General features: G+C 70.6%; 180 protein-coding genes, 1 tRNA gene, 2 rRNA genes, 1 pseudogene and 1 riboswitch (2 of these 185 cut by a window edge). Of the genes and pseudogenes, 58 read left to right on the forward strand and 126 right to left on the reverse strand.

The features are described 5' to 3' along the window. Nucleotides 1–594: the 5' portion of a hydrogen peroxide-dependent heme synthase gene (gene hemQ, locus OG522_RS09575; protein WP_329462522.1), read on the reverse strand. Its footprint begins 123 nt before the window's first position; only the first 594 of its 717 coding nucleotides appear in the window; its start codon is at nt 592–594; its stop codon lies off the left edge, out of view. 4 nt (nt 595–598) lie between these two features. Continuing rightward, nucleotides 599–2,029, reverse strand: a complete 1,431-nt coding sequence (gene hemG, locus OG522_RS09580) for a protoporphyrinogen oxidase (protein ID WP_329462523.1) — start codon at nt 2,027–2,029, stop codon at nt 599–601. A 150-nt stretch (nt 2,030–2,179) separates the two neighbouring features. On the opposite strand from hemG, the gene OG522_RS09585 reads away from it, so the two are divergent. Further along, complete coding sequence (locus OG522_RS09585; protein WP_329462524.1) at nt 2,180–3,547, forward strand: FAD-dependent oxidoreductase; 1,368 nt, start codon at nt 2,180–2,182, stop codon at nt 3,545–3,547. Nucleotides 3,548–3,640: 93 nt separating this feature from the next. On the opposite strand, the gene hemE is transcribed toward OG522_RS09585, so the two are convergent. Next, complete coding sequence (gene hemE / locus OG522_RS09590) at nt 3,641–4,708, reverse strand: uroporphyrinogen decarboxylase (protein ID WP_329462525.1); 1,068 nt, start codon at nt 4,706–4,708, stop codon at nt 3,641–3,643. A gap of 91 nt (nt 4,709–4,799) precedes the next feature. On the opposite strand from hemE, the gene OG522_RS09595 reads away from it, so the two are divergent. From OG522_RS09595 to OG522_RS09620, 6 genes are all read left to right on the forward strand, one after another. Next, nucleotides 4,800–5,453 (forward strand): DUF3000 domain-containing protein, encoded by a 654-nt coding sequence (locus OG522_RS09595; RefSeq protein ID WP_329462526.1) that lies wholly within the window; start codon nt 4,800–4,802, stop codon nt 5,451–5,453. Between the two features lie 270 nt (nt 5,454–5,723). After that, on the forward strand, nt 5,724–6,386 hold the full coding sequence (locus tag OG522_RS09600; RefSeq protein WP_329462527.1) for a helix-turn-helix transcriptional regulator: 663 nt from the start codon (nt 5,724–5,726) through the stop codon (nt 6,384–6,386). Nucleotides 6,387–6,464: 78 nt separating this feature from the next. Then, a complete protein-coding gene (locus OG522_RS09605; protein WP_329462528.1) occupies nt 6,465–7,748 on the forward strand; it encodes a ribonuclease D in 1,284 nt (427 codons plus the stop codon). A 220-nt stretch (nt 7,749–7,968) separates the two neighbouring features. Further along, nucleotides 7,969–11,592, forward strand: a complete 3,624-nt coding sequence (locus OG522_RS09610; RefSeq protein WP_329462529.1) for a beta-galactosidase — start codon at nt 7,969–7,971, stop codon at nt 11,590–11,592. 499 nt (nt 11,593–12,091) lie between these two features. Continuing rightward, complete coding sequence (locus OG522_RS09615; RefSeq protein WP_329462530.1) at nt 12,092–13,318, forward strand: thiolase family protein; 1,227 nt, start codon at nt 12,092–12,094, stop codon at nt 13,316–13,318. Then, nucleotides 13,315–15,447 carry a 3-hydroxyacyl-CoA dehydrogenase NAD-binding domain-containing protein gene (locus tag OG522_RS09620; RefSeq protein WP_329462531.1) on the forward strand — a complete coding sequence of 711 codons (2,133 nt, stop codon included), beginning with the start codon at nt 13,315–13,317 and terminating at the stop codon, nt 15,445–15,447. Before OG522_RS09615 ends, OG522_RS09620 begins: the two co-directional genes overlap by 4 nt. Before the next feature lie 163 nt (nt 15,448–15,610). Here OG522_RS09620 and OG522_RS09625 read toward each other — a convergent pair whose 3' ends face one another. The 11 genes from OG522_RS09625 to ngcE all read right to left on the reverse strand — a co-directional run bounded on the left by OG522_RS09625 (nt 15,611) and on the right by ngcE (nt 30,594). Continuing rightward, complete coding sequence (locus OG522_RS09625) at nt 15,611–16,762, reverse strand: hypothetical protein (protein WP_329462532.1); 1,152 nt, start codon at nt 16,760–16,762, stop codon at nt 15,611–15,613. 198 nt (nt 16,763–16,960) lie between these two features. Next, nucleotides 16,961–18,454: an ArnT family glycosyltransferase gene (locus tag OG522_RS09630; protein ID WP_329462533.1), complete on the reverse strand. Its 1,494-nt coding sequence runs from the start codon at nt 18,452–18,454 to the stop codon at nt 16,961–16,963. A gap of 74 nt (nt 18,455–18,528) precedes the next feature. Further along, nucleotides 18,529–20,022 carry an amino acid permease gene (locus OG522_RS09635; RefSeq protein WP_329462534.1) on the reverse strand — a complete coding sequence of 498 codons (1,494 nt, stop codon included), beginning with the start codon at nt 20,020–20,022 and terminating at the stop codon, nt 18,529–18,531. 149 nt (nt 20,023–20,171) lie between these two features. Continuing rightward, nucleotides 20,172–22,097, reverse strand: coding sequence for a 1-deoxy-D-xylulose-5-phosphate synthase (dxs, locus tag OG522_RS09640; RefSeq protein WP_329462535.1), 1,926 nt, complete (start codon nt 22,095–22,097; stop codon nt 20,172–20,174). A gap of 177 nt (nt 22,098–22,274) precedes the next feature. Further along, a complete protein-coding gene (locus OG522_RS09645) occupies nt 22,275–23,579 on the reverse strand; it encodes a sugar ABC transporter permease (protein WP_329462536.1) in 1,305 nt (434 codons plus the stop codon). Beyond that, nucleotides 23,576–24,364 (reverse strand): ATP-binding cassette domain-containing protein, encoded by a 789-nt coding sequence (locus OG522_RS09650; protein WP_329462537.1) that lies wholly within the window; start codon nt 24,362–24,364, stop codon nt 23,576–23,578. Before OG522_RS09650 ends, OG522_RS09645 begins: the two co-directional genes overlap by 4 nt. 241 nt (nt 24,365–24,605) lie before the next feature. Then, complete coding sequence (locus OG522_RS09655; protein ID WP_329467526.1) at nt 24,606–25,715, reverse strand: ABC transporter substrate-binding protein; 1,110 nt, start codon at nt 25,713–25,715, stop codon at nt 24,606–24,608. A gap of 133 nt (nt 25,716–25,848) precedes the next feature. Further along, a complete protein-coding gene (locus tag OG522_RS09660) occupies nt 25,849–27,048 on the reverse strand; it encodes an ROK family transcriptional regulator (RefSeq protein ID WP_329462538.1) in 1,200 nt (399 codons plus the stop codon). A 227-nt stretch (nt 27,049–27,275) separates the two neighbouring features. Beyond that, nucleotides 27,276–28,172 (reverse strand): carbohydrate ABC transporter permease, encoded by an 897-nt coding sequence (locus OG522_RS09665; RefSeq protein ID WP_329467527.1) that lies wholly within the window; start codon nt 28,170–28,172, stop codon nt 27,276–27,278. 25 nt (nt 28,173–28,197) lie between these two features. Beyond that, nucleotides 28,198–29,124 (reverse strand): carbohydrate ABC transporter permease, encoded by a 927-nt coding sequence (locus OG522_RS09670; RefSeq protein ID WP_329462539.1) that lies wholly within the window; start codon nt 29,122–29,124, stop codon nt 28,198–28,200. Between the two features lie 45 nt (nt 29,125–29,169). Then, nucleotides 29,170–30,594 carry an N-acetylglucosamine/diacetylchitobiose ABC transporter substrate-binding protein gene (gene ngcE / locus OG522_RS09675; protein ID WP_329462540.1) on the reverse strand — a complete coding sequence of 475 codons (1,425 nt, stop codon included), beginning with the start codon at nt 30,592–30,594 and terminating at the stop codon, nt 29,170–29,172. Nucleotides 30,595–31,092: 498 nt separating this feature from the next. On the opposite strand from ngcE, the gene OG522_RS09680 reads away from it, so the two are divergent. Together OG522_RS09680 and OG522_RS09685 are read left to right on the forward strand one after the other, a co-directional pair. Next, nucleotides 31,093–34,929: a GH92 family glycosyl hydrolase gene (locus OG522_RS09680; RefSeq protein WP_329462541.1), complete on the forward strand. Its 3,837-nt coding sequence runs from the start codon at nt 31,093–31,095 to the stop codon at nt 34,927–34,929. Between the two features lie 93 nt (nt 34,930–35,022). After that, nucleotides 35,023–35,982, forward strand: a complete 960-nt coding sequence (locus OG522_RS09685) for an FG-GAP repeat domain-containing protein (protein ID WP_329462542.1) — start codon at nt 35,023–35,025, stop codon at nt 35,980–35,982. A 74-nt stretch (nt 35,983–36,056) separates the two neighbouring features. Here OG522_RS09685 and acnA read toward each other — a convergent pair whose 3' ends face one another. Then, the gene (gene acnA / locus OG522_RS09690) at nt 36,057–38,771 is read right to left on the reverse strand and encodes an aconitate hydratase AcnA (RefSeq protein WP_329462543.1); all 2,715 of its coding nucleotides are present in this window, start codon (nt 38,769–38,771) and stop codon (nt 36,057–36,059) included. Between the two features lie 395 nt (nt 38,772–39,166). Between acnA and OG522_RS09695 the strand changes: the two genes are divergently transcribed. Next, the gene (locus tag OG522_RS09695; protein ID WP_329462544.1) at nt 39,167–40,693 is read left to right on the forward strand and encodes a helix-turn-helix domain-containing protein; all 1,527 of its coding nucleotides are present in this window, start codon (nt 39,167–39,169) and stop codon (nt 40,691–40,693) included. Nucleotides 40,694–40,782: 89 nt separating this feature from the next. Here the strand turns inward: OG522_RS09695 and OG522_RS09700 are convergent, their stop codons facing one another. From OG522_RS09700 to OG522_RS09725, 6 genes are all read right to left on the reverse strand, one after another. Next, the gene (locus OG522_RS09700; protein WP_329462545.1) at nt 40,783–41,400 is read right to left on the reverse strand and encodes a TOPRIM nucleotidyl transferase/hydrolase domain-containing protein; all 618 of its coding nucleotides are present in this window, start codon (nt 41,398–41,400) and stop codon (nt 40,783–40,785) included. 127 nt (nt 41,401–41,527) lie between these two features. Next, a complete protein-coding gene (locus OG522_RS09705; protein ID WP_329462546.1) occupies nt 41,528–42,241 on the reverse strand; it encodes a GntR family transcriptional regulator in 714 nt (237 codons plus the stop codon). A gap of 28 nt (nt 42,242–42,269) precedes the next feature. After that, entirely contained in the window at nt 42,270–43,247 is a 978-nt protein-coding gene (locus tag OG522_RS09710) for an ornithine cyclodeaminase family protein (RefSeq protein WP_329462547.1), read from the reverse strand. Beyond that, entirely contained in the window at nt 43,244–44,275 is a 1,032-nt protein-coding gene (locus tag OG522_RS09715) for a proline racemase family protein (RefSeq protein ID WP_329462548.1), read from the reverse strand. The genes OG522_RS09710 and OG522_RS09715 overlap by 4 nt, the downstream gene beginning before the upstream one ends. Next, nucleotides 44,272–45,273, reverse strand: coding sequence for a proline racemase family protein (locus OG522_RS09720; RefSeq protein ID WP_329462549.1), 1,002 nt, complete (start codon nt 45,271–45,273; stop codon nt 44,272–44,274). The genes OG522_RS09715 and OG522_RS09720 overlap by 4 nt, the downstream gene beginning before the upstream one ends. A 20-nt stretch (nt 45,274–45,293) precedes the next feature. Beyond that, on the reverse strand, nt 45,294–46,202 hold the full coding sequence (locus tag OG522_RS09725; RefSeq protein WP_329462550.1) for a dihydrodipicolinate synthase family protein: 909 nt from the start codon (nt 46,200–46,202) through the stop codon (nt 45,294–45,296). 230 nt (nt 46,203–46,432) lie between these two features. Between OG522_RS09725 and OG522_RS09730 the strand changes: the two genes are divergently transcribed. Then, the gene (locus OG522_RS09730) at nt 46,433–47,803 is read left to right on the forward strand and encodes an aminopeptidase P family protein (RefSeq protein ID WP_329462551.1); all 1,371 of its coding nucleotides are present in this window, start codon (nt 46,433–46,435) and stop codon (nt 47,801–47,803) included. 108 nt (nt 47,804–47,911) lie between these two features. Here the strand turns inward: OG522_RS09730 and OG522_RS09735 are convergent, their stop codons facing one another. After that, the gene (locus OG522_RS09735) at nt 47,912–48,310 is read right to left on the reverse strand and encodes a RidA family protein (protein WP_329462552.1); all 399 of its coding nucleotides are present in this window, start codon (nt 48,308–48,310) and stop codon (nt 47,912–47,914) included. Continuing rightward, nucleotides 48,307–49,416 (reverse strand): acyl-CoA dehydrogenase family protein, encoded by a 1,110-nt coding sequence (locus OG522_RS09740; RefSeq protein ID WP_329462553.1) that lies wholly within the window; start codon nt 49,414–49,416, stop codon nt 48,307–48,309. Before OG522_RS09740 ends, OG522_RS09735 begins: the two co-directional genes overlap by 4 nt. Nucleotides 49,417–49,526: 110 nt before the next feature. Between OG522_RS09740 and OG522_RS09745 the strand changes: the two genes are divergently transcribed. Continuing rightward, nucleotides 49,527–51,143, forward strand: a complete 1,617-nt coding sequence (locus tag OG522_RS09745) for an AMP-binding protein (protein ID WP_329462554.1) — start codon at nt 49,527–49,529, stop codon at nt 51,141–51,143. Between the two features lie 4 nt (nt 51,144–51,147). Next, nucleotides 51,148–51,981, forward strand: coding sequence for a PaaX family transcriptional regulator (locus OG522_RS09750; protein ID WP_329462555.1), 834 nt, complete (start codon nt 51,148–51,150; stop codon nt 51,979–51,981). Between the two features lie 97 nt (nt 51,982–52,078). Here the strand turns inward: OG522_RS09750 and OG522_RS09755 are convergent, their stop codons facing one another. Next, nucleotides 52,079–54,394 (reverse strand): bifunctional salicylyl-CoA 5-hydroxylase/oxidoreductase, encoded by a 2,316-nt coding sequence (locus OG522_RS09755; protein ID WP_329462556.1) that lies wholly within the window; start codon nt 54,392–54,394, stop codon nt 52,079–52,081. 2 nt (nt 54,395–54,396) lie between these two features. Beyond that, entirely contained in the window at nt 54,397–55,224 is an 828-nt protein-coding gene (locus OG522_RS09760) for an enoyl-CoA hydratase family protein (RefSeq protein ID WP_329462557.1), read from the reverse strand. A gap of 327 nt (nt 55,225–55,551) precedes the next feature. Here OG522_RS09760 and OG522_RS09765 point away from each other — a divergent pair, with 327 nt between their 5' ends. Next, the gene (locus OG522_RS09765; RefSeq protein ID WP_329462558.1) at nt 55,552–55,995 is read left to right on the forward strand and encodes an ATP-binding protein; all 444 of its coding nucleotides are present in this window, start codon (nt 55,552–55,554) and stop codon (nt 55,993–55,995) included. A gap of 278 nt (nt 55,996–56,273) precedes the next feature. Here OG522_RS09765 and argF read toward each other — a convergent pair whose 3' ends face one another. From argF to OG522_RS09790, 5 genes and pseudogenes are all read right to left on the reverse strand, one after another. After that, nucleotides 56,274–57,284, reverse strand: coding sequence for an ornithine carbamoyltransferase (gene argF, locus OG522_RS09770; protein WP_329462559.1), 1,011 nt, complete (start codon nt 57,282–57,284; stop codon nt 56,274–56,276). Between the two features lie 72 nt (nt 57,285–57,356). Then, a complete protein-coding gene (locus OG522_RS09775; protein WP_329462560.1) occupies nt 57,357–58,589 on the reverse strand; it encodes an arginine deiminase in 1,233 nt (410 codons plus the stop codon). A gap of 99 nt (nt 58,590–58,688) precedes the next feature. Beyond that, nucleotides 58,689–58,862: pseudogene (locus OG522_RS09780) on the reverse strand (hypothetical protein); the annotation flags it as partial. A 121-nt stretch (nt 58,863–58,983) separates the two neighbouring features. After that, nucleotides 58,984–60,066: a homocysteine S-methyltransferase gene (gene mmuM, locus OG522_RS09785; protein ID WP_329462561.1), complete on the reverse strand. Its 1,083-nt coding sequence runs from the start codon at nt 60,064–60,066 to the stop codon at nt 58,984–58,986. A 2-nt stretch (nt 60,067–60,068) separates the two neighbouring features. Beyond that, entirely contained in the window at nt 60,069–60,998 is a 930-nt protein-coding gene (locus OG522_RS09790) for an LLM class F420-dependent oxidoreductase (protein ID WP_329462562.1), read from the reverse strand. 249 nt (nt 60,999–61,247) lie between these two features. On the opposite strand from OG522_RS09790, the gene OG522_RS09795 reads away from it, so the two are divergent. Continuing rightward, nucleotides 61,248–61,535: a hypothetical protein gene (locus OG522_RS09795; RefSeq protein WP_329467890.1), complete on the forward strand. Its 288-nt coding sequence runs from the start codon at nt 61,248–61,250 to the stop codon at nt 61,533–61,535. Between the two features lie 89 nt (nt 61,536–61,624). Here the strand turns inward: OG522_RS09795 and OG522_RS09800 are convergent, their stop codons facing one another. The 5 genes from OG522_RS09800 to OG522_RS09820 all read right to left on the reverse strand — a co-directional run bounded on the left by OG522_RS09800 (nt 61,625) and on the right by OG522_RS09820 (nt 65,173). Then, nucleotides 61,625–62,125 (reverse strand): DUF6099 family protein, encoded by a 501-nt coding sequence (locus OG522_RS09800; RefSeq protein WP_329462563.1) that lies wholly within the window; start codon nt 62,123–62,125, stop codon nt 61,625–61,627. 125 nt (nt 62,126–62,250) lie between these two features. Continuing rightward, nucleotides 62,251–62,631 (reverse strand): nucleotide pyrophosphohydrolase, encoded by a 381-nt coding sequence (locus OG522_RS09805; protein ID WP_329462564.1) that lies wholly within the window; start codon nt 62,629–62,631, stop codon nt 62,251–62,253. Further along, nucleotides 62,628–63,785 carry an AAA family ATPase gene (locus OG522_RS09810; protein ID WP_329462565.1) on the reverse strand — a complete coding sequence of 386 codons (1,158 nt, stop codon included), beginning with the start codon at nt 63,783–63,785 and terminating at the stop codon, nt 62,628–62,630. Before OG522_RS09810 ends, OG522_RS09805 begins: the two co-directional genes overlap by 4 nt. Nucleotides 63,786–63,930: 145 nt before the next feature. Then, nucleotides 63,931–64,320, reverse strand: a complete 390-nt coding sequence (locus OG522_RS09815; RefSeq protein ID WP_329462566.1) for a cell division protein SepF — start codon at nt 64,318–64,320, stop codon at nt 63,931–63,933. 262 nt (nt 64,321–64,582) lie between these two features. Next, on the reverse strand, nt 64,583–65,173 hold the full coding sequence (locus tag OG522_RS09820; RefSeq protein WP_329462567.1) for a cysteine hydrolase family protein: 591 nt from the start codon (nt 65,171–65,173) through the stop codon (nt 64,583–64,585). A 193-nt stretch (nt 65,174–65,366) separates the two neighbouring features. Here OG522_RS09820 and OG522_RS09825 point away from each other — a divergent pair, with 193 nt between their 5' ends. After that, complete coding sequence (locus OG522_RS09825) at nt 65,367–66,362, forward strand: GlxA family transcriptional regulator (RefSeq protein ID WP_329462568.1); 996 nt, start codon at nt 65,367–65,369, stop codon at nt 66,360–66,362. A 38-nt stretch (nt 66,363–66,400) separates the two neighbouring features. On the opposite strand, the gene OG522_RS09830 is transcribed toward OG522_RS09825, so the two are convergent. Beyond that, complete coding sequence (locus OG522_RS09830) at nt 66,401–66,811, reverse strand: Fur family transcriptional regulator (RefSeq protein WP_329462569.1); 411 nt, start codon at nt 66,809–66,811, stop codon at nt 66,401–66,403. A gap of 552 nt (nt 66,812–67,363) precedes the next feature. Here OG522_RS09830 and katG point away from each other — a divergent pair. Further along, the gene (gene katG / locus OG522_RS09835; RefSeq protein ID WP_329462570.1) at nt 67,364–69,592 is read left to right on the forward strand and encodes a catalase/peroxidase HPI; all 2,229 of its coding nucleotides are present in this window, start codon (nt 67,364–67,366) and stop codon (nt 69,590–69,592) included. Nucleotides 69,593–69,930: 338 nt separating this feature from the next. Here the strand turns inward: katG and OG522_RS09840 are convergent, their stop codons facing one another. Continuing rightward, nucleotides 69,931–70,620 (reverse strand): FadR/GntR family transcriptional regulator, encoded by a 690-nt coding sequence (locus OG522_RS09840; RefSeq protein WP_329462571.1) that lies wholly within the window; start codon nt 70,618–70,620, stop codon nt 69,931–69,933. Nucleotides 70,621–70,809: 189 nt separating this feature from the next. Here OG522_RS09840 and leuA point away from each other — a divergent pair, with 189 nt between their 5' ends. Both leuA and OG522_RS09850 read left to right on the forward strand, forming a co-directional pair. Then, on the forward strand, nt 70,810–72,606 hold the full coding sequence (gene leuA, locus OG522_RS09845) for a 2-isopropylmalate synthase (RefSeq protein ID WP_329462572.1): 1,797 nt from the start codon (nt 70,810–70,812) through the stop codon (nt 72,604–72,606). After that, nucleotides 72,603–73,421: an ABC transporter ATP-binding protein gene (locus OG522_RS09850; protein ID WP_329462573.1), complete on the forward strand. Its 819-nt coding sequence runs from the start codon at nt 72,603–72,605 to the stop codon at nt 73,419–73,421. Before leuA ends, OG522_RS09850 begins: the two co-directional genes overlap by 4 nt. Before the next feature lie 334 nt (nt 73,422–73,755). On the opposite strand, the gene OG522_RS09855 is transcribed toward OG522_RS09850, so the two are convergent. Then, the gene (locus tag OG522_RS09855) at nt 73,756–75,096 is read right to left on the reverse strand and encodes a class I SAM-dependent RNA methyltransferase (protein WP_329462574.1); all 1,341 of its coding nucleotides are present in this window, start codon (nt 75,094–75,096) and stop codon (nt 73,756–73,758) included. Between the two features lie 100 nt (nt 75,097–75,196). Beyond that, the gene (locus OG522_RS09860; RefSeq protein WP_329462575.1) at nt 75,197–77,242 is read right to left on the reverse strand and encodes an APC family permease; all 2,046 of its coding nucleotides are present in this window, start codon (nt 77,240–77,242) and stop codon (nt 75,197–75,199) included. A 228-nt stretch (nt 77,243–77,470) separates the two neighbouring features. On the opposite strand from OG522_RS09860, the gene OG522_RS09865 reads away from it, so the two are divergent. Both OG522_RS09865 and OG522_RS09870 read left to right on the forward strand, forming a co-directional pair. Beyond that, nucleotides 77,471–78,139, forward strand: a complete 669-nt coding sequence (locus OG522_RS09865; protein ID WP_329462576.1) for a potassium channel family protein — start codon at nt 77,471–77,473, stop codon at nt 78,137–78,139. Continuing rightward, nucleotides 78,139–78,807: a potassium channel family protein gene (locus tag OG522_RS09870; protein WP_329462577.1), complete on the forward strand. Its 669-nt coding sequence runs from the start codon at nt 78,139–78,141 to the stop codon at nt 78,805–78,807. The genes OG522_RS09865 and OG522_RS09870 overlap by 1 nt, the downstream gene beginning before the upstream one ends. Before the next feature lie 76 nt (nt 78,808–78,883). Here OG522_RS09870 and OG522_RS09875 read toward each other — a convergent pair whose 3' ends face one another. The 7 genes from OG522_RS09875 to OG522_RS09905 form a co-directional block, all read right to left on the reverse strand. After that, on the reverse strand, nt 78,884–79,627 hold the full coding sequence (locus OG522_RS09875; protein ID WP_329462578.1) for a DUF3159 domain-containing protein: 744 nt from the start codon (nt 79,625–79,627) through the stop codon (nt 78,884–78,886). Between the two features lie 3 nt (nt 79,628–79,630). Continuing rightward, entirely contained in the window at nt 79,631–80,029 is a 399-nt protein-coding gene (locus tag OG522_RS09880; RefSeq protein WP_329462579.1) for an OB-fold nucleic acid binding domain-containing protein, read from the reverse strand. A 64-nt stretch (nt 80,030–80,093) separates the two neighbouring features. After that, complete coding sequence (locus OG522_RS09885; RefSeq protein WP_329462580.1) at nt 80,094–80,786, reverse strand: response regulator; 693 nt, start codon at nt 80,784–80,786, stop codon at nt 80,094–80,096. 43 nt (nt 80,787–80,829) lie between these two features. Next, on the reverse strand, nt 80,830–83,373 hold the full coding sequence (locus OG522_RS09890; RefSeq protein ID WP_329462581.1) for a sensor histidine kinase KdpD: 2,544 nt from the start codon (nt 83,371–83,373) through the stop codon (nt 80,830–80,832). 270 nt (nt 83,374–83,643) lie between these two features. Further along, nucleotides 83,644–84,423, reverse strand: a complete 780-nt coding sequence (locus OG522_RS09895; protein WP_329462582.1) for a DUF3710 domain-containing protein — start codon at nt 84,421–84,423, stop codon at nt 83,644–83,646. A 1-nt stretch (nt 84,424) separates the two neighbouring features. Beyond that, complete coding sequence (dut, locus tag OG522_RS09900; RefSeq protein ID WP_329462583.1) at nt 84,425–84,958, reverse strand: dUTP diphosphatase; 534 nt, start codon at nt 84,956–84,958, stop codon at nt 84,425–84,427. After that, nucleotides 84,955–85,539, reverse strand: coding sequence for a PaaI family thioesterase (locus OG522_RS09905; protein WP_329462584.1), 585 nt, complete (start codon nt 85,537–85,539; stop codon nt 84,955–84,957). Before OG522_RS09905 ends, dut begins: the two co-directional genes overlap by 4 nt. 58 nt (nt 85,540–85,597) lie before the next feature. Here OG522_RS09905 and OG522_RS09910 point away from each other — a divergent pair, with 58 nt between their 5' ends. After that, the gene (locus OG522_RS09910) at nt 85,598–86,056 is read left to right on the forward strand and encodes a DUF3093 domain-containing protein (protein WP_329462585.1); all 459 of its coding nucleotides are present in this window, start codon (nt 85,598–85,600) and stop codon (nt 86,054–86,056) included. A gap of 21 nt (nt 86,057–86,077) precedes the next feature. On the opposite strand, the gene OG522_RS09915 is transcribed toward OG522_RS09910, so the two are convergent. From OG522_RS09915 to OG522_RS09930, 4 genes are all read right to left on the reverse strand, one after another. After that, nucleotides 86,078–87,091 carry a hypothetical protein gene (locus OG522_RS09915; protein WP_329462586.1) on the reverse strand — a complete coding sequence of 338 codons (1,014 nt, stop codon included), beginning with the start codon at nt 87,089–87,091 and terminating at the stop codon, nt 86,078–86,080. A 10-nt stretch (nt 87,092–87,101) separates the two neighbouring features. Then, entirely contained in the window at nt 87,102–87,398 is a 297-nt protein-coding gene (locus OG522_RS09920) for a DUF4193 domain-containing protein (RefSeq protein WP_053725482.1), read from the reverse strand. Nucleotides 87,399–87,791: 393 nt separating this feature from the next. Continuing rightward, nucleotides 87,792–89,030: a sensor histidine kinase gene (locus OG522_RS09925; RefSeq protein WP_329462587.1), complete on the reverse strand. Its 1,239-nt coding sequence runs from the start codon at nt 89,028–89,030 to the stop codon at nt 87,792–87,794. Between the two features lie 5 nt (nt 89,031–89,035). Next, on the reverse strand, nt 89,036–89,689 hold the full coding sequence (locus tag OG522_RS09930; RefSeq protein WP_053725484.1) for a response regulator transcription factor: 654 nt from the start codon (nt 89,687–89,689) through the stop codon (nt 89,036–89,038). Between the two features lie 344 nt (nt 89,690–90,033). On the opposite strand from OG522_RS09930, the gene OG522_RS09935 reads away from it, so the two are divergent. Next, nucleotides 90,034–90,204 carry a hypothetical protein gene (locus tag OG522_RS09935; protein WP_329462588.1) on the forward strand — a complete coding sequence of 57 codons (171 nt, stop codon included), beginning with the start codon at nt 90,034–90,036 and terminating at the stop codon, nt 90,202–90,204. A 71-nt stretch (nt 90,205–90,275) separates the two neighbouring features. On the opposite strand, the gene OG522_RS09940 is transcribed toward OG522_RS09935, so the two are convergent. Together OG522_RS09940 and OG522_RS09945 are read right to left on the reverse strand one after the other, a co-directional pair. Further along, a complete protein-coding gene (locus OG522_RS09940) occupies nt 90,276–91,076 on the reverse strand; it encodes an inositol monophosphatase family protein (RefSeq protein WP_329462589.1) in 801 nt (266 codons plus the stop codon). A gap of 34 nt (nt 91,077–91,110) precedes the next feature. After that, nucleotides 91,111–92,268 carry a ferrochelatase gene (locus OG522_RS09945; protein ID WP_329462590.1) on the reverse strand — a complete coding sequence of 386 codons (1,158 nt, stop codon included), beginning with the start codon at nt 92,266–92,268 and terminating at the stop codon, nt 91,111–91,113. 142 nt (nt 92,269–92,410) lie between these two features. Between OG522_RS09945 and OG522_RS09950 the strand changes: the two genes are divergently transcribed. Together OG522_RS09950 and OG522_RS09955 are read left to right on the forward strand one after the other, a co-directional pair. After that, complete coding sequence (locus OG522_RS09950; RefSeq protein WP_329462591.1) at nt 92,411–93,652, forward strand: MFS transporter; 1,242 nt, start codon at nt 92,411–92,413, stop codon at nt 93,650–93,652. Beyond that, entirely contained in the window at nt 93,618–94,931 is a 1,314-nt protein-coding gene (locus tag OG522_RS09955; RefSeq protein ID WP_329462592.1) for a D-arabinono-1,4-lactone oxidase, read from the forward strand. Before OG522_RS09950 ends, OG522_RS09955 begins: the two co-directional genes overlap by 35 nt. A 5-nt stretch (nt 94,932–94,936) precedes the next feature. On the opposite strand, the gene OG522_RS09960 is transcribed toward OG522_RS09955, so the two are convergent. Further along, nucleotides 94,937–95,857 carry a hypothetical protein gene (locus tag OG522_RS09960; protein ID WP_329462593.1) on the reverse strand — a complete coding sequence of 307 codons (921 nt, stop codon included), beginning with the start codon at nt 95,855–95,857 and terminating at the stop codon, nt 94,937–94,939. A 498-nt stretch (nt 95,858–96,355) separates the two neighbouring features. Here OG522_RS09960 and sepH point away from each other — a divergent pair, with 498 nt between their 5' ends. Beyond that, nucleotides 96,356–97,399: a septation protein SepH gene (gene sepH, locus OG522_RS09965; RefSeq protein ID WP_329462595.1), complete on the forward strand. Its 1,044-nt coding sequence runs from the start codon at nt 96,356–96,358 to the stop codon at nt 97,397–97,399. Between the two features lie 101 nt (nt 97,400–97,500). Here sepH and OG522_RS09970 read toward each other — a convergent pair whose 3' ends face one another. Beyond that, nucleotides 97,501–98,349 carry a sulfurtransferase gene (locus OG522_RS09970; RefSeq protein WP_329462596.1) on the reverse strand — a complete coding sequence of 283 codons (849 nt, stop codon included), beginning with the start codon at nt 98,347–98,349 and terminating at the stop codon, nt 97,501–97,503. 212 nt (nt 98,350–98,561) lie between these two features. Here OG522_RS09970 and OG522_RS09975 point away from each other — a divergent pair, with 212 nt between their 5' ends. Beyond that, nucleotides 98,562–99,335 carry a VOC family protein gene (locus tag OG522_RS09975; protein ID WP_329462597.1) on the forward strand — a complete coding sequence of 258 codons (774 nt, stop codon included), beginning with the start codon at nt 98,562–98,564 and terminating at the stop codon, nt 99,333–99,335. A gap of 84 nt (nt 99,336–99,419) precedes the next feature. On the opposite strand, the gene OG522_RS09980 is transcribed toward OG522_RS09975, so the two are convergent. The 4 genes from OG522_RS09980 to OG522_RS09995 are packed head-to-tail and all read right to left on the reverse strand — an operon-like array spanning nt 99,420 to nt 104,910. Continuing rightward, nucleotides 99,420–100,094, reverse strand: a complete 675-nt coding sequence (locus tag OG522_RS09980) for a thymidine kinase (RefSeq protein ID WP_329462598.1) — start codon at nt 100,092–100,094, stop codon at nt 99,420–99,422. Nucleotides 100,095–100,133: 39 nt separating this feature from the next. Beyond that, entirely contained in the window at nt 100,134–101,324 is a 1,191-nt protein-coding gene (locus OG522_RS09985; protein WP_329462599.1) for an alkaline phosphatase family protein, read from the reverse strand. After that, nucleotides 101,324–101,911, reverse strand: a complete 588-nt coding sequence (locus tag OG522_RS09990; RefSeq protein ID WP_329462600.1) for a DUF5998 family protein — start codon at nt 101,909–101,911, stop codon at nt 101,324–101,326. The genes OG522_RS09985 and OG522_RS09990 overlap by 1 nt, the downstream gene beginning before the upstream one ends. Nucleotides 101,912–101,949: 38 nt before the next feature. After that, nucleotides 101,950–104,910: a bifunctional acetate--CoA ligase family protein/GNAT family N-acetyltransferase gene (locus tag OG522_RS09995; protein WP_329462601.1), complete on the reverse strand. Its 2,961-nt coding sequence runs from the start codon at nt 104,908–104,910 to the stop codon at nt 101,950–101,952. Between the two features lie 152 nt (nt 104,911–105,062). On the opposite strand from OG522_RS09995, the gene OG522_RS10000 reads away from it, so the two are divergent. Further along, entirely contained in the window at nt 105,063–105,344 is a 282-nt protein-coding gene (locus OG522_RS10000) for an HPr family phosphocarrier protein (protein WP_329462602.1), read from the forward strand. A 173-nt stretch (nt 105,345–105,517) separates the two neighbouring features. Here OG522_RS10000 and OG522_RS10005 read toward each other — a convergent pair whose 3' ends face one another. The 4 genes from OG522_RS10005 to OG522_RS10020 form a co-directional block, all read right to left on the reverse strand. Continuing rightward, nucleotides 105,518–106,195: a GntR family transcriptional regulator gene (locus tag OG522_RS10005; protein WP_329462603.1), complete on the reverse strand. Its 678-nt coding sequence runs from the start codon at nt 106,193–106,195 to the stop codon at nt 105,518–105,520. A 202-nt stretch (nt 106,196–106,397) separates the two neighbouring features. Next, on the reverse strand, nt 106,398–107,159 hold the full coding sequence (locus tag OG522_RS10010) for a M23 family metallopeptidase (RefSeq protein ID WP_329462604.1): 762 nt from the start codon (nt 107,157–107,159) through the stop codon (nt 106,398–106,400). 13 nt (nt 107,160–107,172) lie between these two features. Next, nucleotides 107,173–107,333, reverse strand: a riboswitch (cyclic di-AMP (ydaO/yuaA leader). Between the two features lie 212 nt (nt 107,334–107,545). Continuing rightward, complete coding sequence (locus OG522_RS10015; protein ID WP_329467528.1) at nt 107,546–108,910, reverse strand: M16 family metallopeptidase; 1,365 nt, start codon at nt 108,908–108,910, stop codon at nt 107,546–107,548. Nucleotides 108,911–108,927: 17 nt separating this feature from the next. Beyond that, nucleotides 108,928–110,265, reverse strand: coding sequence for a M16 family metallopeptidase (locus OG522_RS10020; protein WP_329462605.1), 1,338 nt, complete (start codon nt 110,263–110,265; stop codon nt 108,928–108,930). Nucleotides 110,266–110,470: 205 nt separating this feature from the next. On the opposite strand from OG522_RS10020, the gene OG522_RS10025 reads away from it, so the two are divergent. After that, entirely contained in the window at nt 110,471–112,933 is a 2,463-nt protein-coding gene (locus OG522_RS10025) for a DNA gyrase/topoisomerase IV subunit A (RefSeq protein ID WP_329462606.1), read from the forward strand. A 19-nt stretch (nt 112,934–112,952) separates the two neighbouring features. On the opposite strand, the gene OG522_RS10030 is transcribed toward OG522_RS10025, so the two are convergent. Continuing rightward, nucleotides 112,953–114,383 carry a CobW family GTP-binding protein gene (locus tag OG522_RS10030; protein ID WP_329462607.1) on the reverse strand — a complete coding sequence of 477 codons (1,431 nt, stop codon included), beginning with the start codon at nt 114,381–114,383 and terminating at the stop codon, nt 112,953–112,955. Between the two features lie 1,104 nt (nt 114,384–115,487). On the opposite strand from OG522_RS10030, the gene OG522_RS10035 reads away from it, so the two are divergent. Further along, on the forward strand, nt 115,488–116,513 hold the full coding sequence (locus OG522_RS10035; protein ID WP_329462608.1) for a helix-turn-helix domain-containing protein: 1,026 nt from the start codon (nt 115,488–115,490) through the stop codon (nt 116,511–116,513). A gap of 113 nt (nt 116,514–116,626) precedes the next feature. Here OG522_RS10035 and OG522_RS10040 read toward each other — a convergent pair whose 3' ends face one another. Beyond that, a complete protein-coding gene (locus OG522_RS10040) occupies nt 116,627–118,021 on the reverse strand; it encodes a CoA transferase (RefSeq protein ID WP_329462609.1) in 1,395 nt (464 codons plus the stop codon). 479 nt (nt 118,022–118,500) lie between these two features. On the opposite strand from OG522_RS10040, the gene OG522_RS10045 reads away from it, so the two are divergent. Together OG522_RS10045 and OG522_RS10050 are read left to right on the forward strand one after the other, a co-directional pair. Continuing rightward, nucleotides 118,501–120,426: a sensor histidine kinase gene (locus OG522_RS10045; protein WP_329462610.1), complete on the forward strand. Its 1,926-nt coding sequence runs from the start codon at nt 118,501–118,503 to the stop codon at nt 120,424–120,426. Beyond that, on the forward strand, nt 120,423–121,100 hold the full coding sequence (locus OG522_RS10050; protein ID WP_329462611.1) for a DUF7342 family protein: 678 nt from the start codon (nt 120,423–120,425) through the stop codon (nt 121,098–121,100). The genes OG522_RS10045 and OG522_RS10050 overlap by 4 nt, the downstream gene beginning before the upstream one ends. A gap of 100 nt (nt 121,101–121,200) precedes the next feature. On the opposite strand, the gene OG522_RS10055 is transcribed toward OG522_RS10050, so the two are convergent. From OG522_RS10055 to OG522_RS10065, 3 genes are all read right to left on the reverse strand, one after another. Beyond that, nucleotides 121,201–122,187, reverse strand: coding sequence for an ABC transporter substrate-binding protein (locus OG522_RS10055; protein WP_329467529.1), 987 nt, complete (start codon nt 122,185–122,187; stop codon nt 121,201–121,203). 415 nt (nt 122,188–122,602) lie between these two features. Then, nucleotides 122,603–123,463 (reverse strand): ABC transporter permease, encoded by an 861-nt coding sequence (locus OG522_RS10060; RefSeq protein WP_329462612.1) that lies wholly within the window; start codon nt 123,461–123,463, stop codon nt 122,603–122,605. Further along, nucleotides 123,453–124,268: an ABC transporter ATP-binding protein gene (locus OG522_RS10065; RefSeq protein ID WP_329462613.1), complete on the reverse strand. Its 816-nt coding sequence runs from the start codon at nt 124,266–124,268 to the stop codon at nt 123,453–123,455. Before OG522_RS10065 ends, OG522_RS10060 begins: the two co-directional genes overlap by 11 nt. 148 nt (nt 124,269–124,416) lie before the next feature. On the opposite strand from OG522_RS10065, the gene OG522_RS10070 reads away from it, so the two are divergent. Then, nucleotides 124,417–125,100, forward strand: a complete 684-nt coding sequence (locus tag OG522_RS10070; protein ID WP_329462614.1) for a response regulator — start codon at nt 124,417–124,419, stop codon at nt 125,098–125,100. A gap of 84 nt (nt 125,101–125,184) precedes the next feature. Here the strand turns inward: OG522_RS10070 and OG522_RS10075 are convergent, their stop codons facing one another. The 6 genes from OG522_RS10075 to OG522_RS10100 form a co-directional block, all read right to left on the reverse strand. Then, entirely contained in the window at nt 125,185–126,780 is a 1,596-nt protein-coding gene (locus tag OG522_RS10075) for a solute symporter family protein (protein ID WP_329467530.1), read from the reverse strand. Continuing rightward, entirely contained in the window at nt 126,780–127,376 is a 597-nt protein-coding gene (locus OG522_RS10080; RefSeq protein ID WP_329462615.1) for a DUF485 domain-containing protein, read from the reverse strand. The genes OG522_RS10075 and OG522_RS10080 overlap by 1 nt, the downstream gene beginning before the upstream one ends. A gap of 98 nt (nt 127,377–127,474) precedes the next feature. Beyond that, complete coding sequence (locus tag OG522_RS10085; RefSeq protein WP_329462616.1) at nt 127,475–128,170, reverse strand: response regulator transcription factor; 696 nt, start codon at nt 128,168–128,170, stop codon at nt 127,475–127,477. Continuing rightward, the gene (locus OG522_RS10090; protein ID WP_329462617.1) at nt 128,167–129,357 is read right to left on the reverse strand and encodes a sensor histidine kinase; all 1,191 of its coding nucleotides are present in this window, start codon (nt 129,355–129,357) and stop codon (nt 128,167–128,169) included. The genes OG522_RS10085 and OG522_RS10090 overlap by 4 nt, the downstream gene beginning before the upstream one ends. Next, nucleotides 129,354–129,866, reverse strand: coding sequence for a DUF1453 domain-containing protein (locus tag OG522_RS10095; protein WP_329462618.1), 513 nt, complete (start codon nt 129,864–129,866; stop codon nt 129,354–129,356). The genes OG522_RS10090 and OG522_RS10095 overlap by 4 nt, the downstream gene beginning before the upstream one ends. Nucleotides 129,867–130,044: 178 nt before the next feature. After that, the gene (locus tag OG522_RS10100) at nt 130,045–132,165 is read right to left on the reverse strand and encodes a DNA gyrase/topoisomerase IV subunit B (RefSeq protein WP_329462619.1); all 2,121 of its coding nucleotides are present in this window, start codon (nt 132,163–132,165) and stop codon (nt 130,045–130,047) included. A gap of 434 nt (nt 132,166–132,599) precedes the next feature. On the opposite strand from OG522_RS10100, the gene OG522_RS10105 reads away from it, so the two are divergent. Continuing rightward, nucleotides 132,600–132,830, forward strand: a complete 231-nt coding sequence (locus tag OG522_RS10105; RefSeq protein WP_053725523.1) for a DUF7455 domain-containing protein — start codon at nt 132,600–132,602, stop codon at nt 132,828–132,830. 114 nt (nt 132,831–132,944) lie between these two features. On the opposite strand, the gene OG522_RS10110 is transcribed toward OG522_RS10105, so the two are convergent. From OG522_RS10110 to OG522_RS10145, 8 genes are all read right to left on the reverse strand, one after another. Then, complete coding sequence (locus tag OG522_RS10110) at nt 132,945–133,763, reverse strand: S1 family serine peptidase (RefSeq protein ID WP_329462620.1); 819 nt, start codon at nt 133,761–133,763, stop codon at nt 132,945–132,947. Nucleotides 133,764–133,897: 134 nt separating this feature from the next. Then, on the reverse strand, nt 133,898–135,451 hold the full coding sequence (locus tag OG522_RS10115; protein WP_329462621.1) for an RNA polymerase sigma factor: 1,554 nt from the start codon (nt 135,449–135,451) through the stop codon (nt 133,898–133,900). 323 nt (nt 135,452–135,774) lie between these two features. Further along, nucleotides 135,775–136,659: a FadR/GntR family transcriptional regulator gene (locus OG522_RS10120; protein ID WP_329462622.1), complete on the reverse strand. Its 885-nt coding sequence runs from the start codon at nt 136,657–136,659 to the stop codon at nt 135,775–135,777. 160 nt (nt 136,660–136,819) lie between these two features. Beyond that, on the reverse strand, nt 136,820–138,544 hold the full coding sequence (locus tag OG522_RS10125; RefSeq protein ID WP_329462623.1) for an ATP-binding cassette domain-containing protein: 1,725 nt from the start codon (nt 138,542–138,544) through the stop codon (nt 136,820–136,822). A gap of 176 nt (nt 138,545–138,720) precedes the next feature. Beyond that, the gene (locus OG522_RS10130) at nt 138,721–139,485 is read right to left on the reverse strand and encodes an NUDIX hydrolase (RefSeq protein WP_329462624.1); all 765 of its coding nucleotides are present in this window, start codon (nt 139,483–139,485) and stop codon (nt 138,721–138,723) included. Between the two features lie 95 nt (nt 139,486–139,580). Then, nucleotides 139,581–141,518, reverse strand: a complete 1,938-nt coding sequence (locus tag OG522_RS10135; protein ID WP_329462625.1) for a glycogen debranching N-terminal domain-containing protein — start codon at nt 141,516–141,518, stop codon at nt 139,581–139,583. A 770-nt stretch (nt 141,519–142,288) separates the two neighbouring features. Continuing rightward, nucleotides 142,289–143,986 carry a DUF4192 domain-containing protein gene (locus tag OG522_RS10140; RefSeq protein WP_329462626.1) on the reverse strand — a complete coding sequence of 566 codons (1,698 nt, stop codon included), beginning with the start codon at nt 143,984–143,986 and terminating at the stop codon, nt 142,289–142,291. Between the two features lie 726 nt (nt 143,987–144,712). After that, nucleotides 144,713–146,152, reverse strand: coding sequence for an MFS transporter (locus OG522_RS10145; RefSeq protein ID WP_329462627.1), 1,440 nt, complete (start codon nt 146,150–146,152; stop codon nt 144,713–144,715). A gap of 160 nt (nt 146,153–146,312) precedes the next feature. Here OG522_RS10145 and OG522_RS10150 point away from each other — a divergent pair, with 160 nt between their 5' ends. From OG522_RS10150 to OG522_RS10160, 3 genes are all read left to right on the forward strand, one after another. Beyond that, the gene (locus OG522_RS10150; protein WP_329462628.1) at nt 146,313–147,212 is read left to right on the forward strand and encodes a LysR family transcriptional regulator; all 900 of its coding nucleotides are present in this window, start codon (nt 146,313–146,315) and stop codon (nt 147,210–147,212) included. A gap of 160 nt (nt 147,213–147,372) precedes the next feature. Further along, nucleotides 147,373–149,544 carry a RecQ family ATP-dependent DNA helicase gene (locus OG522_RS10155; RefSeq protein WP_329462629.1) on the forward strand — a complete coding sequence of 724 codons (2,172 nt, stop codon included), beginning with the start codon at nt 147,373–147,375 and terminating at the stop codon, nt 149,542–149,544. A 217-nt stretch (nt 149,545–149,761) separates the two neighbouring features. Next, entirely contained in the window at nt 149,762–150,403 is a 642-nt protein-coding gene (locus OG522_RS10160; RefSeq protein ID WP_329462630.1) for a hypothetical protein, read from the forward strand. Nucleotides 150,404–150,580: 177 nt separating this feature from the next. On the opposite strand, the gene OG522_RS10165 is transcribed toward OG522_RS10160, so the two are convergent. From OG522_RS10165 to OG522_RS10175, 3 genes are all read right to left on the reverse strand, one after another. After that, nucleotides 150,581–151,198 carry a hypothetical protein gene (locus OG522_RS10165; RefSeq protein WP_329462631.1) on the reverse strand — a complete coding sequence of 206 codons (618 nt, stop codon included), beginning with the start codon at nt 151,196–151,198 and terminating at the stop codon, nt 150,581–150,583. Nucleotides 151,199–151,422: 224 nt separating this feature from the next. Continuing rightward, on the reverse strand, nt 151,423–152,133 hold the full coding sequence (locus tag OG522_RS10170) for a ribonuclease HII (RefSeq protein WP_329462632.1): 711 nt from the start codon (nt 152,131–152,133) through the stop codon (nt 151,423–151,425). A 207-nt stretch (nt 152,134–152,340) separates the two neighbouring features. Then, complete coding sequence (locus tag OG522_RS10175; RefSeq protein WP_329462633.1) at nt 152,341–152,976, reverse strand: TetR/AcrR family transcriptional regulator; 636 nt, start codon at nt 152,974–152,976, stop codon at nt 152,341–152,343. A gap of 393 nt (nt 152,977–153,369) precedes the next feature. Between OG522_RS10175 and OG522_RS10180 the strand changes: the two genes are divergently transcribed. Next, nucleotides 153,370–154,914 (forward strand): MFS transporter, encoded by a 1,545-nt coding sequence (locus tag OG522_RS10180; RefSeq protein WP_329467531.1) that lies wholly within the window; start codon nt 153,370–153,372, stop codon nt 154,912–154,914. Nucleotides 154,915–155,101: 187 nt separating this feature from the next. On the opposite strand, the gene OG522_RS10185 is transcribed toward OG522_RS10180, so the two are convergent. The 4 genes from OG522_RS10185 to OG522_RS10200 all read right to left on the reverse strand — a co-directional run bounded on the left by OG522_RS10185 (nt 155,102) and on the right by OG522_RS10200 (nt 158,671). Continuing rightward, nucleotides 155,102–156,022: an ADP-ribosylglycohydrolase family protein gene (locus OG522_RS10185; RefSeq protein ID WP_329462634.1), complete on the reverse strand. Its 921-nt coding sequence runs from the start codon at nt 156,020–156,022 to the stop codon at nt 155,102–155,104. A 12-nt stretch (nt 156,023–156,034) separates the two neighbouring features. Beyond that, nucleotides 156,035–156,694 carry a histidine phosphatase family protein gene (locus OG522_RS10190; protein WP_329462635.1) on the reverse strand — a complete coding sequence of 220 codons (660 nt, stop codon included), beginning with the start codon at nt 156,692–156,694 and terminating at the stop codon, nt 156,035–156,037. A 435-nt stretch (nt 156,695–157,129) separates the two neighbouring features. After that, entirely contained in the window at nt 157,130–157,735 is a 606-nt protein-coding gene (locus tag OG522_RS10195; protein WP_329462636.1) for a YdbC family protein, read from the reverse strand. A gap of 123 nt (nt 157,736–157,858) precedes the next feature. Then, complete coding sequence (locus tag OG522_RS10200) at nt 157,859–158,671, reverse strand: arylamine N-acetyltransferase family protein (RefSeq protein WP_329462637.1); 813 nt, start codon at nt 158,669–158,671, stop codon at nt 157,859–157,861. A gap of 179 nt (nt 158,672–158,850) precedes the next feature. Here OG522_RS10200 and OG522_RS10205 point away from each other — a divergent pair, with 179 nt between their 5' ends. Then, nucleotides 158,851–159,381, forward strand: a complete 531-nt coding sequence (locus tag OG522_RS10205; RefSeq protein ID WP_329462638.1) for a TerD family protein — start codon at nt 158,851–158,853, stop codon at nt 159,379–159,381. Between the two features lie 251 nt (nt 159,382–159,632). Here the strand turns inward: OG522_RS10205 and OG522_RS10210 are convergent, their stop codons facing one another. Both OG522_RS10210 and nrdR read right to left on the reverse strand, forming a co-directional pair. Then, nucleotides 159,633–162,533, reverse strand: a complete 2,901-nt coding sequence (locus OG522_RS10210) for a vitamin B12-dependent ribonucleotide reductase (protein ID WP_329462639.1) — start codon at nt 162,531–162,533, stop codon at nt 159,633–159,635. Nucleotides 162,534–162,687: 154 nt separating this feature from the next. Further along, the gene (gene nrdR, locus OG522_RS10215; protein WP_329462640.1) at nt 162,688–163,209 is read right to left on the reverse strand and encodes a transcriptional regulator NrdR; all 522 of its coding nucleotides are present in this window, start codon (nt 163,207–163,209) and stop codon (nt 162,688–162,690) included. Nucleotides 163,210–163,764: 555 nt separating this feature from the next. On the opposite strand from nrdR, the gene lexA reads away from it, so the two are divergent. Continuing rightward, nucleotides 163,765–164,556 (forward strand): transcriptional repressor LexA, encoded by a 792-nt coding sequence (lexA, locus tag OG522_RS10220; protein ID WP_329462641.1) that lies wholly within the window; start codon nt 163,765–163,767, stop codon nt 164,554–164,556. A 175-nt stretch (nt 164,557–164,731) separates the two neighbouring features. On the opposite strand, the gene OG522_RS10225 is transcribed toward lexA, so the two are convergent. Genes OG522_RS10225 through OG522_RS10245 form a run of 5 tightly spaced genes read right to left on the reverse strand, consistent with a single transcriptional unit; the run spans nt 164,732 to nt 172,964 of the window. After that, nucleotides 164,732–166,702 (reverse strand): ATP-dependent DNA helicase, encoded by a 1,971-nt coding sequence (locus OG522_RS10225; RefSeq protein ID WP_329462642.1) that lies wholly within the window; start codon nt 166,700–166,702, stop codon nt 164,732–164,734. Nucleotides 166,703–166,739: 37 nt separating this feature from the next. Continuing rightward, nucleotides 166,740–168,653, reverse strand: a complete 1,914-nt coding sequence (locus tag OG522_RS10230; protein ID WP_329462643.1) for an IucA/IucC family protein — start codon at nt 168,651–168,653, stop codon at nt 166,740–166,742. Nucleotides 168,654–168,713: 60 nt separating this feature from the next. After that, the gene (locus OG522_RS10235) at nt 168,714–169,613 is read right to left on the reverse strand and encodes a GNAT family N-acetyltransferase (protein WP_329462644.1); all 900 of its coding nucleotides are present in this window, start codon (nt 169,611–169,613) and stop codon (nt 168,714–168,716) included. A 32-nt stretch (nt 169,614–169,645) separates the two neighbouring features. Further along, the gene (locus OG522_RS10240; protein WP_329462645.1) at nt 169,646–171,529 is read right to left on the reverse strand and encodes an IucA/IucC family protein; all 1,884 of its coding nucleotides are present in this window, start codon (nt 171,527–171,529) and stop codon (nt 169,646–169,648) included. 37 nt (nt 171,530–171,566) lie between these two features. Then, a complete protein-coding gene (locus OG522_RS10245; RefSeq protein ID WP_329462646.1) occupies nt 171,567–172,964 on the reverse strand; it encodes a diaminobutyrate--2-oxoglutarate transaminase family protein in 1,398 nt (465 codons plus the stop codon). Nucleotides 172,965–173,296: 332 nt separating this feature from the next. Between OG522_RS10245 and OG522_RS10250 the strand changes: the two genes are divergently transcribed. Both OG522_RS10250 and OG522_RS10255 read left to right on the forward strand, forming a co-directional pair. After that, complete coding sequence (locus OG522_RS10250) at nt 173,297–174,520, forward strand: trypsin-like serine peptidase (RefSeq protein WP_329462647.1); 1,224 nt, start codon at nt 173,297–173,299, stop codon at nt 174,518–174,520. 171 nt (nt 174,521–174,691) lie between these two features. After that, nucleotides 174,692–175,861, forward strand: a complete 1,170-nt coding sequence (locus tag OG522_RS10255) for a trypsin-like serine peptidase (protein ID WP_329462648.1) — start codon at nt 174,692–174,694, stop codon at nt 175,859–175,861. Between the two features lie 151 nt (nt 175,862–176,012). Here the strand turns inward: OG522_RS10255 and hflX are convergent, their stop codons facing one another. The 6 genes from hflX to miaA all read right to left on the reverse strand — a co-directional run bounded on the left by hflX (nt 176,013) and on the right by miaA (nt 184,196). Then, on the reverse strand, nt 176,013–177,515 hold the full coding sequence (hflX, locus tag OG522_RS10260; protein WP_329462649.1) for a GTPase HflX: 1,503 nt from the start codon (nt 177,513–177,515) through the stop codon (nt 176,013–176,015). A 187-nt stretch (nt 177,516–177,702) separates the two neighbouring features. Further along, nucleotides 177,703–179,166, reverse strand: a complete 1,464-nt coding sequence (locus OG522_RS10265; protein ID WP_329462650.1) for a M1 family metallopeptidase — start codon at nt 179,164–179,166, stop codon at nt 177,703–177,705. A 148-nt stretch (nt 179,167–179,314) separates the two neighbouring features. Then, a complete protein-coding gene (locus OG522_RS10270; RefSeq protein ID WP_329462651.1) occupies nt 179,315–181,399 on the reverse strand; it encodes a RelA/SpoT family protein in 2,085 nt (694 codons plus the stop codon). A 222-nt stretch (nt 181,400–181,621) separates the two neighbouring features. Next, a complete protein-coding gene (gene dapF, locus OG522_RS10275; RefSeq protein WP_329462652.1) occupies nt 181,622–182,485 on the reverse strand; it encodes a diaminopimelate epimerase in 864 nt (287 codons plus the stop codon). 86 nt (nt 182,486–182,571) lie between these two features. Continuing rightward, nucleotides 182,572–183,150 (reverse strand): hypothetical protein, encoded by a 579-nt coding sequence (locus OG522_RS10280; RefSeq protein ID WP_443074825.1) that lies wholly within the window; start codon nt 183,148–183,150, stop codon nt 182,572–182,574. 107 nt (nt 183,151–183,257) lie between these two features. Further along, nucleotides 183,258–184,196, reverse strand: a complete 939-nt coding sequence (gene miaA, locus OG522_RS10285; protein ID WP_329462653.1) for a tRNA (adenosine(37)-N6)-dimethylallyltransferase MiaA — start codon at nt 184,194–184,196, stop codon at nt 183,258–183,260. A 182-nt stretch (nt 184,197–184,378) separates the two neighbouring features. Here miaA and OG522_RS10290 point away from each other — a divergent pair, with 182 nt between their 5' ends. After that, complete coding sequence (locus OG522_RS10290) at nt 184,379–184,663, forward strand: hypothetical protein (RefSeq protein WP_329462654.1); 285 nt, start codon at nt 184,379–184,381, stop codon at nt 184,661–184,663. Between the two features lie 22 nt (nt 184,664–184,685). Continuing rightward, nucleotides 184,686–184,928 carry an antitoxin gene (locus OG522_RS10295; protein WP_329462655.1) on the forward strand — a complete coding sequence of 81 codons (243 nt, stop codon included), beginning with the start codon at nt 184,686–184,688 and terminating at the stop codon, nt 184,926–184,928. A 72-nt stretch (nt 184,929–185,000) separates the two neighbouring features. Here OG522_RS10295 and OG522_RS10300 read toward each other — a convergent pair whose 3' ends face one another. Together OG522_RS10300 and miaB are read right to left on the reverse strand one after the other, a co-directional pair. Further along, nucleotides 185,001–185,720, reverse strand: coding sequence for a class III extradiol dioxygenase subunit B-like domain-containing protein (locus OG522_RS10300; protein WP_329462656.1), 720 nt, complete (start codon nt 185,718–185,720; stop codon nt 185,001–185,003). Nucleotides 185,721–185,790: 70 nt separating this feature from the next. Further along, nucleotides 185,791–187,278 (reverse strand): tRNA (N6-isopentenyl adenosine(37)-C2)-methylthiotransferase MiaB, encoded by a 1,488-nt coding sequence (gene miaB, locus OG522_RS10305; protein WP_329462657.1) that lies wholly within the window; start codon nt 187,276–187,278, stop codon nt 185,791–185,793. 69 nt (nt 187,279–187,347) lie between these two features. Here miaB and OG522_RS10310 point away from each other — a divergent pair, with 69 nt between their 5' ends. Beyond that, nucleotides 187,348–188,343, forward strand: coding sequence for a TAXI family TRAP transporter solute-binding subunit (locus OG522_RS10310; protein ID WP_329462658.1), 996 nt, complete (start codon nt 187,348–187,350; stop codon nt 188,341–188,343). 32 nt (nt 188,344–188,375) lie between these two features. On the opposite strand, the gene OG522_RS10315 is transcribed toward OG522_RS10310, so the two are convergent. After that, nucleotides 188,376–189,779: a sensor histidine kinase gene (locus OG522_RS10315; protein ID WP_329462659.1), complete on the reverse strand. Its 1,404-nt coding sequence runs from the start codon at nt 189,777–189,779 to the stop codon at nt 188,376–188,378. A 16-nt stretch (nt 189,780–189,795) separates the two neighbouring features. Beyond that, nucleotides 189,796–190,497 (reverse strand): response regulator transcription factor, encoded by a 702-nt coding sequence (locus OG522_RS10320; RefSeq protein ID WP_329462660.1) that lies wholly within the window; start codon nt 190,495–190,497, stop codon nt 189,796–189,798. Nucleotides 190,498–190,759: 262 nt separating this feature from the next. Between OG522_RS10320 and OG522_RS10325 the strand changes: the two genes are divergently transcribed. From OG522_RS10325 to OG522_RS10360, 8 genes are all read left to right on the forward strand, one after another. After that, nucleotides 190,760–191,545, forward strand: coding sequence for an amino acid ABC transporter ATP-binding protein (locus OG522_RS10325; protein WP_329462661.1), 786 nt, complete (start codon nt 190,760–190,762; stop codon nt 191,543–191,545). Between the two features lie 160 nt (nt 191,546–191,705). After that, the gene (locus OG522_RS10330; RefSeq protein ID WP_329462662.1) at nt 191,706–192,626 is read left to right on the forward strand and encodes a glutamate ABC transporter substrate-binding protein; all 921 of its coding nucleotides are present in this window, start codon (nt 191,706–191,708) and stop codon (nt 192,624–192,626) included. A gap of 102 nt (nt 192,627–192,728) precedes the next feature. Continuing rightward, nucleotides 192,729–193,376 carry an amino acid ABC transporter permease gene (locus OG522_RS10335; protein WP_329462663.1) on the forward strand — a complete coding sequence of 216 codons (648 nt, stop codon included), beginning with the start codon at nt 192,729–192,731 and terminating at the stop codon, nt 193,374–193,376. Beyond that, entirely contained in the window at nt 193,373–194,287 is a 915-nt protein-coding gene (locus OG522_RS10340) for an amino acid ABC transporter permease (protein ID WP_329462664.1), read from the forward strand. Before OG522_RS10335 ends, OG522_RS10340 begins: the two co-directional genes overlap by 4 nt. Nucleotides 194,288–194,430: 143 nt before the next feature. Continuing rightward, complete coding sequence (locus OG522_RS10345) at nt 194,431–196,074, forward strand: FAD-dependent monooxygenase (RefSeq protein ID WP_329462665.1); 1,644 nt, start codon at nt 194,431–194,433, stop codon at nt 196,072–196,074. A gap of 154 nt (nt 196,075–196,228) precedes the next feature. Continuing rightward, nucleotides 196,229–196,429 carry a putative leader peptide gene (locus OG522_RS10350; protein ID WP_329467533.1) on the forward strand — a complete coding sequence of 67 codons (201 nt, stop codon included), beginning with the start codon at nt 196,229–196,231 and terminating at the stop codon, nt 196,427–196,429. Between the two features lie 95 nt (nt 196,430–196,524). Further along, nucleotides 196,525–197,076 carry a cysteine dioxygenase gene (locus OG522_RS10355; RefSeq protein WP_329462666.1) on the forward strand — a complete coding sequence of 184 codons (552 nt, stop codon included), beginning with the start codon at nt 196,525–196,527 and terminating at the stop codon, nt 197,074–197,076. Further along, the gene (locus tag OG522_RS10360) at nt 197,073–197,480 is read left to right on the forward strand and encodes a rhodanese-like domain-containing protein (protein WP_329462667.1); all 408 of its coding nucleotides are present in this window, start codon (nt 197,073–197,075) and stop codon (nt 197,478–197,480) included. The genes OG522_RS10355 and OG522_RS10360 overlap by 4 nt, the downstream gene beginning before the upstream one ends. A gap of 469 nt (nt 197,481–197,949) precedes the next feature. Here OG522_RS10360 and recX read toward each other — a convergent pair whose 3' ends face one another. From recX to OG522_RS10380, 4 genes are all read right to left on the reverse strand, one after another. Continuing rightward, nucleotides 197,950–198,573 carry a recombination regulator RecX gene (recX, locus tag OG522_RS10365; RefSeq protein ID WP_329462668.1) on the reverse strand — a complete coding sequence of 208 codons (624 nt, stop codon included), beginning with the start codon at nt 198,571–198,573 and terminating at the stop codon, nt 197,950–197,952. Between the two features lie 2 nt (nt 198,574–198,575). Beyond that, the gene (gene recA / locus OG522_RS10370; protein WP_329462669.1) at nt 198,576–199,697 is read right to left on the reverse strand and encodes a recombinase RecA; all 1,122 of its coding nucleotides are present in this window, start codon (nt 199,695–199,697) and stop codon (nt 198,576–198,578) included. Between the two features lie 259 nt (nt 199,698–199,956). After that, nucleotides 199,957–201,102, reverse strand: coding sequence for an AI-2E family transporter (locus tag OG522_RS10375; protein ID WP_329467534.1), 1,146 nt, complete (start codon nt 201,100–201,102; stop codon nt 199,957–199,959). 267 nt (nt 201,103–201,369) lie between these two features. Further along, on the reverse strand, nt 201,370–201,564 hold the full coding sequence (locus OG522_RS10380) for a DUF3046 domain-containing protein (protein ID WP_053726402.1): 195 nt from the start codon (nt 201,562–201,564) through the stop codon (nt 201,370–201,372). Between the two features lie 80 nt (nt 201,565–201,644). Here OG522_RS10380 and OG522_RS10385 point away from each other — a divergent pair, with 80 nt between their 5' ends. Next, nucleotides 201,645–202,577 (forward strand): hypothetical protein, encoded by a 933-nt coding sequence (locus tag OG522_RS10385; RefSeq protein ID WP_329462670.1) that lies wholly within the window; start codon nt 201,645–201,647, stop codon nt 202,575–202,577. 225 nt (nt 202,578–202,802) lie between these two features. Here the strand turns inward: OG522_RS10385 and OG522_RS10390 are convergent, their stop codons facing one another. From OG522_RS10390 to OG522_RS10400, 3 genes are read right to left on the reverse strand one after another with little or no spacing between them, the layout of a single operon-like run. Beyond that, the gene (locus tag OG522_RS10390; RefSeq protein ID WP_329462671.1) at nt 202,803–203,111 is read right to left on the reverse strand and encodes an AzlD domain-containing protein; all 309 of its coding nucleotides are present in this window, start codon (nt 203,109–203,111) and stop codon (nt 202,803–202,805) included. After that, the gene (locus tag OG522_RS10395) at nt 203,108–203,887 is read right to left on the reverse strand and encodes an AzlC family ABC transporter permease (protein ID WP_329462672.1); all 780 of its coding nucleotides are present in this window, start codon (nt 203,885–203,887) and stop codon (nt 203,108–203,110) included. Before OG522_RS10395 ends, OG522_RS10390 begins: the two co-directional genes overlap by 4 nt. A 10-nt stretch (nt 203,888–203,897) precedes the next feature. Then, the gene (locus OG522_RS10400) at nt 203,898–204,752 is read right to left on the reverse strand and encodes an AraC family transcriptional regulator (protein ID WP_329462673.1); all 855 of its coding nucleotides are present in this window, start codon (nt 204,750–204,752) and stop codon (nt 203,898–203,900) included. Nucleotides 204,753–204,808: 56 nt separating this feature from the next. Between OG522_RS10400 and OG522_RS10405 the strand changes: the two genes are divergently transcribed. The 3 genes from OG522_RS10405 to OG522_RS10415 all read left to right on the forward strand — a co-directional run bounded on the left by OG522_RS10405 (nt 204,809) and on the right by OG522_RS10415 (nt 211,573). Further along, a complete protein-coding gene (locus OG522_RS10405) occupies nt 204,809–209,434 on the forward strand; it encodes an ATP-dependent helicase (RefSeq protein ID WP_329462674.1) in 4,626 nt (1,541 codons plus the stop codon). Nucleotides 209,435–209,989: 555 nt separating this feature from the next. Continuing rightward, a complete protein-coding gene (locus tag OG522_RS10410) occupies nt 209,990–210,757 on the forward strand; it encodes an Fpg/Nei family DNA glycosylase (protein WP_329462675.1) in 768 nt (255 codons plus the stop codon). Between the two features lie 51 nt (nt 210,758–210,808). After that, the gene (locus OG522_RS10415) at nt 210,809–211,573 is read left to right on the forward strand and encodes an SDR family NAD(P)-dependent oxidoreductase (protein WP_329462676.1); all 765 of its coding nucleotides are present in this window, start codon (nt 210,809–210,811) and stop codon (nt 211,571–211,573) included. Here the strand turns inward: OG522_RS10415 and OG522_RS10420 are convergent. The 10 genes from OG522_RS10420 to OG522_RS10465 form a co-directional block, all read right to left on the reverse strand. Next, entirely contained in the window at nt 211,521–211,751 is a 231-nt protein-coding gene (locus OG522_RS10420) for a hypothetical protein (protein ID WP_329462677.1), read from the reverse strand. The genes OG522_RS10415 and OG522_RS10420 overlap by 53 nt on opposite strands. A gap of 168 nt (nt 211,752–211,919) precedes the next feature. Further along, nucleotides 211,920–212,390: a Dps family protein gene (locus tag OG522_RS10425; RefSeq protein ID WP_329462678.1), complete on the reverse strand. Its 471-nt coding sequence runs from the start codon at nt 212,388–212,390 to the stop codon at nt 211,920–211,922. 184 nt (nt 212,391–212,574) lie between these two features. Next, entirely contained in the window at nt 212,575–212,964 is a 390-nt protein-coding gene (locus OG522_RS10430) for a helix-turn-helix domain-containing protein (protein ID WP_053726410.1), read from the reverse strand. 109 nt (nt 212,965–213,073) lie between these two features. Next, complete coding sequence (locus OG522_RS10435; RefSeq protein ID WP_329462679.1) at nt 213,074–213,583, reverse strand: CinA family protein; 510 nt, start codon at nt 213,581–213,583, stop codon at nt 213,074–213,076. Then, the gene (gene pgsA, locus OG522_RS10440) at nt 213,580–214,248 is read right to left on the reverse strand and encodes a CDP-diacylglycerol--glycerol-3-phosphate 3-phosphatidyltransferase (protein WP_329462680.1); all 669 of its coding nucleotides are present in this window, start codon (nt 214,246–214,248) and stop codon (nt 213,580–213,582) included. The genes OG522_RS10435 and pgsA overlap by 4 nt, the downstream gene beginning before the upstream one ends. Next, the gene (gene rimO / locus OG522_RS10445) at nt 214,245–215,714 is read right to left on the reverse strand and encodes a 30S ribosomal protein S12 methylthiotransferase RimO (protein ID WP_329462681.1); all 1,470 of its coding nucleotides are present in this window, start codon (nt 215,712–215,714) and stop codon (nt 214,245–214,247) included. The genes pgsA and rimO overlap by 4 nt, the downstream gene beginning before the upstream one ends. Before the next feature lie 61 nt (nt 215,715–215,775). After that, nucleotides 215,776–216,606, reverse strand: coding sequence for a helix-turn-helix domain-containing protein (locus tag OG522_RS10450; RefSeq protein ID WP_329462682.1), 831 nt, complete (start codon nt 216,604–216,606; stop codon nt 215,776–215,778). Between the two features lie 319 nt (nt 216,607–216,925). Next, nucleotides 216,926–219,685 carry a DNA translocase FtsK gene (locus tag OG522_RS10455; RefSeq protein WP_329462683.1) on the reverse strand — a complete coding sequence of 920 codons (2,760 nt, stop codon included), beginning with the start codon at nt 219,683–219,685 and terminating at the stop codon, nt 216,926–216,928. A gap of 123 nt (nt 219,686–219,808) precedes the next feature. Further along, a complete protein-coding gene (locus OG522_RS10460; RefSeq protein WP_329462684.1) occupies nt 219,809–220,489 on the reverse strand; it encodes a response regulator in 681 nt (226 codons plus the stop codon). 244 nt (nt 220,490–220,733) lie between these two features. After that, nucleotides 220,734–226,229 carry a HAMP domain-containing protein gene (locus OG522_RS10465; protein WP_329462685.1) on the reverse strand — a complete coding sequence of 1,832 codons (5,496 nt, stop codon included), beginning with the start codon at nt 226,227–226,229 and terminating at the stop codon, nt 220,734–220,736. 305 nt (nt 226,230–226,534) lie between these two features. Here OG522_RS10465 and OG522_RS10470 point away from each other — a divergent pair, with 305 nt between their 5' ends. Next, on the forward strand, nt 226,535–229,237 hold the full coding sequence (locus OG522_RS10470; protein WP_329462686.1) for a SpoIIE family protein phosphatase: 2,703 nt from the start codon (nt 226,535–226,537) through the stop codon (nt 229,235–229,237). Between the two features lie 56 nt (nt 229,238–229,293). Here OG522_RS10470 and OG522_RS10475 read toward each other — a convergent pair. From OG522_RS10475 to OG522_RS10490, 4 genes are all read right to left on the reverse strand, one after another. Next, nucleotides 229,294–229,366 (reverse strand) — tRNA-Thr (locus tag OG522_RS10475). 91 nt (nt 229,367–229,457) lie between these two features. Beyond that, entirely contained in the window at nt 229,458–230,138 is a 681-nt protein-coding gene (locus OG522_RS10480) for a DegT/DnrJ/EryC1/StrS family aminotransferase (protein WP_443074826.1), read from the reverse strand. Nucleotides 230,139–230,251: 113 nt separating this feature from the next. Further along, nucleotides 230,252–230,368 (reverse strand): 5S ribosomal RNA (rrf, locus tag OG522_RS10485). Nucleotides 230,369–230,456: 88 nt separating this feature from the next. Further along, nucleotides 230,457–230,686: ribosomal RNA gene (locus OG522_RS10490) — 23S ribosomal RNA — on the reverse strand; it runs 2,895 nt beyond the window's last position.

Genomic DNA, 230,686 nt, shown 5'->3' on the forward strand with positions numbered 1-230,686 from the left:
GTAAAGCTCGTCGGCCTCGAAGGCGAGCAGCCACTCGTAGTCGCCGAGCGAGAACGAGGCGACCGTGTTGGCGCGGACGTCCGGGTAGCCGCGGGCCATCTTCCCGTGGTCGGCGAGCATGCGGCGACGGTCCTCGTCCGGCAGCAGGTACCAGTCGTAGGAGCGCACGAACGGGTACACCGACACGTAGTCGCGCGGGTTCTCGTCGGCGAGGAACGCCGGGATGTGCGCCTTGTTGAACTCGGCGGGCCGGTGCAGTGCCATGTTCGACCACACCGGTTCGAGCGCGCGGCCCAGCTTGGTGCGGCGGAACAGGTTGTAGGCGCCCTGGAGCTCGTCGGAGGTCTCCGCGTGCCACCAGATCATGATGTCGGCGTCGGCGCGCAGACCCGACAGGTCGTAGGTGCCGCGGACGGTGACGTCCTTGGCGGCGAGCTGGTCGAACAGCTCCTGGACCTCGTCGGCGTAACCGGCGCGATCCTCAGGAAGTACGTCGCGCAGCTTGAAGACAGACCACAGGGTGTAGCGGATGACCTCGTTGAGGTCCTTCGCCTTCTTCCCCGCGTTGGGAATCTTTTCCGGAGCAGCACTCATGTGGCTATTGTCCCGCGTCGCTCTGGGTGTTCTGCGCCAGGGTCGACGTGGCGATGATCTCGTCCGCGGCCCGCTGGGCGCTCGCGACGCACGCGGGGATGCCCACACCGTCGTACGCGGCCCCGCAGACCCGCAGGCCGGGCAGCTTGGCGAGCTCCGCGCGGACGCGGGCGACCTTGGCGAGGTGGCCCACCGGGTACTGCGGAAGTCCGCCGATCCAGCGGGTCACTTGGGTGGCGACGGGCCGCGCGGCGAGGCCGACGGCGTCGCCGAGGTCGCCGAGCGACACGTCGACGAGGTCGGCGTCGTCCCAGTCCAGGTGGCGCTCCTCGCCGTAGCGCCCGATCGAGGTGCGCAGCACGAAGAGGTCCGGGGAGCGGTCGGTGACCCACTGCCATTTGTACGAGGAGAACGTGGCGGCCTTGATGGTGCGGCCGTCGACCGGCGGCACCAGGAAGCCCGAGCGCTCGTCGAGCCCGGCCAGATCGCCGCGCCGGAAGGCGAGCGTGACCAGCGCCATCGAGGCGTACTCGATCTCGGAGAGCTCGGCGGCGGCGACCGGCGACTCGGCGGCGAGCAGCGCGGAGGAGGCCCAGGCGGGGGTGGACAGGACCACGCCGTCGGCGGCGAGCAGTTCGGTGTCGGTACGGATCTGCCAGCCTTCGGCGGTCCTGGTCAGATCGAGCACCGGGGTGTCCATGCGGATCTCGCCGCCCGCGGCCCGTACGGCGTCGGCGACCGCGCCCGGCAGGGTGCCGATGCCGCCGTCGAGGCCCGCGAAGACCGGCCCGGTCTGCTGCTTGGCGGCGGCCTTCGCCTGGATGTCCTGGACGCCGTCGAGGAGCGAGCCGTGGCTGCGGGCCGCCTCGAAGAGCTGGGGGACGGCGGCCCGCATCGAGATCTTGTAGGCGTCTCCGGCGTACACGCCGCCGAGCAGCGGCTCCACCAGGCGGTCGACGACCTCGCGGCCGACCCGCCGGGCGACGAACTCGCCGACGCCGATGTCCTCGCCGACCTCGGTCGGGGCGAGTTCGCGATCCTGCGCGATACGAGCCAGTCCCTCGGCGGACACGATGTCGTGCAGCGCGGCGGGGTCCGCGGGGACACCCATCACATGGCCCTTGGGCATCGGCCGCAGGGTGCCCCGCGTCCACAGCGAGGCGTTGGCGGTCGCGGGCGCCTGGATCCGGTCGCCGAGGCCGACGGCGCGGGCCAGCTCGACGCCCTCGGGGCGGCGGGCCAGCATCGACTCGGCGCCGAAGTCGACGGGCGCGCCCGCGATCTCCCCGGCGAGCAGCTTGCCGCCGAGCGTCGTGGTGGCTTCGAGCAGGGTCACGCGGGCGCCGGCCCCGAGCAGCCGGTGGGCCGCGGCGAGTCCGGAGACACCGCCGCCGACGACGACGATGTGCGGGGCGCTGGTGACGGCGTTTTCCATGCCCCCACTGTCTCAGACCGCCTCATCGCGGTGATCCGCGCCCACCTCCGAGTCCGCGAACGGGAATTCCCCGCTGCCCCGGTGCGTATCTTCCCCAGAAGGCACAACCCGAGTAGGGCTCAGCGGACTTCAGGGATGGAGGCACCCCCCATGGCGGCGGAGCGACTGGTGGTCATCGGCGGCGATGCGGCGGGCATGTCCGCCGCATCGCAGGCGCGCAGGCTCAAGGGCCCCGAGGAGCTGGAGATCGTGGCCTTCGAGCGATCGGGCTTCACCTCGTACTCGGCCTGCGGGATTCCGTACTGGGTGGGCGGCGACGTACCGGGTCACGAGGACCTGATCGCCCGCACCCCCGAGGAGCACCGGGCGCGCGGGATCGACCTGCGGATGCGTACGGAGGTGACGGAGCTGGACGTCGCCGGCCGCCGGGTGCGGGCCCGGGACCTGGAATCCGGCGCCGAGGCGTGGACGTCGTACGACAAGCTCGTGATCGCGACCGGGGCGAGCCCGGTGCGGCCCGCGCTGCCGGGGATCGACGCGCCGGGGGTGCACGGGGTGCACACCATCGACGACGGCGGGGCGCTGCTGGACAGTCTGGCCGCCGCCGGTGGCCGCCGCGCGGTGGTGGTGGGCGGCGGCTACATCGGCATCGAGATGGCGGAGGCGCTGCTCAGCCTGAACTTCGAGGTGACACTCCTGACCCGGGGCGCCGAGCCCATGCACTCGCTCGACCCGGACATGGGGCGCCTGGTCACTCGGGCGATGGAGGAGTCCGGGATCCGGGTGGTCACCGGCGCCGAGGTCACCAAGGTGCTGACCGCAGGGTCGGGGCGGGTGAGGGCGGTGGCGACGGAGTCGGCCGAGTATCCGGCGGACGTGGTGGTCCTCGGTCTGGGCGTGGCACCCAACACGGCCCTGGCCCGCGGGGCCGGTCTGCCGCTCGGCGAGTCGGGCGGTCTGCTCACGGACACCTCGATGCGGGTGCGCGGCCACGAGAACATCTGGGCGGGCGGCGACTGCGTGGAGGTCCTGGACCTGGTGTCGGGCCGCCTGCGTCACATCGCGCTCGGTACGCACGCCAACAAGCACGGCCAGGTCATCGGCTCCAACGCGGGCGGCGGCTATGCCACGTTCCCGGGTGTCGTCGGCACGGCCGTCACCAAGGTCTGCCAGACGGAGATCGCCCGCACCGGCCTGCTGGAGAGGGAGGCCCGCGCGGAGGGCCTCCAGTACATCACCGCCACCATCGAGTCGACCAACACCGCCGGGTACTACCCGGGCGCGGCCTCGATGGCGGTGAAGATGCTGGCCGAGCGGCGCACGGGGCGGCTGCTCGGGGTGCAGATCGTGGGCCGCGAAGGCGCGGCGAAGCGGATCGACGTGGCGGCCGTCGCCCTGACCGCCAGGATGACGGTGGACGAGCTCACCGCCCTGGACCTCGGGTACGCCCCGCCGTTCTCACCGGTGTGGGACCCGATCCTGGTGGCGGCGCGCAAGGCGGTGTCCGCCGTGCGGTGACGCTCCGCCCCGAACGCGGGCATTCGGCCGTGGGCCGCCGGTGGCCCATCGCGCGGTGCCCCGCGCCCCTTGGAGCGCGGGGACGCCTACCGCTCAGCGGGCGGTCTGCTCGTGGACGTACGCGACGAGCCGCGTCAGCGCGTCCGGGTCCATCGACGGCAGCACCCCGTGGCCCAGGTTGAAGACGTGGCCTTCGAGACCGGCGGCCGCGTCGAGCACCTCGCGGGTCTTGGCCTCGACGGCCGCGGTCGGGGCGAACAGGACCGCCGGGTCGAGGTTGCCCTGAAGCGCCTTGCCGGGACCGACCCGGCGGGCCGCCTCGTCCAGCGGGACGCGCCAGTCGACGCCGACGACGTCAGCGCCGGCCTCGCCCATCAGACCGAGCAGTTCGCCCGTGCCGACACCGAAGTGGATGCGGGGCACGCCGTAGGAGGCGACTGCGTCGAAGACCTTCGCGGAGGCGGGCAGCACCGAGCGCCGGTAGTCGGCGGGGGCGAGCGCGCCCACCCAGGAGTCGAAGAGCTGGACGGCCGAGGCGCCCGCCTCGATCTGGACCTTGAGGAAGGCGGCGGTGATGTCGGCGAGGCGGTCGAGCAGGTCGGCCCACAGCTCCGGGTCGCCGTACATCATGGCCTTGGTGTTCTCGTGGTTGCGGGACGGGCCGCCCTCCACGAGGTAGCTGGCGAGCGTGAAGGGGGCGCCCGCGAAGCCGATGAGCGGCGTCGAGCCGAGCTCGCCGGTCAGCATGCCGATCGCCTCGGTGACGTAGTGGACGTCCTCGGGGGTGAGATCGCGCAGCTGCGCCAGGTCGGCCCGGGTGCGGATCGGGGCGGCGACGACCGGGCCGACGCCCGGCTTGATGTCCAGGTCGACGCCGATGGCCTTGAGCGGGACCACGATGTCGCTGAAGTAGATCGCCGCGTCGACCTTGTGCCGGCGCACCGGCTGGAGCGTGATCTCCGTGACGAGCTCCGGCCGCATGCACGACTCCAGCATGCCGACGCCCTCGCGCACCTTGAGGTACTCCGGCAGCGAGCGCCCCGCCTGGCGCATGAACCAGACCGGCGTGTGCGGCACGGCTTCGCGCCTGCACGCCTTGAGGAACGCGGAATCGTGCGTCTTGCTGTTCGGCTGGCCCACAGGGCGGTCGTTGGCGCTCACGCCCAGAATCTTCGCATGTACCGGGAAGCGGCCGACCCGGGCCGGGTGTCCCTACCAGCGCCGGGCGCCCGTTCCGCCTAGTCTTCCCCGCATGGCTGCCGCTCAGGGACGAACTTCGGATGGCGCTGACGGCGTGGAAGCCGCGGACGGGAACACCGTTCCGTTCGCCTTCCGTCAGGCCGTCGACGCACTGCGGACGGCGCGGCTGCGCCCCGAGATCGAGGTGGACGAGACGCGCCCGCCGCAGCGCCTGGCTCCCCACGCCTACGCCGTGGAGGCGGCGGTCGTCGACGGCGAGGACGACCTGGCCGACGGGCGGCTCGTCCTGCTGCACGACCCCGCGGGGCACGACGCCTGGCAGGGCACCTTCCGCCTGGTCACCCTCGTACGGGCCGAGCTGGAACCGGAGATGGCGGCCGACCCGCTGCTGCCCGAGGTCTGCTGGTCGTGGCTGACCGGCGCCCTTGAGGCGCGCGGCCTGTCGTACGGGGAGGCGAGCGGCACCGTCACCCGCGCCGGTTCGCACTACTTCGGCGGGCTCGCCGAGCGGCTGCCGGCCACCCAGATCGAGATCCGGGCGTCCTGGACGCCGCGCGAGGGGCGCGCCGGGGTACCGGACACCGCGGGCCACCTCGCCGCCTGGTGCGATCTGCTGTGCCAGGTGGCGGGCCTGCCACCGGTTTCGGGACCGACCGAGGGGGGCAGCGGCGTGGTCACGCTGCCGCAGCGCCGCGACCCCCGCTGACGGTCCGTCGGACCGCGCACGCCCCCCTGCGGCCCCGCCCGTGGCGGGGCGCGGCGCGGCCGTGCGGGCCCCCCGCCCGGACGGGCGCGCCCGCTGGGCACTCGACGTTCGCTCACCCGTCCGAATTGCCCTAAATGTTTCTCACCAAATCGTGATCATTCTCTAAAGGCCGAGGGGTTTGATGCCGAAGAGGTTTGTGACCCTAACTGCACGGTTCGCCCCGGCTTCATCCCCGAGCCGGCTACGTCCCGCACCTTTCCAGGAGGCCTGGTGTCCGTTCTTCTTGAGCAGCCCGCAAGCCTGGTCGCCTACCGCCCGAACAAGCCGACGGCCATGGTCGTCGTTGCCGACCCCCGAGTCCGCTCCACCGTGACCCGTCACCTGTGGGCGCTCGGAGTACGTGACGTCATCGAGGCGTCGTCCATCGCGGAGGCCCGTCCCCGCGTCGGCAATCCGCGCGACATCTGCGTTGCCGACGTCCACCTGCCCGACGGTTCCGGGCTGACCCTGCTGTCCGAGACCCGCGCGGCGGGCTGGCCCAACGGCCTGGCCCTGTCCGCGGCCGATGACATCGGCGCCGTGCGCAACGCCCTCGCGGGCGGCGTGAAGGGCTATGTCGTCACCGGCACCCGCACCAACGTCGGGCACCCCAGCCGCCCCGGCGCCGCCCCCATCGGCGCCGCGGCCGCCCGTATGCACCGCCGCCCCCCGGGTGCCCCGAGCCACCCGGGCGGCTACCGCGAGCTCTCCGGCCGAGAGGTCGAGGTGCTCCGACTGGTCGCGGAAGGCCAGTCCAACAAGGCCATCGGCGTGTCGATGGGCCTGTCCGCACTGACCGTCAAGTCCCATCTCGCCCGGATCGCACGCAAGCTCGGCACGGGTGACCGCGCCGGGATGGTGGCCGTCGCGCTGCGTACCGGAATCATCCACTGACTGGTTTACGACCCCCGCGCGCCCGTCGACGGAACGTTCCGTCGACGGGCGCCGCGCATACACAGATACCCTTGACCGGTGACCGACGCCCATAAGACCGCAGCAGAGACAGCACTGCGAACCACCGGGGGCGCTCCCCCGGACGACGTCGACAAGGCGCCGATTCCCTTGCTGGAGCCCCGAGAGGGCATTCCGCCCGTCGTTGCCACCGACGAAGCGCTGGCCGAAGTGGTCGCCGCCTTCGCGGCCGGCACCGGCCCCGTCGCCGTGGACGCCGAGCGCGCGTCCGGCTACCGCTACGGGCAGCGCGCCTATCTGGTGCAGCTGCGCCGCGAGGGCGCGGGCACCGCCCTCGTCGACCCGGTCGGCTGTCCCGATCTCTCCACGCTCGGAGAGGTACTTTCGGACACCGAGTGGATCCTGCACGCCGCGACCCAGGACCTTCCTTGTCTGCGCGAAATAGGCATGGTTCCCTCCCGGCTCTTCGACACCGAGCTCGCCGGGCGACTCGCGGGCTTCCCGCGCGTCGGCCTCGGCGCGATGGTCGAGAGCGTGCTCGGGTACGCGCTGGAGAAGGGCCACTCGGCGGTCGACTGGTCGACCCGGCCGCTCCCCGAACCGTGGCTGCGCTACGCGGCGCTGGACGTGGAGCTGCTCGTCGACCTGCGCGACGCCCTGGAGGAGGAGCTCGACCGGCAGGGCAAGCTGGAGTGGGCCCGTGAGGAGTTCGACGCGATCGCCTCGGCGCCGCCCGCGCCGCCCCGTAAGGATCCCTGGCGCCGCACCTCGGGCATGCACAAGGTGCGCAGGCGCCGCCAGATGGCCGCCGTGCGGGAGCTGTGGACGGCCCGGGACCGGATCGCACAGCGGCGTGACGTCTCACCGGGCAAGGTGCTGAGCGACTCCGCGATCATCGAGGCCTCGCTCGCGCTCCCGGTCAACGTGAACGCGCTGACCGCCCTGCCCGGCTTCGGCCACCGCATGGGCCGGCGCCAGCTGGAGCAGTGGCAGGCCGCCGTCGACCGGGCGAAGGAGCTCTCGGACGCCGAACTGCCGCAGCCCGGCCAGCCGTTGCAGGGTCCGCCGCCGCCGCGGTCCTGGGCGGACAAGGACCCGGCCGCCGCGGCCCGGCTCTCGGCGGCCCGCGCCGCGGTCTCGGAACTCGCCGAGCAGCTGGGCATGCCGCAGGAGAACCTGATCACCCCGGACACCGTGCGCCGGGTCTGCTGGGAGCCGCCGGGCGATCGCTCGCAGGCCGCGGTGGCCGAAACCCTCGCCTCGTACGGGGCCAGGCGCTGGCAGATCGAGCAGGTGACGCCGCTGCTCGCGGCCGCGCTCACGGACACCCAGGCCAAATCCTGACCGGCTGAACTCACGGGCACCCAGGCCAAGCCCTGACCGGCTGAACTCACGGACACCCAGGCCAAGCCCTGACCGGTGAGCGAATCGGGCCCGCGGCGCGTCGACATGCCGCCGCGGGCCAAAATTCCCCAAGACCGGACCATTTCCAACAGCCTCAAACAGCTTTAGGCTGTGCGCCGCATCAGATTCTTTCAGTACTCCGCACTACGGAAGGAATGACATGCGCACGCCAACAAGACGCGCGGTTCTCGCGGTCACCACCGCGCTGGCTCTGGGCGCGGCCGCGCTCACGACCGCCGCGCCCGCCGCACAGGCCCGCCCGCACCCTCCTGCCGCCGCGACCCCCACCACCTCCCACACGGTTGGCCACGACGACCACGCCTTCACCATCGACGGCAAACCGCTGTCCATCTGGTCGGGCGAGTTCCACTACTGGCGGCTGCCCAGCCCCGACGCCTGGCGGGACGTCCTGCAGAAGATGAAGGCGGGCGGCTTCAACGCGGCCTCCATCTACTTCGACTGGGACTTCCACTCCCCCAAGCCGGGCGTGTACGACTTCACCGGCGTGCGGGACGTCGACAAGCTGCTCGACATCGCCCGCGAGGTGGGGATCTACGTCATCGCCCGCCCCGGCCCCTACATCAACGCCGAGACCGACGGCGGCGGCTTTCCCGGCTGGCTGGTCACCCAGCGGGGCAAGGCCCGTACCACCGCGCCCGACTATCTGGCGGCCGCCGACGAGTGGCTCTCGAAGATCGACCCGATCCTCGCCCGCCACCAGCTCACCAACGGCACCGGCACTGTCATCGCCTACCAGGTCGAGAACGAGTACTACCAGGACACCGCCGACGGCCACGCCTACATCAAGCACCTGGTCGACAAGGCGCACGCCGACGGCATCACGGTCCCGCTCACCGGCAACCACAACGGCGTGTTCGCCAAGGAACTCGACATCGACGGGAGCGACTCCTACCCGCAGGGCTTCAACTGCTCAAGCCCCGACGCCTGGCACGGGCTGCCCGATCTGTCCGGTGCGAAGAAGCCCGGCCAACCGCTGTTTCTGGCCGAATTCCAGGGCGGCTCCTTCGACCCGTGGGGCGGCCCCGGTTTCGACAAGTGCCGCCAGCTCACGAACGGCGACTTCGAGAAGGCCGCGTACGAGAACAACATCGCCTCGGGCGCCACCATGCAGAACTTCTACATGGCCTACGGCGGCACCTCCTGGGGCTGGCTGCCCTCGCCGGGCGCGGTCTACAGCTCCTACGACTACGGAGCTCCGATCCGCGAGGACCGGCAGCTGAGCGAGAAGTACCTGGTCGACAAGCGGCTCGGCTACCTCGTGCAGTCGGTGGCGCCGCTGACGAAGACGGAGAGCGTCACCCAGGGCGCGCCCGACAACACCTCCGTACTGCGCCGCGACCGGCGCAATCCCGACAACGGCACCGAATTCACCGTCGTCCGCCACAAGGACGTCAACAACAAGGCGAAGGACACCACGCACCTCGCGCTGGGCGGCTATCCGTCGGTGCCGCAGAAGCCCGGCACGGCGCTCACCGTCGACGGCCGGGATTCGAAGCTGCTGGTCTCCGACTACGCCATGGACCATCAGCAGTTGAGGTATTCGACGTCCGAGATCATGACGCACGGCACGTTCGGAGCGCGGGACGTGGCGCTGCTGTACGGGCGGCACGGCCAGGACGGCGAGACCGTACTGCGGTACGGTGCCCGGCCCGGAGTGAAGGTGCTCAGCGGGCAGGCGGAACAGACCTGGGACCCGGCGAGCGGCGATCTGCGCCTCAACTACAACCACAACGGCTTGACGCAGGTTCTCGTGACCCCCGCCGATGGTTCAACCCCCCTTCTTCTGCTACTTGCTGACGACGCGTCAGCAGACTCCTACTGGCGGCTCGACACTCCGCAGGGGCCGGTCCTGGCGAGCGGTCCCGAACTGCTGAGGACCGCCTCGTACGACCAGGGCGTACTGAAGCTCACCGGGGACACCGACAAGTCGGCCTCACTGCACGTCCTGACCGGCGCGCCGGCGACCTCCGTCAGCTGGAACGGGCGGCCCGCGCCGGGCGCGCTCGACACGACGGGAAGCACGCTCGGCGGCCCGAAGGCGGTCTCCCTTCCGGCGCTGGGCAGTTGGAAGGTCCAGCGGGAGACGCCGGAGGCGGCGGCCGGGTTCGACGACGCCGCGTGGCGGGCGGTCGACAAGCCGGCGCTGTCGGCCGACGACTACGGCTTCCACGCCGGATCCATCTGGTACCGGGGCCACTTCACGGCCGCCGGGGCGGAGGCCGGGATCCAGGTCAACGCCAGTACGGGCAAGGGCGGTTCGTACCTGGTGTGGCTGAACGGCACCTATCTGGGCAGCTCTGCCGACGCGACGCATCTGTTCGCGGTGCCGGGCGGCGTGCTGAAGGCCGGCAAGGACAACGTCCTCGCGGTGCTCGCCGCCGACATGGCGCACGAGCAGGACTGGTCGGCGAACGACAGCCACAAGCAGCCGCGCGGTCTGACCGCGGTACGCCTGGTGGGCTCGGCACGGCAGATCGGCTGGCGCATCCAGGGCGCGCGCGGCGGGGAGGATCTCGCCGACCCGGTGCGCGGACCGCTGAACACCGGTGGCCTGTACGGGGAACGGCAGGGCATGCACCTGCCGGGCTACCCGGACGGCGGCTGGTCCAGCACGTCGCTGCCGGACACCCGGCCGAACTCCGCCGGGGTCTCCTGGTACCGCACCGGCTTCGATCTCGATCTGCCGCAGGGCCAGGACGTACCGCTCGGGCTGACGTTCTCGGACGACAAGACGAAGCACTACCGGGCGCTGGTGTACGTCAACGGCTGGATGACCGGGCTCTACGTGAACGCCCTCGGCCCGCAGACGTCGTTCCCCGTGCAGCCCGGCATGCTGCGCACCCACGGCCACAACACCGTCGCCATCGCCGTGATCGGCGAGGACGCGGCCGGGGACGGTCTCGGCAAGGTGACCCTCGACGCGCGCGGAAACCACACGACGCCGCTGCGGTACGCGGACATCGCCTCGCCGGGCTGGTCGGCGGCCGACCGCGACCCCAGGGCGACCGCCGATGTGCGGATCACGGCGCCGGATTCGATCGCGCGGGGCGCGGCGGGCGAGGTGACGGCGACCTTCGCACCGCGCCGGGCCACGGCCCGGGACGCCTCGCTCACGATGCGGCTGCCCGACGGATGGACGGCCGCCGCACCGCTCACCCAGCCGCTCGGGGACGTACCGGCCGGGCGCACGGTGACACGTACCTGGAAGGTGACCGCGGCGGGCGGTTCGGGACCCTGGTCGGCGGTGCTCTCGGCGACGGCCGGCTACCGGGGCGGGACGGCGTCCGCCGCGGCGGGGGTCGCCTCCCCTCCTCCGGCGCCGGGGGCCGGCTCGCACGCCCTCTCCGACCTCGACTTCACCGCGACGAACGGATGGGGTCCGGTGGAGCGCGACACGTCCAACGGGGAGGACGCGGCCGGTGACGGGCGCCCGATGTCCATCGCGGGCGTGCCCTACGCCAAGGGGCTCGGGGTCCACGCCGACGGCGACGTGACGGTGTTCCTGGGCGGGGCGTGCTCGCGGTTCACGGCGTCGGTGGGCGTGGACGACGAGACGGGCGGCGGCGGTTCGGTCGCCTTCTCGGTCCTGGCGGACGGCAAGGCGGTCGCGACCACGCCGGTGCTCCATGGCAAGCAGTCGGCGATCGCGCTCGACGCGGACGTACGGGGTGCGCAGGTGCTGGAACTGGTCGTGTCGGACGGCGGCGACGGAAACGGGCTGGACCACGCGGACTGGGCTGACGCCCGGCTGACCTGCGCCTAACCCGGCAGAGCACGCTGGGCTCCGGCCCAGACCCCTTTGGGCCCCTCCCGCCCCTTCCCTAGACCCTCCGGGGGTGGGGTGTAGCTGCGGACCGTGTTTCCCCGGGGGCTCCGCCCGCGGCCCCCCGTTCGCGCCTTAAGGGCGCTCGTCCTCAAACGCCGCACGGGCTGGGAATGCCTGCATGGCCACCCTGCTAAGGGTGACCCTGCCAGGGGCGCGGGGAACTGCGCGACCAGCCACGCACGGTCCGCAGCGACCCACCCACCCCCGGAGGCCACGCGGCGGAGCCGCAGAGTGTCACAGCGGGAAGGGGTGGGGTGAGGGCCCTCGCGGGGTCTGGGGCGGAGCCCCAGCAGGGCACCCCGAGTGTGACGTTCGCCGCTCCCGCGCTCGGGACTGGGCAGTTTGGTTACTCGTAAGTAGCATGGGCCGGGTGAGCGCGCGCTCAGTCGCGTGCGCAGCAGTGCAGTGCCACCCCGCACCCTGGAGGAGAGCCATCGTGCCTCGTACCGTCAGGGACGTCGTCTTCGTCGACGGCGTCCGCACCCCGTTCGGCAAGGCGGGCCCGAAGGGCATCTACCACGAGACCCGGGCCGACGATCTGGTCGTCAAGGCGATCCGGGAGCTGCTGCGCCGCAACCCGGCCCTCGACCCCGCGAAGATCGACGAGGTGGCCATCGCCGCCACCACGCAGATCGGTGACCAGGGCCTGACCCTGGGCCGCACCGCCGGCATCCTCGCGGGCCTCCCGCAGTCCGTCCCCGGTTACTCCATCGACCGCATGTGCGCGGGTGCGCTCACGGCCGTCACCACCGCCGCCGGCTCCGTCGCCTTCGGCGCGTACGACGCCGTGATCGCCGGTGGCGTCGAGCACATGGGCCGCCACCCCATGGGCGAGGGCGTCGACCCGAACCCGCGGTTCGTCAGCGAGAAGCTCGTCGACGAGTCGGCCCTGTTCATGGGCATGACCGCCGAGAACCTGCACGACCGCTACCCGCACATCACCAAGCAGCGCACCGACGAGTACGCGGTGCGCTCACAGGAGAAGGCCGCCAAGGCGTACGCCGACGGCAAGATCCAGCAGGACCTGGTGCCGATCTCGGTGCGCAACACCAACGCCGAGGTGGGCGAGACCGGTTGGGGTCTGGTCACCGCCGACGAGCCGATGCGTCCGGGCACCACCCTGGAGAGCCTCGCGGGCCTGAAGACGCCGTTCCGCGTGCACGGCAACGTGACCGCGGGCAACGCGGCGGGCCTCAACGACGGCGCCACCGCGTCGATCATCGCGTCCGAGGAGTTCGCGCGCGAGAACGGCCTCCCGGTCAAGATGCGCCTCGTCTCGTACGCCTTCGCCGGCGTCGAGCCGGAGGTCATGGGCTACGGCCCGATCCCCGCGACCGAGAAGGCCCTCGCCAAGGCGGGCCTGACGATCGAGGACATCAACCTCTTCGAGATCAACGAGGCGTTCGCCGTCCAGGTCCTCGCGTTCCTGGACCACTACGGCATCGCCGACGACGACGCGCGCGTCAACCAGTACGGCGGCGCCATCGCCTTCGGCCACCCACTCGCCTCCTCCGGCGTACGCCTGATGACGCAGCTGGCGCGGCAGTTCGAGGAGCAGCCGGAGGTCCGCTACGGCCTCACCACCATGTGCGTCGGCTTCGGCATGGGCGCCACGGTCATCTGGGAGAACCCGCACCACAAGGACGCCGGAGGCAGCAAGTGAGCACCACCACCGCTGAGCTTCTCAAGGGCGCGGCCGAGCTGTTCCCGGACGAGGTCGTGACGTCCGCGCACGTACGCCACCTCGAACTGCCCTACGGCGCCGGCCGCTTCGCGCTCATCACGCTCGACAACGGCTTCGACCACACCAAGCCGACCACCTTCGGTCCCGGCTCGCTGGCGAACCTCAACGCCGCCATCGACCAGGTCGAGAAGGAGGCCGCCGAGGGCTCCATCGTCGGCGCCGGTGTCACGGGCAAGCCGTTCATCTTCGCGGTCGGCGCCGACCTCAAGGGCGTCGAGATCCTCAAGCGCCACGAGGACGCGCTCGCCATCGGCAAGAGCGGCCACGAGGTCTTCAAGCGCCTTTCCGCGCTGGCCGTGCCGACCTTCGCGTACTACAACGGTGCCGCGATGGGCGGCGGTGTCGAGGTCGGTCTGCACTGCACCTACCGCACCGTCTCCAAGGCGCTGCCCGCGTTCTCGCTGCCCGAGGTCTTCCTCGGTCTGGTCCCGGGCTGGGGCGGCTGCACGCTGCTCCCCAACCTGATCGGCGCCGACAGGGCCGTCTCGGTGATCATCGAGAACTCGCTGAACCAGAACCGCCAGCTCAAGGGCGCGCAGGTCTTCGAACTCGGCATCGCCGACGCCCTCTTCGAGGGTGCCGACTTCCTGGAGCAGTCCCTCATCTGGACCGCGAACGTCCTGAAGGGCGACGTCACCGTCGAGCGCCCCGAGGTCGACCGCGGCGAGGCCTGGGACCAGGCCGTCGCCAAGGGCCGCTTCATCGCGGACTCCAAGGTGCACGGCGCCGCCCCGGCCGCCTACCGCGCCCTGGACATCATCGCGGCGTCGAAGGACGGCGACCTCCAGGCCGGTTTCGACGCCGAGGACACCGCACTCGCCGACCTGATCATGGGTGGCGAACTGCGGTCCGGCATCTACGCGTTCAACCTGGTCCAGAAGCGCGCCAAGCGCCCGGCCGGTGCGCCGGACAAGAACCTGGCGCGCCCGGTCACCAAGGTCGGCGTCGTGGGCGCGGGCCTGATGGCCTCGCAGCTCGCCCTGCTGTTCCTGCGCCGCCTGGAGGTGCCGGTCGTCCTGACCGACATCGACCAGGAGCGCGTCGACAAGGGTGTGGGCTACGTCCACGCCGAGATCGACAAGCTGCTCTCGAAGTCCCGGATCAACCAGGACAAGGCCAACCGCCTCAAGGGCCTGGTCTCCGGCGTCCTCGACAAGGCCGAGGGCTTCTCGGACGCCGACTTCATCATCGAGGCCGTCTTCGAGGAGATCGGCGTCAAGCAGCAGGTGTTCGCGGAGGTCGAGGCGGTCGCCCCGGCGCACGCGATCCTCGCCACCAACACCTCCTCGCTGTCGGTCACCGAGATGGCGTCGAAGCTCAAGCACCCCGAGCGGGTCGTCGGCTTCCACTTCTTCAACCCGGTCGCGATCCTGCCGCTCCTGGAGATCGTGCGCGGCGAGCAGACCGACGACGCCTCGCTGGCCACGGCCTTCGGCGTCGCGCGCAAGCTGAAGAAGACCGCGGTGCTGGTGAAGGACGCCCCGGCGTTCGTCGTCAACCGCATCCTGACCCGCTTCATGGGCGAGATCCAGAACGTCATCGACGAGGGCACTCCGGTCGCCGTCGCCGAGAAGGCCGTCGAGCCGCTCGGTCTGCCGATGTCGCCGCTGGTCCTGCTTGAGCTGGTCGGCCCGGCCATCGGTCTGCATGTGTCGGAGACCCTCAACCGCGCCTTCCCGGACCGCTTCACGGTCTCCGAGAACCTGGCCGCGGTGGTCAAGGCCGGCAAGCGCGGCTTCTACAAGTACGACTCCGGCAAGCCGGAGCTGGACCCCGAGGTCGCGGCCCTCCTCAAGCAGGGCGATGTCGCGCTGACCGAGGAGCAGACCCGCGACCGCGTCCTGGACGCGGTGGCGCAGGAGATCGGTCTGATGCTGGCGGAGGGCGTCGTCGCCGAGGCCCAGGACATCGACCTCTGCCTGATCACGGGCGCCGGCTGGCCCTTCCACCTGGGTGGCATCACGCCGTACCTGGACCGCGAAGGCGTCTCGGAGCGCGTCAACGGCAAGAAGTTCCTGGCGCAGGGCGTCGCGAGCGTCCCGGCGTAACACTGCCCCACCACAACGGCCCCGCACTTCGGTGCGGGGCCGTTGTCGTGCCGAAGTCCCGCCTGAGGCAAGGATGTTGACGGTACGTCATAGATGCGGGAAAGGCCCGGGACCAATGGTCCCGGGCCTCTGCGTACGCGGTGTGCGCGGTGCGCGCGGTGCGTCAGACCTGCTGCCAGGGCTCCAGGGCGAGGCCCGGCTCGCCGGTGCGCTGGCGGGTGATCCGCAGTCCGCCGTCGGGCGTGAACACGCCGAGCACGATGCGCCCGTCGGCGTCCAGGGTCAACGCCGGGGCACCCGCGCAGACCTCGCCGGTCGCGGTCCAGGTGATGCCGGCCGCCTCCTGCTCGGTCGGGTAGGCGGCTATCGCCGGACGGCCGTCGCGGTCGCGCTGGGCGAGCACCGTGCAGTCGACGCCGTCGATCTCCTTGCGCAGCAGCGCGACCGGGCCCGAACCCGCGCCACCGAGCGGCTCGGTGGGTCCGTCACCGCGCCAGGCGCGCAGCTCGCCGGACTTGGCGTCGCGCAGGAAGAACGTGATGCGGCCGCCCTCGCCGGTCGGGAGGCCGTCGATGGTGCCGGTCTCCGGGTCCGCCGCAAGCTTGCCGAGCTCCTGGAACTCGGCGTCGGCGGCGGCCCGCTCGAAGCGCATGACGCCGGTGTCGGACGGGGCGTGGATGACCATCCGGCCGCCCTCGGAGGCGACGACGGATATCGAGCGGTCGGCGCCGTTGCCGTTGAGGTCGGCCCAGCCCGCCCACTTGCCCGACGGCTCATGGCCGCGCGCGGAGACCCCGCCGAAGGCGTTGCGCACCACGATCTGCGCGTTGCCCGCCGAGTCCACGCCGATGGAAGGGTGGCCCATCTTCAGACCGCGCTGCCAGTCGCGCCGCGGGTACGGGGAGCCGACCACGGCCCAGGTCTTGACCGGTCGGCCCGTCTGGTACTGGATGGCGTGCACGAGCTCCGCCCAGGTGCCGCCGTCCTCCAGCGGGGTGTGCCGCAGCGCCACCATGTGCACATAGCCGTCGGCGCCCTGTGCGATCGCAAGGTGCGACTGGAGTCCGGTGCCCGGTGCGACCAGCTCGGGGCCCGTCCACGCGCCGCCCGGCCGGGTCTCCGTCCAGCGGGCGACGCCGCCGCGGGCAGGTGCGTACGCCGAGAGCCGGCCGTCCTTGCCGAGCCGCAGCCAGCCGGTGACCGTGGGCCGTCCGTCCTCGGTCACCACGACCGGGGTGGCGGGCCGGGGTGCGGTGACGATGCCACCGGTCCGGGCGGGCTCCCCCTGCGATGCCTGTCGAGACCTCAGTGCCATGGTCCACGACCACCTTTCCCCGCCGGACCCGCGCGACGCGGCCGGGTCCGGCAAACCAGCGACTTTCTGTGACCATAACACTGGTCACCACCCCCGATTTCCCCGGGAATTCCGTCCCGACGTGCGGCCTTTCGTCACCCGGCGGAACGAGTGGGGGCGCGGGTACGTGCCCCGCATACGGCCGTACGGGTGAGGCGGTCAGCCGGTGCGCACGTAGAAGACCGCTCCGTCCACGACCGCGCTCCGCTCGTACCGCGCCCCGAGCAGCCGGCGCAGGGTGGGGAGGCGGTCCGGGGCGAAGGGCTTGCCCCGGGAGTCGTCCACGATCAGCGCCGGCGGGCGGTCGGCGAGCTCGGCGCGGAAGGTGGGCCAGGCGCCCGCGACGCCGTACTTCTCCCCCACCTGGGGGCCGTCCCGGCCGCCGCTGTAGTTGGTGAGCAGTCCGGCGGTCAGAAAGCGGCTGGCGGGGGCGCGCCCGGCCAGCCAGTACGTCTCGGGGTGTATGCCCCAGACCAGCACGCGGTCGGCGGATCCGGTGCGGGCGGCGACCGCGCCGGCCAGCCGCTCGGTGTGCACGAGGTCGGGGCGGGGTGCGAGCAGCCCCCACAGCAGGAAGAGGGCGCAGGCGCAGGCGGAGGTGAGCAGCGCGCTGGAGAGCCGGTAGGGCGGCAGGATCTGGAGCGCACCGGTGGCGAGCAGCACCAGCGGCGGGATGAGCTGGAGGTAGTAGTGGCCGAAGAAGTGGAAGCCGAGCAGGACCGCCCCCGCCGACGCGATGAGCCAGAGCCAGAGGTCGGCGGCGCCGGTCCTGGCGATGCGCAGGACCCGTACCACTGGCGGGAGCAGGCCCGCGCAGCTCGCGGCGAGCAGGGCGGTGTTGGCCAACCCCCGCATGAGTACGTGGAGTTCGGACCCGGCGAACGTGGCGTAGGCACCCGATCCGGTGACCGTCCAGAACAGGAAGCGGGACGGCCCGGTGAGCAGGGCCGCCACCGCGATGGGGGTGACGACGCCGACTGACGTACGCAGCAAGGAGATTCGCCGCTTGCCCGGCTGCTGCCACAGCAGCCACAGGACGGGGGCCAGCGCGGCGCCGCCGGTCTGTTTGGTGAGGCAGGCACCGGCGACCGCGAGGCCGGCCCGGGTCCAGTTGCCGCGGTCGGCGCAGCAGACGGCCGCCGCCGTGAAGGGCAGCATGAAGACCTCGAAGGTGGCGGCCTGGGCGTCCTCCGGGTTGAGCCCGACGGAGACCAGCAGATGAAGGACGCCGGCGGCGCGGCCCGCGCGGTCGCCCCAGCGGCGCCGGGCGGTCGCGGCGAGCGCGAGCGCGGTGAGCAGCTGGGCCGCGACCGCGGCGAGCCGGAGCGGTCCGAGCGAGCCGTCGCCGCACAGCGCGAAGGCGGCCTCGTACAGCCAGGGCAGCAGGGGCGGTTTGCGGTCCACAACGGTGGCGTACAGCTCTCCCCCGCCCGCCAGGAGCTTCGCCTGGACGGCGAGATAGCCCTCGTCCGGATTCCACAGCGGGTGCCGGAAGGAGGGGATGCGGGTGAGGAGGGCGAGAGTGGCGAGGACCGGGAGGAGCCGCCGCCAGTAGCGCTCGGAGGGGGCGGGTGGGTCCGCGGGGCGGCGGCGCTGGTCCGGCAGCACGCTCTTGGTCACGGTTCGTAGCGGGGACGGCGGCTCGGCGAGCATGCGGGCCACCCTATGCGGCCCCGTACGCCCTGCTGAGGAGGGACATACGAGGCCACGGCGGAATCAGCCACTGATTACCGGGAGTTGTGATCAGGGCGGGGTACGACGCGGCTGTGCCGGCGGCCGTAGGCGAAGTAGATGACGATGCCGATCACCATCCAGATCCCGAACCGGATCCAGGTCTCGGCGGGCAGGTTGAGCATCAGCCACAGCGAGGCGGCCACCGCGGCCGCGGGCACCCAGGGCACCAGCGGGGTGCGGAAGGCGCGCGGCAGGTCGGGGCGGGTGCGGCGCAGGATGACGACGCTCACCGCGACGACGACGAATGCGAACAGGGTGCCGATGTTGACCAGTTCGGCGAGTTCGCTGAGGCTGGTGAAGCCCGCGACGATCGCGATGATCCCGCCGAGCAGGATGGTGGGCCGGTGCGGGGTGCGAAAGCGCGGGTGGACGTGGGAGAAGAACCGGGGCAGCAGCCCGTCCCGGCTCATCGCGAAGAAGACCCGGGTCTGGCCGAGCAGAAGGATCATGCACACCGTGGTGAGGCCCACCGCGGCGCCGAAACTGATGACCCCCGCGTAGAAGGGGTGGCCGGTGGCCTTGAAGGCGTCGGCGAGCGGCGCGTCCACCGAGAGGTCGGTGTAGTGCTGCATGCCCGTGACGACGATGGAGACGGCCACGTACAGAATCGTGCAGATGAGCAGGGAGCCGAGGATTCCGCGTGGCATGTCCCGCTGCGGGTTCCTGGTCTCCTCGGCGGCGGTGGCCACGATGTCGAAGCCGATGAAGGCGAAGAAGACGACGGAGGCGGCGGTGAAGATGCCCATCACACCGAAGTTGGTGGGGGCGTAGCCGGACATCAGCTCGATGAGCGGGGCCTTGAGGTTGCCGCCGGCGGTCTGCGGCTGCGCGGTGGGGATGAACGGCGAGTAGTTGGCGGACTTGATGAAGAACGCGCCCGCGATGATCACGATCAGCACGACGGTCACCTTGATGGCGACGACGACCGAGGTGACCCGGGCCGACAGCTTCATGCCGAGGACGAGGATGCCGGTGAGCACCAGGACCAGGGCGGCGGCGAGGATGTCGAAGCCGAAGCCGTGGGCGCCGTCGCGTCCGCTGAGCGCCCCGGGCAGGTGCCAGCCCGCGTTGTCGAGCAGCGAGCGCACGTAGCCGGACCAGCCGACGGCCACCACGGCGGTGCCCAGGGCGAATTCGAGCACCAGGTCCCAGCCGATGATCCAGGCGGGCAGCTCGCCGAGCGAGGCGTAGGAGAAGGTGTACGCCGATCCCGCGACCGGGACCGTGGAGGCGAACTCCGCGTAGCAGAGCGCGGCCAGCGCGCAGACGATGCCGGCCACCACGAACGCGAGCGAGACGGAGGGGCCGGCGTTCTCCTTGGCGACCTTGCCGGTGAGGACGAAGATGCCGGTTCCGATGATGACTCCGACCCCGAAAACGGTGAGGTCGAGAGCGGACAAAGACTTTTTGAGCGCGTGTTCTGGCTCCTCTGTGTCCTGGATTGACTGCTCGATCGATTTGGTCCGGAACAGACCGGTACTGGCCACCCGTACACCTCCGCTAGCTCATCGTCCTCGCCATGATCGGGAGGAGTGGCGCTACGGGTACCGGGCTGGCCGCGTTATTCACGCGAACGGGCCGGACCGATCACCCGTAAGGGAGATCGGTCCGGCCCGTTGACCAAGCGGTCACATCATCAGTCGCGCGCGGGTTCCACCTCGGCGCCGCTCTCCTCGAAGCGTCCGTCCAGCTTGGACACCAGACCGGTGACCTGACGCGCGATGTCCGGCGCGGTCAGACCGATCTCCGCCATGACCTCGCCGCGCGAGGCGTGGTCGAGGAAGCGCGGCGGAATCCCGAAGTCGCGCAGCGGCACGTCCACACCCGCGTCACGCAGCGCCTGGCTCACGGCCGAACCGACGCCGCCCACCCGGCTGTTGTCCTCGACGGTGACGACGACGCGGTGCTTCTCGGCGAGCGGCGCCATGGCCTCGTCGACCGGCTTGACCCAGCGCGGGTCGACCACGGTCGTCGAGATGCCCTGGGCGTCGAGCAGATCGGCGATCTCCAGACACATCGGCGCGAGCGCGCCCACGGAGACGAGAAGGACGTCCGGACGCACGGTGGTCCCGGACGGCTCGCGCAGCACGTCCATGCCGCCGACGCGCCCGACGGCCTTGACGGCCGGGCCGACCGCTCCCTTGGAGAAGCGCACGACGGTCGGGGCGTCCTCGACCTCGACGGCCTCGCGCAGTTGGGCGCGCACCTGGTCGGCGTCGCGCGGGGCCGCGATCCTGAGGCCGGGTACGACCTGGAGGATCGACATGTCCCACATGCCGTTGTGCGAGGCGCCGTCGGTGCCGGTGACGCCCGCCCGGTCGAGTACGAAGGTCACGCCGCACTTGTGCAGCGCGACGTCCATCAGCACCTGGTCGAAGGCGCGGTTGAGGAACGTGGCGTACACCGCGAAGACGGGGTGCAGGCCGCCGGTGGCCAGGCCCGCCGCGGAGACCGCCGCGTGCTGCTCGGCGATGCCGACGTCGTACACGCGCTCGGGGAAGGCCTTGGCGAACTTGTCGAGGCCGACCGGCTGGAGCATGGCCGCGGTGATCGCGACGATGTCCTCGCGCTCCTTGCCGAGCTTGACCATCTCCTCGCCGAAGACCGAGGTCCAGTCGAGGCCGGAGGTCGAGACGGGCAGGCCGGTGTCCGGGTGGATCTTGCCGACGGCGTGGAAGCGGTCGGCCTCGTCCGCCAGGGCCGGCTGGTAGCCGCGGCCCTTCTCGGTGAGGCAGTGCACGATGACCGGTCCGCCGAAGCGCTTGGCGCGCTGCAGGGCCGACTCCAGGGCGTCGATGTCGTGGCCGTCGATGGGGCCGACGTACTTGAGGCCCAGGTCCTCGAACATGCCCTGCGGGGCGATGAAGTCCTTGAGGCCCTTCTTGGCGCCGTGCAGCGTCTCGTACAGGGGCCTGCCGACGACCGGGGTGCGCTCCAGGAGGTCCTTGCCCTTGGCCAGGAAGCGCTCGTAGCCGTCGGTGGTGCGCAGGGTGGCGAGGTGGTTGGCCAGGCCGCCGATGGTCGGCGCGTAGGAACGCTCGTTGTCGTTCACCACGATCACCAGGGGTCGGTCCTTGGCGGCCGCGATGTTGTTCAGCGCCTCCCAGGCCATGCCGCCGGTGAGCGCGCCGTCGCCGATGACCGCGACCACGTGGTCCTGCTTGCCGAGCACCTCGTTCGCCTTGGCGAGGCCGTCGGCCCAGCCGAGGACCGTGGAGGCGTGGCTGTTCTCGATGACGTCGTGCTCGGACTCCGCACGCGCGGGGTAGCCGGACAGGCCGCCCTTCATCTTGAGCTTGGCGAAGTCCTGGCGCCCGGTGAGCAGTTTGTGGACGTAGCTCTGGTGTCCGGTGTCCCACAGGACCTTGTCCTTGGGGGATTCGAAAACGCGGTGCAGAGCGATGGTCAGCTCCACCACACCGAGGTTCGGACCGAGGTGGCCGCCGGTCTTGGAGACCGCCTCCACCAGGAAGGTCCGGATCTCTGCCGCCAGCTGGTCGAGCTGCTCCGGGCTGAGCCGGTCAAGATCGCGCGGTCCCCTGATACGGGTAAGCAGCGGCACCCGTGCCTCCTTGCATCCGTGCTGGTCGAGCATGCCGATCCGTTGAGTCTAATGTTCCGGCCGCGACGGCGGTCGCGGGGCGGTGCCTTCCGCGTCACCCGTACGGGTCAAGCATGGCGCCGCGCACGGACGTGCCCGGTGCCTTGGCGGCACCGGGCACGTCGGGAAGTGCGGAGGTCAGGCGCGACCCGCGGACTTCTGGGTCTTCCGGGTGACGGCGTCGATGATCACGGTGATCAGAAGCACACCGCCGGTGATCATCTGCTGGATCGCCGCGGCCACGCCCTCCAGGGCGAGACCGTACTGGATCGAGGTGATGACCAGGACACCGAGGAGCGCGTTCCAGGTGCGGCCGCGGCCACCGAAGAGGCTGGTGCCGCCGATGACGGCCGCCGCGATGGCGTTCATCAGGAGGTCGCCGCTGCCGGCGCCCTGGTTGGCCGCGCTGATCTTGGAGGCGAGGAAGAGGCCACCGATCGCGGCGAAGGTGCCGGAGATCGCGTAGACCGAGGTGCGGACCATGACGATGTTGATACCGGCCCGGCGGGAGGCCTCGACGCTGCCGCCGAGCGCGAAGATCATGCGGCCGTACGAGGTGCGGCGGAGCACGAAGTCCGTGATGATCAGCACCGCGAGGAAGATCACCACGGCCAGCGGCAGACCCTTGTTCTGGTTGAACATGTACGCGGCCGCGAAGGCCACCACCGCGATCAGCGCCGTGCGCAGCACGATCTCGTTGAGCGGACGCGAGGGGATGCCCACGGCCTCGCGGCGACGGCTGTCGAAGAACGCCGACAGGAAGAACGCGGCGACGGCCACGGCGGCGGCGCCGTAGGCCACCGCGATGTCGCTGAAGAAGTAGTTGGACAGGTTGTAGAAGACGCCCGAGTCGTGGGTGTTGATCGTGCCGTTCTCGCCGAGGATCTTCAGCATGAAGCCGTTCCAGAACAGCAGACCGGCCAGCGTGACGGCGAAGGCGGGGACACCGATCTTCGCGAAGATGAAGCCGTGGATGGCGCCCGCGACCGCACCCGTGAGGATGGAGAGGACCAGGGCGAGCCACTCCGTCATGCCGTGGCTGACGCTCAGCACCGCGAAGGCGGCGCCGGCGACACCGCTGACCGAGCCGACCGACAGGTCGATCTCGCCGAGCAGCAGCACGAAGACGATGCCCACCGCGATCATGCCCGTGCCAACCATGGCGACGGAGATGTCGGACAGGTTGCCCGCGGTGAGGAAGTTCGAGTTCAGGCTCTGGAAGACGATGCAGATGATGACCAGGCCGACGATGACGGGCAGCGCGCCCAGGTCACCGGCCCGCACCTTGCGCTTGAACTCGGCGAGGTAGCCGCCGAGACCCTGCTCGCGCACCAGCAGCCGGGGGTCGACCGCGGTGGAGGCGGCGTCCGCGGCGGGCGGCGCGTCGACGGGGGCCGCGTGCGGCTTGCCGAGATCGGTCGGGGAGGTCTTGTCGGTGTTCACTTCTGAACCTCCGCGTTGCGCGCCGCACGGCGGGTCACGGCGTTGTCCGTGGCTCCGGTGATGGCGGAGATGATCTCTTCCTGCGAGGTGGTCTTCACATCGAAGACACCGTTGTTCCGGCCGAGCCGGAGCACCGCGACCTTGTCGGCGACGGCCTTCACATCAGCCATGTTGTGGCTGATGAGGACGACCGCGTGGCCGCGCTCGCGCAGCCGCTCCACCAGGTCGAGGACCTGCGCGGTCTGCTCGACGCCGAGCGCCGCGGTCGGCTCGTCGAGGATGACGAGCTTGGGCTCGCCGAGCATCGAGCGGGCGATGGCGACGGTCTGGCGCTGACCGCCGGAGAGCGAGGCGATCGGGATGCGGACGCTCGGTATACGGATCGACAGCGTGGTCAACAGCTCACGCGAGCGGCGCTCCATCTCGACCTCGTCGAGGACGCCCCGCTTCTTCAGCTCGCGGCCGAGGTACAGGTTGCCTACGACGTCGATGTTGTCGCACAGCGCGAGGTCCTGGTAGACGGTCGCGATGCCCAGGTTCTGGGCGTCGTGCGGCTTGTCGATCTGGACGGCCTTGCCTTCCCACTCGATGACTCCGTCATCGATGGGGTGCACGCCGGCGATCGTCTTGACCAGCGTGGACTTTCCGGCGCCGTTGTCGCCCACCAGGGCGACCACTTCACCGGCGTGGACCTCAAGCTCTACGTCGGTGAGCGCCTGAACGGCACCGAACCGCTTGGAGACCCCGCGCAACGCCAACACGGGCGTAGCGGACACGTGAACCATCTCCTTCGCCGCCTGACCGGCGGGGATGCCGCGCCCCAAGGGGTGGGGGCGCGGAGGTTGAGCAGAAGAGAACGAAGAGAACAGAGCGAATGGGACACCGAGGGGAAACGTTCCGTCCGGTGCCCGCGCCCCGGCGGGGGCCGAAAGAAAGGGCGCGGGCTCCGGAGGAACTTTCCGGGCACTCAAGTCCCTTGTGTTGCAGGGGACTTGGCAGTTGCGGCGGGAGGAAATCCGCCTGTGACTACTTGAGGCCGAGGGTGTCGCAGGCGGACGTGTAGGCGCCGGTGCAGATGTCGGCGATCGTGTAGATCTTGTCCTTGATGACCGTGTCCTTGATGTTGTCCTTGGTCAGCGAGACGACCGGGACGATCGAGGACGGGACGCCCTTGGTGGTCGGGGAGTCCACCTTCGTCGGGGCGAGCGAGCCGAGGTCCTGGCCCTTGGCGAGCTTGACCGCCATCTCGGCGGCGATGGCGTCCTCCTGCGGGTAGGACTTGTAGACGCTCATGTACTGCTCGCCCGTGAGGATCCGCTGCACACCCGCGAGCTCGGCGTCCTGGCCGGTGACCGGCGGGAGCTTGGAGAGACCGGCCGCCTTGAGGGCGGTGATGATGCCGCCGGCCATGCCGTCGTTCGCAGAGTAGACGCCGATGATCTTGTCCTTGCCCAGGGCGGAGATCGCGCCTTCCATGTTGGCGTTGGCGTTCTCGGGCTTCCACTCCTTGGTGTCGTACTCCTTCCCGATGTTCACCTTGCCGTCGAGCTCGGCGTGGGCGCCCTTCTTGAAGAGGGCGGCGTTCGGGTCGGTGACGGCGCCGTTCATCATCACGATGTCGCCGGACTTGGCGTTGCCACCCAGGGCCTGGAGAAGGGCCTTGCCCTGCACGTGGCCGACTTCCTCGTTGTCGAAGGACACGTAGGAGTCGATGGGGCCCTGGGCCAGGCGGTCGAAGGCGACGACGGGTATGCCGGCGTCCTTGGCCTTCTTGACCGAACTCGCGATGGCGGCGGAGTCGACCGAGTCCACGATGAGGGCGTCCACCTTGTTGGTGATCATCGTGTCGGCCTGCTGGTTCTGGGTGGTCGCGTCCTGCTTGGCGTTCGCGTAGATGATCTGACCCTTGCCGTTGGTCAGTTCCTTGACCTTGGCCTCGATCAGCGGCTTGTCGAACTTCTCGTAGCGAGCCGTCTGGTTCTCCGGCAGCAGCAGGCCGATCTTGAGGTCGTCGCCCTTCTTGGCACTGCTTCCGGTGGAAGCCTTGGTGCCGCCGCCGGACTCCTTGGCACTGCCACAGGCGGCCAGCGAGACGGCCATCGCGGTGGCGGTAACGGCTACAGCGGCACGACGCATGTTCGTGTTCACTTCAGAAACCTCCCTGACGAGGCCGCGACGTTGCGGCCGAGGTGGCTGGAAGTCAACTCGGCGTTAAGCCCACCGTCAAGGAGTAAATCCTTAACGAGATGACAACGGTGCCATCCGTTATCTAAGTGAAGGCAGGCGCCGAGGCGGGCAGGGCACTCTCCAACAGGGTCGAATCGCCCATTTCACTCAGGACCAGAGCGAGCGCGCCCAGCACTTCGGCGCGGCCGCCGAGCGCCCCGGGAAGCACGGACAACTGCCGTGCCGCACTGGGGATCGCGTACCGCGACACGGAGTCCCGGATGGGCCCAAGGACGAGCTCACCGGCCTCCGCGAGATCGCCGCCGAGGACCACCCGGCTGGGGTTCAGGAGGTTGCACAGGTTGGCCACACCGCTGCCGATGTGGCGCCCGACGTCCGCCACGACACGGCGGCAGCCGGGGTCGCCCTCGCGAGCCAGCTGGACGACGCGCTCCATGGTCAGATCGGCTCCGTGGCTGGATTGCAACAGCGGGAGCACATAGCGGGCCGCGGTGAAGGTCTCCAGGCAGCCGCGGTTGCCGCAGCGGCAGACCGGGCCCGACTCGTCCAGGGTGATGTGCCCGATCTCGCCCGCGGTGCCGCCCGGCCCCCGGTAGATCTGCCCGTCGATCACCAGACCGGCGCCGACACCGCTGGCCACCTTGATGTACGCCAGGTCCTTGACCCCGCGCCCGCTGCCCCAGACCAGTTCGCCGAGGGCGCCGAGGTTGGCGTCGTTGTCGACGTACACCGGGACGCCCAGGCGTCCGGCGAGCTCCTCCCTGGGGTTGATGCCGGTCCAGCCCGGAAGGATCGAGGTGGAGCCCAGCGTGCCGGACTCCACGTCGATGGGTCCCGGCACACCGAGACCGACCCCGATGACCTTGTCCTGGCCTATGCCGGTGGCCGCGATCAGCCGCTTGACCAGCTCTTCCGCCCGGCCGAAGCCCTGCGCGGACGAGGCGTCGACGTCCAGCGGCTCGGCCTCCTCGGCGAGCACCTGGTGGGCCAGGTTGCCGACGGCCACCCTCAGGTGCGTATGGCCGAAATCGACTCCGATGACGATGCCGGCCGAACCGCTGAGCGAGACGCTGCGGGCCCGGCGGCCGCCCGCCGAGGTGGGGGTGACCTCGACCGTCCCGCCGTCCTTCAGTTCCCGCACGATGTTGGAGACCGTGGCCGCGGACAGGCCGGTCGTCCTGGCGATCTCGGCCTGGGTGAGCGAGCCCGCCATGCGCACGGCGCGTACGACCCGCTCAAGGTTGGCCCGGTGCAGTGACGTCTGCGACCCCGGAGTCTCCATCGACTCATCCACTCCCGCCGTAGGCGGACGGCACGACGGCCGCCCCCGCACGGAGCCGCAGCATTGAGGCCCCGTCTTTTCTCCAACATGTGAACCCTAAGCTCAGCCTTCTGGGTGGTCTCCCGTCAAGACCTGAGCAGATGCGGAGCGGATCGGGAACGCACGACCGCCCGCGGGCACGGGGCCCGCGGGCGGTCGGGAGAAGAAGGCGTGGCCGGGTCAGCGGGCTACTTGAGCGCTCCCGCCGTCAGGCCCGCCTGGACCTGCTTCTGAAAGACGATGTACACCGCGAGCACCGGCAGCATGGCGATCGTCAGGCCCGCGAAGAGCGCCCCCCAGTCGCCCTGGTAGCCCTGCTGCACGGCGAGGTCCGCGAGTCCCTGGGTGAGCACCCAGTTCTTGGTGTCGCCCTGGTTGAGCACCAGCGGAAGCAGGTACTGGTTCCACTGGCCGAGCACGTTGAAGATGCCGATGCTGATGATGCCGGGCTTGGCCATCGGCAGCATGATCTGGAAGAAGGTCCGGGTGTGCGAGGCCCCGTCGATCAGCGCGGCCTCGGCGACCGTGGTCGGCAGCGTCCGGAAGAACGCCGTCATGAAGAAGACCGTGAACGGCAGCGAGTACGCGATGTAGATGAGGATCAGACCGGGCAGCGTGTTGAGGATGCCCAGGTTCTTGGTGACGAAGAAGAGCGGTACGAGGACCATCACCACGGGGAACGCCATGCCGCCGACGAACAGGAAGTAGATGAACCGGTTGCCGGGGAACTCGAACCGGGCCAGCACGTAGGCGGCCATCGACCCGAGCAGCATCGTGCCGAGGGTCGAAAGCCCCACCACGAAGGCCGTGTTGAGGAAGTACCGCCCGATGTTGGCCTTGCTCCAGGCCCGTGCCCAGTTGTCGAACTGGAAATGGGTGGGCAGCGACCAGGGGTGGGTGAGGATGTCGCCGGAGGTCTTGAACGAACTCCACAGCGCCCACAGCAGGGGCACGCCCACCATGAGCGCCCAGACGAGGAGGAAGACGTGGGAGAAGGCGTTGAGCACGCCCCCCTCGCTGCTGCGCCACTTCCAGCGGGCAGCGCTGGCGGCGGGTGCGGACGACTGCTCGCCGTCCACCTTCATCGTTTCGGTCGTCATCGCGCCACCCCTAGAATTCGATGCGCTCGCGGCGCGACAGCCGCATGCTGAGAATGGCGAACACCAAGGTCACGATGAGCATCGCGACACCCATGGCGGCGGCCATTCCGTACTGGCTGTTGTCCCGGAACGCCGTCTTGTAGAGGAGCAGCGGGACCACGTCGGTGGATTCGTCGGGGCCGCCGGCATTGACGGACATCAACTGCACGTAGATGAAGGCGTCCATCGCGATGATGCCCATGTAGACCCAGGCGGTGGCCACCGTGTCGCGCAGCAGCGGCAGGGTGATCCGGAAGAACGTCTTGACCCGGGAGGCGCCGTCGAGCAGCGCCGCCTCGTAGATCTCGCCCGGGATGGAGGCCATTCCGGCGGAGAAGAGAACGACGTAGAAACCGACGTTCGCCCACACCATGACGACCATGATGCACAGCAGGGCGATACTGGAATCGCCGAGCCAGGACTGCTGGAGCGAACTCAGACCGATGCTCGCCAGCAGGGAGTTGAGCATCCCGTTCTTGGTGTCGGGATTGTAGATCTGCTGCCAGAGGATCGCGATGATCGTGATGGAGAGGACCTGCGGGAAGAAGAAGATCACCTTGTAGAGGCCGGAGCCCCGCACGCCGGCGACCCCCGCAGATCCCCTGCGGCGGCCGCCGACATTCAGCATGAAGGCGAAGAAGAGACCGAAAGCCAGGGTGACGACCGGAACACACAGGAGCAGAACGACGTTGTGCCACAACGCCTTCCAGAACAGGTCGTTGTGAATGAGCTTCTGGTAGTTGTCCAGCCCGATGAAGTTCTTCTCGGGCGTCAATCCGCTCCAGCTCGTCATCGAAATCTGGAAGTCCTGGATGAACGGCGAGATCACGAGGACCCCGTAGAGCGCCAGGGGAATTGCCAGGAATCCGATGATGAACCGGTACTTGCCGTGTCGCATGTCTCCGGTCGCTCTCGTCTCAGCCAGTGGTGGCCATCGGCCTCGTCAGAGGTGCTTGAACTTCGGGACGGAGGAGTCCTTCTTGGTGTCGTCGCAGGCCTTCTGAGCCCGGTCCATCCACTCGGGCGCCTTGATCTTGCCGACGAGCAGGTCGAGCGTGGCGTTGCCGATGGTCTCCTGGTTCAGTTTCTTGTACCAGTCCTGCAAACGGGAGTTGAGCACGTTGGTCCCGGCCGCCTTGAGGGCGGCGTTGCCCGAGACGAGACCCGGGGTCATTCCGCTCAGCCCGTCGGCGGCACCCGCGACACACGTCAGCGACTTGATGGCGTTGGTGAAATTGGTGGTCTGCTTCTTGCTGAGCATGATGCGCAGCAGTTCCATGCCACCGGTGGGGTTCTTGCCGTCCTTGGCGACGATGAAGGGCTCGCCGGCCGCGGCGTACAGCGCGCCGAAGGGCAGCTTGTCGCTCGTGCCGCCGCCGATGAGGGAGCCGACCGCGAGGTCGAAGTCCTTCGGCATGGTCGGCGCGGCCTCGTTCTCCACCCAGGACCCGTCGGCGACCATCGCGGCCCGGCCCTGCGTCCAGGCCGTCTGCATCTGGATGTGGGTCATGCCCTCGGAGCCCTGGAGGAAGTAACCCTGGCCCGCGAGCTCCTCGTAGTACGTGATGACTTCCTTGACCGCGTCGGTCTTGAAGGCACCGTCGTCGAGGTTGTCGATCGCGTTGAGCGCTTCCTTGCCGCCGACCTTGCCGATCTGGTGCAGCAGGTCGAAGTGCACGTAGTACGGGTACTTGCCCGGGTAGGTGAAGGGGGCGATGCCCGCGGCCTTGATCTTCTTGCAGAGCGCCAGCATGTCCGAGAAGGTCTGCGGATATGTCCAGCCCTTCTCCTTGAACAGCTTGTTGGAGTAGAAGCTGCCGTAGACCGTGAAGGCGTAGTTGAGCGCGTACATCGTCTGGGAGCCGAACTGGCCCTGCTCGATGGTGCCGGCGATCAGGACGTCGCGGACCTTCTTCGTCGGGTCGTCGATGGTGGGCGCGTCGAGCAGCGGGGTGAGGTCCTGGAGCTTGCCGGTCTTGGCGAGCGCGGCGGTGTCGAGGTTGTCGGCGCCGGAGTTGTCCATGAAGTCCGGCGGGTTGCCGCCGGCGAAGCGCGGCTGCAGTTTCGGGCCGATCGCCTGGGTGCCGGTGTGCTTGGCCGTGGTGCCGTACTTGCTGTTGTAGTCCGTCTCGGCGGCCTTGATGTAGTCGTCGCCGAGACCGCCCTTGAAGACGAAGGCCTCCAGCGGCGTGCCCTTGTTGACCCCGAGCGGATTGTCCGCCGACTTGGTGCCCTGGGAACTCGGCTTCTTGGTGTCACCGCTGTCGGAACTGGCACACGCGCTCAGCAGTGAAGTCGCCGGCACAGCCAGCAGGCCGATTGCCATGGCCCGCTTGAGTGCGTCACGGCGGTTGATCTCGGATCCCATGCTCAAGTCCTCGCCTTCTCCAGGACTCATGCGGTGCAGCGGAATCCGCCGTCGCCCGCGAACAGTTGAAGCGTGAGTGGTGCCGTACATCCATCGCGGAGAGCTGCCCGGAGCCCGAGCCTAAACGGCCCGACGCACTCCCCCCGCCCGCGTTCAGCGGGTTGCTCGGACGCCGACAGGTATAGTCCACTTCCCGTCAACTGAGCAAGATCGAAAGCAGGGTTGGCCGACAGTCTTTCCCGAGTTGAGACCTCGCGGATATATCCCTTGGTACGTACCAATGTGGACGAGGCTGCTCCTTTTGACGCGCATTACACACCTTGACGCCCGCATTGCCCCGCGGGAATCAGGCCATCCATTCCGGCCCGACACCCCCCAACACCCTTGACACCGGAGCGCACTTGACGCGCTACTGGACCTTGCGTTTTCGCTCTGACAACGTTGTCCAGTTCGCACCTGCCGGCTCGTACCGGCTTTGCGCCGAAGGAAAGGGCCCTCATGCTGCCCAGATCCCGGTACCGACGAGGACCGGGGGCCGCCCTGGTGGCGGCCTCGTTCCTGCTCGTAGTGACGGCGCAATCCGCCGTCGGGGCGCCGTCGGCGACCGCCCAGCCACCCGGGAACGGCGGGCGGTTCAGCACCTCGTTCGAGACCGGCCAGCCCCAGCCGGACTGGGTCGACACCGTCGACACCGACCGCGCGGGCGCCAAGCGCTCCTCGGGTGTCGACGGCGGCTTCACCAGCGGCATACCGGGCAATGTGACGGACAAGGTCACCGACGTCCGGGCCAGTGCCGAGAACACCGACGGCGGCGAGGTCAAGGAGAACCTGGTCGACGGGCAGCCCAGCACCAAATGGCTCGCCTTCCAACCCACGGCTTGGCTCGAATTCGACCTCTCCGAACCGGTGAAGACGCTCACCTACGCGTTGACGTCGGCGAACGACGCCTCCGAGCGCGATCCCAAGGACTGGACGCTCAAGGGCTCGGCGGACGGCAAGGACTGGAAGACCCTGGACAGCCGCAGCGGCGAGAGCTTCAAGGACCGCTTCCAGACCAAGACGTACGACTTCGCGAACACCACGGCGTACGCCCACTACCGCCTGGAGATCACCGCCAACGGCGGCGCCCCCATCACCCAGCTCGCCGACATCCAGTTCTCCAACGGCGACACCAGCACCCCCATCCCGCCGGACATGCGCACCACCCCGGACCGGGGCCCCGGCGGCTCCCCCACCGCCAAGGCCAACGCGGGCTTCACCGGGAAGCGCGCGCTGCGCTACGCCGGCACCCACAAGGCCAAGGGCCGGGCCTACTCATACAACAAGGTCCTCGATGTCAACACCCCGGTCGGCAGGGACACCGAACTCGACTACAAGATCTTCCCGTCGATGACGGAGACCGACCTCACCTACCCCGCCACGAACGTGTCCGTGGACCTCGCCTTCACCGACGGCACCTATCTGAGTGACCTGAAGGCGCTCGACTCGCACGGCGGGGTGCTCAGCCCGCAGGGCCAGGGCGCCGCCAAGACGCTCTACGTCAACCAGTGGAACCAGGTCTCCTCGCGGATCGGCACGGTGGCCGCGGGCAAGACGGTGGACCGGATCCTGCTGGCGTACGACTCGGCCCAGGGGCCCGCGAAGTTCCAGGGCTGGATCGACGACCTGTCGATCGCACCGGCGAAGCCCGAGAAGCCGCTCGCGCACCTGTCGGACTACGCGCTCACCACCCGCGGCACCAACTCCAGCGGCTCGTTCTCGCGCGGCAACAACTTCCCGGCGACCGCGGTCCCCAACGGGTTCAACTTCTGGACCCCGGTCACCAACGCCGGATCGCAGGACTGGCTGTACGACTACGCCCGGCGCAACAACGCGGACAACCTGCCGACGCTCCAGGCGTTCAGCGCCAGTCACGAACCGAGCCCGTGGATGGGTGACCGGCAGACCTTCCAGGTGATGCCGTCGGCCTCGGCCGGCACGCCCGACGCCTCACGGACCGCCCGCGCGCTCCCCTTCCGGCACGAGAACGAGACGGCGAAGCCGTACTACTACGGCGTCACCTTCGAGAACGGCCTCAAGACGGAGATCGCGCCGACCGACCACGCGGCGATGATGCGGTTCACCTATCCCGGTGACGACGCGAGCCTGATCCTCGACAACGTCACCAACCAGGGCGGCCTCACCCTCGACGCGGCGACGAATTCCTTCACCGGCTACTCGGACGTGAAGAGCGGCCTGTCGACCGGCGCCGGGCGGCTGTTCGTGTACGGGGTCTTCGACGCCCCGGTGACCGCGAGCGGGAAGCTGCCGGGCGGCGGGGGCGCCGACGTCACCGGCTACGCGCGGTTCAAGCCCGGCAAGAACCGCACGGTGACCCTGCGTCTGGCCACCTCCCTCATCAGCGTGGACCAGGCGAAGGCGAACCTGGCCGCCGAAATCCCCGCGAAGGCCGGCTTCGACAAGGTCAAGGACCAGGCGCGCAGGGCCTGGGACCAGATCCTGGGCCGCATCGAGGTCGAAGGCGCCTCGCACGACCAGCTGACCACCCTGTACTCCTCCCTCTACCGGCTGTACCTCTACCCCAACTCCGGCTTCGAGAAGGTCGGTTCGAAGAACCAGTACGCCAGCCCCTTCTCCCCCAAGGCCGGCGAGGACACCCCCACGCACACCGGGGCGAAGGTCGTCGACGGCACGGTGTACGTGAACAACGGGTTCTGGGACACCTACCGCACGACCTGGCCCGCCTATTCGCTGCTCACCCCGAAGAAGGCCGGGGAGATGGTCGACGGCTTCGTGCAGCAGTACAAGGACGGCGGCTGGATCTCCCGCTGGTCCTCACCCGGCTACGCGGACCTGATGACCGGCACCAGCTCGGACGTGGCCTTCGCCGACGCCTATGTGAAGGGCGTGAAGTTCGACGCCGAGGCGGCGTACGAGGCGGCCCTGAAGAACGCCACGGTCGCCCCGCCCTCCTCGGGCGTGGGCCGCAAGGGCATGGACACCTCCCCCTTCCTCGGCTACGCCCCGACCTCGACCCCCGAGGGCCTGTCCTGGTCGATGGAGGGTTACGTCAACGACTACGGCCTCGCGAAGATGGGCCAGGCGCTGTACGAGAAGACGAAGAAGCCCCGTTACAAGGAGGAGTCGGCGTACTTCATGGGCCGCGCCCAGAACTACGTGAAGCTCTTCGACGCCAAGGCGGGCTTCTTCCAGGGCAAGGACAAGGACGGCAACTGGCGGGTGGCGAGCAGCTCGTACGACCCGCGGATCTGGGGCTACGACTACACGGAGACCGACGGCTGGGGCTACGCCTTCACCGCCCCGCAGGACTCCCGGGGTCTCGCCAACCTCTACGGCGGCCAGGCGGGCCTCGCCAAGAAGCTGGACGCCTACTTCTCGACGCCGGAGACCGCCTCGCCCGAGTTCGCCGGTTCGTACGGCAGCGTCATCCACGAGATGACCGAGGCGCGTGACGTACGGATGGGCCAGTACGGCCACTCCAACCAGGTCGCCCACCACGTGACGTACATGTACGACGCGGCGGGTCAGCCCTACAAGGCGCAGGAGAAGATCCGCGAGGTCCTGCGGCGCCTGTACAACGGCAGCGAGATCGGGCAGGGCTACCTCGGCGACGAGGACAACGGCGAGCAGTCGGCCTGGTACGTCTTCTCCGCGCTCGGCTTCTACCCGCTGGTGATGGGCAGCGGCGAGTACGCGATCGGCTCGCCCCTGTTCACCAAGGCGACCGTCCATCTGGAGAACGGCCGCGACCTCGTGGTGAAGGCCCCGCACAACAGCGCGCAGAACGTGTACGTCCAGTCCCTGAAGGTCGACGGGAAGGCGTGGAACTCGACGGCGCTCCCGCACGACCTGCTCGCACGCGGCGGCACGCTCGACTTCACCATGGGCGCGCACCCGTCGACGTGGGGCACCGGCAAGAACGCGGCGCCGGTCTCCATCACCAAGGACGACAAGGTGCCCACTCCGGTGAGCGACGCGATCACCGGCGCGGGACCGCTGTTCGACAACTCCTCGGCGACGTCGGGGCAGTTCGGTCCGACGGACCTCCCGGTCGCCGGGCCCACCCGGGCGGTGCGGTACACGCTGACGTCGGCGACGGCCGCGAACGCGCCGTCCGCCTGGACGCTCGAAGGATCACAAGACGGTACGAAGTGGACCGAGTTGGACAGGCGCAGCGGTGAATCCTTCACCTGGGACCGGCAGACGCGGGCCTTCTCCGTCCATTCGCCCGGTTCCTACGCGCATTACCGAATCGTCCCCATCGGGACGGCCACCCTGGCCGAAATGGAGCTACTCGCCCCCTCCGCAAAATAGTTGACATGCAAAGATCCCGTGGAAGGATCCAAAAGATCTCGCGTCGCGCCTCGATCCGGCGCAGCGCGTCTCTTCCTCGACATGGAGAAATACGTGGCCATACTTTCCGGCCGTAAGGGCGGTCGCGCCCTGTCCCGCATCGCCGTCGCGGCGATCGCCGCGGCTCTCGTCGGCACGACCGCGGGTGCGGCCTCGGCCGACAGCGCGCCGTCCACGAACGTGGCTAAGGCAGCGCAGAAGTACGCCCAGACCAAGGGCAAGCAGTCTGCCGCCGGCTCCCAGCGTGCCTTTGCCGCGGGCGACGAGATCCCGGCCGCAGAAACGTTCCCGCTCATCGCGGCGGACGGATCGGGCACCGTCTACCTGTACCCGCCGAACGGCTCGGGCGGTTTCGGCGACCGCACCACCCTGGGCGATGGCTGGAACGCGATCAGCCAGGCGACCCAGGTCGACAACAACAAGGACGGCAACCCCGACGCCTGGTACACGCTGGGCACCGACGGCCACCTGTACTACACGCCGCTGGTGGAGAACGCCGTCGCCAAGGACCTGGGAGCGGGCTGGAACGCCTACGACCGCGTCTTCTCGGCGGGCAACCTCGGCGGGGCTCCGACCGACGACCTGCTCGCCCGTGACAAGTCCGGCGTGCTGTGGCTCTATACCGCCAACGCCGACGGCACCTTCGCGCCCCGCGTCAGGCTGGGTGCGGGCTGGGGCGTCATGACCAAGATCGCCGGTCGTGGCGACCTGAACGGCGACGGCAAGGCCGACATCATCGCCGTCGACGGCTCCGGCATCGGGTGGCTGTACCCGGGCACGGGCAACTGGGCGGCGCCGTTCGGCAACCGCGTCAAGCTCGGTGCCGGCTGGAACACGTACAACAACCTGGTCGCCATCGGTGACCTGAACTTCGACGGCAAGGCCGACCTCGTCGGCCGCGACGCCTCCGGAGGCCTCTGGTTCTACGCGGGCACCGGCACCACCGCCGCCGCCCCGTTCAAGGACCGCGTGAAGGTCGGCACCGGCTGGAACGGCATGCGCCTGATGTTCTGATCCATCAGCCGCAGACGGGCAAGGCCCGCACCCCGGTCGGGGTGCGGGCCTTGCCCGTTGGTGCTTCGGTGCGACTACTTGCGGATCAGGCTGCGCAGCACGTACTGCATGATGCCGCCGTTGCGGTAGTAGTCCGCCTCGCCGGGCGTGTCGATGCGGACGACCGCGTCGAACTCGACGCCCGTGTCGGTGGTCACCTTGACCGTGCGCGGGGTGGTGCCGTTGTTCAGCTCCTCGACGCCGGTGAAGGAGAAGGTCTCCTCGCCGGTCAGGCCGAGCGAGGAAGCGGTCGCGCCCTCCGGGAACTGGAGCGGGAGGACGCCCATGCCGATGAGGTTCGAGCGGTGGATGCGCTCGTACGACTCGGCGATGACGGCCTTGACGCCGAGCAGCGCGGTGCCCTTGGCGGCCCAGTCGCGGGACGAGCCCGAGCCGTACTCCTTGCCCGCCAGGATGGCCAGCGGGATGCCGGCGGCCTGGTAGTTCTGCGAGGCGTCGTAGATGAACGACACCGGAGCGTCCGCCTGGGTGAAGTCGCGGGTGAAGCCGCCCTCGGTGCCCGGCGCGATCTGGTTGCGCAGGCGGATGTTCGCGAACGTGCCGCGGATCATGACCTCGTGGTTGCCACGGCGCGAGCCGTAGGAGTTGAAGTCGCGGCGCTCGACGCCGTGCTCGTTGAGGTACTTGCCGGCCGGGGTGTCGGCCTTGATCGCACCGGCCGGGGAGATGTGGTCGGTGGTGACCGAGTCGCCCAGCTTCGCCAGGACGCGGGCGCCGGCGATGTCGGAGACCGGGGTGGTCTCCATCGTCATGCCCTCGAAGTAAGGGGGCTTGCGCACGTAGGTCGACTCGGCGTCCCACTCGAAGGTGTTGCCGGTCGGGATCGGCAGCGCCTGCCACTGCGCGTCACCCGCGAAGACGTCCTGGTAGGACTTGTTGAACATGTCCTCGCCGATGGCGTTCGCCACGACTTCGTTGACCTCGGCCTCGGTGGGCCAGATGTCCTTGAGGAAGACCGGGTTGCCCTCGGTGTCGGTGCCGATCGCCTCGGTGGTGATGTCGACCTTCATCGAACCGGCGATGGCGTACGCGACGACCAGCGGCGGCGACGCCAGGTAGTTCATCTTGACGTCGGGGTTGATCCGGCCCTCGAAGTTGCGGTTGCCGGAGAGCACCGAGGTGACCGCGAGGTCGTGCTCGTTGATCGCCTTCGAGATCTCCTCGTCCAGCGGACCGGAGTTGCCGATGCAGGTGGTGCAGCCGTACCCGACGAGGTTGAAGCCCATCTTGTCGAGGTACGGGGTGAGGCCGGCCTTGTCGAAGTAGTCGGTGACGACCTTCGAGCCCGGGGCGAGCGTGGTCTTGACCCACGGCTTGCGGGTCAGGCCCTTGTCCACGGCCTTCTTCGCGACGAGGGCCGCGGCGACCATGACGTACGGGTTCGAGGTGTTGGTGCACGAGGTGATCGCGGCGACGGTGACGGCGCCGTGGTCGATCTCGAAGGAGGAGCCGTCGGCCAGGGTGACCAGCGTCGGGCGGCTCGGCACGCCGTTGGCGGAGGCCGGGGCGTCGGAGGCCGGGAAGGACTCCTTGCCCGCCTCGTCGTCGTCCTCGACGTAGTTGCGGACGTCAAGCGCGAACTGCTGGGCGGCGTTGGCGAGCACGATGCGGTCCTGCGGACGCTTCGGGCCGGCGATGGAGGGGACGACCGTGGAGAGGTCGAGCTCCAGCTTCTCGGAGAAGTCGGGCTCGGCGGCCGGGTCCAGCCAGAGACCCTGCTCCTTGGCGTACGCCTCGACGAGAGCGACCTGCTGGGCGTCGCGGCCGGTCAGGCGCAGGTACTTCAGCGTCTCGTCGTCGATCGGGAAGATCGCGGCGGTGGAGCCGAACTCCGGCGACATGTTGCCGATGGTGGCGCGGTTGGCGAGGCTGGTCGCCGCCACGCCCTCGCCGTAGAACTCCACGAACTTGCCGACCACGCCGTGCTTGCGCAGCATCTCGGTGATGGTCAGCACCAGGTCGGTGGCGGTGGTGCCCGGGTTCAGCTCGCCGGTCAGCTTGAAGCCGACGACGCGCGGGATGAGCATCGAGACCGGCTGGCCCAGCATCGCGGCCTCGGCCTCGATGCCGCCGACGCCCCAGCCGAGCACGCCGAGGCCGTTGACCATCGTGGTGTGCGAGTCGGTGCCGACCAGGGTGTCGGGGTAGGCCTGGCCATTACGGACCATGACCGTACGAGCGAGGTGCTCGATGTTGACCTGGTGGACGATGCCGGTGCCCGGGGGGACGACCTTGAAGTCGTCGAAGGCGGTCTGGCCCCAGCGCAGGAACTGGTAGCGCTCCTTGTTGCGGCCGTACTCCAGTTCCACGTTCTGGGCGAACGCGTCCTTGGTGCCGAACTTGTCGGCGATGACGGAGTGGTCGATGACCAGCTCGGCCGGGGAGAGCGGGTTGACCTTCGCCGGGTCGCCGCCGAGCTCCTTGACGGCCTCACGCATGGTGGCGAGGTCCACGACACAGGGCACACCGGTGAAGTCCTGCATGATCACGCGGGCCGGGGTGAACTGGATCTCCTGGCTCGGCTGAGCCTGCGAGTCCCAGCCGCCGAGCGCACGGATGTGGTCGGCGGTGATGTTCGCGCCGTCCTCGGTGCGGAGCAGGTTCTCCAGGAGAACCTTCAGGCTGTAAGGGAGGCGCGCGGAGCCCTCGACCTTGTCCAGCTTGAAGATCTCGTACGACTCGTCGCCCACGCGCAGCGTGCTGCGGGCGTCGAAGCTGTTCGCCGACACGACAGTCTCCTTCATTGATGTGCGCGTTCCACCACAATCCTGCCGCCACGACGTGTTGTCGATCAGCTGAGGTAAGGCTAAGTTAGGTAACCCTTACCGAGCCTCGGCTGCGGTGCGCCTCGTAGATATCTCGATGTCGAGATAACTCTAGTACATGGCCGCGCCGTGGTCATGCACGGGCGGCGTGTCCCGTTGCGCACCCCCGCTCACGGCGCGGGCGCCTCAGGGCACGCCCGCCTGCATGCCGTCGCCGCGCGACCACGCTCCACGCGACCGGTCGGACCCCTCCCGTTTGCCGCCAACGGGCCGGACCCGCACCATCGAATTGACGGTCCCTCACCCTGACGGCCCACCACAACGCGAGCCTCATCTCATATGTGAGATAACCTGCCCCTATGGCAGACGACTACCTCGTACGCATCGGCAAGCTCATCCGTGACGCCCGGCAGCACCGGGGCTGGACACAGACGCAGTTGGCCGAGGCTCTGGGCACCAGCCAGAGCGCCGTGAACCGCATCGAGCGCGGGAACCAGAACATCAGCCTTGAGATGATCGCGCGCATCGGGGAAGCGCTCGACAGTGAAATCGTCTCGCTCGGGTATGCGGGCCCCATGCACCTGCGCGTGGTGGGAGGCCGCCGCCTCTCGGGCTCCATCGACGTCAAGACGAGCAAGAACGCCTGCGTCGCGCTGCTCTGCGGCTCGCTGCTCAACAAGGGCCGCACCGTACTGCGCCGGGTGGCCCGCATCGAGGAGGTCTACCGGCTCCTCGAAGTCCTCAACTCCATTGGCGTGCGCACCCGTTGGATCAACGACGGCGTCGACCTGGAGATCGTGCCGCCCGCCGAGCTCGACCTCGACGCCATGGACGCGGAGGCCGCCCGCCGCACCCGGTCCATCATCATGTTCCTCGGCCCGCTGCTGCACCGCATGGACCACTTCCGGCTCCCGTACGCCGGCGGCTGCGACCTCGGCACCCGCACCATCGAACCGCACATGATCGCGCTGCGCCGGTTCGGCCTGGACATCACGGCCACCGAGGGGATCTACCACGCCGCGGTGGTGCGCACCGCGCCCGACCGCCCGATCGTGCTGACCGAACGCGGCGACACGGTGACCGAGAACGCGCTGCTCGCCGCGGCCCGCAACGACGGCGTCACCGTCATCCGCAACGCCTCCTCCAACTACATGGTCCAGGACCTGTGCTTCTTCCTGGAGGCGCTCGGCGTACGCGTCGACGGCATCGGCACCACCACGCTGACCGTGCACGGCATGGCCGACATCGACGTCGACGTCGACTACTCGCCCTCCGAGGACCCGGTCGAGGCGATGAGCCTGCTGGCCGCGGCCCTCGTCACCGAGTCCGAACTGACGATCCGCCGGGTCCCGGTGGAGTTCATGGAGATCGAGCTCGCGGTGCTTGAGGAGATGGGCCTCGACCACGACCGCACGGCCGAGTACGCCGCCGACAACGGCCGCACCCGGCTGATCGACCTCACCGTGCGGCCCTCCAAGCTGGAGGCGCCCATCGACAAGATCCACCCGATGCCGTTCCCCGGCCTCAACATCGACAACGTGCCGTTCTTCGCGGCGATCGCGGCGGCGGCCCAGGGCAAGACCCTCATCCACGACTGGGTCTACGACAACCGCGCGATCTACCTCACCGACCTCAACCGCCTCGGCGGCCGCCTCCAACTCCTCGACCCGCACCGGGTCCTGGTGGAGGGCCCCACCCGCTGGCGCGCCGCCGAAATGATGTGCCCCCCGGCACTGCGCCCGGCCGTGGTGGTCCTGCTCGCCATGATGGCGGCCGAGGGCACGTCCGTGCTGCGCAACGTGTACGTCATCAACCGCGGTTACGAGGACCTGGCGGAGCGGCTGAACTCGGTCGGCGCGCAGATCGAGATCTTTCGGGACATCTGAGTAGTAAAGCCATCCGCCCCCTTGCGACCCGCGCCGATGCGGGTCCGCAGGGGGGCGGCTGTCGCTGGGCGGGGGGGCCTGCTCGGGGGTCAGAGGGCGGCGAGCAGACCGGTGAGCGGGGCGGGTGCGCGGTCGGGGTCGAGGGCCTCGACGAGGACGCGGCCGTAGTGGATCTTGCGCCCCTTCTTCGTGCCGAAGAAGCGCCGCAGTTGCTGCCTTGCGATGCGGCCGCGCTGCGCGGGCTGGCGAAGGAAGGTCTCCAGGGGGCGCAGGTCGCCCTCCGCCCGGACGAGCTCCACCACCCGCGGCACGCCCAGCGCGCGGATGAGCTCGTCCTCCAGGTCCGCCGCGCAGACGAAGAACCCCTCGCGCGGCGCACCGGCCCGCTCCAGGCCGCGGGTGTAGAAGCCGCGCTCCCCTTCGTCGCACAGCCCCGCCAGGCGAAGGCCCAGGCCGGGCGGCCCGAGGCGGTCGGCGAAGCGCCCGATGCTCATCGCGCCGCCCATCGCCAGGACGCAGACTCCCTCGTCCGCGAGGTTGCGGCCGCGGCTCGCGGCCAGCGCGTCGACCGCCGCGACGTCACTGGGTCCTTCGAGCAGCACGGCCGCCCGGACGGACAGCCGCGCGGCCAGTTCGCGCGCGGGCTCGCCGGGGCCCCCGGCAGCCCACGCGGTGACCGCGTCCCGGAACGACCCCATGTCAGCCATGCGACGAGTCTGCGCCCTGTCCGGCCGACCCGGTAGGCATTTTCCGACGACCGCAGACGGGTGGTGAGCGGGCATCCCCTACCGGATACCGGCTACTTGCTTCGGGCTACGGGCCACCTGCTACCTGCTACCTGCTACCGCCCAGGATCCGCTTAGGTCGGGGCTCGACCGGTTCGTCCCGGGCCCTGGCCCACAGCGAGCGGACGTGGCCCAAGTGGCGGGCCATGCACGCTTCGGCGGCCGCGCGGTCGCCGGAGCGCATCAGGTCCAGGAGCTCGATGTGTTCCTGCGCGGAGGAGATCAGCTCACCGCGCTCGTCCAGCCTGGTCAGTCCGTACAGGCGGGAGCGCTTGCGCAGTTCACCGACCGTCTCGACCAGTCGCTCGTTGCCCGCCAGGCCCAGGAGCTGGAGGTGGAAGCGGCGGTCGGCGTCGAGGTAGCCGATCAGGTCGTGCGCGCGGGCCCGCTCGACTATCTCCTCGGCGATGGGCCGCAACGCCTCCAGCTGTTCGGCGGTCGCGGCGTCGGTGACCTTGCCGACGGTCGGCACCTCGATGAGCGCGCGCAGTTCGGTGTACTGGTCCAGGTCGCGCTCGCTGACCTCGGTGATCCTGAAGCCCTTGTTGCGTACCGGCTCGACCAGGCCTTCGCGGGCCAGATCGAGCATCGCCTCGCGGACCGGCGTCGCGGAGATCCCGAAGTCGGCGGCGAGGCCGGGCGCGGAGTAGATGGCGCCGGGGCGGAGCTCGCCCGCGACCAGTGCGGCGCGCAGGGCGTGGGCGACCTGGTCGCGCAGCCGTTCCTGGGCAACGATGAGATGGCCCTGTTTCAGGTCGCCCATGGCTCTTCCTCCGTGAATCCGCGGAGGCTCAGCGTACAATCCTCCCCTTCCTGGCAGGGCTTCCCGGTCCAACTGCCGTTTCCCGTACGGTGGTCGAGGCCCGTAGCAGCGCCGCCGCCACGGCCAGGTCCTCCCAGGCCATGCCCACGCTCTTGAACAGCCGCGGCCGGTCGGAGGGGATCCTCCCCCCGCCCCGCACCAGTTCGGCCAGGTTGCCCGCGATGTGGTCCTCGGCGATGACTTTCTCGGCCAGCGGGATCAGCAGATCGCCGGCCTCGCGCAGGGCCGCCGCCCGCGCCTCCACCCAGACCGAGGAGCGCCGTACCAGTTCCGAGTCCGTCTCCCGTACGGCCGTCTGGTGGGAGCCGACCGCGACCACGGCGGCACGGCCGGGGACGAGCCGCCCGTCGAAGAGCGGCTCGCGCGCGGTGGTGCAGCAGATGACGAGATCGGCGCCGGACACCTCCGACGGCGTTCCGGTGTGCGCTCGCAGGCCGAGCCCTCGCGCATACGCGACCAGGGACTCGGCCGGCTCCGGGGTGCGCGAAACGACCGACAGATGAGTCAACTTCCTTATCTTGAGGGCCGCTTCGAGATGGGCGTAGGCCTGGGGGCCCGCTCCGAAGAGGACCAGGCGCGTCGCGTCCGGTGCGGCGAGCGCGTCGATCGCCAGGGCCGATACCGCCGCGGTGCGCACGGTGGTCAGCGCCGCGGCGTCGAGGAGGGCGACGGGCAGCAGTGTCGGGCCGTCGAGCAGAAGGAAGCTACCGGTGATGCGGGGCAGCCCACGGCCCGGGTTGGCGGGCGCGACCCCGGCGATCTTCACTCCCGCGTACGTCGCGGAGGCCGCCGGCATGATCAGCAGCTCCCCCGCCGGAACAGGGATGCCGGAGCGCGCCGGGCACGACTCCGGGTCGAGCCCGTCCCGCAGGGCCGCCCCCACGGCTTCGGCCGCCGCGGCCGGGGTCAGCAGGGCCGCGATGTCGTCGGCGCCGAGGTGGATCACAGCAGGAATCCCGTCGCCAGCTCGTCGTAGGGGTCGAGTACGAAGGTGTGCTCGCCGGTGCGGTGGGTGGCGCCGGTGACTTCGGTGACGGTGCCCCGCGCCGAACGGGACAGGACGCGTCCGGTGAACACCGTGCCGGTCACCGACTCGTGGCGCAGCTCGTCGCCGGGGCCGATGGCACCGTCCTCGGCCAGCAGGGCCAGTCGCGCGGCGGTGCCCGAGCCGCACGGGGAGCGGTCGATCTGGCCGTCGGCGAACACGGTGACGCTGCGCTGGTTCGGCCCGGCCGAGGTGTCCGCGAGCGCCTCGTGGAAGATCACCCCGTACACCCCCGCGAGGAGGGGGATCGCCGGGTCGACGGTGGCGCGGTGACCGGTGAGCTCTTCGCGTATCTCCCGTGCGAGATCGGTGAGTTGGGGCAGCGAGGTGCGGCTGACGTCCAGGTCGAGTTCCGCCGCCGCCAGCGAGACGTAGCAGGCTCCCGCGTGCGCCACCGACACCTCGGCCGCGCCGCGCGAGGTGGTCACGGGCAGCTTGCGGGCGGTGACGCGGGCCGGGACGCCCCGGAAGGTGACCGCGGTGGTGCGGGCGCCCGCACGGTGCACCCGGGCCGTGACCCGGCCCGACGGCACGTCGATCCTGACCTCGGCGGTGCCGTCGTCCGGTGCGAGGACGCGACCCGTGGCCACCGCCCAGGCGCCGAGGGCGATGGTGCCGTGGCCACAGGCGGTGGAGTATCCGTCCTTGTGCCAGAACAGCACCCCGAAGTGGGCCCCGTCGTCGTCGGGCGGAACGACGAACCCGCCGTACATGCCGGCGTGGCCACGCGGTTCCTGGACGAGCAGCCGCCGGACGTCGTCGAGGGGGCCGGGTCTCGGCGCGTTGGGGGCGCCGCCCGCGCCGATCACGGTGGCCCAGCGCTCCGCGACCGTGTCCCCGGGGGCGGGCGGGAGCCCGTCCGCAACGATGCGGAAGGGCTCGCCCGCGGTGTGGAAGTCGACGGCGCGCACCACCACGGGCGCCTTCACAGCAGGAAGCCTTGCGGAAACGGGTCGGACGGATCGAGGAAGTACTGGGCGGTTCCGGTGATCCAGGCCCGTCCGGTGACGGTGGGCACGACCGCCGGGAGTCCGCCGACCGTGGTCTCGCCGACGAGCCGGCCGGTGAACTCGGTACCGATGAAGGACTCGTTGGTGAAGTCGCGGTGCAGGGGGAGCTCACCGCGGGCGTGCAGCTGGGCCATCCGAGCGGAGGTTCCGGTGCCGCACGGGGAGCGGTCGAACCAGCCCGGGTGGATGGCCATGGCGTGCCGCGAGCGCGTCGCGTCGGAGCCCGGGGCCGCGAGGTAGACGTGCTTGACCCCGCTGATCTCCGGGTGCTCGGGGTGCGCCGGGCGGTCGCTCGCGTTGATGGCGTCCATGAGGGCGAGCCCGGCGGCGAGCAGATCGTCCTTGCGAGCCCGGTCGAAGGGCAGGCCGAGGGCATCGAGGTCGACGAAGGCGTAGAAGTTGCCGCCGTAGGCGATGTCGTAGGTGACCGTGCCGAAGCCGGGGACCGTCACCTTCCGCTCCAGTGCGAGGCAGAACGCGGGGACGTTGGTCAGCGTGACGGACTTCGCCTCACCGTCCTCGACCCGGACGTCCACGCTGACCAGACCGGCCGGAGTGTCCAGTCGTACGGTGGTGACGGGCTCGGTGACCGCCACCATCCCCGTCTCCACCAGCACGGTGGCCACCCCGATGGTGCCGTGGCCGCACATCGGCAGGAGTCCGGAGACCTCGATGTAGAGGACTCCGTAGTCCGCGTCGGGGCGGGTGGGCGGCTGGAGGATCGCGCCGCTCATCGCGGCGTGGCCGCGCGGCTCGTACATCAGGAGCGTACGGATGTGGTCGAGGTGCTCCATGAAGTGCAGCCGCCGCTCGGCCATGGTGGCGCCGGGGATGACGCCGAGCCCGCCGGTGATGACACGGGTCGGCATGCCTTCGGTGTGCGAGTCGACCGCGTGGTAGACGTGTCGGGTCCGCATGGATTCGCCTTTCTGGCGGGCTACTTGTGGCCTTCGGCGAGCGCCTTCTCGGTGGCGGCGCGCACCACGGCCTCCTGTTCGGCGGTGAGCGGGTGGCGGGGCGGCCTGGTGGGTCCGCCGGTTCGGCCCGCGAGGTCCATGGAGAGCTTGATCGCCTGGACGAACTCGGTCTTGGAGTCCCAGCGCAGCAGCGGGTGCAGCGCCCGGTAGAGGGGACGTGCGGTGGCGAGGTCGCCGTCGATGGCGGCGCGGTAGAGCTGGGCGCAGGAGGCGGGCAGCGCGTTGGGGTATCCGGCGATCCAGCCGACCGCACCGGCCAGCGCCAGCTCCAGCAGGACGTCATCGGCCCCGATCAACAAGTCCAGTTCCGGGGCCAGTTCGGCGATCTCGTAGGCCCGGCGCACATCGCCGCTGAACTCCTTCACGGCGACGATGCTGCCGTCCGCGTACAGCTGGGCGAGCAGCGCGGGCGTCAGGTCGACCTTGGTGTCGTACGGGTTGTTGTAGGCGACGACGGGCAGGCCCGCCTTCGCGACCTCGGCGTAGTGGGCGCGTACGGCCGCCTCGTCGGCGCGGTAGGCGTTCGGCGGCAGCAGCAGGACGGAGCCCGCTCCCGCCTCGCGCGCCTGCTCGGCCCAGCGGCGGGACTCGGCGCTGCCGTAGGCGGCGACGCCCACCATCACGCGGTCGCCGTCGCCCGCCGCCTCGACGGCGGTCCGCACGACATGGGCGCGCTCCTCGTCGGACAGGGTCTGGTATTCGCCGAGCGAGCCGTTCGGCACGACGCCGTCGCTGCCGTTGTCGATCAGCCAGCGCACGTGCTCGGCATAGGAGTCGAAGTCGACGGAGAGATCGGCGCGCAGGGGAAGTGCGGTCGCGACGAGGATTCCGTGCCAGGGCCGGAGTCGCTGAGGTGTTGCAGACGTCATGGTCGGTCTCCCTAGTGTGGTGTGTGACATTTTACTGACCGTTGCGGGGTGCCCACAAGAGCCGTACGTGACCGAGATCGCTCGCCCGCCCAAAGGGGGCTGGGGGCATCGAACCCCCAAGCACCAGGGGGAACTTGATCCCCTGACGACCCGGCGAGGCGGCTGTAACATAGTAATGTGAAATTGCACTGCTAAGTCCCGCACCCCCCTCCTCACCCCTGGGAGCCCAGATGGCCGAGCGCCCCGCGCGCCTCAACACCGGCAGCCACGACCTTCCCGTCGGTCTCGAACTCGCCGCCTTCATGACCACCGACTGGGCCCCGACCCCGCTGCCCGGGGACCTCCGGGTGCCGGGGCATGAGGTCATGGCGGGACGCCGGGCGCGGCTTTCGGCCCGTTTCCCCGGTGAGCGACTCCTCGTGCCCGCAGGGGAGTTGAAGGTCCGCAGCAACGACTGCGACCACCGCTTCCGCCCGCACAGCGCCTATGCCTGGCTGACCGGCCTGACCGGCGAGGACCAGCCCGGCCACGTGCTCGTCATGGAGCCGTCCGGTTCCGGACACGAGGCGGTGCTGTACGTGCGGCCGCGCTCGCCGCGCGCCGACGGCGGCGACGAGTTCTACCGCGACCGCCGGTACGGCGAGTTCTGGGTGGGACGCCGGCCCGACCTCGCGGAGGCGGAGCGGCTGACCGGCATCCGCTGCCTCCACGTGGACGGCCTCGACGCGCTGCCGCCCGGCCGCGACGCGTCGAGCGATGCCGAACTGGCTCAAGTCCTCTCGGAGTTGAGACTGGTGAAGGACGCGTGGGAGGTGGCCCAGCTCCAGCTGGCCGTCGACCACACCACCACGGGTTTCGAGGACGTCGTGCGCTCCCTGCCCCGCGCGCTGGCCCATCCGCGGGGCGAGCGCGTACTCGAAGGCGTTTTCGGGCTGCGCGCCCGCGCCGAGGGCAACGGCACGGGGTACGAGACGATCGCCGCCTCCGGCGCGCACGCCTGTGTACTGCACTGGATCCGCAACGACGGGCGGCTCGACCCGCGGGAACTGCTGCTCCTGGACGCGGGCGTGGAGACCGAAACGCTCTACACCTCCGACATCACCCGCACCCTCCCACTCTCCGGCCGCTTCTCCCCCGTCCAGCGCCAGGTGTACGAACTCGTCCTGGCCGCGCAGGAGGCGGGCATCGCGGCGCTGCGGCCGGGCGCCGCCTACCGCGACTTCCACCGGGCCGCCATGCAGGTCATCGCGGAGGGCCTCGCGGACTGGGGCGTCCTCAAGAGCGCCTCGGGCGAACTGCACCGCCGCTACACGCTGTGCGGCAGCGGGCACATGCTGGGCCTGGACGTCCACGACTGCGCGAAGGCCCGCGCCGAGACGTACCTGGACGGCGTCCTGGAGCCGGGCCACGTCCTCACGGTCGAGCCCGGCCTGTACTTGCAGCCGGACGACGAGACCCTGCCGCCCGAACTGCGCGGCATCGGCGTCCGCATCGAGGACGACCTGGTCATCACCGACACCGGCGCCCACCTGCTGTCGGGGGCGCTGCCGAGGTCGGTCGAGGGCGTTGAGGAGTGGATGGGGCACCTGCTGGAGGGGTGAGCGGCCTCGATTCGATCCCCCACCCGCCCCTTCCCTGAACCCTCCGGGGCTGGGGGCGGGTGGGAGCCCTTCCCTGAACCCTTCGGGGCTGGGGGCGGGTGGGAGTAGCTAGTCCAGGACCGCGAAGCCGTCCAGTTCGACCAGGGCCTGCTCGTCCCAGAGGCGGACCACCCCGATCACCGCCATCGCCGGATAGTCGCGGCCTGCCAACTCGCGCCAGATCGACCCGAGTTCGCGGGCCCGCAGCCGGTACTCCGCGACGTCCGTGGCGTACACGGTGACCCGCGCGAGGTCGCCCGGGGTGCCCCCGGCCGCTGCCAGTGCCGTCAGGAGGTTGGTGGTCGCGGTGCGGAACTGCTCGGGCAGCGTGGTGCCCACCACCTCGCCGTCCCCGTCCAGCGCGGTCTGCCCGGCGAGGAAGACGAGGCGGCTGCCGACGGCGACCACCGCGTGGCTGAAGCCGGTCGGCGGGGACAGTTCGGCCGGGTTCAGTCGCTCCAGGCTCATCGGTACAGCTCCTTCGCGATGATCGTGCGCTGCACTTCGCTCGCCCCCTCGTAGATGCGGGGCGCCCGCACCTCACGGTAGAGGTGTTCGAGCAGGTGCCCGCGTTGCAGCGCGCGAGCGCCGTGGAGCTGGACCGCCGTGTCGACGACGTACTGCGCCGTCTCGGTGGCCAGCAGTTTGGCCATCGCCGAACCGCGGGCGATGCCCGCGTCGCGCCGGTCATAGGCACAGGCCGCCGCGTACACCAACAGGCGCGCCGCCTGGGTGCGGGTCGCCATGTCGGCGAGCTTGTGGGACACCGCCTGGAGGTCCTTCAACGGGCCGCCGAACGCGGTGCGTTCGCCGGCGTGCGCGACGGTGGCGTCCAGAGCCGCCTGCGCCATCCCGACGGCGAAGGCTCCGACGCTCGGCCGGAACAGATTGAGGGTGTTCATCGCGACCCCGAAGCCCCCGTCGACATCGCCGAGCACGTCGTCGGCGCTCACCGGTACACCGTCGAAGTCGAGGCGCCCGATGGCGTGCGGCGACAGCATGTCGAGGGCGGCGCCACTCAGGCCGGGCCGGTCGGCGGGGACCAGGAAGGCCGTCACACCGCGCGCCCCAGCGCCCGGCGTCGTCCGCGCGAAAACGGTGTAGAAGTCGGCCTCGGGGGCGTTGGAGATCCAGCACTTCTCGCCGGTGAGCCGCCAACCATCGTTGTCCTGAGCCGCGTTGAGGCCGAGCGCCGCGGCGTCCGAGCCCGCGTCCGGCTCGCTGAGCGCGAAGGCCGCGACCGCGCGGCCCGCCGTCACCGCGGGCATCCACCGCTCGCGCTGCGCGGCCGATCCGTACGCGGCGACCGGATGCGCGCCCAGGCCCTGGAGGGCGAGCGCGGTCTCCGCCTCCGTGCACGCGTACGCCAGCGACTCGCGCATCAGGCACAGGTCGAGCGCGCCCGAGCCGAAGAGCCGGGCCAGCAGCCCGTGCTCCCCGAGTGCCTCGACAAGTGGCCGGTTGACGCGCCCTGGCTCACCCTTGTCCGCAAGGGGGCGCAGCCGCGCCCCGGCAAGCACCCGCAGCTCCCCGCACCATTCCAGCTGGTCCGGCTCCAGCGCGAATCCGGGCATGGCCACCCCTTTCCACTCGGGTCCGACAGCCTGGCAGCCGCTCTATCGCGGACTGTTGACTGTCGTCATTCAAACGATACGCTCCAGAGGCGACAAGGGGGCGATCCCGTATGGAGCTGAAGACCTCAGCGCACGCCGACACCTTTCCCCGCGACCACCTGCCGCCGAGCGAGCAGTGGCCCGAGCTGATCCTCGACCTGCCCGGTCTCGACTACCCCGAGCGGCTCAACTGCGGCCATGAGCTCCTCGACACCACCATCGCGCGCTTCGGCCCGGACCGCCCCGCCTTCCGCACCGGCGACGGCACGGTCTGGACGTACGCCCAGCTGCGCGAGAGGGTCGACCGCATCGCCCACGTCCTGACGGCCGAGCTGGGCGTGGTGCCCGGCAACCGAGTGCTGCTGCGCGGGCCGACCACCCCGTGGCTGGCCGCGTGCTGGCTGGCGGTGATGAAGGCGGGTGCGGTCGCCGTGACGGTCCTCGCCCAGCAGCGCACCCACGAACTGGCCGTGATCTGCGACATCGCGCGGATCAGCCACGCCCTGTGCGACGCCCGCGTGGTGGACGACCTGGAAAAGGCCGAGGTGCCCGGCCTGCGCGTCACGGCGTACGGGGGCGGCGCACCCGGCGACCTGCTGCACCTGGCCGAACGGGCCCCGGCCGGGCCGTTCGCCGCTGTGGACACGTCGGCCGACGACGTCGCCCTGATCGCCTTCACCTCGGGCACCACGGGACGCCCCAAGGGCTGTATGCACTTCCACCGCGATGTGCTCGCCATCGCCGACACCTTCGCCCGGCACGTCCTGAAGCCGACACCCGACGACGTCTTCGCGGGCAGCCCGCCGCTCGGCTTCACCTTCGGGCTCGGCGGCCTGGTCGTCTTTCCGATGCGGGCCGGCGCCTCGTCGCTGCTGCTCGAACAGGCGGGCCCCAAGCAGCTGTTGCCGGCGCTCGCCGAGCACCGCGTGTCGGTCCTGTTCACCGCGCCGACCGCCTACCGGGCGATGCTGGAGGAGCTCGACGGGTACGACCTGAGCGCCCTGCGGCGCTGCGTGTCGGCCGGCGAGAACCTTCCGGCCGCGACGTGGCGGGCCTGGCAGCAGCGGACCGGGCTCCGCATCATCAACGGCATCGGCGCCACCGAACTGCTGCACATCTTCGTCTCGGCCGCGGACGGCGACATCCGGCCCGGCACCACCGGCCGCCCCGTGCCCGGCTGGCAGGCCCGCATCGTCGACGCCGGGGGAGCGCCGGTCCCGGACGGCGAACCCGGGCTGCTCGCGGTGCGCGGCCCCGTCGGCTGCCGCTACCTGGCGGACGAACGGCAGCGGGAGTACGTGCGCAACGGCTGGAACGTCACGGGCGACACCTATGTGCGCGAGGCCGACGGCTTGTTCCGGTACGTCGCCCGCGCCGACGACATGATCATCTCGGCCGGGTTCAACATAGCGGGCCCCGAGGTCGAGGACGCGCTGCTGCGCCATCCGGACGTCACCGAGGCCGCGGTGGTGGGGCGCCCCGACGAGACCCGCGGCCACATCGCGGTCGCGTACTGCGTGCTGAGGCCGGGCGTGCCGCGCGGCGAGGCCACGGTGGCGCTCCTTCGCGACTTCGTGAAGGCCGAGCTCGTCCCGTACAAGTGCCCGCGCGCGATCGTCTTCCTTGACGCGCTCCCGCGCACGCCCACGGGCAAGCTCCAGCGCTTCCGACTGCGGGAACTAGAGTGATCGCGTGGCCGAGCAGCACACCCCCCGATCCTTGATCGTCACCCTGTACGGCGCCTACGGGCGCCAGACCTCCGGCTCGCTGGCGGTGGCCGAACTGATCCGGCTGCTCGCGGCGGTCGACGTGGACGCGCCGTCCGTACGCTCGTCGGTGTCCCGGCTCAAACGGCGGGGGCTGCTCGTGGCACAGCCCACGGCGCAGGGCGCGGCCGGCTACGCGCTGTCGGCCGACGCCCGCCAGCTCCTGGACGACGGCGACCGGCGCATCTACGCCCATCCCTCGCCCCGGGCCGCCGACGGCTGGGTCCTCGCGGTGTTCTCCGTCCCGGAGCCGGAACGCAGCAAGCGCCACGTCCTGCGCTCGCGCCTGGCCGGACTCGGCTTCGGCGCGGCGGCACCCGGGGTGTGGCTGGCCCCGGCCCGGCTGTACGACGAGACCCGGCACACCCTGGATCGCCTCCAACTCGCCCCGTACGTCGAGCTGTTCCGCGGCGAGCACCTCGGCTTCTCGCCCACCGCGGAGGCGGTCGCCCGCTGGTGGGACCTGCCGGCCATCGCCAAGGAGCACGAGGACTTCCTCGACCGGCACGAACCGGTGCTGCGGGCCTGGCAGTCGCGGGACCACCCGGGCTCCGGCGCCCCGGCACAGGCCGAGGCCGCCTACCGCGACTACCTCCTCGCCCTGGACTCCTGGCGCAGGCTCCCGTACGTGGACCCGGGGCTGCCCGCCGACCTGCTGCCCCACAACTGGCCGGGCGCCCGCTCGGCCGAGGTGTTCGGCCGACTGCACCAGCTGCTGCGGGAGGCGGGCGCGGCGTTCGTCCGGAGCGTCCTGTCGTGACGTGGCAAGGCGCCGGGCGACGACGGCACGAGGACGGGCCTCGGGCACCGGGTCGGCCGGCACCCGGCAGCCTTTGACAACTCCCGCCCCACCCCCGTCAGTTCAGGCTGAGGCGCGGTCTGGGGGCATCGGTGCGGCCGGTCGGCGGTGTGCGGCTGCCCGCGCGGTACGGGAGCGGCCAGCTGGCACCCGGGCCGGCGTAACCCTGCTCGGCCGCGGCGTGCAGCGTCCAGTGGGGGTCGTACAGGTGCGGGCGGGCCAGCGCGCACAGGTCGGCGCGGCCCGCGAGCAGCAGGGAGTTGACGTCGTCCCAGGACGAGATGGCGCCGACCGCGACGACGGGGATGCCGAGCTCGTTGCGGATCCGGTCGGCGTACGGAGTCTGGTAGGAGCGCCCGAATTCCGGGCGTTCGCCGGGGACGACCTGGCCGGTGGAGACGTCGATGGCGTCGGCGCCGTGCGCGGCGAAGGCCCGCGCGATCTCCACGGCGTCCTCGGCGGTGGTGCCGCCCTCGGCCCAGTCGGTGGCGGAGATCCGGACCGTCATGGGACGGTCGTCGGGCCAGTCGGCGCGGACCGCGTCGAAGACTTCGAGGGGGAAGCGGAGGCGGTTCGCGAGGGAACCGCCGTAGCCGTCCGTCCGTTGGTTGGTGAGAGGGGAAAGGAATCCGGAGAGCAAGTAGCCGTGGGCGCAGTGCAGTTCGAGGAGGTCGAAACCGCAGTCGGCCGCCCGCCGGGTGGCGGCCCTGAACTGTTCGCGGATGTCGGTGAGCCCCGCGCGGTCCAGCGCGTGCGGGACTTGGTTGACTCCCGGCCGGTAGGGCAGCGGTGAGGCGGCGGCGAGGGGCCAGTTGCCGGTGTCGAGCGGCTGGTCCATGCCGTCCCACATGAGCCGGGTCGAGCCCTTGCGCCCGGAGTGGCCGAGCTGGATGCCGAGGGCGGTGCCGGGTGACTGCCCGTGCACGAAATCCGCGATCCGCCGCCAGGCGCTGGCCTGTTCGGTGGTGTAGAGGCCCGCGCAGCCGGGGGTGATCCGGCCTTGCGGGCTGACACACACCATCTCGGTCATGACCAGTCCCGCGCCGCCGAGCGCTCGGGCGCCGAGGTGGACGAGGTGGAAGTCGCCGGGGAGGCCGTCCACGGCGGAGTACATGTCCATGGGAGAGACGACCACGCGGTTCTTCAGTTCGAGGCCGCGCAGCCGGAAGGGGGTGAACATGGGCGGGGTGCCCGGCGGGCAGCCGAACTCCCGCTCCACGGTGTCGGTGAAGCCGGGGTCGCGCAGCCGCAGGTTGCCGTGGGTGACCCGGCGGCTGCGGGTGAGCAGGTTGAAGGCGAACTGCCGGGCGGGCTGGTCGAGATGGCGCTCCAGCTCCTCGAACCAGCGCAGGCTGGCCGCCGCGGCTCGCTGTGTCGACTCCACGACGGGCCGGCGTTCGCTCTCGTACGCACTGAGCGCCGAGGGCAGATCGGGCTGCTCCTCGATGCAGGCGGCGAGCGCGAGGGCGTCCTCGACGGCGAGTTTGGTGCCGGACCCGATGGAGAAGTGGGCGGTGTGCGCCGCGTCGCCGAGGAGCACCGTATTGCCGTACGACCAGCGGTCGTTGACGACCGTGCGGAAGGCCGCCCAGGAGGACTTGTTCCCGCGCAGGGGCCGTCCGCCGAGCGCCTCGGTGAAGATTTTGGCGCACTGGTCGGCGGAGGCGTCCGCGTCGAGCACGTCGAAACCGGCGCGCGCCCACACTTCCTCGCGCATCTCGATGATGACCGTGGAGGAGGCGGCGGCGTAGGGGTATCCGTGCAGCTGCATCACGCCGTGTTCGGTCTCGGCGATCTCGAACCGGAAGGCGTCGAAGGCGAAGTCGGCGGCGAGCCAGATGTAGCGGCAGCGGTGGCTGGTGATGTCGGGCCCGAAGTGGTCGGCGTGCGCCTGGCGGGTGAGGCTGTGCACGCCGTCGGCGGCGACCACCAGGTCGTAGGCGGCGGCGAGTTGGGCCGAGGGCGGCGCCTCGGTACCAAAACGCAGATCGACCCCGAGCGAGTGGCAGCGCTCGTGCAGGATCTCCAGAAGCCTGCGCCGCCCCAGGGCGGCGAAGCCGTGCCCGCCGGAGGTGAGGGTGCGGCCCCGGTGCACGATGTCGATGTCGTCCCACCGTACGAACTCGGCGCGCATCGCCCGGTACACGGCCGGGTCGGCGTGCTCGATCCCGCCGAGGGTCTCGTCGGACAGGACGACCCCGAAGCCGAAGGTGTCGTCGGGGGCGTTGCGCTCCCAGACCGTGATCTCCCGCTCGGGCCCGAGCCGCTTGAGCAGGGCGGCCGCGTAGAGCCCGCCGGGACCGCCGCCGATCACGGCGATCCGCAGGGGGGTGCTGGGCAGGGACTCGGCGGCGTCAGGTCCTAGGTCCGGCATCGTTAGCGCCCCTGCCATTTCGGGGGCCGCTTCTCGGTGAAGGACGCGTGGAACTCGGCGTAGTCCTCGCCGGTCATCAGCAGGGCCTGGGTGGCCGCGTCCATTTCGACGGCGGCGGCGAGCGGCATGTCGAGCTCGGCGGTGAGCAGCGCCTTGGTCTGGGCGTAGGCGAGGGCGGGCCCGTCGGCGAGGCGGCGGGCGAGGTCGGCGGCGCGCTCGTCCGCGCACCCCTCGTCGGTCAACTCGCTGAGCAGGCCGATCCGTTCGGCCTCCGGGGCGCGCACCGGTTCGCCGAGCATGAGCAGGCGGGTCGCGTGGCCGAGGCCGACCACCCTCGGCAGCAGATACGCCGCACCCATGTCGCCGCCCGACAGCCCCACTTTGGTGAAGAGGAAGGCGAACCGGGCCGTCGGGTCCGCGATGCGGAAGTCGGCGGCCAGCGCGAGGACGGCGCCCGCTCCGGCTGCGACACCGTGGATCGCGGCGATCACGGGGAAGGGGCATTCGCGGATCGCCCGGACGACCTGCCCGGTCATCCGGTTGAAGTCGAGGAGCTCGGCGGTGTTCATGGACAGGGTGGCGCCGATGATGTCGTCCACGTCACCTCCGGAACAGAACCCCCGCCCCTCCCCCGCCAGGATCAGGGCGCGTACGGAGCGCTGCCTGGACAGTTCGGCGAGCAGGTCCCGGAGGTCGGCGTAGGCGCCGAAGGTCAGGGCATTGAGCTTCTCCGGCCGGGCGAGGGTGACCGTCGCGACTCCGTCGGCCACCGAGAGTCGCAGATGGCGCCAGTTCTCGGTGGGAGAAGCGGAGCTGGGAAAGGGGCTCATCGGAGTGCGGCCTCCCTCGGCGGGGCGACGGTGCCGCCCCTTGCTTCTGCTGCCAGTGCTTTCCGCGCCGCTTCTGCGCTGGCGCGGCGCTGGTTCTGCGGCCTGCCTTCTGCCTTCCAGTTTTCGTCCACGACGGTATCACTCATATGTGACTGTCGTCATGAGTGCGCGATAACGCCGTCCGGCAGGACAGTGCCCAAAGTCCCCACTCCCGGTGCCACACGTCCCCGACGCGTCCGGGCGGGGTCCCCTGTTCGCGACGCACAGCGACTTCGTAAAGTTGAAAGCAGGACGAACCCCACCCCATCCGAACGGAACCCCTTCGCTGTGCCCTCCGAGCCCCCCGGCCCCACCCCGGAACACGGTGCCGCACCGTCCGCCTGGCGCATACCGCTCCCCCACACCACGGCCGCCGTACCGATCGCGCGGGCCCTGGTCCGTACCGCGCTGGCCGAGATCGACGTGCCCACCGACTGCGACACGGCCGAGCTGCTCACCGCGGAACTCGTCGCCAACGCAGTCGAGCACACCGCGGGCGGGGCGCCGATCGAGCTGGTGGTGGAACTGCTCGCGTCCGGCTGCCAGGTGGAGGTGCACGACGGTTCCCCGATACCGCCGGGCGATCTCACCGCTCCCGGAACGGCACCGGACCCCTGGCAGGAGCACGGCCGCGGCCTGCTCCTCATCCGCACCCTGAGCTCGGCGTGTGGCCACCGCCCGACCGCGCACGGCAAGGCGGTGTGGTTCACGCTGCAGGGGCACCGGGACTGAGGCGGGGCGGGGCCGGGGCCGCAGCAACCACATCTGGGGTTGAGGCCCGGCGAGCCCCGTTCCCGCGCACTTGTCTGACGCGTCCGGCGGCACCGATTCCTACGCACTTGCCCGGCGGGCCTGATTCCGGCGTACTCGTCCGACGCGCTCGGCGGCTCTGATTCCCGCGCGTACGCCTTGGGGCGCCGGGCGCGCCGGGATCGCCGGACAGGTAAAGCGCGGCGCGTCTGATCACCCCGCGCGGCTACTGCGCCTGGCCACCCGGGCCGCGTACGCGCTCAGCGCTCCTGACCGGCCAGAGTCGCGACCATGACCGCCTTGATGGTGTGCATGCGGTTCTCCGCCTCGTCGAAGACGACCGAGTGCGCCGACTCGAAGACTTCGTCGCTCACTTCGAGTTCGCTCAGGCCGTACCGCTCGTGGATCCCGCGGCCGACCTGCGTGCCGAGGTCGTGGAAGGCGGGCAGGCAGTGCAGGAACTTCACCGCCGGATTGCCGGTGGCGCGCAGCACTTCCATGGTCACCGCGTACGACGCGAGGGCCTTGATTCGCTCGGCCCAGACCTCCGGGGGCTCGCCCATCGAGACCCAGACGTCGGTGGCCACGAAGTCCGCTCCCGCGACGCCCTCTTCGACGGACTCGGTGAGGGTGATCCGGGCGCCGCTCGCTCCGGCCGCCTCGCGCGCCCGCGCGATGATCTCCTCGGCCGGCCAGTAGGCCCTGGGAGCCACGATCCGCACGTCCATGCCAAGCAGGGCGCCGGTGACCAGGTAGGAATTGCCCATGTTGAAGCGGGCATCGCCCAGATAGGCGAAACCGACCTCACCCAGCGGCTTGTCGGTGTGCTCGGTTACGGTGAGGATGTCGGCGAGCATCTGGGTGGGGTGCCAGTCGTCGGTCAGACCGTTGTAGACCGGGACGCCGGCGTGTTCGGCGAGCGTCTCGACGGTCTGCTGAGCATCACCCCGGAACTCGATCGCGTCGAACATCCGGCCAAGCACGCGGGCGGTGTCGCGCGCGGACTCCTTCTTGCCGATGTGCGAGCCGAGCGGGTCGATGTACGTCGTCGACGCGCCCTGGTCGGCGGCGGCCACCTCGAAGGAGCAGCGGGTACGGGTCGAGGCCTTCTCGAAGATCAGCGCGATGTTCCGGCCGCGCAGGCGCTGGACCTCGGCGCCCGCCTTCTTGGCCGCCTTGAGTTCGGCCGCGAGCGCGACGAGCCCGAGGAACTCCTCGGCCGTGAAGTCCAGCTCCTTGAGGAAGTGGCGGCCTGCGAGGTCTATCGCCATGGTGGCTGCTCCTGGGGGACGGATAGGGGGCGACAACAGAGACAGTGGAACTATATACGTTTGAGTGCATCACTATACGGCATCGCGTTCAACCGGACAGCTCATGCAGCGCGGACCGCCCCTGCCCCGCCCCAGTTCACTGCCCGGAATCTCGATGACCTCGATGCCCTCCTTGCGCAGATGCGTATTGGTCGTCACGTTGCGCTCGTACGCCACCACCACGCCCGGCTCCACGGCGAGCACGTTGCAGCCGTCGTCCCACTGTTCCCGCTCCGCCGAATGGACGTCCTGGGTCGCCGTCAGCACCCTGATCCGGTCCAGGCCCAGCGCCGCCGCGATCGCCCGGTGCATGTGCTCCGGCGAATGATCGGTGACCTTGAGTTCCCGCTCGCCCGCGCCCGGCTCGATCGTGTACGAGCGGAGCATCCCCAGGCCCGCGTACTGAATGAAGGTTTCCCCGTCCACCATCGTCATCACCGTGTCGAGATGCATGAACGCCCGCCGCTTCGGCATGTCGAGCGCCACGATGGTCCGTGCGGAGCCCGCCGCGAACAGACCGCGGGCCAGCATCTCCACGGCCTGCGGAGTGGTCCGCTCGCTCATCCCGATCAGCACGGCACCGTTCCCGATCACCAGGACGTCCCCGCCCTCGATGGTCGACGGATAGTCGCTCTGCCCCCGCGACCAGATGTTGAACGGCCCCGCCTCGGGCCCCTTGAACAGCGGGTGGTGGCGGTAAATCGCCTCGAAGTGGACGGTCTCGCGCTGCCGGGCCGGCCAGCGCATCGCATTGATGGACACCCCGTCGTAGATCCACGCCGAGGTGTCGCGGGTGAACAGGTGGTTCGGCAGCGGGCCCAGCAGGAAGTCGTCCAGATCCATGGCGTGGAAGCGCACCGACGTCGGCTCGGGATGGCCCTCCAGGAACTCCCGTTTGGTCATCCCTCCGACCAGAGCCTCCGCGAGATCGGCGGTCGGCAGCTCCTCGAACGCCGCCCGCAGATGCCCGGTGGCCAGCGGGCCGTACTCCTTCTCGTCGAAGACCCGGTCCAGGACGAGCGCCCGCGCCTGCTCGATCTCCAGCGACTCGCACAGCAGATCGCCGAAGAGGTGCACCTCGACCCCGCGGTCCCTGAGCACGTCCGCGAAACCGTCGTGCTCCGCTCTGGCACGACGCACCCACAGCACATCGTCGAAGAGCAACGCGTCCTTGTTGCTGGGCGTGAGCCGCTTCAGCTCCAGGTCTGGCCGGTGGAGTATGACGCGGCGCAGCCGCCCGGTCTCGGAATCGACATGGAATCCCATGCCCCCATCCTGTCCCGCGGCGCCCCCGCTCACCCGGCGAACAGCCCCGCTGCCCCAGCCGGTGGGCCGTCGAGCGGCCCACCGGCGGCCACCGGCCGCTCACAGCCGCGGGTCGACCGGCTCCGACTCCAGGGCGAGGACCGCGAAGACCGCCTCGTGGACCCGCCACAGCAGCTCGCCGTCGGCCAGCCGGTCGAGCGCCGCCAGACCAAGGGCGTACTCCCGCAGCGCGAGCGACCGCTTGTGCCCCAGGAAGCGCTGCCGCAGCCGGTCGCCCACGCCACCAACCCGGCCGTCACCCCCCTCGCAGACCACCCCCGCGCCCGCGCCCCCAACCGGGCCCCGCACCGACCACCCTCTCGCCCGCCCCAGCGCCCGCCAACTGCGCGGCCCCCTACGCCCGCCACCCTCCGAGCTGGGCTGCCAACCGGGCGATCTCGGCCGGTCCGACCCGGCAGCATCCGCCGACCAGCCTCGCACCGGCCGCCTGCCAGTCCCGCAGTCGCCCGGCATCGAAGGTCCCCGCTCCCACCCAGCCGCGCCGCTCCGCATCCCACCGCTCGCCGCTGTTCGGGTAGACCACCACCGGCTTGCCCGTGACCGACGCCGCGAGCGGCACCGCCCGGTCGGCATCCGCGGGAGCGCAGCAGTTCACCCCGACCGCGATCACCTGGTCGTTCCCCACCGCGAGCCCGAACGCCGCCGCCAGATCCTGACCAGCGCGGGTACGCCCGCCCTCAATGCTGAACGAGAGCCACACCGGCACCCCGCACCCCTCGACCGCCCGCAGCAGCGCCTCCGCCTCGTCTGCATCCGGCACCGTCTCCAGAGCGAGCACATCGGGTCCGGCCGCGACCAAGGCCTCGATCCGCGGCCGGTGAAACCGCTCCAGCTCCCGGACACTCAAGCCGTATCGCCCTCGGTACTCACTGCCGTCCGCGAGGAAGGCGCCGTAGGGGCCGACGGAGGCTGCGACCCAGGTTTCGGGGTAGCCGGCGGGGGCGCTTCGGGGGGCTCCCCCCTCCCCCCGCCCCACCCCGCCCTCCGGCCCCCGCTCCCCCGCCCCACCCCCACCCGCACCCGCACCCGCACCCGCACCCGCACCCGCACCACCGTCGCCGCCACCGCCACCGCCACCGCCACCGCCACCGCCACCGCCACCGCTCAACTCTCCAGCAGCACGCGCCAGTTGAACGCTTCTGGCCAGCAGAACTTCCGCCTCGTGATGGCTCAGTCCACGATGTGCGAAGCCTTCGAAGGTGGCTTGGTAGCTGGCGGTGGTCAGAACCTGGGCGCCCGCCCACACATATGCCGTGTGCGCGGCCTGGATCTGTCGCGGGTCGTCCGCGAGCAGCCGGGCCGACCACAGTTCGTCGGTCAAGTCGCAGCCCTGAGCCTCCAGTTGGTTGGACAGGCCGCCGTCGAGGACGACCATTCCCTGCGCGAGGGCCGCTGCGAGTGTCCGGGCGGGGCTCACGGTCAGGCGCCGTTCAGTTGCGACAGCACCTGCGAGGAGATCAGTTCCAGGTGGTCGAGGTCGTTCAGGTCGAGCAGTTGGAGATAGACCCGCGAGGATCCGATCGCCTCGTACTCGCCGATCTTCTCGACGACCTCGTCGGGCGAGCCTGCGAGTCCGTTGGCCTTGAGTTCCTCCACCTCCCGTCCGATGGCGGCGGCCCTGCGTGCCACCTCGGCGTCGTTCTTGCCCACACAGACCACCAGTGCGTTGGAGTACACGAGGTCGTCCGCCTTGCGTCCGGCGGCTTCGGCGGCCGCCTTCACCCTGGTGAACTGCCGCTCGCTGTCCTCGATGGAGGCGAACGGGATGTTGAATTCGTCGGCGTACCGCGCCGCCAGCCTCGGCGTGCGGGTTGCGCCGTGGCCGCCGATCAGGACGGGCACCTTGGTCTGGGCGGGCTTGGGCAGCGCCGGCGAGTCGCTGAGCTGGTAGTAGGTGCCGTGGTGGTCGAAGGTGCGGCCCACTTCGGTGGCCCACAGTCCGGTGATGATGGCCAGCTGCTCCTCCAGCCGGGCGAACTTCTCCTTGGGGAAGGGGATGCCGTACGCCTTGTGCTCGTCTTCGAACCAGCCTGCCCCCAGGCCGAGTTCGACCCGGCCGCCCGACATCTGGTCGACCTGGGCGACCTGGATGGCGAGCACGCCCGGCAGCCGGAAGGTGCCCGCCGTCATCAGGGTGCCGAGCCGGATCCGCTTGGTCTCGCGGGCGAGTCCGGCCAGGGTGATCCACGCGTCGGTGGGCCCGGGGAGCCCGTCGCCGGATCCCATGCTCAGGTAGTGGTCCGAGCGGAAGAAGGCGTCGAAGCCGAGGTCTTCAGTGGCCTTGGCGACGGTCAGGAGGGTGTCGTAGCCGGCGCCCTGCTGGGGTTCGGTGAAGATTCGAAGATCCATGCCTCCATCCTGCACCGTGGGGCCACCGTCAACCCCGTCTGCACCACTCCTCCCACGGATGCCCGGTCGGGTGAATATTCGTCGGCCCGGCGGGGCGCGCCCGGCCTGGCCGGTGACGTCCACGCCGAGTGGTCGTTGGCCCGGGGGGAGCCGGACCGTCCGGCCCGCGTGTCGGCGGCCTTGGCCGGTGCGTCGATCGATTTTCCGCCCTGCCTTGCCTGCGGGAGGGCTTGGGCCGAGGAGGCCGCGATGTCCCAGGAGCCCGAGCCCGAACAGAGCGTGTGGCCGCAGTCGGCGCCCGAGCAGAAGGGTGCGCCGAAGGGGCTGTTGCGGCAGATGGAAGAGCTCATGGCGGCGCTGAACACCGATCTGACGCAGCTCGACACGGATCCGCGGTCCCCCGAGGACCGCACGACGGCCGACGGCGACCCGAGGCAGCCGGTTCCGCCGGTCGAGTCGGCCCAGTCGGGCGAGGCCCAGCAGACGTACGGCCGTGGCGAGTCCGAGCAGGCGGCCGAAGGTGACGTACGCGAGTAGTGCGAGGACCGATGGGCGCGACGGGGGTTGCCGGTTCGTCATCCGGGCTCGTCGCGGGGGCCACGCGTTCGTGCTCCGGCGGGTGCTGTTCATGGCGGTCCTGCCGTCGAGTCGCGGACCATGTCGCTCGGTCTTTGCTGCCTTTCCTGTTCTCGTATCGTGAGGCGGCGCAGCATTCCGCGTACCCGGTCGCTGGACTCGTCGGCGACATCGATGGCTTCCATGCACTGCCAGTAGAGTCCCTCCTCTTCTGTGGCGCAGGCCACGGAGACGAGGGCCATGGCGACATCGCCTAGCAGTCGGCCCAGGGCTGTCAACGCCCCTGCCGGGTCGCTCACTTCGGAGAGCTGGGTGGCGCGGATGCCGCCGATTCGCATGCCGGGGTGGGCGAGGATGGCGCAGCCCCGGCTGCCGGCTTCGCTGAGGCCGCGTGCTTCTCCTCTCAGGTCCGGCGGGCCGGTGGCCGCCAGGTGGCTGCCGATCGCCTGGGCGAGGGCTTGTGCCTGCCAGGCTTCGGCCACGATGTCGAGCGCCGACCGGCTCTGGGTCAGTGCGTGTTGGCCGGCTTTCACGAGCCTTACTGCATCCATCCGATGCCCCCGCTCCTGTGATGGAGTTGCACTTCGCGTCCACTACCTAGCGTGAGCGTGAGTGGCCAGGAAAGCCAGAGGAAATCGGAATTTTGTGCACAGCAAGCTGTTTGTGAATATCTCGGTCACTCAGATGAGTGACTCTCCGTGTTCATAGGGGGGTTGTGGGGGGTCTTCGGCAGTTCCGGGACGGGGAAGCGGAGTTCGTTGCGGTCGATCTTGGCGGCGAGGGCCGCGAGGGCGTCGATGCCGAGTACGTCGCAGAGTTGGAGCAGATAGGCGAGTACGTCGGCGACCTCGTCGGTGACGCGGTGGGCCTGGTCGGGGTCGGTCATCACCCGGCCGGACTGCTCGGGGGTGAGCCACTGGAAGATTTCGAGGAGTTCGGACGCCTCGACGCTGAGGGCGGCGGCGAGGTTCTTGGGGGTGTGGTAAGGCTCCCAGTGGCGGGCGGCGGCGAATGCGGCGAGTCTGCGCTGCAGGGCCGGTACGTCGAGTTGGTTCACGGCTCCAGGTCTACCACCGTCGCTCCGTGGACCTCGTGGGCGCGGGTGCTGTCGCCCACGGCGGCGAGCAGCCGGATGTGGCCGCGGGCGCACATCTCCTGGGCGAGGGTGAGGAGTTCGCGGGTCTGGCCGTGGTCGAGGGCGCGGTCGAGGCCGTCGGCGAGCACGGCGAGGGTCTGCAGGGCCGCGGGTACTTCGGCCACGGTGTCGACGGCGAGGACACCGGGGCCGGTGAGCAGGACGAGGGCGAGGGCGAGGTAGCGGAGTTCGCCTTCGCCGAGGCGGCCGACGGGGGTTCCGTGCCGGGTGCCGCCGCGGGCGAGGACGGCTCGTAACGTACCGTCGGCGAGTTCTTCGGTGGCGAGGCCGGTGACGGGTCCGACGCAGCCGGCGCGGGCCGCGGTGACGAGCAGGCCGTGCCGGATGCCGCATTCGGTGCGGGTGCGCCGGAGGACTTCGGCGAGGTTGTCGCAGCCGCGCCGGAGCCGGCCGCCGGTGTGTCCCTGGCCGGGGACGGCGGGTTCGCGCATCCGCTGGGGCTGGGGGTCGCAGGCGAACACCGAGCGGAGCGCGACGACGACTTGTTCGGCGGCGGCCAGAACGCGCCGTTGTCCTTCTGTCTTGCCGGCGACGCGCAGGGGCAGCAGCGCGGTGCCGAGCAGGTCGTCGGGGAGCGGGGCTCGGGTGACCGGGACCGCGCCCGCGGTGTGCCAGGCGGCCTGGACGGTGGAGCGGCCGGGGTCGCGCAGCGCGGTGCTGAGGAGGGTCTGTCCTTCGCTGGTCAAACGTTCGCCGACGACGCGGAGTTCCGGTTCGGCCTGGACGGCGAGGTCGAGGCGGACGGGTCCGGCGGGGCCGTCGACGGTGCAGCCGATGCGGAATCCGCGGCGTCCTTGGGCGTCGGCTCCCGCGCCTTCGGGTACGCAGCCCGCGGGGTCGCGGAACACCGAGTCGAGTGGGGCGCCCGAGCCGAGTCGGGCGAGGGCTTCGAATGCTTCGAGGATGGTCGTCTTGCCGCTGCCGCTGGGCCCGGTGAGCAGGGTCAGGGGGCCCAGCGGGATGGTCGCGCCGCGGTGTTTCCGGAAGGCCGAGAGCCGCAGTTCGGTGACGGTGGGTCGATCGGGTCGGCCGGCTCGGTCACTGATGGTGGTCATGGCTGGGACGGTACGCAGCCCGAAAACTGACGAACCGTTCCGCCGCGGTGCCCTTCCTACGAATGAGGGACGGCACGGCGCTGCGGGACGGTTCTTGGGGCGTGCGGGCGTTCCAGGGGGTGTGGGGATGGCGGTTCGAGCCGTGTCAGGGGTGCGGGACGGCTGCCGCGGCGATGCCTTCCACTTCGGTGCCGACCGGGGCCAGCAGGAAGACGTTGCGGTCGACGCGGTGCATTCCGCTGCCGAGGCCGAAGACGACGCCGGTGCTGAAGTCGAGGATCCGCTTGGCGACTTCGGGGTCGGCGCCGGTCAGGTCGAGGAGTACCGGGATCTGCGCCATGAGGTACTCGGCCACTTCGCGGGCGTCGGCGAAGATCTGTACGCGCAGGACGACGAAGCGCCGCTGTTCGACGGTGGCGTAGTCGCCGGGGATGGTGGTGTGGTCGGCCCGGGAGGGCCATTCGTTGCGGCTGCGCAGCGGAACGACCTGGGCGAGCCCCTCCCACTGTTCGTCGGTGACGTCGTACCTGCTCACCGGACCACCTCACCCATGTGCTGTATCTGCATCCGGCCATGATGACGCCGCTCACCCGTTCAGCCCAACTTCAACACGGCTGTGGGGGTGTCGGCTATGACTCATCTTCGGATGGGGCCCGGTGTGCTGACACATGTGGACCGGCCCTGCGTGTCCGTGTGCGTAGGGGTGGCAGGGCTCCATGTGCCGGTCATACGGCTCCCTGCGCGCTCCCCCGGGGCACCGTGTGGGCTGCCCATGTGGCCGGGATTTTGACCGGCGCTCAGCTCAGGGACTTGTGCGACGGTACGACGACGCCGTAGAGGTCGGCGATCGTGGCGAGGGCGCTGTCGTGGATCTGTGCGGCGGCGAGTTCGGTGTCCAGCGACCGCAGGGGGCGGGTCGCGCAGGCGTCGGCGACCACGGTGGGCCGGTTTCCCCGCAGGAACGCGCCTTCCGTGGTGAACAGCACGCACATGTGGGTCATGAACCCCACGACTATGACGTTCTGGTGTCCCGCGGCGTCGACGTGCTGTCCGAGGTCGGTGTCGACGAAGGCGTTCGGGGCCTGCTTGACGACGACGGGCTCGCCCTCGACGGGCGCCACGCTCGGGTGGATCCGGCCGATCTCGGCCCGGATGTCGTACGGGGTGCCGACGCCGCCGTCGTTGATGACGTGGACGACCTTCGCGCCGGCCTCCCGGGCCCTGCCCAGCAGCGCGGCGGCGGAGTCGAGTGCGGTCTGCCAGCCTTCCAGTTCCATCACGCCGCCGACGTAGGTGTTCTGGTAGTCGACCAGGATCAGCGTCGCGTCGGCGAGCGACGCGGGCGTCTCGTCGAGGCCGCTGAGTTCGCGCAGGGTGGTCGTAGCCATGGGAGTACCGCCTAAGGGTTGGAGAGCGGGCTTTGCGCGGCTCACCTTCGGGGTGGGCCGCCTTGTGAAAGCTATGGCCCGCCAGAGCGTGTCGGCAATGTCGTCTAACATGCAGATCCGGACATGGCGGCCGGGCGCCCCGGCCGGACTTCGCTCGGGCCCACCGAGCCCGTGCCATCGTGGGGGAGACGCCATGAGCACCGTCGAACGACTCGTCGTGATCGTCCTCTTCGACCGCGTGGACCTGCTCGATGTCACCGGGCCACCCGAGGTGTTCTCGCTCCTGCGGCACGAGATCGGCGACACGGCGGCGGCCTACCGGGTCGTCCTCGCGGCCGAGACCATGGACCCCGTCACCACCTCCGCCGGCGTGCGCATCCTCCCCGACACCACCTTCCACGAGGTGTCCGCCCAGTGCATCGACACGCTCCTGGTACCCGGGGCGGTGGAGGCCGACGGTCACGGGCGCGTGCGCGCCCTGGCCGATCCCGCCGTGGTCGACCGGGTGAAGACGCTCGCCGCCAGGACGCGCCGCATCACCTCCGTCTGTGTCGGAGCGCACATCCTCGCCGCCGCCGGGCTGTTGGACGGCAAGCGCGCCACCACCCACTGGTCGACCGCGCGGCAGCTCGCCGAGGATCACCCCGAGGTCGAGGTCGACGCGGACCCGATCTTCATCCGCTCGGGCGAGGTGTGGACCGGGGCCGGCATCAGTGCGTGCCTGGATCTGTCACTGGCCCTCGTCGCCGAGGACTTCGGCGAGAGCGTCGCGCTGCGCGTCGCCCGGCAGCTCGTGATGTACGTGAAACGGCCGAGCGGCCAGAGTCAGTTCAGTGTTCCCCTGGAACCCGTGTCCATGACACGGCGCACCGAAGACCTAAGGCACCACATCCTGCGCACCATCGGCGATCAGCTCACCGTCGCCGACCTCGCCGCGTACGCCCATGTCGGCGAGCGGCAGCTCACCCGGATCTTCAAGGCCGAACTCGGCATGACGCCGGCCGCGTACATCGAGTCGGTCCGCGTCGAACTGGCCCGCAACCAGCTCGAATCCACCGACGCCACCCTTGAACGCATCGTGTCCACCTGCGGGTTCGGCACGACCGACACCCTTATCCGGGCGTTTCGCCGCAAGCTCGACACGACGCCCACGGAGTACCGGCGCCGGTTCAGGGCGGGCCCCGGCTGACATCGTGCGGGCCGCGGACCGCGACCCGTCGCCGTCGGCTAGGCGCAGGAGGGGCACAGCCCGCGGTAGGTGATCTCGACTGCGGACAGGGTGAAGCCGAACCGGGCCTCCGCCGGGAGGCCGGCCAGTGGATCTCCGGTCGGGTGGACGTCGCGGATGGTGCCACAGGCGGAGCACACCAGGTGCTGGTGCGGGTGATGGGCATTGGGGTCGTAGCGCTTGGCGCGGCCTTGGGTGGAGAGCTCCATGACCTCGCCGAGCGAGACCAGCTCGCCCAGGGTGTTGTAGACGGTCGCCCTGGAGATCTCGGGCAGCCGCCGCGCCGCGCGCACGTGCACCTCGTCGGCCGTCAGATGCGTGTGGTCGCCGTCCAGGACCTCCGCGACCACGCGCCGCTGGGACGTCATCCGCCAGCCACGCCCGCGCAGCCGCTTGAGCAGGTCACTCATATCGGTTCACCTGTTCAGGTCCGGTGGACACGCGCAGCGCCGATGGGCATGGCGGTCCGATGGGATATGGGTTTGGCGTACTTCTTGACTTGGATTGTGTCCATCATAGGATCGATGCCGCCGACAGCCTAGACACAGCAGGACTCCAACACACCAGGAGACGGGGACGTCATGGGTGATCGCCGCCGCAAGGACGCGGGGGGCCGGCCCGCGGATGCCGGTCGCCGGCGCCGCGCCGCCGGGGACCGCCCGATCCGGCGACCGCCTCGCCACGGCCGCGATCGCTTCCGGGGCGTGTGATCGCGTGGGCCGTATTCTCCTTCCACGTCGTACGTGCGGCCCGCTGTCTGCCCACCCCCTCGTGTGCGGGTCGTGCCGCGTCGCGGCCGATGTCGACTGCCCGTCCGGGCGCGGCTCCCGACCGGCCGCGTCCGCCGGCCGCTGCTTCGCTGTCACCGAGGCCGGGGCCGTCCCCCCGGGGCCCGCGCCCCGGTCGTTTTCACCGCCCGCAGTTCCTGAGCACCGTGATCCACCGAGTCAAGAAGGATTGCCATGTCCGAGAACCCCGATGCAATCGTCACCGACGCCAAGACGGAGGGCACAGGTGGCTGCCCGGTCGCGCACGAGCGCGCCCCGCATCCGACGCAGGGCGGCGGAAACCGCCAGTGGTGGCCGGAGCGGCTCAATCTGAAGATCCTCGCCAAGAACCCCGCGGTGGCCAATCCGCTCGGCGAGGAGTTCGACTACGCCGAGGCGTTCAAGGCCCTCGACCTCCCGGCGGTGAAGCGGGACATCGCGGAGCTCCTCACGACGTCGCAGGACTGGTGGCCCGCCGACTTCGGCAACTACGGCCCGCTGATGATCCGCATGGCCTGGCACAGCGCGGGCACCTACCGGATCAGCGACGGCCGCGGCGGCGCGGGGGCCGGCCAGCAGCGCTTCGCTCCCCTCAACAGCTGGCCGGACAACGTGAGCCTCGACAAGGCCCGCCGACTGCTGTGGCCCGTCAAGAAGAAGTACGGCAAGAGCATCTCCTGGGCCGACCTCATGATCCTCACGGGCAACGTCGCCCTGGAGTCGATGGGCTTCAAGACCTTCGGCTTCGGCGGCGGGCGTGCCGATGTGTGGGAGCCCGACGAGGACGTGTACTGGGGTCCCGAGATCAACTGGCTGGACGACAACCGCTACACCGGCGACCGTGAGCTGGAGAACCCGCTCGGCGCGGTCCAGATGGGCCTCATCTACGTCAACCCCGAGGGCCCCAACGGCAACCCGGACCCCATCGCCGCCGCCCGGGACATTCGCGAAACATTCCGCCGGATGGCGATGAACGACGAGGAGACCGTCGCCCTGATCGCGGGCGGCCACACCTTCGGCAAGACGCACGGCGCGGGCCCCTCCGAAGCCGTCGGTGACGACCCCGAGGCCGCCTCGCTGGAGCAGCAGGGCCTGGGCTGGAAGAACAGCCACGGCACCGGTAAGGGCGGTGACACGATCACCAGCGGCCTTGAGGGCATCTGGACGAACACCCCGACCGCCTGGGACAACAGCTTCTTCGAGATCCTCTTCGGCCACGAGTGGGAGCTGTTCAAGAGCCCCGCGGGCGCCCACCAGTGGCGGCCGAAGGACGGCGCCGGGGCGGGCACCGTACCGGACGCGCACGACCCGTCGAAGAGCCACGCTCCGACGATGCTGACGACCGACCTCTCGCTGCGGTTCGACCCGGCGTACGAGCAGATCTCGCGGCGCTTCCTGGCGGACCCCGAGGCGTTCGCGGACGCGTTCGCCCGCGCCTGGTTCAAGCTGACCCACCGCGACATGGGCCCGGTCGTGCGCTACCTCGGCCCGGAGGTCCCGGCCGAGGAACTGCTGTGGCAGGACCCGCTGCCCGCGCGGACGTACGACCTCATCGACGCCGGGGACATCGCCTCCCTCAAGGAGCAGGTCCTGGCCTCGGGCCTGACGGTGTCCCAGCTGGTGTCCACCGCGTGGGCCTCGGCGTCGTCCTTCCGCGGCAGCGACAAGCGCGGCGGAGCCAACGGCGCGCGCATCCGCCTCCAGCCGCAGAGCGGCTGGGAGGTCAACGAGCCCGACGAGCTGGCGACGGTGCTGCGCACCCTGGAGGGCGTCCGGTCGTCCTTCAACTCCGCCCAGTCCGGCTCCAAGCAGGTGTCGCTGGCCGATCTGATCGTGCTGGCGGGTGCCGCGGGTGTCGAGCAGGCCGCGAAGGACGGCGGCGTCGCCGTCCAGGTCCCCTTCACGCCGGGCCGCGTGGACGCCTCGCAGGAGCAGACGGACGTGGAGTCGTTCGCCGCGCTTGAGCCGACGGCCGACGGGTTCCGCAACTACCTCGGCAAGGGCAACCGACTGCCGGGCGAGTACCTGCTGCTCGACAAGGCGAACCTGCTGACGCTGAGCGCCCCCGAACTGACGGTCCTCGTCGGCGGCCTCCGCGTCCTGGGAGCGAACCACAAGCAGTCGCAGCACGGCGTCTTCACGTCGACCCCCGGCTCGCTCACCAACGACTTCTTCGTCAATCTGCTCGACCTCGGTACGACGTGGAAGGCGACGTCCGCGGACGAGAACACGTTCGAGGGCCGCGACGCGTCGGGCGAGGTCAAGTGGACCGGCACCCGCGCCGACCTGGTCTTCGGCTCCAACTCGGAGCTGCGCGCCGTCGCGGAGGTCTACGCGAGTGACGACGCGAAGGAGAAGTTCGTGAAGGACTTCGTCGCGGCGTGGAACAAGGTGATGAACCTGGACCGGTTCGACCTGGCCTGACCGTGACACCCCGGGCCGACCCCTGGGTCGGCCCGGGTCCCCAGTCAGCGGGTCCGCGCCGCGGAGCACCAAGGCGCAGCGGGGGCACCACCACCACCGCACCGGCGTGCAGGCGTGCAGGCAGCGACGTACGCGATGAGGAAACCGGGGGCTTGCTTCGCGCGGCGACCCCGGAGCGGGGAAGCGATCCGCCGGGCCGCCAAATGCCTTTCTGCATACGTCAGTTGACGTTCCGAGCCCGGGTCGGCCGGTTCGACGTGCGCGACCGGGTGGGGATGTGCGGCGCAACATCGGACACGACGTCAGACACGACGTGGGACACGGGGTCGGACACGGCGTCAGATCGCGTGGAGGCGTTCGAGGGTCTGCTTCAGCTCTTCGCGCAAGGTGTGTCCGGCGGATTCGGCGTCCGAGCGGGCGATGGCCGCCACGAGCAGGGCGTGGCCGTCGTCGCCGTGGTTCGGGTCCCCGGAGCGCAGGTCGAGCAGCTCCACCAGGTCGATCAGCCCCTGCCGCAGTACGGGCACGAACTCGGCGAACAGGCCGGTGAGTACGGGGTTGTGTGCTGCGGCGACCACGGCCGCGTGCAGGGCGATGTCGGCATCGACGAACTCGGCGTCGCCCGCCTCCGCTGCGTCGCGGCGCTTGGCCAGCGCCTCGTTCAGGGCGACGAGGTCGTCGTCGGTGCGGCGCTGCGCGGCCATCTGCGCGGCTTCGACCTCGATGAGCATGCGGACTTCGTACACGTCGGTGACGGCCGCGCGCCGCAGGTGGGTGGACCAGTCCTCCTGGGGCTTGGTGGCGATGACGAAGACCCCGGCACCCTGGCGCGCCTGCACGAGGCCAGCGCCGGCCAGTGCGCGCAGGGCCTCGCGTACGGTCGAGCGCCCAACGCCGAGCGTCTGGGCGAGTGAGTTCTCACCGGGGAGTTTCGTTCCGACGCTCCACTCGCCCTGGATGATCTGCTCGCGCAGTCGCTCAGTGGCCTGCTCAACCAAGGGAGTTGGCCGCAGTGCGCCCAGTGGCATCCGACGTTCACCTTCACTTTCACTTCTCAGGTTGTCTGAGGTGTTGGGTTTTGGTTACGGTACCCGACATGTCGCTGTGCGAGCTCCTTCTTCTCGGTTGCCGCTGCGGGGCCTGATCTGACCGGCACCCCGCAGCGGGTGTCGAGACGCGCCGGTCACCAGATGGCTGACTGAAAGTGATTCCGTCTCATGGCTTCACCGCAGATACAGGCTTTCCCCACGCTGCGCACCCCGTGCGGACCCGTTCCCGCGGACGCGCCGGCGTGGAACCCGCAGCGGCCGAGCGCGATGCCGCACGAGCGGTACCGGCCCGCGCACGACCGGGTCGCGCTGCCGCTGGAGGAGCGGACCTGGCCGTCGCGCCGGCTGGAGCGGGCCCCGCTGTGGGTGCCCGTCGATCTGCGCGACGGCAACCAGGCGCTGGCCGAACCCATGGACACCGAGCGCAAGCGCCGGATGTTCGACCTGATGGTCACGATGGGCTACAAGGAGATCGAGGTCGGCTACCCCTCCGCCAGCCGGACCGACTTCGACTTCGTACGCCACCTGGCCAGCAGCGGCGCCGTACCCGAGGACGTGACCGTCTCCGTCTTCACGGCGGCCCGCAACGACCTGATCGACCGCACCATCGCCTCCATCGAGGGGCTCCCCCGCGCCGTCGTGCACCTCTACACCGCCACCGCGCCGACCTGGCGCGACGTGGTCCTGGGCCGCTCCCGCACCGAGCTCCACGCGATGATCCTGGATGCCGCCGGCCATCTGATGCGGCGCGCCGAGGCGCAGCCGGGTGCCGACATCCGGTTCGAGTTCTCCCCCGAGGTCTTCAACCTCACCGAACCGGACTTCGTCCTGGAGGTCTGCAACAGCGTCACCGAGCTGTGGGACGCCTCCCCGGACCGGCCGGTGATCCACAACCTCCCGGCCACGGTGGAGATCGCCACCCCCAACGTGTACGCGGACCAGATCGAGTACATGGACCGCCATCTGGCGCGGCGCGACTCCGTGATCCTCTCCGTGCACCCCCACAACGACCGCGGCACAGGCGTCGCCTGTGCCGAACTCGCCGTGCTGGCAGGGGCGCAGCGGGTGGAGGGCTGCCTGTTCGGCAACGGCGAGCGGACCGGCAACGTCGACCTGGTCACGCTGGCGCTGAACCTGTACGCACAGGGCGTGAACCCCATGGTCGACTTCTCCGACATCGACGCCGTGCGCGAGGTGGTGGAGCACTGCAACCGGCTGCCCGTCCACCCGCGCCACCCCTATGTCGGCGAGCTCGTCCACACCGCCTTCTCCGGGACCCACCAGGACGCCATCTCCAAGGGCATGGCCCACCACGCCAAGCGAGCCGCGGAGCAGGGCATCGCCCCCGATGAGGCGCCCTGGGAGGTTCCGTACCTGCCGATCGACCCGGGCGACATAGGGCGTACGTACGAGGAGGTCATCCGCATCAACTCCCAGTCCGGCAAGGGCGGCATCGCCCATCTGCTCCACACCCACCACGGTCTGGACCTGCCCAAGGCGATGCGTCCGGACTTCTCGGGCGCGGTGCAGCGGGCCACCGACGCAAGCGGACAGGAGCTCTCGCACAAGGACCTGTGGGACCTGTTCCACGCGCGCTACATCAGCCCGGCCGAGAACGGTCCGGTCACCCTGAGCTCATGGAGCACCGCCCAAACCGGGCCCGGCGAACACCGGTTCAGCTGCGTCCTGAGCGCGGACGGCCAAGAACGCCCCTACCAGGGCACCGGCAACGGGCCGCTGTCCGCCCTGACCCAGGCCCTCGGTAGCGCCGGCATCACCGTCGACATCCTCAATTACGCCGAGCACGCCACCAGTGTGGGGCCCGGCAGCCCTGCCGCGGCGTACGCCGAGTGCCGGGTGGACGGGACCACGTGCTGGGGCGCCGGGTGGGACACCTCCATCCTCGCCGCGTCGGTGCAGGCCGTGCTCGCCGCCGTCAACCGGGCCGGGCAGGCCGGACGGTGACCGACTCCCGCGCCTCCGCCGCTCCCCCCGTCCTGCGCGTGGACGGTGTCGATCTGGTCCGCGACGGCAATCGGATCCTCCACGACGTGTCCCTGACGGTACGGCCCGGCGAGCACTGGGCGTTGCTCGGTGCCAACGGCGCCGGCAAGAGCACCCTGCTCGGCCTCCTGGGCGCGCTCACCCACCCGACCCGGGGCACGGTCGAAGTCCTGGGCCACCGGCTGGGCCGGGTCGACATGCGCCAACTCCGGTCGTACGTCGGTCATGTGGACCCGCGCCACGGACTGCGCACACCCCTGCGGGTCCGGGACGTCGTACTGACCGGACTGACCAACACCGTCGAACGCGTGCCCCGCTGGAACCCGACGCCCGAGCAGACCGCCCAGGCCGAGCGCCTCATCGACCTGCTCGGGCTGGGCGAACGGCACGCCGCGCGCTGGCCCACCCTGTCCCAGGGCGAGCGGGGCAGGACCCTGATCGCCCGCGCGCTCATGCCAAGTCCGCGGCTGCTGTTGCTGGATGAGCCCGCGACGGGCCTGGACGTCGCGGGACGGGAACAGCTCATCGAACGGATCGACACACTCCAGCAAACCCACCCCGAGCTGTCGTCGGTGCTGGTCACCCACCACTTGGAGGAGCTCCCTCCCGGCACGACGCACGCCATGCTGCTGCGGGACGGCCGCTGCCTGGCCTCCGGTCCGGTGGCCGAGGCCCTGACCAGCGATCAGCTCAGCAAATGCTTCGACCACCCCATCCACCTCACCCGCACCGACGGCCGCTGGAACGTACGAGCCCGCCGCGCATCCAGGCCATAACCCCGGGGGTTGGCCGTCCGGCCGGTGGTACGCGCTGGGCGCCGTACCACCGGCGGGACGAATAGGGCGTCGGGCGGTCGTGCGGATACGCGGTCACGCAGACAGAACAACGTCTCCTCGACCCGTTGGACGGCAATCCCGCCCGGCAAGGCGGCGCCGAAGCGCCCGGACCGCTTGAGGTGAAGCGGCGCCGGTCTAGGGGGTACCAAGGCCACGCGAGGTCGCGCATCCGGAAAGAGGGTTCGTGAAGCGGGCGTCACACGCGTCGCTTGCGGTCAAGGTATCGCCCGTAACACCCACAACGCACACAATGCACACCTGAAGAGACAGAAGCTCAGGCGTCCTTCCCCACAGGCTCCAGAATCGCCACGCACTCCACGTGATGGGTCATCGGGAACAAATCAAACGCCCGCAGCGTCCGCGGCTTGTAGCCGCCCTCGTGGAAATAGGCCAGGTCGCGCGCCAGCGCGGCCGGGTCGCAGGCCACGTAGGCGATGCGGCGGGCGCCGAGGGCTGACAGGTACTTCACCGTCTGCTTGCCGGCGCCCGCGCGGGGCGGGTCCAGGACGATCAGGTCCGCTTCGGTGATCTTGGTGCGGGGCAGCACCTGTTCGACCTTGCCCTGTTCCACGCGGACGCGGGGCAGGTCGGCCAGGTTGTGGCGGGCGTCCTCCACCGCGCGCTTGGACGACTCGATGCCCAGCACCGCGCCCGTCTCGCCGACGCGCTCGGCGATCGCTCCGGCGAACAGGCCGACGCCGCAGTACAGGTCGAGGGCCATCTCGCCCTTGCGTGGCATCAGGCCCTGCATCACGGCCTTCACCAGGGTGTCGGGGGCCTGCGGGTGGACCTGCCAGAAGCCGCCCATGCCGACCCGGTACGTGCGGCCGTCCGCGCGCTCGCGGACGAAGGCGCGGCCGTGGACGCGGTGGACGCCGCCGTCCTTCTCCTCGACCCGCAGGACCGAGACCGGCTTGTCGAGTTCGACCAGCGGGAGGCGGCCGCCCGGCTTCGGGGTCAGGACGACCTGGCGGTCGTGCGAGCCGGAGGCGGCGATCGCCTCGATGGACGCCAGCGTCGGCCACTCGCGCTTCTCGATGCCCAGTTCCGTGACGCCCGGCGACGCGATCATGCAGTGGTCGATGACCTCGACATCGTGCGAGCGGTGCTTGCGCAGGCCCGCCCGGCCCTCGTCGTCCGTGGCGTACTGGACGCGGCTGCGCCACGCCGGGACCTGGCCCGCGGGGAGCTTGTCGCCCTCGGCGGGCATGACCGTGCCGTCCCAGCCCGCCTCCTCGGGGGTGAGGCCCGCAAGCCGCTGGAGCTGCTCGGTGATCACCTCGCCCTTGAGGCGGCGCTGCGCGCCCGGCTTGGCATGCTGCCAGTCGCAGCCGCCGCACTTGCCGGGGCCCGCGTACTTGCAGGGCGCCTCGACCCGGTCCTTGGACGCCTCGACGATGCGCACCGCGTCCGCGCGCAGGAAGCGGGAGTCGCTCTCGCCCTCGGTGACACGGGCGACGATCTTCTCGCCGGGCAGGGCGTGGCGTACGAACAGGACGCGGCCCTCGGCGGTGCGGGCGATGCAGTGGCCACCGTGCGCGACGGGGCCGACCTCGACCTCGTACTCCTCCCCGACCAGCGACGACAGCGACGACTCGGGTGCGTTGTGCTGCATGGGTGGGTGACTCCAGGGATGTGGGGGAACAGCGGGGCGGCCGGGCGACCAGCCCACCAGTCTACGTGGGTGTCGCACGGCCGCCCGCCACAGGCACCGCTCAGCTCTTGTTGCTGGGCTCCTTGGGCCGGGCCACCGGCCCGCGGCGCACCGAACCCGGCGCGTCCCAGTCCGCCCGCCTGCGGGCCCGCTTCTTCGCGGCCTCGGAGGACTCCAGCTGGTAGGGCACGGAGGTCACCATGACGCCCGGGGTGAACAGCAGACGGCCCTTGAGCCGCAGGGCGCTCTGGTTGTGGAGCAGGTGCTCGTACCAGTGGCCGACCACGTATTCGGGGATGAACACGCTGACCGCGTCGCGCGGGCTCTCGCGGCGCAGGCCCTTGACGTACTCGATGATCGGCCGGGTGATCTCGCGGTACGGGGAGTCGAGGATCTTCAGCGGTACGTTGATGCCGCGCCGCTCCCACTCCGCCTGGAGGGCCTTCGTCTCGGCCGGGTCGACCGAGATCGACAGCGCTTCCAGCTGGTCCGAGCGCATCAGCTTGGCGTAGGCGAGCGCGCGCAGGGTGGGACGGTGGACCTTGGAGACCAGGACGATCGAGTGGACCCGGGAAGGCCGCAGGCTGTCGTCGGAGGGCTCGTCGGGAGCCGCGATCTCCTCGGAGACCCGGTCATAGTGCTTGCGGATCGCGGTCATCGTTCCGTAGAAGATCACCATGCCGAGCAGCGCGACCCAGGCGCCGTGGGTGAACTTCGTCGCCAGGACGACCACGAGCACCAGGCCCGTGAAGAACGCGCCGAAGGCGTTGATCGCCCGCGAGCGGATCATGCGGCGGCGCTTGGCCGGGTCGCTCTCGGTGGCCAGGTGGCGGTTCCAGTGACGGACCATGCCGGTCTGGCTGAGCGTGAACGAGACGAAGACGCCGACGATGTACAGCTGGATCAGCCGGGTCGAGTCCGCGCCGTAGATCACGACGAGCAGGACCGCGGCGCCGGCGAGCAGCACGATGCCGTTGGAGAAGGCGAGGCGGTCGCCGCGGGTGTGCAGCTGGCGGGGCAGGTAGCGGTCCTGGGCGAGGATCGAGCCGAGCAGCGGGAAGCCGTTGTACGCGGTGTTCGCGGCCAGGAAGAGGACCAGCGCGGTGGCCGCGGCGAGCACGATGAACAGGAAGCTGCCGTTGCCGAACACGGCTTCGGCGACCTGCGAGATGACCGGGTTCTGGACGTATCCCGAGCCGAGCGGCGTGCCGTTGTGCAGCAGGTCCTCGCCGGGCTTCTCGGCCATCCGCACGTGGGTGGTCATGGCGAGCGCGATGATGCCGCAGAACATGGTGACGGCGAGGCCGCCCATGAGGGCCAGGGTGCTGGCGGCGTTCTTGGACTTGGGCTTGCGGAAGGCGGGGACACCATTGCTGATGGCCTCGACGCCGGTGAGCGCCGCGCAGCCGGAGGAGAACGCGCGCAGCAGGAGGAAGACGAGGGCGAAGCCGGCCAGGCCCTGGTGCTCGGCCTTGACCGTGTAGTCGGCGGTGGGGGCCTTCATGGTGTCGCCCATGACGAGGCCGCGGTAGGCGCCCCAGGCGATCATGATGAAGACGCCCGCGACGAAGACGTACGTCGGGATCGCGAAGAGCTTGCCCGACTCCTTGACGCCCCGCAGGTTCATCAGGGTGAGCAGCACGATCACCGCGACGGCGCAGAGCACCTTGTGCTCGACCACGAAGGGGATCGCGGAGCCGAGGTTCTCGATGCCGGAGGCGATGGACACGGCCACGGTCAGCACGTAGTCGACCAGCAGGGCGCTCGCGACGGTGAGTCCGGCCTTGGGGCCGAGGTTGGTGGTGGCGACCTCGTAGTCACCGCCGCCGCTCGGGTAGGCGTGCACGTTCTGCCGGTAGGAGGCGACCACGGTGAACATCAGCACCACGACCGCGACCGCGATCCAGGGGCTGAAGTGGTACGCCGACACACCCGCCACGGAGAGCACCAGGAGTACTTCTCCGGGTGCGTACGCAACGGACGAGAGCGGGTCGGAGGCAAAGACGGGGAGTGCGATGCGCTTGGGGAGGAGCGTTTCTCCCAGCTTGTCGCTGCGCAGCGCCCGGCCGATCAGGATCCGTTTGGGCACGTCGGTCAGTTTGGACACGCAGAGGATCGTAAGCGTTCTGTATGGGGAAGGCCCACCCGGCTCCCGTGGCTGTCCGCACACAGGGGGCGCACTGGTGAGTGCATCCGGCGGCGGGCCGCATAAGCTCGTCAGGCGGCAACGTGGATATCTGTTGTCACGCTGTTGCCCGGCTAGCCGAGAAGGAAGTAGTGAGCAGGGTGTTTTCGCAGGTCATCGGGGCGACCAGGAGTGCGGGGTAAAGGGCACGTGCACATCGTCATCATGGGCTGCGGGCGAGTGGGAGCCGCTCTCGCGCAGACCCTGGAACAGCAGGGGCACACGGTCGCGGTGATCGACCAGGACCCCACGGCCTTCCGTCGGCTGGGTTCCGGCTTCGGCGGGCGCCGGGTCACGGGTGTCGGCTTCGACCAGGACACCCTGCGCGAGGCGGGCATCGAGGAGGCCGGCGCGTTCGCGGCGGTCTCCAGCGGCGACAACTCCAACATCATCGCGGCCCGGGTGGCCCGCGAGATGTTCGGCATCGAGAACGTGGCGGCGCGGATCTACGACCCGCGCCGTGCCGAGGTGTACCAGCGTCTGGGCATCCCGACGGTCGCCACGGTCAGCTGGACCGCCGACCAGATGCTGCGGCGGCTGCTGCCGTCCGGGGCGGAGCCGCTGTGGCGCGACCCGAGCGGTGGCGTGCAGCTGGCCGAGGTGCACACCTCGACGGCCTGGGTCGGCCACAAGATCAGCAAGTTGCAGGAGGAGACCGGCGTGCGTGTCGCGTTCCTCACCCGGCTGGGCGAAGCGGTGCTGCCGACGTCCCGGACGGTGTTGCAGGAGGGCGACCTGGTGCACGTGATGATGCGTACCGACGAGGTCGAAAAGGTCGAGGCGGCGTTCGCCCAGGGCCCCGAGGAAGGCGGTCACTGATGCGTGTGGCTATTGCCGGGGCCGGCGCGGTGGGCCGTTCCATCGCGGGCGAGCTCCTGGAGAACGGGCACGAGGTGCTCCTCGTCGACAAGGCGCCCACCGCCATCTCGGTGGAGCGGGTGCCGCTCGCCGAGTGGCTGCTCGCCGACGCCTGCGAGATCACCTCGCTGGACGAGGCCGCGCTCCAGCGCTGCAACGTGGTCATCGCGGCCACCGGTGACGACAAGGTGAACCTGGTCGTCTCGCTGCTCGCGAAGACCGAGTACGGGGTGCCGAGGGTGGTGGCCCGGGTCAACAACCCGAAGAACGAGTGGCTGTTCAACGAGTCGTGGGGCGTGGACGTCGCCGTCTCGACGCCGCGTCTGATGTCGGCGCTCGTCGAGGAGGCGGTGAGCGTCGGCGACCTCGTTCGGCTGCTGCGCTTCAGCCACGGCGACGCCAACCTGGTCGAGCTGACGCTGCCGCCGGAGTCGGCGCTCGCGGGCACGCAGGTCAGCGCCGTGGCGTGGCCGGAGGACACCTCGCTGGTCACGATCATCCGGGGCACGCGGGTACTCACGCCGAGCCAGGAGGAGACCCTGGAGGCGGGCGACGAGCTCCTGTTCGTGGCCGCGCAGGCCCGTGAGGAGCAGCTGGAGGACCTGCTGTCGGTCCGCAAGGAAGCCTGACCCGCCGCGAAGGCGCATGGCCGAAGGGCCCGGAACCGCTACGGTTCCGGGCCCTTCGGGCATGTATGCGTGAGGGTTACTGCGCTCCGGCTTGTCCGCGGGCCGCGGCCTTGCGGGCCTTCTCGGCCGCTTCCTCCGCCTCCATCTCCGCGAAGACGTCGATCGGCGCCGGGGCCTTCGCGAGGAAGACCCAGGTGAGCCAGACCGCGAGGAGGAACGGCGGGATCTTCAGGGCGATGAGCACCCAGCCGAGCTGGGAGGTGTTGGCCCACCAGTACAGCGGGAAGAGGATCGCGCACTTGGCGAGCAGGATGAGCCCCCAGGCCCAACTGGCCTTCGCGTACGCCGTCTTGCGGCCCGGGTTGCGGGTGCGCCAGGACAGGTTCTCCTTGAAGACCGGGCCGAGGATCAGGCCGATCAGCGGTACGCCGCACACGGTGGTCACGATGTACGCGAGCGCCAGGCCCAGGGTGTAGAGCATGCCCGGCAGGTAGAAGTCCTTGGCGTTGCCGGTCATCATCGCGAAGACCACGCCGAAGGCCACTCCGAAGACGCCGCTGAAGGCGTGCTTCATGGTGTCCCTGCGCACCAGGCGGACCACGACGAGCAGCAGCGACACCACGAGGGCCGCGATCGCCGAGGTGTGCAGGTCCTTGTTGACCGTGAAGATCGTGACGAAGAGCAGCCCGGGGAGGACCGTCTCGACCATGCCGCGCACTCCGCCGAACGCCTCGAAGAGCGCGGCCTCGGTCACGGCCTTCGCGTCAGCGGCGGGCGGGGTGTGCGTGGGGGTGGTGGTCGGCTTGTCGACTGACGTCACCGGCTACTCCTGTCCGAGCGGTCGGAGTTCGTATTTGGGGTTGAACAGCACCCGTCGGCCGTGACTCATCGAGATCCGGCCCGAAGCGATGAGCTTGCGGCCCGGTTCGATGCCCACGATCGAGCGCCGTCCCAGCCACACCACGTCCAGTGGGGCGGTGCCGTCGAAGAGCTCGGCCTCCAGCGCCGGCACGCCCGCCCGCGGACGCAGGGTGACCGTCCGCAAGGTACCAGTGACTTTGACTATCTGGCGGTCACTGCACTCGGAGATGCGGGTGCACCCCGTGGCCTGCGCGTCCTCCTGCAGTTCCGCGGAGTGCAGGTCCTCCTGCGAGGTGGACAGCCGGTCGAGCATCCGGCGGAAGCGCCCCGCGGGCTTCTCGGTACGAAGGTCAGCACTCATACAGAAAGCGTAACCGGCCCGACCTCCACCGGATCAAAGCGTGTGGTCAGCACCGATCGGCGGATCAGCGTTCGAAGCGGTATCCCATGCCCGGCTCGGTGATGAAGTGGCGCGGGTGCGAGGGGTCGAGCTCCAGCTTGCGGCGCAGTTGGGCCATGTAGACCCGCAGGTAGTTGGTCTCGGTGCCGTAGGAGGGCCCCCAGACCTCCTGGAGCAGCTGCTTCTGGCTGACCAGGCGGCCGGTGTTGCGCACGAGGACTTCGAGCAGGTGCCACTCGGTCGGCGTCAGTCGTACGTCGCGGCCGTCCCGGTTGACCTTCTTGGCGGCCAGGTCGACGGTGAAGCCCGCCGTCTCGACGACCACGACGTCGTCGGCACCGTCCGCGCCGCCGGCCGGCTCGGCCCGGCGGACGGCGGCGCGCAGCCGGGCGAGCAGCTCGTCCATGCCGAAGGGCTTGGTGACGTAGTCGTCGGCGCCGGCGTCCAGCGCCTCGACCTTCTCGTCGGAGGTGTGGCGGGCGGAGAGCACCAGGATCGGGACCCGGGTCCAGCCGCGCAGCCCCTTGATGACCTCGACGCCGTCCATGTCGGGCAGGCCGAGGTCGAGCACGACCACGTCGGGGTGGCGGGCGGCGGCGAGCTGGAGGGCGGTGGCGCCGTCGGGGGCCGCGTCCACCTCGTACTTGCGTGCCTTGAGGTTGATCACGAGCGCGCGCACGATCTGCGGCTCGTCCTCGACCACGAGCACCCGGGTCATCTGGAATACCTGCCTTCTGCGGTGACTGGCTGAGCGGTTCGGTTCATGAGGTGACCTGGGCGGAGAGGCCGGCCTGGGGCCGGTCGGGGCCGGGGGCGGCGCGCACGGTGAGAACCATGGTGAGGCCGCCGCCGGGGGTGTCCTCGGCGGCGAGAGTGCCTCCCATGGCTTCGGCGAAGCCCCGGGCGACGGCGAGGCCGAGGCCGACCCCGGCGCCGCGGGGGGCGTCGCCGTAGCGCTGGAAGGGCGCGAAGATGCGGTCCTTGGCGGTGTCGGGGACGCCGGGTCCGCGGTCGGTGACCCGTATCTCGACGCGCTGGGCCATGCCGCTGGCGGCGACGGTGACGGGGGTGGCGGGCGGGCTGTACTTGACCGCGTTCTCCACGATGTTGGCGACGGCCCGCTCCAGGAGGCCCGGGTCGACCTCGACCATGGGCAGCGTCTCGGGGATGTCGAGGACGACGCTGTCCTCGGGGACGCCGCCGAGCGCCATCGGCACGACCTCGTCGAGGTCGATCTCGCGGATGAGCGGGGTGACGGTGCCGGTCTGGAGGCGGGACATGTCGAGGAGGTTGCCGACCAGGTGGTCGAGGCGGTCGGCGCCGCTCTCGATGCCTTCGAGGAGTTCGGCGCGGTCCTGTTCGGACCATTCGACGTCGTCGGAGCGCAGGGACGTCACTGCTGCCTTGATGGAGGCGAGCGGGGTGCGCAGGTCGTGGCTGACGGCGGCGAGCAGGGCGGTGCGGATCCGGTTGCCCTCGGCCAGCTTGCGGGCCTCCTCGGCCTCCCCCACCAGGCGCTGGCGGTCCAGGACGACGGCTGCCTGGGCGGCGAAGGCGCCGAGCACGCGGCGGTCCTCGGCGGGCAGGACACGGCCGGACAGGGCGAGCGCCATGTGGTCGCCGACCGGCATGTCGACGTCCGCGTCCTCGGGGCGGCCGACGGGGCGCGGCCCGACGCTGCCCGCCCGGGTCCAGGGCGCCACGTCGCTCTCGCGCTCCAGGAGGGCGACGGATTCCATGGCGAAGGTCTCGCGGACCCGTTCCAGGAGGGCGTCCAGGCTGGTCTCGCCGCGCAGCACGCTGCCCGCCAGGAAGGAGAGAATCTCCGATTCGGCGCGCAGCCGGGCGGCCTGGTGGGTGCGGCGGGCCGCGACGTCCACGACGGAGGCCACCGACACCGCCACGAGCACGAAGATCACGATGGCGACGATGTTCTTCGGGTCGGCGATCGTGATCTTGTGGACGGGCGGGGTGAAGTAGTAGTTCAGCAGGAACGAGCCGAAGGCCGCCGAGGCCAGCGCGGGCAGCAGGCCGCCGAACAGGGCCGCGGCCACGGTCAGCGTCAGGAACAGCAGCATGTCGTTGGCGAGCCCGAGGTCCGCGTCGACATTGGTGAGCAGCACGGTCAGCAGGGCGGGCCCGATCACGCCCGCCGCCCAGCCCCACACGATGCGGGCGCGTCCCAGCCGGGCCCCGCGCGCCACCGGAAGGCCGCGGCCCTTGGCGACCTCCTCGTGGGTGACGATGTGGACGTCGAGGTCGGGCCCGGAGTCGCGGGCGACGGTCTGCCCGACGCCGGGGCCGAGGATGTACTGCCAGGCCTTGCGGCGGCTGGAGCCGAGGACGATCTGGGTGGCGTTGACGCCGCGTGCGAAGGCGAGCAGCGAGGCGGGGATGTCGTCGCCTATGACGTGGTGGAAGGTGCCGCCGAGGTCCTCCACGAGGGTGCGCTGGACGGCGAGTTCCTTGGGCGAGGCGGAGGTGAGGCCGTCGCTCCTGGCCACGTACACGGCGAGGATCTCGCTGCCCGAGCCCTTGGCGGCCATGCGGGCGGCGCGGCGGATGAGGGTGCGGCCCTCGGGTCCGCCGGTCAGGCCGACCACGATCCGCTCGCGGGCCTGCCAGGTGGACTTGATGTCGTGTTCGCCGCGGTACTGCTGGAGGTATTCGTCCACCCGGTCGGCGACCCACAGCAGCGCCAGTTCGCGCAGCGCGGTGAGGTTGCCGGGCCGGAAGTAGTTCGACAGGGCCGCGTCGACCTTGTCGGACTTGTAGATGTTGCCGTGCGCCATGCGGCGGCGCAGCGCCTGGGGCGACATGTCGACCAGTTCGATCTGGTCGGCGCGGCGCACCACCTCGTCGGGCACCGTTTCGCGCTGGCGCACGCCGGTGATCGACTCCACGACGTCGCCGAGGGACTCCAGGTGCTGGATGTTGACGGTGGACACGACGTCGATACCGGCCGCGAGGAGTTCCGCGACGTCCTGCCAGCGTTTGGTGTTGCGGGAGCCGGGGACATTGGTGTGGGCCAGTTCGTCCACCAGGGCGACGGCGGGGCGCCGCTCCAGGACGGCGTCGACGTCCATCTCGGTGAACACGGTGCCGCGGTATTCGATCTCGCGGCGCTGGATCTGCTCCAGGCCGTGCAGCATCACCTCGGTGCGCGGCCGACCGTGGTGCTCGACGAAGGCGACGACGCAGTCGGTGCCGCGCTCCACCCGGCGGTGGGCCTCGGAGAGCATCGCGTACGTCTTGCCGACGCCCGGTGCCGCGCCGAGGTAGATCCGTAGCTTGCCGCGTGCCATGGCCCCATTGTCTTTCAGAATTCAGCTGTGTACGCAGCGTCGACCTTACGGCCAATAATTCCGGCAAATGGGGTGAGGGTACGGATCGGCTCACGTATTGACGCGATTCTGATGCTCCGCGGAAGGCGGCTCCTGAGGCTCCGCACCAGGTGGCGAAGGCGGCTCGGCGAAAGGCCCGGCGCAATGCGACGGCCCGCGGCGGTTGATTATCGTTGATCAACTACCGCGGGCCGTAAGCCAATTGACCCGGCGCTCAGGACGCCGGCCGAGTCAGCGGACCTCGGTGATTTCGGGGCCGCGCTGGAGCTGGCCCATGCCGCCGGAGAACCGGGAGCCCTCCTGGTCCTCCTGCTGGACGCCCTCGGGCACCATCTGTGCGTCGTTGGGCAGCTTGAGGACGATCGGGTCGCGGGGCGCCATGGGGCCCTCGCCACGGACCACGACGGTGTCGCGGAAGATCGTCTCAAGCAGCCCGGCGGCCTGCGGCTGCACCGCGCCCTGGCCGGAGATGACACCGCGCAGGAACCAGCGCGGGCCGTCCACGCCCACGAAGCGGACCAGCTGGACACCGCCCGTGCCGTCCGGCAGCTGTACGGGGACCTGCGCGCGCAGCTCCCAGCCCAGCGGGCCCTCGACCTCGTCGATGATGCCGCCCTGCTGGGTGATGCCGGAGGCGATCTCCTCGCGGACCTCGCCCCAGATGCCTTCCTTCTTCGGTGCCGCGAAGGCCTGCAGCTGGACCGCACTGTCGTTCAGCACGACCGTGGCCGCGACGATCGCGTCGCCGGCGACCTCGACCCGCAGCTCCATGCCCTCGACCCCGGGGACGAAGAGTCCGCCGAGGTCAACGCGGCCCTCTCCGGGCTCGGTGACCTCTTCGAGGTCCCAGGGGCCGTCCGGACGGGGCGCCGGGGGCAGGTTCACCCTGCGCACCTCGCTCGCGTCCGCGGCCTCGATGTCATCGTCGATGCCGTCGACGACCTGCTCGGCCTCGCCCGCCGCGTCGGCCGCGCCGTCCGCGGATCCACTCTTCTTGCGACGTCCGAACACGTCACTGTCCTTCCCGGTCGGATACGACCGAAGCGTATCGATTCCCACCCGTAGTACCGCCACTGGCGGTCGAACCGTCCACGGCGGCATGACCGCCGGTGGACCCGAAGCCCCCCTCGGCCCGCGCCGAGCCGGGAAGCTCCGCCACCTCGTGGAAGCGCACCTTCTCGACCTGCTGGACGACCAGTTGGGCAATGCGGTCGAAACGCTCGAACCGCACGCTCTCGCGCGGGTCGAGATTGACCACGATCACCTTGATCTCTCCACGGTACCCGGCATCCACCGTCCCCGGGGCATTCACCAGGGCGACACCGCACCGGGCGGCGAGGCCCGAACGGGGGTGCACGAAGGCCGCGTAGCCGTCGGGCAGCGCGATGGAGACGCCGGTCGGCAGGACGGTCCGCTCGCCCGGGGCGAGTTCGGCGGCCTCGGTGGTGACCAGATCGGCACCGGCGTCGCCGGGGTGGCCGTACGCCGGGATCGGCACCTCCGGGTCGACACGGCGGATGAGGACGTCTACGGGTTCACGCGTCACGGGTTCACCTCGAAGGCGCGAGCGCGCCTGAGCTGGTCGGGGTCGGACATGGCGGCCTGGATCTCTGCCGGGCGCCCGTTGTCGATGAAGTGGTCCACCTTCACCTCGATGAACAGGGCCTGGGCCCGGACCGCCACGGGCCCCTCGGGGCCCCCGATGCGGCCGGTGGCCCGCGAGTAGATCTTGCGGCCGGCCACGGCGGTGACTTCCGCCGCCAGGTGCAGGACCGTGCCGACCGGGACCGGGCGGGCAAAATCTGTCTCAAGACGGCCGGTCACCGCGATCACCCGCAGGAGCCAGTTCAGCGAACCGAGCGTCTCGTCGAGCGCGGTGGCCAGCACCCCGCCGTGGGCGAGCCCCGGCGCGCCCTGATGGGCCTCGCGCACGGTGAACTCGGCGGTGACGGTCACGCCCTCGCCCGCTCGCGCCGCCAGGTGCAGACCGTGGGGCTGCCCGTCGCCGCAGCCGAAGCAGTGCCCGTAGTGCGCACCAAGCAGCTCGCCGGGTGCGGGCGCCTCGGGGTGCCGCACCGGCGCTATGGCGTCGGCCGGGGGCGTCAGGGACGCAGATGTAGCAGTCACAGCCGCAGACCTTACCCGCGGTCCAAGGCGCAGGTCGCGCCGTGCCAAGCTTGGTTTCATGCAGCCCAACGCCCCGCAGTACGCAGAACGCCTCACCGCGCCCCGCTCCTGGTGGTTCATCTCCGGCCTGGTCGGCTTCGCCTGCGCACTGATGCTGCTGCCGGTGGGCACCCTGCCGATGCTGGCCGGCCTGGTGGGCGGCACGGCGGTGTCCTGGGTCGTGGTGAGTTCCTACGGATCGGTGCGGATCCGGGTGCTCGCGGACACGCTGGTCGCCGGGGAGGCCCGGATTCCGGTGCGGGCGCTGGGCGAGGCCGAGGTGCTCGACGCCGAGGAGGCTCGTGCCTGGCGGCTGCACAAGGCCGATCCGCGCGCGTTCATGCTGCTGCGGGCGTACATCCCGACGGCGGTCAAGGTGGAGATCACGGACCCGGCGGACCCGACTCCGTACGTCTACCTCTCGACCCGCGACCCCGAGGCGCTGAAGACGGCGCTGAACGCGGTCCGCGCGGCCTGACCGCCCAGCACGGGCCGGCCGTCAGCGGCCGAGTTCCCCGAGGTGCTTTCCCTCGGGCAGCAGATTGTCCGGCTGTTCCAGGGCGGGGAGATCGGGCAGCGCGTCCCAGGGCACCTGGCGGCTGCGCAGGTCGTTCCTGATGTGCGCGGCGAGCTTCTTGGTGTCGTGGCGGTTCATCACGGCACCGACGGCCGCGCCGATCATGAACGGCGTCAGGTTCGGCAGGTTGCGGACCATGCGCTTCGTGATCTGCTGGCGCAGCTCGCGCTTCATCTGGCCGCCGAGCGCGACGTTGAGCGTCGTCGGCTTGGTGACATCGATGCCGCGTTCCTCGGTCCAGGTCGCCAGATACGCCATGGAGCGCTGCGTGAGCGGGCCCGGCGGCCGCATCCCGTAGACCTCGTACAGCTCGGCGATGAGCTTCAGCTCGATCGCGGCGACCCCGGTGATCTCGGCGGCCATTTCCGCGGGCAGCGCGGACGGTACGGGCAGCATCGCGGCCGCGCCGATGCCCGCACCGACCGTGGAGGTGCCGTTGGCCGCGCCCGCGATCAGTTTGTCGGCGATCTCCTCCGGGCCGAGGCCCGGGAAGTGCGCGCGCAGCGTCGCCAGGTCCCGCACGGGAACGCGGGGGGCGATGTAGATGATCCGGTCGGCAAGGTGGCCGAGCGAGGCCTTCACGCCTTCGCCGCCCTTGCGTACGCCCTTCTTGAGCACCGGAACGCTCTTCCTGAGGGCGGGAATGCCCTTGTCGAGAGCGCCCCTGCGCAGGGCGTCCAGGCGTCGGGCCCCGGCCGCGGGCCCCGCCTCTTCTTCCCCCGTATCCGCTGCCGTGACGGCTGCTTCGAGCGAGGCCGACCGGCCCCGCCCGGCGTCACGTGCACCGTCGGCAGCGCTCACCGCGGGGAGGCGGTTCGGCTCGGCACCGGCGTCAACGCCTTCTGCCGGGCCTGTGCCGCCCTCGGGTGCCTCGGTGGAACCCGGGGCACCCTTCCTCCGGAACGGTCGCTTCCGGGGCGGTTCAGCGCTTGCCACGCCGGCCTGCTCAGTCGCAGTCGCGGCAGATGGGCTGGCCGTTCTTCTCCCGGGCCAGCTGGCTGCGGTGGTGCACGAGGAAGCAGCTCATGCAGGTGAACTCGTCGGCCTGCTTGGGCAGGACGCGAACGGCGAGTTCTTCGTTGGAGAGGTCCGCGCCGGGCAGTTCCATGCCTTCGGCGGCCTCGTACTCGTCCACGTCGACAGTCGAGGTGGACTTGTCGTTACGCCGGGCCTTCAGCTCTTCAAGGCTGTCGGAATCGACGTCGTCATCGGTCTTGCGTGGGGTGTCGTAGTCCGTTGCCATGTCGCTCTCCCCCTCTGGGTGGTTGCGGTGTCTCAGCGCACGTAACGCGTGAGAGGCCGGACTTGTGCCCGACCTGAGGCGGAGATTTTGCCTCACATCAAGGTCTGTTACTCAATCGACACCCAACCGCACTCCTCAAGAGTGATCGTCTTGGATGGCGATCGGGACCGTACACGGTCCTCAGGTCGCACTTCACGAGTGCCACCCCGTGTACTTCCCGTGATCTCACCCCCTGGAAACCCGTACTTTTCCCGGGTTTCCAGGGGATTCAACGATCACGGAGAGTAGGTGGTCGGAAGTTTGCCTTTGTGACTGAACACACACGAAACTCTTGGGAACGGGTCCCGAAAATTCCGCGCAAAGCGAACTGCCGAAACAGCTTCGAGCAGCGTCTCAGACCGGCAGGGTGACACGCATCACGAGGCCGCCGCCTTCGCGGGGCTCCGCGATGATACGGCCTCCGTGAGCCCGCGCGACCGACCGGGCGATGGAGAGGCCCAGACCGACCCCCTTGTCGCTGCCGGTGCGCTCGGTGCGCAGCCGCCGGAACGGCTCGAAGATGTTGTCGATCTCATACGCGGGGACCACTGGCCCCGTGTTCGACACCAGCAGCGTCGCATGGCCGTCCTTGAGCTCGGTGACCACTTCGACCCAGCCGCCTTCGGGGATGTTGTAGCGGACCGCGTTCTGGACCAGGTTCAGCGCGATGCGCTCCAGCAGCACGCCGTTGCCCTGAACGACCGCGAGGGCCCGCTCGCCCTTGATCTCCACACTCTTGGCCTCGGCCTCGCTCCGCACCTGGTCGATGGCGCGGGAGGCGACCTCGGCGAGGTCCACCGGCTTGCGGTCGATGATCTCGTTGTCGCTGCGGGCGAGCAGCAGCAGGCCCTCGACGAGCTGCTCGCTGCGCTCGTTGGTGGCCAGCAGCGTCTTGCCGAGCTGCTGGAGCTCGACCGGGGCGCCGGGGTCGGAGAGGTGCACTTCGAGCAGCGTGCGGTTGATCGCCAGCGGGGTGCGCAGCTCGTGCGAGGCGTTGGCCACGAACCGCTGCTGCGCGGTGAAGGCCCGCTCCAGGCGGTCCAGCATCTCGTCGAAGGTGTCGGAGAGTTCCTTGAGTTCGTCGTCGGGACCGTCCAGCTCGATCCGCCGGCTCAGGTCCGTGCCTGCCACCCGGCGGGCGGTGCGGGTGATCCGGCCGAGCGGCGAGAGCACCCGTCCGGCCATCGCGTACCCGAAGGCGAAGGCGATGACGCTGAGGCCGACCAGGGCGAGCAGGGAGCGGCTCAGGAGGTTGTCCAGGGCCTGCTGCCGCTGCTGGGCCATGCAGGTGCTGATCGCGTCGTTGAACTCCGCGACCGTGCCGCTCCTGGGGAGCTGGCAGTTGCTGGAGGACAGCGTGAGGTTCTGGGCCCCCACGATCTTGAAGGGGGTGCTGCCCGCGTGCAGGGCCTGGGCGGCGAGCAGGTAGATGATCGACAGGAGCAGTATCCCGGCAATCATGAACATGCCGCCGTAGAGCAGCGTGAGGCGTATCCGGATGGTGGGGCGCAGCCAGGGGAACGGTGGTTCGGCGCTCTTGGGGGCCCAGGTCGGTTTGGGAGGCGCCGTGGGCGGCGCGGGACTCGCGGCCATCGCCGTCAGATCCGGTATCCCGAGCCGGGCACGGTGACGATCACCGGGGGCTCGCCGAGCTTGCGCCGCAGCGTCATGACGGTCACGCGCACCACGTTGGTGAACGGGTCGGTGTTCTCGTCCCAGGCCTTCTCCAGGAGCTGTTCGGCCGAGACCACGGCTCCTTCGCTGCGCATGAGGACCTCAAGAACCGCGAACTCCTTCGGCGCGAGCTGGATCTCCCTGCCCTCGCGGAAGACCTCCCGGCGGTTGGGGTCCAGCTTGATGCCGGCGCGCTCCAGGATGGGCGGCAGCGGCACGGTGGTGCGCCGGCCGAGCGCACGCACGCGGGCGGTCAGCTCGGTGAAGGCGAAGGGCTTGGGCAGGTAGTCGTCCGCGCCGATCTCCAGGCCCTCCACGCGGTCGCTGACGTCTCCGGCCGCGGTCAGCATCAGGACCCGGGTGGGCATGCCCAGCTCGACGATCTTGCGGCAGACGTCGTCGCCGTGGACGAGCGGGAGGTCACGGTCGAGGACGACGACGTCGTAGTCGTTCACGCCGATCCGCTCCAGGGCCGCGGCGCCGTCGTACACGACGTCGACGGCCATGGCCTCCCGGCGCAGTCCGGTGGCCACCGCATCGGCGAGCAGTTGCTCGTCCTCGACGACGAGTACGCGCACGGCGCATTTCCTTCCCTAGGGACCCGCGTCGTCCGCGGGCAGATCTCTGCACTGAACCAGTGACTGTGAGCATCCATCCTGCCCCGTACGCCCATAAACCGGCGGTAAGACGGTGCGAGGCTCCCAGCGGCGGCCACCTGCGGTTTCCAGCCACGCAGGCGGGCTTCAGCGGGAATAGACAGGATTACCGCGGCAGTTGAGGTTTCTTTGAGAGTGGGTGTGGGGAGGACGACTGCACACCCCGCGATCACGCCCTGTATGTGGCATGCCACATCTTGATGTCGTGGTCGCAACCCACCGTCGGCACACCCCTGTGCCACCGACCCACGACGAGGGGGCGCACCATGGACGCTTTCACCGCAGGGCTGCTGCAGCGCATAAGGACCACGGAAACCGACCTCACACGGGCGCGCGAGACCGGCGACGACTTCCTCGTCGACGTGGAGCAGGCCGAGCTGGACGATCTGCATCGTCTGGCCGCCGAGCACGGCGTCGAGGTAGCCGTAGCGCACTGACCCCACCCACCAGGAAACCCCGGCGCCACGGGACGGCGCCGGGGTTTCGTCATGCCCGGGGGTTGCGGCGCTCAGTCGTGCCAGGCGCCGTGCTCCTCCAGGAGCGCCTGGAGCGGGCCGAAGAGCTGCGGGGAGGCGGCGATCGCCAGCTCCCCGGAGGCCGGTGTGCCGGGTCGGCCGCCGGTGAGCGCGCCGGCCTCGCGAGCGATGAGGTCACCGGCCGCCAGGTCCCAGGGGTTCAGACCGCGCTCGTAGTACCCGTCGAGGCGGCCCGCGGCCACGTCGCACAGGTCGATGGCCGCCGAACCACCGCGGCGGATGTCGCGGAACCGCGGGATCAGCCGCTGGGCCACGTCCGCCTGGTGGGCGCGTACGGACTGGACGTAGGCGAATCCGGTCGCCACCAGGGACTGGGACAGCGGGGCCGGCGGGCGGCAGCGCAGCGGGCGCTCGCCCTCGAAGGCGCCGCCGCCGAGGACGGCGTGGTAGGTCTCGCCGCGCATCGGGGCCGCGACGACGCCCGCCACCCGCCGGCCGTCCTGTTCGGCGGCGATGGAGACGGCCCAAGTGGGCAGCCCGTACAGGTAGTTGACGGTTCCGTCGAGCGGGTCGATGACCCAGCGGACGCCGCTGGTGCCCTCGCTGGACGCGCCCTCCTCACCGAGGAAGCCGTCGTGTGGGCGTCGCTCACCGAGGTAGCCGGTGATCAGCTTTTCGGCGGCGATGTCCATCTCGGTCACCACGTCGATGGGGCTGGTCTTGGTGGCGGCGACGGCGAGGTCGGCCGGGCGGCCGTCGCGCAGCAGCTCGCCGGCCCGCCGCGCGGCCTCCAGCGCGAGGCCGAGCAGTTCGCGGTGCAGGGGGTCGGTCATGGTCGCTCCTTGGGGCGGGGGTGGGACCAGGCCTTCACGCGTACGGGCTGTCGGCGCCGGCCGCCGCCGGCTTGGCGGCGCCGCGGGCGGCCGGGCAGCAGCCGACGGCGCACAGATCGTGCGAGGGGCCGAGCGCGCCCAGGGCGCACCGCTCGGCGGGCAGTCCGCGCTCACTCGCGGCCCGCTCCAGGACGAGGTCGCGCACGGCCGCGGCGAACCGCGGGTCGGCGCCGACGGTGGCGGAGCGGGCGACGGGCAGGCCGAGCTCGGCCGCCTTGGCGGTGGCCTCCGTGTCGAGGTCGTACAGCACTTCCATGTGGTCGGAGACGAAGCCGATGGGGACCATGACGACGGCCGGGGCGCCCGCGCCGTGCAGCGCCTCCAGGTGGTCGCAGATGTCGGGTTCCAGCCAGGGGATGTGCGGGGCGCCGGAGCGGGACTGGTAGACGAGCTGCCAGGGCCGCTCGACACCGGTGCGCTCACGGACGGCGTCGGCGACGACCTGCGCCACGTCGAGGTGTTCGCGGACGTAGGCACCGCCGTCACCGTGCTCGTCGACGGGTCCCGAGGTGTCGGCGGCCGCCTGCGGGATGGAGTGCGTGGTGAAGGCGAGGTGGGCGCCCGCACGGACGCCCTCGGGCAGTTCCGCGAGCGAGGCGAGGACGCCGTCGATCACGGGGCGCACGAAACCGGGGTGGTTGAAATAGTGCCGCAGCTTGTCGACCCTCGGCACCTTGAGGCCCTCGGCCTCCAGGGTGGCCAGGGCCTCCGCGAGGTTCTCGCGGTACTGGCGGCAGCCCGAGTACGAGGCGTACGCGCTGGTGGTGAGGACGGCGATGCGGCGGTGGCCGTCGGCGGTCATCTCGCGCAGGGTGTCGGTCAGATAGGGCGCCCAGTTGCGGTTGCCCCAGTAGACCGGCAGGTCCACGCTGTTGTCGGCGAAGTCCTTGCGCAGCGCGTCGAGCAGCGCGCGGTTCTGCTCGTTGATGGGGCTCACCCCGCCGAACAGGAAGTAGTGCTGCCCCACCTCCTTGAGCCGCTCCTTGGGGATGCCGCGGCCGCGCGTCACGTTCTCCAGGAACGGGACCACGTCGTCGGGGCCTTCGGGGCCCCCGAAGGAGAGCAGCAGCAGGGCGTCGTACGGAGCGGCGGCCGCGGCTGCTCCGGGAGCTGGATCGCGCAGTTCGGACATGGTTCCGATCCTGCCATCCGCCTCTGACAAGCGGTGAGCCGAGCCGGGGGTGGGCCCCGGAAAAGGCGGTGCGCCAGTCGACTTCAGCATCGTACGCTTTAGGAATTAATTACACGCGTCACGCCGGATACCGGAGTCCCCGTTGCCCAGTCCCTATCGCGCGATCTTCGCCGCCCCCGGCAGCAAGGGGTTCTCCGCAGCCGGCCTGCTCGGCCGGATGCCGCTGTCGATGATGGGCATCGGCATCGTGACCATGGTCTCCCAGCTCACCGGCCGCTACGGCCTGGCCGGGGCGCTCTCCGCGACGCTCGCCATGTCGGCCGCCGTGCTCGGCCCCCAGATATCCCGGCTCGTGGACCGGCACGGCCAGCGCCGCGTACTGCGCCCGGCCACCATCGTCGCCGTCGCCGCCGTCGCGGGACTCCTCGTCTGCGCCCAGCAGGGCGCCCCGGACTGGACCCTGTTCGTCTTCGCGGCGGGCGCCGGCTGCGTGCCGAGCGTCGGCTCGATGGTCCGGGCCCGCTGGGCCGAGATATACCGGGGCGACGCGCAGAACCTGCACACGGCGTACTCGTGGGAGTCGATCGTCGACGAGCTGTGCTTCATCGTGGGGCCGATCCTCTCCATCGGGCTCTCCACCGCGTGGTTCGCCGAGGCGGGCCCGCTGATCGCGGCCTGCTTCCTGGTGGCCGGCGTGTTCTGGCTGACCGCCCAGCGCGCCACCGAACCCGTGCCGCATCCGCGCGAACACCACACCGGCCGCTCCGCGCTCGACTCGCGCGGACTACAGGTCCTGGTCGCCACCTTCGTCGCCACCGGCGCCATCTTCGGCTCGGTCGACGTCGTCACCGTGGCCTTCGCCGACGAACGCGGCCACAAGGCGATGGCCAGCCTGGTGCTCGCCGTGTACGCGCTGGGCTCCTGCATGGCGGGAGCGGTGTTCGGGCTGCTGCGCCTCAAGGGCGCGGCGTCGACCAGGTGGCTGGTGGGTGTCTGTGCGATGGCGGTGAGTATGATCCCGCTCCAACTGGCCGGGAACCTGCCGTTCCTTGCCGTGGCGCTCTTTGTCGCGGGCCTGTCCATCGCGCCGACGATGGTGACGACGATGGCCCTCGTCGAACAGCACGTACCGCGCAGCAGGCTCACCGAGGGCATGACCTGGACCAGTACCGGGCTCGCGGTGGGTGTGGCGCTCGGCTCCTCCGCCGCGGGTTGGGTGGTGGACGCCTCGGGCGCCGAGGCGGGGTACCTGGTGTCCGTCGTGGCGGGAACGCTCGCGGCCGCGGTGGCGTTCCTGGGGTACCGCCGGCTTCGCAGGCCGGTGCCGCATCGGGAGGGGCTCGAAGCAGATGAGCGGAGCGAACGGCAGCAGCACCTGGCGTAACTGGGCGGGGAACGTCACCGCCCGCCCGGCGAGGGAAGTCTCCCCGGCCTCGGCGGCCGAGCTCGCGGACGTTGTGCGCCGGGCGGCCGAGGACGGGCTGAAGGTGAAGGCGGTCGGCACCGGCCACTCCTTCACCGCGGTGGCGGCCACCGACGGCGTGCTCATACGCCCCGATCTGCTGACGGGCATCCGCGGCATCGACCGGACGGCGCTGACCGTCACCGTGGAGGCCGGCACGCCGCTGAAGCGGCTGAACGCGGCGCTGGCCAGGGAGGGCCTGTCGCTCACGAACATGGGCGACATCATGGAGCAGACGGTGGCGGGCGCCACCAGCACCGGAACACACGGCACCGGCCGCGATTCGGCCTCGATCTCCGCCCAGATCAAGGGACTTGAGCTGGTGACGGCGGACGGCTCACTGCTGACCTGCTCCGAGAAGGAGAACCCCGACGTCTTCGCGGCGGCCCGGATCGGTCTCGGCGCCCTCGGCGTGGTCACCGCGATCACCTTCGCCGTCGAGCCGGTCTTCCTGCTCACCGCCCGCGAGGAGCCGATGACCTTCGACAAGGTCACCTCCGATTTCGGGGAACTCTTCGCGGAGAACGAGCATTTCGAGTTCTACTGGTTCCCGCACACCGGCAACTGCAACACCAAGCGCAACAATCGCAGCGCCGGCCCCGCCGCTCCGCCCGGCAGGCTGAGCGGCTGGATCGAGGACGAGTTCATGTCCAACGGGCTCTTCCAGGTGGTGTGTTCACTGGGCCGCGCGGTGCCCGCGACGATCCCGTCGATCGCGAAGCTGTCCAGCCGGGCGCTCTCCGCCCGCACGTACACCGACATTCCGTACAAGGTCTTCACAAGCCCGCGCCGCGTGCGGTTCACGGAGATGGAGTACGCACTGCCCCGCGAGGCGGTGGTGGGAGCGCTGCGCGAGGTGAAGGCGCTGGTGGAGCGTTCACCGCTGCGGGTGAGCTTCCCGGTGGAGGTGCGCACCGCCCCCGCCGACGACATCGCGCTCTCCACCGCCTCGGGCCGCGAGAGCGCGTACATAGCCGTGCACATGTACAAGGGCACTCCGTACCAGGCGTACTTCACCGCGGTCGAGCGGATCATGACCGCGCACGCGGGGCGGCCGCACTGGGGCAAGGTGCATACGCGCGACGCCGGTTACTTCTCCGAGGTCTACCCGCGCTTCGCCGAGTTCACCGCCCTGCGTGACCGGCTCGACCCGGAGCGCCGGTTCGCCAACGACTACCTGCGGCGCGTCCTCGGCGACTGACCGGCCTACGGGGTGGGAGTGCTCCCGGACCGGCTCTCCGGGGTGCCCGGCCCGCCGGAACTCCCGGTTCCGGTGGCGGATCCGTTCGTCGCGGAGCCCGTCGGCTGCGACGGGGTGGGCGTCGGAGTCGTACCGCCGGAGCCGGACCCGGATCCGGAGGTCGAACCTGAGCCCGCGTCATGGGACTTCGAGGGGGACGGCGAGGACGAGGGGTCGGGCTTGGCCGAGTCGCCTCCGGGCGTCGCCCCGTCGCCGGCACCCGGCGACGACGAACCACCGCTGCCGGGCGAGGGCTTGCGCCCGTCCTCGGCATCCGACGGCGCGTTGTCCGGTGGCGTCCGCTTCTCGCCGCCGCCGGTGAGCACGGATTGCAGGGTGGTGCCGGAGCCGTGGCCGCCGACCTCACTGCCGGAGACCAGCTCGTACGCGGTGATGCCGCCCATCGACACCCCGAAGACGACGGCGGCCGCGAGCAGGGGCCGCTTCCACCCGCGCAGCCGGGTGCCGTGCACGGTCGCGTCGTTGAACTCCCGGGCCGGGCGGGCGCCGGACCGTGGCAGCTGGGTCTCGTCGACGGACTTGAGCAGTTGGGTGCGGTCCGCGTCGGCCCGCGGCAGCACGGTGGTCTCGTCCTGGACTGCCTTCTTGTAGGGGGAGACCACAGGCACGTGGCGGGAGCCGACCTTGGCCTGCACGGTCACCTCGCGCAGCTGCTCGCCGGTCCGCCTGAAGAAGTGCTGGAAGACGGTGCCGCCACATGTGGCGACCACGCTCACCACGCCGGCACCGATGAACGTCCCGTACACGCCCAGCGTGGAGGCCAGCACCGCGGCGGTGACCGCGGCGAGTGCGCTGCCCGCCACCTGAGGCACGCTCAGGTCGATGCGCTTGTTGTCTTCTGTCCCGGTGCCCTGCTTGTCACCCATCCCCAGCCTCTGTTCGCCCTTCTCGTCCGTCTTGCACAGAGAAGGGACATTTGAGCGAAGCGAATAGTTCCACTTTCGGGGATTGTGTGAAGCAAGACACGTGGAGGGCAGGTGGGGACGCGGGGCGGCGACCCCAACTCCCGTACCCCGCGAGAACTTCGGCGGCGCGCCGGTCCACCCAGGTGGCCCGAATGGAGTACTGTGGCGAGCCCTGGGCCCCGGGTCCCACACGGGTATCCGGGACTACGGGAGGGGGCCGAAAGCGGCACTCGAACCGGCGGCGCCGCGGCACCGCACGGGCGCCTGCTGCACAGAGTGACCAGACCGGTCACTCTGCGTTGCGAAAAGGTAACCGTGCCATAACGGCGTTCCAGGGCCCATGCCCGACACGCCGGGCAACTCGGCAATGTTGTGGCAGGCTGCACCCGGGCAGGCCACACTCGACTAGCGGAAGCAGCGACGCACGTGACGTCGGCAGGCACCACCCGGGAGGTCCCCATGCCCGAACTGCGTGTCGTGGCCGTCTCCAACGACGGCACACGACTGGTGCTCAAGGCTGCGGACAGCACGGAGTACACGCTTCCGATCGACGAGCGGCTCCGCGCCGCTGTGCGCAACGACCGGGCCCGCCTCGGACAGATCGAGATCGAGGTGGAGAGCCACCTCCGGCCGCGCGACATCCAGGCGCGGATACGAGCCGGTGCCTCCGCCGAGGAGGTCGCCCAGTTCGCCGGTATTCCGGTCGACCGCGTGCGCCGGTTCGAAGGCCCCGTCCTCGCGGAGCGCGCCTTCATGGCGGAGCGGGCACGGAAGACCCCCGTGCGGCGTCCGGGCGAGAACACCGGCCCCCAGCTCGGTGAGGCGGTGCAGGAGCGGCTGCTGCTGCGCGGCGCCGACAAGGAGAGCGTCCAGTGGGATTCCTGGCGCCGCGACGACGGCACCTGGGAAGTCCTGCTCGTGTACCTGGTCGCGGGCGAGCCGCACTCGGCGAGCTGGACCTACGACCCGCCGCGCAGGCTCGTGCAGGCCGTCGACGACGAGGCCCGTTCGCTGATCGGCGAGTCCGACGACACCATCACCACGGTTCCCGAGCCCAGCTTCCCGTTCGTGCCGAGGATCGCGCGGCTGCCCCGGGACCGGCCACTGGACCGCGCCCTGGACCGGCAGTTGGAGCGGCCCGCGCCGCCGCCGGAACCGGTCGCGGACGAGAGCGACTCGCTGACCAGCCTGCTCGAAGCCGTACCGAGCTTCCGCGGCGACATGGTCGTACCCGAGCGTCCCTCGACGCCGCCCGAGCCGCCGGAGGCCGAACCGGTCGCCGAGCCGGAGGCCGAGGAGCCACCCGCGCCGGCCGCTTCGGCGGGAGCGGGGTCGGCGTACGCGGACGTGCTGATGCCGCGCACCGTGGCCGGTCACCGCGACCGGCTCACCGGCACCACCGACCGCCAGGCCGAGGCGGACGGCGTCCGTCCGGGGCGCCGGGCCGCGGTGCCGAGCTGGGACGAGATCGTGTTCGGGACCCGCAGGAAGAAGCAGGACTGAACAGGGGGAGGTGGCCGGCGGACACCTCCCCCACTTCAGCGAATTCGGTTCGGCGCCGGGGTCCGCACGCACACCGCGTGCGGACCCCGGCAACCTTGCGACTACTGCGGTTCGGGGCCCGTCGCCACCGGCCGGGACTCGTCCGACGACCACTCGGACCACGAACCGGCGTACAGCGCCGCCGGGATGCCCGCTACCGCAAGCGCCAGCACCTCATGAGCGCCGGAGACACCGGAGCCGCAGTAGACGCCAACCTCGCTGTCCGCGGCGCCGAGTGCCTTGAAGCGGGCGGCGAGTTCGTCGGCGGGCAGGAAGCAGCCGTCGGGGCCCACGTTCTCGGTGGTGGGGGCGGATACCGCGCCCGGGATGTGCCCGCCGATCCGGTCGATCGGCTCCACGTCGCCTCGGTAGCGCTCCCCCGCGCGGGCGTCGAGAAGCAGTCCGGAGCGGGCGAGGTCCGCCGCGGCGTCCGCGTCGAGGAGCTTGACCGCGCCCGGGGCGGGCCGGAAGTCGCCTTCGGCGGGCGTGGGGATCTCGGTGGACAGCCCGCCCGTCCAGGCCGCGAGCCCGCCGTCGAGGACCCGTACGTCCGGGTGGCCGGCCCAGCGCAGCAGCCACCAGGCGCGGGCGGCGGCCCAGCCCTGCCCGCCGTCGTAGACGACGACCGGCGTCCCGGCCGACACGCCCGCCCGCCGCATGACCGCACCGAATTCGGCCACATCCGGGAGCGGGTGGCGCCCGCCGGTTCCGGGCGGTCCGGCGAGTTCCGCGTCGAGGTCCACGAACACGGCGCCGGGGATGTGCCCGGCCGCGTACTCGGCGCGGCCGTCGAACGGGGCGGCCCCCGCCGCCTTCGCCAGGCTCAACTGCCAGCGGATGTCGAGCAGGACCGGGGGCCGGGGCCCCGCCGCCTCGGCGGCGAGTTCGGATGCAGTGATGGTGGCGTTCATGGGGGCCATCTTCGCGCAGGAGCCGCTCGTAACGTAACGGTCGCGAAACGGATGAGAGCCCTCAAAGCGGGCATCCTCCTGCGGGAACGCGCCAAAAGCGGCGCGGCCGGGGCGCGGTGGGGCCCCGGTGGTGGAAGCATCGGCCCGGGTGCGCGGTTCGCCGAAGGGCACCCCCGAGCAGCACGATGGCGACGGCCGAGGAGAGAGTGACGATGACCCAGTCGGAGACCCGGCGCACACCTGGCACGCCCTGCTGGGTGAGTCTCATGGTGCACGGTCTGGCCGCGACCCAGGAGTTCTACGGAGCGCTGTTCGGCTGGGAGTTCCGGCCGGGACCGCAGCAGCTCGGCCCGTACGTCCGCGCGTTGCTCGACGGCAGGGAGATCGCCGGTATCGGTCAACTGCCGCCCGACCGGCATCTGCCGATCGCCTGGACGACGTATCTGGCCACCGACGACGCGGACGAGACGGCCGAGACGATCCGCCACTGCGGCGGGACCGTCGGGGTCGGGCCGCTGGACGCCGGGGTGGCGGGCCGGCTCGCGATCGCCTCGGACCCGGCGGGCGCGGTGTTCGGGATCTGGCAGGCCGGTGCGCACGTGGGCACGGCGATCGCCGGCGCACCCGGCACCCCCACCTGGAACGAGCTGGTCACGCGCGAGACCGCGTCGGTCGGCAAGTTCTACCAGGCGGTGTTCGGCTACGACCTGGACGCGGTCGTCTCGGCCGACTTCGACTATGTGACGCTGCGTCTGGCGGGCCGCCCGGTGGCCTCGCTGCACGGTGTGGGCCATGCGCTGGCGCGCGACAAGGGCGCGCACTGGATGACGTACTTCGAGGCGGCGGACGTGGACGAGGCGGCGCTACGGGTCACCAACCTCGGCGGGCAGGTGCTTCAGCAGCCGCACGAGGGGTCGAGCGGACGGGTGGCGACGGTCGCCGATCCGGAGGGTGCCGTCTTCACTCTCGTACGGTCCAACGAGTGAGCCCAAGTCCCTTGTCGCGCACGCCGGTTGAGGACGAGTGAGCCTGGGACGCACTCGGGTGGCCCAGGCGCGAGCCTCGGAGGGTCAGGCTCGTACGGCCGGCGCGCCGGACTCGGCGTCGATCGGGAGGACGTCCGGGGAGAGGGCGGCGGCGCGGGCCGCGGCGGACGTCATCCGACGGCGGTGGTGGCGCCGGCACAGCACCTCGTAACCGATCTCGTCGGCTGACTGGTTGACGTCGCCGACGACGACCTGAGCGCCCTCGACCACCATCTCGCCGCCTATGGTGCGGGCGTTGTGGGTGGCGCGGGCGCCGCACCAGCACAGCGCTTCGACCTGCAACACCTCGACGCGGTCGGCGAGTTCGACCAGGCGCTGCGAGCCGGGGAACAGCTTGGAGCGGAAGTCGGTGGTGATCCCGAAGGCGAACACGTCGAGTTCGAGGTCGTCCACGACCCGCGCGAGCTGGTCGATCTGTCCGGGCGCGAGGAACTGGGCCTCGTCGGCGATGACGTAGTCGCAGCGGCCGCCCTGGGAGAGGTGGGCGACGAGGTAGCCGTAGAAGTCGAAGCCGTCGGCGGCCTCGACCGCGTCGGTGACCAGACCGAGCCGGGAGGACAGCTTGCCCTCGCCCGCGCGGTCGTCCCGCGTGAAGATCATGCCCTGGAGGCCGCGCGCGGAGCGGTTGTGCTCGATCTGAAGAGCGAGGGTGCTCTTTCCGCAGTCCATCGTTCCGGAGAAGAACACCAGCTCGGGCATGGGAAGTTGACGGCCTTTCAGGTCTATGGAGGGGGGTTGCTACGAGCGCACTTCGAGGAGCGGCACGAGCTGCTCCACCTCGGTCATCGAGCCGTGCATGCCGACCATGGCGGACTCGTGGGGCTCGCGGCGCGAGGCGGTGATGACCACGTCGTCGCGGGCGGCGGCGACCACGTCGCCGATCCGGCCGTGAACGCGCTCGTCGATACGCGGGCCGAACCAGCCCGCCGCGACGGCCTCCTCGCGGCTCGCGACCCAGAACTGCTCGCCGAGCACCTCGCGCCAGCAGGTCAGCACGTCGGCCTGGGCACCCGGCACCGCGTACACATGGCGGGCCCGGCCCTCGCCGCCGAGCAGGGCGACCCCCGCGCGCAGCTCCCAGTCCTCGTCGAAGTCGATGCGGGACTGCTCGTCGAAGGGGATGTCGATCATGCCGTGGTCGGCGGTGACGTAGAGGGCCGCGCGGGGTGGGAGCTGTTCGGCGAGGCGCTGAACGAGCCGGTCGACGTACATCAGCTGGCCGCGCCAGGCGTCGGAGTCGACGCCGAAGCGGTGGCCCTTGCCGTCGACGTCGGAGTAGTACGTGTAGACCAACGACCGGTCACCGGCGGCGAGTTGGTCGGCGGCGAGGTCCATGCGGTCCTCGCCGGAGAGCCTCCCGAGGAAGCTGCCGCCACTGAGGGCGATCTTGGTGAGCGGGGTGTGCTCGAACGTCGGCGACGACACCTGGGCGGTGTGCACGCCGTCCCGGTCGGCGAGCTGGAAGACGGTCGGGTACGGCTGCCAGGCGTGTGGGTCGGTCCAGGGCTTCCAGCGGAGCTGGTTCATCAGCTCGCCGGTGTCCGGGTTGCGCGCGGTGTACCCGGGCAGGCCGTGCTCGCCAGGGGGCAGGCCCGTACCGACCGAGGCCAGCGAGGTGGCGGTGGTGGCGGGGAACCCGGCCGTTATGGGACGGCCGGTGTTGCCGCGGGAGGTGCCGAGCAGGGAGTGGAGATAGGGGGCCTCGTCGGGGTGGGCCTTGATCTGCTCCCAGCCGAGGCCGTCGATCAGGAAGACGCAGTTGCGGTCGGCGGGCGCGAGCCCGGCGATGCGCTGCTCGAACCCGGGCACGCCCTGGCCCGCCACGAGCGTGGGCAGCAGATCGGCGAGGGATCCGGTGCCGTACTCGGGGACGGGCGCGGTGTCGAGGGCGAGGGGTTCGGGATCGTCCTGCCAGGCGGGCTGTGCCATCAGCGGCCGGTCGCCGCGGTCGCCTCGGACAGCGCCTGGGCGAAGGCCAAGGTCTGGCGGACCGTGTCGGGGCCGTCGCCGGCCTCGCTGACCCTGAGGCTCAGGTCGTCGGCGGTGGAGTTGCCGGTGTAGCCGTGGTCGGCGTCGCAGTTCGGGTCGCCGCACGCGGCGGGCTCCAGGTCGAGCCGGGAGACCGCGCCCCAGCCGATGGTGAGGACGACCTCGCGGGGCAGGGTGCCCGGGGTGTACGACTCGGGGTTGGCGACGACGCGGCTCACCACGACCGACGAGATCCGCCCGAGCTTCACGGACTCCGTGGAGGTGGTGGCGTACGGCGTCGGGGAGCTGGTGTCGGCGTTCTGCTCGTCGGTGTGGCTGACGATGAACCGGTTGTCCGTGAGTACCAGGACCGTCACATGGCGGCGCACTTCGTTCGCGTCGAAGGTGGTCTCCTGGTGCACCAGGTACGAGGCGATGGGCTCGCCGCCGACGGCGGCCTCCACCGCCTCGGCCACAAGGGCCGGGTAATAGCCGCTGCGCTCGATCGCCGCGCGGAGCCCCTGGGTCGTCGTACCGGTCTTCGCCATGGGGTCCATCTTAAGCTGCCGCAGGCGGCCCACGGCCCTCAGTAGCTGGGGAGCCGTCGTGGGCCCAGGTCGTTGCGGGGCGGGGGCGGGGCGAGACGGACCGTCGCGCCGAGCACCGCCAGGCCGTGCTGGGCGACGATCACGGGCTCCAGTGCGACGGCGACCACCTCGGGATGGTCGTCGACCAGCCGCGACACCCTCAGGAGCAGTTCTTCGAGGGCCGGGGTGTCCACCGGCGCGGAGCCCCGCCAGCCGAACAGGAGCGGGGCCGTCCGGATCGACCGCAGCAGCTCGGCGGCGTCCCGGTCGGTGGCCGGAATGAGGCGGTGTGCCGTGTCGCCGAGCAGTTCGGACGCGGCCCCGGCCAGCCCGAAGGAGAGCACGGCACCGACCGCGGAGTCGATCGAGGCGCGCACGACGGTGTCCACGCCGCGCGCGACCATGGCCTGCACCACCGGCTTGAGCTCCTCGGGCTTGCCGAGGCTCGCCGTCAACTCGGCGTATGCGCGGGCCAGTTGGTGCTCGTCCGCGAGATCGAGGCGTACGCCGCCGAGGTCGGGGCGGTGGCGCAGGTGCGGGGCGGTGGTCTTGAGGGCGACCGGGTAGCCCAGGCGGCGGGCCGCCTCGACGGCGTGGGGGGCGTCGGGGGCGGGCAGGGTCGGGTGCGCGGCGATTCCGTACCGGGCGAGCAGGTCCTCGGCGTCCGCCGCGGCCAGGGTGGTGCCGCGGGGGTCGGGGGCGGGTCCGAGGAGGCGCTCGATGAGCGCGGCGGTGCCGGGTTCGTCGATGTCGTCGTACTCGCCTACCTTGCCGGGGTCGGCGGCCTGTCTGCGCCACTGCGCGTACCGGACCGCCTCGGCCAGGGCGCGGACGGCCCGCTCGGCGGCGGGGTAGGCGGGAATGCGGGTGGCCTCGCGGTTCGGGGGTGAATTGCGTGTCGGCCCACCGTCGGCGGGAGTGCTGCCCCCGGCCCCCCGCTCCTCAGCCGGGGTGGGGGTGCTGCCCCCGATCCCCCGCTCCTCGGTCGCCGCAGGGGCTGGACGGGGCTGGAGTGGAGGAGCTGGATTCGTGCCGGGGAGGGACTGACTTCGACCGGGTGCGGTGGCGGACGGGGCCGGGGCACCCGCGGTCGGGCGCACTGTGCGGGCTGCCGCCGACAGGGCTTCGGCCAGGCCACCGATTTCCACGTGCACCACCGCCACCGGCTTCGCCGGGGACGCCGTCGCGGCTTCGCGCAGGGCGTCCGCCAGGACCTGCCCGTCGCCGGATTCCATGGCTCCGTTCTCGCCGACCCAGGGAATGGCCGTCACGACCACCGCGTCGCACTTCTCGTCCGCGAGCGCGGCCGCCAGGGCCGCGCGGAAGTCGGCCGGGGTCGCGCCCGTCGTCAGGTCGAGGGGCTTGAGCGGGCGCAGTCCCTCGCTCAGACAGGCGTCGTACGTGAGGAGGCCGAGGGATTCGGAGTTGCCGAGGATCGCCACCCGGGGGCCCGCGGGCAGCGGCTGGCCGGCCAGGAGCAGGCCCGCGTCGACTAGTTCGGTGACCGTGCCGACCAGGATGACACCCGCCTGGCGCAGCAGCGCGGAGACCGTCGCGTCCGGTACCCGGGTCACCGGGACCGCGTGGCCCGGCGGCATCGACCCGCTGTGCCGGGCGCCCTTCACCACCACGACGGGCTTCGCGGCGGCCGTACGGCGGGCGAGCCGGGTGAACTTCCGCGGGTTGCCGATGGATTCGAGGTAGAGCAGGACCACATCGGTGTCGGGGTCCTCGTACCAGTACTGGAGGAAGTCGTTGCCGGAGAGGTCGGCGCGGTTGCCGGAGGAGATGAACGTCGACAGGCCCGCGCCGCGCCGGTACAGGCCGGACAGAAGGGCGATGCCGATCGCGCCGGACTGGGTGAACAGGCCGATCCGGCCCGCGGGCGGGGACTCGGGCGCCAGCGAAGCGTTCAGCCGCACGTCCGCCGCGGTGTTGATGATCCCGAAGGCGTTGGGGCCGATGAGCCGCATCCCGTACGAGCGGGCCTGGCGCAGCAGTTCGCGCTGGCGCTCCCTGCCCCGCGGGCCGCTCTCCGCGTAACCGGCCGAGAGTACGACCAGGCCCTGGACGCCGTGTTCGCCGCACTCGGCGATGGCTTGGGGGACCTGTTCGGCGGGCACCGCGACGATCGCCAGGTCCACCGGTTCGCCGATCAAGCCGACGGAGCCGAAGGCGGGCACCCCTTCGATCTCCCGCCGCTCGGCGCCGAGCGCCCGGTTCACCGCGTACACGCGTCCGGTGAAGCCGGCGTCCAGGAGGTTGCGCAGGACCGCACGGCCGACCCCGCCCGGGGCGCGGCCGGCGCCGATGACCGCGACCGAACCGGGCGCGAGGAGCCGGCGCACCGATCTGGCCTCGGCGCGGTACTCCCGGGCGCGCTGGACCGCGAGGGATTCGGCGGTGGGTTCCAGGTCGAGGGTGAGGCGGACCGAGCCGTCCTCGAAGGACCGCTTCTGCTGGTACCCGGCGTCCGTGAACACCTTGATCATCTTGTTGTTGGCGGGCAGCACCTCGGCCGCGAACCGCCGGATCCCGCGTTCGCGGGCGACCGCGGCGATATGTTCGAGCAGCGTGGAGGCGACACCCCGCCCCTGGTGGGCGTCCTGCACCAGGAAGGCGACCTCGGCCTCGTCGGCGGGGGCGGAGGCGGGCCGGCCCTGGGCGTTGATGCGGTCGAAGCGGACGGTCGCGATGAACTCGCCGCCGACGGTCGCCGCGAGTCCGACCCGGTCCACGTAGTCGTGATGGGTGAAGCGGTGGACGTCCTTGGCGGAGAGCCGGGGGTAGGGCGCGAAGAAGCGGTAGTACTTCGACTCGTCCGACACCTGCTCGTAGAAGGAGACGAGGCGCTCGGCGTCCTCGGTGGTGATGGGCCGGATGCGCGCGGTGCCGCCGTCGCGGAGCACCACGTCGGCCTCCCAGTGAGCCGGGTACGCGGGGTCGGACGCCGTCGTCATACCGAAAGCGTACGGGTCGCGGGGCCGTACGGGGCTGGGGCGAGGTGGCAGGGACCGGTCGGCGGGGGAAGGGGCCTAAGGTCGGTAGGAGCACCGCGCACCACATGAGAGACTGGTCTAGACAACCGTCAGAGATTTCGAAGGGCAACACCATGGCTGAGCGCCGCGTCAACGTCGGCTGGGCCGAGGGCCTGCACGCCCGCCCCGCGTCCATCTTCGTCCGTGCCGCCACGGCTGCCGGAGTCCCCATGACGATCGCCAAGGCCGACGGCAACCCGGTCAACGCCGCGTCCATGCTCGCGGTGCTCGGTCTGGGCGCGCAGGGCGGCGAGGAGATCGTGCTGGCCTCCGACGGCGAGGGCGCCGAGGCCGCTCTCGACCGGCTGGCCAAGCTGGTCGCCGAGGGTCTTGAGGAGCTCCCCGAGACCGTCTGACCCGATCGACGTCACGGCGAAGGGCCGCTGATCCCGCACGCGGGGTTGGCGGCTCTTTCCGTATTTCCCGGTACGCGTTTTTCCAGGTACCCATTACGGCCCGGATTCGCGCCCGATTTCGGGCAGCGTGAATTCGGTGTCGCGTCGCGCTTTCTTTGTATACGGCCCCGCTGTTAAGCGCGGCTGCTCGCCGTGTGTACGGCAGGTTGCGAAGTCCTCACCGTGGCGGGGCGCCGCAGCCGATGGGCGGAAAACGATCGCTCGGCATGAAGGGCGGTGAGGGAACGGGCGCGTTCGGCGTCGCCCCGGGCCACCGCGTCGGTGATCGCACCGAGTTCGGCCCAGGTCTCACCGGGCCGGGCCGACTGCTCGACCGCGTACATCCAGGCGATCTTGTGCCTCAACTGCGTGAGCAGGGCTATCAGTCCGGGGCTGACGGAGGCCTGGGCCAGGGTCTCGTGGAACCAGCCGTCCAGCGAGCGCAGATCTTCGCCCTGGCCGCGTCGGGCCCGGTCCTGACCGAGCCTCACCAGGCCGCGCAGCACTTTGAGATGGGCCTCCGAGCGGCGCGAAGCGGCCCGCGCGGCGGCCAACGGCTCAAGCAGCACGCGCAGTTCGAGGAGGTCGGCGGCCTCCACATCGGTGGGCTCGGCCACCCAGGCACCGGCATGTCTGCGGGTGGTCACGAATCCCTCGGACTCCAGGGTGCGCAGGGCTTCGCGCACCGGGACGCGCGAGACGCCGTAACGGCGGGCGAGTACCTCCTCGGTGAGCCGGCTGCCCCGCCCCAGGACGCCCGAGACGATGTCGTCGCGGATCGCCGTGCATACCGAATGCGCCGGAATGTGCATGGCCGAACCTCCGCATTGATACCCGCGAAACGCGGTCGGAAGACGTCGGCCCATGACTGCCGACGCCTGCCGATGTCTGTTACGCGACTCTATTCCAGGCTCTGTTAATTCCCGGTGACGTGCCAAAACCAAGGGATATCTTTTGGCCAATGCGAAAGGCCCCCGGCGGCATGCCGGGGGCCTTCGGTGAGCGTGGGTCGCCTCAGACGGAGACGCCGTGCGAGCGGAGGTAGGCGACCGGATCGATGTCCGAACCGTAGGTCGCGGCGGTGCGGGCCTCGAAGTGGAGGTGCGGGCCCGTGGTGTTGCCGGTGTTCCCCGACAGCGCGATCTGCTGGCCCGGCTCGACCGTCTGGCCGACGGAGACCTGGATGACCGAGAGGTGGCCGTACTGGGTGTACGAGCCGTCGTTCATCTTGATCACTATGTTGTTGCCGTACGCACCGCCCCAGCCGGCCTCGACGACGGTGCCGAGACCCACCGCGTGCACCGAAGTGCCGCTGTCCGCGTGGAAGTCGATGCCGGTATGGGCGCCGGAGGACCACAGGGATCCGCCGGTCTTGTAGCCGGTGGACACGTAGCTGTTCGCTATGGGAGCGACGAAGGTGTTGAGGCGCTTGCGCTCGGCCTCGCGAGCGGCGCGCTCCTTGGCCTCGCGGTCCGCCGTGGCCCGTTCCTCGGCCTTGCGCTTGGCGGCCGCCTCGGCCTCGGCCTTCGCCTTGGCCTTCGCGGCCGCCTGCTTCTGGGCGTCGGCCTGGGCGCCGAGCTGGCCGGCGAGGGAGTCGCCGATGACGATGGCCTGGGTGAGGCCGGTGTCGGCGACGCTCGGGGCGGCGGTGGCCGGGGAGGCGAGGGTGCCTACGACTCCGGCGGTGGCGAGGGTGGCGATGCCCGCGATGTTCGCGCTGCGGCGCGTCATACGGCTGGGCGCGCGATGCTTCCCGGTGGCACGGGTGAACGCCATGGAGTGGCGGTGTCCTTTCCTTCCATCTCGCCTACCGGGTTAGCTGACGGGTTCGGAGCAGGAAGGTCTCCTACGGGCCCCTCCGCGGGCGGAGGCGTCCGATTCACCCCAGGGACTGAATGGGTCCCCGGCTCCCCTGGCTCGCGCCGTACGGGGACTCGGCGATCACTGTCCGGTGCCGCGGGCGCGACGGGTGGTGACGGACAGCGGGACTGACGCTAGACGGCTCATCTTTCAATCACCAAACAGACACCGGGTTTTGTAGCGCACGCCACATGACAGAGGGGCAACCTCCCAACAAACCGGACAAACCCCTAGATACAGGAGACCCCGGAGGCGCATCCGCCTCCGGGGTCTCCTGTGTGCTCGGTTGCCGAGTGCCTCAATCAGCCTGCGACGACGGTCACTTCACCGATGCCGAGGGCGCGTACCGGCTCCTCGATCGTGGCCGCGTCACCGACGAGGACGGTGACCAGCCGGTCGGCCGGGAAGGCGCTGACGACGGCCGCCGTCGCCTCCACGGTGCCGGTCGCGGCCAGCATCGCGTACAGCTGCGCCTGGTAGTCGTCCGGCAGGAACTGCTCGACCTGGTCGGCCAGCGTCCCGGCGACGGCCGCCGCGGTCTCGTACTTGAGCGGCGCGACGCCCACCAGGTTGTGCACGGCGGCCTCGCGCTCGTCGTCCGTCAGACCCTCCGCGGCCAGCGTGCGCAGCACCTTCCACAGGTCCTCAAGCGCCGGACCGGTGTTGGGGGTGTCCACCGAGCCGCTGATGGCGAGCATCGCCGCGCCGCCTTCGGGACCCGAGCGCAGCACCTGGCCGAAGGCCCGCACCCCGTAGGTGTAGCCCTTCTCCTCGCGCAGCACACGGTCGAGCCGGGAGGTGAGGGTGCCGCCCAGACAGTACGTGCCGAGCACCTGGGCCGCCCAGACCCGGTCGTGGCGGTCCGGTCCGATGCGGCCGATGAGCAGCTGGGTCTGGACCGCGCCGGGGCGGTCCACGATGACGACCCGGCCGGTGTCGTCGGCGGTGATCGGCGGGACGGGGCGCGGCTCGGCACGGTCGCCGGTCCAGTCGCCCAGCGTGTCCGCGAGGACCGCGTCGAGGTCGGTGCCCGAGAGGTCGCCGACGATGACGGTGACGGCCGTCGAGGGGCGGACGTACGTCTCGTAGAAGGCGCGCACGGCCGCCGCGTCGATCGCGGCGACGGTCTCCTCGGTGCCCTGACGCGGGCGCGACATACGCGCGGCGGCCGGGAACAGCTCCTTGGAGAGCTGCTTGGCGGCCCGCCGGGCCGGGTTGGCCTGCTCGTGCGGGATCTCGTCCAGGCGGTTGCGGACGAGCCGCTCGACCTCGGAGTCGGCGAAGGCGGGTGCCCGCAGCGCCTCGGCGAGCAGCGAGAGCGCCTTGGGGAGCCGGGAGACCGGCACTTCGAGGGAGACCCGGACGCCGGGGTGGTCGGCGTGCGCGTCGATGGTGGCGCCGCACCGCTCCAGTTCGGCGGCGAACTCCTCGGCGGAGTGCTTGTCGGTGCCCTCGGTCAGGGCGCGCGCCATGATCGTGGCAACGCCGTCGAGGCCCTCGGGCTCGGCCTCCAGGGGGGCCGCGAGGAACATCTCCACGGCGACGACCTGCTGGCCGGGGCGGTGGCAGCGCAGCACGGTCAGGCCGTTGGGGAGCGTGCCCCGCTCGGGGGCCGGGAAGGCCCACGGCTTGGCAGTGCCGGCGGCCGGCTGCGGGTGGAACTCCATGGTCACGACAGCGTCCGTCACTGGCCCGCCTCTGCTTCCTCTTCGTTGCTTGCCTCGGGGGCGATGGGCTCGTACACCAGGACGGCCCGGTTGTCGGGGCGCAGTTTCGCGGCGGCGACCGCCTTGACCTCCTCGGCGGTGATGTCGAGGACCCGGTCGACAGCGGTCAGGGCGAGCTGCGGGTCGCCGAACAGCACGGCGTACCGGCACAGTTCGTCGGCGCGGCCGGCGACCGTGCCGAGCCGGTCGAGCCACTCGCGCTCCAACTGGGCCTGGGCGCGCTCCATCTCCTCCGCGGTGGGGCCCTCGGCGGCGAACCGCGCGAGCTCCTCGTCGACCGCGGCCTCGATGTCGGGGACCTCGACACCGCCGGAGGTCTTGACGTCGAGCCAGCCGAGCGAGGGGGCGCCGGCCAGGCGCAGCAGCCCGAATCCGGCGGCGACCGCGGTCTGGTCGCGGCGGACCAGGCGGTTGTGCAGCCGGGAGGACTCGCCGCCGCCGAGGACGGTCAGCGCCAGGTCGGCGGCGTCGGCCTCGCGGGTGCCGTCGTGCGGCAGCCGGTAGGCGGCCATCAGCGCGCGGGCCGGGACGTCCTCCTTGACGACCTCGCGCAGCTGCCCGCCGATGGTGTCGGGCAGCACTCCGTCGCGCGGCGGTTGCTTGCCGTCGTGGGTGGGGATGGAGCCGAAGTACTTCTCCACCCAGGCCAGCGTCTGCTCGGGGTCGATGTCGCCGACCACCGCGAGGACCGCGTTGTTGGGCGCGTAGTACGTCCGGAAGAAGTCGCGGGCGTCTTCGAGGGTCGCCGCGTCCAGGTCGGCCATGGAGCCGATCGGGGTGTGGTGGTAGGGGTGGCCCTCGGGGTAGGCGAGCGCGGTCAGCTTCTCGAAGGCGGTGCCGTAGGGCACGTTGTCGTAGCGCTGGCGGCGCTCGTTCTTGACGACGTCGCGCTGGTTCTCCATCGACTCCTCGTCGAGGGCGGCGAGGAGGGAGCCCATGCGGTCGGCCTCCAGCCAGAGCGCGAGCTCCACCTGGTGGGCGGGCATGGTCTCGAAGTAGTTGGTGCGCTCGAAGCTGGTGGTGCCGTTCAGCGAACCGCCGGCCCCCTGCACCAGCTCGAAGTGGCCGTTGCCGTGCACCTGGTGGGAGCCCTGGAACATGAGGTGCTCGAAGAGGTGGGCGAGGCCGGTGCGGCCCTTGACCTCGTGGCGCGAGCCGACGTCGTACCAGAGGCACACCGCGGCGACCGGGGTCAGGTGGTCCTCGGAGAGCACCACGCGCAGGCCGTTGGCCAGCCGGTGCTCAGTGGCTGTCAGACCGCCGGAGGCGGCCTGCGCTGTGGCCGTGTGACCCATGGGCATGTACGTCCCTTCGTTCGCGATGTGCAGTACTGCGATGCGGAGTACTGGCGGGGAACTCCTGGTTTGAGAAGTCCTGCCACTGTATGCAAGCGCGCGGGCACCTGGCGAAGTTCCCGGGTCGCGGTCGGCGTTGTCAGTGGGACGGTCCACAATGGTCGGCAATAGCCCCGATCCGGTACGTGAAGGAGCAGCAGCCGCGATGGCCCGCCGCAGCACGAAGACCCCGCCGCCGCCCGACGACTTCGAGGAGCGGATCCTCGACATCGACGTCGTCGACGAGATGCAGGGCTCCTTCCTTGAGTACGCGTACTCCGTGATCTACTCGCGGGCCCTGCCGGACGCCCGCGACGGAATGAAGCCCGTCCAGCGCCGCATCGTCTACCAGATGAACGAGATGGGCCTGCGCCCCGACCGCGGCCACGTCAAGTGCGCCCGCGTCGTCGGCGAGGTGATGGGCAAGCTGCACCCGCACGGCGACGCGTCGATCTACGACGCGCTGGTGCGCATGGCGCAGCCGTTCTCCATGCGGCTGCCGCTGGTCAACGGCCACGGCAACTTCGGCTCGCTCGGCAACGACGACCCGCCGGCCGCGATGCGGTACACCGAGTGCAAGATGGCCGACGCCACCTCGCTGATGACGGAGTCGATCGACGAGGACACGGTCGACTTCACCTCGAACTACGACGGCCAGGAGCGGGAGCCGGTCGCCCTACCGGCCGCTTACCCGAACCTGCTGGTCAACGGCTCGTCCGGGATCGCGGTCGGCATGGCGACCAATATGCCGCCGCACAACCTGGGCGAGGTCATCGCCGCCGCCCGCCATCTGATCAGGCACCCCGACGCGGACCTGGAGGCGCTGATGCGCTTCGTCCCGGGTCCCGACCTGCCGACCGGCGGACGGATCGTGGGCCTGGGCGGCATCAAGGACGCCTACGAGTCGGGCCGCGGCACCTTCAAGATCCGCGCCACGGCGTCGGTGGAGAACGTGACGGCCCGCCGCAAGGGCCTGGTCGTGACCGAACTGCCCTTCACCGTCGGCCCGGAGAAGGTGATCTCCAAGATCAAGGACCTGGTCGGCTCGAAGAAGCTCCAGGGCATCGCCGATGTGAAGGACCTCACCGACCGCGCGCACGGCCTGCGTCTGGTCATCGAGATCAAGAACGGCTTCGTTCCCGAGGCCGTCCTTGAGCAGCTCTACAAGCTGACGCCGATGGAGGAGTCCTTCGGCATCAACAACGTGGCGCTGGTGGACGGGCAGCCGCTCACCCTGGGTCTCAAGGAGCTCCTGGAGGTCTACCTCGACCACCGCTTCGACGTCGTACGCCGCCGCAGCGAGTTCCGCCGCACCAAGCGCCGCGACCGGCTGCACCTGGTGGAGGGCCTGCTCGTCGCGCTGGTCGACATCGACGAGGTCATCAGGATCATCCGGTCGAGTGACAACTCGGCGCAGGCGAAGGAGCGCCTCATCGAGCGCTTCTCGCTGAGCGAGATCCAGACGCAGTACATCCTGGACACCCCGCTGCGCCGACTCACCAAGTTCGACCGGATCGAGCTGGAGAGCGAGCGCGACCGGCTGACCGGCGAGATCGACGAGCTGACCGGGATCCTGGACTCGGACAGCGAGCTGCGCAAGCTGGTGTCGGCCGAACTGGCCTCGGTGGCCAAGAAGTTCAGCACCGACCGGCGCACGGTGCTGCTCGAATCGGCGGGTGCCCCGGTGGCCGCAGTGGCCCTGGAGGTCGCGGACGACCCGTGCCGGGTGCTGCTCTCCTCGACGGGTCTGCTCGCGCGCACGGCGGGGGCCGAGGAGTTCACGACCGGGGAGGACGACAAGCGCGTCAAGCACGATGTCATCGTCTCGGCCGTGCCCGCGACGCAGCGCGGTGACGTGGGCGTGGTGACGTCGACCGGACGGCTGCTGCGGCTGGCGGTGATCGATCTGCCGCAGCTTCCGGACACGGCGGCCGCGCCGAACCTGTCGGGCGGGGCCCCGATCTCGGAGTTCCTGTCCTCGCTGGAGCCGGACGAGACGGTGGTCTGTCTGACCACGCTCGACGAGTCGTCGCCGGGGCTCGCGATCGGCACCGAACAGGGCGTCGTCAAGCGGGTGGTGCCCGACTATCCGGCGAACAAGGACGAGTTGGAGGTCATCACCCTCAAGGACGGAGACCGGATCGTGGGCGCGGCCGAGCTCCGCACCGGCGAGGAGGACCTGGTCTTCATCACCGACGACGCCCAGCTCCTGCGCTACCAGGCGAGCCAGGTGCGCCCCCAGGGCCGTCCCGCGGGCGGCATGGCCGGCATCAAACTGGCCGACGGCGCCAAGGTCATCTCGTTCACGGTGGTCGACCCCGCCGGAGACGCGTCGGTGTTCTCGGTTGCCGGTTCGCAGGGCACGCTGCTCGGCGACACGGCGGTGTCGGCGAAGCTGACGCCGTTCGACCAGTATCCGCGCAAGGGCCGCGCCACCGGTGGGGTGCGCTGCCAGCGCTTCCTGAAGGGTGAGGACAAGCTGCTGTTCGCCTGGGCGGGCCCGGCCCCGGCCCGCGCGGCCCAGGCCAACGGCGCCCCGGCCCAGCTTCCCGAGCCCGACCCGCGCCGCGACGGCTCGGGCACACCGCTGGCCTCGCCGGTCGCGGTGGTGGCGGGCCCGGCGTCGTAGCGTCGAGGCCCGGCGTCAACTAGCGGACGGCTCCGGGGAGTTCATCGAATTCCCCGGGCCCGTCGGGCTCCTGGAGTTCTTCGCGCTCGTGGAGTTCCTCGGGCTCCAGGAGTTCTTCGCGCTCGTGGAGTTCCTCGGGCTCCTGGAGTTCTTCGCGCTCCAGGAGTTCTTCGTGCTCCTGGTCCTCCTGGTGCTCCTGCGGCGGTTCGGGGACGTAGCGCAGGACCCCCCACATGGCGCGCTCGTCCGGGGTGGCCCCCGGGCCGGACGTTACGCACTCGGCGAGTCGGCGGTGCAGCGCGGGCGCGTCGATGCCGGAACCGATGAGGACGAGCTGGGTGAGGCGCTCCCGCGCGCGCCCCCAGGGCTCGGGGTAGAAGCGCAGGAACCTGCCGACGGCGTGCACGGTGTACCTGTTGCGCGGGTCGTCGGCGCCGAAGTCGACAAACCCCTTGATGCGGTAGAGGCCCTCGGGCCGGGTGTCGAGGAAGGCCATCAGACGGCGCGGGTCCATCGGCACGTCCGAGGTGAACGCGACGGACTCGTACCCGGCATGCAGATGGCCGCCGCGCCCACGCCCCGGGCCGACTCGGTGGCTGTGCCCCTGACCGTGGCCGCCATCGCAGCACGCCCCGTGGCCGTGACCGCCCCCACAGCTGCCGCCTTCTCCGCCTTCTCCGCCTTCTCCGCCTTCTCCGCCGCTACAGTCGCAGCCGTGCCCGTCCCCTGCGCACGCTCCGTCTCCACAGCCCTCCCCCGCGCAGGCGCAGGCGCCGTCGCCGTCGCCGTCGCCGGGCAGGTCGTCCAGGAGGTCGTCGAAGGCGAGTTGGCCCACCCGTTCCGTGACGGGTCTGCGGTCGAAGAACAGCTCCGGGTCGACCCTGCCGTACTCGGCCTCGACCACCGCGGCCGCTCCCCCGAGCGCCGTGCGCAGCCGGGCCAGGTCCGCTGCGTCCACCCGGTCCGTCTTGTTGAGCACGACCAGGTCGGCGATGGCCAAGTGCCGTTCGATCTCGGGGTGCTTGTCGCGGGTGGTGTCATACTCCGCCGCGTCGACCACCTCGACCAGGCCCCCGTACACGATCCGCGGGTTCTCGCTGGCGAGCAGCATCTTCACGAGTTCCTGGGGTTCGGCGAGGCCGCTCGCCTCGATGACGATGACGTCGAGGCGGGCGGCGGGCCGGGTGAGCCGGTCCAGGTAGAGATCGAGTTCGCTCGCGTCCACGGCGCAGCACAGGCAGCCGTTGCCGAGCGAGACGGTCGAGTCGCCGAGTTGCCCGGCCACCGTCATCGCGTCGATCTCGATGGAGCCGAAGTCGTTGACGATGGCCCCGATCCGGGTGCCGCGGCCGGCTCTGAGCAGATGGTTGAGCAAGGTGGTCTTGCCCGATCCGAGGAAGCCCGCGAGGACGATGACGGGGATCTGCTGGCTCGGGTTCGGGCTGCTCACCAGGGGCCTTCCTCAGAGTGTGGGTCCGATCGGACGGGGGTTCGCTCCCAGGCTCTCAGACCGCGGGTGCGGTCCACGGCGTGGGCCGGGCGCCGGGCTCATGGCTCCGCCCGGCACCCCCCGGCCGACCCACACGCGAGGCGGGAGTGTGGCGATCCACACACCGCCCCGCGCTCCGGCAGGCGCGAAGACACACACCGGCATTCGCGGACTCGAATTCTCCAGCCGACCACGGCACCGACCGGAATGGAATTGCGGACCGGTCGCGCCCGGCTTCGGCCGGACCGGAGCATCTGAATTCCGTTACGGTCAACGGTCGGAAAGCGGGAAATCGCAGCCGTGCGCGAGAGCCCCATTGACTGTTCCGCGGCCGATGCGGCCGGGCGCCTTCCGCTTGCCGTGCGGGAGGGATCGCAGGGCAGCACGGTATGCGAAGTGCCGCCGCGGCTGACAGCGGTCCCGGGACATTCGCGGTGGAGCCGGGAGCATCCGCCGCGCGTCATCGGTTCGGCGGAGCGGCCGGGGCGCACGGTCGCATGGGGTTTCCCGGGACGTCCCTGGGACGCCTCCCAAAGCCGTGAAGTGGCGCAACCAAGCCTTGCCGGGACGGCGTCGCCGCGCTCGGTCCCCCGTCCCACCAGCACTGCCACCGATACCCCGCCCTCGTCGGAGCCCCTCACGTGGCATCAACCCAGCACCAGGCCGCTGCCCACAGCAGGCAGTTCCGACGAATTCGCCGACCTCAACTGCCGTATCACACCCGCCATTTGGGCCATTGCCGCCGAGCTGAATTCCGCACGAAGGGTGCGGTGACCAACTACCTTGTTCACCGACGAATCAGGACGAGAAGGAAGACCGCATAGGGGAAGTGACGGACGAGAAACGGCACATGACGTATGGGCGAGACAACCAGACCTCATGCCGAATTTCCATACAGTCCCGGCGATATCGCAGTACGCCGATGTGCCCGGAGTTCTCGTCTCCGCGCCGCTGTCGACACGGCTCCCCGCATGCCCGGAAAACGTTCAAGGGGGCGGTTACTCTGTGGTCCGCGCGACGGCCAGGGGAGAGTTGCCGTCCGCCGCGAGTGATGACGGGGGAAGCATGTCGGACCAGACCGATGCACCTGTGGGCATGCAGGAACAGCTCTTTGAGGAATTGCGCCGCATCAAGCAGGCGTCCGGGTTCAGCTACGGACAGCTGGCCGACAAGACCCACTACAGCCGCTCCTCCTGGGAGCGGTTCCTGAACGGGAAACAACTGCCCTCCAAGGTCGCGGTCGAGCAGTTCGCCGCCGCCACCGGAGCCGACCCGCACCCGCTGCTCGCCCTGCTCGTACCGGGGGCGCAGACACAGCCCCAGTCACAGCCGCAGTCCCAGTCCCAGTCACAGCCGTCGGGCCAGGAACAGGAACAGGAACCGGCCGCCGCCGATGAGGTGGACGTGCCGCAGTCCCCGGAGCCTGTCCTCGCGGCCCCGAAGGCGCTGGAACCGGCACCCCGTGCCGTGAAGCCCGCGCGCCTCGGGCCCCGCCTTCCCGAATGGGTCCCTCCGCTGCTCGCCCGGCGCCGGGCCGACGGTCGTCGCCCCTGGCGGCGCAGGCTGGGTGCCGTGGGCTACATCGCCTCCGGCGCGGTCATGGGTACGGTCGCCACCGTGCTGGTCATGGGCGCCGGGTCCGGCCAGCCCGGCGGATCCGGCAGTACTCCAGGTGCCCAGGCGCCGAGTACCGGGGCCGGCAAGACGGCGCCGGTCCCCGCGGCCGGGAAGGTCGCGGTGCGCTGTTCCGGGGACACCTGTCATCGCCGCGATCCGCAGGCCATGGACTGCCAGTGGGATGCGACCACCGCGCACGACACATGGCTGCGCGGCATGCACATAGAGCTGCGCTACAGCCCTTCCTGCCATGCGGTGTGGGGGCGCATCGAGGCCGGTGCCGTCGGGGACGTCGTAACGATCAAGGACCGGACCGGCCTTGAGCAGGAGGCCACGATCCTGACCGACCGCGACACCTACACCCAGATGCTCGCGGTCACCGACGAGGCACCGCCGAGCACCGTGACGATCTGCGGCGCCATACCGAGCCAGAAGCAGCAGGAGTGCTCGCCGAGCGCCAAGGTCCAGCCGTAGCGGGCGTTTCCGCCCTCTCCCCCCGGCCCGGCGGCCGCCCCGATCGACCCACCAACCGCCAGCCAAGGCCCACCCCCGTCAGGCCGTGACCCAACGCGCGGCGTCCGTACCCGTCAGGCCGTGACCCAACGCGCGGCGTCCGTACCCCAAAGACCGGGCGGACGCGGCCAGTTGAGCGGGCCACCGGCGTAGGAGACCGGCGGCAGGGCGTGCCGCAGCCTGCCCATGGCGCTGTCCGTCTCCGTCAGCCACCGCTCCTGCTCGTACGGCGCGTCGGCGCGGGCGGCCGCCGGTGCCGTGAGGCCGTCCGTGAGCCAGGCGGCGGTCTGCGTCAGCGCCAGCCGGATCAGCCGGGCGCCACCGGAGTCGCGCTGTCCGGTCAGCGCGCGCAGGACCGCGGCGGCCAGCAGATAGCCGGTGCCGTGGTCGAGGGCCTGCGCGGGCAGGGCGCCCGGAGCGTCGGGAGTGCCCTCCAGGGCGGCGATCCCGGTGGCGACCTGGACCAGGCTGTCGAAACCGCGGCGCTCGTGCCACGGCCCGTACCGTCCCCACGCCGACAGCTGGGCGATCACCAGCTCCGGCCGGCGCTCGGCCAGCGCCTCGGGGGTGAGGCCGTGGTGCTCCAGGGCTCCGGGCCGGTAGCCGGTGACCACGACGTCGGCGGTGTCGAGCAGTTCGTCGAAGGTGCGGCGGTCGGCGCGGTCGCCGAGGTCGAGCCTGGTCGAACGCTTCCCCATGCCCGTGTCGTTGTGGGCCTCCTGGCTCTCGGGCAGCTGCGGCGCGTCGATCCGCAGGACGTCGGCGCCAAGGAGCGCGAGCGTGCGGGTGGCGACGGGGCCCGCGAGGACCCGGGTGAGGTCGAGCACCCTCAGTCCCGCGGCGGGCAGCAGCGGATCTCCGTCCAGCCCGCGCGGCACGCGGGGCGGTCGACTGCCGATGCGCTCCGTCGTCAACAGGGGCAGAGTCGCGGCCAGCGCACCCTGCTCGTGGGCGGCCCACTCCTTCGGACTGCGCAGTGCCACGGCGAGGCCGCCCGCCGCGTAGACCGTCGACTCGACGTCTTGTGCCGGGCGGGAGCCGATCGCGTCCGCCACCGCGGGCACCTCCGCGTCGGCGGGCAGACCGAGGGCCGACAGCAATCGCGCGCGGTGGTGGGGATAGTTGGCGTGGGTACGGACCCAGCCGTCGGCGGCGCGCCAGAAGCGTGAGAGCGGCGCGAAGGTCGTCGGCGCCACGCCGTCCACGCGGACCAGGCGATCGCTGAGGAACGCGGTGGTCACCGCGCCGTCGTGCACGCGCACGGCGGGCACCTCGCGGCCGGTGCGGGCGGCGGTGAGCTCGGCGGCGGCGAGCGCGCAGACCGCCACCGTGGAGCGTGCCAGATCCATGACGGGCAGGCGCGAGGGCAGCGCCCCGGCGCCCTCGAAGACGATATGGCGCAGAAGTCCGGGATCGCCGTCCAATGCCGCCCACGCCTGTGCCGTGCCCAACTGATGCGAGTGATCCATCTCCGCACTATGGCACTGAGTGCCACCCCGGCGGAAGGCACCTGATAGGCGGCGAAGCCCCGCCGATCCCTGTCCGCTCCAGAATCGTCGAGCCGTGCGGAGCGCATGTGCGCGCGTTTCAGAACACGGCGGTTGACGGCCTCCGCCGCGCTTGGCGGCCTCCGCGGAAACCGAGGTCCGCGGTGGGGAAGCCGAGGTCCGCGGTGAGCGACCGCGGGAAGGCGGTGGCGGGGCTCGCGCGGTAGCCGGTCAGGCCCCGTCGACCACCTTGGCCGCGACGTAGGCGTGGGTATGCGAGCTCTCGGTGAACTGGCAGACCCGGGCGGCCCCGGGCGGCCCCGGGCGGCTCCGGGCGGCTCCGGGCGGCCCCGGGCGGCTCCGGGCGAGCCTTCGCCTGGTCGATGGGCTGTTCACGGAGACCGCACTGTGACCAGGAGGGGATTTCGGGAAGCTGCCACGGCCGTCTAACGTGCCTGGACATGACCGCCCCACCGACAGCCGCCGCCCCGCGACGCCTGCGGTTCGGCTGGCCGCAGCGCGTCTTCTCCCAGGTGCTGCTCATGCAGCTGGCCATCGCCGCCGGGGTCGCCGTCCTTGCCACCGGGCTCTTCCTCGCCCCGCTCAGCGCCCAGCTGGACGACCAGGCGATGCGGCGCGCGCTCGCCATCGCGGCGGCGACCGCCGCCCAGCCGTCCATCGCCGACGACCTGGTGGCCTCCCGGCCGGGCGTCGGCGGACCCGTACAGGTGGAGGCCGAGCGGATCAGGCGGGCGACGGGCGCCGAGTACGTGGTGATCATGGACACCCGGGGGGTGCGCTGGTCGCACCCCGATCCCGGGAAGGTCGGCCGGGTCGTCTCCACCGACCCGGACGACGTCCTGGCGGGCCGCGACGTCATGGAGATCGACAGCGGCACGCTCGGGCGCTCGGCCCGGGGCAAGGTGCCGCTGCGGGAAGCGAACGGCACGATCGTCGGCGCGGTGTCGGTGGGCATCGAGTACGACAGTGTGCGGGCCCGGCTCCTGAACGCCATCCCCGGCCTGCTCGCCTACGCCGGCGGCGCCCTCGCGGTGGGCGCGCTCGCCGCCTACATCATCGCCCGGCGCATCCAGAAGCAGACCCGTGACCTGGCTTTCTCCGATATCTCGGGGCTGCTCGCGGAGCGCGAGGCCATGCTGCACTCCATCCGTGAGGGTGTGGTCGCGCTCGACCGGAGCGGCCGTGTCCGGCTGCTCAACGACGAGGCGCAGCGACTGCTCGGCGTCGGGCCCGAGGCCCGGGGCCGGGCGCTTGACGAGGTGCTCGGGGCGGGGCGTACGACCGATGTGCTGGCCGGCCGGGTCGAAGGCACCGACCTCCTGACCGTACGCGGCCACCGCGTTCTGGTCGCCAACCGGATGCCCACCGATGACGGGGGCGCCGTCGCCACGCTCCGCGACCGCACGGAACTGGAGCGCCTGGGCCGCGAGCTGGACTCGACGCGCGGCCTGATCGACGCCCTGCGCGCCCAGGACCACGAGCACGCCAACCGGCTGCACACCTTGCTCGGTCTGCTCGAACTTGAGCTGCACGAGGAGGCCGCCGAGTTCATCACCGAGGTCGTCGGAGTGCACCGGACCACCGCGGAACAGGTCACCGAGAAGGTCAGGGACCCGCTGCTCGCGGCGGTCCTGGTCGGCAAGGCGACGGTCGCCGCCGAGCGCGCGGTCGCGCTCAGCCTGTCCCCCGCCACGCTGCTGCCGGACCGGCTCGTCGATCCGCGCGGCCTGGTCACGGTCGCCGGCAACCTGGTCGACAACGCGCTGGACGCGACGGCCGGCTCGCCTGGTGCCGCGGTCGAGGTGGAACTCCGCGCCGAGGGCCGCACGGTCGTCCTGCGCGTCCGCGACACCGGACCCGGAATCCCCATGGAGCAGCGCGAGTTGGTCTTCACCGAGGGCTGGTCGACCAAGGAGGCGCCCGCGCACGGCAAGCGGGGCCTCGGCCTCGCACTGGTCCGCCGGTTCGCGGAACGGATGGGCGGCTGCGCGACGGTCGACGCGGGGCCGGGCGGCGGCGCCGAGTTCACGGTGATCCTGCCGGACGCGCTGAGCGAGGCACTGGCCGAACTGCCGGGCGTGGACGTGCCCCCGGCTCAAGAGGCTGGCGTGCGGGAGGGGCCGGGTCGCGAACCGGGCATGAACGCAGCACCGGGTCACGACCCGGGCGTGAGTGCAGCGCCGACTCACGAACCGGGCATGAACGAGGCACGAGGTCGTGAACCGGGCGTGCGCGACGCACCTGGTCGCGAACCAAGCGTGAGCGACGCGCCGCCTCCCCAACCCGGCATGAACGAAGCACCAGATCACGAACCCGATGTGAGCGACGCGCACGCTCAGGAGACCGCAGCGGAGGGGACACGATGATCGACGTACTCGTCGTGGACGACGATTCGCGGGTCGCCGACATCAATGCGGCGTACACCCGGAAAGTTCCCGGATTCCGGGTGGTGGCCCAGGCGCATTCGGCCGCCGAAGCGCTCGCGCGGGTCGCCGAGCAGCCGGTGGACCTTGTACTGCTCGACCACTATCTGCCGGACGAGAACGGGCTCGCGTTCGTACGGGAACTGCGCAGACTCGGCCACCACACCGACGTGATCATGGTGACCGCGGCGCGGGATGTGGCCACCGTCCAGGCGGCGATGCGTCAGGGAGCGCTCCAGTACCTGGTGAAACCGTTCACCTTCGTTGGGCTGCGCACCAAACTTGAGGCGTACGCCGCACTGCGCCGCACCCTGGACGGCGGCGGGGAGGCCGAACAGGCGGAGGTGGACCGGATCTTCGGCGCGCTGTCGGTGCCGACCGAGTCCGACCTCCCCAAGGGCCACTCCCCCACCACCGCCGACCTGCTGCGCAAGGTGCTGAAGGCGGCCGAAGGCCCGCTCTCGGCGCAGGAGATCGCGGAGCGGGCCGGGGTGAGCCGTCAGACGGCCCAGCGGTATCTGAAACTGCTCGAACGGGCGGGTCGGGTGCGGCTCGGCCTCCGCTACGGAGAGACCGGCCGCCCCGAGCACCGCTACGCGTGGACCACCTCGCCGTGAGGGCCACGGCCCCCGGACGGGGTGCAGCTACGGGGCGTTGGGCTAGAGGCTCGGGGCGAGAGGATTCCGGGTTCGGAGTTCGGGGCGACGGGGTGCGGGGCTAAGAGGCCTTCTTCACGAACTCCGTCGTGTAGGTCTGGGACAGATCGACCTTGGCTGACTTGAGGTTCGGATTGAACGCCTTAAGTACCTTCTCGACCGTTTCGGGGCCGTTTTCCGGCATGACGCCATCCTTGGTGAACATCGGCAGCGTGCTCTTGATCGACTGCGTGTACAGCGCCTTGCCGCCCTTCGCGTAGTCCGCGGGCATCTTCGCCGCGATCTCGTCCGCGCCGTGCGTGGACATCCACTTCAGCGTCTTCACGAAGGCGTTGACCAGTTTCTGCACCGTCTGCTGGTGGCTCTTCACCCAGTCCGTGTTCATGTAGAGGCTGGAGGAGGGGTAGGGGCCGCCGAGCGCCTGCTGCGAGCCCTCGGGCGTCCGCATGTCGATCAGGACCTTGCCGAGCTTCTGGTCCAGGATTCCGGCGACCGTCGGGTCGGTGGTCATGCCGCCCTGGATGGACCCCTGCTTCAGCGCGGCGATGAACGTCTGCCCCGCGCCCACCGCGACCGGAGTGAACTCACTCGTCTTCACACCGTCCCGCACCGCGAGGTACTTGGTGAGGAAGTCCGTCGAGGAGCCGAGCCCGGTGACCCCCAGCTTCTTGCCCTTGAAGTCCTTGGGCGAACCGATGCTGCCCGCGGCCTGGTTGGAGACGATCTCCACCTCGCCGGGCGCGTGCGAGAACTGCACCACCGACTCCACCTTCTTGCCCTTGACCTGGAGATCGAGCGTGTGGTCGTAGAAGCCGACGGCACCCTGGACATCGCCGGAGATCAGCGCGGTCTCGGCCTGCACCCCGGCGGGCTCGGTGAGCAACTCCACGTCCAGGCCCTCGGCCTTGAAGTAGCCGAGCTGCTGGGTCAGCATCGCGGGCAGGTAGATCACCTTGTCGAGGCCGCCGACCATCACCTTGACCTTGGCCTGCCCGGACGCGCTCTTGGCGTCCCCGGCGGAGCCGCCGCCGCACGCGGAGAGCGTCATGAGCAGGGCGACACAAAGCCCGCCCGCGAAGAAGGCCGACGGCGCACCGCGGAGGCTGCGCGTGGTGAGGTGACGGTAACTGGTCTGTGATATACGGGAGTTGTGGTTGCTGCGCATGATCATCACGTCCCTGTGATCAATGGTCTGGTACGGGGATGGGGCGCGCGGCGCCGTCAGCGCTCGGGCCGCGCAGCGCCCGGCCCGTCCGTGCTCGGGGCCGCCGACGCACGGGTTGGGCAACGCTCGGGTTCGTCAGCGCCCGGCTTCGTCAGCGGCGCTCGGGCTCGTCAGCCCCCGGGTTCGGCAACGCACGGGCTCGTCGGCGCTCGGGCTCGGCAACGCACGGGCTCGTCGGCGCTCGGGTTCGGCAACGCACGGGCTCGTCGGCGCTCGGGCTCGAAGGCGCTCGGGCTCGTCAGCGCTCGGAGCCGGGCTCGGCGGGGCGCCAGCGGAACAGCCGTCGTTCGGCGAAGGTGAGCAGTCCCTCGGTGAGCAGGGCGACGACCGCGAGGATGGCCATCGCGGCATACACCCCGGCGGCGTTGAAGGTGCCCTGCGAGGCGGCGACCAGCAGGCCCAGGCCCTTGGTCGCGCCGATGTACTCGCCGACGATGGCTCCGATCAGCGCGAAGCCGAAGCTGACGTGGAGACTGGTGAAGATCCACGAGGTGGCGGAGGGGATGACCACCTGGAGGGTGACCCGCCGGTTGCTCGCGCCCAGGATGCGGGCGTTGTTCACCAGGTTGCGATCGACCTCGCGCGCGCCCTGGAAGGCGTTGAAGAAGACCGGGAAGAAGACCAGGACGACGGCAGAGGCGACCTTCGAGGCCGGGCCGAGTCCGAACCAGATCAGGAAGATCGGCGCGAGGACGATGCGCGGGATGGCGTTGAGGACCTTGATGTACGGGCCGAGGACATCGGCGAGGAAACGGATCCGGCCCAGTGTGATGCCGAGGACCACACCCGCGGCCACGCCCACGACCCAGCCGAGCAGCGCCTCGTAGAGCGTGTACCAGATCTGTTCCCAGAGCGATCCCTGCGCGGTGCCGTGCACGGCCCACTCCCGGATCTGGTCCCAAATCGCGGAAGGCATCGAGAAGTTGAACGGGTCGATGACCTGGGCGCGGGCCAGGATCTCCCAGAGTCCGACGACCAGGGCCAGGAGCAGGACCCGGGTGCCGTGGACGAGAAACCGGCGGTTGCGGGCGGCCCGCGCGCGGGCCTGGGTCCGCAGGCCGGGCTTGAGCGACGGCACGGCGATCGTGTCAGGCGACATCGGCGGCACCCCGCTCCCGGGTGATGCGGACCTCTTCGCCGAGGGTTTCCCAGATCTCCCGGTAGATCTCGATGAACCGGGGCTCCAGGCGCACCGATTCGACCTTGCGGGGGCGCGGCAGATCGATGTCGAAGATCCGCTTCACGGTGGCGGGCCCCGCCGTCATCACGACGACCCGGTCGGCCAGGGCGATGGACTCCTCCAGGTCGTGGGTGACGAACACGACGGAGGCTCCGGTACCGGACCACAGGTCGAGGAGTTCGTCCGACATCAGGGCCCTGGTCTGCACGTCGAGAGCCGAGAACGGCTCGTCCATCAGCAGGATCCGGGGGTCGTTGACGAAGGTGGCGGCCAGCGCGACGCGCTTGCGCTGCCCGCCCGAGAGCTGGTGCGGATAGCGGTCCTCGAAGGCCGCCAGGCCCACCCGGGCCAGCCATGCACGGGCCTGCTCCTTCGCCTCGGCCTTCGGTACGCCGCGAAAGCGCGGGCCGGCCATGACGTTGGAGAGCACCGTGCGCCAAGGAAAGACGGCATCCTGCTGAAAGACGAAACCGACCTTGTCGCCGATACCGTCGACAGGCTCCCCGGCCACCAGGACCTCGCCCTCGGTGGGCTCCTCCAGGCCGCTGACCAGGGTCAGGGTGGTCGATTTCCCGCAGCCCGTGGGGCCGACCACGGCCACGAACTCGCCCTGCCCTACGGTCAGATCGAGGTCTCGTACTGCGGTGTGCAACGCCCCCGACGGCGTACGGAACGCCTTACCGGCGCCCCTCAGCTCGATGGCTGCGATGGTGTCTGTATCCATGGAGCGGGACCGTAGATGTGACCCGCGCCATGGCGTCAGCCTTGTGGGCTCAAGACGCACTTCTGCGCGCAAACCCCTGTTGTGCTCGTTTTGCGCGCGATACAACTGCGGAGGTTCAGCGGGAAGGAAGCACCTTGAAGGAAGCGCCTTGATTGACGTCCTGGTCGTGGACGACGACTTCCGTGTCGCCGAGATCAACGCGGCATACGTCGGGAAGGTTCCCGGCTTCCGGGTCGCGGCGCGTGCGCACAGCGCTGCCCAGGCGCTGGCCACACTGGAACGCCACCGGATCGATCTCGTCCTGCTCGACCACTTCCTGCCCGACGAGACCGGGCTGTGCCTGGTCCGCCGGATGCGTCAGCTCGGCCACCACACCGATGTGATCATGGTGACGTCGGCGAGCGATGTCGCCACCGTCCAGGCCGCGATGCGCCATGGCGCCCTGCACTACCTGGTCAAGCCCTTCACCTTCGCCGGGCTGCGGGCCAAGCTCGACTCGTACGCGACGCTGCGCCGCACGGTGGACCGGGCCGCCGGAGCGGCCGGTGAGGAATCCGCCGGCCAGAACCAGGACCAGGTCGACCGGATCTTCGCGGCGCTGCGTACCGAGTTGCCCAGCCGCCACTCGGTGCCGACGGCGGAGCTGATCCGCGATGTGCTGCACGAGGCGGACCACCCCCTCTCGGCGCATGAGGTCGCTGACCGTACGGGTCTGAGCCGCTCCACGGCCCAGCGCTATCTACGCCTCCTCGAACAGTCCGGCCGCCTCCGCCTGACCCTGCGCTACGGCGAGACGGGCCGACCGGAACACCGGTACGCGTGGGCAGTGTGAACCCAGATGGTCGGCGGGCTGGGAAGTGAGGACTGAGGCTGGGCCGGGTTGAGCTGGGGCTGGGGACTGGGCCGGGCCGGGCCGCTATACCGCTCCCGCGCCCGTCAGTGCCCGCACCTCCGTCTCCGCGTGCTTGGCCTCGTCGGGGGCTTCGTGCGAGGTCACCGTGCCGAGCCAGCCCGCGAGAAAGCCCAGCGGGATGGAGACGAGGCCCGGGTTCTGCAGCGGGAAGAACTGGAAGTCCACCCTGGGGAACAGGGAGTCGGGGCTACCGGAGACCACGGGCGAGACCAGCACCAGGAACAGCGCCGGTACGAGCCCCCCGTACACCGACCACACCGCGCCCCGCGTCGTGAAGTTCCGCCAGAACAGGGAGTAGAGGAGCACCGGCAGGTTCGCGGAGGCGGCCACCGCGAAGGCCAGGCCGACCAGGAAGGCCACGTTGAGGTCGCGCGCCAGCAGCCCCAGGGCGATGGCTACCGCACCGATCCCCACCGCGGCGACCCGCGCGACCGCCACCTCGCTGCGCTGCTTGGCATGGCGGCGCCGCAGGGAGGCGTACAGATCGTGGGCCACGGACGCAGAGGATGCGAGGGTGATGCCCGCGACGACGGCAAGGATCGTGGCGAAGGCGATGGCGGCGACCACGGCGAAGAGAACCGTCCCGCCCGTCGAGCCCACACCGCCTCCCAGGTTGTAGGCGAGCAGAGCAACAGCCGTGTTCCCGGCGGGGTTTGACGCCTTCACCTCGGCCGAACCGACCACGGCCGCTGCGCCGAAGCCGAGCACGATGGTCATGAGGTAGAAACCGCCGATGAGAGCGATGGACCAGATGACCGAGCGGCGGGCGGCCCGCGCGGTCGGCACGGTGTAGAAGCGCGAGAGGATGTGCGGCAGTCCGGCCGTGCCGAGGACCAGGGCGAGCCCCAGGCTGATGAAGTCGAACCGCGCCGTCCAGTCCCCGCCGTACTTGAGGCCGGGTGAGAGGAACTCCTTTCCGTGGCCGCTGTGTTCGGCCGCCGTGTTCAGCAGCAGGTTGATGTCGCCGTGGAAGCGCAGCAGCACCATGACGACGAGGGCGATCGTTCCGGCCGTGAGCAGGACGGCCTTCACGATCTGGATCCAGGTGGTGGCCCGCATCCCGCCGAGCGACACATAGACCACCATCAGGGCACCGACCCCGATGACCGTCCAGCTCCGCGCGGCGTCGCTGGTGCCGCCCAGGAGCAGGGCGACCAGGCTGCCCGCGCCGACCATTTGTGCCACCAGATAGAGAACGGAAACGGTGACCGAAGAAGTTCCCGCCGCGATCCGCACCGGCCGCTCGTTCATCCGGGCGGCGACGACATCGGCCAGCGTGAACTTCCCGCAGTTGCGGACCAGTTCGGCGACCAGGAGCAGGACGACCAGCCAGGCGACGAGGAAACCGACGGAGTACAGCATTCCGTCGTAGCCGAAGAGGGCGATCAGTCCGGAGATGCCGAGGAAGGAGGCGGCCGACATGTAGTCGCCCGCGATGGCAAAACCATTCTCCAGGGGGGAGAAGAGCCGCCCGCCCGCATAGAACTCCTCGGCCGAGCCACGCCGGTTGCGGCTCACCCAGGTGGTGATGGCGAGTGTCGCCGCCACGAACGCGCTGAACAGCAGCAGCGCCAGAGTCTGTTGGTCTCCGCCGACGATCACTTGTTGGTCCCCCGTATCGTTCTCTGTCCGTTGATGCGCGAGGCTCGGCGGCCCCGCGCGGCCCGCCCGCTCTGCAGGGTCTGGGGCTGGGGCTGGGTCTGCAGGCCTTGTTGGTTCTGTTGGTTCTGTTGGTTCTGCTCGAATACGACCCAGCGCAGTTCCAGTGCGGCCCGGTCCCGCCGCAGCCGGGCATGGCGCGCGTAGGCCCAGGTCAGCAGGAAGGTGGAGAGGAACTGGGCGAGTCCGGCGACCATCGCCACATTGACCGCACCGGCCACGGGGCGGGCCATGAGGCCTGGGGCGGTGACCGCGGTGATCACATAGGCGAGGTACCAGGCGAAGAAGGCGAGAGCGGCCGGGACGACGAAGCTGCGGTAGCGGCGGCGCACCTCCTGGAAGGCGGCACTGCGGTGCACTTGGAGATAGATCTCGGCCGCGCTGAGAGGTCTGTCCTCCTCGTCGGCGGAATGCTGAACGGGAAAGGCGGCGGGCGCCGTCTCCCCGTCCGCCTCGCCCCACCCGGAGGCGAGGGCGTCATACCAGGGGTCGTGGATCCGCGCCGCCGCGGGATCACACCCTTCCTGCTTCTCCACCGAACAGTTCTCCTTGCCCACGGCCCCGTTCGGCCGCGTGCCCAAGGATGGGCAGGAGGAACTGGCAGCGGACTCCCCTACGCCCGCGCTTCACCCCATTAGGTGATGGAGCTTCCCGGTGGCTGAGCCAGCCCGTGGCGATAGGCATAGCGCATGGCCTGGGCCCGGTCGCGTACCCCGGTCTTGCCGAAGATGTTGTTGATGTGGGTTTTCACGGTGGCGGTGGAGATGTGCAGGGCCCGGGAGATCTCGGGGTTGGACATCCCCTCCGCGACCAGAGCGAGCACCTCGCTCTCGCGCGAGGTGAGCCCGTCGGGCGGCTCGGCCGGTGCGACGACGGAGGGCGGCGCGGTGACCCGCTCCAGAAGGCGCCGCTGCACGGAGGGGGCAAGGCCCGCCTGCCCGGCCAGCACGTCCTGTATCGCCTTGATGATCTCTTCGCCCCCGGCGTCCTTGGTGAGGTAGCCCCGGGCTCCGGCTCGCAGAGCTGCGAAGAGCGAGTCGTCGTCGGCGTAGGTCGTCAGGACCACCACCTCGGTGCCGGGGTGATCGGCGCGGATGCGGCGGGTGGCCTCAACACCGTCGCACCGCGGCATCCTCAGGTCCATCAGCACGATGTCCGGAGCCAGTTCGGCAGTGCGGGCGACGGCCTCCTCACCGTCGCGCGCGGACCCGACGACGTCGACGCCCGGCAGCAGCCCGAGCAGCATCACGATTCCTTCGCGCACCACGGACTGGTCGTCGGCGACGACCACCCTGATGTTCCCCTGTGCTCCGCTTGTGTTCCCCGTCATGCGGGCACCCTCAGTCTCACCACGAAGCCCTCCTCGTCCGGCCCGGCCTCCAGGGTGCCGCCGAGCAGTTCGGCGCGCTCCCTCATCCCCATCAGACCGTATCCGGAGCCACTGACAGCGAGTTCCTCGGCGGAGCCCCGGCCGCCCGAGTCCCGTACTTCCAAGGCCACTTCATGGGGCAGGTACTCAAGCCGTACCGCCACGGCCGCGCCCGGCGCGTGTTTGCGCACATTGGTCAGCGCCTCCTGCGCCACCCGTCGCACGGTCTGCGAGGCCTCCGCCGGCAGCGCCCGGCGCTCTCCCTCCACCTGGACCCGGGCGGCACAGGCAGCCCCGCTCCCGCCGCCCGGCCCCTCGACCAGGGTGTGCAGGAAGTCCTCGACCGGTGTCATCTCGCCGCGCAGCGCGGAGAGCGCCTGGCGGGTCTCGGCGAGCCCGTCCCTCGCCATGCCCCGGGCGGCCACGACCCGTTCCAGGATGCGGTCGCGGAACTCCCCGGCCGGCTCCCTCTCGATCAGCAGCCTGGCCGCTTCCAGGTGCACCAGTTGTGCCGAGAGGCTGTGGGCCAGCACGTCATGGATCTCGCGGGCGATCCTGGCCCGCTCTCCCAGCGCCGCCGACTGCGCCTCGGCGGCCCGCGCGGCCCTCTCCTGGGCGAGGAGGCGCAAGGCGGTGCCGCGTGCCTCGGCGTCGAGCCGCAGCACATATCCGGCGAGCCCGAGCCCTGCTGTGGTCACCACCGTGGTCAGCCAATTGTCGTGGTTGACCAGCGCGTACGCGCCGAGGGCCGCGACCGTGCATGGCACCGCGGCCGCCAGCGGAAGCCGTTCGAGCGCCGTCACCGCGCAACCGCACCACAAGATCAGCGCGAGCACGCCCCACCCCGTCGCCTTGGCGCCGGCGGCCGCGCCCATCACCAGCAGGAGGCTGAGCAGCGACGGCCAGAGCCGGTGCGCGTAGGTGAGACGGAAGAAGGTGCGGGCCAGCAGGGCGCAGCCCACCACGACGGCCACGCCCGCCGCCACGGTCCAGCCCCCGGCGCCCGTCCTGCCGGCGAAGGTGGACCACAGCAGCGCTCCGAACACCACCGCCCTGATGGACCGGGCGAGATTGCGTCTGGCAGGGGTCAGGTCCGCGCGCGAGAGGGCCTCACGCGAGGGCCAGCTGAGCCAGGCCTCCTGGTTCACACGCGGTCCTTCCACACCTGCGGGGCAGCGCCTTCGGCAGCAACACCGTACGACGCAAGGGCCGGCTGGGCCCGCCACATCAGGACGCCGCCGCGGACGAGGAGGGATGCGGCGAGGGCGACCAGGATGGCGCCGGTGCCCATGTGGATGCCGATCGCCGCGCCGAGGCCGGCGAGCCCCAGGCGAAGGGCGATGCCCGCGACCCAGACCCCGGCGGTGGCCTTGGTGCCCCGGCTCCACACCGTGCCGTCGGACTCGGTCCATATCCTCGTGGTCCAGGCCCAGCCGAGGCCCATGAGTACACCGGTCACGACTTCCGCGCCGAGCAGGGTGATGGACGCGGTGTGGTGGTGCGGGTCGATCAGTCCGCCGTCCTTCACCGCGAGGAACCCGAGCACGGCGGGAATGACCCACCAGCGCGAGCCCGTGAGCTGCTGCGGCTTGAACTGGCGGAACAGAACGAGTGCCGCCACCGCGACTGCGATCAGCACGTTGAAAAGCGCGGACATCGGGGCCTCCGGACGACGGGATCGAACTGCCTTGACGTCTTCGAAGGTACGGAAAAGGCCTGGTCGGACACATCGGCGCAGGGGTGGACCCCAGGTGGAGGTTCCCTCTCCACCCGTGGGTGGAGACGCCGAACGCCGGTCCGTGGAAGTCCGCGGACCGGCGTTCGGCGATGCTGGATCAGGCGTCGATGCGCGACCGGTCCAAGGTGGCCGCGGAGCTCGTGATGAACTCCTTGCGCGGCGCGACCTCGTTGCCCATCAACAGGTCGAAGACCTGCTCGGAAGCCTCCAGATCACCGATGTTGATCCGCCGCAGAGTGCGGTGACGCGGATCCATCGTGGTCTCCGCGAGCTGATCGGCATCCATCTCACCGAGGCCCTTGTAACGCTGGATGGCATCCTTGTAGCGCACCCCCTTGCGCTGGAACTCCAGCAGCGTGGTGCGCAGTTCGTTGTCTGAGTACGTGTACACGTACTTGTCCTGGCCCTTCTTGGGCTGGACCAGCTCGATCCGGTGCAGCGGCGGAACCGCGGCGAAGACCCGGCCAGCCTCCACCATCGGCCGCATGTAGCGCTGGAACAGGGTCAGCAGCAGAATGCGGATGTGCGCGCCGTCGACATCGGCGTCCACCAGCAGCACGATCTTTCCGTAGCGGGCCGCATCGATGTCGAAGGTCCGCCCCGAGCCCGCCCCTATGACCTGGATGATCGCGCCGCACTCGGCGTTCTTCAGCATGTCGGAGACCGACGCCTTCTGAACGTTGAGGATCTTTCCGCGGATCGGCAGCAACGCCTGGAACTCCGAATTGCGCGCGAGCTTGGCCGTGCCCAGCGCGGAGTCCCCCTCCACGATGAACAACTCGCTGCGCTCGACGTCGTCGCTGCGGCAGTCGGCCAGCTTGGCCGGCAGCGACGAGGACTCCAGCGCCGTCTTACGCCGCTGCGCCTCCTTGTGCTGACGCGCCGCGATACGGGTGCGGGCGGCCGCGACGATCTTCTCCATCACGGCGCGGGCCTGCTGCTTGTCGTCCCGCTTGGTGGACGTCAAAAAGGCCTTGAGCTCCCTGGCGACAACACCGGCGACGATCCGGTTGGCCGCGGACGTCCCCAGCACCTCCTTGGTCTGGCCCTCGAACTGCGGCTCCGCAAGACGGACCGTGACCACCGCGGTCAGCCCCTCCAGCGCGTCGTCCTTGACCACGTCGTCCTCGGCCACCCGCAGCAGCTTCGCCGAGCGCAGTACCTCGTTGACGGTCTTGGTCACCGAACGCTCGAAGCCCGACACGTGGGTGCCGCCCTTGGGGGTGGCGATGATGTTCACGAACGACTTGAGGTTGGTCTCGTACCCGGTGCCCCAGCGCAGCGCGATGTCCACGCCCAGCTCTCGGGTGACCTCGGTCGGCGTCATGTGACCCCGGTCGTCGAGGACCGGCACGGTCTCCTTGAACGTGCCCGAGCCGGACAGGCGCAGCACGTCGTTGACGGCCTTGTCCTGCGCCAGGTACTCGCAGAACTCGCTGATCCCGCCGTCGAACCGGAACGTCTCCTCGGTCTTGCCCTCACCGTCCAGACCACGCTCGTCCCGCACCACGATCGTGAGCCCCGGCACCAAAAACGCCGTCTGACGGGCACGCTGATGGAGATTCTCCAGGGAGAGCTTCGCGTCCTTCAGGAAGATCTGCCGATCGGCCCAGTAGCGGATGCGCGTGCCGGTGCGGTTCTTCGGCACCCGCTTGCCCTTGAGCAGCCCGCTCGACGGGTCAAAGGGGGCGTCGGGGCCCTGCTCGGTGAACATGCCCGGCGTGCCGCGGCGGAAGCTGATCGCATGCGTCGCGCTGTTGCGGTCGACCTCGACGTCGAGGCGGGCCGAGAGCGCGTTCACCACGGAGGCGCCCACACCGTGGAGGCCACCGGACGCGGCGTAGGAGCCGCCGCCGAACTTTCCGCCGGCGTGCAGTTTGGTCATGACGACCTCGACGCCCGAGAGCCCGGTCTTGGGCTCGACGTCGACCGGGATGCCCCGGCCGTTGTCACGGACCTCGACGGAGGCGTCATCGTGAAGGATCACTTCGATGTGGTCGCAGTAGCCGCCCAGGGCCTCGTCGACCGAGTTGTCGATGATTTCCCAGAGGCAGTGCATCAGGCCGCGGCTGTCCGTGGACCCGATGTACATGCCGGGCCGCTTGCGGACCGCTTCGAGGCCTTCGAGTACGAGCAGATGCCGAGCGGTGTAGTTGGAGCCGTCGCGGTCTGCCCCGCTCAGCAGCGCAGTGGACGGAACGGACGTCTCGGCGGTCACGCAGTTCGCTCCTCGCTGAATTTCAATTGCGCCCCTGGTGGGTAAGGGGTCGGCGTCGGTCGCCGGTCAGAGGGTACCGAGGCCTGGTAGAGCCGTTGTAACGCCACCCTCGCGAATCCTCATGCTAGTCCAGCATCGCAAACCTGTTCGATCCCTCGATGGGGTGATGCGGATATCACGTTCCCATCCGGGCATGAACCATTTAGGCTCCGGGCACGTCCTCATGAACAACCGGCAACCCCGCCGGGAGGGCCAACCAAGACAAGCAACGCGAAACCCGTAAAGCGAAGCAATACGGCTCATTCGCCGCCAACCGGCAGCAGACAGCCACCTTGACCAAGAAGTTTCGAGGAAAAGCCACGAGCGGGAACGTTTTCGGCCTGGTTGGATGTTGACCCTGGTACGACAGCTCGTCGAGCTAGAGAAGAGGCGACGTGACTACTGTTCTGACCCCCGCGAGCCCCCTGACGGCCGCCGATCGTTGCGACCGTTGCGGCGCACAGGCCTACCTTCGCGTAGTCCTGACCAGCGGCGGCGAGTTGCTCTTCTGCGCTCACCACGGACGCAAGTTCGAGCCGGAGCTGAAGAAGATCGCCGCTGACATACAGGACGAGACGGACCGCCTCACGGCGGTGCCCGAGTCCGCAGGCGACGAGGATCGCTGACACCTCGCATCACGACGAGCCAGGGCCGGTCCAGGACCGGCGACGGGCGGCACTCCCCGTGCAGGGGGAGCGCCGCCCGTTCTCATGTCCGGTCGGGCCCTGCCGCCGCCTTGCTCAGGCGGCCGTGCCGGTCTGCCAGGGAACGGCGGACACCCGCGTGTAGACCCCGGGGTTCTCGGCCTGTCCGCAGCCGATCCCCCAGGACACCAGACCGATGAGCCGGCCACCGGCCACCAGCGGCCCGCCGCTGTCGCCCTGACAGGCATCGTGGCCGCCCTCAGGATCGCCCGCGCACAGCATGGTGGACCGGACGTACGTACCGTCCGAGTTCGGCGGGTAGGCGCGCTCACAGACCCCGTCGTCCAAGACCGAGACATGACTCGCGCGCAGCGCCGTCGGGTAGCTGCCGCGGCCGGTCGTGTCACCCCAGCCATAAACGGTGGCCCTGGTGCCCGCCTGGTACTCCGGGGCACCGGAGGGGGCCGGGGTGATGGCGTATCCGGCGGGCAACGGCGCGGCCAGCGTCAGCACCGCCAGATCGCCCGCGTTGGTCACCGGGTCGTAGCCCGGGTTGACCCAGGTGGCGCTCACCGCGACCTCCTGGCCGGCGGTCGAACGCAGCTCGGTGCGGCCCGCGATCACCTTGAGATCCCGCAGCTGCGCGACGTCCACGCCCAGCACGTCGCGACGCAGACAGTGCGCGGCCGTCAGCACCTTGGTGGGCGAGACGACCGCTCCCCCGCAGAACTGGCCCGCACGCGTACCTCCGAACCGGTCACGGCTGGAGACCGCCACAATCCAGGGACTGTCGGCGATCCGGACCGGTTGCCCGCCGATGACGACGCTGTCGGCGGCCGCAGGCGGAGGTGTCCCCAGGGCCGCGACCGCAAGGACGGCCGCCCCCGTGGCGGCTTGGGCGATGGGACGGCGCATACGGGTCTCCTGACTCTCGGTGACACGGGCACACCCAGCGTCATTCATCCCGTCACGCGCCGCACCCGCGCACATACGCGCGAGGGCCCGGCCTCCCTGGGGAGACCGGGCCCTCGTTGACGTACGAGCGCGACCTAGTCGAGGTAGTCGCGCAGCACCTGCGAACGCGACGGGTGGCGCAGCTTCGACATGGTCTTGGACTCGATCTGGCGGATCCGCTCACGGGTCACGCCGTAGACCTTGCCGATCTCGTCCAGGGTCTTCGGCTGACCGTCGGTGAGGCCGAAGCGCATGGAGACCACGCCCGCCTCGCGCTCGGAAAGGGTGTCGAGCACCGAGTGCAGCTGCTCCTGGAGGAGCGTGAAGCTCACCGCGTCGGCCGGAACGACCGCCTCGGAGTCCTCGATGAGGTCACCGAACTCGCTGTCGCCGTCCTCACCCAGAGGGGTGTGCAGCGAGATCGGCTCACGGCCGTACTTCTGGACCTCGATGACCTTCTCGGGGGTCATGTCGAGTTCCTTGGCCAGCTCCTCCGGGGTGGGCTCGCGGCCCAGGTCCTGGAGCATCTGGCGCTGAACGCGCGCGAGCTTGTTGATGACCTCGACCATGTGCACCGGGATACGGATGGTGCGGGCCTGGTCGGCCATGGCGCGGGTGATCGCCTGACGGATCCACCACGTGGCGTACGTGGAGAACTTGTAGCCCTTGGTGTAGTCGAACTTCTCGACCGCGCGGATCAGACCGAGGTTGCCCTCCTGGATGAGGTCCAGGAAGAGCATGCCGCGGCCGGTGTAGCGCTTGGCCAGCGAGACCACCAGACGGAGGTTGGCCTCCAGGAGGTGGTTCTTGGCGCGGCGGCCGTCCTCGGCGATGATCTCCAGCTCGCGCTTGAGCTTCGGCGCCAGCTTGTCGGCGTTCGCCAGCTTGTCCTCGGCGAACAGGCCGGCCTCGATGCGCTTGGCGAGCTCGACCTCCTGCTCGGCGTTGAGGAGGGGGACCTTGCCGATCTGCTTCAGGTAGTCCTTGACCGGGTCGGCGGTGGCACCGGCGACGGCGACCTGCTGGGCCGGAGCGTCGTCCTCGTCCTCGTCGGACAGGACGAAGCCCTTGCTCTCGCCCTCGGGCTCCTCGTCGTCACCCTTGCCGGGCGCGGCGTCCTCGAGGAGCTCGTCGCCCTCGACGATTTCCTCGTCGTCGCCCTTCTTGGCGGCGGTCTTCTTCGCCGCGGTCTTCTTGGCCACCGTCTTCTTGGCGGCGGTCTTCTTCACGGCCGCCTTCTTGGCGACGGCCTTCTTGGGGGCGTCCCCGGCCTCGTCGGCCGGCACGTCCACGGTCTCGGCCGGAGCCGCGGAAGCGGCGACGGTCCTGGTAGTGGTCACGGCGGTCTTGGCCGCGACCGTCTTGGTGGCGGTGCGCTTCGCCGGGCTCTTCGCTGCGACGCTCTTGCGTGTGCGCTTCGGTGATTCCGCGGCACTGACCATCAGCGTCACACCCTCTTCCTCGAGGATCTGGTTGAGGCTGCGCAGAACATTCTTCCACTGGGTCGGCGGAATCTGGTCGGCTTCGAAGGCCCGACGCACGTCATCGCCGGCGATCTGTCCATCAGCCTTTCCCCGCTCGATGAGCGCCATCACAGACTCGGACTCGGCGATCTCCGGCGGGAGCGTACGGGATGTGCTGGCCGACACGAACAACCTCTCGAAACGATGGAAAACGGCTTCCGGCCCCGCCCAGGATCGGGCCGGAGCCGACGACCACCGGCTGGGGATGTGCCGGGGGCGCGGGCTGAACCTCGGAGCTGCACAGCGCCACACCTGGCCGCTGTATTCCCTCCTCGGCTGTTACCTCTTAAGTCATCGCCTGATTCCGAGGAGTGTTACGCGCAATCTTCGTGGCCCGAGTCACACCCCAAAGGAGACTTAGGGACCACAAGGGGCAGATACCCAGTTATCGAGTGCGCCGGACCCCCTCGGGGGGATCCGGCGGCTCAGCCCGTCCGCCGGGAGCCCGCTCAGTGCTCGCGCGGTGCGGGAACGACCCGCTCCACCTCCGGGTGGACGGTGAGCAGTTGACGCATGGCCGCCTCGGCAGCGGCGGCATCGCCGTTGGCCAGAGCGTCCACGATCCGTCCGTGGTGGGCGAGGGAGCCGTCCGTGGGGCGGTCACAGCCGGTGACCGGGCTGCCGGAGACCTGGAGTGCCGAGGAGACGATGCCGGAGAGGTGCTCCAGCATCCGGTTGCCCGCGAGCTGGATCAGCAGGGAGTGGAACTCGGCATCGGCCCGCGAGAAGGTGATCGCGTCCCCCTGGGTGAGCGCGTGGCCCATGATCTCCACCATGTCGCCGAGGCGCTGCTGCACGTCCTCGCGGCCGTGACCGGCGGCCAGCCGGGCGGCCAGCGGCTCGATGGTCCAGCGCAGCTCGGCCAGCTCGCGGCGCTGGTCGTCGCGCTGGGGGCCGAAAGCGCGCCACTCGATGATGTCGGGGTCCAGCAGGTTCCAGTCGCTGACCGGGCGGACCCTGGTGCCGACGTTGGGGCGGGCGCTGACCAGGCCCTTGGCCTCCAGGACGCGCAGGGACTCGCGGACGACCGTACGGGAGACCTCGAAGCGCTGGCCGATCTCCTCGGGGACGAGCGGGCGGTCCGCGCCGAGGTCGCCGGAGACGATCATCTGACCGAGCTGCTGGACGAGTTGACCGTGCAGGCCCCTGCCCCGGCTACCTGCCGCGCGCCGGCCCATCCGGCCAAGATCTGCGTCGCCGCCGTCCCAGGACGGGGCGCCGACCCGATCTGACGGGCGCGCCTCCGCGTAGGGGTAGCGGTCGAGTTCGCCCGGAGCCGCGAGGCCGGCGTCGACGGTGCGGGCGGTCATCATGCTGTGCGCAAGGGTGCTCATGCACCCTTTGTCGGCGGGACTCCGGCGACCCTTGAGGTCTTTGGTGAAAAGCACACGAAAGGGTGATCACCGCCGTCGCCGCAATTGACGCTTTATCGGAAAGAAGCGGGCATCTCCAAGGGAGTTGTGGCCAGATCCTCCCGCTGGGGTCATGAGGGGCTCACCAACGGGCCCTGGCGCGAAGGCCGGTGAGCAGATAAGCGCAGACCAGGATGGACAGCGACAGCGCCAGTGCGGCTCCGACCGGCTCGGCGACCAGATGCAGGACACCGATGAGCCAGTGGTCCAGGCCGTGCGGCCACCGCACCCAGGCCAGGTCGCGCAACCGGTCCGGGAGCCCGGCGACGGAACGCGCCGAAGGACCGTCCAGGGCCTTCTTCAGGAGCGGTACGACGATGACGGGCACGGCGAGCACCGCGGCCAGACCCGCCGTGGTGGCCCGGAAGATCCCGGCGGCGAGCAGCCCGGCCCAGGCGCAGCCGACGGTGAGGCCCGCCCAACTGGCGCCCAGCGCGGGCCACCCCGGCGGCAGCGCCGCCAGGTCGCCCCCGTACACCAGGTGCAGCACCTGGTGGTCCAGGGCGACCGCGAGGGTGGCGAGCAGGAGTGCCGCCGCCGCGGTCACGACGAGCTTGGCGGCGAGCAGGCCGAGGCGGCGCGGGACGGTGCCGCGGTCGGCGGCGAGCGCCGGGTAACGGTATTCGTCGCCGAAGGCGAGCGCGCCGAACAGGCCCGCGCCGAGCGCGGCGGGCGGCAGGGGGAGCAGTCCCGGCCAGGCGGCGAGGAGCCTGGGCAGCGGCTCGTGCCCGCCTCGGGCGAGCAGCACGGCAAGGGCCGCCGACACGGCGAGAACGGCCCCCGCCAGCAGGAAGGTTGTCCGTACGCCCAGGAGCCTGCGCAGTTCGTAGCGCAGGGGGCGCAGCGGGGCACGGGCCGGCCGCGGGGCAATGGGCAGCGGGTGGGAACTCCGGGGGGCGGCGGGGCGTTCCTGGGGTGGGACGGAGACGCTCGGGCCGGTGTCGCCGATCTCGTCGGCAAGTTGATGGAGCAGCACGCCGTTGCGGAAGGCCGTCTCCCCGACCTCCGCGCAGCTGCTGCCGTACACGGACAGGTGCGTTCCGTCCTCCGCGACCACCTCGACCGAGCGCTGGGCGGCACGAGCCTCGCGGCTGACCAGGTCACCTAGGCGGGCGGCGTGGGGGGTGGCGACGGCGACCCGGGGACGCAGCCGGGTGCGGGCGAACTCGGCGGCGTGCTGGTCGGCGACGAGGCGACCGCCGTCGATGGTGACGACCCGGTCGGCGACCCGGGCCGCTTCCTTCGGATCGGCGAAGGTGCACAGGACGGTGCCGCCTTGGTCGGCGTGGCCGCGCAACAGTCCGTACAGCCAGGCGTTCTCGCGGGGCGAGAGGCCTTCGGCGGGCTCGTCGAGGAGGAGGGTGTGCGGGTCGCCGAGCAGGGCGGCCGCCAGGCCGAGCCGACGGTCCATGCCGAGCGAGAGGGCGCCGAGGCGGTGCTCGGCGAGGCCGGAGAGCCCGACGACCTCGAGCATCTCGTCGGCGCGCGAGACCGGCACTCCGGCGACGGTGCACATCAGCTTGAGCTGGCCTCTGGTCGTTCGGGCGGGATGGCCGGGCACGTCGCCGAGGAGGGTGCCGACCTCGCGGGCGGGGTGGGCGAGTTCGTGCAGGGGGCGGCCGCGGAAGTAGGTGACTCCTCGCCCCGGTTCGAGTTCGAGCATCAGGCGCAGGGCCATCGTCCGGCCGGAGCCGGGCGGGCCCAGGAGGGCGGTGAGCTGCCCGGGTCTCGCCTCGAAGGTGAGGTCGTCCACGAGGAGCGGCAGGTCTCGCCGGGGGGCGCTGGTGAGTCCGATCGCCTGGAGCATCGCTTCTCTCGCGGTAGGTGAGACGGCTCGGCGGCAAGCCGGGGGTACCCCAGCAAGATAACGCGACATTTCGGACTTTTGGCGCAGGGTTGGGTCAGGGCGCCCCCGAATGTCAGGCCTTTGGGCGTGGGTTGGGGCAGAGGGCCCCTCGCGCCGACCGTCCGCGAAGCCCGGCGTCAGACCTCGGGCCGCAGCATCGGGGGGTTCAGCAATGTCGCACCGCCGGCCCGGAACAACTGGGCCGGGCGCCCGCCCTGCCGTGTCGTGGTGCCGCCGGCCGGAACCAGGAAGCCGGGCGTACCGGTCACCTTGCGGTGGAAGTTACGCGGATCCAGGGCGACGCCCCACACCGCCTCATACACCCGGCGCAACTCGCCGACAGTGAACTCGGCAGGACAGAAGGCGGTGGCGAGCGAGGAGTATTCGATCTTCGACCGGGCGCGTTCCACCCCGTCGGCCAGGATCTGGGCGTGGTCGAAGGCGAGCGGCGCGGGCTGTTCGCCGTCGCGGCCGAAGCCGTCGTCCTGGTTGAGCAGGTCCTCGACGGGGGCCCAGCGCGCGCTGTGCGCGTCGCCGCCCGCGCGCGGCGCCGGCAGGTCGGGGGCGAGGGCGAGGTGAGCCACGCTGACCACCCGCATCCGGGGGTCGCGCTTGGGATCGCCGTAGGTCGCGAGCTGTTCGAGGTGGGCGCCGTTGACGGGAGCCGGGCCCGACGGGGCCGAGGCACACAGCCCGGTCTCCTCGCCGAGTTCTCTCGCTGCCGCCGCGGAGAGGTCCTCGTCGCCGCGGACGAATCCGCCGGGCAGCGCCCAGCGCCCCTGGAACGGTGGCTCCCCGCGGCGCACCACGAGCGCGCAGAGCGCATGACGGCGCACGGTCAGCACGACCAGGTCGACGGTCACGGCGAAGGGCGGGAAGGCCGACGGGTCGTAGGGCGACATGCCGTGATCATAGTCGTCTGCCTGACGATAAACACTCCCCTCGACACCCCTGGGCACTTCTTCTCCCGCCTCTTCTCCGATGGCGCTCACGCCTCTCAGCCTCCCAACTGGAGCCATGCGGCGGCCTGCTCGACCATGCCGACGCCGAGCCTGCTGATCCGTACGGTGAACGGCTCACCCGCCACGTTCAGCCCCGCGAGCCGGATCGCGCCGAGCGGGGCGGACCGTACGGGGGCGAGTGCGACCGATCCGGCCGGGGCGTCCGGGCGGATCCCGGCGAGGGCGGTGAGCAGGTGAATGCCGGCGGCCGCGGCCACCGCCGCCGGGCGGCAGGCGGCCGGGTGCGGCGCCGGGGCGGAGTCCGCGGTGCGCTGCTCCCCCGCGTACATTTCGGGCAGGCGGTGCCCGAACGCCTCGGCGGCGTCCAGGACTCCGCGCAACAGGGCGCCGGCCTCCTTCTCGTATCCGGCGGCCGCGAGGCCCGCGACGGCGATGGCGCTCTCGTGGACCCGCACCGCACCTGCGCGGTGGCCGAAGGGGTTGTATCCCGGCTCCTTCGCGGAGAGCCCGCGCAGTCCCCAGCCCGAGTCCATCGCGGGGCTGCCCAGCAGCCGGGCCAGTTGTTCGGTCTGCACCTTGTCGAGCAGCCCCGGCGCGAGTCGGCCACCGCCGAGCAGTCCGGTGTCCAGCAAATGGGCGGCGCCCGCTCCGAGCAGCGGAACAGGACGGCCCTCGGCGGTCCTGGCTGCCACGGGACGCCCCCCGCTGAGATCGTCCAGCCAGAACTCCGCCCGGAACCGGCCCCGGAGCGCCCCGGCCCGCGCGAGCCACTCGTCGGCCCCGGGGCGCCCGCACTCCCGAAGCAGTTCCGCACCGAGCACCGCGGCCCGGTGGACGTGTGCCTGGGTCTCGGCGCGGACAAATCCGGCGACCCCGGGACGGGTCTCGGCCAGGTAACCGCCGTCTCCCAGGGCAGCGGCCAGCCAGTGCAGACAGCGCTCCGCCGCGGGCAGCAGCTCGGCCACCTCCGGCTCGGGCAAGCCCCAGCGGCGCGCCTCCGCGAGCACCACCGGGAAAGCCAGGGTCGCCTCCACACCCGTGCAGCCCGGTGGCAGATACGGTCCCGCGTCCCTGTACGGCCCCGGAATGAGCCCCAACTCTCGCACGGTGCCCGTGAGTTGGGTCCTGGCCAGCGTGCGCAAGGTGGCTGCCGCCAGCCGGGTGGACAGCGGCAGCGCCATGCGGGCCGCCCAGAGCGCCTCGGCCGGCGCCGCCCCGCACCGCCAGGGGACACCGGCCGCGGCGTACAGGTCCGCCGGGCGCGCCGGATCACGGATCAGCAGGGCCCGCAGGTCGTCCACGCTGCGGTGCAGCAGCGGCCCGACCCGCTGATCGTCCCCCTCGGCCCTCGCGTCCTGGGGCGAGGGCAGCGGGCTCGCGGTGCGGCCGGGCGGTCGCACGGGCCGGTCGGTCCTGATGGCCAGCTGGATCGTGTACGAGCCGCCCGGCGGCAGTTCCATGGTCCAGCGCAGTACCCCGGCGGAGGCCAGCGCGTCGGTCGGCGGCGGCTGCGCACTCACCGTCGAGCGGACGCCGCCTGCGGTCCAGCGCATCCCCGAGTCGTGGACGCTGGCGGGCAGTTCGGGCCCGGCACGCCCGGCGGCGACCGCTCCGAGCTCGGCGAGGTCGGTCCCGAGGGCGATCTCCACCGGGAGTCGCAGCGGCCGGGCCGAGGAACTGCGCAGGGTGATCCGTTCGGCGCCGTCCGCCTGGCGGAGCCGTTCGACGGTGACCTCGGGGTCGGGGCCGGTGTCCGCCGCCGTGCGGACCACGGCGAGGAACCGCGCCCGATCGGCCGATATGGATCTGCCCTGAACCGCGATCGGCTCCCGCCCCGCCACCCTCAACTGGCAGCGGGAAAGCAACCGTCGGCCGTGCTGATAGAAGCCTTCGAGACCGCGCCCGGTCAGCTGTCCGTGCTCCGGCGACACCACGAGGCCGGGCAGGGCCACACAGATGACGGCAGCGTGCACGGCCGGAAGCTCCCCGGGCGCCCCGCCGGCCTTCGCCGGAGCCGCACCCGGCGGGTTCCCGACGGCGGGGCCGGAGCCGGTTCTTGGCCCGGGACCGGATCCGGTTCCTGGTCCGGAGCGGGGAGCCGGGACGGGGGCGGGGGCGCGGCCGGAGCCACCGCCGAGGCCGGAGCCGGTTCCTGGTACGGAGCCGGGGACGGGGGCGGGGCCGGGGCCGACGCCCTCGCCAGGTCCGGTAGCAGTTCCGGAGCCGGAGCCACGGCCGCTTCCGGAGCCGGGGACGGGGCCACGGCCGCTTCCGGAGCCGGGGACGGGGGCACGGCCGGGGCCGGAGTCGAGGCCGGGGCCCTCGCCAGGACTGAGACCAGTTCCGAAGCCAGGACCACGGCCGCTTGCGGAGCCAGAGCCGCAGCCGGGATGGCGGCTAGGGCCAGGGCCAGCATCGAGGCCGGGGTTGGGGCCGGTATCGGTGCCGGAACCTCGACCGGCGCTGGAGCCGACGCCAGGCACAAGGCCGATGCCAGGGTCGATGGTTCGGGGAGGTTCGGTGGGCGCCATGCGTACCCCTCTGCGCGTTGCGGACCACGAAGGCGGACCAAGCGGATCCGGTCGCTCGTGCAGCACGGCGGCCAGTGCCGCAGTGCCATCTGGGTGAACGCCGCGAGGTACGACCGGGTCACGGACGGGCACCCCGCTCTCGCCGCCCCAGGGTCGCCGACGAGCCCCAGCCCGCACGGTTCCGAGCTGTTGCTGGGGCTACACCCCTTCAATCACTCCTCCCCCCTTTCCCTCTGAACTCGCACCCCGGCCCGCCGACGAGTGCGCTCGCGCACCTTGTCCGACTTGGGGCGCGTCGGTTCACGTCGTGCCGAACTCCCCTTTTCCATACGGCTGTTGGGACGGTCCCCCGCCGACGATGCTGGTTCGCGAGGGGGCTTGGCGCGGGGTGCCCTGCGTGCGGCGGGCTCCGGCGGCACGGACGGCTTCGGCGGCGTGGTCGGCTCAGTCGACTCGACCCCTCTGGTGGGCTCCGGTAGCTCCACCGCCTGCGACCCCATCTCCGATGCCTCCGCCGATCCCTCCGGCTCTTCCTCCGACACCCCAGATTCCGACATCCTCGATGCCGACTCCTCCGCTACCGCCCCCTCAAGCGTCTCGGCCACCTCCAGCGGCTCCCCCTCGTTCCCGAACGCGGCAGCGACAGAGGCCAGCCTCGCCGCTCGCTCCTGCCTCAGACAGATGCGGAGTTCCTCGGGATCAAGACCCTGGTTGCAGGCCCGGTGGAGCAAGTCGGCGAATCGGTAATCGGGGTCCGCGCGCATCGCCATGCTCAGGGCCACCCTGGCGTTCGGGTCGTCGCCGGTCGACCAGGAGACCCATCCCGCCAGGGTGAGCAGCGCAGCGGCATGCTCTCCGTACGGCCCGACGCAGCGGCGGGCCAGCGCCCGCCACAGGCGCAGCGCGGGCTGGGCGTCGGGCCCCTCCATCCACTCGGCGGCCCAGTCCCGGGTCGTGCGGTCCTGAACGCCGAGGATCACGGCCGCGGCCTCGTCATGGGCGATGAGCCCATCGTCCAGGTCGTCCGCCGCGTTCCGGCCGAGGAGCAGAGTGGCACCCCGGCCACCCGTCGGGAACGAGCATGTGCCGCGGGCCGGAGGCGGGGGTGCGTCGGCGATGCGCCGCATGAGCCGCGCCGCCAGGTCGAGCGTCTCGTCGGCCACGCCACGTCGGCCGCCCTCGCTGAGGATGCGGGGGAACAACTGGCCGGCCGCGGCGTCAAGCGCTCGCTCCTGCTCTGCCACCGCTCCCGTGCGCCACGGCGAAAGCCGCTCCTCCATCTCCCTTAGGGATCCCCGCACTTGAATGCCCGCGTAGGTCGCCGCAGCCGCCATGACTGAGGTACCAGGCAGGGCCAGCACGTTTCCCTCCAGTGGGCAGCAGCGGGTATCGGGGCAGCAGTACGACCAGTAGCGGCCGTCGGAAATGCAGAGCGCTTCGAGGACGGGAACGTCCAGGCTTCCGCAGGCCGTGCGCAGGCGTTGGGCCAGCGGCCGCAGCCGCTCCATGACGTCGCGCCCGGTGCCGTCCGCGGTCGGATCCTGGCAGAGGAAGACGACGATCCCGTCGGGCCGCGTTCCGCGTCGCTCGCTGCCCGTGACCAGACAGTCGGCGAGTTGGGCGGCGATGTCGGGCCACTCCTGCGGCGACGCCGGCAGCCCCACCCTGACCCGGCCGCCGAATCGGCCGTTCTCGCCGTGCAGCGCGACAAGGACGGCAGAGTCGGTGGGGTGGAAACCCAGCAAGTACGGCAGAGCATCGGCGAGTTCGGCCGGGCCGCGCAGAGTGATCCGGGGCTCGGCCACCGTATCGGGGGATTCGGACTTCTGGCGTTCCAATCCCTGGGACTGGGATCCCTGGGGCTGGGGTTCGTAGGACTCGGATTCGTGGTGTTCGCTCGTGTCTCGCATGTCTCGACGGTCCCGCGATCACCGAACTCCCACCACCCCTGTGGATAACCTTGTCCACAGGGCATCGCCCCTGGTCATACAAATCGCGACGGCCGAGTCCGGTGGCGGCAGGGCGGGTCTCCAGATGCCGCACGCGCCATCGCCCAGGCTTCGAACCCGTGCCCGCCCCGTTCGACTCGTCACGGCCTGCCCACCGCGGCCGTGACTGGCCGCCGACGCCCATAACGCGACCCTGCGCTTCTCGCCGACCCGGTGCGGGATTTGGCGCTGCAGTGGTGTCGTTCAGGCATCGGCTCCATACCCAGATTCCGCGCGGGGCGGCCCACAGGTTCGGATGTCTGCGGCTCACCGTGACGGAGGACTCATCAAAACCGGCCGCCGTTTCCGGCCGCTGGAGATAGTCACCCGGCGGCACCGGTCACCTGGCGATCCCGCCTTGGCCAGCCCTCCGCAGAAATCAGAGGGATGGAACCGAATTTATTCGATACGCCGTCCCTGAGTCCGGCCACACGAAAGTTCCCACCTTCACCTGGAGTTGAAATCCGTCACGGTTCACCGCGAGTACGGAACCTGCGTACCAAAATCGTTCCTCGCCGGTCACTTCCATTGGCTCTGGAATAGCAATTCGGATTTCCTGAGATACAGGAACCGGAGAATCAGCGGACGGCGGGCCCGGCCTACCGCGCGGCAGACCGGCGCCGGTGAACCGGATCGCCCGCCGTCCGCTCACTTGGCGGTTCGCCGACCGATGTAGGCGACTGCAAGGACGGCGCCCGCCCCGAGGGCCGCCGCGGCCACCGAGAGGGCGACCTTGGTACCGCCGTCGCCGGGCGATGCCTGGAGGAACGAGCCGAGTACGGCGACACCGGCCACGGCGCCGGTCTGGCGGGCCGAGTTGAGGGCGCCGGATGCGATGCCCGCCTGTTCCTTGGGTACTGAGGACACCAACGTGGTGACCAAAGATGGGATGGCGAATGAGACGCCGAAGCCGAACACCAGTAGGCCGACGGCGGTCGGCGCGTAGCGCTCGGCTCCCGTGGCGCCCACGAAGAGCAGTTGGATGAGCGCGCCCGCGGTCATCAGCGAGAAGCCGAGGATCAAGGGGCCGCGCGGGCCCTTCTTGGCCACCAGGCACCCGGTGTAGACCGGGTTGAACGCGGTGGGCAGGGTCAGCGGCAGGAAGGCGAGGCCCGCTGCCATGGCTGTGTAGCCGAGCCCCTGTTGGAAGTGGAGGGACATCACGAACAGGACGCCGGAGAGGCCGAAGTTGACGAGCAGGCCATTGAGTAGACCGACGGAGAAGGCAGGGTTGCGGAACAGTTCGAGCGGCAGCATCGGACCGCGCACTCCGGGCTCACGGCGCTCCACCGCGATGAAGCCGATGGCGGCGGCTGTGCCGATGGCCAGCGCGATGATCACGGGCGCCGAGGTCCAGCCCTCGGGCTCGCTCTGGATGACGCCGAACGTCAAACCTGCCAGGGTGAGTACGGCCAAAAATTGTCCGGGCAGGTCGATGGCGCGGTGCGGATTGGGTGGCACCTGCGGCGCGAGGGCGCGGGTGATGAGCACGCTGAGCAGGGCGAACGGCACATTGATGACGAAGATGAAGCGCCAGCCGAGAGCGTCGGTGAGGACGCCGCCCACGACCGGGCCCGCGGCGAGTGCGACACCGGTGATGGCCGCCCAGGCGCCGAGCGCGCGAGCCCGCCGGGCGGGGTCGGTGTAGGCGGTCGCGATGACGGCCATGGAGGCCGGGAGGAGCGCGGCGCCCGCGACGCCGAGGACCCCGCGCATGCCGATGAGGACGCCCAAATCGGGTGCCGCGGCGGTGAGTCCGGAGGCGATCAGGAAGGCCCAGGTGCCGGTGAGGAAGACCCGGCGGGCGCCGAAGCGGTCGGAAAGCGCGCCCATGGTGAGCAGCAGCGCGGCGAAGGTGAGGGTGTATCCGTTGACCACCCACTGGAGCCCGGAGAGGCCGCCGCCGATATCATCGCGGATGGCGGGCAGCGCCACGTTCACTACGCTGGTGTCGAGCAACACCATGAAATAGCCGAGCGAAAGACCCAGGAGCAGAAGCCCCTTGCGCCGGATCCCGGCCTCGGGTTTGACTCCCGCCGCAGCACTCCCTCTTTGTGTGGCCGTCACCGTCGATGGCTGCGAGGACATGGTTGTTCCCTTCTCAATTACCGATTCGGAGACGCGCATTCGATGTGGCCGCAGTCGTGAACCTGCGACTGTTACAGCCTGGAGGGAGTCCGGGCGAAGGGGAAACGGGAAATTCCGATGGCGCCATCGGAAACGCCGATGGTTCGGGGGAGGCCGAGAGATGCAGCTCCGTCAGCTGAACACGTTCCGCACCGTTGCCGAAACACTCAACATCACGCGGGCAGCAGAGCGACTGAATTATGCGCAGTCCAGTGTCACCGAACAGATCCAGTCGCTCGAAGCGGATCTGGGGGTGGCGGTGTTCGATCGTTCCGGCCGCCGTCTTCGGCTCACCCCCGCAGGCAACCGCCTGGTCGGATACGCCGAGCGGATGCTCCAGCTCGCCGAGGAAGCGAGGGCGGCGGTCGCGGGCATGGAGGACCCGGTCGGCGAACTCGCCATCGGGGCGCCGGAGACGCTCTGCGTGTACCGGCTGCCGGCACTGCTGACCCGGTTCCGCGAGACCCATCCGAACGTCCGGGTCCTGCTGCGGCCGGGCAACCGGTCGCAGTCGCGCGCCGGGGTGCGCGAAGGAACCCTGGACCTCTGCTTCACGTTCGGACCGCCTCCCACGGAGCCGGAGTTCGAGAGCATGGCGCTGACCCCCGAGGCCGTCGTGGTGGTGGCGCCGCCCGGACACCCGCTGACCCGGATGAAGGAAGTGAGCACGGCCCAACTGGCGGGCGCGGACTTCCTGGTGACGGAGCCGGGCTGCAGCTACCGCCGGATGTACGACGAAACGCTGGGCACCGTCCATGGGCCCCGGCCGACCGTGGTCGCCGAGGTGACCAGCATCGGCGCGCTGCGCAGTTGCGTCGCCGAGGGGATGGGGTGCGCGCTGCTTCCGCAGATCGCGGTGGCGGCGGACCTGGCACGCGGCGCGCTGGAGGCCGTCCCGTGGACCGACGCCCGCCGCGAGACCCAGGTGCACGTCTCCTGGCATGCGCAGGGCAACCCGTCACCCGGCCTGCGCCCATTCCTGGACACCGCGCGCGAACTCCTCGGAAGCCCGGCGATGTAGGGCCGAGCCCGGTGGCAAGTCGCCCTCAAGCCGGATCATGCGGGCGATGCGGGCGATCCGCCAGTGTCGCGGACCATGGCGGATCGCCCTGACCAGCGAAGACGGCTGATGAGGAACTGATCGTTCCGCGATTGTCGGACCCGTCCTGTTGTATGGGGGCATGGAGCACACCAGCAACGCGGATCTGCGCACCGAGGCCGACGCCGTCCTCGCCCGTCTCGTCGGGGACCCCACCGGCACCGCGCGGCTGCGCGAGGACCAGTGGCGGGCGATCGAGGCGCTGGTCGCCGACAAACGGCGGGCGCTCGTCGTGCAGCGCACCGGCTGGGGCAAGTCCGCGGTGTACTTCGTGGCGACCGCCCTGCTGCGGGCCGCCGGCGCGGGCCCGACCGTGATCGTCTCCCCGCTGCTCGCGCTGATGCGCAACCAGGTCGAGGCCGCGGCCAGGGCGGGCATCACCGCCCGGACGATCAACTCCGCCAATCCGGAGGAGTGGGACACCATCCAGGCCGAGGTCGCGGCGGGCGCGGTGGACGTCCTGCTCGTATCGCCCGAGCGCCTCAACAACCCGGATTTCAGGGACAACGTGCTGCCCAAGCTGTCCGCCGCCACCGGTCTGCTGGTGGTGGACGAGGCGCACTGCATCTCCGACTGGGGGCACGACTTCCGCCCCGACTACCGCAGGCTGCGCACCATGCTGGCCGAACTGCCGCCGGGCGTACCGGTCCTTGCCACCACGGCCACCGCCAACGCCCGGGTGACGGCGGACGTGGCCGAGCAGCTCGGCACCGGCGGCGGCTCGGACGCGCTGGTGCTGCGCGGCCCCCTCGACCGCGAGAGTCTGAGCCTGAACGTCCTGTCCCTGCCCGACGCCGCCCACCGCCTCGCCTGGCTCGCCGACCACCTCGACGACCTGCCGGGCTCCGGGATCATCTACACCCTGACGGTCGCGACGGCCGAGGAGATCACCGCGTATCTGCGCCAGCGCGGGCACACCGTCGCCTCGTACACCGGCAAGACCGAGAACGCGGATCGCCAGCAGGCCGAGGACGACCTGCTCGCCAACCGGGTCAAGGCTCTGGTCGCCACGTCCGCGCTCGGCATGGGCTTCGACAAGCCGGACCTGGGTTTCGTGGTCCACCTGGGCTCGCCCTCCTCACCCATCGCCTATTACCAGCAGGTGGGCCGCGCGGGCCGCGGGGTGGCTCATGCGGAGGTGCTGCTGCTGCCGGGCCGCGAGGACGAGGCGATCTGGAAATACTTCGCGTCGGTGGCCTTCCCGCCCGAGGAGCAGGTCCGGCGCACCCTGGACGTGCTGGCGCAGGCGGACCGCCCACTGTCGCTGCCCGCCCTGGAACCGCTCGTGGAGCTGCGGCGTACCCGCCTGGAGACCATGCTCAAGGTGCTTGACGTGGACGGTGCGGTGCGCCGGGTCAAGGGCGGCTGGACCACCACGGGTCAGCCCTGGGCGTACGACACCGAGCGGTACGCCTGGGTCGCCCGGCAGCGTTCGGCCGAGCAACAGGCGATGCGCGACTACGCCTCGGCCACCGGCTGCCGGATGGAGTTCCTGCGCCGCCAGCTGGACGACGAACAGGCGGCGCCGTGCGGGCGCTGCGACAACTGCGCGGGCGCCCGCTTCACGGCGGACGTGTCGGATACGGCACTCGACGCCGCGCGCGGCGAACTGACCAGGCCCGGCGTGGAGGTGGAGCCCCGCAAGATGTGGCCCACGGGTCTGCCCGCGATCGGCATCGAGCTGAAGGGGCGCATTCCGGCGGGCGAACTGGCCTTCCCCGGAAGGGCCTTGGGAAGACTTTCGGACATCGGCTGGGGCAACCGGCTGCGCCCGATGCTCGCGCCGGGCGCCCCGGACGGGCCGGTGCCGGACGATGTGGTGCAGGCGGTGGTGAGCGTCCTGGCCGACTGGGCGAAGGGTCCGGGCGGCTGGGCCTCGGGCGAGGCCGGCGCGCCGGCGCGGCCCGCCGGAGTGGTGACCGTGCCCTCGCGCACCCGGCCGGCACTGGTCGCGTCGCTGGGCGCGCGGATCGCGGAGATCGGCCGGATGCCGCTGCTCGGCTCACTCGCCTACGCCGAGGGTCCGGCGGGTGAGCGGGTCCCCCAGTCCAACAGCGCCCAGCGGGTGCGTGCCCTGCACGACGCGTTCACGGTCCCGGACGAGCTGGCTGCCGCGCTGGCCGGATCGGCGGGCCCGGTACTGCTCGTCGACGACGCCTGCGACACGGGTTGGACACTGGCGGTGGCGGCCAGGCTGCTGCGCCGCTCCGGAGCCGAGGGGGTGTTCCCACTGGTCCTGGCCAGCCAGTCGTAGCGGCAGGGATGACCCCGGCCGGGGCGGGGCAGGGATATGAGTGCCATACCCGCTGATTCGGGTCAGCCTCACCAATTGCTCGTTGCCGCCCGACCGTACGGCAGCGAGAATTGGAGCCGCCCCCGCACGGTCCCCCTGTGGTCCGACAGGGCTGTGCCGTGGTGCGCCGTCACCCGACCCTGCCCGCACCGTGGGCGCGTATCCGGAAGGGAGGACCGTGACTTTCGGATTCGCTCCGTCCGCAGCCTCGGCAGCGGCGTCCGTTCCCATACCGGCCGACTCCGCGCACCGCTTGGCCAGGGTCCTGGAGCCCGCCGAGTGGGCGGCGGCGGGGATCCCGCTGCTGCGCAATCCCCGCGAGGTCGTCAGCGGACTCCACGCCCGGCACCTGCCGACGCCGACGACCGCCGTCGTCGCGGTGCTCGACCACGAGGAACGGCTCGCCGCCAGCGCGTCGTTCACCCGGCGCGCCACACCGGCCGACGGCTGGGAGTTCCGCAACGCGCTGCTCGCGCATCTGCGCCGGGTGATCCCGCACGATCTGCGCCGCCGCACTCCGGTGCGCACCGCCGTGCTGCTCTACTGCCGCGACGGCGACGAGCGGTGGACGGAGGAGGACGGCGCCTGGATGTGGGGGCTGCGGGACGCCTGCACCCTGCACGGCCTGCGGTGTGGTGCGTACATCACGCTCACCCGGGCCGGCTGGCAGGTGCTCGGCGAGGGCCGGGGCGGCCGCCGCCCCAGCACCACGGCCGGGCCCGGCTCGCTGGCGGACGCGGAGAGTGAACTGGCCGCGCCGCTGTCGCTGCGCTCGGCAACCGGCGCGGTGGAGATGCTGCGCAGGACGGCAGCGCGCTGAACCGTTCCGGCACGCCCTGTGCAGTGCTGAGCCCGACGGCGACGGAGCCCGAGCGGGGCACGGCGGAACGGCCGCCGCGCTGCGGAGCGCCCACCCCGGGCTCCCGGGCCGGGCCCGTGAGGACCCGGGCCCGCGAGGAGCCGAGACCGCGGGCAACTCCGCACCCGGTCCGGGAGTTCAGACCCCGGCGCCGAGGGCCGCGTTGATGCGCTGCGGGTCGCCGCAGACAATGAGCAGCGCCTCGGCACGGCCCAGTGCGAGTGGCAGCGCGGCGGCGGCCGCATCGTCGTCGGCGTTGACGGCGACGACCACGACCGGCCGGGCCGAAGCCCGTCCCACCGCGCCGGCACCGGCGTAGAAGACGTCGTCACGTGCGTCGTGCTGGGCCCAGTACGCGTCCTCACCGAAGGACAACTCGTGAGCCGCCCACGGGTGGAGCTCACCGGTGGTCAGGACCAGGATGTCGCCCGGCGCGCGGCCGGAGTCGAGCAACAGGTCCACCGCTTCGCCCGCGGCGTCGAGCGCGCCGTCGGCCGGAGCCGGGATCAGCTGGATCTGCGGCCCGGTGGACGGTTTCGACCGGGTCGCCGGGGTCTGCGCGGCGGGGCTGTGCGTCCGCTGCGCGGGGGGCGTGGGCCGGGCCGGGCCGGGGCCCGGACGACCGGGACGCGGTGCGGCCGCGGGACGCGGACCGGGTACGGGGCGAGGGGTCTGCGCGGTGCGGCCGGCGGCCGGGGTGACGCGGGGACCCTGGGCACTCTCGTGAATCTGAGGCTCCTCGGGGATGAGAGGCATGAGTGGATGTCTATCAAATGCCGGTGAAAGCGCCACCGGCGGGTGGGGCACAAAGGTGCGATCGGGGCGGAGTCTCCCCGCAACTGGGCGTGAAAGTCCAGGGATTTCGGGCAGTGGCGCCGGACTTTCCGGACGTCCGCGAAGCGGATCGGAGGACTCCGGCAACCGGACCCGACGGCGGGGGAAACGGACCGAGAACCTCCGGGACTCGGCCGGAATCCGGGTCAGAAGTCGAAGCCGAGCTGTCCCCCGCTTTCGAGTGCGGCCGCCTCCACGGAAAGCCGCGTCTTCTTCAGGTGCCGCCACTGCGGCAGCCCGTCCAGATACGACCACGACAGCCGGTGGTACGGGGTCGGGCCCCGCTCCTCCAGCGCCACCTTGTGCACGGGCGAGGGGTAGCCGGCGTTGTCGGCGAACCCGAATCCCGCGTACTCCCCCTGCACGCCCGCCAGTTCGGCCATCATCGCGTCCCTGCGCACCTTGGCGATCACCGAGGCGGCCGCCACGGCGACGCAGGACTGGTCCCCCTTGATCACCGTACGGACCCGCCAGGGCAGTCCGAGGTAGTCGTGCTTTCCGTCGAGGATCACCGCGTCCGGCCGCACCGGCAGCGCTTCCAGGGCGCGCACGGCGGCCAGCCGCAGGGCCGCGGTCATGCCCAGCTCGTCGATCTCCTCCGGCGAGGAGTCGCCGAGCGCGTAGGCGGTGACCCAGCCTTCGAGCACCGCGGCGAGTTCCGTGCGGCGTTTGGGGCTGATCAACTTGGAGTCGGTGAGCCCGGCGGGCGGGCGTCGCAGTCCGGTGACGGCGGCGCACACCGTGACGGGACCGGCCCACGCCCCGCGTCCGACTTCGTCGACACCGGCGACGATCTTGGCGCCGGTGGTGGCGCGAATCGAGCGCTCGACGCTGTGGGTGGGTGGTTCGTACGGCATGACGCTGCAAGGTTACGCCGCCGGGGGCCGCGCCCGACACCCAGGTCACCAAGCAGCGCGGGCCGGCTCGCTACCGGCAACCGAAGTGGCCGCACCAAGGCTGGGCTCAGGCGGGACGTGGGTGCAGGCGGTATGCCGGTGCGGGCGACATGCCGGCGCGGGCGGCATACGGTGCAGGGAAGCATGCCGGTGCAGGCGGTATGCCGTTCAGCAACTACCGGGGCGCAGCAGCGGCACCATCACCTGATCGATCATCGCGGCGATCTCCTCGTCCCGCCATTCGCTTCCGCACACCTTGGAACGGAACATCATCAGCCCCGGGATCACGTCGAAGACCAGCTCTCCGGTGGCATCCGGGCGCACGTCGCCCCTCTCGATTCCCCGCTGCACCACTTCCCGGAAGAGCAGGTTGGCGGGCTCGATCACCCGGCGAAGGATCAGAGTGTGGAACCGGTCGGCCGCGGTGTGGTCACACTCGTAAAGAACCGAACGCAGCGCGTGACCGGACCGCGAGTACATCGTCCCGCGGATCCGTCGGCACAGCTGGTAGAGGTCCTCGCGCACCGAACCGTGGTCCTCGACCGTGTCGAGATCGGGGAGTCCGGACCGTAGCGCGTCCTCGACCAGATCTCCCTTGGTGGGCCAGCGGCGGTAGATCGCGGCCTTGCCGGTCTGGGCACCGGCGGCCACTCCCTCCATGGTGAGGCCGCTCCAGCCCACCGTGCTCAGCTGCTCAAGCGCGGCGTCAAGGATCGCCTGCTCCAGAACGGAGCCACGGCGGCGCAGCGAGACGGGCTGCGCCGCCGTGGCCGTGGCCGTGGCGGTGGCGCGCGAAGTAGCCATGTTCTTCTCTCCGTTGGGGACTCCGCGGGGAACGGATACCCCCTGTTGGGAACAGGCGCCCCCACCATTCGGGCCGAGATTTCGGCCAGCGGGGCCGGGGTTCGAACCATTGGGGGCGGGGCTGGAAACCCTTGGGGAGGGGTGTCGCAGCCAGTGCGGGACGAGGGTTGCAGCCGGTTTGCGGGACGGGGGTTGCAGCGTACGTGCGTGATGGCGCTCCGTGCTCCATGGTGGCCCAGCGTCACCCCGATGTTCCAGACGCCGTCCGCCCCCGCTGAAGCCCAACTCGCAAGGAAAAGGCTTGTGTTCGGTCTCGGCCACTCACTATCGTCACCCATTAGTGAACGGAAGCGTTCACTATGGATTCCAGGGGGACCCGTGACGCCCAACCCGATCGACACCGCCCGACCAACCGAAGCCCGCCCCGGCCGCAAGGACCGGCCGCCCCGACCCGGCATAGCCCTGACCGTCATCGCTGCCTGCCAGCTGATGGTGGTGCTCGACGCCACCATCGTGAACATCGCTCTGCCCCACATCCAGACCGCCCTCGGCTTCTCCACCAATGACCTCACCTGGGTCATCAACGCCTATGCCCTGACCTTCGGCGGTCTGCTGCTGCTCGGCGGCCGGGCCGGTGACCTGATGGGCCGGCGCCGGATGTTCATCACCGGCATCCTGCTCTTCACGCTCGCCTCACTGCTCGGCGGATTCGCCCAGGAGCCCTGGCAGTTGCTCGCCGCACGCGCGCTCCAGGGCATCGGCGGAGCGATCGCCTCGCCCACGTCGCTGGCTCTGATCGCGACGACGTTCCCGGAGGGCCCGGAGCGAAACCGCGCGTTCGGGGTGTTCGCGGCCGTCTCGGCCGGCGGCGGCGCGATCGGCCTGCTCGCGGGCGGCATGCTCACCGACTGGCTGAACTGGCGCTCGGTGCTGTTCGTCAACGTACCCATCGGTGTCTTCATCGCCTTCCTCGCACCCCGGTTCATCAAGGAGTCGGAACGCCATCCGGGCCGCTTCGACCTCGCCGGCGCGCTCGCCTCCACGACGGGCATGGCGGCGCTGGTCTACGGGTTCATCCGGGCGTCGACGGACGGCTGGAGCGATCCGCTCACGCTCGGCTCGTTCGGCGCCGCCGTGGTGCTGCTGTTCGCTTTCATCACGGTGGAGCGCCGGTCGGCCCAGCCCATCACGCCATTGCGGATGTTCGCCGACCGCAACCGTTCCGGTACGTACGTGATGATGCTCAGCCTCGCCGCGGCGATGTTCGGCATGTTCTTCTTCATCGTGCTGTTCGTGCAGAACGTGCTGCACTACAGCCCGATCAAGGCAGGCCTTGCCTTCCTTCCCGTGACGGTCGCGATCGTCACCGGCGCGGGTCTCTCCTCCAACCTTCTGCCGAAGCTCGGCCCCAAACCTTTCATGGTGACCGGTACCACCCTCACGGGGCTCGGCATGGCATGGCTCACCCGGATCGACCCCGGCAGTTCGTACGCCGGCGGGATCCTCGGTCCGATGCTGATGTTCGGATTCGGCATGGGCCTCAACTTCGTGACGCTCACCCTGACTGCCGTCTCCGGCGTCGCCGACCGGGAATCCGGCGCCGCCTCCGGGCTGTTGAACGCCACCCAGCAGGTCGGCGGCGCGCTCGGCCTCTCCATCCTGACCACCGTGTTCGGCACCGCGAGCCGCCACGAAGCCACCACCGAGGTCAAGGACTTCCTGGCGAACGGCTCGCCCGAGCAGAAGGCGGCCTTCGTCAAGTCCCGCCAGTTGCCCGCCCCTTGGAGCGACGCGGTCCTCGCCCACGGCATCGGCACCGCGTTCATCGCCGCCGTCGCCCTGGTCGCCCTGGCGGTCCTCACCGCCGTGTTCGTCATCCAAGTCCGCAAGAGCGACCTGGAAGCTCTGAGCGGCGCACCGGGCGGCGCGCCCCTGTAGGCCCCTTGGGTCCCCGGGGCTCCTCGCGCCCCGGCCCGAAACCTCGGACGCACGCGATCGACGCGGCCACCCCCCCTCCGCGATCTGGCGGGCGGGGCCGCAGGGCGTAACGCGGCTGCGGATCGACACCGCCTCGCCGGGGGATTTCCCAGCTCCGCCCCGGCAAGCCTGGGCGCTAGCTGGGGCGCTAGCCGGCCGGGGTCACCCGGGCCCAGTCCGGCAGGTCCTCGGTTCGTTCCAGCCAGGCCGCGGGAGGCGCCCCGGCCCGGTCGGCCGCCACCACCCCGCCCACGATCGCGCAGGTCGTGTCGACATCGCCGCCCACCTGCGCGGTCGTCCAGAACGCCCGCTGGTAGTCGCCGAGCCCGCGCGCCGCCGACCACAGTGCGAACGGCACGGTGTCGTGCGCACTGGTACGCCGCCCCGAGCCGAGCACGGCGGCCACCGTCCCCGCATCGTCGTAGTCAAGCATGTCCCGCGCCCGCCGCAGCCCGGCGCCGACGGCACTGCGCGGCACCAGGGCGATCACCCCGTCGAGCAGTTCGCCCGGCTCGGGCGGCCCCGCCGGGGCGGCGACGAGTGCCGAGGCCGCCGCGACGGCCATGGCGCCCACCACCGCCTCACGGTGCTGGTGCGTCGTGTAGGACGAGATCTCCGCCTGATGCGTGGCCTGTTCCGGGTCGTCGGCGTACCAGGCGCCGAGCGGCGCGATCCGCATGGCGGAACCGTTGCCCCAGGATCCCTGCCCGTTGAACAGCGCGGAGGCCAGCTCCCGCCAGTCCCCGCCCTCCCTGATCAGCCGGAGCATCCGGTTGACCGCGGGCCCGTAGCCCCGGTCGAAGTCGTGGTGGTCGGCGAAGGACCGGGCCAGCGCGTCCTGGTCGATCCGGCCCTTGGCGGCCAGCACGGCCAGCACCGAACACGCCATCTCGGTGTCGTCGGTCCACTGCCAGGGGCCGTCGGGCAGTTCCCGGTTTTTCAGGCGGGGATAGTTGGCGGGCACAAAGAACTGGGAACCCAGCGCGTCGCCGACGGACAGCCCCCGCAGGCTGCCCAGCGCGCGTTCGAAGCGCGGGTCGAGTGATTCGGTCGAGGAGTCAGCGGTCATCGCACAGCCACTCTATCCGGTGATCCCGTACGGCTCCGGGGCGCGCCACCGCTCGAACGGCCGGTCCAGCGAGTAACGGCCGTCCGCCCCGAGCAGCAGCGTCCTGGTCTCGGCGTTCCCCGGATTGGACAGCGACTCGAAGTCCGCCACGCTCCAGTGGAACCACCGCATGCAGAACAGCCTCATGGTGAGCCCGTGCGTGACGAGCAGCACGTTGGGCGGATGGTCCGGTGCCTCGAAGCTGCGGTAGAGGCTCTCCAGGAACGCCCCCACCCGGTCGTACACGTCGGCCCCCGATTCACCCTGCGCGAACCGGTAGAAGAAGTGGCCGTACGCGTCCCGGTACGCCTTCTGCAGTTTCACGTCGTCCCGGTCCTGCCAGTTCCCCCAGTCCTGCTCGCGGAGCCGCGGCTCCTCCCTGATCCGTACCTGCTCCGGGTCCAGGCCCAGTGCCCGGAACGTCTCGTGGGTTCGCCGGTAGGGCGAGACGTAGACGCTGACCCGCTCGCTCCCGAACACCGCGCGCAGCCGCTCCCCGGTCGCCTCTGCCTGCCGTCTGCCCGCCTCGGTGAGCCTCAGCGCATGGTCGGGCTCGCGCTCGTACACGGTGTCGTCGGCATTGCCCTCCGACTCGCCGTGCCGGACCAGAACGATGCGCCGCGGTCTTGCCATGCCCAAACTCTAGATCGTCCGCTCGCCAGTCGAGCAGTTGTCCGGCCTCCATCCGGCGTACCCGCCCCTCGAAGCGCTGCCGCGGCCTCCGATCGTGGGAGACGATCATGACCGACCCGACATCGGGTTCCACCAGGCCCATCAGCTCCTTGAGCAAAGTCGACCCGCCCACCCCGTCGCCCCGCGGACCAACACCTTCTCGCCGGCCGACTCCGCCATCTCGGGCACGGTCAGCCGATCCCCGATCCATCCCCGCCCTCGCCTCGATCAGCCGTCCGCCCCGCTGTGCGCCCACGTCTCAGCTGCCATGCCCAGACGGGCGCCGAGGTGACGGATTCGTTCACCGACGCCGCCTCGGCCGCCGCCCCCATCGCGTTGATCGCCGCCGCCCGGACAGACGCGTTCGTGAAGTCCCCTATGGACACGGGGAGTTGATCAGACCGTCCAGTCCGCGTCGAGCTGGACGACGTCGCCGGACAGGGCCGCCAGATCGGTCTCGGTCTGCGCTCGCAGCGAGAGCCGCTCGACCCGCTCGGCCCGGTACTTTCCGTGCTCGGCCGTCGACTGCCACATGGAAAGCACGAGGAACTCATGGCCGGGCGCCTCGGCGAACACGCCGCGCAGCATGCCCGGCGAGCCGGCCATCGCGGGGTTCCAGACCTTCTCCTGCATCAGCGCGAAGTGCTCGACCCGTTCCTCATGCACCTTGCAGTGCGCCACCCGGACCACGTCCGCGTCGGTGAAGCGTGGTTCGAAGCCGGTCTTCACATCGAAGCGATGGTCGAAGAGCTTCGCTTCGATGTCCTTGTACGTGCCGGACTGCCCCGCTGCGAGCCGGTCGTGCGCCCGCGCCATGAAGGAGTCGTAGAACGCACGGCTCTCCCAGAAACCGAAGACATGCGCCACATCCGGCCGTCTCCGGCTCCAGCCGCCGCCCTGCCCCCGGAAACCGGGCTCGCCCAGTAACCCCGCCCATTTCCGCTGCCCCCGCTCGAAACCGCGGCGGTCCACCACGGTGCAGCGAATCCACTTGACCAGCACCGCGCCATCGTACGGCGCTACACCATGCCCCCGTCATGCTCCGGCGGAGTACGTCCGCAGCAATATGCCGCGCCGCCCGAAACCCAGTTCAACGCCGAACACGGGGCCGAGAATCCCGGTCACTCAACCCACCCCCAATGCACCCAGTTGTACGAGATCCGACTGCTCCATCACGATAGCGAAGACCTCTGACAACACCCGGCCGAGCTCGTTCGCGGGCACTCTGCGCCGCTCCACCGTTCCGTCCGTACGCACCGTGGTCAGCTCATCCCTGACCAGGCCCCACCGCACTCCGGGCGACGTCCGCTGTGCCACGACCTGGCCCACGAAGCGGGACTGGGGGTGCGAGGAGCTGTAGTGGTTCATGACCGTGAAGTCGGCGGGGTAGAGCGTCTGCGGGGCGAAGGCGTAGAGGTCGACCCAGCCTTCGGGCCGCAGGGACCGCAGCACCTGGGTTCCATCGGCTTCGGTGCTGATCCCGAAGGTCCAGCCGCCCTGCTCCACCACCGCGCCGTCCCGCAGCGGCACCGGTTCGAGCGGCCCTTGACTCCCGAACCCCGTGTCGCACAGCCATGGTTCGCCATCGACGGTGACCACCAGCAGCGCATGGGTCACCGGTGGCAGCACGGTGCCGCGGGACCGGTTGCGGGCCCCACGCCCGCCGACCTCGAAGCCGAGGCGCTCCAGTACGGCGGCGAACAGCGAGTTCTGCTCGTAGCAGTAGCCTCCGCGCGCCTGCCCAACGAGCTTGCTCAGCAGGCTCTTGACGTCCAGTGGCACACCGCGGCCGAGCGCCACGTCCAGGTTCTCGAACGGTATGGCCAGCACATGCGCACGGTGCAGCTCCCGCAGGGTACGAAGCGTGGGCGACGCGTCACCGTCGTAGCCGATCCGCCCGAAGTACGCCTCCACATCGATGTCTTGACCGTTCCACATCGCGATCCCCCGAAGGTCCCGGCGGCCCTGTCGGCCCCCACCCCGCACAATGATCACCGCACCCCGCGCCGCGCACCAACCCATTGTTCGAGGTCGGCGTCCACAGGTCGGATTCCTCCCTGAACGTGTCAGCATGGGAAGCACGCGGGGCTGCGGCTAAGGCTCGGGGAGGGGTTTGGATGAGCGGCATAAGCAAAGGGCTCTCAATGGTCGAGGTGGCGCTCCGATGGGACCCCAGCCCGCTCGGCTCGCCCGCCCACGACCTCGATGTGGTCGCGGGCGTCTATCCGGCACTCGCCCCCTACGGATCGCCCGCCTACGTGGTGTACTTCGGCAGCCGTTCACCGGACGGCACGATCGAACTGAACCGGGACAGCCAGACCGGCCAGGGACTCGGCTACGACGAGGTCATGACCCTGGACCTCGCCCGTATGGCCGCCGACCAAGCACGTGTGGTGGTCGGCGTGGTCATCCAACAGCGGGCGGGGCGCCTTGTGTTCGGCGAAGTCGCCAACCCGGGCGTCCGCGTCCGTGACGGACATGCCGAACTGTCGAACCACGACTTCCGCGAGGTGGGCGACGCCAGAGCCACAACGGTGGCGGAGTTCGTCCGCGCCGAGTCCGGCTCCTGGGAATTCCGGGAGAACATCCACGGGTTCGACCTTGACCCGGATGCCTTCATCGCCGCTATGGGGGCCGCCGTCGCCTGACGTGGAGGACGGCGTCGCTCCACCGTGTCGCGCGCCCTGCGCCGAGGCCAACGGCCCGGCCCCGTTCGTTCGGGCGCATTCCAAAGGCGGCCGCCGGGAGGCCCGGTGGGTCGTCAGGCGCGGCAGCGCGGGTCATCCGCCACGGACACGACGAAGGGGACCGGCCCTTGGACCGGTCCCCTTCGTGAGCTGCTGGTCAGCTACCCGCGCGGACTACGTCGGACGGTGTGTCCGACGCGATCGTGCCCGTTTCAGCTGCAACCGCTGGTCGAGCCGCAGCCCTCGCAGATGTAGCAGGAGCCCGCCCGCTGCATCTTCGTACCGCAGGAGAAGCAGAGCGGCGCGTCCGCGCTGATGCCGAGCTGCATCTCCACCAGCTCCGCGGAGGTGTGCGCGACCTTCGGGGCCTCGACCGCGACCGGCGTCGGGGACGAGACGGCCTTCAGGGTCTCCGTCTGGCGCGGCGCGGACTGGGCCAGGCCCTCGACGTCCATCTCGTCGTCCTCGAAGCTCGGCTCGTACGAACCGGTCTCCAGGTGGCGCTGACGCTCTTCGGCGGAGTGGATGCCGAGCGCCGAGCGGGTCTCGAACGGCAGGAAGTCCAGCGCCAGGCGGCGGAAGATGTAGTCGACGATCGACTGCGCCATCCGCACGTCCGGGTCGTCCGTCATGCCGGCCGGCTCGAAGCGCATGTTGGTGAACTTCGAGACGTACGTCTCCAGCGGCACGCCGTACTGGAGGCCGACGGAGACGGCGATGGAGAAGGCGTCCATCATGCCCGCGAGGGTGGAGCCCTGCTTGGACATCTTGAGGAAGACCTCGCCCAGGCCGTCGTCCGGGTAGGAGTTGGCGGTCATGTAGCCCTCGGCGCCACCGACCGTGAAGGAGGTGGTGATCCCCGGGCGGCCCTTGGGGAGGCGCTTGCGGACCGGACGGTACTCGACGACCTTCTCGACCGCGGCACGGATGGTGTCCTCGGCCTTGGCGGTGACCGCCTCCTTCTCCTTCTCCTTCTCCTTGGTCTTCGCGGAGAGGGGCTGGCCGACCTTGCAGTTGTCGCGGTAGATGGCGAGCGCCTTGACGCCCATCTTCCACGCCTCGAAGTAGACCTCTTCGACGTCCTCGACCGTGGCGGTCTCGGGCAGGTTGACCGTCTTGGACAAGGCGCCCGAGATCCACGGCTGGATGGCCGCCATCATGCGGACGTGGCCCATCGCGGAGATGGAACGCTCACCCATGGCGCAGTCGAAGACCTCGTAGTGCTCGGTCTTCAGGCCCGGGGCGTCGATGACGTTCCCGTTCTCGGCGATGTGGGCGACGATCGCCTCGATCGCCTCCTCCTGGTAGCCGAGGCGGCGCAGCGCCTGCGGCACCGTGCCGTTCACGATCTGCATCGAGCCGCCGCCGACCAGCTTCTTGAACTTGACCAGGGCGAGGTCGGGCTCAAGACCGGTGGTGTCGCAGGACATCGCGAGACCGATGGTGCCGGTGGGCGCGATGACCGAGGCCTGCGCGTTGCGGAAACCGTTCTTCGCACCGAGGTGAATGACGTCCTGCCAGGCCTCCGTGGCAGCGGCCCAGATCGGGTTGTCCAGGTCGTCCACGTGCACGGCCACGGCGTTGGCGTCGGCGTGCTGCTTCATGACGCGCTGGTGCGGCTCGGCGTTGCGGGCGTAACCGTCGTACGGGCCGACGACCGCGGCGAGCTCGGCGGAGCGCTTGTACGAGGTGCCCGTCATCAGCGAGGTGATGGCGCCGGCGAGCGCGCGGCCGCCGTCCGAGTCGTAGGCGTGACCCGTGGCCATCAGCAGGGCGCCGAGGTTGGCGTAGCCGATGCCCAGCTGGCGGTAGGCGCGGGTGTTCTCGCCGATCTTCTGGGTCGGGAAGTCCGCGAAGCAGATGGAGATGTCCATCGCGGTGATGACCAGCTCGACGACCTTGGCGAAGCGCTCGACCTCGAAGGACTGGTGGCCCTTGCCGTCGTCCTTGAGGAACTTCATCAGGTTCAGGGACGCGAGGTTGCAGGACGTGTTGTCCAGGTGCATGTACTCGCTGCACGGGTTCGAGCCGTTGATGCGGCCGGACTCGGGGCAGGTGTGCCAGTGGTTGATGGTGTCGTCGTACTGGATGCCGGGGTCGGCGCAGGCCCACGCGGCCTCGGCCATCTTGCGGAAGAGCGACTTGGCGTCGACCTCTTCGATGACGTCACCGGTCATGCGGGCACGCAGGCCGAACTTGCCGCCGGCCTCGACGGCCTTCATGAACTCGTCGTTCACACGGACCGAGTTGTTGGCGTTCTGGTACTGGACGGACGTGATGTCGTCGCCGCCCAGGTCCATGTCGAAGCCCGCGTCGCGCAGGGCGCGGATCTTCTCCTCTTCCTTCACCTTGGTCTCGATGAAGTTCTCGATGTCGGGGTGGTCGACGTCGAGGATGACCATCTTGGCCGCGCGGCGCGTGGCGCCACCGGACTTGATGGTTCCGGCGGAGGCGTCGGCACCGCGCATGAAGGAGACCGGGCCGGAGGCGTTGCCGCCGGAGGACAGCAGCTCCTTGGAGGAGCGGATGCGGGAGAGGTTCAGGCCGGCACCGGAGCCGCCCTTGAAGATCATGCCCTCTTCCTTGTACCAGTCGAGGATCGACTCCATGGAGTCGTCGACGGCCAGGATGAAGCAGGCCGAGACCTGCTGCGGCTGGGGCGTTCCGACGTTGAACCACACCGGGGAGTTGAAGCTGAAGATCTGGTGCAGGAGGGCGTACGCCAGCTCGTGCTCGAAGATCTCGGCGTCGGCGGGGGAGGCGAAGTAGCTGTAGTCCTCACCGGCCTTGCGGTAGGTCTTGACGATCCGGTCGATCAGCTGCTTGAGGCCGGTCTCGCGCTGCGGGGTGCCGACGGCCCCGCGGAAGTACTTGCTGGTGACGATGTTGACCGCGTTCACCGACCAGAAGTCGGGGAACTCGACGCCACGCTGCTCGAAGTTGACCGAGCCGTCGCGCCAATTGGTCATGACGACGTCACGGCGCTCCCAGGCCACCTCGTCGTACGGATGCACGCCGGGGGTGGTGTGGATGCGCTCGATACGCAGACCCTTGGTGGCCTTGGAACCCTTGGCTCGGGAACCTCGTGCCGGGCCGCTCGCCGTCTCTGTCATTGCCGCCTCCCATACGCGGGCAAAAACGCCCAAAAGTGCCTGAATGTTCCCAAGGCACGGTGTTTGTCTGTTGCCACGGGCGCAGCAGAAGCGCACCCCTGGCAGGTCCTGGATTGCCGCCGATCGGCGACCGCGGGCCGGTACGGCCCCGTGGTCAGTCGGCAGCGGTGGCGGGCACGGGGACCTCGGGGGTCGCGCCGGCCACGCACTCGTCTGATCGGTCTGTGGGGGGCCGCCGCTCGCGGAGTTCCACGATGGCGGCCTCGAAGTCTTCGAGCGTGTCGAAAGCTCGGTAAACGGACGCGAAGCGCAGGTACGCGACGAGGTCGAGCTCCTGCAACGGGCCGAGTATGGCGAGCCCCACGTCATGAGTGGTCAGCTCGGCGCTGCCGGTGGCGCGCACCGCCTCTTCGACCCGCTGGCCGAGTTTGGCGAGCGCGTCTTCGGTGACGGGCCGCCCCTGGCATGCCTTGCGGACGCCGGAGATGACCTTGGTGCGCGAGAAGGGTTCAGTGACGCCCGACCTCTTGATCACCATCAGTGAGGCCGTCTCCACCGTCGTGAAGCGACGGGAGCAGTCGGGGCACTGACGACGCCGGCGGATCGACGTGCCGTCGTCGGTCGTACGACTGTCGACGACACGGCTGTCGGGGTGCCTGCAGAAGGGGCAGTGCATGGTTCCCAACCCTCCTTCACAGCACGACTGAATAGCCTCACCGGGCCCGAAACCCCACCCGCGAAGCGACCACAAGCATAGGCGATGGCCGGGGTCTTGAAGGACCATGGACCACAACTTCTGGGCGGCTACACCAATCCAACCACTAGATCTAGGGTTTTGCCGCCTGCCACGCCCTACCGCATGTCACTGGATCCCGCCCGCGACCCGGCACTTTCCGGCCGTCCACGAGATTACGGGAAGCGCGTGGCAGCCGTGGATCGAGGGGTGCCGGATGACAGACTGTGCGTCGCTGCACCGCCGTCGCAAGCGACGCGCGGCAGCCGCTGGAAAGGTCCCTGAGGGGAGGTCGCCAAGCGTCCGCCCCGGCGATGAAGGGTACCGTAATCGACCGAATTGCCGTTCGACGGGCCCCTAGTCCGGGACTCGCACATACACCCACCCGCAAGGCCACGTAACGCGTTCTGTATTTTTTCACTCGAACGTGTGTTTGGCGCAACCTTTCGAAAGCAACTACCGTTGTCCAGCTAGGGAGACCAATCGAGAGGGGCCGACGTGACCACCACCGCAGACAGTGCCACCATCACTGCCCAGGACCGCTCCCAGACCCGACTTGAGCCGGTGCATGCCATGAATGACGCAGTCACGAACCAGGGAGCGGAGGCCTCACGGCCTGCCCGCTCGCTGCCCGGCCGACCTCCAGGGATCAGGGCGGACAGCTCTGGGCTCACCGACCGGCAGCGGCGGGTCATCGAAGTCATCCGGGACTCCGTGCAGCGGCGCGGTTACCCGCCGTCGATGCGGGAGATCGGTCAAGCAGTCGGCCTCTCCAGCACCTCGTCCGTCGCCCACCAGCTGATGGCCCTGGAGCGCAAGGGCTTCCTGCGTCGCGACCCGCACCGGCCGCGCGCGTACGAGGTACGCGGCTCCGACCAGCCGAGCAGTCAGCCCACCGACACCACCGGCAAGCCCGCCGCCTCATATGTGCCGCTCGTCGGACGCATCGCGGCCGGTGGCCCGATCCTCGCCGAGGAATCGGTCGAGGACGTCTTCCCCCTCCCCCGCCAGCTGGTCGGGGACGGCGAGCTGTTCGTCCTGAAGGTCGTCGGAGACTCGATGATCGAAGCCGCCATCTGTGACGGCGACTGGGTCACGGTTCGCCGCCAGCCCGTAGCCGAGAACGGTGACATCGTCGCCGCGATGCTGGACGGCGAGGCCACGGTGAAGCGCTTCAAGCGCGAGGACAACCACATCTGGCTGCTTCCGCACAACGCCGCCTACCAGCCGATCCCCGGCGACGATGCGACCATTCTCGGCAAGGTCGTGGCGGTGCTCCGGCGGGTCTGACGACCACCGCCGGCTCTGACCGGGCCCCGGGACCTCCTGCGCCGGTCCCGGGGCCCTGCTCTGTCCTTGGGAGGGCCCCGCGAGCACGCCTGGGCGGGCTGGTGGTCCGGCCCAGGCTCCAGGCCTTACGAGCGGGACCTGCCGCACTACGAGCGAGGGCAGGGCCAGTCGGCCCCTACTTGCCGTCGGCCTTGGCCGCCGCGTCGATCGCGGCGAGCGAGCGTCGCGCCTGGTTACGGTCCGTGGTGTACCAGAAGTCGGGCAGTGAGGCCCGCAGATAGCTGCCGTAGCGGGCGTTGGCCAGCCGTGGGTCGAGCACCGCGACGACGCCCCGGTCTCCGGTCGCCCGGACCAGACGCCCCGCGCCCTGTGCCATGAGCAGTGCGGCGTGGGTGGCCGCGACAGCCATGAAGCCATTGCCGCCGCCCTGCTCCACCGCCTTCTGGCGGGCGCTCATCAATGGATCGTCGGGGCGCGGGAACGGGATCCGGTCCATGATCACCAGTTGGCAACTCGGCCCGGGGACGTCCACGCCCTGCCAGAGGGACAGCGTGCCGAACAGACAGGTCTTCGGGTCGGCGGCGAAGGACTTGATCAGCTCGCCCAGGGTCTCCTCGCCCTGGAGCAGGATCGGATTCTCCAGCCGCCCGCGCAGTTCCTCGGCGGCCGCCTGGGCGGCTCGCATCGAGGAGAACAGGCCGAGGGTCCGGCCTCCGGCCGCCTCGACCAGTTCGGCCAGTTCATCCATCATGTCGGCGCGTGAGCCCTCACGGCCCGGCGTGGCCAGGTGCTTAGCGACGTACAGGATCCCCTGCCTGGGATAGTCGAAGGGCGAGCCGACATCGAGGCCCTTCCACTGCGGCACGTCCTCGCCGCCGGTGCCCTCGGGAGCGAGGCCGAGCGAGGCGCCCACCCCGTTGAAGTCGCCACCCAGCTTGAGCGTGGCCGAGGTCAGCACGACCGACCGGTCCGCGAAGAGCTTCTCCCTCAGCAGGCCGGACACCGAGAGCGGGGCGACCCGCAGCGAGGCACCGAAGCGATCGTGGCGCTCGTACCAGACGACGTCGTACTCGGAGCCATTGGTGATGCGCTCCGCGACGTTGTGCACGCTCTCCACCATGGCGAGGGCCTGCTTGCGCACGGCGTCCTCGTCCTGGACGGACTTGTCGCGGGTGGATCCGATCGCGGAGATCACCGTGCGAGCGGCGTCGCGCAGCGCCATCAGCGCATAGCCCAGGTCCTCCGGAATCTCCTCCAGGCGGCCCGGCAGGGCGAGCTCCATCAACCGCTCGAAGCCCTCGGCCGCGGTCTGGAGCTGATCGGCCGCCTTCTCGTTGACCAGCTTGGCACTACGTCGCACGGCCCGGTTGACCTGACCCGGAGTGAGCTCGCCGGTAGCGACGCCGGTGACCCGCGAGACCAGCTCATGGGCCTCGTCGACGATCAACACCTCGTGCTGCGGGAGCACCGGAGCGCCCTCGATCGCGTCGATGGCGAGCAGCGCGTGGTTGGTGACGACGACGTCGGAGAGTTTGGCGCGCTCGCGAGCCATCTCGGCGAAGCACTCCGCCCCGTACGCGCACTTCGTCGCGCCCAGGCACTCGCGGGAGGACACCGAGACCTGGCCCCATGCCTTGTCCGATACGCCCGGCGTCAGGTCGTCACGGTCGCCCGTCTCGGTCTCGTCCGCCCAGTCCCGCATTCTGAGCAGGTCCTGGCCGAGCTTGCTGGTGGGCGCGGCCGACTCGAACTGGTCGAAGAGCCCCTCGTCCTCGTCCTGCGGCGCGCCCTCGTGGAGGCGGTGCAGGCACAGGTAGTTGGAGCGGCCCTTCAGCATGGCGAACTGCGGGCGGCGCCGCAGCAGCGGGTGCAGCGCGTCCACCGTGCGCGGCAGGTCGCGCTCCACGAGCTGCCGCTGGAGCGCCAGCGTCGCCGTGGCGATCACGACGCGCTCCCCGTGCGCCAGGGCCGGCACCAGATAGCCGAGGGACTTTCCGGTGCCCGTCCCGGCCTGGACCAGCAGGTGGGAGCTGTCGTCGACGGCGTCGGCGACAGCCGTGGCCATGGTGACCTGGCCAGGCCGCTCCACACCGCCGACGGCGGTGACGGCGGCGTGCAGGAGCTCGGGGAGTGAAGGCTTTGTCATAGCCAGTCCACCCTAAGGCTCGCCACTGACAATCCGATCACTCCGGCGGAGCGAGCGGGTTCGCGACCGTGCCGTGGACCGTGGCGTGCGGCCTCTCGGGGCGGTCCCGGTAGCCGTCGGTGTACAGACGGTTCCGGTTGAGGCAGAGCCGCTCGATCCGGGGGGCCAACAGGTCGAAGGCTTCGTGCCGGTCCTTGTCGTGCGGGAATCGCGCCTGGTGGCGCAGGATCTCGTCGCGCACGAGGGCCCAGAAGTCGGCCTCGGGGACGCCCAGTTGGTCCTCGCACAGGGGAGCCAGGAACCGGAAGACTCCCACGAAGAGCCCCGAATGAATGAATTGCGTGAGGAAGGAGGGCGCCTCGGTGAGCAAGATCCTCCGGACGTCTTCGGGCATCGAATCGTGTTCGGGCAGATGCTCGGCGCTCACATTGATGTCGTCCACGAAGTCCTTGATCGCCAGGCGCACGGGCACGTCCTGGTCGTCGAAGACGACGATGGCGTTTTCGCCGTGCGGCGAGAAGACCGTTCCGTAGCGGTAGAGGAAATGAAGGAGTGGCGGCAATAAGGCACCGAACAGGCGGCGCAGCCACACGTGGGGCGCGAGGCCGGAACGGCTGACGAGCTCGGCCGTGAAGGCGCGGCCCGCGGGGTCGGTGTGGAGCAGCGCGGCCAGCGTCCGGGCCCGCTCCCCCGGCGCCAGCCTCGGCTGCAACGGCTCGCGCCAGATCGCCCCGAGCAACTCCTTGTACTGGTAGGGGACTTCCCCGATGCGGTCGTACAGCGGATGCTCGACGGCGATCGAGGCCACCTCGCCGAGCAGGATCACCCGGCATTCGTCGCGCAGGAACGCGTCCGCCACGCACAGTCCCTGCACCCAGGTGGTGACTGCCGGGGCGGCGATGGTCCGTTCCGTGGGGAGCCCGCGCCAGACCAGGGTGTTGAGGATGGACAGCGGCAGTTTCACGGTGTGGCGATCGGGGCGCGCGAGGTTGAGGAAGGTGCGGATGGACTGTTGCGGCAGCCGTACGTCACCGTCGGTGGGGAGGGGCACGATGGCGTTGTCGGCGACAGCGGCGGCGAAGAGCGGAAGGATCATCTCGGTCCACTGCCAGGGGTGCACGGGCAGATAGAGGTACGAAGCCGGGTCGAGGCCCCGGGCCCGGAGCGCGTCGGCGAACGCGACCTGGACGGGTTCGTCGAGTTCGCGCGCGTAGAGCCGTTCCGGGGTGGCGAGCGCCTCGACGCCGCGGTAGGTCGCGATGTCCCTGCGGACCGCGATCCAGGGCAGCCGGCCCGGAATGCGGGCCTCCGGGTTCCAGCGGGCGGCGTCGTCGCCGGAGAAGCCGAGCCTGCCCTTGTTGAGTACGAGCCAGGGGTGCCCGGTCTGGTGGCCTTCCAGTTCCGCGTAGCCGAGGTCGGCGAGCTGGGCGGCCGACAGGGCGGTGGCTTGGAGTCGGCAGTCCGCGGAGAGCGTGGCGGAGAGTTCCCTGACGAGGTGGCCGAATGTGGCGCCGTCGATGCCGAGGGTTCGGCGGGCGAGGGCGAGGAAGCGGATCGGGTCACCGAGGGCCTCGCCGTCCGGGTGGGACCGGTCGTCGGGACCTTGCTCGCCCGGCTCTGCGCTGCGGCCGATCAGCCGGACCGAATCGGGGTCCACCTGCCAGCCGCCGTACGCGCCGCGCCCGGCCCAGAAGGACAACGTGCTGCCGTCGTCGAGGGAGAACCCGTACTGACCTGCTGTTTTCCCAGCCGGACCGGCGTTGTCAGTGGTGGGCCCTACCGTTGGTGTCACGATTTCCTCGTACGCGAAGGCACCGATCATCTTCGCGAGGAGGAGGCGGCCGGCGCGGTCCCAGGACGCGCGGTTCAGCTCGGGTGGGGCCAGCAGACCGGGCTGGGCTTCGGGGTCGAGGGGGCCGGCGGAGTCATGGGGAGAGGGAGGTTTCGGCACGGAGAGTCCTCGGGGTGGAACCGATGCGGGGCTGGTGGTGTATGCGGAGCGGCGAGGCGTTCACAGCAGGTTCCGCAGCGCGCGGTCGCGGACCATCAGGGCGGCTCGCTTGTCGGGAAGGTCGACTTCCGCGTGGAAGCGGAAGCCGGCACTGAGAAACGCGGAGACGGAGGGGGTGTTGCGCAGATCGGGTTCGGCGATCACGCGGGGACAGTGCGGGCGGTTGTCGATGATCAGGTCGGCGACGGCCCGGAGCAGGGTGGTTCCCACACCCCGGCCGCGGTCGGCGACACCGCCGATGAGCAGATGGACGCCGGTGTCGTGAGGCCTGGCCGGGTAGTGGCGGGCCAACGGGTCCAGATCCGCGCGGTAGATCTCCCAATAACTCATGGGAGTTGTGCCGAGGACGCCCAAGCAGGGCACGCTGCGACCGTCGCCGTCCAGCTGGGCACGCAGATGGGCGGCGGTGACGGACGCCTGCCCTGCGAGGTCCCAAAAGGCCGCCACGGCAGGGTCGTTCATCCACTGGGTGAGAAGGGGGAGGTCGCGTTCGAGACGTACGGGTACGAGATGGAACACGCCGACCGATGTGGTGGCCGGTGCCCAGTCGCCGGGGGAATCGAGCAGATCCTGCACGACGGGGTGCACGGTGGCCCGGCGGTGAGCACCGCCTGACAGCGGCCCGGGGGCGCTGCCAAGGCGAGCGCTGTCGGCGGCGAGAGGTTGGGCTGCGGCGGGATCCGCCGTGGCCGGCCGGGCGGCACCCGGGCTGCCGACGGGGCCGGACCCGCGGGGCTTGCCCGGCCCGGCCGGGGGCGAGCTGTCCGGTCCGGTGTCCGTGTCGCCGAACAGAGCGACCAGCTCGTCGGGCAGGTGCAGGTCCAGGGTGTCGTCGGCCGTCTCCCCTGCTGTGGGGGTCGGGCCTGCGCCGGCGTCGGTGCTCGCATCGGTGGGAGGCACGGCGACGCTCCTCTCTCAGCAATTCGTACGGGTCATGTTCCGGGGGTGTGAAGGGGGTTGGTGATGGTGACGTAGACCGACTGCGTGTCGACGGGGCCGACGAGTTCGTCCAGGCCGTGCAGCCGGGTCAGCAGGTTGGCCTTGCAGCGCAGGGTCGGGCTGTCCAGCAGGTGGGCGGGCAGGGGCGAGCCGAGGGCGGTGGCCCGGGTGAGGAACTGGCGCAGGGCGGCGAGCAGGACGCGCTCGTCGGCGAGGTGCTGGACGCCGAAGGCTCCGATGAGGCCGAGGACGTTGTTGATGCCGAGGTAGTAGGCGAAGCGCTCGTCGGTGACGGCGTCGGGGACGAAGGTGTCACTGACGGCGCCGATGCCGGGCAGCCGGTGCTCCAGGGCAGCGCGGTGGGACTCGCGGAAGTAGTAGCCCTGGTTGTCGCGGTATCGGCCGCCGATGGGCCAGCCGTTGGGGTCGAGCAGGACGATGGTGTTCTGCTGGTGGGCTTCGAGGGCGACGCCCGCGGTGCCGTCCAGCCAGAGCACGGGGCGTACGACCTGGTCGAGGTAGCGCAGGAACCACTCGGCGGAGACGGCCGTGGTGGGCCGGCCGGTGCGGGCGGCGAGCCGCCGCACGATGTCGGCGAGGCGCGAGGGCGTCCCGGGACGGCCCGGCATGGGGCGAGGCGCGGTGAGCCCGGCGATGCAGACGGCGTCGTCACCGGGGCCGAAGGGGTTGTGGCGGACCATGACGTCGAGCCCCGGGACCGGTTCGCCGTCCGGGGTGTCGACGGCGAGCCAGGCGGGATCGCGGACGATGTCGAAGCGGGGGTGGACGGACTGCCACTCCTCGGCGAGACCGGCCCGCAGCAGTCGGTGGACCTCCACCCCCCGGTGGAGTTCCTTACGGAGGTTCTCACGGCGGGAGTTGGTGATGCGTACACCCAGCGACAGCTTGAGCATGGCCTCGCCGCCCGGCCGGTGGACGGTGCGGACGGAGGAGGTGGGGTACCAGTCCCCGCCGTGCGGACCCAGGTCGTGCAGGAGTCCCGCATCGAGCAGTGCCGCGACGGCGGGGCGCTGCACGAGGTCGCGGGCCTGCCAGGGGTGCAGGGGCAACGGGGTTGTCCCGGGCGGGAGTTGGAGGCCGTCCGCGAGCCGGTGGGCCAGCTCCGGGGCGGCGATGGTGCGGCCGCCTTCCGCCCAGGCCGAGTCGGCGGCCAGGACGGAGGCGTCGACGGCCATCCAGCGCAGCGGGAAGGAGCCGTACAACTCGGGTGAATAGCGGCGCACTTCGGCCTCGGACAGGCCCTCGCGGCTCTTGGGGGTGGGGTGCAGCGGGTGGCCGAGAAGGAGGGACTGTTCGGCGGTGAGGAAGAGGTCGGCTGCTTCGTGGGGGCCGGGGCGGGTGCGTCGATCGGCGATGAAGTCGGCGGTGCGGCGTACGGAATCGGCGACCCGGCCCACCAGATCGGCGCCTTCGCTCTGGCCCGCCTCGCGTCCCAGGAGGGCGGCTACCGTGACGGCGTCGGCGGGCGGGGCACCGTGGCGGCCGCCCTCCAGGGACGGCCTGGCGAACCGGTGCCAGCCGGTGGCGGACCAGTACGGCACGGGCACCAGCAGGGCGGTGCCGCTGGCGGGCAGGGGAATGCGCAGCGCCGTCCCCTGGGGCGCGGCGGTGTCGTTCTCCCGCACCCAGCAGCGCAGCAGGTTCTCCACGGCGGCCGTTTCGGCGGCGGCCTGCGGATCGGGGGCGTCGAGCGGGTCGGCGGAGGTGAGCCCGGAATCGTCGGGGGCGGTCAGACGTTCGCCGTGGATCCCCGCCTTCTGGTGCGGCACCGTAGTCGGCTCGGCCACCAGCGGGCCGCAGTGGGCGATGGGGTGGCCCTCGGCCTCGTGCGCGTCGGGCACGGGAGTGGGATTCACGGAGGTCTTCCTTGGGAGCTCGTGTGGTGGTCCAGGGTCAGTGGGACGGTCCGGCCTCGGCCCGTTGGCGCGCGACGGCCCTCGCGTGCGGGGAGCCCGCGGCGGCGGCCAAGGCATCGGCGAGCCGGTCGAGGACGGCCGTGGCCTGTTCGTCGGTGAGCGTGAGCGGCGGCAGCAGGCGTACCACGCTGGAGTGGCGGCCGCCGAGTTCGACGATGAGCCCGCGCCGCAGGCACTCCTGCTGGACCGCGGCGGCGAAGGCCGGTGCGGGTGGCGGCGGGTTGCCGGAGCTGAGGTCCTCGCGCTCCGGGTCTACGAGCTCGACGCCGATCATCAGGCCGCGGCCCCGTACGTCGCCGATACAGGGGTGGTCGGCGGCGAGCCCTTCCAAGTGGCCCAGCATCCGGGCGCCGAGGACGGCGGCCCGGTCGGCGAGCCGGTTCGCGCGAACGTACGCGAGCGTCGCCGTGCCGGCCGCCATGGCCAGCTGGTTGCCGCGGAACGTTCCGGCGTGCGCGCCCGGCCGCCAGGCGTCGAGGCCGTCCCGGTACACGATCACCGCGAGGGGCAGCGAGCCGCCGATGGCCTTGGAGAGCACCATCACGTCGGGCACCACCCCGCTGTGGTCGACGGCCCAGAAGGTGCCGGTGCGCCCGACTCCGGTCTGCACCTCGTCGGCGATCAGCGGGATGGATCGGCTCGCGGTGATCTCGCGCATCCGGCGCATCCAGACGTCGGGGGCCGGGATCACCCCGCCCTCCCCCTGCACCGGTTCGAGGATCATCCCGGCCGGTGCGGGCACCCCGCCCTTGGGGTCGTCGAGGAGGTTCTCGGTCCAGCGGGCGGCGATTTCGGCCCCGCGCTCGCCGCCGATCCCGTACGGGCAGCGGTAGTTCTGCGGATAGGGCAGCCGCGTCACCCGTACGTCCGGGGCGCCGCCGGAGACGGCGAGGGCGCCGGCGGTCATGCCGTGGTAGGCGCCGGCGAACGCGAGCATCCCGGTACGGCCGGTGGCGGTGCGGACCAGTTTCAGGGCGGCTTCCACCGCGTCCGTGCCGGCCGGTCCGCAGAACTGGATGCGGCCGTTCTCGGCGAGTGGGCGCGGCAGGGTGGCGAACAGTTCCGTGGTGAAGGCGTCCTTGACCGGTGTCGCGAGATCCAGGATGTGCAGCGGCGCGCCCGAGTCGAGGACCTTGCGGATGGCTTCGAGCACCACGGGGTGGTTGTGCCCGAGCGCCAGCGTCCCGGCTCCGGAGAGGCAGTCGAGATAGCGCCGGCCGTCCGCGCCCTCGATCGTCAGCCCGCGGGCCCGCACCGGCACGATGGGCAGCGAGCGGGCATAGGTGCGGGCCGCCGACTCCCGGAGGGACTGCCGTCGCAGGATGCCCTCCTGGGTGGTGGGCAGCGCCGTCGGAGCTGGTTGGGTCACGGACACGGCTGCTGGTCCTCCCGCTGTGACGGTTCCGTTTCGCGTCCGTTGCGTGGCGCGTACGCCCAGGCTGAACGCTGTCCTGATGTCCCCCGTACGTACCAACGACGCCGCCATCGGAGGATCACGGCCTGACGGGAAGTTCCTTGCCCCGGGGCAAGGTTCGCCTTACCGGGGCGCCCGAAGGTCCGGCGGGAGGGAACCGCGGCCCTGCCGCGTACCGTCCCCTCCGGCACCGGCATAGTGGGGGCGGCACTGAGGCACCGTCCTGCGGTGCCGCTGTTTCGAGTTCAGAAGACGAAGACGCTGTGATGACGAAGTCCCAGGGGGAATACGACATGCGACCGACACGCCCGACACCCGCCGTGCGTACGGGGAGGGGAGCGCGTCGCGGGGGCACGCCCGTGCTGGCAGCACTCGGCTTGGCGGCAGCCCTCGCGCTGACGGCCACCGCGTGCGGGCCCGGCAACTCCGTCGCCGACAGCAAGCCGTCGGCGTCGGCGGCCGCGAGCGGCAACGACAAGCTCCAGATACCGGACGATGTCAAGGACCAGCTCAAGAAGCACGGGATCGACCTGGACAAGTGGAAGAACGGCGAGTGGAAGAACTGGGACAAGGACACGTGGCTTCGTGAGGCGAAGGACTATGTCAACCCGGTGATCGCCGGCCTGTGGGACCCGGACCGGATGCGCAAGGCGGACAAGCCCCCGGAGAAGGCCGTCCCCAATGACATCTCGGGCGACAAGGGCGTGACGGACCCGACGCCGGCTCCCGTCAAGGCCGCCGGTGTGAAGGCTCCGTACCACCAGAGCCTTCCGGAGCTGGGCAAGCTGTTCTTCGACAGCCCCGAAGGCTCCATGGTCTGCTCCGCGACCGTCGTGAAGGACCCGGCGCACCCCGGCAAGTCCAACATGGTGTGGACCGCGGGCCATTGTGTGCACGCGGGCGCCAAGGGCGGCTGGTACCGCAACATCGCCTTCGTCCCCTCTTACAACAGCTCCGACCTGCCGATGGCTCAGCTGCAGAAGGCCACCAAGCAGCAGATCGCTCCGTACGGTGTCTTCTGGGCCGACTGGGCGCAGACGTCGCAGCAGTGGATCGAGGGCGGCGGCCCGACCGGCGGCCAGGGTGCTCCCTACGACTTCGCGGTGCTGCACGTGACGCCGGAGAAGGGCTCGAACGGCAAGTCCCTTGAGGAGACCGTCGGCGGCGCGCTTGCGGTGGACTTCAACGCCCAGGCCGTACCGAAGATCGGCGCCATGACGGCCAACGGCTACCCGGCCGCGCCCCCGTACGACGGCCAGAAGCTGTACCAGTGCAAGGACCAGCCCGGCCGGCTCTCGCTGGATGCGAGCCTGCCGACGATGTACCGCATCGGCTGCACCATGACCGGCGGTTCTTCCGGCGGCGGCTGGATCGCCACGGGCTCGGACGGCAAGCCGTCGCTCGTCTCGAACACCTCCATCGGCCCGGTCACGGCGGGCTGGCTGGCCGGCCCGCGCCTGGGCAAGGAGGCCAAGGGTGTTTACGACTCCGTGAGCACCAAGTACGCGGGTCAGTAGACGTTGCGGGGGTCCTGTGAACGCCTGGACCCCCGTTCGTCCTCCCTGTGCCGAGCAGGCATAGTAGGGGGCTGCGCGGTGGGCGGCCGTGCACACGTCCGCCCACCGCAATGACAAGTTCATGGCAAAACCTGTCCTCGTCGGGCAGGCTCATCAGGGGGAATCGTTCTCATGCGATCCATACGTCCGTTGCTGGCCGCTTCCGGCCTCGCCGCGGCTCTCGCGCTCACCGCCACCGCATGTGGCCCCGGTGGCGACAACGCGGACAGCAAGCCGTCCGCCTCGGGCTCCGCCCAGGCCAAGGGCGACGCAGCCTCTCCGGCCGACCTGGCCGACACCCTCAAGAAGCACGGGGTCGACCTCTCCAAGTGGAAGGACGGCGGCTGGAAGAACTGGGACAAGGACAAGTGGCTTCGTGACGCGAAGGACTTCGTCAACCCGGTGATCGCCGGCCTGTGGAAGCCGGAGCGGATGAAGTCCGCCAAGGACCCGCAAAAGACGATGGCGGCCGGTGACGTCAACGGCGGTACGGGCATCTCCGACCCCGAGCCCGCGCCCGTCAAGGCCGTCCAGGAGAAGCTGCCCTACCACGACTTCGCAGCCCCGGTCGGCAAGGTCTTCTTCGACTCCCCCGAGGGCCCCATGGTGTGCTCGGGCACCGTCGTGAAGGACCCGGCCCACCCGGGCAAGTCCAACATGGTGTGGACCGCGGGCCACTGCGTCCACCAGGGCGGCACCGGCGGCTGGTACCGCAACATCGCCTTCGTCCCCTCGTACAACGACCAGGGCAAGTCGGCCGCGGCGCTCAACAACGCGCAGCCGCAGGAGATCGCCCCCTACGGCGTGTACTGGGCCGACTGGGCCTCGACGTCGAATGAGTGGATCAACGACGGCGGCCCGACGGGCGGCACGGGCGCACCGTACGACTACGCGGTTCTGCACGTGAAGCCGGAGAACGGCGGCAAGTCTCTGGAGGAGACGGTCGGCAACGCGCTGACGGTCAACTTCTCCGCCCCGCGGGCCAAGTCCGTGGCGACCATGGGCGCTTGGGGCTACCCGGCGGCGCCGCCGTACGACGGTCTCCAGATGTTCAAGTGTCTCGACCGTCCCGGCCAGCTCTCCATCAGTCCGGGCACGCCCGCCATGTACCGCATCGGCTGCACCATGACGGGCGGCTCCTCCGGCGGCGGCTGGTTCATGAACGGCCCCGACGGCAAGGCGCAGCTGGTGTCCAACACGTCCATCGGCCCGGTCACTTCGGGCTGGCTGGCCGGCCCGCAGCTCGGCGCCGGCGCCAAGGCGCTCTTCGACTCGATGAGCTCGAAGTACGGCGGTCAGTAACACCCGGCCCCGGATACGGCTCCGGATACGACGCGAGGCCCGCTCCCTCCTTCGAGGGGGCGGGCCTTGCGTCGTACACACCTTGCGCCGTGCGGTCCCGCGTCAGCGGAGCCGGCCGCGTGCGGCCTGCCGCTCGGTCGACGCTCGTCCTTCAGTGCGCGGCCGGCACATAGGGGGCCAGCTCGGCGGCGAGCACCTCGTGCACCCGCGCCTTGAGCAGGGTGCCCTCCGCGGTGTGCTCCTCGGAGATCACGTCGCCCTCGGCGTGCGCCCGCGCGACCAGCTGCCCCTCGGTGTAGGGCACCAGGGCCTCGATCTCGATCTCAGGGCGCGGCAGTTCGGAGTCGATGAGCGCGAGCAGTTCCGCCATGCCTTCGCCCGTGCGGGCCGAGACCGCGATGGAGTGCCGCTCGATCCGCAGCAGCCGCTGGAGCACGACCGGGTCCGCCGCGTCCGCCTTGTTGATCACCACGATCTCGGGCACGTTGACGGCGCCCACATCGCGGATCACCTCACGCACGGCGGCGAGCTGCTCCTCCGGCGCCGGATGCGAGCCGTCCACGACATGCAGGATCAGGTCCGAATCCCCGACCTCCTCCATGGTGGAGCGGAACGCCTCGACGAGGTGGTGCGGCAGGTGCCGTACGAATCCGACGGTGTCCGCCAGCGTGTACAGCCGCCCGCTGGGCGTCTCGGCCCGGCGCACCGTCGGGTCGAGGGTGGCGAACAGCGCGTTCTCCACCAGCACGCCCGCGCCCGTGAGGCGGTTGAGCAGCGAGGACTTTCCGGCGTTGGTGTAACCGGCGATGGCGACCGAAGGCACCTTGTTGCGGCGCCGCTCCTGGCGCTTGATCTCGCGGCCGGTCTTCATCTCCGCGATCTCACGGCGCATCTTCGCCATCTTCTCGCGGATCCGCCGACGGTCCGTCTCGATCTTGGTCTCACCGGGACCACGGGTGGCCATACCGCCGCCACCGCTCGACCCGCCGCCGCCCATCTGCCGGGACAGCGACTGACCCCAGCCACGCAGCCGCGGCAGCATGTACTGCATCTGTGCCAGCGAGACCTGCGCCTTGCCCTCACGGGACTTGGCGTGCTGGGCGAAGATGTCGAGGATCAGCGCGGTCCGGTCGACCACCTTCACCTTGACGATGTCTTCCAGGTGGATCAGCTGGCCCGGACTGAGCTCACCGTCGCAGACCACCGTGTCCGCGCCGGATTCGAGCACGATGTCCCGCAGCTCCTGCGCCTTGCCGGAGCCGATGTAGGTGGCTGGGTCGGGCTTGTCGCGGCGCTGATAGACGCCGTCGAGCACCAGGGCCCCCGCCGTCTCGGCGAGGGCCGCGAGCTCCGCGAGCGAGTTCTCCGCGTCCAGGAGCGTCCCCGTGGTCCATACGCCGACCAGCACCACGCGCTCCAGGCGCAGCTGCCGGTACTCGACCTCGGTGACGTCTTCGAGCTCGGTGGAGAGGCCCGCCACGCGCCGCAGCGCGGCACGCTCGGAGCGGTCCAGCTGGTCGCCGTCCCGCGCTCCGTCGATCTCGTGGCTCCAGGCGACGTCCTCTTCCATCAGGGCATCGGCCCGAAGGCTCTCCGTGCGGTGTGTGTCCGCGAAGCTCTGCTCGTCCTGGGAAGGGGATGAAGAGGAGGTCATTGGATCCTTTACGTCGTTGGAATTCCGGACCGGAGTCCCCCGCGGGAAATCCGGCTTCGTCGGTCACAACGCGTAATGGACCCGAATGATTCCCGAACGGAATCCGGCCCCGGCGGCGCCGCCGACGTGAACGATGGTCGCACGGTGTCTCCGGGGCCGTCACCCCGGTTTTCCGGTCCCCGCGCGGTCAGGCGTGCTTCGGCGCCTGGCTGTGCCAGTCGGGGTGCCCCGGCATGGGCGGAGTCTTGGCCCCGTACAGCCATGCCTTGAAGAAGCCGGACAGGTCACGCCCCGCGATCTGCGAGGCCAGCGCGGAGAAGTCGGCGGTCGTGGCGGTCGAGTCCCGGTGGTCGCGCACCCAGCGGCGTTCGAGGCGGTCGAAGGCCTGCGTCCCGATCTCCTGGCGAAGGGCGTAGAGGACCAGCGCACTGCCGTCGTAGACGATCGGCCGGAAGATGCCGATCTTCTGTCCGGGCGCGGCGCGCCGCGGCTCCGCCGGCGGTCCGCCCGCCGCGCGCCAGCCGTCGGACTGGGCGTAGGCGTCCCGCATCCGCTTCTCCATGGACCACTTTCCGTGCTCCTCCGCGTACCGCGCCTCGTACCAGGTGGCGTGGCCCTCGTTCAGCCAGAGGTCCGACCAGGCGCGGGGCGAGACGCTGTCGCCGAACCAGTGGTGCGCCAGCTCGTGCACCATCACCGAGTCGACGTACCACTCGGGGAACTCGGGCCGCAGGAACAGTGACCGCTCGAACAGCGTCAGCGTCTGCGTCTCCAGCTCGAACCCGGTGTCCGCCCCGGCGATCAGCACCCCGTACGTCTCGAACGGGTACCTGCCGACCTGGCGCTCCATCCAGTTGATGTGCGCGGGCGTCTTCTTCAGCCAGCGTTCCAGCTTCGTCTTGTCCGCGGCGGGAACCACATCGCGGATGGGCAGCCCGTGCGGCCCCTCGCGGTGCAGCACCGCCGAGTGGCCGATCGAGACCTGGGCGAGTTCGGTCGCCATCGGGTGCCTGCTGCGGTACGTCGACACGATCTGGCCGCCGTGCCGCTCGCGCCCGCTCGGCACCCCGTTGGCGACGACCGTCACGTCCGGTGGGGCGCTCACGTGGAACGTGAAGAGAGCCTTGTCGGAGGGGTGGTCGTTGCACGGGAACACCCGGTGCGCGGCGTCGGCCTGATTGGCCATCACCAGGCCGTCGGTGGTCCGCACCCAGCCGCCGTCACGCGCCCCGTTGGGGTCGCTGGTGTGCCGCACGGTGATCCGCAGCGGTTCACCCGGGTACACCGGGCGCTGCGGGGTGACCACCAGATCCTCGTCGGCGGTCGCGAACTCGGCCGGCCGGCCGTTCACTTCGACGCCGTGCACCGTGCCCCGGGCGAAGTCGAGGTTGATCCGGTCGAGCCCGTCCGTCGCGACGGCGTCGATGGTCGTGACGGCCTCCAACGGCTTCTTGTTGTCCCCGAGATAGGTGAACCCGATGTCGTACGCGAGCACGTCGTACCCGGGGTTGCCCAGGTTGGGGAAGAGCGGATCGCCGATGCCCAGTGGCATGGGGGCGGGCAGGGCTGCGGCCACGACGGACGCTGCGGCGGCGACCAGCAGCACGGCACGCAGCAGGCGGGGGTGGCGGGGGCGCGGGGTGGGCGGCATGCACTACCGCTACCAGGGCGACGGCCGGCCGCCACGGCAACTCGCGTCGGGCCACTCGAACGAGGGGGCAGCGGGCGGAGTACGCGGGGAGGGGCAGGCGGATGTCAGTTCAGGGTGGCGGCCGGCCATGCCGGGCGCCCGGCCCCTGTCATCCCGCGGCCGCCGGATGCTGCGCCCGGCTCACGTCGTACACCCCCGGCACGTCGCGCATGGCCCGCATGAGGGCGGGCAGACCGGCGGCGTCCGGGAGTTGGAGGGTGTAGGTGTGCCGGACCCGTTGCTCGCTGGGAGGCTCCACGGTCGCCGAGACGACGGCCGCGTCCGCGGTGGCGATGGCCTCCGTGAGGTCGGCCAAAAGGCGCGGGCGGCCGAAGGCCTCGGCGACCAGGGTCACCCTGCATTCCGCCGCGTCCCCCCACCGGACCTCCACGGGCGCCCGTCCCACCGACTTCATGCGCGCGACGGCCGGACACTCCTGGCGGTGGACGGTCACCGCCGACCCGCGCACGGAGAATCCGGTGACCGCGTCCGGCGGTACGGGCGTGCAGCAACCCGCGAGCCGTACCCGCACATCCGGAAGGTCGGTCATCGCGTTGGCCGCCGTCCGCCGGTCGGCGGGCACGTTGACCTGCGGCCGGGGCGCGGCGGCCGGAACCGTGGCGCCCTCCGGGTGGGCGGCCAGCCAGCCGCTGATCGCGATCCGCGCGGCCGGGGTCCTGGCGTGGTCGAGCCAGTCGGACGACGGCCCCGACGACGCGTCCTGCGCGAGCAGCAGCTGCACGGTGTCGCCGTCGCTCAGCACCGTACTCAGCGTCGCCAGGCGGCCGTTGACACGGGCCCCGATGCAGCCGTGGGCCTCCTCCCCGTACTGCGCGTAGGCGGCGTCGACACAGCTCGCACCGGCCGGCAGACCGAGGGTGCGGCCGTCGGCGCCGTAGACGGTGATCTCGCTGTCCTCGGCCAGCTCTTCGCGCAGGGAGGACCAGAACGTGTCGGGGTCGGGCGCGTTCTGCTGCCAGTCGAGGAGACGGGAGAGCCAGCCGGGCCGGGTCGGGTCCTCGCGTTCGTCCCCGTTCTGCTGCGGCCCGTCGCCGGGGGCCGCCGTATAGGGGTTGCCGAGTGCGACGACTCCGGCCTCGGCGACCTTGTGCATCTGGTGCGTACGGATGAGGACTTCGGCGACGGCGCCGTCCGGGCCGACGACGGCGGTGTGCAGCGACTGGTACAGGTTGAACTTCGGGGCCGCGATGAAGTCCTTGAACTCCGAGATGACCGGCGTGAAACAGGTGTGCAGCTCGCCCAGGACCGCATAGCAGTCGGCGTCCTCGGCGACCAGGACGAGGAGGCGGCCGAAGTCGGTGCCGCGCAGTTCCCCGCGTTTGAGCTGCACCCGGTGCACGGAGACGAAGTGGCGTGGCCTGATGAGGACTTCGGCGTTGATGCCGGCCTCGCGCAGCACCGCGCGGACGCTGTCGGCGATCGCGGTGAGCGGGTCGACGGTGCCGGAGTTGGCCGCGATCAGGGCGCGGGTTCGTTCGTACTCCTCGGGGTGCAGGATCGCGAAGACCAGGTCCTCCAGCTCGGACTTGAGGGCCTGCACCCCGAGGCGTTCGGCGAGCGGGATGAGAACGTCCCTGGTCACCTTGGCGATCCGGGCCTGCTTCTCAGGGCGCATCACGCCCAGGGTGCGCATGTTGTGCAGCCGGTCGGCGAGTTTGATCGACATCACGCGTACGTCGTCGCCGGTGGCGACCAGCATCTTGCGGAAGGTCTCCGGCTCGGCGGCCGCGCCGTAGTCGACCTTCTCCAACTTGGTGACGCCGTCGACCAGATAGGTGACTTCCTCGCCGAACTCGGCCCGTACCTGGTCGAGCGTCACTTCGGTGTCCTCGACGGTGTCGTGGAGGAGGGAGGCGGTCAACGTCGTTGTCTCGGCGCCGAGTTCGGCGAGGATCAGCGTCACTGCGAGAGGATGCGTGATGTACGGCTCGCCGCTCTTGCGGAACTGCCCGCGATGGGACGTTTCGGCAAGGACGTACGCACGGTGCAGCACGGCCAGGTCGGCGTCGGGGTGGTGGGCGCGGTGCGCGTCGGCCACGTGGCCGATGGCATCGGGCAGCCGGTCCCGGGGAACGGGTCCCAGCAGCGCTGCGCGGCCCAGTCTGCGGAGGTCGATCCGGGGGCGGCCGCGTCTGCGACTGTGAGCACCAGGATTCGTGGCCTCTGCACTCATGGGGCACCTCCGGCAGCATCGACCGGTGGTGGAGGGACCGGCGTGCCCCTCCGGACCGGTGCTTGATGCTACCGAGCCCACCACGTGGCGCAGTCCCGCTCTCGCTCAGCGTGAAACGGATCACCCATTCGAGCGAAGATGCACGACACGACTGTTTCGATCCTGAACCGGAACGATCAGGATGCGGCGGGCTGCTCGGGCAGGCCGGTGGGGGGCGGCCGGTCAGCCGGTCAGGAGCGACGGTTCGATGACCCCTTCGGCGACGATCACCGCGGGTCCGGTCATCTCGATCTGACCGTCCGGGTACTCGGTGATGACCAGGGTGCCGCCCGGCAGGTCCACCGTGTACGTAGCCGGGGTGCCGGTGACCGCGGGGTCGACGCCGTCCCGGCGCGCGGCGGCGACGGCGACCGCGCAGGCACCGGTGCCGCAGGAGCGGGTCTCCCCCGCGCCGCGCTCGTGGACCCGCATGGCCACGTGCCCAGGGCCGCGGTCCACGACGAACTCGATGTTCACGCCGTCCGGATACACATCCGAGGGGGCGAAGGGCGGCACCGAGCGCAGCTCTCCCGCGTGATCCAGGTCGGCCACGAAGGCGACGGCGTGCGGATTGCCCATGTTCACGTTGCGCGCGGGCCAGCTGCGGCCGTCCACCGTGACCGTGACGCTCTCCTCGGGGAGCAGGGCGCGACCCATGGAGACGGTGACCTCTCCGCCCTTGGCGAGGTGCACCTTCTTGACGCCGCCGCGGGTGGCGACGGCGAGGTCGCCCGGTTCCACGAGCCCCGCGCGCTGCAGGTAGGCGGCGAAGACGCGGACTCCGTTGCCGCACATCTCGGCGATCGAGCCGTCGCTGTTGCGGTAGTCCATGAACCACTCGGCCTCGCCGGCCATGTCCTTGGCCTCCGGATGTGCGGCGCTGCGCACCGCATGGAGCACTCCGTCGCCACCGATACCGGCCCGGCGGTCGCAGAGCCTGGCGACGGCGGAGGCGGGCAGGTCGATGACGTTGTCCGGGTCCGGGACGATCACGAAGTCGTTCTCGGTCCCGTGGCCCTTGAGGAAGGCGAGCGGCGAGGTGTTCACGCGTCAATCGTACGGGGGCGCACTGACACTCGGCCGGACGGCTGTCCCGGGCCGTGATCCAAAAGCTCTGACTGCTGGTCGCCCGCTCAGCGGAGCCGGGCGACGCGCCAGACGGCGAGCGCGACGAGCGCGCAGCCGACGCCCACGTACACGGCGACGACCCGCCAGTCGGGGCGGTCGCCGGACCCTCTGCCGGGCAGCCCCGGCCAGGTGTGGCCGACCCGGCGGGCCGCCATCATGCCCCAGCCCGCGGCGCAGCAGCTGATGAGGAGGCCCAGCATGGCCACGACCGGTCCGCCGTCGCCGAACTCGAAGGCCAGGGGGAAGGCGAACATGAGCGAGCCGAGTGCCGCGAGCATCACGATCGGAGCGAGCTGCCAGATCCTCAGGCGGCGCTGGGGCCGCAGTTCGACCTCGACCTCACCGCCGTCGGAGAGGGCTCCCACAGAGCCGTCCTCCGGTCCGTCCGGACTGAGCCCGGACGTGCCGAGCACGGTGGGCCCCAGCGTGGCGGAGGGCGCCTCCCCGGAGCGTCCGGCATCGGAGGTGCCTTCTGCGGCTTCCACTTCGGAAACCTCCGGGGACGGTGAACCGGGTTCCGTCGAGCGCGGGAGCGCGGCGTCCTCCCGCGCTCCTTGCTCTGTGTCGCGAGGGCCGGCCTCCATCGCCACGCGCCCTCCCAACTCGGACTCCACTGGTCGATCGAAGTTTGATGATGGCACGCGCGACAGGGCCGCAATGACCGGCGGAGCGTCCCGATGCCATCACGTGATCAGGCTGTGACCGCTCGTTCGACCAACGCCAGCGCCTGCTGCGGGAGTTCCCCTCGATGCTCCGCGGCACCGCTCAACCAGTGGACGCGAGGATCGCGCCGAAACCACGAGTCCTGGCGGCGCGCGAAGCGTTTGGTGGCGCGTACGGTTTCGGCGCGCGCCTCGTCGTCGGTGCACTCGCCGGCGAACGCCGCGAGAACCTGCTGGTAGCCGAGTGCACGTGACGCCGTACGCCCGTCGCGCAGCCCGCGCTCCTCCAGTGCCCGCACCTCGTCGAGCAGGCCCGCCTCCCACATCCGGTCGACGCGCACGCTGATCCGCTCGTCGAGCTCGGGCCGGCCGACGTCCACGCCGATCTGCACCGTGTCGTACAACGACTCGTGCCCGGGGAGATTGGCCGTGAACGGCTGCCCGGTGATCTCGATCACTTCGAGCGCGCGCACGATCCGGCGGCCGTTGCTGGCGAGGATCGCGCGCGCCGCTTCGGGGTCGGCGGCCGCCAGTCGTGCGTGCAGGGCGCCGGAGCCCCGTTCGTCCAGTTCGCGCTCCAGGCGGGCGCGAACCGCGGGGTCGGTGCCGGGGAATTCGAGGACGTCGATCGCCGCGCGCACGTACAGCCCGGAACCGCCGACCAGGACGGGGGTGCGTCCCTCCGCGAGCAGCCGATCGATCTCGGTGCGGGCGAGCTTCTGATAGGCGGCGACGTTCGCCGGTTCCGTGACGTCCCAGATGTCGAGGAGGTGGTGCGGGACGTCGCCGCGTTCTTCGGGCGTCAGCTTGGCGGTACCGATGTCCATCCCTCGGTAGAGCTGCATGGAGTCGGCGTTGACGACCTCGCCGCCGAGCTGCTGGGCGAGGAAGACACCCAGATCGGACTTTCCGGCCGCGGTCGGACCGACGACGGCGATGACCCGCGGGGCGGGAGCTGCACTTCTCACCGTCACAGTCTCGCAAACCTCCGGGCCCCTCCTCGAACGAGCTACGTGACGGGGAACGGCTGGGTTCGTTGGCTGTTGCGAGGTTCCGAACGCCGGTTTGTTGACCGGTGCCGCCGGGCGACGCAATGAGGCGCTCCGGTTGGCACGGGATTTCGCCTACACGAGTACGCTATGGAGTAGATATGGGCGTTTTTTCAAGGTTTCGCCGCAAGGCCGCCGAGGCTGTCGCGGAGTCGACCGAGGAAGTCAAGGCTGCCACTCTGACGGCAGACCCGGAGGCCGAGGTCGATGCCGACACACCGGCGGATTCTCCGGCGGCCGAGGCTTCCGCGGCCTCCGAGGAGGTTTCGGAGAGCGAAGCGGCGGAACCCGCCGAGTCCGCGGCCGCGGAGGGGGTCGAGATCCCCAAGCAGCAGTCGGCCGAGGAAGCGGCGGACAACGAGGCCGGCGAGAGCGCCCACAAGTAGTGCCCACGAGGGAAGGTGCCCCATGGGTTTCCTGGACAATCTGAAAACCAAGCTGGCCCCGGCCAAGGACAAGGTCTCGGACCTCGCGCAACAGCACGGGGACAAGATCGACCACGGCTTGGAGAAGGCCGCCAGGCTGGTTGATGAAAAGACCAAGGGCAAGTACAGCGACAAGATCCAGTCGGGTACGGGCAAGGCCAAGGAAGCCCTGGACCGCATCTCCCACAAGGACGGCGGCGGTACGCCGCCCCCGTCCACTTCCTGAACCACCCGCGCCGGAGGGCCGTGGAGCTGCCCGCTCCACGGCCCTCCGGCGTGTTCGGGACGTGTCCGGGTTTCAGGACCAGACGCCGACGAAGTAGCCGACTCCGTACGGAGCGTCCTCGTAGAGCAGTCGTCCGGCGAGCTCCGCGCCCCGCGCCGCGCCCGCGAGCACCTGCCAGGGCGCGCGCCCGGCCACTTTCAGCTCGTACGCGAGGCGATCGTCAAGACCCAGCAAGGTGTGGGTGTCGGCGGTCCCCAGGGCCGCGGAGGCGACCTGGTCGAAGCTCGCGGCACGCTCGTCGAGGTAGCCGGGCGCCTTGAGGGTGCGACAGGCACTGCCGTCGCCCATGACGAGCAGGGCGACCCGGGCGGCCCGTGCGGCGAGCTCCCCGCCCGCGTCGGCACAGAGCCGCGGCGCCAACTCCTCGGCGACGGCAAGGCCCTCCACGGGCGCGTCCGTCCACCCCGCGCGCTCCAGGAGCCAGGCACCGACCGCCAGGGACGGCGGAAGCTCCTGCGGTGCGCGCCCGCCGGGCTCCGCGGGTTCGCCCGGCCCGAGGCGTACCGAAAGGTCCACGCCGAATCCGGCGAACGAACCCACCGCCCCCTGCCGGTAGACGCATGGGTTCTCGGCCGGTCCGACGACCACCAGGAGGTCGGGCCGACAGGCGGCAAGGACGCCGACGGCATCGGCGCAGGCGTCGCGCGCCGCGCCGAGTTCCGGCGCGGCACCGGCGGCGACCTCGGGCACGAGGAGGGGCGGGCAGGGGCAGACGGCGGCGGCTACGAGCATGATCCGCAGCCTAGTCCGGTTCCGGCACCCGAGCCCGGCCGCCGCCCGGCCGGGCGGTCTCCGCGGGCCCCTACAGCGCCGAGCAGCCGCCCGTGGGCTCCGGCAGCGGCGCCGGCGTGCCGATCGAGGGGAGGCCCAGCATCACACCGGCGGCCTTCTGGGCGGGAGCCGCGTTCCGCTTCTGCCAGGCGTCGCCGGCCCGGGTGCGGCGCACACCGGTCGTCGGTCCCTCGGCGAGCAGGTGGTGCGGGGCCGCGTAGGTGATCTCGACGGTCACCACGTCACCCGGGCGCACCTCCTCGTCCGGCTTGGTGAAGTGGACCAGGCGGTTGTCGGGGGCGCGGCCGGAGAGGCGCTGGGTGGAGCCGTCCTTACGGCCCTCGCCCTCGGCGACCATGACCTCCAGAACGCGGCCGACCTGCTTTTTGTTCTCCTCCCAGGAGATCTCTTCCTGGAGGGCGGACAGGCGCATGTAGCGCTCCTGCACGACTTCCTTGGGGATCTGTCCGTCCATGGTCGCCGCCGGGGTTCCGGGGCGCTTGGAGTACTGGAAGGTGAAGGCGCTCGCGAAGCGGGCCTCGCGGACCGTGTGCATGGTCTGCTCGAAGTCCTCCTCGGTCTCGCCGGGGAAGCCCACGATGATGTCTGTGGAGATGGCGGCGTGCGGAATGGCCGCGCGCACCTTCTCGATGATCCCGAGGAAGCGCTCCTGCCGGTAGGAGCGGCGCATCGCCTTGAGGACCGTGTCCGAACCGGACTGCAGCGGCATGTGGAGCTGCGGCATCACGTTCGGCGTCTCGGCCATGGCGGCGATCACGTCGTCCGTGAAGTCGCGCGGGTGCGGCGAGGTGAACCGGACCCGCTCCAGGCCCTCGATGGTGCCGCAGGCACGCAGCAGCTTGCTGAAGGCCTCGCGGTCACCGATGTCCGAGCCGTACGCGTTGACGTTCTGTCCGAGCAGGGTGATCTCGCAGACGCCCTCGGCGACCAGTGCCTCGATCTCGGCGAGGATGTCGCCGGGACGGCGGTCCTTCTCCTTGCCGCGCAGCGCCGGAACGATGCAGAAGGTGCACGTGTTGTTGCAGCCCACCGAGATGGAGACCCACGCCGCGTACGCCGACTCGCGCCGGGTGGGCAGCGTGGAGGGGAACGCCTCCAGGGATTCGGCGATCTCGACCTGCGCCTCCTCCTGGATGCGGGCGCGCTCCAGCAGCACCGGCAGCTTGCCGATGTTGTGCGTGCCGAAGACGACATCGACCCAGGGAGCCCGCTGCACGATGGTGTCGCGGTCCTTCTGGGCGAGGCAGCCACCGACGGCGATCTGCATGCCGGGCCGCTTCGTCTTCATCGGGGCGAGCCTGCCGAGATTGCCGTACAGCTTGTTGTCGGCGTTCTCCCGCACCGCACAGGTGTTGAAGACGACGACGTCGGCATCACCGTCGGCGCCCTCGGGCGCGCGGACGTACCCGGCCCCCTCCAGGAGACCGGACAGCCGCTCGGAGTCGTGGACGTTCATCTGGCACCCGTAGGTGCGCACCTCGTAAGTCTTCGCGCTCATCTCGTACACCAGGGTACGGGCCCCGCCGACCCCTGGTCCTCACGGGCGGGGAACTGGCAGGATCCAGCCATGCTCCCCGCCCTCTCCCGACTCGGCCGCAACCGCGCCGCCCAAGGCATCGCGGCGGCCGTGGTCGCGTTCGGGCTGCTGATGTGGTGGCTGTTTCCGTTCGGCAGCCCGTCGCCCTCAGGCACCCTCGACTTCAGTACGGGCGTGCGCACCGGCGTCTACCAGCGTTACGGCGAACTGCTCAAGCAGGCGCTCGCCAGTGACCTGCCGGACGTCCGGGTCGGTCTGCGCACCAGCCAGGGTTCGCAGCAGAACCTCCAGCGGCTGGCCGACGGCACCGCCGACTTCACCATCGCCACGGCGGACTCGGTCGACAAGTTCCGCAAGGACAACCCGGCGGGCGGGGACCGGCTGCGCGGTTGCGCCCGGCTCTACGACGACTACGTACAACTGGTGGTGCCCAGGGACTCCCCGGTGCACTCGGTCGCGGATCTGCGGGGCAAGCGGGTCGCCGTCGGGCAGGAGGGTTCCGGGGTGCGGCTGCTCGCCGGGCGGTTGCTCACGGCCGCGGGACTGGACCCGCGGAAGGACATCACGCCCCTTCCCGCGGGCATCGACACCATGCCCGGCCTCCTGCGGGGCAAGCAGATCGACGCCTTCTTCTGGTCCGGCGGGCTGCCGACCACGGCGGTTCTCAAACTGTCGGAGGAGTACCCGATCCGGCTGGTCCCCCTCGCCGACCTGGTGTCGGCCCTGCACAAGGCGGACCGCAGCACCGGCTACTACCGGGCGGCCACCATGCCCGCCGACGCGTACCCCAAGGCGCAGCAGGGCGTGGCCGTGCCGACGATCGCCGTGGCGAACCTGCTCGTCACCACGGACCGGGCGAACGCGGCTCTGACCGAGGGATTCACCCGCACGGTGATAGACAGCCGCGACCGCATCGGGCGCGAGGTGCACGCGGCCCAACTCGTCGACCTGCGGACGGCCATCTATACGGATCCGCTGCCGCTGCACGACGGGGCACGCGACTACTACCTGTCGGTCAAGCCGTGAGCTGAACGGCCGCACGGGTCAGGCATGCGGCCTCACGCGCCGGGCTGGGTGCGCGGCACGGTCACCGTCACTCGCAGTCCCTGCGGCTCGTGATGGTCGAACCCGATCGTTCCGCCACCGGCCGCGAGCAGAGCGCGCGAGATGGAGAGGCCGAGGCCTGAGCCCTTGACGTTCTGGTGGCGGCCCGCCCGCCAGAAGCGGTCGCCGATCCGGGCCAGCTCCTCGTCCGAGAGGCCTGGTCCGTGGTCGGTCACGGTCACCGTGGTCTTAGGGCCGTCGGCGGCGACGGCGACGCGGACCTCCTCGCCTTCGGGCGTGAACTTCAGCGCGTTGTCAATGACGGCGTCCAACGCGCTGGAGAGCGCCACCGGGTCCGCCCAGCCGGTGGCGGCGGCCGAGCCGTCCGCGACCAGCAGGACGCCCTTGTCCTCGGCGAGCGGTCGCCACGCCGCGACCCGCTCGCCCGCGAGCGCGCCGATGTCGGTCAACTGGAGGTCGGCGTCGGCGTGTTCGGCCAGAGCCAGGCCCAGGAGGTCGTCCAGGACCTGGGCCAGGCGCTTGCCCTCGGTGCGTACGGAGGCGATCTCCTCGTTACCGTCGGGGAGTTCGAGCGCGAGGAGCTCGATGCGCAGGAGCAGGGCGGACAGCGGGTTGCGCAGTTGGTGCGAGGCGTCGGCGACGAAGGCGCGCTGCTGCTCCAGCACGTTTTCGACGTTGTCCGCCATCTCGTTGAACGAGTGGGCCAGCCTTCTGAGTTCCGCAGGGCCGCCGGCGGCCGCGACGCGGGACTTCATGCGCCCCGTGGCGATGTCGTGGGTGACGGCGTCCAGGACGCGTACGGGCCGGAGCACCCAGCCGGTCAGCCGGAACGCCGCGCCGACCGCGAGGAGCATCGCGGCGAGCTCGCCGGCCACGATCAGGAGCCAGCCGTGCAGGGTCGCCGACCGCATGCGGCCGGTGGGCGAGTCGGTGACCACGACCGCGATCACATCGCCTTCGCGCACGACGGGAGAGGCCACGACCAGGCGTCCCCGCTGCCATGGATACACCTGGGCCGGGTCGTGGCTGCGGCGTCCGGCGAGGGCTTCCTGGAAGGCCATGGCCCCCTCCCCCTTGGCGGGCACGTGCCAGCCGCGGGGTGCGCTCGCCATGGCGCTGCCGTCGCGGAAGAAGACGCCCGCGTTGATTCCGTACAGCGTCGAATAGCGGGTGAGCTCCTCCTCCAGGGTGGTGAGCCGTTCCGCGCTGTTGGTCTCGTTGCCGTCGGGGGCGGAGACGAACTGGGCGAGCGCGGCGAAGCGCGCCGTGTCGTCGATCCGGTCGACGACCACCCTCTGCTGCTGTGCGCCGGCCACGCTCAGGGCGAGCGGAAACCCGAACGCGACCAGGACGAGCGCGAGCAGGAAGATGAGGAGCGGGAGAAGTCGGGTGCGCACCGGCTGTTCTCGGGACTCAGAGCGCGGCCGGCGCGACGAGTCGGTAGCCGACGCCCCGCACGGTCTCGATCAGCGCGGGCATCCGCAGTTTGGACCGCAGGGACGCCACGTGGACTTCGAGCGTGCGGCCCGTGCCTTCCCAACTGGTGCGCCACACCTCGCTGATGATCTGCTCCCGGCGGAAGACGACCCCGGGGCGCTGGGCCAGCAGCGCGAGCAGATCGAACTCCTTGCGGGTGAGCTGCACGCTCTCGCCGTCGACACTGACCCGGCGCGTGGGCAGCTCGATCTGTACGCGTCCAAGCCGCAGCTCGCTGTCGCCGGAGTCCTGCTGCGCGCCCGGCGGCGGGCGCCGGATGACGGCGTGGATGCGGGCGATGAGTTCGCCGGTGTCGTACGGCTTGACCACGTAGTCGTCGGCGCCCAGGTTCAGCCCGTGGATGCGCGAGCGCACGTCGGCACGCGCCGTCACCATGATCACCGGGATGGCGGTCCGCTTGCGGATCTTGCCGCAGACCTCGTACCCGTCCTGATCCGGCAGCCCGAGGTCGAGCAGGACCACCCCGAAGGGTGGTTTGGCGCAGCGGTCATCCGGAAGCAGCGCCTGGAGCGCCTCTTCTCCGTTGCGCGCGTGCTTCACCTCGAAGCCGTGCTTGGCGAGCACGGCCGACAGGGCGGCGGCGACGTGGTCGTCGTCCTCGACGAGCAGCAGTCTCATGAGCCCCCTCCCTGTGAATTCATCGGCCGCATCACGGCATGTCCCCCCGAATCCATGCCCATGGTCCCCACTTCGGTCAAGGGGGCGCTCGTCCTTGCGCATCATCCGTTACGGAGCCGGTATTCCGCCCGGGGTGCGCACTCACCCAGAGTGCCACCGCGAAGCCGGATCGTTATCCTCAATTTCCGCTCAGATGTAATGACGCTGGTCGTAGCTCCCCACTACGGTCCTCCCCAACCGAGGAGGACGGAGCAAGAAGCCGATGAGCGGAGTATCAGTGGCCAAGGGGACCGAGGGCGCCGTACCCGCGTCGGGTGACCTGGTCGTGCTGAACAACGTCAACAAGCACTTCGGCGCGCTGCATGTGCTCCAGGACATCGATCTGACCATCGCCCGTGGCGAGGTCGTCGTCGTCATCGGGCCCTCCGGGTCCGGGAAGTCCACGCTGTGCCGCACCATCAACCGCCTGGAGACGATCGATTCCGGGGCGATCTCGATCGACGGCAGGCCGCTGCCCCAGGAGGGCAGGGAACTGGCGCGACTGCGGGCCGATGTCGGCATGGTCTTCCAGTCGTTCAACCTCTTCGCACACAAGACGGTGCTCGAGAACGTCATGCTGGGCCAGGTGAAGGTCCGCAAGACCGAGAAGCAGGCCGCCGAGCAGAAGGCCCGCGACCTGCTCGACCGGGTCGGCGTCGGCACCCAGGCCGACAAGTACCCGGCGCAGCTCTCAGGCGGCCAGCAGCAGCGCGTGGCGATCGCACGGGCGTTGGCGATGGACCCGAAGGTGATGCTCTTCGACGAGCCCACCTCGGCGCTCGACCCGGAGATGATCAACGAGGTCCTGGAAGTCATGCAGCAGCTGGCGCGCGACGGGATGACGATGATCGTCGTCACCCACGAGATGGGCTTCGCCCGCTCCGCCGCCAACCGCGTCGTGTTCATGGCCGACGGAAAGATCGTCGAAGAGGCCGCGCCGGACCAGTTCTTCAGCAACCCGCGCAGCGACCGGGCCAAGGACTTCCTGTCGAAGATCCTTCACCACTGACGACAGTCGGCCGTCGGCGACAATCGGCCGCTGACACCTGACGGATAGCAGATACCGGATGACAGGCGGCCCGCCGCCGATGTCAACTTGCCGTCGGCGCCCGGCAATTGTCCGGCTGCCCCACGACGACCAACGACCAACGACGCAAGGAATGCTCGCCATGATGCTCCGCAAGTCCGCCGCCGTCGCGGCGATCGCCGTGCTCGCCCTGACCGCGACCGCCTGTGGCGGAAAGTCCGGCTCGGCCGGCGACAAGCAGTCCGCCCAGCCCGGCTCCAGCGGCGCACCCCAGCTGCCGACGTACGCCGTCGCCTCCAACGTCACCCTTGACTCGCCGACCTTCAAGGCTGCGAAGGCGCGCGGCAAGCTGATCATCGGTTCCAAGGCCGACCAGCCCTACCTCGGCTTCGAGGACCAGTCGACCAAGGAGCGTTCCGGCTTCGACGTCGAGATCGCCAAGATGATCGCCGCCGACCTGGGCTTCAAGCCCGACCAGATCGAGTGGAAGACCGTCGACTCCGGGGTGCGCGAGACCGCGATCTCCAAGGGCCAGGTCGACTACTACGTCGGCACCTACACGATCAACGACAAGCGCAAGAAGCTCGTCGGCTTCGCCGGTCCGTACTACAAGGCCGGCGCCGACCTGCTCGTCCGCAAGGACGACAACTCGATCACCGGCAAGGACTCCGTCAAGGGCAAGAAGGTCTGCTCCATCGTCGGCTCCACGCCGCTCCAGGAGATCAAGAAGCCCGAGTACGGCGCCTCCGTCGTCGAGCTGGCCAAGTACTCGGACTGCGTCCAGCAGCTCCTGTCCAAGCAGGTGGACGCGGTGACCACCGACGACGCGATCCTCAAGGGCTACGCCGCCAAGAACTCCGGCAAGCTCCACGTCGTCGGCAAGCCGTTCACCGAGGAGCCGTACGGCGTCGGCATGAACAAGGACGACAAGGCGCTGCGCGACTTCATCAACTCCTCGCTGGAGAAGCACGAGCAGGACGGCACCTACAAGAAGATCTACGACGCGACGCTCGGCCTGTCCGGCTCCACCTACCAGGCCCCGCCGACCGTCGTCCGCTACTGATCGACGCGCTTCGCCGCTTGACGCGCCCCGTACGCGGTACGGGGCGCCACGGCCCTGCCCCCGCCCGATGACCCAGCCGCTGCCCGCCGACGCGGAGACCTCATGAACGTACTGCTCGACCATTTCGCGGAATTCCGTGACGGCTTCATAGGCACCGTGGAGATCACCGCCGTCAGCTCGGTCATCGCCCTGGTGCTCGGACTGCTGCTCGCCGGATTCCGGGTCTCCCCCGTGCCGCCGCTGCGCTTCTTCGGGACCGCCTGGGTGACGCTGCTGCGCAACACCCCGCTGACGCTGCTCTTCCTGGTCTCGTTCTTCGTCGTACCGGAGATCTTCTTCCCCGGGATGAGCCCGTTCCTGCTCGGTTCGCTCGCGCTCGGCTTCTACACCGCCTCGTTCGTCTGCGAGGCCGTCAGGTCCGGCATCGGCACGGTTCCGCTGGGCCAGGCCGAGGCCGCCCGCTCGATCGGCATGAGCTTCACGCAGACCCTGCGGCTGATCGTGCTGCCCCAGGCGACCCGGACGGTGATCCCGCCGCTGAGTTCCATCTTCATCGCGCTCACCAAGAACTCGGCGATCGCCGGCGCCTTCAGCGTCACCGAACTGTTCGGCTGGCAGAAGCTGATGAGCGAGGACGGGTACGACATCGTCCCCGTGTTCATCTGGGTCGCCCTCGGCTATCTGATCGTCACCTTCGCGATCAGCGGTCTCTTCCGTCTCCTTGAGCGCCGTATGGAGGTCGCCCGATGAGTGCCAGCGTTCTCTACGACGCCCCCGGCCCCAAGGCCGTCGTACGCAACCGGATCTACGCCGTCATCGGCTCGGTCGCGCTGCTCGCCCTGGTGGTCGTCGCGATCGTCCGGCTGTCGGACAAGGGCGACCTCGCCTACGGCATGTGGGACATCTTCAATTACTCGGGCATCCGGCAGAACATCGCCGACGCCGTGCTCGCCACCCTCAAGGCCTTCGGCCTCGCCGCGGTCGGTTCGCTGGTGCTCGGCGTGGCGCTGGCCGTCGCCCGGATGTCCGACCACAAGCCGGTCCGCTGGGCGGCCACCGCCTTCATCGAGCTGTTCCGTTCCATCCCGCTGCTGATCACGATCTACGCGGTCTGGGTCGGCTTCCTCACCGACTACTCGATGTGGGCGCTGGCGCTCGGCCTGTCGATCTACAACGGCTGCGTCCAGGCGGAGGTGCTGCGGGCCGGCGTCAACTCCGTGCCCAAGGGCCAGCGCGAGGCGGCCTACGCCCTCGGCATGAGCAAGACGCAGGTGATGACCAGCGTCCTGATGCCGCAGGCGGTCCGGGCGATGCTGCCGACGATCATCAGCCAACTTGTCGTGACCCTCAAGGACACCTCGCTCGGCTTCATCATCCTGTACCCGGAGCTGCTCCAGACCGCCCGTCTGATCGCGAGCAACACCCAGGTCAACGGCCAGTACCCGTACGTCTCGACCATCGTCGTCATCGGCACCATCTATGTGGCGATGTGCCTCGTGCTCTCCGCGCTCGCCACCTGGATCGAGAAGCGCGGGCGCCGGGCGAAGACCGGCATCTCGATGGGCGCGGCCGCCGCCCCGGTCACCGCAGCGGGTCCGGCCGCCGTCATGGCCGCCGAGGGGACCATCGGGGCCGATGGGACGCCTGGCACGACGAACTGACGGCATATGAGGCAGTGACGTTCGCGTCGCTGCCGCCGTCACTTGACGCAAGCACCCGCAGTGGGTTGCATACGTTCTGTGATCGTGCACCGGGTTCCCAGCGCCACCTGCAAGCCGTCCCGACCCGTGTCGGGAGTCGCGCCGTGGACCCGGTGATCATCGTCGGCGCCGGCCCTGTGGGACTGGCGCTCGCACTCTCGCTCGCCGCCCAGGGCGTGCCTTCGGTCGTACTCGACGAGGGGCCGGGCAAGGACGAACCCCGCCCGGTCCGCACGGCCGTCCTGCGCCCGGACACCGCCGCGTTCGTGGCGGGCCTGGGCTGTGCGACACTGCGCGACGAGGGTGCCCGCTGGGTCGCCTGGCGGTCCATGAGGCGCGGTCAGCTGCTGCGCCACGTCGCGTTCGGCGAGGACGGCGACGGCGGCCCGTCCCCGGTCCACCTGCCGCAACACGCCCTGACGCGCGGTCTGCGCGACGCCATCGCCGCGTCCGGTCTCGTGCGGGTGGTCACGCAGAGCCGCCTCGACGTACTGGAACAGGACGCCGAGGGCGTCTCCATCCACACCTCGGGACCCGGCGGAACGTGGTGGCGCGGCAGTTACGCGGTCGGCTGCGACGGCGCCCGCTCCACGGTGCGCAAACTCCTCGACATCCGTTTCGCCGGCCGAACGGCGGTGGAGCGCCAGGCTGTTGTGGCCCTGCGCACCGAACTCCCATGGCCCGGCGAGGCGTTGCTGCACCGGATGCCGCCCTGGCGCGCCGCCGGCGACGAAGTGACGGCGCGCCCCCTTCAGGACGGCGTCTGGCGCCTGGACTGGCTGCTGCCGCCGCGCGCCGAACTCGTCACGCCCGACGCCCTGGTGGGCCGCATCCGCGACACCCTGGCGGGCTGGTGCGGCGAGACGCCGTCGTACGAACTCCTCGACACCGGCGTCCACACCGTGCACCACCGCCTCGCCCGCCGCTGGCGGGTGCGCCGCACCTTCCTCGCCGGTGACGCCGCGCACCTGCTGGGAGCGCTGGGCACGCAGTGCCTGGACGAGGGCCTGCGGGACGTCCAGAACCTCGCCTGGAAGCTGGCCGACGCCTGGCACCACGGCGCCTGCGAGGTCCTCCTGGACAGCTATCAGACGGAACGCCGGCCGGCGGTCGCCGCCCGGCTGCGAGCGGCCGACCAGTCGCTGCCGGTCCTGCGCGGCGGCGCGGGGCTGCGCGGCTGGATCCCGGGCAGCACGCGCGGTCACGACGCCCTCGTGACCGACGGCCACCTGGGGCGCGGCCCGCTCGGCGCGCCCCCCGCGTACCCCCACTCCCCTCTCGCACCCCAATCCGCCGAGTCACACGTTCCCGTGCAGACCCAGCCGGGCGCACCGGTCACCGACATCCCCATCACCGCCCCCGACGGCTCGACCGCGGCCCTGCGCGACCGTCTCGGCCGGGGCAGGCTCCTCGTCGTCCTGGTCGCACCGGGCACCGGCGTATGGGACCGCCGCCACTGGCTCACCGCCGGGGTCATGCCCCGCCTGGCCGACGCGGTGACGGCCTTGCCCATGGATGCCGAACTGCTGGTCGCCGAGGACTACCCCGGCGCCCCGGCCCACACCGTCCTCCTGGTACGCCCCGACGGCCACCTGGTCGCCGCCTTCAACGGCGTACAGCCCCAAGAGCTGTACGCCGCGGCCGCCACGGTGCGCGGGAGGCCGGGGCCGGGCGAAGGGGGCGCGCCGGGGGGCGGCGTGGAGGCGGAGCGCCCGGTGCCCGAAGAGCGAACTGCCGACGTGAACTGACAACTGGGACCTGGCATGCGGTCCGGCGCCCGGTGCGGGGTGTCCGAGGTGGGTCGTCTGAGGTGGGGCGTCCGAGGTGGGACGCTCGGTGCGGGGTATCCGGCACGGGGCGATGGGGGCGGACCGTCCGGCACGGGTAACCGGCACAGGCCGAATGGGGGCGGGGCATCCGGTGCGGCGGGGCATTCCGCGGTCGACGGCTGATGTTCGTCTTCCGCGATCCGAACGCCGATTGACCCGCGCGGGCGCCCATGGTCTACTCCGGAACGTGACCGACACCTATACGCGCCTGTGGCGGAGGGTCCATATGGACCTCGTCCGCTATGCGGGCTGCGTGTGTCGTCCGTCCCGCTGATTCGCCCTTCCCTTCGCGCCTTCCGCCGCTGTGCACGCCTCTGTGCCGCCGTCGGCCGTACGCGCGTCTTCGCGAACTCCCCAGGACGGTCTGCCGTGTCGCTCTCCGCAAGTACCCCTGTATCCGCTCCCGCCTCCACGCCCGGTCCCGGCCCCGCGCCGACCGAGGCGGAACTACTCGACTTCGCCCGCCGTACGGCGCAGGACGCGGCGCTGGTCGCGTCGTTGCCCCTTGATACCGAGGGGCGCACCTGGATCCGACTGGACGGGCCGGGCGGCAGTGAGGCCTGGCTGATCGGGTGGCCGCCCGGCACCGGCACCGGCTGGCACGACCACGGCGGCTCCCACGGGGCCTTCGCCTCCGCCTCCGGTGCCCTGCGCGAGGACTCCCTCGCGGTCCGGCTGCCCACCGAGGGCTGGCGGACCCTGGAACTCGCCGAAGGCGTCGACCGTTCAAGGGAATTGGGGGCGGGCAGCGGTCGCGCGTTCGGGCCGCATCATGTGCACGAGGTCAGGAACGAGTCGGAGACCGAGCACGCGATCTCGGTGCACGCCTACTACCCCCCGCTGCCGCTCATCCGGCGTTACAGCCGGGCGGGCGCGGTGCTCCGCATCGAGCAGGTCGAGCGTCCGGAGGACTGGCAGTGAGTTCGCAGCGGACACCACCGGTGGGAATCGACGAGCTCCTCGACCGGGTCAGGGCGGACCTGGACCGGCTGACGGCGGCAGAGGCCTTTGCCGAGGCCACCGAGGGAGCCCTCTTGGTGGACATCCGGTACGCGGCGCTGCGCGACCGGGACGGGCTGATTCCCGGTGCCCTGATCGTCGAGCGCAATGAACTGGAGTGGCGGCTCGATCCACAGGGCAGCCACCGGGCGGCGGAGGCGACGAGCCATGACCTGCGGGTGGTGGTGATCTGCAACGAGGGCTACGCCTCGTCCCTCGCGGCGGTGTCGCTCCGGCAGCTGGGGCTGCACCGGGCGACCGATCTCATCGGCGGCTTCCAGGCCTGGCGCAGGGAGGGGCTGCCGGTCACACCCGCCACCGAGTGACGAGTAGTCCGTCCGCCCGGGTATCGAGCGGCCCGTCGGCGCGCGGCTGGTGACGCGGCTCCCTGGTGCACGAACCGGTGCACGGAGCATTGCAGTGCACGGAGAGCGGTGCGGTGCCGCCCGAACAGACCGCGGCACCCCTGCCCGAAGAGCCGATGGCGCCAAGTCCCGTACAGATCAAGGCCGTTCAGGCGCTGCGCCGCGTATCCCTGCGCCGCACCACCTCGAGCCGTATCACCCCGGGCCACACAACCCCGGGGTGCGACTCACGGCCGCACAGCCCCGGACCGTGCGCCTCACAGCCGCACGAGTCACGACCGCACAACTCACGCCTATAAGACTCACAGCCGCACGGCTCACGCCCGTATGAGTCACAGCGGCACGGCTCACGCCCGCAAGACTCACGCCCGCAAGACTCACAGCGGCACGGCTCGCACCCGCACACCCCCACGCCTCACGACCACACGCCTCACATCTCGTACAGATCGTCCGCGTTTTCGCCCTCCTGCTCCAGGGCCTGGCGGACCACTCTCAAGGCCATGCCTTCCGGGTAGCCCTTGCGGGCGAGCATGCCCGCGAGGCGACGGATACGGCGGTCACGGTCAAGGCCTCGGGTGGAACGGAGCTTGCGCGCCACCAGTTCGCGCGCGGTCTCCTCCTCCTGGTCGGAGTCGAGCTGGGCGACGGCCTCGTCGATGACCGACGTGTCGACGCCCTTGGTGCGCAGTTCGCGGGCGAGCGCACGACGGGCGAGCCCCCGGCCGTGGTGGCGGGACTCCACCCAGGCGTCGGCGAACGCCGCGTCATTGATCAGCCCGACCTCTTCGAAGCGGGAGAGAACCTCCTCGGAGACCTCGTCGGGGATCTCCCGCTTCTTCAGGGCGTCGGCGAGTTGCTTGCGGGTCCGGGGAGTCCCGGTGAGCAGGCGCAGGCAGATCGCCCGCGCCCGCTCAGCCGGGTCCTGCGGCGGCGGCTCCTTCTCGGCCCTCGACGAGTCGGTGCCGTCGCCCGCTCCATCCGGGCCGGCCCGTCGGGAGCCGGCCCGCTTCGGGCCGGGCTCCTCGGGTTCGGCCCACTCGGTCCTGCGGGTCACCGCTAGCTCTTGGCAGCGGCGGCCTTGGCCGTCTTCGCCTTGGTGGCCGGGGCCGACACCGCGGTCGCGTCAGCCGCCGGGGCGGTGGCCGCGGCGTCCTTGCCGGGCTCGGTGGTCGGCTCCTCCGGACGGACACCGACGCCCAGCTTCTCGAGGATCTTCTTCTCGATCTCGTTGGCGAGGTCGGGGTTGTCCTTCAGGAAGTTGCGGGCGTTCTCCTTGCCCTGGCCGAGCTGGTCGCCCTCGTACGTGTACCAGGCGCCAGCCTTGCGGACGAAGCCGTGCTCGACGCCCATGTCGATCAGGCCACCCTCGCGGCTGATGCCCTGGCCGTAAAGGATGTCGAACTCGGCCTGCTTGAAGGGCGGCGCGACCTTGTTCTTGACCACCTTGACGCGGGTGCGGTTGCCGACCGCGTCGGTGCCGTCCTTGAGCGTCTCGATCCGGCGGATGTCGAGCCGCACGGAGGCGTAGAACTTCAGCGCCCGGCCACCGGTCGTGGTCTCCGGGGAGCCGAACATCACACCGATCTTCTCGCGGAGCTGGTTAATGAAGATCGCGGTGGTCTTCGACTGGTTGAGCGCGCTGGTGATCTTTCGGAGCGCCTGGCTCATCAGACGGGCCTGGAGACCCACGTGCGAGTCACCCATCTCGCCCTCGATCTCCGCGCGCGGCACCAGGGCCGCCACGGAGTCGATGACGATCAGGTCGAGCGCGCCGGAGCGGACCAGCATGTCGACGATTTCCAGCGCCTGCTCACCGTTGTCCGGCTGCGACAGGATCAGGTTGTCGATGTCGACGCCGAGCTTCTTCGCGTACTCGGGGTCGAGGGCGTGCTCGGCGTCGATGAAGGCCACCGAGCCGCCGAGCTTCTGCGCGTTCGCCACCGCGTGCAGGGTCAGGGTCGTCTTGCCGGAGGACTCCGGGCCGTAGACCTCCACCACTCGGCCGCGCGGCAGACCGCCGACGCCGAGCGCCACGTCGAGCGCGGTCGACCCGGTGGGGATGACCTCGATGGGCTCATTCGGCCGCTCGCCCAGGCGCATCACCGCGCCCTTGCCGAATTGCCGTTCAATCTGTGCGAGCGCGGCGTCGAGCGCCTTCTCGCGGTCAGTTCCTGCCATGGGTTCCACCCGATTTGCTTGAGTCGATCGCTTCACGTCAAAGACGCTAACCCCTGCCACTGACAATGGGCCCCGACGTCCTTCCAGCCTGTGGATAACTCCACCGGAATCGCGGTGGAACCCGTGCGAACACAGGGCCGGAACTCCATAAGAATGGATGTTCGATTTTAGTGTCAAGCTCACCACGCGACCTGGGCCGGCGGGGACCGCATCGCGACAAACGGGATATTTCATGCCATCCGGCCAGCGAGCCGGACGGTCAGGGGGCGTCCGGGCCGGTCCGGCAGGGGGCGGCGCCCACCGGGGCGGGCTCCGCGGCCCCGGAGGCCTCGGGAGTCGTGCCGCGTGGCTGGTGTCTGCCGTGCATCCGCGGGTCGTCCGTCACGTCGTAGCGCTTCACATAGGCGCCGAGGAACGCCTGCAGTGTGGCGACCGCCGGGATCGCGATGAGCGCGCCGACCGCGCCCATGAGCGCCGTACCCGCGATCACCGAGCCGAAGGCCACCGCCGGATGGATGTCGACGGTCTTCGCGGTCAGCTTGGGTTGCAGCATGTAGTTCTCGAACTGCTGGTAGACCACCACGAATCCGAGCACCCACACCGCGTACCAGGGGGCGACCGTGAAGGCGATCAGCATGGGCAGCGCGCCCGCCAGGTAGGTACCGATGGTGGGGATGAACTGGGAGACCAGGCCCACCCAGACCGCGAGCGCCGGGGCGTACGGCACCCCCAGGATCTGGAGCAGGACGTAGTGCGCGATGCCGGAGATGAGCGCCATCAGGCCGCGCGAGTAGAGGTAGCCACCGGTCTTGTCGACCGCGATCTCCCAGGCCCGCAGCACCTCGGCCTGTCGGACCGGCGGCAGCACGGAGCAGATCGCGCGGCGCAGCCGGGGCCCGTCGGCGGCGAAGTAGAACGCGAACAGGAAGATCGTCAACAGCCGGAAGAGTCCGCCCAGTACGGTCGCGGAGACGTCGAGCACGCCGGTCGCGCTGTTCTGGACGTACTTCTTCAGCCATGCGGAGTGGAGCAGGCTGTCCTGCACTTCGACGCGGGAGAGCTCCGTGTGGAAGGTGTGGTTGCCCCAGTTGATGACCGCGTCGAGATATTTCGGGAACTGCTCGACCATGTCGACGATCTGGCCCGCCAGCATCGAGCCGAGCAACAGCACGAAGCCGATGGTGGCGACCATCAGGGCGAGGAACACCAGGAAGGTGGCCAGGCCCCGGCGCATACCGCGGGCCGCCATCCGGCCGACGGCCGGCTCCATGGCGAGCGCTATGAAGAACGCGATCAGGATGTTGATCAACAGGCCGATGAGCTGGTGGAAGGCCCAACTGCCCAGCTGGAAACAGGCGTAGAGGGCGAGCGCGAGCACCAGGGCGCGCGGCAGCCAGCGGGGCATGCGCGCGGGGCCGCCGGTCCACGGCAGGCCGGCCCGGGGCGCGCCGGGGGCGGGTGCGCCGCCGGCGCGGCCGTCCGCCCGGTCGGCTGCGCGGTCGTCAGTGCTGGTCTCATCAGTCGGTGCCACGCAGCAAGTCTCGCCCATGCCTACGACAGCGGGCCGCCGGACCTGTTCCGGCCACCGGGAGCGGGGCGTCTGCCGCCCGGAGCCGCGCCCTTCATACAGAGGCGGCCGCCCCGGCGGGAGCCTCCCCCGGAGGGGCCGTCGTCAGCGCCTGTCGGCGGGCACGTCCATGGCGGCGCAGACCGCCCGCCAGACGTCCTTCGCCTCCCAGCCGGCGTCGAGCGCCTCGTGCACGGTACGTCCGCCCAGTTCCGTCATCACGTGGTCCCGCGCGAAGGAATCGGCGTACCCCGCGCCGAAGTGGTCGGCCATCCGCTCCCAGAAAATCGTCAACCGCATGACGCCAGTATCCCGCTCCTGAGAGTGCAGCCCCGGCCATCGGGCTTGCCCGCGACTCCGTGGGGCCTACCGTCTGGAACATGGCTGGTTCCGGAGCATCCCCGCACTCCCCCGACTCCCCTCTGGCGCGTGCCGAGCACTTCATCTGGCTGACGGCCCGGGTGCTTGAGCAGCGCCGGTTCGCCCATCACTTCCTCGGCAAGGACGCCGACGCCGTCGAGGCGGCGCTCTCCGCCTACGAGGGCGAGGACGGCGGCTACGGTCACGCCCTCGAACCCGATCTGCGCGGCCCCGTCAGCCAGCCCCTGCACACCGCGCACGCGCTGCGGGTCCTGGACTCGATCGGTCGGCTCGGCGGCCGGCGAGTGGAGCGGATGTGCCGTTATCTGACGGAGGTCTCCACCAAGGACGGCGCGCTACCCGCGCTCCACCCCTCGCAGCGCGGCTATCCGGCGGCACCCTTCATCCCGGTCGTCGACGACCCGCCCAGCGCCCTGCTGACCACCGGCCCCGTGGTCGGGCTGATGCACCGCAACCGGGTGTGGCACGCGTGGCTGTTCCGGGCCACCGACTTCTGCTGGGCCGCGGTCGACGCCCTGGAGACGTCACACCCGTACGAGGTCGAGGCCGCGGTCGCCTTCCTGGACGGCGCCCCCGACCGGTCCCGGGCCGAGGCGGCAGCGGACCGGCTCGGCCGCCTCGTCAGGGAACAGGAGCTCGCGGTGCTCGATCCCGCGCGGATCGCCGACTTCCCCGTCTCCGACGGATACGCCCCGGGCGAGCACCACTTTCCGCACGACTACGCGCGCGTGCCCGAGTCGCTGGCCCGGCGGTGGTTCACCGACGAGGAGATGAAGCGCTCGCTCGACCATCTTCAGGCGGCGCAGCAGGAGGACGGCGGGTGGCCGATCCCATGGCGCGCGTGGGCACCCGGCACGTCCCTGGAGGGGCGGCCCATCGTCACCATCGAGGCGCTGCGGACGCTGCGCGCCCACGGCCGCGCCATCGGGTGAGGGCCGCGGTCGGGCGGTAGCTGTCAGGCGGCGCGCAGCAGCGGCGCCGCCTCACCGCGCCCACTGGGTCGAGCGGCCGGATCCCCGAGGGCGATGAACGGCGCGGGCACCTCAGAGGCGGGCGAGCAGGGCGTGCCCGGACGACGGCATACCGTCGAGAAGCCGCGCACCAGGGACGCCTTCTCGGCGCATGGTCCTCCGCGCCCACCGCGCCGGGCGCCCGCCTCACCCGCCCAGCGCCCGTACCCCCGCCGTGACCAGTACGGCGGCCCCGACGATCACCAGGAAGGGGGCCCGCAACACCAATGCCGCGGCCGCCGCCGCGAGCCCCGCTCCGCGGGCGTCGAGGAGTACGTGATGGCCGGTGCTGAAGGTCTGCTGCGCGGTGAGCGCGGCCAGCAGCGCCACCGGCAGCAGTGCGGCCAGCCGCTTGACCAAGGGCCGCTCCAGCGCGCCTGCGGGGACAAGCAGGCCGAGGAGCTTGACGAGGTAGCAGCCGACGGCGGTGGCCGCGATGGCGATCCAGACGTTCAACGCGCTTCCCCCTTCTCGGAGTTCCCGGCTCGGTCATGGGTTGCACGACGGGTCGGGGCGTCCCGGCCCTTGAGGAAGAGCACCACCGGCGCCGCCAGTGCCGCGACCAGGACGGGCGTCCCGGCGGGCAGCACGGGAAGCGCCCCCAGGACGAGTACGACGGCGCAGGCGGCCGTGATCCGCTCGGTGGAGGTCTTGAGCATCGGCGCGAGGAGGGCGAGGAAGACGGCGGGGCTCGCGGCGTCAAGACCCCACGCGTCGGTGTCGCCGAGCGCCTCGGCACCCAGCGCTCCGGCGAGCGTGGTCAGGTTCCACAGCACGTAGAGGGTGAGCCCGGTGACGGTGAAGCCGATGCGCGCGGCCCGCCGCGTCGGCTGGGCGAGGGTGACCGCGGCGGTCTCGTCAATGACCCACTGGGCGGCCAGCGGACGCAACGCCCGGGGCAGCGCGAGCAGTTGGGACAGGCGAAGTCCGTAGAAGGCGTTCCGTACGCCGAGGAAGAAGGCGCCGGCGGCCGCGGTGAACGGGTTCCCCCCGGCCGCGAGCGCGCCGACGAGCGCGAACTGCGAGGCCCCGGTGAAGACGAGCAGGCTGAGCGCGCACGTCTGAAGGACGCCGAGCCCCGATCCGGCCGAGGTCACGCCGAAGGCGAAGCCGGACAGTCCTACGGCGACGCCCACGCCCAGGGCATCACGGACGACTGCCGCGTCTGGTTTGTCCCCGCTCTCGGGGGGCTCGGGGCGTATCTCTGGGAGTGCTGTCTGTTCTGCTGCCACACCCGCAACGTTAAAAGAGGCCGACGCCGTCGTTCTTGTACGTTCTTGCGCGCTCCCGGCGGTAGGCGCCGGGGGTGACGCCGACGATCCGGGTGAAGTGCCGGTTGAGGTGCGGCTGGTCGGTGAAACCAACGGTCACGGCCGCCTCGGCCGGTGGCGTTCCGTCGTCCAGGAGGAGGCGGGCCCGGCGCACACGCTCGCCCGTGAGCCAGGAATGCGGTGGCAGTCCGTACTCGGCCTTGAAGGCGCGCAGGAGCGCGAACGGGCTCGTGCCCAGTTCGCTCGCCAGTTGTTCCAGGGAGGGCGGCGCGGCCAGCCGATCCACCAGGAGGCTCCGCGCGGCGGCCGCGGCGCGGGCGCCCGCCGATCCGGCCCTTCGGGCGGGCAGGGAGCGGCCGTGGCGGCGCAGCAGCCGGGCGACGGCGATGCGGAACACGCTGTCGGCGGCCAAGGCGTTGCCCTGCTCGGCCGCACGGTGCACTTCCTGGATGAGCAGCGCGGTGTCCGGGTCCTCGACGATGGTCTCGGCGAATCCGGCGGTGCCGCGCAGCGTGGTGGTCTCGGCCGCGATGCCGGCGACCAGCCATGTCGAGGGATAGAGGGTCGCGTACGTCCAGCCCTCGGGCACGCCGGCGTGGGCGGCGTGCGGCACTTCGGGGTTGATCATCACGACGGTGCCGGGGCGGGCCCGGACGGTCTCGCCGGGCATCACCACGTCCTCGATCCCGGTGCGCACCGCACCGAGCACGAACCCCTCGTGGGCGTGGCGGACGAAGGAGTGGCGCACGTACCGGGCACGCAGCAGATCGAGGCCGGGCAGCTCCGGGAACTGCCAGTGCCGAGCCCACTCGCCGACGTCCTCCACACCCTCATCCTCGCAGGTCCGGGCCATTGTCAGTGGGTGGGTGCACGATGGGGACCATGGCAAGGACAGCGCTGGAATCCTTCTCCCCCGCCACACGCGGCTGGTTCACGGGGGCCTTCACCGCGCCCACCGCGGCGCAGGAGGGTGCCTGGCGGGCGATCGCGGAGGGCTCGGACGTCCTGGTCGTCGCCCCGACCGGCTCGGGCAAGACCCTCGCCGCTTTTCTGGCCGCGCTCGACCGGCTCGCGGCCACCCCTGCGCCCGCCGAGACGAAGAAGCGCTGCCGGGTTCTTTACGTGTCCCCCCTCAAGGCCCTCGCGGTCGATGTGGAGCGCAATCTGCGGTCCCCGCTGACCGGCATCCGCCAGGAGTCGGTGCGGCTCGGCCTTCCCGAACCGGAGGTCCGGGTCGGTATCCGTTCCGGCGACACCCCGCCCGCGGAGCGGCGGGCCCTCACCACCCGGCCGCCCGACATCCTGATCACCACGCCCGAGTCACTGTTCCTGATGCTGACGTCCGCGGCTCGCGAGGCGCTCGCGGGCATCGAGACCGTGATCCTGGACGAGGTGCACGCGGTCGCGGGCACCAAGCGGGGCGCCCATCTGGCGCTGTCCCTGGAGCGGTTGGACGAGCTGCTGGCGAAACCGGCCCGCCGGATCGGCCTGTCGGCGACGGTACGTCCGGTGGACGAGGTGGCGCGCTACCTCTCGCCACAGCGCAAGGTCGAGATCGTCCAGCCGCCTTCCGCCAAGGAGTTCGACCTCTCGGTGGTCGTACCGGTGGAGGATCTGGCGGAGTTGGCCGGATCGCCGGCGGCCGATGCCCAGGAGGGCGCCGAGAAGCCATCGATCTGGCCCCATGTGGAGGAGCGCATCGTCGACCTGGTGCAGGCCCACCGTTCGACGATCGTGTTCGCCAACTCCCGCCGCCTGGCGGAGCGTCTGTGCAACCGGCTCAACGAGATCGCGTACGAGCGCGCCATGGGCGCCCCGCTCCCGGAGCACCATTCCCCGGCCGATCTCATGGGCGGTTCGGGCGCGGCCACCGGCGCCCCGCCCCTCCTGGCCAAGGCCCACCACGGTTCGGTCTCCAAGGAGCAGCGGGCGCTCGTGGAGGAGGACCTGAAGGCGGGCCGGTTGCCTGCGGTGGTGGCCACCTCCAGTCTTGAGCTGGGCATCGACATGGGCGCGGTGGACCTGGTGGTCCAGGTCGAGTCTCCGCCGTCCGTCGCGTCCGGGCTCCAGCGCGTGGGCCGGGCGGGCCACCAGGTGGGCGCGGTCTCCACCGGGGTGGTCTTCCCCAAGTACCGCGGCGACCTGGTCCAGTCGGCGGTGGTCACCGAGCGGATGCGCACGGGGGCGATCGAGTCGCTGCGCGTCCCGTCCAACCCGCTGGACGTGCTGGCGCAGCAGCTGGTCGCGATGACCGCCCTCGACACCTGGCAGGTGGACGATCTGCTGGCCCTGGTGCGCCGGGCCGCGCCGTTCGCCGCGCTGCCCGAGTCGGCGTTCACGGCGGTCCTGGACATGCTGGCGGGCCGCTATCCGTCCGACGCCTTCGCCGAGTTGCGCCCGCGCGTGGTCTGGGACCGGGTGGCGGGCACGGTCACCGGCCGCCCCGGCGCGCAGCGCCTCGCCGTCACCTCCGGCGGCACCATCCCCGACCGCGGTCTGTTCGGTGTCTTCCTGGCGGGCTCCGATCCCAAGAAGGGCGGCGGCCGGGTCGGCGAGCTCGACGAGGAGATGGTGTACGAGTCCCGGGTGGGCGATGTCTTCACCCTGGGCACCACGTCCTGGCGGATCGAGGACATCACGCGCGACCGCGTGCTGGTCTCGCCGGCGCCGGGGGTGCCCGGAAGGCTGCCCTTCTGGAAGGGAGACCAGCTGGGCCGTCCGCTCGAACTGGGGCGTGCGCTGGGCGCGTTCCTGCGCGAGGTCGGCTCGCTCGGCCCCGACGACGCCCGTCTGCGCCTGCTCGGCGCGGGCCTCGACGCCTGGGCGGCGGACAACCTGATCGGCTACCTCGACGAGCAGCGCCGCGCCTGCGGTCACATCCCGGACGACCGCACGATCCTGGTCGAGCGGTTCCGCGACGAACTCGGCGACTGGCGCGTCGTCATCCACTCCCCCTTCGGCGCCCAGGTGCACGCCCCGTGGGCCCTGGCCCTGGGGGCTCGCCTCGCCGAGCGCTACGGCATGGACGCCCAGGTGATGCACGCCGACGACGGCATCGTGCTGCGGCTGCCCGACGCCGACCTGATGGGTCTCGACCTCCTCGACCAGGACCCCGCGCACCTCGACTCGACGTACGACAGTGACCAGGCCCCCGTGGGCGCCGCCGACACGGTTTTCGACAAGGGCGAGATCGAGCAGATCGTCACCGACCAGGTGGGGAGTTCCGCGCTGTTCGCCTCCCGCTTCCGTGAATGCGCCGCGCGCGCTTTGCTGCTGCCCCGGCGTACGCCGGGCAAGCGCACCCCGCTGTGGCAGCAGCGCCAGCGGGCCGCCCAACTGCTCCAGGTGGCAAGCGAGTTCGGGTCGTTCCCGATCGTCCTCGAAGCCGTCCGCGAGTGCCTCCAGGACGTCTTCGACGTCCCGGGCCTGACCGAGCTGATGGGTGATCTGGAGGCCCGCCGGGTGCGCCTGGTCGAAGTCACCACGCCCGAGCCGTCCCCGTTCGCCCGCTCCCTGCTGTTCGGCTACGTCGCCCAGTTCCTGTACGAGGGCGATTCGCCGCTCGCCGAACGGCGGGCCGCGGCGCTCTCCCTCGACTCCCGGCTCCTGGCCGAGCTGCTCGGCCAGGCCGAACTGCGCGAGCTGCTCGACGCGGATGTCCTGACCGACCTTGAGCATGAGCTCCAGTGGCTCACCGAGGACCGGCGCATCAAGGACAGCGAGGGCGTCGCCGATCTGCTGCGGGTCCTCGGGCCGCTGAGCGACGCCGAGTTGGCCGCGCGCGGCGCCGAGCCCGGCTGGGCCCCGGAGCTGGCGGCGGCGCGCCGCGCCATCCAGGTACGGATCGCCGGCGCCGACCACTGGGCGGCGATCGAGGACGCGGGCCGCCTGCGCGACGCGCTGGGCACGGCGCTCCCGGTCGGCGTGCCCGAGGCGTTCACCGAGCCGGTGAAGGACCCCTTGGGCGATCTGCTGTCCCGGTACGCGCGCACGCACGGCCCGTTCACCTCGGCCACCGCCGCGGCCCGGTTCGGTCTGGGCAGCGCGGTCACGGACGGAGCGCTGCAACGCCTGGCGGCCTCGGGCCGGGTCGTCCAGGGCGAGTTCCATCCGGCGGGCATCGGCCAGGAGTGGTGCGACGCGACGATCCTGCGCCGGCTGCGACGCCGCTCGCTCGCCGCGCTCCGCGAGGAGCTGGAACCGGTGCCGCCCGCAGCGCTCGCCGCCTTCCTCCCTCAGTGGCAGCACCTCGGTGGCAGCGCTCTGCGCGGCATCGACGGACTCGCGCGCGCCGTCGAGCAGTTGCAGGGCGCCGCCGTCCCGGCCTCCGCCCTGGAGAAGCTGATCCTGCCGTCCCGGGTCGCCGACTACAGCCCGGCGCTCCTGGACGAGCTCACCACGACCGGCGAGGTCGTCTGGGCGGGCGCGGGCGCGCTGCCCGGCAAGGACGGCTGGATCTCCCTGTACGTCGCCGACTCGGCCCCACTGCTGCTGCCACCCCCGCACCCACTGGAACTGACCGCGCTGCACGAGTCGGTACTCACCGCGCTGGCCCCTGGCTACGGTCTGTTCTTCCGCCAGCTCGCCGACCAGGTGCGCGCCACCACCCACCCCGAGGCGACCGACCCCCAACTGGCCGACGCCGTATGGGACTTGGCGTGGTCAGGACGGCTCACCAACGACACCCTCGCGCCGCTGCGCTCCCTGCTCGGCTCCGGGCGCACTGCGGGCTCCACCGCTCACCGGGCCCGGCGATCCGTCCCGCGCGGCCGCTACGGCACCCTGACCGCCGCTGCCCGTCCCGCCTCGCGGACCGGCCCGCCCACCGTCTCGGGCCGTTGGTCCTTGCTGCCGCCCGGCGAGCCCGACCCCACCCATCGCGCCCACGCCCTGGCCCGCGCCCTCCTTGACCGGCACGGCGTGGTCACCCGGGGTGCGGTGCAGGCCGAGGGGGTGGAGGGCGGCTTCTCGGCGACGTACCGAATCCTGGCCGCGTTCGAGGACAGCGGGCAGGCGAGGCGCGGATATGTCGTCGAGGGCCTCGGCGCGGCCCAGTTCGCGATGGACGGCGCGGTGGACCGGCTGCGAGCGGCCGCCACGGCCCGGGACCGGGGCGCGGACGCGAACACCGCCCCGCAGGCGGTCGTCCTCGCGGCCGCGGACCCGGCCAATGCGTACGGGGCGGCGCTGCCCTGGCCCGAGCCGCCCACCGGGGCCGGTCACAAGCCGGGCCGCAAGGCGGGCTCCATGGTCGTCCTGGTCGACGGCGAGCTCACGCTGTATCTGGAACGCGGGGGCAAGTCCCTGCTGGCCTGGGCGGCCCAGCCGGACGATCCGGCGCTGACGGCGGCCGCGACGGCGCTCGCGGGGGCGGCGCGGGCCGGTCGGCTCGGCACGGTCACCGTGGAGCGGGCCAACGGCGACCCCGCCCTGACCTCACCACTGGCCCGCGCCCTGGAGACAGCGGGCTTCATCCCGACCCCGAGGGGGCTGCGCCTGAGACCCTGACGCAGCCACGGCCCGCGCCCTGCTCCGGGGCCCGCCGCCCAGACCCCCGCAAAGGCGCCCGCCGGTCACGCACGGTCCCACGCCGGGAGCGCACCCCGCCCCGCGAGGACAGTGGCCCCTGCCCCCACCGCGTGAGCATGACCGGCGCGCCCCGCCACACCCCAACCCCGGGAGGACGGCGGACCCTCACGCCCACGCCCACGCCCACGCCCACGCCCAGCGCACCCCACCACACGAGGACGGCGGACCCACCCCCGCCGGGATCGCGCCGGGCTCACGCACCGCCCACCGAGCACAGCGGATGCCGCCCCTCGCCCCGCGAGCGCGCCCGGCGCGCCCCGCAAGGCGGGCCCCACCCTCGACGCGCGAACATGCCCGTCGCCCCCACCACACCCCACCCCGCGAGGACAGCGGCCCCCAACCCGCCGGGGAGCGCCCCCGGCGCGCCCAGCCACCCTCTCTCCCCCCGGCACACCAGTCCCGCCGCCCCGCCCGTCCGCCCCACCGGCGCCTCCGCGGCAAGCCGTCCGCCCGCGCCCCCTGCAGAATGGCTCCATGCCCGAAGGCGACACGGTTTACCAGGCTGCGCGGCGGCTTGACGCGGCGCTGGCCGGGCGGGTGCTGACTCGGTCCGATCTGCGGGTGCCGCGGTTCGCCACGGCGGATCTGACCGGGCGGAGCGTGCTGGATGTGATCCCGCGCGGAAAGCACCTGCTCACCCGGATCGAGGGCGAACTCACCCTCCACTCCCATCTGAGGATGGACGGATCCTGGCGGATCTACGAGCCAGGCGAGCGCTGGCGCGGCGGGCCCGCGCACCAGATCCGCGCGATCCTCGCAAACGCCGAGCACACGGCCGTCGGCTACCGGCTGCCCGTACTCGAACTGCTCCGTACCCAGGACGAGTCCAAGGCCGTCGGCCATCTGGGCCCCGATCTCCTCGGCGCCGACTGGGACGCCGACTCGGCCTTGCGCAACCTCCTCCAGGATCCGGCGCGAGCCATCGGCGAGGTCCTGCTCGACCAGCGCAATCTCGCGGGCGTCGGCAATGTCTACAAGTCGGAGATCTGCTTCGCGGTCCGCGCCGTGCCCTGGCTGCCGATCGGTGAACTCCCGGCGCCCGAACGCCTCGTGACCGCCGCGAAGCAGCTCCTGGAGGCGAACAAGGATCGCCCGGTCCGTCAGGCGTACGTCTACGGCAGGGCCGGCCGCCCCTGTCCGCGCTGCCGCACCCCGATCCGCACGACCACCCAGCGCGACCCCTCCGGCCGTGAGCGCCCTACCTACTGGTGCCCCAAGTGCCAGCCCGCGCCGCCCCTTTGACACCCGGCATGCTTATTGACGATCCGTCAGATCCGGTCGTACCGTCCCGGCATGGCCCTGATGGCGTACGACCTCACCGACCGCATCGCCTTCATCACCGGAGCGGCCAGCGGGATAGGCCGCGCCAGTGCCGTACTCCTCGCACAGGCCGGTGCCACGGTGCACTGCGCGGACCGCGACGAGCCGGGTCTGGACGAGACCCGGGCACTGATCACCAAGGCGGGCGGCACGGCCCATGTCCACCGCCTCGACGTCTCGGACCGCGCCCAGGTCAAGGCGGCCGTCGAAGCCGCTGGACCGGTCCATGTGCTGGCCGCGATCGCGGGCGTCATGCACACCAGCTCGGTCCTGGACACCGAGGACGCCGACCTCGACCGAGTGCTCTCGGTCAACTTCAAGGGCGTGCTCCACGCCTGCCAGGAGGCGGCCCGCACGATGATCGCCCACGGCATCCGGGGTTCGCTCATCACCATGGCCTCCGGCGCCGTCGACTCCGCCCGGCCGGGCCTGTTCTGCTACAGCGTCTCGAAGGCCGCGGTGGTCCAGCTCACCAGGACGCTCGCCTCGGAGCTGGGCCCGCACGGGATCCGCGTCAACGCGGTGGCTCCCGGCTGGGTCCGCACTCCCATGACCGGCCGGCACGCCGCGGGGCAGCAGGAGCAGTTGGAGGCGGCGATGCGCCGGCTCTCCCCGCTGGGCAAGCTCGGCGATCCAGAGGACATCGCCCACACGGTGCTGCACCTCGCCGCGGACGCCTCGGCGTTCACGACAGGCCAGATCCTCCGTCCGAACGGCGGCGTATCGATGCCCTGGTAGCCCTGGTGCGCACGGTCGACACCGAGGCCACATGGACGGGCAGCAGGCTCAGCCCCCAGCCGCCCGCGACCATCGCACCCTCTACGAACCCCGTCTGACCGGGCACGAGCACGAGCCGCAGCACCGCCCACCACCACAGCGCCGCGACCACGAGCGCGGGCACCCAACGCACCGCCACCGCCATGGACCGCCTCCTCGGGCCGACGCTAGAGGGCCGGGTGGCCCGCCGGGAGGGCGCACCGGATGCGGGCCCCAGCGCGCTCCACGTCCCGCGCGCTTCATTGCGTACGCCCCCGCCTGGCGGCCGTGCGCCCGTACGCGGCGGCGCACGGTCGCGTACCGCGGTTCAGACGGTCTCCGCCTGGAACATCCACGCGTGCTTCTCAAGATCGGCGGTGAGACCGATCAGGATGTCCTGGGTGATCGGGTCGGGGTCGGCGGTCGCCTTGATGCGCTCGCGCATCCGGTCGATCACCGCGCCCAGCGCGGCCACCAGCGTCCGTACGGCTTCGGCGTCCTTGATCCACCCGTCCGGGACGGCGCCGATCGCGCTCGACTTCGCCACGGTCTCCGAGCGCCCGTCCGGGCTGACCCCGACGGCGGAAGCCCGCTCGGCAACGGTGTCCGAGTGCAGCCGCGCGGTGGCGACGACCTCGTCGAGCTGGAGGTGTACGGACCTGAAGCGCGGCCCGACGACGTTCCAGTGGACCTGCTTGGCCACGAGGGACAGGTCCACGAGATCGACCAGGGCGCCCTGCAGGGCGTCGCCCACCACCTTGAGGTCCGGCTCGGACAGCGGGCTCTTGATGTAGGACATGCATGTACTCCATTCCGGACAGGACATCCGCGGCACAAATATGTGCATATGCGGATGTATGCGCGATCTCCCCCTACCCTGCCACAGAAGGGTGAAATGGGGCACGCCGGAAAATGGCTGAGCCCCGGCTGGTCACATGTGACCGGCCGGGGCTCAGTACAAGCCTGGGTGCGCGCCTGGAAGATCAGGCCGCGACGACGTCCACCGCTTCCGCGGGCGCCTTGATCGTCACCCGCTCCGTCGGCACACCAGTCACCGACGTCACGGAGATCGAATTGAGCATCGGACGTACCGGCGCACGCACCGGCACCGGGTCGCTCGCTGCCGCAGACGCAGCGAGTTCGGCGAGTGCCAGCTCGTCGCTCACTTCTCGCATGAGCTCGGACATCCGTACGTCAAGCGCGTCGCAGATCGCGGAGAGCAGCTCGGAGGAAGCCTCCTTCTGCCCCCGTTCCACCTCGGAGAGATAGCCGAGTGAGACTCGGGCGGACGAGGAGACTTCGCGCAGAGTACGGCCCTGGCGCTGGCGCTGCCGACGCAGCACGTCACCCAGCAGGCGACGGAGCAGAATCATCGGTGGCTCCCTCCTCGGACCGCGTAGCCGCATCCTTCTCGCCCCACCGTACCGCCTCGCGCCGCGGCCGTGCGGGGAGCGATGTCGTGTTCACTCAGGGCTGCAAACATCAAATCCCCCCGTTCTGTTCCGTATCCTGTGCCCGCCCAGCCTTGCGGAGTTCACTGGAGAGCAGTTCGAGCACGCTGCGTACACTCTCCCTACGAATTTCCGCCCGGTCACCGTTCAACCGCAATGCCGCGGTTTTCTTGGCGCCGGCCGGGCCAACGGCCGAAACGTATACCGTGCCGACCGGTTGACCGTCCTGCGGATCGGGCCCCGCGACACCCGTGGTCGCGATCCCCCAGCTCGCGCCCATCAGCCGGCGCACGCCGTCCGCCATCTGCGACGCAACCTCATGATCGACCGCCCCGCGCTCGGCCAGGAGAGCCCCGTCCACACCGAGGACGTCCCGCTTCAGCTCCGTCGCGTACGCCGTGACGGAACCGCGGAAAACGCGCGAGGCGCCGGGCACCGCGGTCAGCTCGGCGGCCACCAGGCCGCCTGTCAGCGACTCCGCCACCGCCAGCGTCTGGTCACGCTCGGTGAGGATGCTCAGGAGCCGGGCCGCTTCGTTCACAACACGGATTCCTCGGAGTCCCGCTGAGCGGCAAGTCCCTTGCGCCTCAGCACGATCGCCTGGCGCACGTAGTCCAGCCCCGTGGCCACCGTCAGCACCACCGCGACCGCCATCACCCAAAAGCGCAGGGTGGCCAGCGGCCCCGTCAGCGCCAGGACGTACATCCCGGTCGCGGTGCCCTGGGCCAGTGTCTTGAGCTTGCCGCCACGACTGGCCGGAATAACTCCGTGCCGGATGACCCAGAAACGCATGAGCGTGATGCCGAGTTCCCGGAAGAGGATGATGCCGGTCACCCACCACGGCAGATCGCCGAGCACGGACAGGCAGACCAGCGCCGCGCCCATGATCGCCTTGTCGGCGATCGGATCGGCGATCTTCCCGAAGTCGGTGACCAGGTTGTACGTGCGTGCCAGATGCCCGTCGAACACGTCCGTGATCATGGCGACGGCGAAGGCCGCCCACGCCCAGGCCCGCATCCCCGGGTCGTAGCCGCCGTCCGCGAGCAGCAGCATGACGAAGCCCGGTACGAGCACGAGCCGCAGCATCGTGAGGATGTTGGCGATGTTCCAGAGGCTGGCCTGGTTGACGGCCGCAGCACCCAGCTTGCTGCCGGGCGCCGGCGTTTGGCCGGTACCGCCCGGCGCAGACGCCGGGACTCCGGTCATCTGGCCGCCTCCTCAACCCCACCAAGCAACTCGACCACGAGGTCGACGCCTTCGGTACCGACGACCTTGGCTTCGACCATACTGCCGGGCGCGAGCCCCGCGCTCTGTGTGAAGATCACCTGGCCGTCGGTCTCGGGAGCCTGGTGCTCGGCGCGGCCGATGGCACCGTCCTCGTCGTCCACCGTCTCGACCAGGACCCGTACGGTCTCGCCCAGGCGCTCCTCGGCGCGCTGCGCGGTGAGCTCCTCCGCGAGGCGCGACAGATGGGCGAGCCGCTCGGCGATGGTGTCCGCGTCCAGCTTGCCCTCGTAGCCGACCGCCTCGGTGCCCTCCTCGTCGGAGTAGCCGAAGACGCCGATGGCATCGAGCCGCGCGGCGGTGAGGAAGCGTTCCAGCTCCTTGAAGTCCTCCTCGGTCTCGCCGGGGAAGCCCACGATGAAGTTGGACCGCACACCGGCCGCCGGCGCCTTGGCGCGGATCGTGTCGAGCAGTTCGAGGAACCGCTCGGTGTCACCGAAGCGCCGCATCGCGCGCAGCACGCCGGGCGCCGAGTGCTGGAAAGAGAGGTCGAAGTACGGGACGACCTTGTCGGTGGAGGTCAGGACGTCGATGAGACCCGGGCGCATCTCGGCGGGCTGGAGGTAGCTGACCCGGACCCGCTCGATTCCGTCGAGGGCCGCCAGCTCCGGCAGCAGCGTCTCCAGGAGCCGGATGTCGCCGAGGTCCTTGCCGTAGGAGGTGTTGTTCTCGGAGACCAGCATGATCTCCTTGACGCCCTGCTCAGCCAGCCAGCGGGCCTCGCCCACCACGTCGCTGGGGCGGCGCGAGATGAACGAGCCGCGGAAGGACGGGATGGCGCAGAACGAGCACCGGCGGTCGCAGCCGGAGGCCAGCTTCACGGAGGCGACCGGGCTGGTGTCGAGGCGGCGCCGCAGCGGGGCGCGCGGCCCGGACGCGGGCGCGAGGCCCTCGGGGAGGTCCTCGGGGGCGGTGTCCTGCGCGTGGCCGGGCAGCGCCACATCGGGGGCGGCCTGCCGCTCGGCCGGGCTGATCGGCAGCAGCTTGCGCCGGTCGCGCGGGGTGTGCGAGGCGTGGATGCCGCCGTTGAGGATGGTCTGGAGGCGGTCGGAGATGTCGGCGTAGTCGTCGAATCCGAGCACCCCGTCTGCTTCGGGAAGCGCCTCGGCGAGATCCTTGCCGTACCGCTCGGCCATGCAGCCGACGGCGACGACGGCCTGGGTCCTGCCGTGATCCTTCAGATCGTTGGCTTCGAGGAGGGCGTCGACGGAGTCCTTCTTGGCGGCTTCGACGAATCCACAGGTGTTGACGACGGCGACGTCCGCGTCCGATGCGTCCTCGACGAGCTCCCAGCCGTCCGCTGCCAAGCGGCCTGCGAGCTCCTCCGAGTCCACCTCGTTACGGGCGCAGCCAAGAGTGACAAGGGCGACGGTGCGGCGTTCGGGCATGGACTCAAGACTACTTTGTCCTGGCCCACGCCCCCGCCGCGAGGGTCGCGCGGCCGGCGGCTCAGCCGACCTGCGGGTCTCCCTTGGTGTAGCTCAGCCGCTCGACCTGGCCATCCTCGAATTTGTTCTCGATCTTCTTGCCGTTGACGTAGAGCTCGATCGCCCCAGCGTTGCCGAGGATCAGGTCGACCTTCTGGGCGTCCTGGAACGTCTGGGCCTCGCCCTTTTGGAGGAGACCGTCGAAGAGCATCTGCCCGTTGTGGTCCTTGGCCGAGATCCAGCTCTTGTCGGTAGTGGCCGTGATCTTGACGGTGACCTTGTCGGCCGGGACGGCGGCGATCGCGCTGTCCGACGGGGCCGGCGGCTTGGGCGGGGCGGGCTTGGACGGGGTGGGGCGGGGCGGCGCGCTGGACTTCTGCTGGGAGGGGCCTTCGGCCACCGCCCGGTCGGGCTTACCCTTGTCGCCGCCGCCGAAGGCGGTGAAGCCGACGAAGCCGATGACCACGACGATCGCCGCGACCATGGCGGCGGTCCAGTTGGGCCGGCGCGGATCGGCCCGGATCCGCTCCGCCTCGAACAGTGGTGCCGCGGGGGTGGGTACGGGACGACCGCCGTGATCGTCGTCGTACTGCGCGACCAGCGGGGCCGGATCGAGGCCGACGGCCTGGGCGAACGTACGGATGTGACCGCGTGCGTACACATCGCCGCCGCACCGCGAGAAGTCGTCCTGCTCGATCGCGTGCACGATGGGGATGCGCACCCGCGTGGTGGAACTGACCTCGTCGACCGTCAGTCCGGAGGCGATACGGGCCTGCTGGAGTGCGCGACCGATCGATGGCCCGTCGTCTTCGATCGAAGGCCGGTCGTCTTCGGGAGAGTTGCCGATGGACACGGGGGCGCCTTTCGAGCGTGAGCCACCTGCTGGGTGTTCAGTCTAGGGGGGGTACGAAAGGGTGAGGCAACCGGGAGAGCGGTCTTTGTACGCCATCGGTATGGCCGCACCCCTGGCAACGGGATCGCTGACATCGCACGGTTCCGTCCCTCCCTCAACTTGACGTACGTCCAAGGGAAACGGTTGCTCGGACATCCCGTACGGGTGCTGTTTCGCCCGACCGGCTGTCAGCCAACGGAAACCGTCCGCTGAAATCCCGCTGTCAGACGGCGGATCCTGCCCGGTGACAGCACCCTTCCCCATCTGTTCCCCCGCGCACTCAGGGAGCCTCCCCACGGATCACGGCGAGCACTCCATCGAGTTCGTCCGGCTTGACCAGAACGTCCCGGGCCTTGGAGCCCTCGCTGGGCCCGACGATGTTCCGTGACTCCATCAGGTCCATCAGCCGGCCCGCCTTCGCGAAGCCCACCCGCAGCTTGCGCTGGAGCATCGAGGTCGATCCGAACTGGGTGGAGACCACCAGCTCGGCCGCCTGGCACAGCAGGTCGAGATCGTCGCCGATCTCCTCGTCGATCTCCTTTTTCTGCTTGGTGCCGACGGTGACGTCGTCCCGGAAGACCGGGGCCATCTGGTCCTTGCAGTGCTGGACGACCGCCGCGATCTCGTTCTCGGTGACGAAGGCGCCCTGGAGCCGGACCGGCTTGTTCGCACCCATCGGCAGGAACAGGCCGTCGCCCTTGCCGATCAGCTTCTCGGCACCCGGCTGGTCGAGGATGACCCGGCTGTCGGCCAGCGAGGACGTCGCGAACGCGAGCCGCGAGGGCACGTTCGCCTTGATCAGGCCGGTGACGACGTCGACGGAGGGCCGCTGGGTGGCGAGCACCAGATGGATGCCGGCCGCACGGGCCAGCTGGGTGATCCGGACGATCGCGTCCTCGACGTCGCGCGGCGCGACCATCATCAGGTCCGCGAGCTCGTCGACGATCACCAGCAGGTACGGATACGGCGTCAGCTCGCGCTCACTGCCCTCGGGCAGCTTCACCTTGCCGGTGCGGATCGCCTCGTTGAAGTCGTCGATGTGCCGGAAGCCGAACGCCGCCAGGTCGTCGTAGCGCAGGTCCATCTCGCGCACGACCCACTGGAGTGCCTCGGCGGCCCGCTTGGGGTTGGTGATGATCGGCGTGATGAGGTGCGGAATGCCCTCGTACGCCGTCAGCTCGACGCGCTTGGGGTCGACCAGGACCATCCGCACGTCTTCGGGCGTCGCCCGCACCATCACCGAGGTGATCAGGCAGTTGATGCAGGAGGACTTTCCGGAACCGGTGGCACCGGCGACCAGGACGTGCGGCATCTTGGCGAGGTTGGCCATCACGTAGCCGCCCTCGACGTCCTTGCCGAGCGCGACCAGCATCGGATGGTCGTCCTCGGCCGCGTCCGCGAGCCGCAGCACGTCACCGAGGTTGACCATCTCGCGGTCGGTGTTGGGAATCTCGATACCGACCGCTGATTTCCCCGGAATCGGCGAGATGATCCGCACGTCCGGGCTGGCGACCGCGTACGCGATGTTCTTGGCGAGGGCGGTGATCCGCTCCACCTTCACCGCGGGCCCGAGCTCCACCTCGTAGCGCGTGACGGTCGGACCGCGGGTGAAGCCGGTGACGTTGGCGTCGACCTTGAACTCCATGAAGACGTTCTGCAGCGAGGCGACCACGGCGTCGTTGGCCGCGCTGCGCGTCTTGCCGGGCCCGCCCTTCTCCAGGAGGTCCAGGGAGGGCAGCGCGTAGGTGATGTCCCCGGCGAGCTGGAGCTGTTCGGCGCGCGGGGGCAGCGGCTCGGCCGCGGCGGGCGCCGGCTTCGTCAGATCCATGACAACGGGCTTCGCGCCCGGCGTGGCCTTCGGCGCCGCCGGCGCCTCGGGCTCGGCGGCCCGAGCGGTCGGCAGCGGCGTCGCCTGTTCCCGGTCCCGCTCGACCAGGACGCCCTGCGTGAGGTCGGCGACGACGGGCGAGGGGGGCAGTCCGTTGAGGACCGCTCCGTCCAGGGCCGCGGCCGCGGCGGCTGCCACGTCCACCGGGTCCATCCCGGCGCCGAACGCGGGTTGCACCGAGGACCGCCGGGGCTTGCGGCGCCGCGAGAGCGCCGCCTCCTCGGCGTGGTCGGGGTCCTGCTCGACCGGGGCGGTGGAACGGCGCCGGGTGCGGGGCGCGGGCTCGGCCTCGCGCCACTCGTCGTCGTACGGCTCCTCCTCGCCGCCCTCCACCTCGTGCGGGAGCGGTTCGAGGACGCCGAGCTTGACCCCGAGCAGCCGCAGCCGCTGCGGGATGGCGTTGACCGGGGTCGCGGTGACCACGAGCAGTCCGAAGACGGTGAGCAGCACCAGCATCGGCACGGCCAGCACGTCGCCGAGGGTGAATTCGAGCGGCTTGGACGAGGCCCAGCCGATCAGCCCGCCCGCGTCCTGCATGGCCTCGGTGCCATCGCCCCGGCCCGGCGAACCGCAGGCGATGTGGACCTGGCCCAGGACCCCGAGGACGAGCGCGGAGAGGCCGATCACGATCCGGCCGTTGGCCTCGGGCTTCTCCGGATAGAGGATCAGCCGGATCGCGATGGCGCCGAGCAGCAGCGGCACCACCACGTCGAGCCGGCCGAAGGCGCCGGTCACCAGCATCTGCACGAGGCCGCCGACCGGGCCGCGCAGATTCGACCAGGTGCCGGCGGCGACGATCAGCGCGAGGCCGAGGAGCAGCAGGGCGACGCCGTCCTTGCGGTGCGCCGGGTCGAGTCCCTTGGCGCCGCGTCCTATTCCCCGGAACAGCGCGCCGACCGCGTGGGCCGCCCCGAGCCAGACGGCGCGCACCAGCTTGTACAGGCCGCCCGTCGGCGACGGCGCCGCCTTCGGTGCGGGCCTGGGGGCGGCCGCCTTCTTCACGGGCGCCTTCTTGGGTGCCGTCTTCTTCGCGGGTGCCTTGGGGGCCGCGGCCTTCTTGGCGGGCGCAGCCTTCTTCGCCGGGGTACGGCCGGTGCGCTTCGCGGTGCCCGCCGTGCCCTGGGAACCCTTGCCGGACGTACGTGAGGCCATGGTGCTGAGGTTACCTGGGTCGGCGGCGGTGGACACGTGTGCCTACGGCTTCACCCGTCCGTGTCGTACGGGTGAAGGACGATGACGCCGCCTCAGCCGGACGCGGCGTCAGATCCGGGGCCGTCAGTTCTGCGAGGGAAGGGTGGGCGCGCCACCGGCGCCGGGCTCCAGCGCGTCCAACGCCCGCCGCAGGCCGGTGAGCTTGCGCTCCAGGTGGGCCGCGGTCGCTACCGCGGCGGCGTCCGCCGAGTCGTCGTCGAGCTGCTTGGAGAGCGCCTCCGCCTGCTCCTCAACTGCCGCGAGCCGCGCGGACAGTTCGGCCAGCAGGCCCGCGGACTCCCTGGCCGCGCCGCCGTGCGTGCCCGCGCCGCCTTCCAACTGGAGCCGCAGCAGCGCCGCCTGCTCGCGCAGTTGGCAGTTCTTCATGTACAGCTCGACGAACACCGACACCTTGGCGCGCAGCACCCAGGGGTCGAACGGCTTCGAGATGTAGTCCACCGCACCCGCCGCGTAGCCGCGGAAGGTGTGATGCGGCCCGTGGTTGATGGCCGTGAGGAAGATGATCGGGATGTCCCGCGTCCGCTCGCGCCTCTTGATGTGCGCGGCGGTCTCGAACCCGTCCATCCCCGGCATCTGGACGTCCAGCAGAATGACCGCGAAATCGTCCGTAAGCAGCGCTTTGAGCGCTTCCTCCCCTGACGATGCCCGCACCAGTGTCTGATCGAGCGCAGAGAGGATGGCCTCCAGCGCCAGCAGATTCTCCGGCCGGTCATCGACCAGGAGGATCTTGGCCTTCTGCACCATGGCCCGTCCTCCTCGCCCCGGCAGTGCACCGGGCGCCGCCCCAGGGGACGACTCCCTTGCGTCGCCCGTCCTTGTGCCGGTCATGGTAGCCGCACCCCGCCTGTCGCCACACCCTGTCACCGCGATGTCACTGTGCACGTAGCAGAAACGCGGTGGGAGACCAGAAGGTTCCCCGAATACCGCCGTCTCACACGCCTTCGGCCACACTCAGTCAGCAACCCCTGGTGATGCGGGCGCCCAACGATCATTTTCCGCTCATCCACTGCTCCATGACGGAGAGCAAATGGTCCGGGTCGACCGGCTTCGTCACATAGTCGGAAGCTCCCGACTCGATGGCCTTCTCGCGGTCCCCCTTCATTGCCTTCGCGGTCAGCGCGACGATCGGCAGCCCGGCGAACTGCGGCATCCGGCGAATCGCCGAGGTCGTGGCATAGCCGTCCATCTCGGGCATCATGATGTCCATCAGCACGACGGCGGTGTCCTCGTGCTGTTCCAGGACCTCGATGCCCTCCCGCCCGTTCTCCGCGTACAGCACCGACAGCCCGTGCTGTTCCAGGACGCTGGTGAGCGCGAAGACATTGCGTACGTCGTCGTCGACGATCAGCACCTTCTCGCCGGCGAAGTGGAAGCTCCGCGCGGGCGTCCGCTCAGGTTCGGCCGCCGCCCAGTCGTCGCTTCCGGCGGCGGACTGTCCGCCACTCGACGTCCGGCCGTCCGAGCCCAGTGCCTTGCGCCGCCGCCTGAACAACCCGGCCGTCCCGGGCTGCCCCTCCCCCGGCCCGGCGTGCGGGCCACCGTTGTGCTCGCCCGCGTCGGGGCGTACGCCTTCGAGGGCGAGGGCCGCCGACGGCTCCATGCCGCCGGGGACGAGCTGCGGATAGCCCTGCGGGGACAACTCGCTGAGATGGAACGGGAGATACAGGGTGAAGGTGGAGCCGCGCCCCGGCTCGCTGGCCGCGTGGATCTCACCGCCGAGCAGCCGCGCGATCTCCCGGCTGATGGAGAGGCCGAGGCCGGTACCGCCGTACTTGCGGCTGGTCGTGCCGTCCGCCTGCTTGAACGCCTCGAAGATGACCCGCATCTTGCCGGCCGCGATCCCGATGCCGGTGTCGGTGACCGAGAAAGCGATCAGGTCGGCGTCGGCGTCGCGCAGCGAGCCCGACTCCAGGAGCTGTTCCCTGATGGCGTCGGGGACGTCGGAACCGGCCGGGCGGATGACGAGCTCCACGGCGCCGCTGTCGGTGAACTTCACCGCGTTGGACAGCAGGTTGCGCAGCACCTGCAGGAGGCGCTGCTCGTCGGTGTGCAGCGTCGCGGGCAGCTCGGGCGAGACCCGTACGGAGAAGTCGAGGCCCTTCTCCGCCGTCAGCGGGCGGAAGGTCGCTTCCACATAGTCGACCAGCTGGACCAGCGCGATCCTGGTCGGCGAGACGTCCATCTTGCCGGCCTCGACCTTGGAGAGGTCGAGGATGTCGTTGATCAGCTGGAGCAGGTCGGAGCCCGCCCCGTGGATCGTCTCGGCGAACTCGACCTGCTTGGGCGTGAGGTTCGCGTCCGCGTTGTCGGCGAGCAACTTGGCGAGAATGAGCAGGGAGTTGAGCGGCGTGCGCAGCTCGTGCGACATGTTCGCCAGGAACTCCGACTTGTAGCGCATGGAGACCGCGAGCTGCTCGGCGCGCTCCTCCAGGACCTGCCGGGCCTCCTCGATCTCGGTGTTCTTCACCTCGATGTCGCGGTTCTGCTGGGCGAGCAGCTCGGCCTTCTCCTCCAGTTCGGCGTTGGAGGCCTGAAGCGCCCGCTGCCGGTTCTCCAACTCGGCCGACCGCTCGCGCAGTTGCTCGGTGAGCTCCTGGGACTGCTTGAGCAGCACCTCGGTCTTGGAGTTGACGGAGATGGTGTTGACGCTCGTCGCGATCATCTCGGCGATCTGGTTGAGGAAGTCCTTCTGGATGTGGGTGAACGGCTGGAACGACGCCAGCTCGATCACTCCGAGGACCTTCCCCTCGAAGAGCACCGGCAGCACGATCACATGCGCGGGCGGCGCCTCGCCGAGCCCGGAGGAGATCTTGAGGTAGCCCGGCGGCACGTTCTCGACCAGGATGGTCCGCTTCTCCTCGGCGGCCGTGCCGATCAGCGTCTCACCGGGCCGGAAGGAGGTCGGCATCGAACCGGCGGAGTATCCGTAACTCCCGCGCATCCGCAGCTCGTACGATCCCTCGCCGTCGCCGCTCACCTCGGAGCCACCGCCGGTCGGCAGCGCCAGGAAGAACGCGCCGTGCTGTGCCGAGACGACCGGCGTCAGCTCGCTCATGATCAGCGAAGCCACGTCGTCCAGGTCGCGGCGGCCCTGCATCAGACCGGAGATGCGGGCGAGGTTGCCCTTGAGCCAGTCCTGCTCCTTGTTGGCGACGGTGGTGTCGCGCAGGTTGGCGATCATGGTGTTGATGTTGTCCTGGAGGGCCTGGATCTCGCCCGCCGCGTCCACGTCGATCTTCAGATTGAGGTCGCCGCGCGTCACCGCCGTGGCGACGGCCGCGATGGCGCGCACCTGCCGGGTCAGGTTCCCGGCCATCTCGTTCACCGATTCGGTGAGATCGCGCCAGGTCCCGTCGACGTCGCGCACCCGGGCGTGACCGCCCAACTGACCCTCGGTACCCACCTCGCGAGCGACCCGGGTGACCTCCTGACCGAACGAGGACAGCTGGTCGACCATCGTGTTGATGGTGTTCTTCAGCTCCTGGATCTCGCCGCGCGCATCGATGTCGATCTTCTTGGTCAGATCGCCCTGGGCGATTGCGGTGGTGACGGTGGCGATCTGCCGCACCTGGCCGGTGAGGTTGTCGGCCATGGAGTTCACCGATTCGGTGAGGTCCTTCCACGTACCGGAGACACCGGGCACCCGCGCCTGACCGCCCAGGATGCCGTCCGTGCCCACCTCACGGGCCACCTTGGTGACCTGCTCGGCGAACGAGGACAGCGTCGTCACCATGGTGTTGACGGTGTCGGCGAGCTCGGCGACCTCGCCGCGCGCCTCGACCGTCACCTTCTTGGTGAGGTCACCGTTGGCGACCGCGGCCGAGACGCGGGAGATGTTGCGCACCTGGGTCGTCAGGTTCGCCGCCATCAGGTTGACGTTGTCGCTGAGGTCCTTCCAGATGCCGGTGACCCCGCGCACCCGGGCCTGACCGCCCAGGATGCCCTCGGTGCCCACCTCACGGGCGACTCGGGTGACCTCGTCGGCGAAGTTGGACAGCTGGTCGACCATGGTGTTGACGGTCGTCACCAGCTCCAGGATCTCGCCCTTGGAGTCGACGGTGATCTTCTTGGAGAGGTCGCCCTCGGCGACCGCCGTCGTCACCTCGGCGATGTTGCGCACCTGTGAAGTCAGGTTGTTCGCCATGAAGTTGACGGACTGGGTGAGGTCCTTCCAGGTGCCGGACACGCCCTGCACCTCGGCCTGACCGCCCAGAATTCCCTCCGTGCCCACCTCGCGCGCCACCCGGGTGACCTGCTCGGCGAAGTTGGACAGCTGGTCCACCATCGTGTTGAGGGTGTTCTTCAGTTCCAGGATCTCGCCGCGGGCGTCCACGTCGATCTTCTGCGACAGGTCACCGCGCGCCACCGCCGTGGCGACCTGGGCGATGTTGCGCACCTGCGCCGTGAGGTTGCCGGCCATGCCGTTCACGGAGTCCGTCAGGTCACGCCACACCCCGGCGACGCCGGGCACCTGCGCCTGCCCGCCGAGACGGCCGTCGGTGCCCACCTCGCGGGCGACCCGGGTGACCTGCTCGGCGAAGGCCGAGAGCTGGTCGACCATCGTGTTGATGGTGTTCTTCAACTCCAGCATCTCGCCGCGCGCGTCCACGTCGATCTTCTGCGACAGGTCACCGCGCGCCACCGCCGTCGTCACCTGGGCGATCTGACGCACCTGTGAAGTCAGGTTTCCCGCCATGAAGTTGACGGAGTCGGTGAGTTCCTTCCAGGTGCCGGACACGCCGTCGACCCGCGCCTGGCCGCCGAGGCGGCCCTCGGTGCCCACGTCCCGCGCCATCCGCGTGACCTGGTCGGCGAACGACGACAGCTGCGCCACCATCGTGTTGACGGTGTTCTTCAACTCCAGCATCTCGCCCGCGACATCGACGGTGACCTTCTGCGACAGGTCGCCGTTGGCGACCGCCGTCGTCACCTGGGCGATGTCGCGCACCTGACCGGTGAGGTTACGGAACGCGGTGTTGACGGAATCCGTCAGGTCCTTCCACGTCCCCGCGGCACCGGGTACTTCCGCCTGCCCGCCCAGCCGGCCCTCGATGCCGACCTCGCGCGCCACCCGGGTCACCTCTGAACCGAACGACTGGAGCTGGTCGACCATCGTGTTGACGGTGTTCTTCAGCTCCAGCATCTCGCCGGCCACGTCGACGGTGACCTTCTGGCTCATGTCACCGCTGGCGACCGCCGTCGTCACCTGCGCGATGTCCCGCACCTGGGTCGTCAGATTGCGGAAGACGGTGTTGACGGAATCCGTCAGGTCCTTCCAGGTGCCCGCAGCACCGGGCACCTGCGCCTGCCCACCGAGCAGGCCCTCCGCGCCGACCTCGTTGGCGACCCGGGTGACCTCGTCCGCGAACGTACGCAGCGTCTCGGTCATCTGGTTGATGGTCTCCGCCAGCTGCGCGACCTCGCCGCGCGCGTTGACGGTGACCTTCTGCGACAGGTCGCCGCTGGCCACGGCCGTCGTCACCTGGGCGATCCCGCGCACCTGTGCGGTCAGGTTCGTCGCCATCACGTTGACGGAGTCGGTGAGGTCCTTCCACACCCCGGCCACGCCCGGCACCTGCGCCTGACCGCCCAGCTCACCCTCGGTGCCGACCTCGCGCGCCACGCGGGTCACCTCGGAGGAGAAGGAGGACAGCTGGTCGACCATCGTGTTCACGGTGTTCTTCAGCTGGAGCATCTCGCCGGCCACGTGCACCGTGACCTTGCGCGACAGATCGCCCTTGGCGACCGCCGTCGTAACGAGAGCAATGTCACGTACCTGTGCGGTCAGCCGGTACGCCATGGTGTTGACGGAATCCGTCAGATCTTTCCAGGAACCCGACATACCGCGCACCTGGGCCTGGCCGCCGAGCTTGCCCTCCGTGCCGACCTCAAGGGCGACCCGCGTCACCTCGTCGGTGAAGGCCGACAGCTGGTCGACCAGGTTGTTGACGGTCCGCCCGACCTTGAGGAACTCACCGCGCAGCGGCCGCTCGGCGCCGTCGCTGCCGTGCGAACGCAGGTCCATCCGCTGTTCCAGATCACCCTCGGCAACCGCCGAAAGCACCCGCCCGACCTCCGAGACCGGCCGCGCGAGATCGTCCACCAGCGCGTTCGAGGCGTCGATCGCGGCAGCCCAGGACCCTTCGCAGGCCCCGTTCTCAAGCCGCTCGGTCAGCTTCCCCTCGCGCCCGACCATCCTGCGCACCCGGGCGATCTCGCCGGTCAGATGCAGGTTCCGGTCCGCGACCTCGTTGAAGACGGCGGCGATCTCCGTCATCACGCCGTCGCCGGAGACCGTCAGCCTCTTGCGGAAGTTCCCGTCCCGCATCGACGCCAGCGCCGCGAGCAGCCGCTGCAGTGCAGCGGTGTCCACCTCGGTCGTCCCATTGCCCCCGCGTTGCTTGCCGCTCCGGGCCTGTTGAGTCCGGGACTGCTCGTCCTTCGCGCGCGTGCCTACGCCCCGCGCTGCTGCGCCAGACTCCACCGTGTCCCTCCCGCAAGGGTTGACCGCACTACCCGGGATGCCTCGGGAAGCATGCCCAGTGTTTCACCATGGCCGAACCAGGCCATAACAGTTCGGCAGCTTCGCATATCCGTCCCCGCCCTCGAAGGACGGAAACACTGGTGACCGGCATCCGCTCGGACAGTGAAGGTAAGTAACCTGGCATCCGGCTGTCCAGCCGCCCCGGTCCGCCCGGCGAGGGGGCGGTTTGTCCCCTTTGCTCGGTAGAGCTTGGGGGAGGGCGGCACAAAAGGACGATCGCGGGACACCGGAGGGGGCGGGCCGACATGGGACTGTTGATTCCCGGAGGGCACGTTCCGGAGCCCCGCCAAGGAGATCCGGGCGTCGAGACGCGTACGAGGAGTTCTGTGATCACCGCGCGGGCGGCAGCCAGCTTCGACCCTGTCGGGCGGTCGGTCGCGACCGCCCGCGCCTTCGTCCGGGACACCCTCCAGGGATGGGGGTATGCGGACGTCGTGGACGACGCCGTGGTCCTGACCAGCGAGCTCGTCACCAACGCGGTCGTCCACGCCGGTACCAAGGCGGACGTCCTGTGCCTGCGCTCCGAGGACGGCGTACGCGTAGAAGTGGCCGACCACTACCCCGAACGTGAGATTCCGCTCCTCGGGTCCCCCGCCGACATCGCGGGACCCGACCGCGAGAACGGCCGCGGACTGCTGCTCTGCGCCGCCCTCGCCTCCCGCTGGGGCGTCGAGTACACACCGGCCAGGAAGAACGTCTGGTTCCAACTCGACCTCCCCGAGCGCTCGGTGGGCACCCGCTCCGCGGGCCCGGCCCTCCCCACGGCGCTGCTTCCCGTCACCGACGGCAGGGTCCGCGTCGCGGTCGTCCAGATCGACCGCGCCGGCGCCGTGCGCGCCTGGAACGAGGACGCCGAGGAGCTGTTCGGCTACCCGGCCGACCAGGTCACCGGCAAGGCCCTCACCGACTTCGCCGCCTGGCCGCACACCCCCGGCACCTCCACCGGCATCGTGGAGGCCCTCCAACTCTCGCGCTGGGAAGGCAGTTACGGGATAAGAGGCGCCGACGGCCGTGTGGTCCCCGTGTACGCATCCCACCTGCGCGTGCGCGACGCCGAGGGCGAGCCCTCCACGGTCTGCCTGCTGGTGCGCGACGACGAGCGGGCGGTGCTCCAGACCCCCGTCCGCCAGCCCGCCACCGACCCCGCCGCCCATGGCGACAACCGTAACCTCGACCCGTTCGAGGTCTTCATCGGATCCCCCGCCCCCGAAGACCTCGACGGCCTGCTCCAGCGCACCGTCGAACGCGCCCGCGACATGCTGGACGGCGACTCCGCCTTCCTGCTGCTCGCCACCGACGACGAGACGGAGCTGGAGGTACGGGCCACCACCGGGCTCCCCTCCGCCCGCCAGCGCTTCGCCCGCGTCCCCGTGGAGGCGGGCACCGGACGGTACGGCTCGGCGCGGATGCCCGCCGTCCACGAGGACCTCGCGGCCGTCCCCGGCGCCGTGCCGCTCCTCGAAAGCACCGGCATGCGCTCGGTCGTCACTGTTCCGCTCAAGGTCGAGGGCCGCCTCACCGGCTCGCTCGGTGTGGCCGCGGAGTCCCCCGGCCGCTACTCCAACGAGGAGGCACTGCGCCTCCAGTTCGCCGCCGACCGCATCGCCCTGGCCGTCGAATCGGCTCGCCTGGGCGAGCTGGAACGCCTGCGCAGAGGCTCGTTGAGCTTCCTGGTCGAGGCCTCCGACCTCCTGGCCGGCACCCTGGACCGCGACCAGACGCTGGCCCTCATGGCCCAGATGACGGTCCCGACCCTGGCCACCTGGTGCGCCGTCTACACCATCGCCGACCAGGCCTCCGACCCGTACCTCTCCTACGTCCTGCACGAGGACGAGGAACGCATCGACGGCCTCAAGGCCCTCCTCGCCAAGATCGACCCCCCGGAGCCGGTACCCACCCCGGGCGCCCGGGTCTGGCTCGCGCCCAGCGAGGCCGCGCATCAGGACGCGCTCCGCGTCTCGATGCGCGACCTGGGGCGTTCCGGCAGCCCGCACGTGGGCGGCGGAATCGGCACCACCTTGTCGACCGCGGCCGCCGTCGGCGGGGAAACCGTCGTCCTGCCGCTCGTGGCCCGCAACCGCGTCATCGGCATGCTGACCCTTGGCAAACCGTCGGACGACCATTTCCGTCAGGAGATCCTCGAACTCGCCGAGGACCTCTCCCGCCGGGCCGCCCTCGCGCTCGACAACGCCCGCCTCTACTCCGAGCGCATGGCCATCAGCCGCTCCCTCCAGCGCAGCCTGCTCCCGCCAGGCCTGCCCCAGATCCCGGGCGTCGAGGTCGAGGTGATCTACCGTGCGGCCGGCGAGGGCAACGAGGTGGGCGGTGACTTCTACGACCTCTTCCCCATCCGCGACGGCGCGTACGGCTTCGCCATCGGCGACGTCTGCGGTACGGGCCCGGAGGCCGCCGCGGTCACCGGCCTGGCCCGGCACGCCCTGCGCCTGCTCGCCCGCGAGGGCTTCGGCGGCCCCGCCGTCCTGGAGCGCCTCAACGCGGCGATCCTCGACGAAGGGGCCCGCAGTCGCTTCCTCACCCTTCTCTACGGCGAGTTGTGGCCACAGGAGGACGGCAGCGCCATCCTGAAGATCGTCTGCGCCGGCCATCCGCTGCCGCTGCGCCTGCGCCAGGACGGCACCGTCGAACCGGCCGCCGAACCCCAGCCCCTCCTCGGCGTCATGGAGGACCTGGAGCTGTACGAGCAGACGATCACGCTGGACCCCGGTGACGTCCTGCTGTGCGTGACCGACGGGATCACCGAGCGCCGCGAGGGCACGCGCATGCTCGGCGACGACGGCCTCACCGACGTCCTCGCCACGTGCACGGGCCTCACCGCCGGCGCCGTCGCAGCCCGCGTACTGCGCGCGGTAGAGCGATTCGCCGCCGAACCGGCCTCCGACGACATGGCGATCCTGGCCCTGCGCATCCCGGAACAGGACAAGCGATAACCGCGAGCGGGTACGCGAAAGGCCCCGCCCAATGGGCGGGGCCTTTCGTATTCCTGAGCCCCCATGCGGAATCGAACCGCAGACCTTCTCCTTACCATGGAGACGCTCTACCGACTGAGCTATAGGGGCCTGTTGTTGTTTCGGGGTTTCCCCCCTCACCAACGAGATAAAGCATACCCCGAATCAGACGGTGTTCCGAACCACGATCACCGGTACCGCGCTACGCGGGCTGCAAAAGCCCGCCGAGGGCGTTGCAGACCGAGACCAACCGCCGCAATTCCGGCTCCGAAAGCCCGTCGAGCGCCGGCAGCGCGAGCGTCTCGTCAGCGGCCCGCTCCGTCTCGGCCAGCATCCACCCGTCCCGCCTGAACTCCCGCATCCGGTGTACGGGAATGGGCACGGGCACCTCGCACGCGACCCCGCGCCGCCGCAACAACCGTGCGAACGCGTCCCGGTCCGGCCGTCCGTTGCCGGGAACTCGCACGACGTACTGCTGATAGCGATGCCCCTCGGCTGCCGTGGGCGTCTCCACCCCGACAAGCCGCCGATCCAAGTACCGTGCCCGCGACCGTCGTTGGGCCATCTCCCCATCCGCGACGGTACGGTCTTCCTGCTGTTCCCGCTCCCGCTGCTCCAAGAGCAACACCCCATGTCCGGCGGCCAGTTCGGAGAACGGGGCGACATCGGCCGGATACCCGAAGCGGTGTACGAGTACGACGGCGCACGTCCTGGACGTGAGGGCCGCGCCGACGGCCTGTGGGGCGAGGCAGTAACTGAGCGGATCGATATCGGCGAACACCGGCACGGCCCCGGCCGCGACGATCGAGCGCGCCAACTCACCGGAGTCGAAGGCCGGCACGATCACCTCGTCGCCGGCGGCGACACCGGCGGACTTGAGCACTCCTGTCATCCCCATGACAGCGGATCGTCCTCTTGGCACATGAACGCCAGGTAAGCGGGCACAAAAAAACGCTGGCCCGTGAACCGAAGTTCAGGGGCCAGCGTTGAAAGATTGTTCGGCGGCGTCCTACTCTCCCACAGGGTCCCCCCTGCAGTACCATCGGCGCTGAAAGGCTTAGCTTCCGGGTTCGGAATGTAACCGGGCGTTTCCCTAACGCTATGACCACCGAAACACTATGAAGTTGAACACCGGAACCCCAAGCAGGGGCTCTGACAGCTGTTCATTGCTTCAGAACAAACACAGTGGACGCGAGCAACTGAGGACAAGCCCTCGGCCTATTAGTACCAGTCAGCTCCACCCCTTACGAGGCTTCCACATCTGGCCTATCAACCCAGTCGTCTACTGGGAGCCTTACCCTCTCAAGGAGGTGGGAACACTCATCTCGAAGCAGGCTTCCCGCTTAGATGCTTTCAGCGGTTATCCTTTCCGAACGTAGCCAACCAGCCATGCCCTTGGCAGGACAACTGGCACACCAGAGGTTCGTCCGT

The sequence above is a fragment of the Streptomyces sp. NBC_01431 genome (assembly GCF_036231355.1).
GTDB lineage: Bacteria > Actinomycetota > Actinomycetes > Streptomycetales > Streptomycetaceae > Streptomyces.

Bases quoted from the DNA above. Each gene is read 5' to 3' on its own strand.
- hemG (WP_329462523.1), bottom strand. From the start codon at position 2,029: ATGGAAAACGCCGTCACCAGCGCCCCGCACATCGTCGTCGTCGGCGGC.
- OG522_RS09585 (WP_329462524.1), top strand. From the start codon at position 2,180: ATGGCGGCGGAGCGACTGGTGGTCATCGGCGGCGATGCGGCGGGCATG.
- OG522_RS09595 (WP_329462526.1), top strand. From the start codon at position 4,800: ATGGCTGCCGCTCAGGGACGAACTTCGGATGGCGCTGACGGCGTGGAA.
- OG522_RS09610 (WP_329462529.1), top strand. From the start codon at position 7,969: ATGCGCACGCCAACAAGACGCGCGGTTCTCGCGGTCACCACCGCGCTG.
- OG522_RS09625 (WP_329462532.1), bottom strand. From the start codon at position 16,762: ATGGCACTGAGGTCTCGACAGGCATCGCAGGGGGAGCCCGCCCGGACC.
- OG522_RS09630 (WP_329462533.1), bottom strand. From the start codon at position 18,454: ATGCTCGCCGAGCCGCCGTCCCCGCTACGAACCGTGACCAAGAGCGTG.
- OG522_RS09650 (WP_329462537.1), bottom strand. From the start codon at position 24,364: ATGGTTCACGTGTCCGCTACGCCCGTGTTGGCGTTGCGCGGGGTCTCC.
- OG522_RS09655 (WP_329467526.1), bottom strand. From the start codon at position 25,715: ATGCGTCGTGCCGCTGTAGCCGTTACCGCCACCGCGATGGCCGTCTCG.
- OG522_RS09660 (WP_329462538.1), bottom strand. From the start codon at position 27,048: ATGGAGACTCCGGGGTCGCAGACGTCACTGCACCGGGCCAACCTTGAG.
- OG522_RS09665 (WP_329467527.1), bottom strand. From the start codon at position 28,172: ATGAAGGTGGACGGCGAGCAGTCGTCCGCACCCGCCGCCAGCGCTGCC.
- OG522_RS09670 (WP_329462539.1), bottom strand. From the start codon at position 29,124: ATGCGACACGGCAAGTACCGGTTCATCATCGGATTCCTGGCAATTCCC.
- ngcE (WP_329462540.1), bottom strand. From the start codon at position 30,594: ATGGGATCCGAGATCAACCGCCGTGACGCACTCAAGCGGGCCATGGCA.
- OG522_RS09680 (WP_329462541.1), top strand. From the start codon at position 31,093: ATGCTGCCCAGATCCCGGTACCGACGAGGACCGGGGGCCGCCCTGGTG.
- OG522_RS09695 (WP_329462544.1), top strand. From the start codon at position 39,167: ATGGCAGACGACTACCTCGTACGCATCGGCAAGCTCATCCGTGACGCC.
- OG522_RS09700 (WP_329462545.1), bottom strand. From the start codon at position 41,400: ATGGCTGACATGGGGTCGTTCCGGGACGCGGTCACCGCGTGGGCTGCC.
- OG522_RS09705 (WP_329462546.1), bottom strand. From the start codon at position 42,241: ATGGGCGACCTGAAACAGGGCCATCTCATCGTTGCCCAGGAACGGCTG.
- OG522_RS09720 (WP_329462549.1), bottom strand. From the start codon at position 45,273: ATGCGGACCCGACACGTCTACCACGCGGTCGACTCGCACACCGAAGGC.
- OG522_RS09725 (WP_329462550.1), bottom strand. From the start codon at position 46,202: ATGACGTCTGCAACACCTCAGCGACTCCGGCCCTGGCACGGAATCCTC.
- OG522_RS09730 (WP_329462551.1), top strand. From the start codon at position 46,433: ATGGCCGAGCGCCCCGCGCGCCTCAACACCGGCAGCCACGACCTTCCC.
- OG522_RS09735 (WP_329462552.1), bottom strand. From the start codon at position 48,310: ATGAGCCTGGAGCGACTGAACCCGGCCGAACTGTCCCCGCCGACCGGC.
- OG522_RS09740 (WP_329462553.1), bottom strand. From the start codon at position 49,416: ATGCCCGGATTCGCGCTGGAGCCGGACCAGCTGGAATGGTGCGGGGAG.
- OG522_RS09745 (WP_329462554.1), top strand. From the start codon at position 49,527: ATGGAGCTGAAGACCTCAGCGCACGCCGACACCTTTCCCCGCGACCAC.
- OG522_RS09755 (WP_329462556.1), bottom strand. From the start codon at position 54,394: ATGCCGGACCTAGGACCTGACGCCGCCGAGTCCCTGCCCAGCACCCCC.
- OG522_RS09760 (WP_329462557.1), bottom strand. From the start codon at position 55,224: ATGAGCCCCTTTCCCAGCTCCGCTTCTCCCACCGAGAACTGGCGCCAT.
- argF (WP_329462559.1), bottom strand. From the start codon at position 57,284: ATGGCGATAGACCTCGCAGGCCGCCACTTCCTCAAGGAGCTGGACTTC.
- OG522_RS09775 (WP_329462560.1), bottom strand. From the start codon at position 58,589: ATGGGATTCCATGTCGATTCCGAGACCGGGCGGCTGCGCCGCGTCATA.
- OG522_RS09790 (WP_329462562.1), bottom strand. From the start codon at position 60,998: ATGGATCTTCGAATCTTCACCGAACCCCAGCAGGGCGCCGGCTACGAC.
- OG522_RS09795 (WP_329467890.1), top strand. From the start codon at position 61,248: ATGTCCCAGGAGCCCGAGCCCGAACAGAGCGTGTGGCCGCAGTCGGCG.
- OG522_RS09800 (WP_329462563.1), bottom strand. From the start codon at position 62,125: ATGGATGCAGTAAGGCTCGTGAAAGCCGGCCAACACGCACTGACCCAG.
- OG522_RS09810 (WP_329462565.1), bottom strand. From the start codon at position 63,785: ATGACCACCATCAGTGACCGAGCCGGCCGACCCGATCGACCCACCGTC.
- OG522_RS09820 (WP_329462567.1), bottom strand. From the start codon at position 65,173: ATGGCTACGACCACCCTGCGCGAACTCAGCGGCCTCGACGAGACGCCC.
- OG522_RS09825 (WP_329462568.1), top strand. From the start codon at position 65,367: ATGAGCACCGTCGAACGACTCGTCGTGATCGTCCTCTTCGACCGCGTG.
- OG522_RS09830 (WP_329462569.1), bottom strand. From the start codon at position 66,811: ATGAGTGACCTGCTCAAGCGGCTGCGCGGGCGTGGCTGGCGGATGACG.
- katG (WP_329462570.1), top strand. From the start codon at position 67,364: ATGTCCGAGAACCCCGATGCAATCGTCACCGACGCCAAGACGGAGGGC.
- OG522_RS09840 (WP_329462571.1), bottom strand. From the start codon at position 70,620: ATGCCACTGGGCGCACTGCGGCCAACTCCCTTGGTTGAGCAGGCCACT.
- leuA (WP_329462572.1), top strand. From the start codon at position 70,810: ATGGCTTCACCGCAGATACAGGCTTTCCCCACGCTGCGCACCCCGTGC.
- OG522_RS09855 (WP_329462574.1), bottom strand. From the start codon at position 75,096: ATGCAGCACAACGCACCCGAGTCGTCGCTGTCGTCGCTGGTCGGGGAG.
- OG522_RS09870 (WP_329462577.1), top strand. From the start codon at position 78,139: ATGCGTGTGGCTATTGCCGGGGCCGGCGCGGTGGGCCGTTCCATCGCG.
- OG522_RS09880 (WP_329462579.1), bottom strand. From the start codon at position 80,029: ATGAGTGCTGACCTTCGTACCGAGAAGCCCGCGGGGCGCTTCCGCCGG.
- OG522_RS09885 (WP_329462580.1), bottom strand. From the start codon at position 80,786: ATGACCCGGGTGCTCGTGGTCGAGGACGAGCCGCAGATCGTGCGCGCG.
- OG522_RS09890 (WP_329462581.1), bottom strand. From the start codon at position 83,373: ATGGCACGCGGCAAGCTACGGATCTACCTCGGCGCGGCACCGGGCGTC.
- OG522_RS09910 (WP_329462585.1), top strand. From the start codon at position 85,598: ATGCAGCCCAACGCCCCGCAGTACGCAGAACGCCTCACCGCGCCCCGC.
- OG522_RS09920 (WP_053725482.1), bottom strand. From the start codon at position 87,398: ATGGCAACGGACTACGACACCCCACGCAAGACCGATGACGACGTCGAT.
- OG522_RS09925 (WP_329462587.1), bottom strand. From the start codon at position 89,030: ATGGCCGCGAGTCCCGCGCCGCCCACGGCGCCTCCCAAACCGACCTGG.
- OG522_RS09935 (WP_329462588.1), top strand. From the start codon at position 90,034: ATGGACGCTTTCACCGCAGGGCTGCTGCAGCGCATAAGGACCACGGAA.
- OG522_RS09940 (WP_329462589.1), bottom strand. From the start codon at position 91,076: ATGACCGACCCCCTGCACCGCGAACTGCTCGGCCTCGCGCTGGAGGCC.
- OG522_RS09945 (WP_329462590.1), bottom strand. From the start codon at position 92,268: ATGTCCGAACTGCGCGATCCAGCTCCCGGAGCAGCCGCGGCCGCCGCT.
- OG522_RS09955 (WP_329462592.1), top strand. From the start codon at position 93,618: ATGAGCGGAGCGAACGGCAGCAGCACCTGGCGTAACTGGGCGGGGAAC.
- OG522_RS09960 (WP_329462593.1), bottom strand. From the start codon at position 95,857: ATGGGTGACAAGCAGGGCACCGGGACAGAAGACAACAAGCGCATCGAC.
- sepH (WP_329462595.1), top strand. From the start codon at position 96,356: ATGCCCGAACTGCGTGTCGTGGCCGTCTCCAACGACGGCACACGACTG.
- OG522_RS09970 (WP_329462596.1), bottom strand. From the start codon at position 98,349: ATGAACGCCACCATCACTGCATCCGAACTCGCCGCCGAGGCGGCGGGG.
- OG522_RS09975 (WP_329462597.1), top strand. From the start codon at position 98,562: ATGACCCAGTCGGAGACCCGGCGCACACCTGGCACGCCCTGCTGGGTG.
- OG522_RS09980 (WP_329462598.1), bottom strand. From the start codon at position 100,094: ATGCCCGAGCTGGTGTTCTTCTCCGGAACGATGGACTGCGGAAAGAGC.
- OG522_RS09985 (WP_329462599.1), bottom strand. From the start codon at position 101,324: ATGGCACAGCCCGCCTGGCAGGACGATCCCGAACCCCTCGCCCTCGAC.
- OG522_RS09990 (WP_329462600.1), bottom strand. From the start codon at position 101,911: ATGGCGAAGACCGGTACGACGACCCAGGGGCTCCGCGCGGCGATCGAG.
- OG522_RS09995 (WP_329462601.1), bottom strand. From the start codon at position 104,910: ATGACGACGGCGTCCGACCCCGCGTACCCGGCTCACTGGGAGGCCGAC.
- OG522_RS10000 (WP_329462602.1), top strand. From the start codon at position 105,063: ATGGCTGAGCGCCGCGTCAACGTCGGCTGGGCCGAGGGCCTGCACGCC.
- OG522_RS10005 (WP_329462603.1), bottom strand. From the start codon at position 106,195: ATGCACATTCCGGCGCATTCGGTATGCACGGCGATCCGCGACGACATC.
- OG522_RS10010 (WP_329462604.1), bottom strand. From the start codon at position 107,159: ATGGCGTTCACCCGTGCCACCGGGAAGCATCGCGCGCCCAGCCGTATG.
- OG522_RS10015 (WP_329467528.1), bottom strand. From the start codon at position 108,910: ATGGAGTTCCACCCGCAGCCGGCCGCCGGCACTGCCAAGCCGTGGGCC.
- OG522_RS10020 (WP_329462605.1), bottom strand. From the start codon at position 110,265: ATGGGTCACACGGCCACAGCGCAGGCCGCCTCCGGCGGTCTGACAGCC.
- OG522_RS10025 (WP_329462606.1), top strand. From the start codon at position 110,471: ATGGCCCGCCGCAGCACGAAGACCCCGCCGCCGCCCGACGACTTCGAG.
- OG522_RS10035 (WP_329462608.1), top strand. From the start codon at position 115,488: ATGTCGGACCAGACCGATGCACCTGTGGGCATGCAGGAACAGCTCTTT.
- OG522_RS10040 (WP_329462609.1), bottom strand. From the start codon at position 118,021: ATGGATCACTCGCATCAGTTGGGCACGGCACAGGCGTGGGCGGCATTG.
- OG522_RS10045 (WP_329462610.1), top strand. From the start codon at position 118,501: ATGACCGCCCCACCGACAGCCGCCGCCCCGCGACGCCTGCGGTTCGGC.
- OG522_RS10050 (WP_329462611.1), top strand. From the start codon at position 120,423: ATGATCGACGTACTCGTCGTGGACGACGATTCGCGGGTCGCCGACATC.
- OG522_RS10055 (WP_329467529.1), bottom strand. From the start codon at position 122,187: ATGACGCTCTCCGCGTGCGGCGGCGGCTCCGCCGGGGACGCCAAGAGC.
- OG522_RS10060 (WP_329462612.1), bottom strand. From the start codon at position 123,463: ATGTCGCCTGACACGATCGCCGTGCCGTCGCTCAAGCCCGGCCTGCGG.
- OG522_RS10065 (WP_329462613.1), bottom strand. From the start codon at position 124,268: ATGGATACAGACACCATCGCAGCCATCGAGCTGAGGGGCGCCGGTAAG.
- OG522_RS10085 (WP_329462616.1), bottom strand. From the start codon at position 128,170: ATGACGGGGAACACAAGCGGAGCACAGGGGAACATCAGGGTGGTCGTC.
- OG522_RS10095 (WP_329462618.1), bottom strand. From the start codon at position 129,866: ATGTCCGCGCTTTTCAACGTGCTGATCGCAGTCGCGGTGGCGGCACTC.
- OG522_RS10110 (WP_329462620.1), bottom strand. From the start codon at position 133,763: ATGCGCCGTCCCATCGCCCAAGCCGCCACGGGGGCGGCCGTCCTTGCG.
- OG522_RS10120 (WP_329462622.1), bottom strand. From the start codon at position 136,659: ATGAGCACCCTTGCGCACAGCATGATGACCGCCCGCACCGTCGACGCC.
- OG522_RS10125 (WP_329462623.1), bottom strand. From the start codon at position 138,544: ATGCTCCAGGCGATCGGACTCACCAGCGCCCCCCGGCGAGACCTGCCG.
- OG522_RS10130 (WP_329462624.1), bottom strand. From the start codon at position 139,485: ATGTCGCCCTACGACCCGTCGGCCTTCCCGCCCTTCGCCGTGACCGTC.
- OG522_RS10140 (WP_329462626.1), bottom strand. From the start codon at position 143,986: ATGCGAGACACGAGCGAACACCACGAATCCGAGTCCTACGAACCCCAG.
- OG522_RS10145 (WP_329462627.1), bottom strand. From the start codon at position 146,152: ATGTCCTCGCAGCCATCGACGGTGACGGCCACACAAAGAGGGAGTGCT.
- OG522_RS10150 (WP_329462628.1), top strand. From the start codon at position 146,313: ATGCAGCTCCGTCAGCTGAACACGTTCCGCACCGTTGCCGAAACACTC.
- OG522_RS10155 (WP_329462629.1), top strand. From the start codon at position 147,373: ATGGAGCACACCAGCAACGCGGATCTGCGCACCGAGGCCGACGCCGTC.
- OG522_RS10165 (WP_329462631.1), bottom strand. From the start codon at position 151,198: ATGCCTCTCATCCCCGAGGAGCCTCAGATTCACGAGAGTGCCCAGGGT.
- OG522_RS10170 (WP_329462632.1), bottom strand. From the start codon at position 152,133: ATGCCGTACGAACCACCCACCCACAGCGTCGAGCGCTCGATTCGCGCC.
- OG522_RS10175 (WP_329462633.1), bottom strand. From the start codon at position 152,976: ATGGCTACTTCGCGCGCCACCGCCACGGCCACGGCCACGGCGGCGCAG.
- OG522_RS10185 (WP_329462634.1), bottom strand. From the start codon at position 156,022: ATGACCGCTGACTCCTCGACCGAATCACTCGACCCGCGCTTCGAACGC.
- OG522_RS10190 (WP_329462635.1), bottom strand. From the start codon at position 156,694: ATGGCAAGACCGCGGCGCATCGTTCTGGTCCGGCACGGCGAGTCGGAG.
- OG522_RS10200 (WP_329462637.1), bottom strand. From the start codon at position 158,671: ATGTGGAACGGTCAAGACATCGATGTGGAGGCGTACTTCGGGCGGATC.
- OG522_RS10205 (WP_329462638.1), top strand. From the start codon at position 158,851: ATGAGCGGCATAAGCAAAGGGCTCTCAATGGTCGAGGTGGCGCTCCGA.
- OG522_RS10210 (WP_329462639.1), bottom strand. From the start codon at position 162,533: ATGACAGAGACGGCGAGCGGCCCGGCACGAGGTTCCCGAGCCAAGGGT.
- nrdR (WP_329462640.1), bottom strand. From the start codon at position 163,209: ATGCACTGCCCCTTCTGCAGGCACCCCGACAGCCGTGTCGTCGACAGT.
- OG522_RS10225 (WP_329462642.1), bottom strand. From the start codon at position 166,702: ATGACAAAGCCTTCACTCCCCGAGCTCCTGCACGCCGCCGTCACCGCC.
- OG522_RS10250 (WP_329462647.1), top strand. From the start codon at position 173,297: ATGCGACCGACACGCCCGACACCCGCCGTGCGTACGGGGAGGGGAGCG.
- OG522_RS10255 (WP_329462648.1), top strand. From the start codon at position 174,692: ATGCGATCCATACGTCCGTTGCTGGCCGCTTCCGGCCTCGCCGCGGCT.
- hflX (WP_329462649.1), bottom strand. From the start codon at position 177,515: ATGACCTCCTCTTCATCCCCTTCCCAGGACGAGCAGAGCTTCGCGGAC.
- OG522_RS10265 (WP_329462650.1), bottom strand. From the start codon at position 179,166: ATGCCGCCCACCCCGCGCCCCCGCCACCCCCGCCTGCTGCGTGCCGTG.
- OG522_RS10270 (WP_329462651.1), bottom strand. From the start codon at position 181,399: ATGAGTGCAGAGGCCACGAATCCTGGTGCTCACAGTCGCAGACGCGGC.
- OG522_RS10280 (WP_443074825.1), bottom strand. From the start codon at position 183,150: ATGGAGGCCGGCCCTCGCGACACAGAGCAAGGAGCGCGGGAGGACGCC.
- OG522_RS10290 (WP_329462654.1), top strand. From the start codon at position 184,379: ATGGGCGTTTTTTCAAGGTTTCGCCGCAAGGCCGCCGAGGCTGTCGCG.
- OG522_RS10295 (WP_329462655.1), top strand. From the start codon at position 184,686: ATGGGTTTCCTGGACAATCTGAAAACCAAGCTGGCCCCGGCCAAGGAC.
- OG522_RS10300 (WP_329462656.1), bottom strand. From the start codon at position 185,720: ATGCTCGTAGCCGCCGCCGTCTGCCCCTGCCCGCCCCTCCTCGTGCCC.
- miaB (WP_329462657.1), bottom strand. From the start codon at position 187,278: ATGAGCGCGAAGACTTACGAGGTGCGCACCTACGGGTGCCAGATGAAC.
- OG522_RS10310 (WP_329462658.1), top strand. From the start codon at position 187,348: ATGCTCCCCGCCCTCTCCCGACTCGGCCGCAACCGCGCCGCCCAAGGC.
- OG522_RS10320 (WP_329462660.1), bottom strand. From the start codon at position 190,497: ATGAGACTGCTGCTCGTCGAGGACGACGACCACGTCGCCGCCGCCCTG.
- OG522_RS10325 (WP_329462661.1), top strand. From the start codon at position 190,760: ATGAGCGGAGTATCAGTGGCCAAGGGGACCGAGGGCGCCGTACCCGCG.
- OG522_RS10330 (WP_329462662.1), top strand. From the start codon at position 191,706: ATGATGCTCCGCAAGTCCGCCGCCGTCGCGGCGATCGCCGTGCTCGCC.
- OG522_RS10335 (WP_329462663.1), top strand. From the start codon at position 192,729: ATGAACGTACTGCTCGACCATTTCGCGGAATTCCGTGACGGCTTCATA.
- OG522_RS10340 (WP_329462664.1), top strand. From the start codon at position 193,373: ATGAGTGCCAGCGTTCTCTACGACGCCCCCGGCCCCAAGGCCGTCGTA.
- OG522_RS10350 (WP_329467533.1), top strand. From the start codon at position 196,229: ATGGGGGCGGGGCATCCGGTGCGGCGGGGCATTCCGCGGTCGACGGCT.
- recA (WP_329462669.1), bottom strand. From the start codon at position 199,697: ATGGCAGGAACTGACCGCGAGAAGGCGCTCGACGCCGCGCTCGCACAG.
- OG522_RS10375 (WP_329467534.1), bottom strand. From the start codon at position 201,102: ATGCCCCGCTGGCTGCCGCGCGCCCTGGTGCTCGCGCTCGCCCTCTAC.
- OG522_RS10380 (WP_053726402.1), bottom strand. From the start codon at position 201,564: ATGCGGTTGACGATTTTCTGGGAGCGGATGGCCGACCACTTCGGCGCG.
- OG522_RS10385 (WP_329462670.1), top strand. From the start codon at position 201,645: ATGGCTGGTTCCGGAGCATCCCCGCACTCCCCCGACTCCCCTCTGGCG.
- OG522_RS10405 (WP_329462674.1), top strand. From the start codon at position 204,809: ATGGCAAGGACAGCGCTGGAATCCTTCTCCCCCGCCACACGCGGCTGG.
- OG522_RS10410 (WP_329462675.1), top strand. From the start codon at position 209,990: ATGCCCGAAGGCGACACGGTTTACCAGGCTGCGCGGCGGCTTGACGCG.
- OG522_RS10415 (WP_329462676.1), top strand. From the start codon at position 210,809: ATGGCCCTGATGGCGTACGACCTCACCGACCGCATCGCCTTCATCACC.
- OG522_RS10425 (WP_329462678.1), bottom strand. From the start codon at position 212,390: ATGTCCTACATCAAGAGCCCGCTGTCCGAGCCGGACCTCAAGGTGGTG.
- OG522_RS10430 (WP_053726410.1), bottom strand. From the start codon at position 212,964: ATGATTCTGCTCCGTCGCCTGCTGGGTGACGTGCTGCGTCGGCAGCGC.
- pgsA (WP_329462680.1), bottom strand. From the start codon at position 214,248: ATGACCGGAGTCCCGGCGTCTGCGCCGGGCGGTACCGGCCAAACGCCG.
- rimO (WP_329462681.1), bottom strand. From the start codon at position 215,714: ATGCCCGAACGCCGCACCGTCGCCCTTGTCACTCTTGGCTGCGCCCGT.
- OG522_RS10455 (WP_329462683.1), bottom strand. From the start codon at position 219,685: ATGGCCTCACGTACGTCCGGCAAGGGTTCCCAGGGCACGGCGGGCACC.
- OG522_RS10460 (WP_329462684.1), bottom strand. From the start codon at position 220,489: ATGGTGCAGAAGGCCAAGATCCTCCTGGTCGATGACCGGCCGGAGAAT.
- OG522_RS10470 (WP_329462686.1), top strand. From the start codon at position 226,535: ATGGGACTGTTGATTCCCGGAGGGCACGTTCCGGAGCCCCGCCAAGGA.